The 230,686-nt window shown below is 61.5% G+C and carries 196 protein-coding genes and 1 pseudogene; 99 read left to right on the forward strand and 98 right to left on the reverse strand.

The window, feature by feature from the left end:
- Window positions 1-437: 437 nt before the first annotated feature.
- Window positions 438-1,658 carry a CaiB/BaiF CoA-transferase family protein gene (locus LIX93_RS09135; protein ID WP_226503714.1) on the reverse strand — a complete coding sequence of 407 codons (1,221 nt, stop codon included), beginning with the start codon at window positions 1,656-1,658 and terminating at the stop codon, window positions 438-440.
- A 14-nt stretch (window positions 1,659-1,672) separates the two neighbouring features.
- The gene (locus LIX93_RS09140) at window positions 1,673-2,854 is read right to left on the reverse strand and encodes an acyl-CoA dehydrogenase (RefSeq protein ID WP_226503715.1); all 1,182 of its coding nucleotides are present in this window, start codon (window positions 2,852-2,854) and stop codon (window positions 1,673-1,675) included.
- 152 nt (window positions 2,855-3,006) lie between these two features.
- Here LIX93_RS09140 and LIX93_RS09145 point away from each other — a divergent pair, with 152 nt between their 5' ends.
- From LIX93_RS09145 to LIX93_RS09215, 15 genes are all read left to right on the forward strand, one after another.
- Entirely contained in the window at window positions 3,007-3,912 is a 906-nt protein-coding gene (locus tag LIX93_RS09145) for a LysR family transcriptional regulator (RefSeq protein WP_226503716.1), read from the forward strand.
- A gap of 427 nt (window positions 3,913-4,339) precedes the next feature.
- On the forward strand, window positions 4,340-5,461 hold the full coding sequence (locus LIX93_RS09150; protein WP_226503717.1) for a Re/Si-specific NAD(P)(+) transhydrogenase subunit alpha: 1,122 nt from the start codon (window positions 4,340-4,342) through the stop codon (window positions 5,459-5,461).
- Window positions 5,462-5,472: 11 nt separating this feature from the next.
- Window positions 5,473-5,799: an NAD(P) transhydrogenase subunit alpha gene (locus LIX93_RS09155; protein ID WP_226503718.1), complete on the forward strand. Its 327-nt coding sequence runs from the start codon at window positions 5,473-5,475 to the stop codon at window positions 5,797-5,799.
- Window positions 5,796-7,229 carry an NAD(P)(+) transhydrogenase (Re/Si-specific) subunit beta gene (locus tag LIX93_RS09160; RefSeq protein WP_226503719.1) on the forward strand — a complete coding sequence of 478 codons (1,434 nt, stop codon included), beginning with the start codon at window positions 5,796-5,798 and terminating at the stop codon, window positions 7,227-7,229. Before LIX93_RS09155 ends, LIX93_RS09160 begins: the two co-directional genes overlap by 4 nt.
- Window positions 7,230-7,506: 277 nt before the next feature.
- On the forward strand, window positions 7,507-9,000 hold the full coding sequence (locus tag LIX93_RS09165; protein ID WP_226503720.1) for an acetyl-CoA hydrolase/transferase family protein: 1,494 nt from the start codon (window positions 7,507-7,509) through the stop codon (window positions 8,998-9,000).
- A 319-nt stretch (window positions 9,001-9,319) separates the two neighbouring features.
- Window positions 9,320-9,535 carry a DUF1127 domain-containing protein gene (locus LIX93_RS09170; RefSeq protein ID WP_226503721.1) on the forward strand — a complete coding sequence of 72 codons (216 nt, stop codon included), beginning with the start codon at window positions 9,320-9,322 and terminating at the stop codon, window positions 9,533-9,535.
- Window positions 9,536-9,921: 386 nt separating this feature from the next.
- Complete coding sequence (locus LIX93_RS09175; protein WP_226503722.1) at window positions 9,922-10,239, forward strand: DUF2388 domain-containing protein; 318 nt, start codon at window positions 9,922-9,924, stop codon at window positions 10,237-10,239.
- 133 nt (window positions 10,240-10,372) lie between these two features.
- Entirely contained in the window at window positions 10,373-10,666 is a 294-nt protein-coding gene (locus tag LIX93_RS09180; protein WP_226503723.1) for a DUF2388 domain-containing protein, read from the forward strand.
- A gap of 33 nt (window positions 10,667-10,699) precedes the next feature.
- The gene (locus tag LIX93_RS09185) at window positions 10,700-11,020 is read left to right on the forward strand and encodes a DUF2388 domain-containing protein (protein ID WP_226503724.1); all 321 of its coding nucleotides are present in this window, start codon (window positions 10,700-10,702) and stop codon (window positions 11,018-11,020) included.
- A complete protein-coding gene (locus LIX93_RS09190) occupies window positions 11,017-12,975 on the forward strand; it encodes a DUF4105 domain-containing protein (RefSeq protein ID WP_226503725.1) in 1,959 nt (652 codons plus the stop codon). The genes LIX93_RS09185 and LIX93_RS09190 overlap by 4 nt, the downstream gene beginning before the upstream one ends.
- 276 nt (window positions 12,976-13,251) lie before the next feature.
- Window positions 13,252-14,559, forward strand: a complete 1,308-nt coding sequence (locus tag LIX93_RS09195) for a CitMHS family transporter (protein WP_226503726.1) — start codon at window positions 13,252-13,254, stop codon at window positions 14,557-14,559.
- A gap of 90 nt (window positions 14,560-14,649) precedes the next feature.
- The gene (locus tag LIX93_RS09200; RefSeq protein WP_226503727.1) at window positions 14,650-15,381 is read left to right on the forward strand and encodes a TerC family protein; all 732 of its coding nucleotides are present in this window, start codon (window positions 14,650-14,652) and stop codon (window positions 15,379-15,381) included.
- Window positions 15,382-15,587: 206 nt separating this feature from the next.
- Entirely contained in the window at window positions 15,588-17,282 is a 1,695-nt protein-coding gene (locus LIX93_RS09205) for a Na/Pi cotransporter family protein (RefSeq protein ID WP_226503728.1), read from the forward strand.
- Window positions 17,283-17,397: 115 nt separating this feature from the next.
- On the forward strand, window positions 17,398-18,795 hold the full coding sequence (locus LIX93_RS09210; protein ID WP_226503729.1) for a pitrilysin family protein: 1,398 nt from the start codon (window positions 17,398-17,400) through the stop codon (window positions 18,793-18,795).
- Window positions 18,796-18,921: 126 nt separating this feature from the next.
- Window positions 18,922-19,950: a DUF5924 family protein gene (locus LIX93_RS09215; RefSeq protein WP_226503730.1), complete on the forward strand. Its 1,029-nt coding sequence runs from the start codon at window positions 18,922-18,924 to the stop codon at window positions 19,948-19,950.
- Window positions 19,951-20,057: 107 nt separating this feature from the next.
- Here the strand turns inward: LIX93_RS09215 and LIX93_RS09220 are convergent, their stop codons facing one another.
- The 5 genes from LIX93_RS09220 to LIX93_RS09240 all read right to left on the reverse strand — a co-directional run bounded on the left by LIX93_RS09220 (window position 20,058) and on the right by LIX93_RS09240 (window position 25,018).
- Window positions 20,058-21,299 (reverse strand): spore maturation protein, encoded by a 1,242-nt coding sequence (locus tag LIX93_RS09220; protein WP_226503731.1) that lies wholly within the window; start codon window positions 21,297-21,299, stop codon window positions 20,058-20,060.
- A gap of 130 nt (window positions 21,300-21,429) precedes the next feature.
- Window positions 21,430-22,800 carry a glutamate/aspartate:proton symporter GltP gene (gene gltP, locus LIX93_RS09225; protein WP_226503732.1) on the reverse strand — a complete coding sequence of 457 codons (1,371 nt, stop codon included), beginning with the start codon at window positions 22,798-22,800 and terminating at the stop codon, window positions 21,430-21,432.
- 585 nt (window positions 22,801-23,385) lie between these two features.
- Window positions 23,386-23,550: a DUF1328 domain-containing protein gene (locus LIX93_RS09230; protein WP_226503733.1), complete on the reverse strand. Its 165-nt coding sequence runs from the start codon at window positions 23,548-23,550 to the stop codon at window positions 23,386-23,388.
- A gap of 104 nt (window positions 23,551-23,654) precedes the next feature.
- Window positions 23,655-23,933: a hypothetical protein gene (locus LIX93_RS09235; RefSeq protein ID WP_226503734.1), complete on the reverse strand. Its 279-nt coding sequence runs from the start codon at window positions 23,931-23,933 to the stop codon at window positions 23,655-23,657.
- 236 nt (window positions 23,934-24,169) lie between these two features.
- On the reverse strand, window positions 24,170-25,018 hold the full coding sequence (locus LIX93_RS09240; RefSeq protein WP_226503735.1) for a BON domain-containing protein: 849 nt from the start codon (window positions 25,016-25,018) through the stop codon (window positions 24,170-24,172).
- A 223-nt stretch (window positions 25,019-25,241) separates the two neighbouring features.
- Here LIX93_RS09240 and algB point away from each other — a divergent pair, with 223 nt between their 5' ends.
- Together algB and LIX93_RS09250 are read left to right on the forward strand one after the other, a co-directional pair.
- Window positions 25,242-26,588 carry a sigma-54-dependent response regulator transcription factor AlgB gene (gene algB, locus LIX93_RS09245; RefSeq protein WP_226503736.1) on the forward strand — a complete coding sequence of 449 codons (1,347 nt, stop codon included), beginning with the start codon at window positions 25,242-25,244 and terminating at the stop codon, window positions 26,586-26,588.
- Window positions 26,585-28,372, forward strand: a complete 1,788-nt coding sequence (locus LIX93_RS09250; RefSeq protein ID WP_226503737.1) for an ATP-binding protein — start codon at window positions 26,585-26,587, stop codon at window positions 28,370-28,372. The genes algB and LIX93_RS09250 overlap by 4 nt, the downstream gene beginning before the upstream one ends.
- Window positions 28,373-28,383: 11 nt before the next feature.
- Here LIX93_RS09250 and LIX93_RS09255 read toward each other — a convergent pair whose 3' ends face one another.
- The 5 genes from LIX93_RS09255 to LIX93_RS09275 form a co-directional block, all read right to left on the reverse strand.
- The gene (locus LIX93_RS09255; protein ID WP_226503738.1) at window positions 28,384-30,006 is read right to left on the reverse strand and encodes an EAL domain-containing protein; all 1,623 of its coding nucleotides are present in this window, start codon (window positions 30,004-30,006) and stop codon (window positions 28,384-28,386) included.
- A gap of 70 nt (window positions 30,007-30,076) precedes the next feature.
- Window positions 30,077-30,859: an N-acetylmuramoyl-L-alanine amidase gene (locus LIX93_RS09260; RefSeq protein WP_226503739.1), complete on the reverse strand. Its 783-nt coding sequence runs from the start codon at window positions 30,857-30,859 to the stop codon at window positions 30,077-30,079.
- A gap of 211 nt (window positions 30,860-31,070) precedes the next feature.
- A complete protein-coding gene (locus tag LIX93_RS09265; RefSeq protein ID WP_226503740.1) occupies window positions 31,071-33,260 on the reverse strand; it encodes a GGDEF domain-containing protein in 2,190 nt (729 codons plus the stop codon).
- 148 nt (window positions 33,261-33,408) lie between these two features.
- Window positions 33,409-34,059, reverse strand: coding sequence for a thiol:disulfide interchange protein DsbA/DsbL (locus LIX93_RS09270; protein ID WP_226503741.1), 651 nt, complete (start codon window positions 34,057-34,059; stop codon window positions 33,409-33,411).
- A 237-nt stretch (window positions 34,060-34,296) separates the two neighbouring features.
- On the reverse strand, window positions 34,297-34,902 hold the full coding sequence (locus LIX93_RS09275; protein ID WP_226503742.1) for a c-type cytochrome: 606 nt from the start codon (window positions 34,900-34,902) through the stop codon (window positions 34,297-34,299).
- Between the two features lie 179 nt (window positions 34,903-35,081).
- Here LIX93_RS09275 and yihA point away from each other — a divergent pair, with 179 nt between their 5' ends.
- Window positions 35,082-35,717 carry a ribosome biogenesis GTP-binding protein YihA/YsxC gene (gene yihA / locus LIX93_RS09280; protein WP_226503743.1) on the forward strand — a complete coding sequence of 212 codons (636 nt, stop codon included), beginning with the start codon at window positions 35,082-35,084 and terminating at the stop codon, window positions 35,715-35,717.
- Between the two features lie 3 nt (window positions 35,718-35,720).
- Here the strand turns inward: yihA and LIX93_RS09285 are convergent, their stop codons facing one another.
- The 3 genes from LIX93_RS09285 to polA all read right to left on the reverse strand — a co-directional run bounded on the left by LIX93_RS09285 (window position 35,721) and on the right by polA (window position 41,378).
- Window positions 35,721-36,626 (reverse strand): LysR family transcriptional regulator, encoded by a 906-nt coding sequence (locus LIX93_RS09285; protein ID WP_226503744.1) that lies wholly within the window; start codon window positions 36,624-36,626, stop codon window positions 35,721-35,723.
- 7 nt (window positions 36,627-36,633) lie between these two features.
- The gene (locus LIX93_RS09290) at window positions 36,634-38,232 is read right to left on the reverse strand and encodes an argininosuccinate lyase (RefSeq protein WP_226503745.1); all 1,599 of its coding nucleotides are present in this window, start codon (window positions 38,230-38,232) and stop codon (window positions 36,634-36,636) included.
- A gap of 380 nt (window positions 38,233-38,612) precedes the next feature.
- Window positions 38,613-41,378, reverse strand: a complete 2,766-nt coding sequence (gene polA / locus LIX93_RS09295) for a DNA polymerase I (protein WP_226503746.1) — start codon at window positions 41,376-41,378, stop codon at window positions 38,613-38,615.
- Window positions 41,379-41,595: 217 nt separating this feature from the next.
- Here polA and LIX93_RS09300 point away from each other — a divergent pair, with 217 nt between their 5' ends.
- A complete protein-coding gene (locus LIX93_RS09300; RefSeq protein WP_226503747.1) occupies window positions 41,596-42,546 on the forward strand; it encodes a homoserine kinase in 951 nt (316 codons plus the stop codon).
- A gap of 103 nt (window positions 42,547-42,649) precedes the next feature.
- Here the strand turns inward: LIX93_RS09300 and LIX93_RS09305 are convergent, their stop codons facing one another.
- Window positions 42,650-43,588, reverse strand: a complete 939-nt coding sequence (locus LIX93_RS09305; RefSeq protein ID WP_226503748.1) for a zinc ABC transporter substrate-binding protein — start codon at window positions 43,586-43,588, stop codon at window positions 42,650-42,652.
- A 59-nt stretch (window positions 43,589-43,647) separates the two neighbouring features.
- Between LIX93_RS09305 and zur the strand changes: the two genes are divergently transcribed.
- From zur to LIX93_RS09325, 4 genes are all read left to right on the forward strand, one after another.
- Window positions 43,648-44,130 carry a zinc uptake transcriptional repressor Zur gene (zur, locus tag LIX93_RS09310; RefSeq protein ID WP_226503749.1) on the forward strand — a complete coding sequence of 161 codons (483 nt, stop codon included), beginning with the start codon at window positions 43,648-43,650 and terminating at the stop codon, window positions 44,128-44,130.
- Complete coding sequence (gene znuC, locus LIX93_RS09315) at window positions 44,130-44,927, forward strand: zinc ABC transporter ATP-binding protein ZnuC (RefSeq protein ID WP_226503750.1); 798 nt, start codon at window positions 44,130-44,132, stop codon at window positions 44,925-44,927. Before zur ends, znuC begins: the two co-directional genes overlap by 1 nt.
- The gene (znuB, locus tag LIX93_RS09320) at window positions 44,920-45,705 is read left to right on the forward strand and encodes a zinc ABC transporter permease subunit ZnuB (protein WP_226503751.1); all 786 of its coding nucleotides are present in this window, start codon (window positions 44,920-44,922) and stop codon (window positions 45,703-45,705) included. Before znuC ends, znuB begins: the two co-directional genes overlap by 8 nt.
- Window positions 45,706-45,825: 120 nt before the next feature.
- Window positions 45,826-46,536 (forward strand): PA5502 family lipoprotein, encoded by a 711-nt coding sequence (locus LIX93_RS09325; RefSeq protein WP_226503752.1) that lies wholly within the window; start codon window positions 45,826-45,828, stop codon window positions 46,534-46,536.
- A gap of 188 nt (window positions 46,537-46,724) precedes the next feature.
- Here the strand turns inward: LIX93_RS09325 and katE are convergent, their stop codons facing one another.
- Complete coding sequence (gene katE / locus LIX93_RS09330) at window positions 46,725-48,878, reverse strand: catalase HPII (RefSeq protein WP_260524735.1); 2,154 nt, start codon at window positions 48,876-48,878, stop codon at window positions 46,725-46,727.
- 241 nt (window positions 48,879-49,119) lie between these two features.
- Here katE and LIX93_RS09335 point away from each other — a divergent pair, with 241 nt between their 5' ends.
- The 3 genes from LIX93_RS09335 (at window position 49,120) to LIX93_RS09345 (ending at window position 51,715) form a co-directional block, all read left to right on the forward strand.
- Entirely contained in the window at window positions 49,120-50,127 is a 1,008-nt protein-coding gene (locus tag LIX93_RS09335; protein ID WP_226503754.1) for a methionine ABC transporter ATP-binding protein, read from the forward strand.
- Window positions 50,127-50,798, forward strand: a complete 672-nt coding sequence (locus tag LIX93_RS09340) for a methionine ABC transporter permease (protein WP_226503755.1) — start codon at window positions 50,127-50,129, stop codon at window positions 50,796-50,798. The genes LIX93_RS09335 and LIX93_RS09340 overlap by 1 nt, the downstream gene beginning before the upstream one ends.
- A gap of 143 nt (window positions 50,799-50,941) precedes the next feature.
- The gene (locus LIX93_RS09345; RefSeq protein ID WP_226503756.1) at window positions 50,942-51,715 is read left to right on the forward strand and encodes a MetQ/NlpA family ABC transporter substrate-binding protein; all 774 of its coding nucleotides are present in this window, start codon (window positions 50,942-50,944) and stop codon (window positions 51,713-51,715) included.
- A 124-nt stretch (window positions 51,716-51,839) separates the two neighbouring features.
- Here the strand turns inward: LIX93_RS09345 and LIX93_RS09350 are convergent, their stop codons facing one another.
- Window positions 51,840-52,472, reverse strand: coding sequence for an SCO family protein (locus tag LIX93_RS09350; RefSeq protein WP_226503757.1), 633 nt, complete (start codon window positions 52,470-52,472; stop codon window positions 51,840-51,842).
- Window positions 52,473-52,770: 298 nt separating this feature from the next.
- On the opposite strand from LIX93_RS09350, the gene LIX93_RS09355 reads away from it, so the two are divergent.
- Window positions 52,771-53,412 carry a hypothetical protein gene (locus LIX93_RS09355; RefSeq protein ID WP_226503758.1) on the forward strand — a complete coding sequence of 214 codons (642 nt, stop codon included), beginning with the start codon at window positions 52,771-52,773 and terminating at the stop codon, window positions 53,410-53,412.
- 58 nt (window positions 53,413-53,470) lie between these two features.
- On the opposite strand, the gene LIX93_RS09360 is transcribed toward LIX93_RS09355, so the two are convergent.
- From LIX93_RS09360 to prlC, 6 genes are all read right to left on the reverse strand, one after another.
- A complete protein-coding gene (locus LIX93_RS09360; RefSeq protein WP_226503759.1) occupies window positions 53,471-54,991 on the reverse strand; it encodes a SulP family inorganic anion transporter in 1,521 nt (506 codons plus the stop codon).
- Window positions 54,992-55,244: 253 nt separating this feature from the next.
- Window positions 55,245-55,973: a carbonic anhydrase gene (locus LIX93_RS09365; protein ID WP_226503760.1), complete on the reverse strand. Its 729-nt coding sequence runs from the start codon at window positions 55,971-55,973 to the stop codon at window positions 55,245-55,247.
- A 268-nt stretch (window positions 55,974-56,241) separates the two neighbouring features.
- Window positions 56,242-57,300, reverse strand: coding sequence for a PA0069 family radical SAM protein (locus LIX93_RS09370; RefSeq protein ID WP_226503761.1), 1,059 nt, complete (start codon window positions 57,298-57,300; stop codon window positions 56,242-56,244).
- A gap of 126 nt (window positions 57,301-57,426) precedes the next feature.
- A complete protein-coding gene (locus LIX93_RS09375; RefSeq protein ID WP_226503762.1) occupies window positions 57,427-59,460 on the reverse strand; it encodes a M3 family metallopeptidase in 2,034 nt (677 codons plus the stop codon).
- Between the two features lie 118 nt (window positions 59,461-59,578).
- Entirely contained in the window at window positions 59,579-59,842 is a 264-nt protein-coding gene (locus LIX93_RS09380) for a YheV family putative zinc ribbon protein (RefSeq protein ID WP_226503763.1), read from the reverse strand.
- Window positions 59,839-61,890, reverse strand: coding sequence for an oligopeptidase A (prlC, locus tag LIX93_RS09385; protein ID WP_226503764.1), 2,052 nt, complete (start codon window positions 61,888-61,890; stop codon window positions 59,839-59,841). Before prlC ends, LIX93_RS09380 begins: the two co-directional genes overlap by 4 nt.
- A gap of 91 nt (window positions 61,891-61,981) precedes the next feature.
- On the opposite strand from prlC, the gene LIX93_RS09390 reads away from it, so the two are divergent.
- Both LIX93_RS09390 and LIX93_RS09395 read left to right on the forward strand, forming a co-directional pair.
- A complete protein-coding gene (locus LIX93_RS09390) occupies window positions 61,982-62,530 on the forward strand; it encodes a gamma carbonic anhydrase family protein (protein ID WP_226503765.1) in 549 nt (182 codons plus the stop codon).
- Window positions 62,531-62,543: 13 nt separating this feature from the next.
- Window positions 62,544-63,197 carry an HAD family hydrolase gene (locus LIX93_RS09395; protein ID WP_226503766.1) on the forward strand — a complete coding sequence of 218 codons (654 nt, stop codon included), beginning with the start codon at window positions 62,544-62,546 and terminating at the stop codon, window positions 63,195-63,197.
- Window positions 63,198-63,298: 101 nt separating this feature from the next.
- On the opposite strand, the gene LIX93_RS09400 is transcribed toward LIX93_RS09395, so the two are convergent.
- Entirely contained in the window at window positions 63,299-64,381 is a 1,083-nt protein-coding gene (locus LIX93_RS09400) for an aminopeptidase (protein ID WP_226504439.1), read from the reverse strand.
- Window positions 64,382-64,484: 103 nt separating this feature from the next.
- Here LIX93_RS09400 and LIX93_RS09405 point away from each other — a divergent pair, with 103 nt between their 5' ends.
- Both LIX93_RS09405 and LIX93_RS09410 read left to right on the forward strand, forming a co-directional pair.
- Window positions 64,485-64,901 (forward strand): hypothetical protein, encoded by a 417-nt coding sequence (locus LIX93_RS09405; RefSeq protein WP_226503767.1) that lies wholly within the window; start codon window positions 64,485-64,487, stop codon window positions 64,899-64,901.
- Between the two features lie 141 nt (window positions 64,902-65,042).
- Window positions 65,043-65,453: a hypothetical protein gene (locus LIX93_RS09410; RefSeq protein WP_226503768.1), complete on the forward strand. Its 411-nt coding sequence runs from the start codon at window positions 65,043-65,045 to the stop codon at window positions 65,451-65,453.
- Window positions 65,454-65,470: 17 nt separating this feature from the next.
- On the opposite strand, the gene LIX93_RS09415 is transcribed toward LIX93_RS09410, so the two are convergent.
- The gene (locus LIX93_RS09415) at window positions 65,471-65,680 is read right to left on the reverse strand and encodes a DUF1161 domain-containing protein (protein WP_226503769.1); all 210 of its coding nucleotides are present in this window, start codon (window positions 65,678-65,680) and stop codon (window positions 65,471-65,473) included.
- 158 nt (window positions 65,681-65,838) lie between these two features.
- Window positions 65,839-66,264, reverse strand: coding sequence for an OsmC family protein (locus LIX93_RS09420; protein WP_226503770.1), 426 nt, complete (start codon window positions 66,262-66,264; stop codon window positions 65,839-65,841).
- Window positions 66,265-66,477: 213 nt separating this feature from the next.
- Between LIX93_RS09420 and LIX93_RS09425 the strand changes: the two genes are divergently transcribed.
- On the forward strand, window positions 66,478-67,479 hold the full coding sequence (locus LIX93_RS09425) for an LLM class flavin-dependent oxidoreductase (RefSeq protein WP_226503771.1): 1,002 nt from the start codon (window positions 66,478-66,480) through the stop codon (window positions 67,477-67,479).
- Window positions 67,480-67,650: 171 nt separating this feature from the next.
- On the opposite strand, the gene LIX93_RS09430 is transcribed toward LIX93_RS09425, so the two are convergent.
- The gene (locus LIX93_RS09430) at window positions 67,651-67,875 is read right to left on the reverse strand and encodes a DUF1161 domain-containing protein (protein WP_226503772.1); all 225 of its coding nucleotides are present in this window, start codon (window positions 67,873-67,875) and stop codon (window positions 67,651-67,653) included.
- Between the two features lie 133 nt (window positions 67,876-68,008).
- Window positions 68,009-68,224 carry a dodecin gene (locus LIX93_RS09435; RefSeq protein ID WP_226503773.1) on the reverse strand — a complete coding sequence of 72 codons (216 nt, stop codon included), beginning with the start codon at window positions 68,222-68,224 and terminating at the stop codon, window positions 68,009-68,011.
- Between the two features lie 154 nt (window positions 68,225-68,378).
- Between LIX93_RS09435 and LIX93_RS09440 the strand changes: the two genes are divergently transcribed.
- Window positions 68,379-68,702, forward strand: coding sequence for a DUF883 family protein (locus LIX93_RS09440; protein ID WP_226503774.1), 324 nt, complete (start codon window positions 68,379-68,381; stop codon window positions 68,700-68,702).
- Between the two features lie 133 nt (window positions 68,703-68,835).
- Here the strand turns inward: LIX93_RS09440 and LIX93_RS09445 are convergent, their stop codons facing one another.
- Window positions 68,836-69,783 (reverse strand): LysR family transcriptional regulator, encoded by a 948-nt coding sequence (locus LIX93_RS09445; protein ID WP_275948748.1) that lies wholly within the window; start codon window positions 69,781-69,783, stop codon window positions 68,836-68,838.
- A gap of 75 nt (window positions 69,784-69,858) precedes the next feature.
- On the opposite strand from LIX93_RS09445, the gene trpB reads away from it, so the two are divergent.
- From trpB to LIX93_RS09460, 3 genes are all read left to right on the forward strand, one after another.
- Window positions 69,859-71,079, forward strand: coding sequence for a tryptophan synthase subunit beta (trpB, locus tag LIX93_RS09450; RefSeq protein WP_226503776.1), 1,221 nt, complete (start codon window positions 69,859-69,861; stop codon window positions 71,077-71,079).
- Entirely contained in the window at window positions 71,076-71,894 is an 819-nt protein-coding gene (gene trpA, locus LIX93_RS09455) for a tryptophan synthase subunit alpha (protein ID WP_226503777.1), read from the forward strand. Before trpB ends, trpA begins: the two co-directional genes overlap by 4 nt.
- Before the next feature lie 115 nt (window positions 71,895-72,009).
- Window positions 72,010-72,513 carry an anti-virulence regulator CigR family protein gene (locus LIX93_RS09460; protein ID WP_226503778.1) on the forward strand — a complete coding sequence of 168 codons (504 nt, stop codon included), beginning with the start codon at window positions 72,010-72,012 and terminating at the stop codon, window positions 72,511-72,513.
- Window positions 72,514-72,592: 79 nt separating this feature from the next.
- On the opposite strand, the gene LIX93_RS09465 is transcribed toward LIX93_RS09460, so the two are convergent.
- Complete coding sequence (locus tag LIX93_RS09465; protein WP_226503779.1) at window positions 72,593-72,922, reverse strand: DOPA 4,5-dioxygenase family protein; 330 nt, start codon at window positions 72,920-72,922, stop codon at window positions 72,593-72,595.
- A gap of 169 nt (window positions 72,923-73,091) precedes the next feature.
- Window positions 73,092-74,021, reverse strand: a complete 930-nt coding sequence (locus LIX93_RS09470; protein ID WP_226503780.1) for a LysR family transcriptional regulator — start codon at window positions 74,019-74,021, stop codon at window positions 73,092-73,094.
- Between the two features lie 115 nt (window positions 74,022-74,136).
- On the opposite strand from LIX93_RS09470, the gene betC reads away from it, so the two are divergent.
- Together betC and choX are read left to right on the forward strand one after the other, a co-directional pair.
- Window positions 74,137-75,654, forward strand: coding sequence for a choline-sulfatase (betC, locus tag LIX93_RS09475; protein ID WP_226503781.1), 1,518 nt, complete (start codon window positions 74,137-74,139; stop codon window positions 75,652-75,654).
- A 42-nt stretch (window positions 75,655-75,696) separates the two neighbouring features.
- Complete coding sequence (gene choX, locus LIX93_RS09480) at window positions 75,697-76,620, forward strand: choline ABC transporter substrate-binding protein (RefSeq protein WP_226503782.1); 924 nt, start codon at window positions 75,697-75,699, stop codon at window positions 76,618-76,620.
- 58 nt (window positions 76,621-76,678) lie between these two features.
- Here choX and aroE read toward each other — a convergent pair whose 3' ends face one another.
- Entirely contained in the window at window positions 76,679-77,500 is an 822-nt protein-coding gene (gene aroE, locus LIX93_RS09485) for a shikimate dehydrogenase (RefSeq protein WP_226503783.1), read from the reverse strand.
- 76 nt (window positions 77,501-77,576) lie between these two features.
- Window positions 77,577-78,491: an oxygen-dependent coproporphyrinogen oxidase gene (gene hemF, locus LIX93_RS09490; RefSeq protein ID WP_226503784.1), complete on the reverse strand. Its 915-nt coding sequence runs from the start codon at window positions 78,489-78,491 to the stop codon at window positions 77,577-77,579.
- A 176-nt stretch (window positions 78,492-78,667) separates the two neighbouring features.
- On the opposite strand from hemF, the gene LIX93_RS09495 reads away from it, so the two are divergent.
- Window positions 78,668-79,642 carry an NADPH:quinone reductase gene (locus LIX93_RS09495; protein WP_226503785.1) on the forward strand — a complete coding sequence of 325 codons (975 nt, stop codon included), beginning with the start codon at window positions 78,668-78,670 and terminating at the stop codon, window positions 79,640-79,642.
- 105 nt (window positions 79,643-79,747) lie between these two features.
- On the opposite strand, the gene LIX93_RS09500 is transcribed toward LIX93_RS09495, so the two are convergent.
- The 3 genes from LIX93_RS09500 to LIX93_RS09510 all read right to left on the reverse strand — a co-directional run bounded on the left by LIX93_RS09500 (window position 79,748) and on the right by LIX93_RS09510 (window position 82,619).
- The gene (locus tag LIX93_RS09500; RefSeq protein WP_226503786.1) at window positions 79,748-80,302 is read right to left on the reverse strand and encodes an L-threonylcarbamoyladenylate synthase; all 555 of its coding nucleotides are present in this window, start codon (window positions 80,300-80,302) and stop codon (window positions 79,748-79,750) included.
- Window positions 80,303-80,354: 52 nt separating this feature from the next.
- Complete coding sequence (gene dprA / locus LIX93_RS09505) at window positions 80,355-81,491, reverse strand: DNA-processing protein DprA (protein WP_226503787.1); 1,137 nt, start codon at window positions 81,489-81,491, stop codon at window positions 80,355-80,357.
- A 102-nt stretch (window positions 81,492-81,593) separates the two neighbouring features.
- Complete coding sequence (locus LIX93_RS09510; protein ID WP_226503788.1) at window positions 81,594-82,619, reverse strand: LysM peptidoglycan-binding domain-containing protein; 1,026 nt, start codon at window positions 82,617-82,619, stop codon at window positions 81,594-81,596.
- Window positions 82,620-82,771: 152 nt separating this feature from the next.
- Here LIX93_RS09510 and def point away from each other — a divergent pair, with 152 nt between their 5' ends.
- From def to trkA, 4 genes are all read left to right on the forward strand, one after another.
- Window positions 82,772-83,275, forward strand: a complete 504-nt coding sequence (gene def, locus LIX93_RS09515) for a peptide deformylase (protein WP_226503789.1) — start codon at window positions 82,772-82,774, stop codon at window positions 83,273-83,275.
- Window positions 83,276-83,342: 67 nt separating this feature from the next.
- Window positions 83,343-84,275, forward strand: coding sequence for a methionyl-tRNA formyltransferase (gene fmt, locus LIX93_RS09520; protein WP_226503790.1), 933 nt, complete (start codon window positions 83,343-83,345; stop codon window positions 84,273-84,275).
- Entirely contained in the window at window positions 84,272-85,579 is a 1,308-nt protein-coding gene (gene rsmB / locus LIX93_RS09525) for a 16S rRNA (cytosine(967)-C(5))-methyltransferase RsmB (RefSeq protein ID WP_226503791.1), read from the forward strand. The genes fmt and rsmB overlap by 4 nt, the downstream gene beginning before the upstream one ends.
- 11 nt (window positions 85,580-85,590) lie before the next feature.
- Window positions 85,591-86,964 carry a Trk system potassium transporter TrkA gene (gene trkA / locus LIX93_RS09530; protein WP_226503792.1) on the forward strand — a complete coding sequence of 458 codons (1,374 nt, stop codon included), beginning with the start codon at window positions 85,591-85,593 and terminating at the stop codon, window positions 86,962-86,964.
- Between the two features lie 166 nt (window positions 86,965-87,130).
- Here trkA and LIX93_RS09535 read toward each other — a convergent pair whose 3' ends face one another.
- Both LIX93_RS09535 and LIX93_RS09540 read right to left on the reverse strand, forming a co-directional pair.
- Window positions 87,131-88,018, reverse strand: a complete 888-nt coding sequence (locus tag LIX93_RS09535; RefSeq protein ID WP_226503793.1) for a lysophospholipid acyltransferase — start codon at window positions 88,016-88,018, stop codon at window positions 87,131-87,133.
- A gap of 38 nt (window positions 88,019-88,056) precedes the next feature.
- Window positions 88,057-88,608, reverse strand: coding sequence for a DNA-3-methyladenine glycosylase I (locus LIX93_RS09540; protein WP_226503794.1), 552 nt, complete (start codon window positions 88,606-88,608; stop codon window positions 88,057-88,059).
- 82 nt (window positions 88,609-88,690) lie between these two features.
- On the opposite strand from LIX93_RS09540, the gene glyQ reads away from it, so the two are divergent.
- The 4 genes from glyQ to LIX93_RS09560 all read left to right on the forward strand — a co-directional run bounded on the left by glyQ (window position 88,691) and on the right by LIX93_RS09560 (window position 93,096).
- The gene (gene glyQ, locus LIX93_RS09545) at window positions 88,691-89,638 is read left to right on the forward strand and encodes a glycine--tRNA ligase subunit alpha (RefSeq protein WP_226503795.1); all 948 of its coding nucleotides are present in this window, start codon (window positions 88,691-88,693) and stop codon (window positions 89,636-89,638) included.
- The gene (gene glyS, locus LIX93_RS09550) at window positions 89,635-91,689 is read left to right on the forward strand and encodes a glycine--tRNA ligase subunit beta (protein WP_226503796.1); all 2,055 of its coding nucleotides are present in this window, start codon (window positions 89,635-89,637) and stop codon (window positions 91,687-91,689) included. The genes glyQ and glyS overlap by 4 nt, the downstream gene beginning before the upstream one ends.
- Window positions 91,690-91,693: 4 nt before the next feature.
- Window positions 91,694-92,245, forward strand: coding sequence for a D-glycero-beta-D-manno-heptose 1,7-bisphosphate 7-phosphatase (gene gmhB / locus LIX93_RS09555; protein ID WP_226503797.1), 552 nt, complete (start codon window positions 91,694-91,696; stop codon window positions 92,243-92,245).
- A gap of 77 nt (window positions 92,246-92,322) precedes the next feature.
- A complete protein-coding gene (locus tag LIX93_RS09560) occupies window positions 92,323-93,096 on the forward strand; it encodes a lysophospholipid acyltransferase family protein (protein WP_226503798.1) in 774 nt (257 codons plus the stop codon).
- Window positions 93,097-93,280: 184 nt separating this feature from the next.
- On the opposite strand, the gene LIX93_RS09565 is transcribed toward LIX93_RS09560, so the two are convergent.
- From LIX93_RS09565 to LIX93_RS09575, 3 genes are all read right to left on the reverse strand, one after another.
- Window positions 93,281-94,912, reverse strand: a complete 1,632-nt coding sequence (locus tag LIX93_RS09565) for an MFS transporter (RefSeq protein ID WP_226503799.1) — start codon at window positions 94,910-94,912, stop codon at window positions 93,281-93,283.
- Between the two features lie 98 nt (window positions 94,913-95,010).
- On the reverse strand, window positions 95,011-96,675 hold the full coding sequence (locus LIX93_RS09570) for a GMC family oxidoreductase N-terminal domain-containing protein (protein ID WP_226503800.1): 1,665 nt from the start codon (window positions 96,673-96,675) through the stop codon (window positions 95,011-95,013).
- A gap of 125 nt (window positions 96,676-96,800) precedes the next feature.
- Complete coding sequence (locus tag LIX93_RS09575; RefSeq protein WP_226503801.1) at window positions 96,801-98,141, reverse strand: MFS transporter; 1,341 nt, start codon at window positions 98,139-98,141, stop codon at window positions 96,801-96,803.
- Window positions 98,142-98,384: 243 nt separating this feature from the next.
- Here LIX93_RS09575 and bkdR point away from each other — a divergent pair, with 243 nt between their 5' ends.
- On the forward strand, window positions 98,385-98,873 hold the full coding sequence (gene bkdR, locus LIX93_RS09580) for a Bkd operon transcriptional regulator BkdR (RefSeq protein ID WP_226503802.1): 489 nt from the start codon (window positions 98,385-98,387) through the stop codon (window positions 98,871-98,873).
- A 77-nt stretch (window positions 98,874-98,950) separates the two neighbouring features.
- Window positions 98,951-99,964, forward strand: coding sequence for an NAD(P)-dependent alcohol dehydrogenase (locus tag LIX93_RS09585; protein WP_226503803.1), 1,014 nt, complete (start codon window positions 98,951-98,953; stop codon window positions 99,962-99,964).
- A 3-nt stretch (window positions 99,965-99,967) separates the two neighbouring features.
- Here LIX93_RS09585 and LIX93_RS09590 read toward each other — a convergent pair whose 3' ends face one another.
- Entirely contained in the window at window positions 99,968-100,438 is a 471-nt protein-coding gene (locus tag LIX93_RS09590) for an Lrp/AsnC family transcriptional regulator (RefSeq protein ID WP_226503804.1), read from the reverse strand.
- A 184-nt stretch (window positions 100,439-100,622) separates the two neighbouring features.
- On the opposite strand from LIX93_RS09590, the gene LIX93_RS09595 reads away from it, so the two are divergent.
- Entirely contained in the window at window positions 100,623-101,075 is a 453-nt protein-coding gene (locus LIX93_RS09595; protein WP_226503805.1) for a hypothetical protein, read from the forward strand.
- Between the two features lies 1 nt (window position 101,076).
- On the opposite strand, the gene LIX93_RS09600 is transcribed toward LIX93_RS09595, so the two are convergent.
- Window positions 101,077-101,586 (reverse strand): Lrp/AsnC family transcriptional regulator, encoded by a 510-nt coding sequence (locus LIX93_RS09600; RefSeq protein WP_226503806.1) that lies wholly within the window; start codon window positions 101,584-101,586, stop codon window positions 101,077-101,079.
- 166 nt (window positions 101,587-101,752) lie between these two features.
- On the opposite strand from LIX93_RS09600, the gene LIX93_RS09605 reads away from it, so the two are divergent.
- Window positions 101,753-102,769: a 1-aminocyclopropane-1-carboxylate deaminase gene (locus LIX93_RS09605; protein WP_226503807.1), complete on the forward strand. Its 1,017-nt coding sequence runs from the start codon at window positions 101,753-101,755 to the stop codon at window positions 102,767-102,769.
- A 125-nt stretch (window positions 102,770-102,894) separates the two neighbouring features.
- Here LIX93_RS09605 and LIX93_RS09610 read toward each other — a convergent pair whose 3' ends face one another.
- Genes LIX93_RS09610 through LIX93_RS09640 form a run of 7 tightly spaced genes read right to left on the reverse strand, consistent with a single transcriptional unit; the run spans window position 102,895 to window position 110,865 of the window.
- On the reverse strand, window positions 102,895-104,043 hold the full coding sequence (locus LIX93_RS09610) for a M20 family metallopeptidase (RefSeq protein WP_226503808.1): 1,149 nt from the start codon (window positions 104,041-104,043) through the stop codon (window positions 102,895-102,897).
- The gene (locus LIX93_RS09615) at window positions 104,043-105,449 is read right to left on the reverse strand and encodes a M20 family metallopeptidase (RefSeq protein WP_226503809.1); all 1,407 of its coding nucleotides are present in this window, start codon (window positions 105,447-105,449) and stop codon (window positions 104,043-104,045) included. The genes LIX93_RS09610 and LIX93_RS09615 overlap by 1 nt, the downstream gene beginning before the upstream one ends.
- A complete protein-coding gene (locus tag LIX93_RS09620; protein WP_226503810.1) occupies window positions 105,446-106,435 on the reverse strand; it encodes an oligopeptide/dipeptide ABC transporter ATP-binding protein in 990 nt (329 codons plus the stop codon). Before LIX93_RS09620 ends, LIX93_RS09615 begins: the two co-directional genes overlap by 4 nt.
- Entirely contained in the window at window positions 106,432-107,445 is a 1,014-nt protein-coding gene (locus LIX93_RS09625; RefSeq protein ID WP_226503811.1) for an ABC transporter ATP-binding protein, read from the reverse strand. Before LIX93_RS09625 ends, LIX93_RS09620 begins: the two co-directional genes overlap by 4 nt.
- Before the next feature lie 12 nt (window positions 107,446-107,457).
- Window positions 107,458-108,360, reverse strand: coding sequence for an ABC transporter permease (locus LIX93_RS09630; protein ID WP_226503812.1), 903 nt, complete (start codon window positions 108,358-108,360; stop codon window positions 107,458-107,460).
- An 8-nt stretch (window positions 108,361-108,368) separates the two neighbouring features.
- Window positions 108,369-109,286 (reverse strand): ABC transporter permease, encoded by a 918-nt coding sequence (locus LIX93_RS09635; RefSeq protein ID WP_226503813.1) that lies wholly within the window; start codon window positions 109,284-109,286, stop codon window positions 108,369-108,371.
- Between the two features lie 58 nt (window positions 109,287-109,344).
- Window positions 109,345-110,865, reverse strand: a complete 1,521-nt coding sequence (locus tag LIX93_RS09640) for an ABC transporter substrate-binding protein (RefSeq protein ID WP_226503814.1) — start codon at window positions 110,863-110,865, stop codon at window positions 109,345-109,347.
- A 202-nt stretch (window positions 110,866-111,067) separates the two neighbouring features.
- On the opposite strand from LIX93_RS09640, the gene LIX93_RS09645 reads away from it, so the two are divergent.
- On the forward strand, window positions 111,068-112,009 hold the full coding sequence (locus tag LIX93_RS09645; RefSeq protein WP_226503815.1) for a LysR substrate-binding domain-containing protein: 942 nt from the start codon (window positions 111,068-111,070) through the stop codon (window positions 112,007-112,009).
- A 74-nt stretch (window positions 112,010-112,083) separates the two neighbouring features.
- Here the strand turns inward: LIX93_RS09645 and LIX93_RS09650 are convergent, their stop codons facing one another.
- The 5 genes from LIX93_RS09650 to dnaA form a co-directional block, all read right to left on the reverse strand.
- The gene (locus LIX93_RS09650) at window positions 112,084-112,656 is read right to left on the reverse strand and encodes a hypothetical protein (protein WP_226503816.1); all 573 of its coding nucleotides are present in this window, start codon (window positions 112,654-112,656) and stop codon (window positions 112,084-112,086) included.
- 179 nt (window positions 112,657-112,835) lie between these two features.
- Window positions 112,836-115,253, reverse strand: a complete 2,418-nt coding sequence (gene gyrB, locus LIX93_RS09655; RefSeq protein ID WP_226503817.1) for a DNA topoisomerase (ATP-hydrolyzing) subunit B — start codon at window positions 115,251-115,253, stop codon at window positions 112,836-112,838.
- A gap of 4 nt (window positions 115,254-115,257) precedes the next feature.
- Entirely contained in the window at window positions 115,258-116,361 is a 1,104-nt protein-coding gene (gene recF / locus LIX93_RS09660; protein ID WP_226503818.1) for a DNA replication/repair protein RecF, read from the reverse strand.
- A 17-nt stretch (window positions 116,362-116,378) separates the two neighbouring features.
- Window positions 116,379-117,482: a DNA polymerase III subunit beta gene (gene dnaN, locus LIX93_RS09665; protein ID WP_226503819.1), complete on the reverse strand. Its 1,104-nt coding sequence runs from the start codon at window positions 117,480-117,482 to the stop codon at window positions 116,379-116,381.
- A gap of 38 nt (window positions 117,483-117,520) precedes the next feature.
- On the reverse strand, window positions 117,521-119,035 hold the full coding sequence (gene dnaA, locus LIX93_RS09670) for a chromosomal replication initiator protein DnaA (protein ID WP_226503820.1): 1,515 nt from the start codon (window positions 119,033-119,035) through the stop codon (window positions 117,521-117,523).
- A gap of 603 nt (window positions 119,036-119,638) precedes the next feature.
- Between dnaA and rpmH the strand changes: the two genes are divergently transcribed.
- From rpmH to mnmE, 5 genes are all read left to right on the forward strand, one after another.
- Window positions 119,639-119,773 (forward strand): 50S ribosomal protein L34, encoded by a 135-nt coding sequence (gene rpmH / locus LIX93_RS09675; protein ID WP_003213577.1) that lies wholly within the window; start codon window positions 119,639-119,641, stop codon window positions 119,771-119,773.
- Window positions 119,774-119,789: 16 nt separating this feature from the next.
- Window positions 119,790-120,191 (forward strand): ribonuclease P protein component, encoded by a 402-nt coding sequence (rnpA, locus tag LIX93_RS09680; protein WP_226503821.1) that lies wholly within the window; start codon window positions 119,790-119,792, stop codon window positions 120,189-120,191.
- Window positions 120,184-120,429: a membrane protein insertion efficiency factor YidD gene (gene yidD / locus LIX93_RS09685; protein ID WP_226503822.1), complete on the forward strand. Its 246-nt coding sequence runs from the start codon at window positions 120,184-120,186 to the stop codon at window positions 120,427-120,429. The genes rnpA and yidD overlap by 8 nt, the downstream gene beginning before the upstream one ends.
- Window positions 120,430-120,431: 2 nt before the next feature.
- Window positions 120,432-122,120: a membrane protein insertase YidC gene (gene yidC / locus LIX93_RS09690; RefSeq protein ID WP_226503823.1), complete on the forward strand. Its 1,689-nt coding sequence runs from the start codon at window positions 120,432-120,434 to the stop codon at window positions 122,118-122,120.
- Window positions 122,121-122,204: 84 nt separating this feature from the next.
- Window positions 122,205-123,575 (forward strand): tRNA uridine-5-carboxymethylaminomethyl(34) synthesis GTPase MnmE, encoded by a 1,371-nt coding sequence (gene mnmE, locus LIX93_RS09695; protein WP_226503824.1) that lies wholly within the window; start codon window positions 122,205-122,207, stop codon window positions 123,573-123,575.
- 32 nt (window positions 123,576-123,607) lie between these two features.
- On the opposite strand, the gene LIX93_RS09700 is transcribed toward mnmE, so the two are convergent.
- The 5 genes from LIX93_RS09700 to LIX93_RS09720 form a co-directional block, all read right to left on the reverse strand.
- Entirely contained in the window at window positions 123,608-126,055 is a 2,448-nt protein-coding gene (locus LIX93_RS09700; protein ID WP_226503825.1) for a TonB-dependent siderophore receptor, read from the reverse strand.
- Window positions 126,056-126,276: 221 nt separating this feature from the next.
- Window positions 126,277-127,221, reverse strand: a complete 945-nt coding sequence (locus LIX93_RS09705) for a FecR domain-containing protein (protein ID WP_226503826.1) — start codon at window positions 127,219-127,221, stop codon at window positions 126,277-126,279.
- On the reverse strand, window positions 127,222-127,728 hold the full coding sequence (locus LIX93_RS09710; RefSeq protein WP_226503827.1) for a sigma-70 family RNA polymerase sigma factor: 507 nt from the start codon (window positions 127,726-127,728) through the stop codon (window positions 127,222-127,224).
- A 68-nt stretch (window positions 127,729-127,796) separates the two neighbouring features.
- Window positions 127,797-129,254, reverse strand: coding sequence for a HAMP domain-containing sensor histidine kinase (locus LIX93_RS09715; protein WP_226503828.1), 1,458 nt, complete (start codon window positions 129,252-129,254; stop codon window positions 127,797-127,799).
- A complete protein-coding gene (locus LIX93_RS09720) occupies window positions 129,251-129,982 on the reverse strand; it encodes a response regulator transcription factor (protein ID WP_226503829.1) in 732 nt (243 codons plus the stop codon). The genes LIX93_RS09715 and LIX93_RS09720 overlap by 4 nt, the downstream gene beginning before the upstream one ends.
- A 156-nt stretch (window positions 129,983-130,138) precedes the next feature.
- Here LIX93_RS09720 and LIX93_RS09725 point away from each other — a divergent pair, with 156 nt between their 5' ends.
- The 18 genes from LIX93_RS09725 to glmS all read left to right on the forward strand — a co-directional run bounded on the left by LIX93_RS09725 (window position 130,139) and on the right by glmS (window position 147,537).
- Window positions 130,139-130,435 (forward strand): pentapeptide MXKDX repeat protein, encoded by a 297-nt coding sequence (locus LIX93_RS09725; RefSeq protein WP_226503830.1) that lies wholly within the window; start codon window positions 130,139-130,141, stop codon window positions 130,433-130,435.
- Between the two features lie 137 nt (window positions 130,436-130,572).
- The gene (gene msrA / locus LIX93_RS09730) at window positions 130,573-131,280 is read left to right on the forward strand and encodes a peptide-methionine (S)-S-oxide reductase MsrA (RefSeq protein ID WP_226503831.1); all 708 of its coding nucleotides are present in this window, start codon (window positions 130,573-130,575) and stop codon (window positions 131,278-131,280) included.
- 453 nt (window positions 131,281-131,733) lie between these two features.
- On the forward strand, window positions 131,734-133,632 hold the full coding sequence (gene mnmG, locus LIX93_RS09735; protein WP_226503832.1) for a tRNA uridine-5-carboxymethylaminomethyl(34) synthesis enzyme MnmG: 1,899 nt from the start codon (window positions 131,734-131,736) through the stop codon (window positions 133,630-133,632).
- Window positions 133,629-134,276 (forward strand): 16S rRNA (guanine(527)-N(7))-methyltransferase RsmG, encoded by a 648-nt coding sequence (rsmG, locus tag LIX93_RS09740; protein WP_226503833.1) that lies wholly within the window; start codon window positions 133,629-133,631, stop codon window positions 134,274-134,276. Before mnmG ends, rsmG begins: the two co-directional genes overlap by 4 nt.
- A gap of 18 nt (window positions 134,277-134,294) precedes the next feature.
- A complete protein-coding gene (locus LIX93_RS09745; RefSeq protein WP_226503834.1) occupies window positions 134,295-135,086 on the forward strand; it encodes a ParA family protein in 792 nt (263 codons plus the stop codon).
- 9 nt (window positions 135,087-135,095) lie between these two features.
- Window positions 135,096-135,968: a ParB/RepB/Spo0J family partition protein gene (locus LIX93_RS09750; protein WP_226503835.1), complete on the forward strand. Its 873-nt coding sequence runs from the start codon at window positions 135,096-135,098 to the stop codon at window positions 135,966-135,968.
- Window positions 135,969-136,117: 149 nt separating this feature from the next.
- Window positions 136,118-136,525, forward strand: coding sequence for a F0F1 ATP synthase subunit I (locus LIX93_RS09755; RefSeq protein ID WP_226503836.1), 408 nt, complete (start codon window positions 136,118-136,120; stop codon window positions 136,523-136,525).
- Window positions 136,526-136,541: 16 nt separating this feature from the next.
- Window positions 136,542-137,411: a F0F1 ATP synthase subunit A gene (gene atpB, locus LIX93_RS09760; RefSeq protein WP_226503837.1), complete on the forward strand. Its 870-nt coding sequence runs from the start codon at window positions 136,542-136,544 to the stop codon at window positions 137,409-137,411.
- 93 nt (window positions 137,412-137,504) lie between these two features.
- Complete coding sequence (atpE, locus tag LIX93_RS09765; RefSeq protein WP_194788647.1) at window positions 137,505-137,762, forward strand: F0F1 ATP synthase subunit C; 258 nt, start codon at window positions 137,505-137,507, stop codon at window positions 137,760-137,762.
- A 57-nt stretch (window positions 137,763-137,819) separates the two neighbouring features.
- Window positions 137,820-138,290 carry a F0F1 ATP synthase subunit B gene (locus LIX93_RS09770; protein WP_226503838.1) on the forward strand — a complete coding sequence of 157 codons (471 nt, stop codon included), beginning with the start codon at window positions 137,820-137,822 and terminating at the stop codon, window positions 138,288-138,290.
- A 12-nt stretch (window positions 138,291-138,302) separates the two neighbouring features.
- The gene (locus tag LIX93_RS09775; RefSeq protein ID WP_226503839.1) at window positions 138,303-138,839 is read left to right on the forward strand and encodes a F0F1 ATP synthase subunit delta; all 537 of its coding nucleotides are present in this window, start codon (window positions 138,303-138,305) and stop codon (window positions 138,837-138,839) included.
- 21 nt (window positions 138,840-138,860) lie between these two features.
- On the forward strand, window positions 138,861-140,405 hold the full coding sequence (atpA, locus tag LIX93_RS09780) for a F0F1 ATP synthase subunit alpha (protein WP_226503840.1): 1,545 nt from the start codon (window positions 138,861-138,863) through the stop codon (window positions 140,403-140,405).
- A 50-nt stretch (window positions 140,406-140,455) separates the two neighbouring features.
- Entirely contained in the window at window positions 140,456-141,316 is an 861-nt protein-coding gene (gene atpG / locus LIX93_RS09785; protein ID WP_226503841.1) for a F0F1 ATP synthase subunit gamma, read from the forward strand.
- 27 nt (window positions 141,317-141,343) lie between these two features.
- Complete coding sequence (gene atpD, locus LIX93_RS09790; protein WP_226503842.1) at window positions 141,344-142,723, forward strand: F0F1 ATP synthase subunit beta; 1,380 nt, start codon at window positions 141,344-141,346, stop codon at window positions 142,721-142,723.
- Between the two features lie 44 nt (window positions 142,724-142,767).
- Complete coding sequence (locus LIX93_RS09795; RefSeq protein WP_226503843.1) at window positions 142,768-143,196, forward strand: F0F1 ATP synthase subunit epsilon; 429 nt, start codon at window positions 142,768-142,770, stop codon at window positions 143,194-143,196.
- A 115-nt stretch (window positions 143,197-143,311) separates the two neighbouring features.
- Window positions 143,312-144,679 (forward strand): bifunctional UDP-N-acetylglucosamine diphosphorylase/glucosamine-1-phosphate N-acetyltransferase GlmU, encoded by a 1,368-nt coding sequence (gene glmU / locus LIX93_RS09800; protein WP_226503844.1) that lies wholly within the window; start codon window positions 143,312-143,314, stop codon window positions 144,677-144,679.
- A gap of 243 nt (window positions 144,680-144,922) precedes the next feature.
- A complete protein-coding gene (locus LIX93_RS09805; RefSeq protein ID WP_226504440.1) occupies window positions 144,923-145,699 on the forward strand; it encodes a DeoR family transcriptional regulator in 777 nt (258 codons plus the stop codon).
- A gap of 5 nt (window positions 145,700-145,704) precedes the next feature.
- Complete coding sequence (glmS, locus tag LIX93_RS09810) at window positions 145,705-147,537, forward strand: glutamine--fructose-6-phosphate transaminase (isomerizing) (RefSeq protein WP_226503845.1); 1,833 nt, start codon at window positions 145,705-145,707, stop codon at window positions 147,535-147,537.
- 356 nt (window positions 147,538-147,893) lie between these two features.
- On the opposite strand, the gene LIX93_RS09815 is transcribed toward glmS, so the two are convergent.
- Together LIX93_RS09815 and LIX93_RS09820 are read right to left on the reverse strand one after the other, a co-directional pair.
- Window positions 147,894-148,790: an EamA family transporter gene (locus LIX93_RS09815; RefSeq protein WP_226503846.1), complete on the reverse strand. Its 897-nt coding sequence runs from the start codon at window positions 148,788-148,790 to the stop codon at window positions 147,894-147,896.
- Between the two features lie 369 nt (window positions 148,791-149,159).
- Window positions 149,160-150,416, reverse strand: coding sequence for an MFS transporter (locus tag LIX93_RS09820; RefSeq protein ID WP_226504441.1), 1,257 nt, complete (start codon window positions 150,414-150,416; stop codon window positions 149,160-149,162).
- Between the two features lie 147 nt (window positions 150,417-150,563).
- On the opposite strand from LIX93_RS09820, the gene LIX93_RS09825 reads away from it, so the two are divergent.
- Both LIX93_RS09825 and LIX93_RS09830 read left to right on the forward strand, forming a co-directional pair.
- A complete protein-coding gene (locus LIX93_RS09825; RefSeq protein WP_226503847.1) occupies window positions 150,564-151,013 on the forward strand; it encodes a helix-turn-helix domain-containing protein in 450 nt (149 codons plus the stop codon).
- A gap of 126 nt (window positions 151,014-151,139) precedes the next feature.
- Window positions 151,140-151,721: a DedA family protein gene (locus LIX93_RS09830; RefSeq protein WP_226503848.1), complete on the forward strand. Its 582-nt coding sequence runs from the start codon at window positions 151,140-151,142 to the stop codon at window positions 151,719-151,721.
- A 60-nt stretch (window positions 151,722-151,781) separates the two neighbouring features.
- On the opposite strand, the gene LIX93_RS09835 is transcribed toward LIX93_RS09830, so the two are convergent.
- The 3 genes from LIX93_RS09835 to LIX93_RS09845 form a co-directional block, all read right to left on the reverse strand.
- Window positions 151,782-152,633 carry a DUF1989 domain-containing protein gene (locus LIX93_RS09835; protein WP_226503849.1) on the reverse strand — a complete coding sequence of 284 codons (852 nt, stop codon included), beginning with the start codon at window positions 152,631-152,633 and terminating at the stop codon, window positions 151,782-151,784.
- Window positions 152,634-152,648: 15 nt separating this feature from the next.
- Window positions 152,649-153,314: a GntR family transcriptional regulator gene (locus LIX93_RS09840; RefSeq protein WP_226503850.1), complete on the reverse strand. Its 666-nt coding sequence runs from the start codon at window positions 153,312-153,314 to the stop codon at window positions 152,649-152,651.
- A 123-nt stretch (window positions 153,315-153,437) separates the two neighbouring features.
- Window positions 153,438-154,427, reverse strand: a complete 990-nt coding sequence (locus tag LIX93_RS09845) for a tape measure protein (RefSeq protein ID WP_226503851.1) — start codon at window positions 154,425-154,427, stop codon at window positions 153,438-153,440.
- Between the two features lie 288 nt (window positions 154,428-154,715).
- Between LIX93_RS09845 and LIX93_RS09850 the strand changes: the two genes are divergently transcribed.
- From LIX93_RS09850 to LIX93_RS09865, 4 genes are all read left to right on the forward strand, one after another.
- A complete protein-coding gene (locus LIX93_RS09850) occupies window positions 154,716-156,221 on the forward strand; it encodes a helix-turn-helix transcriptional regulator (RefSeq protein WP_226503852.1) in 1,506 nt (501 codons plus the stop codon).
- A gap of 126 nt (window positions 156,222-156,347) precedes the next feature.
- Window positions 156,348-156,605, forward strand: coding sequence for a CsbD family protein (locus LIX93_RS09855; protein WP_226503853.1), 258 nt, complete (start codon window positions 156,348-156,350; stop codon window positions 156,603-156,605).
- A 286-nt stretch (window positions 156,606-156,891) separates the two neighbouring features.
- A complete protein-coding gene (locus LIX93_RS09860; protein ID WP_226503854.1) occupies window positions 156,892-160,653 on the forward strand; it encodes a hypothetical protein in 3,762 nt (1,253 codons plus the stop codon).
- Between the two features lie 142 nt (window positions 160,654-160,795).
- Window positions 160,796-161,683 carry a LysR substrate-binding domain-containing protein gene (locus LIX93_RS09865; RefSeq protein WP_226503855.1) on the forward strand — a complete coding sequence of 296 codons (888 nt, stop codon included), beginning with the start codon at window positions 160,796-160,798 and terminating at the stop codon, window positions 161,681-161,683.
- Here the strand turns inward: LIX93_RS09865 and LIX93_RS09870 are convergent.
- The 5 genes from LIX93_RS09870 to argC form a co-directional block, all read right to left on the reverse strand.
- The gene (locus tag LIX93_RS09870; RefSeq protein WP_226503856.1) at window positions 161,656-162,882 is read right to left on the reverse strand and encodes an aminotransferase class III-fold pyridoxal phosphate-dependent enzyme; all 1,227 of its coding nucleotides are present in this window, start codon (window positions 162,880-162,882) and stop codon (window positions 161,656-161,658) included. The two genes, LIX93_RS09865 and LIX93_RS09870, sit on opposite strands and share 28 nt — an antisense overlap.
- A gap of 26 nt (window positions 162,883-162,908) precedes the next feature.
- Window positions 162,909-164,195, reverse strand: coding sequence for a TRAP transporter large permease (locus tag LIX93_RS09875; RefSeq protein WP_226503857.1), 1,287 nt, complete (start codon window positions 164,193-164,195; stop codon window positions 162,909-162,911).
- Window positions 164,192-164,686, reverse strand: a complete 495-nt coding sequence (locus tag LIX93_RS09880; RefSeq protein WP_226503858.1) for a TRAP transporter small permease subunit — start codon at window positions 164,684-164,686, stop codon at window positions 164,192-164,194. Before LIX93_RS09880 ends, LIX93_RS09875 begins: the two co-directional genes overlap by 4 nt.
- A gap of 2 nt (window positions 164,687-164,688) precedes the next feature.
- On the reverse strand, window positions 164,689-165,681 hold the full coding sequence (locus tag LIX93_RS09885) for a TRAP transporter substrate-binding protein (RefSeq protein WP_226503859.1): 993 nt from the start codon (window positions 165,679-165,681) through the stop codon (window positions 164,689-164,691).
- Window positions 165,682-165,847: 166 nt separating this feature from the next.
- Window positions 165,848-166,774 carry an N-acetyl-gamma-glutamyl-phosphate reductase gene (gene argC, locus LIX93_RS09890; RefSeq protein WP_226503860.1) on the reverse strand — a complete coding sequence of 309 codons (927 nt, stop codon included), beginning with the start codon at window positions 166,772-166,774 and terminating at the stop codon, window positions 165,848-165,850.
- A 118-nt stretch (window positions 166,775-166,892) separates the two neighbouring features.
- On the opposite strand from argC, the gene LIX93_RS09895 reads away from it, so the two are divergent.
- Window positions 166,893-167,780 (forward strand): LysR family transcriptional regulator, encoded by an 888-nt coding sequence (locus tag LIX93_RS09895; RefSeq protein WP_226503861.1) that lies wholly within the window; start codon window positions 166,893-166,895, stop codon window positions 167,778-167,780.
- A 71-nt stretch (window positions 167,781-167,851) separates the two neighbouring features.
- On the opposite strand, the gene LIX93_RS09900 is transcribed toward LIX93_RS09895, so the two are convergent.
- Window positions 167,852-169,579 carry a cytochrome c biogenesis protein DipZ gene (locus tag LIX93_RS09900; RefSeq protein ID WP_226503862.1) on the reverse strand — a complete coding sequence of 576 codons (1,728 nt, stop codon included), beginning with the start codon at window positions 169,577-169,579 and terminating at the stop codon, window positions 167,852-167,854.
- A gap of 182 nt (window positions 169,580-169,761) precedes the next feature.
- Between LIX93_RS09900 and LIX93_RS09905 the strand changes: the two genes are divergently transcribed.
- Window positions 169,762-170,421, forward strand: a complete 660-nt coding sequence (locus LIX93_RS09905) for a M24 family metallopeptidase (protein WP_226503863.1) — start codon at window positions 169,762-169,764, stop codon at window positions 170,419-170,421.
- Window positions 170,422-170,553: 132 nt separating this feature from the next.
- On the opposite strand, the gene codA is transcribed toward LIX93_RS09905, so the two are convergent.
- Both codA and LIX93_RS09915 read right to left on the reverse strand, forming a co-directional pair.
- Entirely contained in the window at window positions 170,554-171,795 is a 1,242-nt protein-coding gene (gene codA, locus LIX93_RS09910) for a cytosine deaminase (protein WP_226503864.1), read from the reverse strand.
- A gap of 222 nt (window positions 171,796-172,017) precedes the next feature.
- A complete protein-coding gene (locus tag LIX93_RS09915) occupies window positions 172,018-173,658 on the reverse strand; it encodes a methyl-accepting chemotaxis protein (RefSeq protein WP_226503865.1) in 1,641 nt (546 codons plus the stop codon).
- Window positions 173,659-174,096: 438 nt separating this feature from the next.
- On the opposite strand from LIX93_RS09915, the gene LIX93_RS09920 reads away from it, so the two are divergent.
- Genes LIX93_RS09920 through LIX93_RS09930 form a run of 3 tightly spaced genes read left to right on the forward strand, consistent with a single transcriptional unit; the run spans window position 174,097 to window position 177,704 of the window.
- Complete coding sequence (locus tag LIX93_RS09920) at window positions 174,097-175,518, forward strand: cytochrome c (RefSeq protein ID WP_226503866.1); 1,422 nt, start codon at window positions 174,097-174,099, stop codon at window positions 175,516-175,518.
- A gap of 15 nt (window positions 175,519-175,533) precedes the next feature.
- Entirely contained in the window at window positions 175,534-176,073 is a 540-nt protein-coding gene (locus LIX93_RS09925; RefSeq protein WP_226503867.1) for a sorbitol dehydrogenase family protein, read from the forward strand.
- Window positions 176,070-177,704, forward strand: a complete 1,635-nt coding sequence (locus LIX93_RS09930; RefSeq protein WP_226503868.1) for a GMC family oxidoreductase — start codon at window positions 176,070-176,072, stop codon at window positions 177,702-177,704. Before LIX93_RS09925 ends, LIX93_RS09930 begins: the two co-directional genes overlap by 4 nt.
- Window positions 177,705-177,770: 66 nt before the next feature.
- Here LIX93_RS09930 and LIX93_RS09935 read toward each other — a convergent pair whose 3' ends face one another.
- The 8 genes from LIX93_RS09935 to LIX93_RS09970 form a co-directional block, all read right to left on the reverse strand.
- Entirely contained in the window at window positions 177,771-178,673 is a 903-nt protein-coding gene (locus tag LIX93_RS09935; RefSeq protein WP_226503869.1) for a bestrophin family protein, read from the reverse strand.
- A 79-nt stretch (window positions 178,674-178,752) separates the two neighbouring features.
- The gene (locus LIX93_RS09940; protein WP_226503870.1) at window positions 178,753-180,045 is read right to left on the reverse strand and encodes a hypothetical protein; all 1,293 of its coding nucleotides are present in this window, start codon (window positions 180,043-180,045) and stop codon (window positions 178,753-178,755) included.
- A gap of 24 nt (window positions 180,046-180,069) precedes the next feature.
- Window positions 180,070-180,843, reverse strand: a complete 774-nt coding sequence (locus LIX93_RS09945; protein WP_226503871.1) for a glucose 1-dehydrogenase — start codon at window positions 180,841-180,843, stop codon at window positions 180,070-180,072.
- Between the two features lie 10 nt (window positions 180,844-180,853).
- Window positions 180,854-181,861: an alcohol dehydrogenase catalytic domain-containing protein gene (locus tag LIX93_RS09950; RefSeq protein WP_226503872.1), complete on the reverse strand. Its 1,008-nt coding sequence runs from the start codon at window positions 181,859-181,861 to the stop codon at window positions 180,854-180,856.
- A 138-nt stretch (window positions 181,862-181,999) separates the two neighbouring features.
- Window positions 182,000-183,322, reverse strand: coding sequence for a histidinol dehydrogenase (hisD, locus tag LIX93_RS09955; protein WP_226503873.1), 1,323 nt, complete (start codon window positions 183,320-183,322; stop codon window positions 182,000-182,002).
- Window positions 183,323-183,346: 24 nt separating this feature from the next.
- Window positions 183,347-184,111, reverse strand: a complete 765-nt coding sequence (locus tag LIX93_RS09960; protein WP_226503874.1) for an ABC transporter ATP-binding protein — start codon at window positions 184,109-184,111, stop codon at window positions 183,347-183,349.
- On the reverse strand, window positions 184,108-184,947 hold the full coding sequence (locus tag LIX93_RS09965; RefSeq protein ID WP_226503875.1) for an ABC transporter permease: 840 nt from the start codon (window positions 184,945-184,947) through the stop codon (window positions 184,108-184,110). Before LIX93_RS09965 ends, LIX93_RS09960 begins: the two co-directional genes overlap by 4 nt.
- 65 nt (window positions 184,948-185,012) lie before the next feature.
- The gene (locus tag LIX93_RS09970; protein WP_226503876.1) at window positions 185,013-186,017 is read right to left on the reverse strand and encodes an ABC transporter substrate-binding protein; all 1,005 of its coding nucleotides are present in this window, start codon (window positions 186,015-186,017) and stop codon (window positions 185,013-185,015) included.
- 433 nt (window positions 186,018-186,450) lie between these two features.
- Here LIX93_RS09970 and LIX93_RS09975 point away from each other — a divergent pair, with 433 nt between their 5' ends.
- Both LIX93_RS09975 and hisC read left to right on the forward strand, forming a co-directional pair.
- Window positions 186,451-187,638, forward strand: coding sequence for an alpha-hydroxy acid oxidase (locus LIX93_RS09975; RefSeq protein WP_226504442.1), 1,188 nt, complete (start codon window positions 186,451-186,453; stop codon window positions 187,636-187,638).
- Window positions 187,635-188,759, forward strand: a complete 1,125-nt coding sequence (gene hisC / locus LIX93_RS09980) for a histidinol-phosphate transaminase (protein ID WP_226503877.1) — start codon at window positions 187,635-187,637, stop codon at window positions 188,757-188,759. Before LIX93_RS09975 ends, hisC begins: the two co-directional genes overlap by 4 nt.
- 110 nt (window positions 188,760-188,869) lie before the next feature.
- Here the strand turns inward: hisC and cls are convergent, their stop codons facing one another.
- A complete protein-coding gene (cls, locus tag LIX93_RS09985; protein WP_226503878.1) occupies window positions 188,870-190,309 on the reverse strand; it encodes a cardiolipin synthase in 1,440 nt (479 codons plus the stop codon).
- 150 nt (window positions 190,310-190,459) lie between these two features.
- Here cls and LIX93_RS09990 point away from each other — a divergent pair, with 150 nt between their 5' ends.
- The gene (locus tag LIX93_RS09990; protein ID WP_226503879.1) at window positions 190,460-190,987 is read left to right on the forward strand and encodes a DUF3617 domain-containing protein; all 528 of its coding nucleotides are present in this window, start codon (window positions 190,460-190,462) and stop codon (window positions 190,985-190,987) included.
- 106 nt (window positions 190,988-191,093) lie between these two features.
- On the opposite strand, the gene LIX93_RS09995 is transcribed toward LIX93_RS09990, so the two are convergent.
- Entirely contained in the window at window positions 191,094-191,456 is a 363-nt protein-coding gene (locus LIX93_RS09995) for an NADH:ubiquinone oxidoreductase (protein WP_226504443.1), read from the reverse strand.
- Window positions 191,457-191,484: 28 nt separating this feature from the next.
- On the opposite strand from LIX93_RS09995, the pseudogene LIX93_RS10000 reads away from it, so the two are divergent.
- Window positions 191,485-192,468, forward strand: a pseudogene (locus LIX93_RS10000) (CobW-like GTP-binding protein).
- Window positions 192,469-192,557: 89 nt separating this feature from the next.
- On the opposite strand, the gene LIX93_RS10005 reads toward LIX93_RS10000, so the two are convergent.
- Window positions 192,558-192,947, reverse strand: a complete 390-nt coding sequence (locus tag LIX93_RS10005; protein WP_226503880.1) for a DUF3301 domain-containing protein — start codon at window positions 192,945-192,947, stop codon at window positions 192,558-192,560.
- 117 nt (window positions 192,948-193,064) lie between these two features.
- Here LIX93_RS10005 and pdxY point away from each other — a divergent pair, with 117 nt between their 5' ends.
- On the forward strand, window positions 193,065-193,937 hold the full coding sequence (pdxY, locus tag LIX93_RS10010) for a pyridoxal kinase PdxY (protein WP_226503881.1): 873 nt from the start codon (window positions 193,065-193,067) through the stop codon (window positions 193,935-193,937).
- Between the two features lie 110 nt (window positions 193,938-194,047).
- On the opposite strand, the gene LIX93_RS10015 is transcribed toward pdxY, so the two are convergent.
- Window positions 194,048-194,533: an acyl-CoA thioesterase gene (locus tag LIX93_RS10015; RefSeq protein ID WP_226503882.1), complete on the reverse strand. Its 486-nt coding sequence runs from the start codon at window positions 194,531-194,533 to the stop codon at window positions 194,048-194,050.
- 245 nt (window positions 194,534-194,778) lie between these two features.
- Here LIX93_RS10015 and LIX93_RS10020 point away from each other — a divergent pair, with 245 nt between their 5' ends.
- On the forward strand, window positions 194,779-196,527 hold the full coding sequence (locus LIX93_RS10020; RefSeq protein ID WP_226503883.1) for a cation:proton antiporter: 1,749 nt from the start codon (window positions 194,779-194,781) through the stop codon (window positions 196,525-196,527).
- A gap of 146 nt (window positions 196,528-196,673) precedes the next feature.
- Here the strand turns inward: LIX93_RS10020 and LIX93_RS10025 are convergent, their stop codons facing one another.
- The 3 genes from LIX93_RS10025 to uvrD form a co-directional block, all read right to left on the reverse strand.
- Window positions 196,674-197,081, reverse strand: coding sequence for an SMI1/KNR4 family protein (locus LIX93_RS10025; protein WP_226503884.1), 408 nt, complete (start codon window positions 197,079-197,081; stop codon window positions 196,674-196,676).
- Between the two features lie 136 nt (window positions 197,082-197,217).
- Window positions 197,218-198,078 carry a Tim44 domain-containing protein gene (locus tag LIX93_RS10030; RefSeq protein WP_226503885.1) on the reverse strand — a complete coding sequence of 287 codons (861 nt, stop codon included), beginning with the start codon at window positions 198,076-198,078 and terminating at the stop codon, window positions 197,218-197,220.
- Window positions 198,079-198,318: 240 nt separating this feature from the next.
- Window positions 198,319-200,502, reverse strand: a complete 2,184-nt coding sequence (gene uvrD, locus LIX93_RS10035; protein WP_226503886.1) for a DNA helicase II — start codon at window positions 200,500-200,502, stop codon at window positions 198,319-198,321.
- A 289-nt stretch (window positions 200,503-200,791) separates the two neighbouring features.
- On the opposite strand from uvrD, the gene LIX93_RS10040 reads away from it, so the two are divergent.
- On the forward strand, window positions 200,792-203,677 hold the full coding sequence (locus tag LIX93_RS10040; RefSeq protein WP_226503887.1) for an EAL domain-containing protein: 2,886 nt from the start codon (window positions 200,792-200,794) through the stop codon (window positions 203,675-203,677).
- Between the two features lie 113 nt (window positions 203,678-203,790).
- Here the strand turns inward: LIX93_RS10040 and LIX93_RS10045 are convergent, their stop codons facing one another.
- From LIX93_RS10045 to LIX93_RS10055, 3 genes are all read right to left on the reverse strand, one after another.
- On the reverse strand, window positions 203,791-204,216 hold the full coding sequence (locus LIX93_RS10045; protein WP_226503888.1) for a hypothetical protein: 426 nt from the start codon (window positions 204,214-204,216) through the stop codon (window positions 203,791-203,793).
- Window positions 204,206-213,505, reverse strand: coding sequence for a hemagglutinin repeat-containing protein (locus tag LIX93_RS10050; RefSeq protein WP_226503889.1), 9,300 nt, complete (start codon window positions 213,503-213,505; stop codon window positions 204,206-204,208). The genes LIX93_RS10045 and LIX93_RS10050 overlap by 11 nt, the downstream gene beginning before the upstream one ends.
- Window positions 213,506-213,623: 118 nt before the next feature.
- Complete coding sequence (locus tag LIX93_RS10055) at window positions 213,624-215,342, reverse strand: ShlB/FhaC/HecB family hemolysin secretion/activation protein (protein WP_226503890.1); 1,719 nt, start codon at window positions 215,340-215,342, stop codon at window positions 213,624-213,626.
- A 589-nt stretch (window positions 215,343-215,931) separates the two neighbouring features.
- Here LIX93_RS10055 and hexR point away from each other — a divergent pair.
- Both hexR and LIX93_RS10065 read left to right on the forward strand, forming a co-directional pair.
- Window positions 215,932-216,795, forward strand: a complete 864-nt coding sequence (gene hexR / locus LIX93_RS10060) for a transcriptional regulator HexR (RefSeq protein ID WP_226503891.1) — start codon at window positions 215,932-215,934, stop codon at window positions 216,793-216,795.
- 184 nt (window positions 216,796-216,979) lie between these two features.
- The gene (locus LIX93_RS10065) at window positions 216,980-217,183 is read left to right on the forward strand and encodes a hypothetical protein (RefSeq protein WP_226503892.1); all 204 of its coding nucleotides are present in this window, start codon (window positions 216,980-216,982) and stop codon (window positions 217,181-217,183) included.
- Here LIX93_RS10065 and LIX93_RS10070 read toward each other — a convergent pair.
- Complete coding sequence (locus tag LIX93_RS10070) at window positions 217,125-218,072, reverse strand: LysR family transcriptional regulator (RefSeq protein WP_226504444.1); 948 nt, start codon at window positions 218,070-218,072, stop codon at window positions 217,125-217,127. The two genes, LIX93_RS10065 and LIX93_RS10070, sit on opposite strands and share 59 nt — an antisense overlap.
- Window positions 218,073-218,275: 203 nt before the next feature.
- On the opposite strand from LIX93_RS10070, the gene LIX93_RS10075 reads away from it, so the two are divergent.
- On the forward strand, window positions 218,276-219,691 hold the full coding sequence (locus tag LIX93_RS10075) for an acetyl-CoA carboxylase biotin carboxylase subunit (protein ID WP_226503893.1): 1,416 nt from the start codon (window positions 218,276-218,278) through the stop codon (window positions 219,689-219,691).
- A 10-nt stretch (window positions 219,692-219,701) separates the two neighbouring features.
- Window positions 219,702-221,516, forward strand: coding sequence for a sodium-extruding oxaloacetate decarboxylase subunit alpha (gene oadA, locus LIX93_RS10080; RefSeq protein WP_226503894.1), 1,815 nt, complete (start codon window positions 219,702-219,704; stop codon window positions 221,514-221,516).
- 179 nt (window positions 221,517-221,695) lie between these two features.
- On the opposite strand, the gene LIX93_RS10085 is transcribed toward oadA, so the two are convergent.
- From LIX93_RS10085 to LIX93_RS10100, 4 genes are all read right to left on the reverse strand, one after another.
- On the reverse strand, window positions 221,696-224,668 hold the full coding sequence (locus LIX93_RS10085) for an autotransporter domain-containing protein (RefSeq protein ID WP_226503895.1): 2,973 nt from the start codon (window positions 224,666-224,668) through the stop codon (window positions 221,696-221,698).
- A gap of 184 nt (window positions 224,669-224,852) precedes the next feature.
- Entirely contained in the window at window positions 224,853-225,542 is a 690-nt protein-coding gene (locus tag LIX93_RS10090; RefSeq protein ID WP_226503896.1) for a GNAT family protein, read from the reverse strand.
- Entirely contained in the window at window positions 225,524-225,994 is a 471-nt protein-coding gene (locus LIX93_RS10095) for a GNAT family N-acetyltransferase (protein WP_226503897.1), read from the reverse strand. The genes LIX93_RS10090 and LIX93_RS10095 overlap by 19 nt, the downstream gene beginning before the upstream one ends.
- Window positions 225,995-226,167: 173 nt before the next feature.
- Window positions 226,168-226,794: an FMN-binding negative transcriptional regulator gene (locus LIX93_RS10100; protein WP_226503898.1), complete on the reverse strand. Its 627-nt coding sequence runs from the start codon at window positions 226,792-226,794 to the stop codon at window positions 226,168-226,170.
- Between the two features lie 93 nt (window positions 226,795-226,887).
- Here LIX93_RS10100 and LIX93_RS10105 point away from each other — a divergent pair, with 93 nt between their 5' ends.
- Window positions 226,888-228,435 carry a PLP-dependent aminotransferase family protein gene (locus tag LIX93_RS10105; RefSeq protein WP_226503899.1) on the forward strand — a complete coding sequence of 516 codons (1,548 nt, stop codon included), beginning with the start codon at window positions 226,888-226,890 and terminating at the stop codon, window positions 228,433-228,435.
- 108 nt (window positions 228,436-228,543) lie between these two features.
- Window positions 228,544-229,437, forward strand: a complete 894-nt coding sequence (locus LIX93_RS10110) for a bestrophin family ion channel (protein WP_226503900.1) — start codon at window positions 228,544-228,546, stop codon at window positions 229,435-229,437.
- Between the two features lie 54 nt (window positions 229,438-229,491).
- Here LIX93_RS10110 and LIX93_RS10115 read toward each other — a convergent pair whose 3' ends face one another.
- Entirely contained in the window at window positions 229,492-230,487 is a 996-nt protein-coding gene (locus tag LIX93_RS10115) for an asparaginase (RefSeq protein ID WP_226503901.1), read from the reverse strand.
- Window positions 230,488-230,686: the final 199 nt, after the last annotated feature.

The raw sequence follows: 230,686 nt of genomic DNA on the forward strand, positions 1-230,686 counted from the left end.
AGAGCGGTGGGTTGATTCTTTCGTCTCAACCGAGGCGCGCATTCTACGCTAGCCTCACATCCTGTCAAGCGTTTATTTTGAAGTGTTTCGCTAGAAACCTGAACAACTTCAAACACTTGACTCGCTTCGATCTCTCGTTAGCGGGAGGCGAATTCTACAGCGTTTCAAACCGCTGTCAACCACCTTTTTAACCGCTTTCGAATCGTTCATTTAAGAACCGATCGAAACCTTACCTCGCCATCCTGAACCTGTAACTCGTTGATTAACAAGGAGTTTCAAGTTCCGACTGCGCCGGAAGTGGGGCGAATTATAGACAGATTGAAACCCTCGTCAACCCCTTTTTTCGAAAGAGTGGAAAGCTGCACGCTTCAAGCTGCAAGAAAGGGCAAAAGCACCTCGCGCCCGCCTTACTAGCAGTTTGAAGCTTGCAGCTACCGCTAAACCACTCCGGTCGCGTGCAACTGTGCGACCTGCGCCGTGGACAATCCCAATAATCGCGCCAGCACCTCTTCGGTATGCTCACCCAGCAGCGGCGGCGCCCGGCGATACTCCACCGGCGTCTCCGACAACCGCAGCGGGCTGGCTACCTGAGGGACGCATCCAGCCAACGCATGGGGCAAACTGATCGCCAACTCCCGCGCCAACACCTGCGGATCAGCAAACACCTGGGCCAGATCATTGATCGGACCGCATGGCACGCCTGCCTGCTCGAGCACCTCGACCCACTGGGCCGTGGTCTTGAACACCGTCGCCTGGCGTATCAAGGGTATCAACAGCGCCCGATTGGCCACCCTCGCCGCGTTGGTGGCAAACCGCAGATCGTCCGCCCACTGCGGCTGCCCGGCCACCGCAGCGAAACGGCGAAACTGGTTGTCGTTACCTACGGTAAGAATGAAGTCGCCATCGGCTGTAGGAAAATCCTGATAGGGCACGATATTGGGGTGAGCATTGCCCAGCCGCCGAGGTGCGGTCCCCGTGGTCAGGTAATTCATCGCCTGATTCGCCAGGCACGCCACCTGCACATCCAGCAGGGCCATGTCGATGTGCTGCCCCACGCCCTGCAGATCCCGATGGGCGAGGGCGGCGAGCACCGCGACAGCCGAGTACAAACCGGTAAGGATATCGGTCAGCGCGACACCCACCTTGACCGGACCGGCGCCTTCCTCCGCTTCGGATCGACCGGTCAGGCTCATCAAGCCACCGAGGCCCTGAATCATGAAGTCGTAACCCGCCCGCGTCGCATACGGCCCCGTCTGACCAAAGCCCGTGATCGAACAATAGATAAGCCGCGGATTGATTGCCTTCAGCGCCGCATAATCGAGCCCATAGGCCGCCAGCCCACCGACCTTGAAGTTCTCGATCACGATATCCGACTGCGCCACCAGCTCACGCACCAACTGCTGACCCTCGGGCCGCGTGAAATCGATGGTCACCGACTGCTTGTTGCGATTGGCCGACAGGTAATAAGCCGCCTCGCTGGTATCGCTGCCCCCGGCGTCCTTGAGGAAGGGCGGCCCCCAGGCGCGGGTATCATCACCCTTGCCTGGTCGCTCCACCTTGATGACATCGGCGCCCAGGTCGGCGAGGATTTGCCCGGCCCACGGCCCCGCCAGTACCCGGGACAAATCCAGCACCCGCACATGCGATAGCGCGCCCATGACGTGCCCCTCTATTAATAGAACGCCTGCAAGCCGGTTTGCGCACGCCCGAGAATCAGCGCATGGACGTCATGGGTGCCCTCGTAGGTATTGACCACCTCAAGGTTGACCAAGTGGCGGGCCACACCGAATTCGTCGCTGATCCCGTTGCCGCCGAGCATGTCCCGCGCCATACGGGCGATCTCCAGCGACTTGCCGCAGGAGTTGCGCTTCATGATCGAGGTGATCTCCACGGCGGCCGTACCTTCATCCTTCATGCGCCCCAGCCGCAGGCAGCCTTGCAAGGCGAGGGTGATCTCGGTCTGCATGTCGGCGAGTTTCTTCTGGATCAGTTGGGTGGCCGCCAACGGCCGCCCGAATTGCTTGCGATCAAGGGTGTATTGGCGCGCCGTGTGCCAGCAGAACTCGGCCGCACCCAGCGCGCCCCAGGAAATCCCGTAACGGGCGGAGTTGAGGCAGGTAAAAGGCCCTTTGAGACCACGCACATCCGGGAAGATGTTTTCCTCAGGGACAAACACATTGTCCATGACGATCTCGCCAGTGATCGAGGCGCGCAAGCCCACCTTGCCATGGATCGCAGGCGCACTCAGGCCTGCCCAGCCTTTCTCCAGCACGAAGCCGCGGATATCACCCGCATCATCCTTGGCCCAGACCACGAACACATCGGCGATCGGGCTGTTGGTGATCCACATCTTGGCGCCGCTCAGGCGATAACCGCCGTCGACCTTGCGCGCCCGGCTGACCATATTGCCGGGATCGGAGCCGTGGTCCGGCTCGGTCAAGCCAAAGCAACCAATCCATTCGCCCGAAGCCAGCCTGGGAAGGTACTTCTGTTTTTGCGCCTCGGTGCCGAACTCGTTGATCGGCACCATCACCAGGGAGGACTGCACACTCATCATCGAGCGGTAACCGGAGTCCACTCGCTCCACCTCACGGGCGATCAAGCCATAGCACACATAGTTGAGGCCGCTGCCACCGTATTGCTCAGGGATAGTCGCCCCCAACAGACCGACCTCGCCCATCTCGCGAAAGATCGCCGGGTCGGTCTTCTCGTGCCGAAAGGCTTCGAGGACGCGCGGCGCCAGCTTCTCCTTGGCGAACTGCTCGGCACTGCTCTGCACCATGCGCTCTTCATCGCTGAGCTGTTGGTCAAGCAGCAGCGGGTCGATCCAGTTGAAGCTTGCCTTGCCAGCCATGTACGCACCCTCGATCAGTTGGAATCATGCGTCGAGCCTAGGCGGGGCGGGCGCAACGAGCAAACGAGGAATCCGCATGGCGTTGTGCTAATTTCTCACTCCATAAAGCTAATAAAGCCGAATCAGCCAACGCTGTAGTGAGGTATAGGTACATGCGCCGTAAAATCCCCAGCACCACGGCACTGGTGTGCTTCGAAGCCGCCGCACGCCACGAGAGCTTCACCAAGGCCTCGCTGGAACTGTCCCTGACTCAGGGAGCGGTGTGCCGCCAGATCGCCAGCCTTGAGGAATTCCTCAACGTCGAACTGTTCCGCCGCTCGCGCAGGGGCGTCAAGCTGACCGAGGCAGGGCTGTCCTACAGCCGCCGCGTCGCTACGCAGCTGGATGCCGTCGAGCGCGATACCCTCTCGGTGATGGGCCAGCAGGGTAGCAATGTCATCGAAGTTGCCGTGGTGCCGACCTTCGGCACTCAATGGCTGCTGCCACGTTTGAAGCACTTTCAGGCGCTGCACCCGGATATCACCGTCAACCTCACCAACCGCACGCGACCGTTTCTGTTCGCCGATACCGATTTCGATGCGGCCATCTATTTTGGCGATGGCGAGTGGTCCGGCACCCAAGCCTACGCGCTGATGATGGAAGCTCCCGTGCCGGTATGCAGCCCGGCCACCATCGCCAATCAGCCGAGCCTCGACGCCGAGACCCTGGCGCGCATGCCGCTGCTGCAGCAAAGCACGCGCCCTTACGCCTGGCGCCAGTGGTTCGGCTCGCTGGGCATGAATGTGTCGCGCGACATGACCGGTCCGCGCTATGAGCTGTTCTCGATGCTGGCCCAGGCCGCCATGCATGACATGGGCGTGGCGCTGATCCCACCGTTCCTGATCCGCCGCGAACTGGAGGAGGGCAGGCTTACAGTGTGCAATGCCCATGCATTGACCAGCACCAAGGCTTATCACTTGATGATTCCCGAGCGAAAAGTCGAATCTGCTTCGCTAAAGGCATTTCAGAATTGGCTGACCACCGAAGCACGCGGTTACACCGCGCAGAATCAGGGCTAATCCAGGTAGTGGCATGCAGAAATCACCTACAGATATAACTATTTGACGCCATTACGACATCTGTACTCCAACAAACTCGAACTCGCGCTCAGCCCTTGTATCCCGTGGCCTGCAGGGAATCAAACCGCGACTTTCTGCCGCACTGAAGGCAAAGCTGCAAAAATATTTACTCCCGTTCTATATTGGCTGAAGCCCCCGTATTTAAAGGGTTAAACCCTCTTCGGTGCGTCAATGCACCACAGGAAAATATGTAGTAATAATCTATCCCCCTTACATATGCTGTTGAAAGCGCCTCGGTAACCCCTGCAAAATGCCGCGCCCCGCCCACTTGCGGCGGGTTGGTGCTGATCCGCCGCCCCAGTTGCCACCTTGCTGTCTCATAACAAAAGTAGCGCTGGGTACTCTAAAAAGATCACGGAGAAACGACGTGCACATTGGTGTTCCTCTCGAAACACAGACGGGCGAGACACGCGTGGCTGCCACCCCGGAAACCATCAAGAAATTGATCGGCCAAGGGCACAAGGTCACCGTCCAGAGCGGCGCCGGCATTCTTGCCAGCGTTACCGACAGCGCTTATGAAGCCGCTGGCGCAACCATCGGCAGTGCCGCCGATGCGTTTGCCGCGCAGTTGGTGTTCAAGGTCAATGCTCCCTACGACAACGAGCTCAGCTTGATGCCGGCCGGCACCGTGCTGGTGGGCATGCTCAACCCGTTCAACAACGAGATCATTGCCAAGATGGCAGAGCGCGGTATTACCGCCTTCGCCCTTGAGGCCGCCCCGCGGACCTCACGCGCGCAGAGCCTCGACGTGTTGTCGTCGCAAGCCAACATCGCCGGCTACAAGGCCGTGCTGCTGGCGGCCCATCACTATCCACGCTTCATGCCGATGCTGATGACCGCCGCCGGTACCGTGAAGGCTGCCCGCGTGCTGATCCTGGGTGCTGGTGTCGCCGGCCTGCAGGCCATCGCCACGGCCAAGCGCCTGGGCGCGGTGATCGAGGCCTCGGACGTGCGTCCGGCGGTGAAGGAACAGATCGAATCCCTGGGTGCGAAGTTTCTCGACGTGCCGTACGAAACTGACGAGGAGCGTGAATGCGCCGTGGGCGTCGGCGGTTATGCGCGGCCGATGCCTGCCAGCTGGATGCAACGCCAGGCGCAAGCCGTGCACGAGCGCGCCAAACAGGCCGACATCGTGATTACCACCGCACTGATCCCGGGCCGCCGCGCACCGACGCTGCTAAGCGCCGAGACGGTCGCCGAGATGAAGCCAGGCTCGGTGGTCATCGACCTCGCGGCCCTGCAAGGCGGCAACTGCCCGCTGACCGTGGCCGACCAGGTGGTGGTGCACAACGGCGTGACCATCGCCGGGCCGACCAACCTGCCAGCCCAGGTCGGCGCCGATGCCTCGGCGCTGTATGCGCGCAACCTGCTGGACTTCACCAAGCTGCTGTTCGACAAGGACGGCAAGCTTGTCATCAACCTCGAAGACGACATCGTCGCCGCGTGCCTGATGTGCCGCGACGGATCGATCATCCGCAAGAACGGCTGAGGATAACAATAATGGAAGACATGCTGATTTCTCACGGCGTCTACAACCTGATCATCTTCGTGCTGGCGATCTACGTCGGCTACCACGTGGTCTGGAACGTCACCCCTGCGCTGCACACGCCACTGATGGCGGTGACCAACGCGATTTCCGCGATCGTCATCGTCGGCGCCATGCTCGCAGCCGCCCTGACCGTCACGCCACTGGGCAAGACCATGGGCACCCTGGCCGTGGCCCTGGCCGCGGTCAACGTGTTCGGCGGCTTCCTGGTGACGCGCCGCATGCTGGAAATGTTCAAGAAGAAAGCTCCTAAAGTGAAGGACGAGGCTGCCAAACCATGAGCATGAACCTGGTAACCATCCTTTACCTGATCGCCTCGATCTGCTTCATCCAGGCCCTTAAAGGCTTGTCGCACCCGACCACGTCGCGCCGCGGCAACCTGTTCGGCATGCTGGGCATGACCTTGGCAGTGCTGACCACGGTCGGCCTGATCTACAAGCTGGGCAGCGAGATCGCCACCGCCGGCATCGGCTACGTCATCGTCGGCCTGCTGGTCGGCGGTACCGTGGGCTCGATCATGGCCAAGCGCGTCGAAATGACCAAGATGCCCGAGCTGGTCGCGTTCATGCACAGCATGATCGGCCTGGCCGCGGTATTCATCGCCATTGCGGCGGTGGTCGAACCGCAGTCCCTGGGCATCGTGGCGCAGCTGGGTGATGCCATCCCTACCGGTAACCGCCTGGAATTGTTCCTTGGCGCGGCCATTGGCGCGATTACCTTCTCGGGTTCGGTCATCGCTTTCGGCAAGCTCTCCGGCAAGTACAAGTTCCGCCTGTTCCAGGGCGCACCGGTACAGTTTCCCGGCCAGCACAAGCTGAACCTGGTGATCGGCCTCGGCGCGCTGTTCTTCGGCCTGACCTTCATGTTCACCGGCAGCTACCTGGCCTTCAGCATCATGTTGGCTTTGGCCTTCGTGCTGGGCGTGCTGCTGATCATCCCGATCGGTGGTGCCGACATGCCGGTAGTGGTCTCGATGCTCAACAGCTACTCGGGCTGGGCGGCGGCCGGTATCGGCTTCTCGCTGAACAACTCGATGCTGATCATCGCCGGCTCCCTGGTGGGCTCATCGGGCGCGATTCTGTCGTACATCATGTGCAAGGCCATGAACCGCTCGTTCTTCAATGTGATCGGCGGTGGTTTCGGCGCTGTGGCAGATGCAGGTCCTGCCGGCGCCAAGGAAGCACGACCGGTGAAATCCGGTTCGGCTGACGACGCCGCCTTTCTGCTGACCAACGCCGACACGGTGATCATCGTGCCGGGTTACGGCCTGGCCGTCGCCCGCGCCCAGCACGCCCTGAAGGAACTGACCGAGAAGCTGACCCACGCCGGTGTGACCGTGAAGTACGCGATCCACCCGGTGGCGGGGCGCATGCCTGGCCATATGAACGTCCTGCTGGCCGAGGCCGAAGTGCCTTACGACCAGGTGTTCGAGATGGACGACATCAACACCGAGTTCGGCCAGGCCGACGTGGTGCTGGTACTGGGCGCCAACGACGTGGTCAACCCGGCCGCGAAGAACGATCCCAAGTCGCCGATCGCCGGCATGCCGATCCTCGAAGCCTTCAAGGCCAAGACCATCATCGTCAACAAGCGCTCGATGGCCAGCGGCTATGCCGGCCTGGACAACGAACTGTTCTACTTGGACAAGACCATGATGGTGTTCGGTGACGCTAAAAAGGTCATCGAAGATATGGTCAAGGCAGTCGAATAGTAGCGTCGCTACTGTTCCTGAAGGACAAGGCTTGCCCGCGAAGACGCTGATGCGGTGCGCTCGCCGGCGCTTTCGCGAGCAAGCTTTGCTCCTACAGGGACACGACTCCGACACAGATGAAACCCGGCTTCTATGGCCGGGTTCTTACATCCCCGGCAACGGTGTTTTACTGCAAACCCCTGTAATAGAGCCCCCACCTTCGACCATGGTCGCGGCGCCACACAGTCCGGCTTTCAATAGACTGCGCACTTTGCCCCGTGAACCCGAGATAATAATCATGCACCGTGATCGTATCCGCCTGGACTCCTTGCACAGCAAGGTGATGACTGCGGCACAAGCTGCTGCTCTTATAGAAGATGGCATGACCGTCGGCATGAGCGGCTTCACCCGCGCCGGTGAAGCCAAGGCCGTGCCTACCGCGCTGGCCGAGCGCGCCCGCGTGACACCGCTGAAGATCAGCCTGATGACCGGCGCCAGTCTGGGCAACGACCTCGACAAGCAGCTCACCGAGGCCGGCGTATTGGCCCGGCGCATGCCGTTCCAGGTCGACAGCACCTTGCGCAAGGCCATCAACGACGGCACCGTGATGTTTATCGACCAGCACCTGTCGGACACCGTCGAGCAGTTGCGCAATCGGCAGATCAAGGCCGTCGACCTGGCAGTGATCGAATGCGTCGCCATCACTGAAGAGGGCCATCTGGTGCTCAGCACCTCAGTGGGCAACTCCGCCAGTTTCGCCATCCTCGCCAAGCAGGTGATCATCGAGATCAACCTGTCGCAGCCGCTGGAGCTCGAAGGCCTGCACGACATCTATATCCCCAGCTATCGCCCAACGCGCCTGCCCATCCCGGTGCTCAACGCTGACACGCGCATCGGCAACATCGCCGTACAGATCGACCCGGCGAAAATCGTCGGCATCGTCATCAGCAACCAGCCTGATTCGCCGTCCACGGTGCTACCACCGGACGACGAGACCAAGGCCATCGCCAGCCACCTGGTGGAATTCTTCAAGAACGAAGTTCGTGAAAACCGCCTGACCAACAGCCTGATGCCGTTGCAGGCCGGGATAGGCACCATCGCCAACGCGGTGATGCACGGCCTGATCGACTCGCCGTTCACCGACATGACCATGTATTCCGAAGTGCTGCAGGACTCCACCTTCGATCTATTCGACGCGGGCAAGCTGGCCTTCGCCTCAGGCAGCTCCATGACCCTGTCGGCACGCAAGCACGAAGAAGTGTTCGCCGACTTCAACCGGTACAAGTCACGCCTGGTGCTGCGCCCGCAGGAGATCTCAAACCATCCGGAGGTGATCCGCCGCCTGGGGATCATTGGTATCAACACGGCGCTGGAGTTCGATCTGTACGGCAACGTCAACTCCACCCATGTGTGCGGTACGCGGATGATGAACGGCATCGGCGGTTCGGGGGATTTCGCGCGCAATGCGCACTTGGCGATCTTCGTCACCAAGTCGATCGCCAAGGGCGGCGCCATCTCCAGTGTGGTGCCCATGGTCAGCCACGTCGACCACACCGAGCACGACGTCGATATTCTCGTCACCGAGCAGGGTCTGGCCGATCTGCGTGGCTTGGCGCCACGGGAACGCGCACGGGTGATCATCGACAACTGTGTGCACCCGGACTTCCGCCAGCCGCTCAACGATTACTTCAGCAAGGCCTGCGAGGTGGGCGGCCATACCCCGCATATCCTGCGTGATGCACTCGCCTGGCACATCAATCTGGAGGAGACCGGGCGGATGCTGGCAAGCTGATCGAACAGTTGGCGGACTGATTGTGCCCATCTGTATCAGTCCGCCGGTTTCGGACCGGCCAATATTCAAAAACTGTACTACTGTACCTATGTTTTATCCCTGTTTATCGATCAAAAAACAGTCAAATTCACTTGCATGGCACTTTTTCAGTGCAGACCGATACAGTTGCTTCATTTTCGATCAAAACAGTCTCGTTAAACAGTTAACTGAGCTCTCACAATACAGTTGAACTGTGCCTTGGGAGAAAGCCTGCGCAGGAGGATCATTACTCCCAGACAAACCACTGACTGATCCCGCCACAAGCGGAAGGATGTACACCATGGAACGCACCGTAAGTTCCGACCTGCTCTTCAAATCCAGCACTGCAAACGCTTCGACTTCTGCACCGTTGCGCGTACTCGCCAACCTCATGCTGTGGCAACGCCGTATCGCCAGCCGCCATCAATTGGCCCGTCTGGATGCCCGCCTGCTGGCCGATGCCGGTATCAGCGAAGCACAACGTTCCGAAGAGCTGAGCAAGCCTTTCTGGCGTTAAGCAACACCCGCTGGCCCAGGACTGCGCGTCCCTACCCAGCACCCCAAATTCCGAAAAACCGCCGCAGGCAACTGCAGGCGGTTTTTTTTCGCCTGCTGAAAAAAGCGTCTCGTATGAAAGCCCTGCGGTCCGGACTGCTGACTTGCTAACGACAAGTACAGTTTTAATTATCCACAAATACTACAAGTACAATTATATGCTTCAATAGCTGTGCCACCGCAGCTCACCTCCAATGGATTGGCCGAACAGGCCACGCGTTTCCAGTCCGATTAGAGGCATCGCAGCAGTCGGCACTGGTATTGCCATGCCGCAACGGCTCTAATAGGACTGTGCCAGAGCTGCCCAGCAGTTCGCTCTCATATCGCCATAGATCCAGGAGAACCACCATGTTCCGTTCCCGACTGCTCGGCGCTGCCCTGCTGCTGGCCCTGCCCCTGGCGGCCAGCGCGTCCAGCTTTGTAGTTACCACCGACTCCATCGTGCGCGGCCTCAAAGCGTCGTCCGATACCACCACCGACCTGTCTTCTTCGTTGCGCGACAAGAAGATCGTCCGCGAAGCCCGCGAAGACGCCGCCAGCTTTGTCGCCTCCCAAGGTGATATCCGTGGTGTGCGGCTGGAAAGCGCCCTGGCGTATATCCGTACTGAACAGCCACAGTTGCGAGCCACCGATGCGCAATTGGCGCAGGCGATTCTGGCGATCTGATTGCTTCGCTGGTGGACTTCGGTTGATTCGACCGACGTCCCCAGATGAATGTTTTGCCATATACCGCCAGGCACTGGCCCTCAAACACCGCCTTACGCTAGCCTGTATCGACTTCCACTACATACCGAGACTCATGCGTTATCTGCTCCCGCTCTGCCTGCTCTGTGCCTGGACCTCCTCGGCCATGGCCTTCGACACCACGACCCAGGGTGTGGTCATGACCGGCTATGTCACCAGCCAGGTCACCACGGCGCCCTTCGATCGCAAGATCGTCCTGCATGCCCGCGACGATGCGGCCGCATTTGTCGCCACCAATGGCGCGATGCGCGGAGTACAATTGGAGTCGGCCCTGGACTACCTGCGCACACGAAGTGCAAAACTTCATGCGAGTGATCTTGAACTGGCGCAGGCAATTCTCGTCCAATAGCCACTTTCTTAAATCTGTATCCGGAGCACCTCAATGCGTAACTCGCTGATCGCCGTCACTCTTGGCCTGCTGTGCGTGGCCGACATGGCCCAAGCGCACACTCTCGTCGCCACCAGCAACATCATCGTCAATGCTTCGCGGCGCAGTGTTAACTTCACCTCCGATACCACCACCTCGATCCGCGACTCGAAAATCGTCCGCGAAGCCAAGGACGATGCCGCCAGCTACGTGGGCAGCAATGGTGACATCCGTGGCGCCCAGCTCGAAGCCGCCTTTGTGGCCGTGCGCAACGCCGTGCCTGAAGCCCGCAACGCCAGCGACCAGGACCTCGCCGAAGCCATCCTCGCGCTGTGAGGCGCCTATGGGCCTGGCTGACGGCCTGCACCCTCTTGCTGTCGTGTCATACCGCCGTCGCCGCCCTGCAGCTTGATCTTCAGACTCAGGGCCTGACACCGGCACAGGTGCAGGCCACCCAGACCCTGCTCGACGATGCCATGCATGCGCTGCCGCCGAGCTTTATCGAACGCCTGGATCGACGCATCACGGTCGGCTGGACCGACCACATGCCTGACGACGCCTACGGACAGGCCTCGCCAGTGTCCAGCCTCGACCTCAATATTCGCCAGCTGGCCAGCCTCACCGACGGCACTGCCGCCACCGAGCAGACCGGCCGCCCCCACGGCACCGTGCGCGCAGAACTGCTGGCCACGGTATTGCACGAACTCACCCATATCTACGATCGCGCTCGCCTGTGGGCACCGGATCAGCGCTTGTTGCTCAGCCGCTGTGCGCGGCGCAACGCCAGCCTCGGCGATGTCGGCCTGCCCAGCGAGTGCCGTGGCGAAACGGCCCGGCGCTTCACGCTGAGCGACGATCCACGTCTGCTCGACCTGGCGGGCTGGCCGCAATACGTGGGCCGTCGCGGCGAACGGGAAATCCAGAATCACCAGGTCGCCCGCAGCCCGGACCTGTACGAAGCCAGCAGCCCGAAGGAATTCATCGCGGTCAACATGGAGTATTTCCTCCTCGACCCGAGTTACGCCTGCCGCCGCCCGGCGCTGTTCGAGTACCTGCGCGATCATTTCGGCTGGGCACCTGCCCATCAGGACGCCTGCGAGAAGAGCCTGCCGTACCTCAACGCCGGCAGCGACTTCGCCAAGGAGCCACTGGGCCACATTGATCCGGAGCGCGTCTACGAGGTCGACTACCTGCTGGCCGAAGCCAATCAGAACTGGGTCAGCCGCTGGGGCCACAGCATGTTGCGCCTGGTGATCTGCGCCCCAGGCCGGCCGCGCGGCCCGGACTGCCGCCTCGACCTGGACCAAAGCCTGGTGCTGTCCTATCGGGCATTCGTCAATGACGTGCAGCTGTCCACCTGGGGCGGGCTGATGGGTCAGTACCCGTCGCGGCTGTTCGTGCTGCCGTTGTCCCAAGTGATCGACGAATACACCAAGACCGAACTGCGCAGCCTGGCCTCGGTGCCGCTCAAATTGACCCGCAGCGAAATCGAATCGCTGGTGCGCCACGCGGCGGAGATGCACTGGAGCTACGACGGCAACTACTATTTCGTCTCCAACAATTGCGCGGTAGAGAACCTCAAGCTGCTGCGCAGCGGTACCGGCAACCCCAAGCTCGGCGACCTCGACAGTATCGTCCCCAACGGCTTGCTGCAGGTGCTTGAAGGCCGCGGCATGGCCGATGGCAGCGTGCTCGACGACCCCAAGGAGGCGCTGCGCCGCGGCTACCGCTTCGACTCCTACCGCGATCGCTACGCTGCCATGTTCAAGGTGCTCAAACAGCATCTCGACATCCCCCAGACCACAGTCGAAAGCTGGCTCGAGCAATCTGCCGCAGACCGCCGCGCCTGGTTCGCCAAGGCCGACCTGCGCACCAGCGCGGCCTTGCTGCTGCTCGAGCAGGCCAGCTACCGCCGCCAATTGCTGCTGGCTCAGGATGAGGTCAAGCAGAAGTACCTCGGCGCCCGCGAGCTCAAGAACGGCGGCATGGACAACGCCAACAAGACCCTGCAGCAGATCCTCGCCAACAGCGGATTCCTCAGCCGCCCGGCGGAGTTGCTGGGCGCCGACGGCTACGGCTTGCCGCAAGGGCCGGAGATGCAACGCCTGCAGTCCGAGAGCAAGCAACGCCAGGCGCAGCTGTTGAGCCTGAGCGTCGATCTCGACAAGGAAGTGCGCAAGCTGCTGACCCCCGAGCGCCAGGCCGAGATCACTGCCAACGAGGACAACCTCAAACAGATTGGCGAGCATCTGCGGGCGCTGCATAAAGCGGCTGGCGGGTTGGAGTTGTAGCGGCGTTTGCAGATCCGACCCCTTTCGCGCGCAAGCCTTGAATTCTCGCCCTCGAAAGCTCCCTGAAAGCTTCACCCCTTATCATCACCTCAACCCCGGCAACAGACCGGCTGGTTCGCACGCCCGCGTGCAGCCCTATGACAACAACAATTGGTGATCCTGTATGACGTGCACTCCCGCCTTCGCTGCGCCTCCGATACTCCCAGCCTCCGCCGCCCAGTACTGACCCCGTCCCGGTTCGTCCTTCCCTAGCCGCGCTACGCCTGGAGTATCCCTATGCTGACTTTCCTTGGCTTTGCCATGGTCATCGCCTTCATGTTCCTGATCATGACCAAGCGCCTGTCCGCGCTGATCGCCCTGATCATCGTCCCGATCCTGTTCGCGCTGTTCGGTGGCTTCGGGCCGAAAATCGGCCCGATGATGCTCGAAGGCATCACCAAACTGGCGCCCACCGGCGTCATGCTGATGTTCGCCATTCTCTACTTCGCCCTGATGATCGACTCCGGGCTCTTCGACCCGGCGGTGCGCAAGATCCTCAAGCTGGTCAAGGGCGATCCGCTGAAAGTCTCGGTCGGCACCGCCGTGCTGGCGCTGGTGGTATCGCTGGATGGAGACGGCGCGACCACCTACATGATCTGCGTCGCCGCCCTGTTGCCGCTGTACAGCCGCATAGGGATGAGCCCACGGATCATGGCCGGGCTGATCATCCTCGCGGGCGGGATCATGAACATGACCCCCTGGGGTGGCCCGACCGCCCGTGCGGCCAGCGCGCTGCACGTCGACCCTTCAGACATCTTCGTGCCGATGATTCCGGCCATGGCCTGCGGCGTTATAGCCTTGCTGGCCATCGCATACTTTTACGGCAAGCGTGAACGCGCGCGCCTAGGCGAACTGCACCTGCCTGGCGAAGAAGTCGACCACAGCGAAATCAGTGTGTCGCAATTCCCCGATGCACGTCGGCCCAAGCTGATCTGGTTCAACGGCCTGCTCACCCTGGTGCTCATGGTTGCGCTGATCAAAGGCCTGCTGCCGCTGCCGGTGCTGTTCATGATCGCCTTCAGCATCGCCATGATCGTCAACTACCCGAACCTGGATCATCAGAAAGAGCGCATCGCCGCCCATGCCGGTAGCGTGCTGGCGGTGGTCGGGCTGATTTTTGCGGCGGGTATCTTCACCGGCATCCTTTCGGGCACAGGCATGGTCGACGCCATGTCGAAAAGCCTGCTGGCAGTGATTCCGGATGCCCTGGGGCCTTACCTGGCGGTGATTACTGCGCTGGTGAGCATGCCGTTCACTTTCTTCATGTCCAACGATGCCTTCTACTACGGCGTGCTGCCGGTACTCGCCGAGGCTGCCGCGCATTACGGCATCAGCCCGGTAGAAATGGCGCGCGCCTCGATCGTCGGCCAACCGGTGCATCTGCTCAGCCCACTGGTGCCCTCGACCTACCTGCTGGTGGCATTGGCGGGCATCGAATTCGGCGATCATCAGCGCTTCACCCTCAAATGGGCGGTGCTGGTGTGCCTGGTGATTTTGCTTGGCGCGCTGGTGATGGGCGTGTTCCCGGTCGTCGGCAGTCTATAACTATCATTTACCCAGTGCTGTAACGGGCACTGCGCGCGGTGCCCGTTTCAGCCCGTCGGGGGCAAGCCCCCTCACTACAAAGGAAACGACATGGAATGGCTGACCAACCCGGAAATCTGGGTTGCCTTCTTTACCCTGACCGCCCTCGAGATCGTCCTCGGGATCGACAACATCATCATGATCTCGATCCTGGTCAGCCGCATGCCCAAGCACATGCAAAAGCGCACGCGCCTGTTCGGGCTGGCGCTGGCCATGGTGACGCGGATCCTTTTGCTGCTGTCGATCACCTGGGTCATGCGCCTGACCGCCGACCTGTTCGTGGTGTTCGGGCAGGGGATATCCGGACGTGACCTGATCCTGTTCTTCGGTGGCCTGTTCCTGATCTGGAAGAGCTCCCAGGAGATCTACCAAGGCATGGAAGGCGAAGAGGAGGGCGACGGCACGCCAGGCGGCAAGGGCGGCAACTTCCTCTATACCATCGTGCAGATCGCGATCATCGACATCGTCTTCTCCCTCGACTCAGTGATCACTGCAGTCGGCATGGTGTCCCATGTGCCGGTGATGATCGCCGCCATCGTGGTCGCGGTATTGGTGATGATGCTGTGCGCGGGGGTCATCAGTGACTTCATCGACAAACATCCATCGCTTAAAATGCTGGCACTTTCCTTCCTGATGGTGGTCGGAACCGTGCTGATTGCCGAATCGTTCGATATCCACGTGCCCAAAGGCTACGTTTATTTCGCGATGGCATTCTCGCTGGCAGTCGAAGCGATCAACATCAAGATGCGCACCAGCCACGCGAAGAAGAAAAAGGCGGAGTAAGCGCCGCCGCCCACCCCTGTGGAACGGGCCGTGCTCGCTCCCGCAGGGGTTGTGTCAACCGCAGGACCATGAAAAATATGACAGTTTTGTTTCAAAGATCTCATTCGCTGTGCCATGCTGGCGCACGGCCTGGAAGCGGACTAAAGCTTAACCGGGTGTCTATTCGAATCAGCCCTTAACGGGCAGTCAACAGGGGGCCGTCGTCAATGCTGACCCTGCTCAATCTACTTTCTGCAGTCGCGTTGCTCATCTGGGGCACGCATATCGTTCGTACCGGCATCCTGCGGGTCTACGGGACGGCCTTGCGCCGCCTGCTCAGCCAGAACATGTCCAAGCGGCCACTGGCCTTCATCGCCGGGATACTGGTCACCGCCGTGGTGCAAAGCAGCAACGCCACGGCTATGCTGACCACCTCCTTCGTCGGCCAAGGCCTGATGGCGCTCACCCCGGCGCTGGCGATCATGCTTGGCGCCGATGTCGGTACCGCGATCATGTCGCGGGTCCTGACGTTCGACCTGTCCTGGCTCTCGCCGCTGCTGATATTCCTCGGCGTGATCTTCTTTCTGTCGCGCAAGCAGACGCCGCTCGGGCAGCTTGGCCGGGTCGGTATCGGCCTGGGGCTGATCATCCTGGCCTTGCAGCTGATCGTCGAAGCCGCAGGCCCGATTACCCACGCTCAGGGCGTAAAGGTCCTGTTTGCCTCGCTGACCGGCGATATTCTGCTCGACGCCTTGATCGGCGCGCTGTTCGCGATGATCTCCTATTCCAGCCTGGCCGCGGTGCTGTTGACCGCGACGCTGGCCGAATCCGGGGTGATCAGCCTGCCGGTGGCCATCGGCCTGGTGATCGGGGCCAACATCGGCAGCGGTCTGCTGGCATTCATCTCCACCAACATGCAGAACACCGCTGGCCGCCAGGTCGCGCTGGGCAGCCTGCTGTACAAGCTGATCGGCCTGCTGCTGATCATCCCGGTGCTGAGCCCGCTGGTGCACTGGATGGACAGCCTCAATTACGATGCGCAGACCATGGTGATCAGCTTCCATGTGCTCTACAACTCCATCCGCTGCCTGATCATGCTGCCCACGGTCGGGCCGATGGCCAAGCTCTGCGCCAACATCCTGCCCAAGCGCGCCGAAGCCAATGGCCAGAGCAAGCCGCGTCACCTCGATCCCGCCGCCCTGGACACGCCCAGCCTGGCCATGGCCAACGCCGTGCGCGAAACCCTGCGCATGGGCGACCTGATCGACAGCATGCTGGCGGCGATGCTCAACGTGTTGCGCGGCACCCAGACCGCCGTGACCCAGGAAGTCCGCACCCTGGGCGATGACGCTGAGGCGTTGTACGTGGCGATCAAGCTGTATCTGGCGCAAATGCCCCGTGAAGACCTCGGCGAGCTCGACAGCCGGCGCTGGGCCGAAATCATCGAACTGACCCTCAACCTCAAGCTCAGCGCCGACCTGATCGAACGCATGCTGCGCAAAGTGCAGCAGCAAAAGACCTCGCAGCGCCGCTCGTTCTCCGATGTCGGCCTCGAAGAGCTCACCGGCCTGCACAACCAGTTGATCGCCAACCTGCGCTTGGGCCTGACGGTGTTCCTAACCAGCGACCCAGAAAGCGCCCGCCAGTTGTTGCGGGAAAAACGCCGCTTCCGCGCGCAGGAAAGGCGCCTGGCGCACTCCCATGTCAGCCGCCTGCAGCGCAAAGTGGTGCAGAGCATCGAGACTAGTTCGCTGCACCTGGAGCTGATCGCCGACATGAAGCGCCTCAACTCGCTATTCTGCAGCAGCGCCTATGCGGTGCTCGGCACCTCGGAAACCGGTTCGCTGATGTCCGAGAGCGAAGTCGAGGAGGCCGTCGAAGCGGCCACTGAAGCCAGCATCGAGGCCCGCGAAGCGACCTGAACGATGGCGTCTGAATAAAAAGCACTTGAACATCCGGGGGACCGTGAAGTCTGTTCAAACAGACCCATCCGCCTGGCGCGCGGACTCTTCAGGTTCCCGCAAGGAAACTCGCCCCATGCGTTGTCTGTTGTTGCTCGTTGCACTGCTTGGCGTTATTCAGGTTGATTGCGTATCCGCCGCCGACCGTTATCAGGTCGAAGGCTATCTGCTCCCCAATGGCTTGCAGCTGGTGCTCAAGCCAGGCAGCGAGCCCGGCCATGTGGCGATTCGCCTGGTGGTAGGGGTGGGTTTCAGCGACTTCAATTGCGCCGATCAAGAGCTCCCCCACTTGCTCGAACACTTGATGTTCAGCGGCCTCGACGCCCGCGGCGAAGGCGGCCTCGAAGAACGCATGCAGGCGCTGGGTGGCGAGTGGAACGCTTTTACCGGCGACACCGACACCACCTATGTGATCGAGGCCCCCGCGCGCAATCAGCGCAAGGTGCTCGACTTGCTGCTCGCTGCGCTGACCCAGACCCGTATCGACCAGCAGGCCCTCGACACCGCCAAAGCCATCGTCACCCGTGAAGACGGTGGCCACGCCTCGCATCTGCAGAGTTGGCTCGACCATCAGGATTTCGGCCATGGCGCCAGCGACCAATTGGCTATCGAACTGGGCCTCAAGTGCCAGCAGCGGCCTTCGGTCGAGGCGCTGACGCTGGGTCAGATCAATGCTGTGCGCAAGGAATGGTACGCACCTAATAACATGTCGCTGATAGTGGTCGGCCAGTTGGATCGATTGCTGCCGGCCTATCTGGAGCGCGCCTGGGGCGAGCTCAAGGCCATCGACCCTACCGAGCACCCAGACTCGACCCTGGTCAAGGGCAGTGCCGAGCAGCGCCGCACGATCATCCAAGGCTGGCTCGGCGACAGCGCCCGGTTGCATTGGTATTACCTCGAACCGACCTTGGACGACGTTCCGGATCAGGCTTTCGATCTGGTGCAGCGTTACCTGGATTGGACCTTGTACCAGGACCTGCGCCTGGCTCATGGCCTGTCCTACGGGCCGAGCAGCCAGCGCGATGCCTTTGGCGATACCGGCCTGCTGAGCCTGAATGCCGACCTCGAGCGCAACGACATCGAACCCGCCGAACAACTCCTCACCCAACGTATGGCGCAATTGCGCCGCGACGGCATGGACCCGAACACCTTCGCCCGCCTCAAGCAGGTAGCGGTCGACCAGCAGGCCTGGGCCATTCAGGGCGACAGCGGGCTGGCGGATTATTACTGGAACGCCTTGGGCGATTACGCCGATGGCCACTTCACTAATCCGGTAGCAGGACTGCGCAAGGTCACCCTGGAAGACGCCAACAAAGCGCTCAAGGCGCTATTGGCCGAGCCGCCATATGTACGCATCGAGAAGCCGTTGTTGAGCTATGACGAGCTGGATCAGCTGTTGATGGTGACCGCTGCGGTAGCGCTGGGATTACTGATCGGGGCGATACTGCTATTGCGCCGCCGCTCCAGAAGATGACGACTATCCCTGTGGGAGCAAGACCTACCGGCGAAGACGGCCGGTACAGACGCCCCATCGGCAACCGATCACGGTGCCTGAAGTATCCTGTAACATTTATCGTTTAAACCAAGGCCGCCACCGCCCATGCCGCTTTTTATCCTGCGCCTGATCGACCTCATAAAGCGCTACCCCGGCGTCATCGCCATCGGCGGTTTCATCTCCGGGGTGGGCAGCTTCATCATGGTCGATCGCCAGGCCGGTCTGGCCAGCTGGGTCGCCGTGGTGATGCTGCTCACCTGGCTGTGGCTGATGTTCGAAAACGCCTTCACCCAGTTGTTCACCCGGGTGTTCAAGCGCGAGATTCCGCCGCACCTGCTGCGCTACGCCACGCAAATGATCCACCAGGAAAGTCTGTTCTTCGTCCTGCCGTTCTTTTACATCACTACGACCTGGAACAGCGGCCAGGCGATCTTCACCGGGCTGCTGACCGCTGCCGGGCTGGTGTCGATCATCGACCCGCTGTACTACAAATGGGTGGCGCCACGGCGCTGGCTGTTCATGGCCATGCACACCGTCACGCTGTTCGCGGCCATGCTCACGGCGCTGCCGATCATCCTCCACCTGACCACCGCCGAAAGCTTCAAACTGGCGCTCGGCACCGCCATGCTGTTGTCGTTCCCGAGCCTGGCGGTGAGCTTCCCGATCACCCATTGGCGGCGTGGCGTGGCGTTAGTGGCGGTGACTCTGGCGGTCGGTGGCGGCGGCTGGCTGCTGCGTTCGTGGGTGCCGCCGGCCACCTTGTGGATGACCGAAAACGCCATTACCGACAGCCTCGACGGCCAGAACCGCACCCCCGGCGAAGACCTGCAGCAGGTCACCGCCAGCCAGGTGCGCAATGGCGGGCTGTTCGCCTACACCGCCATCAACGCACCGCGCGGGCTGGACGAGCGGATCTTTCACGTGTGGAAATTCAACGGCAACGAAATGGACCGCATTGCCCTGGATATCCACGGTGGGCGCAAGGAAGGCTACCGCGCCTGGACCCACAAGCAGAATTTCCCCGGCGACCCGGTAGGCAACTGGCAGGTGCGGGTGATGACCGAAGATGGCCAGGTGATCGGGGTATTGCGGTTCAAGGTGGTGGCGGATGCCGATAAAGCGTCGGGATCATGAATTTGCGCAATCCAGGCCGACCCTTTCGCGGGCAAGCCTTGCTTTCACAGCGTTGGCATATCTAGAGTCGTACACCTGTGCTTGCGAAGAGGCCGGCCCTGGCACCATCAAGCCGCCGTCGCCCCAAAAAACCAGTAACACACCGCAATCGCCGCCACCACGCCGGAAAACTCCGCCAATAGCGCGCATCCCACCGCGTGCCGCGCGCGCTTGATGCCCACGGCGCCGAAGTACACCGCCAGCACGTAAAAGGTCGTCTCGGTGCTGCCCTGGATTGTCGCCGCCACCAACGCCGGGAAGCTGTCGACGCCCTTGCTCTGCATGGTCTCGATCAACATCGCCCGCGCCGCGCTGCCCGAGAACGGCTTCACCAATGCGGTTGGCAGCGCATCGACGAATCGCCCATCGAGCCCGGCCCATTCCACGGCATGGCGAATCCCCTCCAGCACGAACCCCAACGCTCCCGACGCCCGCAACACGCCAACGGCGCAGAGCATCGCTACCAGGTAGGGCAGGAGGTTCTTCGCCACGTCGAAGCCTTCCTTGGCGCCTTCGACGAAGGTTTCGTACACCGGTACTTTCTTCAGCGCGCCAATCAGCAAGAACAGGATGATCAACCCGAACAACGTCAGGTTGCCGAGGATCGACGACAGACTCGCCAGCGCCGTTGCCGACAGACCGGCCAGCAGGGCCATGAACGCGCCCAGCAACAAGGCCCCCGGAATCAGATAGGCAAGCACCACCGGGTCCCACAGGCGCAGCCGTTGCATGACCGCGACCGACAACAGCCCCACCAGCGTCGACGCACTGGTGGCCAGCAGGATCGGCAGGAATACCAGGGTCGGGTCCAGCGCACCTTGCTGCGCGCGGTACATGAAGATAGTCACCGGCAGCAACGTCAGCGACGAGGCGTTGAGCACCAGAAACAGAATCTGCGCATTGCTGGCCGTGTCTGGCAGCGGATTGAGGTCTTGCAGCGCGCGCATGGCCTTGAGGCCGATAGGCGTGGCGGCGTTGTCCAGGCCCAGGCCGTTGGCAGCGAAATTGAGGGTAATCAGGCCCAGAGCCGGATGCCCCGGCGGCACCTCGGGCATCAGCCGCGCGAACAAGGGGCCCAGCACCTTGGCCAGCCAGTCGACGATGCCGGCCTTCTCGGCGATTTTCAGAAAACCGAGCCACAGCGTCAGGGTGCCGAACAGCAGCACCATGACATCCACCGACAGCTTGGCCATGGCGAAAATGCTCTCGACCATCGCCGCGAAGACCCCAGCGTTGCCGCCCACCAGCCACTGCGCGAGACCGGACACCGCCGCCACCAGGAAAAACCCGAGCCATAGGCCATTAAGCATTTGTCACACCCCCAAAACGATGCGCCGATGATAACGGGGTGGCCCCGGACTACCAAACCGATAAGGCTAAATGCAGTAGATAAAAACCAGCCCCGAATATCCGGGGCTCGCCAGCTGCAGATAAACCGGTTTATTCGGTAACGACCTTGCCGGCTGGCGCCTTGGTGCCACGACCGCGCAAGTGCGGCAGGCTGTTCCAGTAACGCTCGCCCTTGGTCGCGTCGTACATGCCCTCCCACTTGGCGATCACCAGTACCGCCAGGGCGTTGCCGACCACGTTGAGTGCGGTGCGGGCCATGTCCATGATGCGGTCGACGCCAGCGATGAACGCCAGGCCTTCCAGCGGGATGCCCACGCTGCCGAGCGTCGCCAGCAGCACCACGAAGGACACACCCGGTACGCCGGCGATGCCCTTGGAGGTGACCATCAGGGTCAGGATCAGCATCAGTTGCTGACCGATCGACAGATCGATCCCGTACAGCTGAGCGATGAACAACGCCGCAATGCTCTGGTACAGCGTCGAACCATCGAGGTTGAACGAGTAACCGGTCGGCACCACGAAGCTGCTGATCGCTTTCGGCGCGCCGTAGGCTTCCATCTTCTCGATGATACGCGGCAGTACGGTTTCCGAACTGGCGGTGGAGTAGGCCAGGATCAACTCATCCTTGAGGATGCGCATCAGCTTGAGGATCGAGAAGCCGAACATCCGCGCCACCAGGCCCAGCACCCCAAAGGCAAAGAAGGCGATGGCCACGTAGACCAGGATCACCAGCTTGGCCAATGGCAGCAACGAGCTGAAGCCGAACTTGGCCACGGTCACCGCGATCAGGGCGAAAACGCCGATCGGCGCATAGTTCATGATCATGTGAGTGACCTTGAACATCGCTTCCGAGACGCCCTGGAACACCTTCACCAGCGGGTCGCGCAGGTCCGCCTGCAGGCTCGACAGCCCCATGCCGAACATCACCGAAAAGAAAATGATCGGCAGCATGTCGCCGCGGGCTATCGAGGCAAAGATGTTCGACGGAATCAGGTTGAGCAGGGTGGCGACAAAAGCGTGGTCATGCTGCACTTCGGCCGTGGTCTTCTGGTACTGAGAGATATCCACGGTCGACAGGGTGCTCATGTCGATTCCCGCGCCGGGGTGGAAGGCATTGGCCAGGCCCACACCCACCAGAATCGCCAAGGTGGTGACGATCTCGAAGTAAATGATGGTTTTCAGCCCGATGCGGCCCAGCTTCTTGGCATCGCCCACGCCCGCGATACCGACGATCAGGGAGGCGATCACGATAGGCACCACGATCATCTTGATCAGGCGAATAAAGATATCGCCAGCCGGTTGCAGCACGGTACTGATCCACCAGGAGGAGTCTTCCCACCAGTTTTTGGCTTCCATGCCGGCGGTGGCTTTGCCCAGATGGTTGAGCGCTGCGCCGATTGCAATTCCGAGCACAAGGCCGATGAGAATTTGCCAGGCCAGGCTGAGTTTCGCCTTTTTCATAGATTACCCCTTGTTGCAGTGACCCTGGAGCGCCTTGCGGCGCTGCGGGAAAAGCTCGCCAACCCGGAATTACCGGGCTGGCCAACGAAAAAAAGGGTGCACTATTCCCATGGAGAAAAGACCCGTCTAATGCCGGAACGGCATGGGTCATGCCGAACCGGCATAAGGCTTGTATATATGTCTGGATGTACGAATTGCTGCCATCGGGTCGTTCGGAATGTCGAATCGATGAGGGCAAGCAGGCTGGTGCCTGTAGAGCGGAGGGGGGTTTCAAACGGCGGGATGTTCGAATTTCCGATCAGAAAGATGCTGAAACTAAATCAAAAATGAAACCTTCGAAGAAAGTACTTGTGGGAGCGAGCTATGTTCGCGAACAGACGCCGTTACACAACGGCTGGCCTCTTCGCCAGCATATCTGGCTCCCACAGGATTGTGAGCTGGTTTTCCAGCTCGGCCATGATCGCCCATGACCACTTCCCCTGACCCGGTCCTCATCGAAGGTACTCCCTGTACCCTTAGGTCACTTCAACCATGACAGTCAAAGCATCCCGACCCCTTGGTCGCTTTGCGACTCCGTGCTATCGGTCAGGGTCGACCGCGACGCCCCATGAAGAAGGACACCACGAACAGCACCAGGAAGATGATGAACAGAATTTTGGCAATGCCTGCGGCAGTACCGGCGATGCCACCGAAGCCCAGGACCGCAGCGATGACGGCGATGATGAGGAATGTAACTGCCCAACTCAGCATGATGTATCTCCTTATGTTACGTCTCTAGGTTTGAAGCATTGCCTTCCGGCCTGTTCGGCTCGGATGTTTACCGGGACGCCGCCGATGGCGGCGTCTGTCGATTCTTAGAACGTCCAGCGCTGCTGTGGTGCGGCGGGGGCGTTCACTTCAGCCGTTTGTTCGAAGTCGCGGGCACTGGGCATTTCCATGCTGCGGCTGCTCACCGGGCTGAAGTGCGAGCTCTGCGCATGCGGCACCATGTGGAGCAATGGCTCGGGCGCTTGAGTCATGCGTTGATACGCCATGCAGCCCAACAGGGTGACCAGCATGGCGAACAGCAGGAAGAGCCCCTGTTGAACGTGGGAGGAGGCGACAGCAGCGGTGGCGAAAGGTGTGCGGTTCATCCTGTGGCTCCTGACCTTCAGTGATGGCTGCTGAAGGATTGGTCGTAGCGTTCAACGACGATAATTCTGTTATCGAAGTTATTGCAGACGCCGTGCCACATTTTGTTACTGAATAAAACTTAGATAAATCAATGGGTTATGATTAACAGTCCGCGCTTGTGACGTTCATCCTGCACGATACCCCCTCGGTAGGTCGGGCGATTTGCACGACCCAGTTAGCCTTGCGCCGTCGGCCCTTACAGCGCCGGCTTGATGGCCACTTTGAGCAGGTCGGCATCCACCCCGCGAACGCCACGGATATTGCGGGCCAGCTCGAGCGCCACGGTCTTTTCCTCGCTGCTGCCCACATCGCCGCTCAGGCTGACCATACCGGTGTGGGTTTCGACATTTATGGTCAGGCCATCGAGGCTCCGGCTATATAGCAGGCTGGCCTTCACCTTGCTCGTGATCCAGGCATCGCTCAGAGCGTCTTCGGTGGTTTTGGCGGCTGTTTCGGCGCGGGTGGTCGACGTATCGGCCGCCCCCAGGCTGATCAGGTTGTTGACCTGATAGACCCCTTCGGTATTGCTCGCCAGGCTGCCGGCCAGCAATTTGGCATCGGCGGTCGGCGCTTTGCCCTTGAGCGTCACCACACCGTTTTCGGTGGCAACGCTGCCGTGCAGGTCGCGGGTGCTGGTGTTCCACAGCAATTTGGATTTGATAGTGGCTGTGAGGGTCGCGTCATCGAAGCGCTGCGCAAGCGACTGGCGCGCGGGCATCTGCTCGGCCAGGTGGTCATCCACCTTCAGTTGGTTGTCGACCTTGGTAATCCCGTCCACGTCCCCGGCGATCTGCGCCGCGAGCTCGCGATCCACTTCGTTTTCCACCGAGCCACTGAGGGTTGCCGTGCCTTGGTGCACGACCACCCCAAGCTTGAACGGGCTCAGGTGACGGTTAAGGGCGAATGCCGTCCAGATCGACCCTTCTTGCCTGGCCGCTTGCAGTTGACTGGCCAGACTGCTGTCGGCGGCAATACTGGGCGCACTGTGCATTGACAGTACCGCCAGCGTGGCGGAAGCCAGAGCAAGCTTTTTGAGGGTTTTCATCAATAATTCTCCATGTTTTTGAATTGCCCCAGATGTCGCAACCCTTATGCCAGGCCTTTGACAGCACGGATTTGGAGAAAAATCAGAAAGTTAGCGATTGTTTGTTCAGCGAACTACCATGCAGGGTGCGGAATGAATCAGAATAAACCCTGCAACTTGCACGATTTTTCCCTGACTAATGTAAGACATTTCTGTAAGACCAATCTGATAGAGGCGTAGGAAAATGGAACCAGGCACGGACCATCAAGGCCGAATTTTGCTTGTCGATGATGAGTCCGCCATTCTGCGTACCTTTCGTTACTGCCTCGAGGATGAAGGCTATAGCGTGGCGACAGCCAATAGCTCGGCCCAGGCCGAGGCATTGCTGCAACGCCAGGTGTTTGACTTGTGTTTCCTCGATCTGCGGCTGGGCGATGACAACGGCCTCGACGTATTGGCGCAGATGCGCGTGCAGGCGCCTTGGATGCGAGTTGTCATCGTCACCGCTCACTCGGCAGTGGATACCGCCGTCGACGCCATCCAGGCAGGCGCTGCGGATTATCTGGTCAAACCGTGCAGCCCCGATCAGCTGCGTCTGGCCACCGCCAAGCAGCTGGAAGTGCGACAACTGTCGGCGCGGCTCGAAGCGCTCGAAGGCGAAGTGCGCAAACCTAAAGACGGCCTCGACTCCCACAGTCCGGCGATGATGGTCGTGCTGGAGACCGCTCGACAGGTCGCCACTACCGACGCCAACATCCTCATCCTCGGCGAATCGGGTACGGGTAAAGGGGAACTGGCCCGCGCCATCCATGGCTGGAGCAAACGCGCGAAAAAATCTTGCGTAACCATCAATTGCCCGTCGCTGACTGCCGAACTGATGGAAAGCGAGCTGTTCGGCCACAGCCGCGGCGCCTTCACCGGTGCCAGCGAGAGCACCTTGGGCCGGGTCAATCAGGCCGATGGCGGGACTTTGTTCCTCGACGAAATCGGCGACTTCCCGCTGACCCTGCAGCCCAAGTTGCTGCGTTTTATTCAGGACAAAGAATACGAGCGCGTCGGCGACCCGGTGACCCGCCGCGCCGATGTGCGCATCCTCGCCGCGACCAACCTCAACCTCGAGGACATGGTGCGCGACGGTCGCTTCCGCGAAGACCTGCTCTACCGCCTCAACGTCATCACCTTGCACCTGCCGCCGTTGCGCGAGCGCAGCGAAGACATCCTCACCTTGGCCGAGCGCTTCCTGGCGCGCTTCGTCAAGGAATACGCCCGCCCGGCACGGACCTTTAGCGAAGAAGCCCGCGCGGCACTGCTCAACTACCGCTGGCCCGGCAATATCCGCGAACTGCGTAACGTCATCGAGCGCGCGAGCATCATCTGCGCCAAGGACAAGGTCGAGGTCAGCCACTTGGGCATGGCCGAGCAACCGGTCAACAACGCGCCGCGTATCGGTGCCGCCTTGAGCCTGGACGAGCTGGAAAAAGCCCACATCGGCGCGGTGCTGTCCACCAGCGACACCCTTGACCAAGCCGCCAAGACCTTGGGTATCGATGCCTCGACCCTGTACCGCAAACGCAAACAGTACAACCTATGAAGCTGCCGATGAAATTGCGGACGCGCTTGTTCCTGAGCATTTCCGCATTGATCACTGTTGCCTTGCTGGGGCTGTTGCTGGGCCTGGTCAGCGTCATTCAGATGGCCAAGGCCCAGCAGTCGCTGATTCACAACAACTTCGTCACCCTGGACCTCGGCCTGAAACTGCGCCAGACCTTGGGCGATCAGTTGTTCATGACCCAGAACGATGTGCCCGACAAGACAGCGCTCCAACGGTCTCAGGTGCAATTTCGCACACTGCTCGATGAAGCGCTCGCGGCGCCCATTACCGTCGAGCAACAGCGCGCCTTCGTACAGGCCGCCAGCGATTACCAAGGCTACGTAGAGGCGCTGGCACAAGCCGTGCACAATGCCAGCAATATCAGCGACGATGGCAACCAGAATGAGGCTTTCAACCGAGTCCGCAACGATCTGATCGAAACCCACCGTGCCACGCTCGACCTGATCACCGCTGGCGAGATGGCCTCCCACGATCGCGCGGTGCTGATCTCCACGCTGCTGGGGCTGGTGGGTATTGCCGTGCTGATCATCGGCTTCATCACCGCCCATGGCATCGCCAAGCGTTTCGGCGGACCGATCGAAGCGCTGGCGACCGCCGCCGACCATATCAGCCAAGGTAATTTCGAGGTGACCCTGCCGACCTCGTCGGCCGTCGAGATGAATCAGCTGACCGATCGCTTCGGCACCATGGCCGCGGCCCTGCGTCGCCATCAGGAAACCAATGTCGACGAGCTGCGCGCGGGCCAGCAACGCTTGCAAGCGGTGCTCGACAGCATCGACGACGGTTTGCTGATGATCGATCGCCAGGGCCTGCTGGAACATCTCAACCCGGTGGCGCAACGCCAGCTAGGCTGGGACGACAGCCAGTTGGGCAACCCCTTGGGCCAGGCATTGCGACGTCCGGAGATGGACGAACAGCTGCAATTGATCCTCCGTGGCGGCTCGCTGGAACGTGCGCTGGAGGACCTGAGTTTCGAAGTCGAGGGCGAGACTCGCCTGCTGTCCTACAGCTTGACCCCGGTCAGCCATCCGACCGGGCAGATCCTCGGCGCCGTGATGGTGCTCCACGACGTCACCGAGCAACGCGCTTTCGAACGCGTGCGCAGCGAGTTCGTGCTGCGCGCCTCCCACGAGCTGCGCACGCCGGTGACCGGCATGCACATGGCCTTCGGGCTGCTGCAAGAGCGAGTCCACTTCGACCCGGCGTCGCGCGAATACGACCTGCTGAGCACGGTCAACGAAGAAATGCAGCGCCTGATGCAACTGATCAACGACCTGCTGAATTTCTCGCGTTACCAGAGCGGACAGCAAAAGCTCAACCTGGCACCCTGCACCATCGGCGACCTGCTGCTGCGCGCCGAAGCCCGCTATCAAGGGCCGGCGCAGGAGAAAGGCATCGTACTCGCCATCGAGGAGCAAGAGGCGTTGCCCCGGTTACTGGCCGATCAGGCACAACTCGATCGAGTGATCGACAACCTGATGGACAACGCCTTGCGCCATACCCCGGAAAACGGTCGCATCCATCTGCAGGCCCGACGGCATGCCGAGCGCGTCATCATCAGCGTGGAGGACAACGGCGAAGGCATCGCCTACGGCCAGCAGGGGCGGATCTTCGAGCCCTTCGTGCAGGTCGGGCGCAAAAAGGGCGGTGCCGGCCTGGGCCTGGCGTTATGCAAGGAAATCGTGCAACTGCACGGCGGACGCATGGGAGTCTATTCGCGGCCGGGGCAGGGCACGCAGTTCTATATGACGCTGCCGGTCTAGGCGGACCGGGTTCAGGCTTCGTCTTCGACCCGCCGGCCGATCTTCTTGCGCCGGCCACGGGTCACCAGCTCGCTGAACTGGCGCGAATTGAGCGCCTGAGCGAACAACCAGCCCTGTCCGTAATTGACCCCTTCGCTGCCCAGCAGAATCGCCTGGGCCTCGGACTCGATGCCCTCGGCGATCACCTTGAGGTCGAGCGCGTGGGCCATGCGAATGATGTGCGGTGCCACTCCACTGCTGGCGGCGTCATGGCCAAGGGCATCGATGAAGGCCTTGTCGATTTTCAGGCAATCCACCGGCAGCGTCTGCAGATAGGCCAGGCTGCAATAGCCCGTACCGAAGTCGTCGATCAATACCTGGTGGCCCAGGTCGCGCAGGCTTTGCAGGTTTTCCCGCGCGGGCACTACGTCGATCAGGCCACGCTCGGTGACTTCGAACGCGATCTGGCGCGGCGACACCCGATACAGATCCAGCAACTGTCCCACCACCGTGCCAATGCGCGGCTCCATGACATCGCAGGCCGCCAGATTGACCGAAATATACAGATGCGGATTGGCGCGCAGCACCTGGCCGAGCTGTTCGAGCAGCTGCTGGAGCACGAAGTCGGTGATCTCGCGAATCAGCCCGGTGTTCTCCGCCAACGGAATGAACAGGTCGGGGCTGGTCAGCGTGCCGTCTAGGCGCCGCCAGCGCACCAGCGCCTCGGCACCCACGCAGCGGCGGCTACTCAAATCGAAGATCGGCTGATACAGCACGCGTATCTCGCCACGGCGCAGGGCGCCCTGCAGCTCACCGTTCAGGGTGCGGCGCTGGCGCACCAGCACCAACACCGACCAGCCGGAGAAGATGGCAATCAGCAAGCTCGCCGGGAACAACAGCCATAATGGCGAGTTGAGCCGGGCCATCAGGTTGATCCGTGGGGTGATCAATACCAGCTGGTAGTCCGGCGATTTGGTCGACATGCGATAGATCAGGCGGTCGGCGGTGATGGTCAGCGCGTCCCCCGAGCTGGGCGGCCAGTTGCGCGTCGGTGGCCAGACCTGCGGCGGGCCCAGCACCGGCACCGCACGCTGGCCTTTGTCGAGCAGCACCAGCAGGCTGCCGTTATCGGACAGATCGACGACGTCGGTCAGATGCCCACGGGAGGTGGACACACGAAAATTGCCCCGTCCCAGCATCAGTGCCGCCAGGTTGTCGTTAGGCTCGGTCGAGGTGTTCAGCCAGTACTTGTAGGTGGGGCCCTCGATATCCGGGGGCCGATCCAGGTCGGCAGTGGCGCGACCCGGGCGACTGGAGCACGATTGATTGCCGTTGACGAACGCCGCCTCGAACACGAAGCGATAGTCGAACCCGACCTGGTTGAGCGCCGCCAGCATGGGGGCGTCGCACTGGCGCGACGGCTGCGCCGCGAGTTGATCGACGCCTTCGCGCAACTGACCGAAGATCTGCTCCAAACGATCGAGGAAGCGTTCGCCGCGAGCGTTCATCTGCTCGGCCTCGCTTTGCTCCAACGCGTGCTTGACCAGCATGTAGCTGCCTGCCGAGAGCAGCAGCGCCACTGCAATAGCCGTCAGCGTCGCCAGTATCCAGGGACGGCCCAAGTTGCTGCGCAGCGCTGCGGTGGCAAATAACATTGACGTAGATCCAGTGGGTACACGGGGTGGCAGCGGGTCAGATATCAGCCGGTGGACGGCTCCCGGTATATCACTTCATATTATTGAGCGCCTGCAGGATCGCGGCGCTTTGCGCATCGGCTCTGCCATCAAAACGCTCCGGACGATAATGCATCTGGAATGCGGCAATGACATGGACAGTGGTGACATCGAACTCGCCGGTTTGCGGGACCGCATAGCCCAACTGCGCGAGTTGCTGCTGGAACCAGGTCGCGCTTGGCAGATTGACATCGAATCGAGCCTTGTAGCGGGCGACCTCGTTGGCGTCCGGCCAGATTCCGAAACCCTCCTGGGCCAGGCGTTTCCAAGGGAACAGCGGCCCTGGATCAAGTTTTCGCAGCGGCGCGATATCACTATGACCGACATAACTGCGCGGGTCGATCTTATATCGCGAACGAATGTCCTTGAGCAGGTAGATCAGCGAGTTGATCTGACCCTCGGTGTAGGGGTACCAGACACGCCCGTTGGGGCCATCGGTATAGCCCGGGCTGACGATTTCGATGCCCAGCGAGCTGGAGTTGAGCCAGGTGCGGCCCGCCCACTCGCTTTCGCCGGCATGCCAGGCGCGCTGGTTTTCGTCCACCAACTGGTAGAGGGTCGGCGGGTTGTCGCCAATAAGGTAGTGGGCGCTGACTTCGCCGTGGGTCAGCAGGGCCAGTGAGCGGGGCAGGGATGCCGAGGTGTAGTGCATCACTACGAACTGGATGCGGCTGTCGTGGTTGGCCGAAGGGAAGCTCTTGTCGATCTTCGGTTCGCTGCTGCAGGCGGCGAGCAGTATCAACAGCGGGGCAGCGAAATAACGGAGTAGTTTCAAGGTGGCGGGACACGTGTGAAGTCGGCAATGCAATATCATAACGTAAAGGTTATTGGAATTTCGTGATTTGGCAGGTGGGTTGAGCTTTGGATTTTGTGTGATGGCTGCCGGCCCCTTCGCGGACAAGCCTTGCTCTTACAGGTGCTCGACTCGCGTCCTGGCCTGTGGGAGCAGGGCTTGCCCGCAAGGAGGCCAGTGAAGGCACCGCAGTTCAGCCCGGCATCACCGTATTGCGCCCCGCCTCTTTGGCCTTGTAAAGCGCCTGGTCAGCACGCTTGAGTACGGCATCGGCGCGCTCATGGGGTTTGAACCCGCTGAAACCAATGGACGTGGTAATGGTGACCCGCTGGCCCTTGAAGTGGAACGGGCAGGCTTCGATCGCCGCGCGCATGCTTTCGAGTACGGCGGCGCCATCCGCCTGGGCCGTGCGTGGCATCGATACGACGAACTCTTCACCACCGAAGCGGGCGATGAAATCACCCGGGCGCAGGCGTTTTTGCAACTGCGACGCGATGATTTTCAGCACTTTATCGCCGGCCAGGTGACCGTAACTGTCGTTGATGACCTTGAAGTGGTCGAGATCGACCATGGCCAGCATCAATGGGTCGCCGGTTTCCTGCCATTGTGCGACTTCCTGTTCGAGCCGCTCGCTCCAGGCTGCGCGGTTGGGCAGGCCGGTGAGCGGGTCGTTGAGGGCTTTCTGGCGTTGTTCTTCGAGGTGCTCGCGGTAGCCCAACGCCTCGGTTTCCATGGTGCTGACCCGCTCGGCCAACGCTTGCAAGCGGCTTGCCACCTCCTGCTCGCGCAGGTCGCGCTGCTGCTGGTGCGCGTCGAGCGTGCCGAGCAAGCCTTCGAGTCGGCTGTCGAGGATGCCCTTGAGGCTGATGATGTCGGTGGCGCCAGCGACGCTGCTTTGCAAGCCGTCGACCTGTTCGCGCAGCTCGCTGTCCATCTCGCGCGCCACGTTATGGTTGTCGGCGTGGCCGTCGCTGGCTTCGCGCAATTGGCTCTGGAAACCTTCGAGGCGGCGATTGAGCTCCTGCAGGTAGGTTTCGAATTCATGCTGGCCACTGTCATTGACCGCCAACATGAGCACAGCCAGATCGTCGAGAATCGGTAGCAGTTCGTACCAGTTGAGACCGTGTTCGAGGCGGCCTTTGAGACTGTCGGCCTGGGGCTGGTGACGCTCGGGGACGCTCAGGTCGTTGAGCAGGCCCAGCAGGGTGTCCTCGATATGGGTAGCCACCGAGCTGTAGGACGGTTCGGGGGTGTCGGGCAGAGCGTAGAGAATATCCTCGGCCGGTGCGTGCGGGTCGATGGCGGCGAAGGCTTCAGCCATGACCGGGGGCAGAGGCAGGCTGTCGAGGAAGATCGGCAGCGGGGCGGGTTGGGGCGACGGTTCATCCGCATCGGGTTGATCGAGGAGCACGGAGGCGGCGGCGGGCTCACGGGTATCGGCATCGGCCCGCGCCAGAATCTCTGGCTCGGACGCTGACTCTTGTTCTGGGTCGGGGTCGGCTTCGGCTTCGGCTTCGGCTTCGGCTTCGGCTTCGGCTTCGGCTTCGGCTTCGGCTTCGGCTTCGGCTTCAGGCTCGGGCGTTGCCGCAGGCGTGTCGAGTGCTTTTTGCGCTTCTTCCACAGACGCTGCTGGTGGTTCAACCTCTGCTTCGGGCGCTTCGAGAGGGGGTGGCGTCAACCGCTCCTCGGCGGGCAAGGCAGGCCGAACGGCCTCCGCCAGCGCTGGAGCCGGCACAACAGCGCTCGATTCGCCGACTTCATCGTTATGCTCGACGGGTGCCGGTAACGAACCGCCTACCGCCGCCGCGTGAGTCGTCTCGACCGCCGCGCCAGGCGCTTGCGCCTCTTGCACCTCGGGCTCCTTGCCGCCGAACAGCCGTTGCAACAAGCCAGGCCGAACGGGCTGCTCGGGCATCTCCAGCTGTGACAAGGCATCGCCCTGCAACTTGCTCAGCTCACCCAACAGCAACGGGATTTCCCGCGCCTGACCGGCACGCTCATCAAGGCTTTTGGCAAACTTCTTCAGTGGCCGGCTGACATCGCGGCTCAGCGGTAGGGCCTGCAACTGAGTGACCAACGCCCCCAAGGCACTGCCGATCTGCTCTACACGCACCTCGCGGCGCTGCTCGGAATCAAGAACAGCCTTCTCCAGCCTCGGCAGCAGGCCCGCCAAGGCGGCATCCATGTCGTCGGTGCGCACGACCTCGCGCATTTCCTTCATGCATTGGTCAACCACCTTGTCGCTGCCTTCGGCGGCCAGGGTACTGCGCACCAGGCCACGGCGCAGCAAGTCGAGACGGGCTTCCCAACGACGCTCAAGCTTCTCCTGGCGCTCCAGGCTCTTGAGGTATTTTTCTTTCCAGCGTTCGGATTCTTCGCTCATGCGGGTCTGCCAGAAAAACCGTTACCTGCTGGCAGAGGGGTCGCCGCTCCTGCAGAACGCAGGAGCGGCAAGACGCTCGAACTTCCAGCGCCACCACCGGGCTGGGGGCCCGGCGTCGTTGCTATGTACTAATACTGTAGCGCAGCTGTTACTGAGCGACCTTCATGGAGGCACGTTCTTTGGCGATCAGTTGATCGGCCACGTTCAATGCTTGCTCTTCACCACCGGCACTGCCCACATCGAAACGGTACTTGCCGTTGACAATCATGGTCGGCACGCCAGAAATATTGTATTTCTTGGCCAAATCCTTGTACTGGGTAATCTTGCCCTTCACTGCGAACGAATCGAAGGTCTCAAGGAACTGCTGCTTGTCGACACCTTGAGTAGCGACGAAATCAGCCATGGCCTCCTTGTCGGTCAGGCGCTTGCCTTCCTTCTGGATCGCATTGAATACGGCGGCATGCACCTTTTTCTCGACGCCCATGATATCGAGGGTGATGAACAGCTGGCCGTGGGCATCCCATGGGCCGCCGAACATGGCCGGAATGCGGATGAAGTGCACATCGGCAGGCAGTTTTTCAATCCAGGGATTGATCACCGGCTCGAACGCGAAACAGTGCGGGCAGCCGTACCAGAACATCTCGACCACTTCGATCTTGCCAGGTACTTGTACGGGCACCGGACTGTCCAACTGAACGTAGGTCTTGCCGGGCTCGAGCTGGACATTGTCGGCCGCCTGGGCAGTCAGGCCGAACAGGCTGACAACCATGAGGGCGGCGCTGAGAATCAGATTACGCATGCGTTACTCCTGTGCAAGATGGATCGCCATGGAACGACCAGCGTGAGACTGGCCACGGCAAGATTCAGTTCGGTAGTGTAACGGCAGTTGTTGGCAAAAAGGCCACCGGGCACCCAGGTTTCTTTTCCATGACAGGGATTTCATCTCGATTAATCGTAACCAATCGTTAACGACTGCGAGAACCAACGCTGCAACTGCCATGACCCGCCATGCTGGCGCGGCTGCATTACCGCAGCGTTAACGCAGGCTCTGGATATAGGCCGCCAGCGCGGCGATATCGCTGTCCGTGAGCTTGCCTGCGACCGTGCGCATGGGCGCGGTATCGCCATCGTTGGCACGCGCACCACTGCGAAAGTTGGTCAACTGTTTGAGGGTGTAGGCGGCCTGCTGGCCGCTCAACTGCGGGAAGCCTGCGGCCGCCAGCCCCGCACCATCGGGGCCGTGGCAGGCGCTGCAAGCGGGCAGACCGGCCTCCAGGCGGCCGCCGTGATACAGCGCTGCGCCTTGGGCGGCGAGGGTAGGGTCGGTCACGCCGACATTGGCCGTTTTGCCTGCATAGAACGCGGCGATGTCGGCCAGATCCTGTGGAGCGAGATCGGTCAACTGCCCGGCCATCTCCGGCACCGCGCGGTGCCCGGCCTGGATATCCAGCAGTTCCTTGAGCAGGTAACGCTCCCCTTGCCCGGCCAGCTTGGGGAAGATCGGCACCAGGCTGTTGCCATCCGGGCCGTGACAGGCGCCGCACACGGCCACCTTGGTCTGACCGGCAGCGGCATCGCCCGCAGCCTGGGCGACCACGCACCATCCCAGGCTCAACAGCAGGCACAGCATCCATCTGTTCATCCGTCGTTCTCACACAGCCAGGCCAGTCTTCAAGTATGTCACCGGTCATTTCTGGCGGGATAAAAGCCACCACCGCGCGCGCAACGACCGCAGACAATCGGCGGCATTGTATACTGGCGCACCAGTAGCGGAACATCGCGCCCAATCGGGCCTCCCACCGCGCCCTCATCGGATATCACATGCACGTCAAGAACCCCATCCTCGGTCTGTGCCAGCAGGCTACTTTTTCCCTCAGCGCCGCCAAGGTCGATCAGTGCCCGGATGACGAGGGCTTTGAGGTCGCGTTCGCCGGCCGCTCCAATGCGGGTAAATCCAGCGCGCTGAATACCCTGACCCACGCCAGCCTGGCCCGCACCTCGAAAACCCCAGGGCGCACGCAACTGCTCAACTTTTTCCAGCTCGACGAGCAACGCCGGCTGGTCGACTTGCCCGGTTACGGCTACGCCAAGGTGCCGATCCCGCTCAAGCTGCACTGGCAGCGCCACCTGGAAGCCTATCTGGGCAGCCGCGAAAGCCTCAAGGGCTTGATCCTGATGATGGACATTCGCCATCCGATGACCGACTTCGACATTCTCATGCTCGATTGGGCGGTCGCCAGCCACATGCCCATGCACATCCTGTTGACCAAGGCCGACAAGCTCACCTTCGGTGCGGCCAAGAACACCTTGCTCAAGGTGCAGAGCGAAATTCGCAAGGGCTGGGGCGATGCGGTGAGCATCCAGCTGTTCTCCGCGCCCAAGCGCATGGGCCTCGAAGACGCTTACGCGGTCCTGGCCAACTGGATGGAACTGCCGGACAAAGTCGTCGAAGCGTGACGGCTAGGTCACCTTGACCTGCCGCGCCATATCGACAAAATTCAATACCACAGGGTTGCTCGCATCTCGGCCATGCACCAGAGTGATCGGCGCGATCAGTTTGGGCGTCGACTCCCTTAGCGAGCAATACACGACGCTCGCGCCGTGAAAGCCACGCATCGACGCCGGCACCACCGAGATGCCGGCGCCCGCCGCGACCAGATTGATATTGGTCAGCATGCGCTCCACCTCGAACGCGATGCGCGGGCTGAAGCCAGCGTTCTCACAGGCCTGAATCAGATCGGCGTACAGCCCCGGAGCGCCATTGCGGCGCACCAGGATAAACGCTTCATCCGCCAGCTGCGCCAGGCTGAAGCCATCAGCCCCCTGTTGCTCCAGCAACGGGTGACCAACCGGCAGCACCAGCAGCATCTCTTCCTCTAACAGCGCATGAAACACCAGGTTCGGCGGGCGTGCCACCGGCGCGCGCAGAAACCCGATATCGAGGCGCTGCTCTGCGAGCTCCGCGGTCAACTCCCGGGCATTGCCTTCGCTGAGCAGCAGGCTCACCCCAGGGTATTGCGCACGGTAAGCCCGCAGCAGCGATGGGATCGCCGGGTGCGCGGCGGCCGATGTGGTAAAGCCGACCTTGAGGCTGCCCGCGAAACCGGCGGCCGCCAGCGCGGCGTGGCGGCTGGCGTCTTCTACCCGATTGAGGATATCCCGCGCTTCGGCCAGAAAAACCTGGCCGCCGGGGGTCAGGTCGACGCCCTTGGGATGACGCACGAACAAGGCAAAGCCCAACTCCTGTTCCAGCGCACGGATCTGCTGGCTGAGTGGCGGCTGCTGCATGTTCAGGCGGGCCGCAGCGCGAGTGAAGTGGCGTTCTTCAGCGACCATGAGGAAGTAACGCAGGTGGCGAAGTTCCATAAGTGGATCAACCCTTGGGCGGCAGCAACTGGCCGAAGGCGCGGTCGAGATTGCTCTCGGCCTGGGTCAACTTTTCACGGCGCTCCTTGAGCCATTGGCGGTCGCCGTCGAGGGTCTTGTGGGCTTCGGCGAGCATGCGCTTGACCTCCTCGGGCTGTGGACCGCCAGTGCCTTTGCGGGTATTGACCATGTTCTGCGGCGACAGCGACGCGCGGAAGGTGGCCTCGTCGAGCGGCAGGGTGTTGGGCGTCCAGTGGTATTTGTCGGCGGCCTGAGCGTAGAGCGTCTGGGCGTGATCGTAGGGGAAGGTCTTGGGCGTGAAGCCGTTGTCACGGGCCTCTTCGACGATCAGCGATGCAAAGCTGTGGCCAATGCGGAACGGTACTTTTTGCGTGCGTTCCAGGGTGTCGGCCAGCTCCATGGAGGTGGTCCACTCGTTTTCGAGTTCTTCGCGGGCGCGCTGGGGATTGACCTGCAAGGCTTCGAGCACGGCGTCCATGGCGCCGAACATGTCCTTGGTCGAATCGAATACGCCCAGCGAATCGAAAGCGAACTTGTAGTCGGTCATGCCAGTAGTGACGTTATGGGCGCGCAGGGTCACGGTCTGGGCCAGGCCAACGACATCCGATGACGTCTCGCGTGCTCGCATCAGCAAACCGGGGTTACGCTTTTGCGGCATAGCGCTGCTGGTGTAGGTCTTTTCTTCATCCAGCAGCAACCAGGGGCGGATCTGATGATATTGAGTATGAATATCGCCGATCATCGCGCCGATGCGGATTGCCGATGACGCCGCGATGTTTGCCGCTTCGATCGGAATGTCATAGGTCGAGACCTGACTCGAATCCAGCGAGTTCTCGCGCACGCCATCGAACCCCAAGAGTTCGGCCAGGCGCTCGCGATTCAGCGGGTAGGCGGAGTTGGCCAGCACTGCGGTGCCCATGGGGCTGAGGTTCAGGCGCTGGTACAGCTCGCGGATACGCTGGCCATCGCGGTCGAAGGAGGCTTCGTACGCCAGCAGGTAGTGGGCGTAGGTGATCGGCATCGCCTGCACGCCGTTGGTATAGGCGGGCACCAGGGTGTCAATGTTCTTGTCGGCCAGCTCGAGGATGCGCTGGCGCGTAGCGTTCAGCGCTTCATCGACAGCCAGCACGTCGGAGCGCAACTTGGCCAGCCGGTAGGTGGCAAGCATGTCCTGACGACTGCGGCCGGAGTGGATCAACGACGCCTCCGGGCCGATCTTGTCGGTCATGATCTGCTCGAGCTGCAGCACATCGGTCGGGCGCTTGCCATCGGGCTGGTCGCCTTGCTCGATGGCGTAGCGCACACCACCAGCGAGTTTCTGGCCCATTTGCGGGGTGACGATGCCTTGCTCGATCAGCATCACCAACGAGGCCTTGTTGATGCGGTTCAGCCAGGCGAACTGGCTTTCGCTCTTGTCACCCTTGCCTTTGGACTTGTCGACGGTGGCGCCGATCTTTGCCGCTTGGGCGGCGCATTGCTCAGTGGTGGCGCAGGGCAGGTCGGCGGTATTGGCGGCGTAGGCGGCGTAACTGGCGCTCAGGGCGAAGGCGACGGCCAGGTGCAGGAGGGTCTTGGTGGCAGGCATTGGGGATCTCCGATTGTGCTTTTTATTAGGGGTCCAAGCCCGAAAAGCCTACGCCGGTGATCTGTAAATATGAAATATATAAAAAGGCGATCCTGATACTTTTTAAATATGGACATCCTTTATCGCAGGCAAAAAAAACCCCTGGACTTCGTATGGGGAGGGGGAAGTCCGGGGGTTCAAGTTCCAGACCACCCAGGGAAAGGGGTCCGGATATCTGCCAACACTTAACACAACATAGGAGCATGAACGGCATCGCTGCCATTCACGTTCTCTGAGTGCCGGCAAAGCCGATTAGTTCCGGACCGATTGGTAAACAGCACCTATCAAGTCCTTGTTTCATAATCAGAACCGAGCATGACAGCGGCTTCATCTGAACGCTGTCAGTGCGCCTCGTCCCAGTTCAGGCCGACGCCCACTTCCACCAGCAGCGGCACGTCCAGCTGCGCCGCGTCGCTCATGTGCGGGCGGATCTGGGCGCTGACTTGCTCGACCAGATCGTCACGCACTTCCAGCACCAGTTCATCGTGCACCTGCAGGATCACCCGCGCATCCAGGCCCGAAGTGTCGAGCCACTGGTCGACCTTGACCATCGCGCGCTTGATGATATCCGCCGCCGTGCCCTGCATCGGCGCGTTGATCGCGGTACGTTCGGCGCCTTTGCGCAGGGCCGGGTTCTTGGCGTTGATGTCGGGCAGGTACAGCCGCCGGCCAAACAGGGTTTCGACGAAGCCTTGCTCGGCGGCCTGGGCGCGGGTGCGCTCCATATAAGCCAGTACGCCGGGATACTGGGTGAAATAGCGGTCGATATAGGCTTGCGACTGCTTGCGATCGACACCGATCTGCTTGGCCAGGCCAAACGCGCTCATGCCATAGATCAAGCCGAAGTTGATCGCCTTGGCGCTGCGGCGCTGATCGGTGGTGACGTCGGCCAGCTCGACGCCGAACACTTCTGCCGCCGTCGCGCGGTGTACGTCAAGGTCGTTCTGGAAGGCGTGCAGCAGGCTTTCGTCACGGGCCAGGTGGGCCATGATGCGTAGCTCGATCTGCGAGTAGTCCGCCGCCAGCAGCTTGTACCCCGGCGGGGCCACGAACGCCTGGCGAATGCGCCGCCCTTCGGCGGTACGGATCGGGATGTTCTGCAAGTTCGGATCGCTGGACGACAAGCGCCCGGTCGCCGCCACCGCCTGGTGGTAGGACGTGTGGATACGCCCGGTGCGCGGGTTGATCTGCTCGGGCAGGCGGTCGGTGTAGGTGCTTTTCAGCTTGCTCAGCGAGCGGTACTGCATCAGCACCTTGGGCAGCGGGAAATCCAGCTCGGCCAGTTCCGCGAGCACGGCTTCGGCGGTGGAGGCCTGGCCCTTGGCGGTCTTGTTGAGGATCGGCATGCCGAGCTTCTCGTACAGGATCACGCCGAGCTGCTTGGGCGAACCAAGGTTGAACTCTTCACCGGCGATGTCGAACGCCTCGCGCTCCAACGCCACCAGCTTGTCGCCCAGTTCGACGCTCTGCACGCCCAGCAGCTTGGCATCCACCAGCGCGCCCTGGCGCTCGATCTTGGCCAGCACCGGCACCAGCGGCATTTCGATGTCTTCAAGCACCGGCTTGAGGCTAGGGGTCGCGGCGAGTTTTTCCTGCAAGTGCAAGTGCAGGCGCAGAGTGATATCGGCGTCTTCGGCGGCGTAGGGGCCGGCCTGTTCCAGGGCGATCTGGTCGAACGTCAGCTGCTTGGCGCCCTTGCCGGCGATGTCCTGGAAAGCGATGTTGGTGTGATTGAGGTACTTGTAGGCCAGGCTGTCCATGTCGTGGCGGGTCGCGGTGGAGTCCAGCACGTAGGACTCGAGCATGGTGTCGTAGGCCACGCCCTGGACCAGGATGCCCTGGCTGATATCTCCACCGATGGCGCAGTTGGCGAGGATGTTCATGTCGTACTTGGCGTGCTGGCCGACCTTGAGCTTGGTCGGGTCTTCGAGCAGCGGCTTGAGGGCCCGAAGCACGGTGTCGCGGTCCAGTTGCTCGGGCACGCCCATGTACGAATGGGTCAAGGGAATGTATGCGGCCTCGTGAGGCTCGACGGCAAACGACAGGCCGACCAGTTGCGCCTTCTGGGCATCCAGGCCGGTGGTTTCGGTGTCGAAGGCGAACAGTTTGGCGGCCTTGAGCTTCTCCAGCCAGACGTCGAAGCGGGCCTGGTCGAGAATAGTCTCGTAGCGGCTCTCGACTACCAGCTCAGGTTCGCTCGGCGTGGCGATTTCGGTGCCGGCGCGCTTGGCGTCGCGCTGGATCTCGTCGACCCAGCTGCGGAATTCCAACTCGCTGTACAGCGCCAGGAGGGCTTCGCGATCCGGCTCGGTGCACATCAGCGCATCGACTTCGATATCCAGCGGCACGTCGATCTTGATGGTCGCCAATTCGTAGGACAAGAACGCCATCTCGCGATGCTCTTCGAGCTTGGCGGAGAGATTCTTGGCGCCTCGAATAGGCAACGCCGCGACCTTGTCGAGGTTGGCGTAGAGCTCGGCCAGGCCGCCGCCGATACCCACCAGCAAGCCCTGAGCAGTCTTTTCACCGACACCGGGCACGCCTGGAATGTTGTCGACCTTGTCGCCCATCAGCGCGAGGAAGTCGATGATGTGCTCGGGACCGACACCGAACTTCTCTTTGACGCCAGGGATGTCAAGGACACTGCCGGTCATGGTGTTGACCAGCGTAATATGGCCGTCGACCAGCTGTGCCATGTCCTTGTCGCCGGTGGAGATGATTACCGGGCGGTCGCTGGCGGCGCTGCTGCGGGCCAGGGTGCCGATCACATCATCGGCTTCGACATTGTCGACGCACAACAGCGGATAGCCCAAGGCGCGAACCGACGCGTGCAGCGGCTCGACCTGCACGCGCAGGTCGTCGGGCATGCTCGGGCGGTTGGCCTTGTATTCGGCGTACAGGTCGTCACGGAAGGTCCCGCCCTTGGCGTCGAACACCACTGCAAAGGGGCTGTCCGGATATTGCCGGCGCAGGCTCTTGAGCATGTTCAGCACGCCCTTGACCGCACCGGTCGGCATGCCCTTGGACGTAGCGAGGGGTGGCAGCGCATGGAAGGCGCGGTACAGGTAAGAGGAACCGTCCACCAGGACGAGGGGGGCTTTGCTCATGAGCAGAATCAACCTTTTCGACGGGTCTGGCGCTAGAATGGCCGGATCATTGACGACAAAGCCACAAGGTTATCACTGGGCAGCGCAAACTGCCCGGCCGACATGTCCATGTGCGTGGCGCGCTGGTAGCATCAGCGGGTTTTTTACCCAAGGGGCGCCTGGCGCCAATTTCAACCGGGCGGCCCGCAGCGGCACGCCAAGATGGGCAACTTTCGACATGTCTGTGTTTACTCCGCTGACGCGGCCCCAGCTGGAACAATTTCTCGCCCCCTACGGCCTGGGTCGCCTGCGCGACTTCCAGGGCATTGCCGCCGGGACGGAAAACAGCAATTTCTTCATCAGCATGGAGCAAGGCGAGTTCGTCCTGACCCTGGTGGAACGGGGCCCGGTGCAGGACTTGCCGTTCTTTATCGAATTGCTCGACGTGCTCCATGAAGCCGACATCCAGGTGCCTTACGCACTGCGTACCACCGACGGCGTGGCCCTGCGCGAACTGGCGGGCAAGCCGGCGTTGCTGCAGCCGCGCCTCGACGGCAAGCATATTTCCACGCCCAACAATCAACATTGCGTGCAGGTGGGCGAGCTGCTCGGCCATATCCACCTGGCCACGCGGCCGGCGGTGCTGGAGCGCAAGACCGATCGCGGGCTGGATTGGATGCTCGAAGAGGGCGCCGCGATGGTGCAACGTCTCGAAGCCGGCTCGGCGGCGCTGCTGAACTCGGCGCTGGAGGAGATCCGCACACACAAGCAGGGGATACTCGACCTGCCGCGGGCCAACCTGCATGGCGATCTGTTCCGCGACAACGTAATGTTCGAAGGCACTCACCTCACAGGCGTGATCGATTTCTATAACGCCTGTTCCGGGCCGATGCTGTACGACCTGGCAATCACGCTCAACGACTGGTGTTCTACCGGCGACGGGCAGATCGATGCGCCACGGGCACGGGCGATGCTGGGCGCTTATGCGGCGCTGCGGCCGTTCACCGCGGCAGAAGCGCAGCTGTGGCCAGTAATGTTGCGGGTGGCGTGCGTGCGGTTCTGGGTGTCTCGGCAGATTGCTGCAGAGTCGTTCGCGGGAATGGACGTGATGATCCATGATCCGAAGGATTTCGAGGTTCGATTGGCGCAGCGGCGGAAGGTTGGGGTGGTGTTGCCGTTTGCTTTGTGATTATCCGCAGGCCTTGTAGCGGGCAAGCCTCGCGCCCAAAAGCGCAAGGTTCTTGGCCCGCCCTGTGGGATCAAGGCTTGCCCGCGAAGGGCCCGTACAGACGCTAGAGACTGTTCAGGCACCCCACCAAATCATCCCCCAGCTCGCTCAGCAGCTGTTCATAGCCATTGGCAGTCGCCTCGTTGAATCCTCCCAGCGCATCCAGCTCGGCCAGCTTGACTGGCAATCCTGCCGTCAGCGTCTCGGCCAGCCGTGGGCGCATCGGTGGTTCGCTGAACACGCAGGTCTTGCCCACCGCCTGCAACTGCGCGCGCATGGCAGCGACGTGCTGGGCACCCGGCTGCACCTCGGCGGCCACGGTGAACACCCCGGCGTGCTTGAGCCCGTAAGCATCCTCGAAATAATCGAACGCCTCGTGGAACACGAAGAACGGCTTGCCGGCAATCGGCGCCACTTGCGCCTTGAGCTTGGCATCCACGGCATCCAGCCGCGTCGCGAATGCCTTGGCGTTGGCCTGGTAGCGCGCCGCATTGGCCGGATCGGCCTTGCTCAAGTCCGCGGCCATGCTGGCAGCGATCACCCGCGCGTTGACGGTCGACAGCCACAGATGCTCGTCGAGCGAACCAGGCTGGTGGTCGTGGTCATGCTCGTCGGCGTCTTCGTGAGAACCGCTGTCTGCAACGAAATGGCGCAGCTTGAGGCCCGGCACAGTGGCCACGGCGACGGTCGGTTTGCTTCGCCCCTGCAACGGCCGCTCGAGGAAGTTCTCCATTTGCGGGCCGATCCAGTAGAACAGATCGGCATCACCCAACCGCCGCACATCCGACGGGCGCAAGGCGTAATGATGAGGGGAAGCACCCGGCGGCAGCAGTACGTCCGGCGTACCGACCCCGTCCTGCACGGCAGCGGCGATGAGCTGCAGCGGTTTGATGCTGGTCAAGACCTTCACCGGCCCCTGATCGGCAGCCTGGGCACTGGCAAAAACGCCGCAGCTGATCAAAAAAGCGACAAAAACTGCAAAAAATCGGGACACAGTGACCACTCGAAGAGGCGAGAACAGGTAACATAATAACGTCTCTCTCAAAAGCCGTCGCTGCCCCCATGTCAAAAACTCCCCTGGCCAGTCGCCCCCACGATCACTCCCACTGCGTGCACACCGCGCTCACGGAGGCCGATGCCCTGTGCGCCAAGAGCGGCCAGCGCCTGACCGCACTGCGCCGCCGCGTGCTGGAGCTGGTCTGGCAAAGCCACAAGCCACTGGGTGCCTATGACATCCTCGCTGTGCTCAGCGAGCAGGACGGTCGCCGCGCCGCGCCGCCTACGGTGTACCGCGCGCTGGATTTTCTGCTCGACAACAATCTGGTGCACCGCATCGCCTCGCTCAACGCCTTCATGGGCTGTAACCACCCCGAGCATGCGCACCAAGGGCAATTCCTGATCTGCCGCGAATGCCACATCGCCATCGAGCTGGAACAGGCGAGCATCAGCGAAGCCATCACCCTCGGCGCCAAAAACGTAGGCTTTCGTGCCGAAGGGCAAACGGTCGAAGTGGTCGGGATATGTTCGGCCTGCGTGGGGGCCTGATGAGCACTGCGTTGATCAGCCTCGATCAGGTCACGGTCAATTTCGCCGGTCAGGCCGTACTGGACAACGTTCAGCTCAGCGTCAACGCCGGCGAGATCGTCACCCTGATCGGTCCCAATGGCGCCGGCAAGACCACCCTGGTGCGCGCCGTGCTCGGGCTGCTCAAGCCGGACAACGGCAGCGTCTGGCGCAAACCGCGCCTGCGCATTGGCTACATGCCGCAAAAACTGCAAGTGGACGCTACCCTGCCGCTGTCGGTACTGCGTTTTCTGCGCCTGGTGCCGGGGGTCGATCGCAAGCGCGCCCTGGCCGCGCTGGAAGAGGTCGGTGCCATGCAGGTCATCGACAGCCCCGTGCAGACCATCTCCGGCGGCGAGATGCAGCGCGTGCTGCTCGCCCGAGCATTGCTGCGCGAGCCTGAACTGCTGGTGCTCGACGAGCCGGTGCAGGGCGTCGATGTCAACGGTCAACTGGAGCTGTACAGCCTGATCACCCGTCTGCGCGAGCGCCACGGCTGCGGCGTGCTGATGGTCTCCCACGACTTGCACCTGGTGATGAGCACCACCGACCAGGTGGTCTGCCTGAACCGTCACGTGTGCTGTTCCGGGCATCCGGAACAAGTCAGCGGCGATCCGGCCTTCGTCGCGCTGTTCGGCCAGAATGCCGCCAATCTGGCGATCTACCACCACCATCACGACCACGCCCACGACCTGCACGGCGCCGTGGTGGGTGAGGGCGGCGAAGCGCTGCCCCAGGCTCATGTCCACGTTCATGGAGACGGCTGCAAGCATGGCTGATTTTCTGTTGTATGCCTTGCTCGCCGGCCTGGCGCTGGCGATCGTCGCGGGGCCGTTGGGGTCGTTCGTGGTTTGGCGGCGCATGGCCTATTTCGGCGACACGTTGTCTCACGCAGCGCTGCTGGGCGTGGCCCTGGGGTTCGTGCTGGATGTCAGCCCGGCACTGGCGGTGACGGTGGGTTGCCTGTTGCTGGCCATCCTGCTGGTGACCCTGCAGCAACGCCAACCCCTGGCGTCGGACACGCTGTTGGGTATTCTGGCGCCGAGTACGTTGTCTCTTGGTTTGGTCGTACTGAGTTTCATGCACAACGTGCGCATCGATCTGATGGGGTATCTATTCGGCGACCTGCTAGCCATCAGCCCCGTTGATCTGGGCTGGATTCTCGGTGGCAGTGCAGCGGTACTGGTGCTGTTGGCGATACTCTGGCGGCCGCTGCTGGCGATGACCGTGCACGAAGAACTGGCCAAGGTCGAGGGCTTGCCGGTAGCGACCCTGCGGATGGCGCTGATGCTGCTGATCGCCATCGTCATTGCGGTGGCGATGAAGATCGTCGGCGTACTGTTGATTACCTCGCTGCTGATCATTCCCGCCGCGGCGGCGCAGCGTCACGCTCGCTCCCCGGAACAGATGGCCGTGGGCGCCAGCGTGCTGGGCGTGGTGGCGGTGTGCAGCGGGCTGGCGATGTCGTGGTTCAAGGACACCCCAGCCGGGCCGTCCATCGTCGTCGCCGCGGCGGTGCTGTTCCTGTTCAGCTTTGCCTTGCCCAAGCGCACTTGATCCTTGTGGGAGCGAACTCTGCCCACTCCCACAGGTAACGAGTAGATCACGCGTGGTTTTCTCCAAGGCCCTCTTGGGTGTAGACTTGCTCGTTTTTTGCGCAAACAGAGAGTCGCAGGAATGAAGCCGTACGCCTCCCGTTATCTGCTCCTTGTTCTATTTTCGCTGACGTTGGCTGCTTGTCAGACCAAGCCGGCCGATACTGCGCCGCCGCCCGAACCCGAGGCGTACCAGCAGCTGTCGCAAAATATCACCAGCAACGAGCTGGCGACCGCTGAAGACCAACTCACCGCCCTGCAAAAACAGAATCCGACCGACGAGCGCTTGGTGAACTACCAGCGTCAGTTGGCGGAGGCGTATCTGCAGCGCAGTCAGGTGGTATTGCAAAAAGGCGATGTCAACGCTGCCGCCAGTGCCTTGGCCAGGGCCCGCGCCCTGATGCCGACCGCGCCCGCGCTTACCAGTGGCGTCAACGGTGCCATCGCCCATGCCCGCAAGGCAGAGCTGGATCAGGCTGAAGCCGCAGTGAAAGCCGCCGAGGCGCGCCCGCCGGCAAAACTGCTGGATCCGACTGCTGCTTTCACACCTATTGAGTTGAACATCGCCGATATCAACGAGCTACGTAGCCAGTTGGACGATCTAGCGGTCGATATCGTCAACTACAAGTGCAACGTGATCCTGCAGGTGCCACGAGCGGCGGATTACCCATGGCTAGCTAGCTTGCTGAAGAAGCGCGTGATCAAGCAGGCGCCTGATCTGCAATGGAAAATCGGCCGTCACCTGGAACCCAAGCAACGGCCGATCGTGGTGCTGATTCCAAGCAAGCCCTGAGGCTTCGCGGCGATATCGGCCCATGGGGCTGATGTCTTGATTCGCGGCAAGGCTTCAGGACCCCTTCGCGGGCGAGCCTTGCTCCCACAGTGCAAACAGTAGCGAAGTTGCACAGCTGTGGGAGCAAGGCTTGCCCGCGAAGGGCGGCACGGCTGGCGCAACATCCGACGATGTTGCGCCCCGCAGTATCAGGCCGGCACTGCCTTCGCCTTAGGCTCCCGCGCCCATACCCGATGCTGGGCGATGGCCTGGACGAAAGCCTTGAACGTCTTGGCGTCCTGCCCCACCAGCAACCCTGCGTCCTCGTCCAGCTTCAGTGCATCGATCAGCACCTTGGCGTCCGGGCTGATGCCGATCGCCTTGAGGTGCTTGTACGCCTCCAGCAGATAGTGCAACGCCACCCCATCGGTGCTCAGCGCTTTTACCGAAGCCGCGCCGCCAGGCACCCAGACGGCATCGAAAGCCACCGAAGGCAAACCTTCCATCGACGCATCCACGGCCAATGTCTTGCCATCTGCCGTCTTGACCGGCGAAGAAGTCGGGCCCAGCACCTTGGCGTGGGCACCCTCGCTTTCAAGCACTTTCTTCAGCGCATCGATCGCCGCCGAATCGACGCCATTCGCCACCAGAATCGCTACTTTTCGCGTCTTGATATCGCCCGACAGCAAGTTGACCTGGCTCAGCGCGGGCGAGGCCTTCAACGACGACGGTTTGGTCTGTACGGTCGCCGCTTTTGGCGCCGGCAGTCCCAGGTTCTCGGCCACGCGGGCGGCCAGCGTCAGGTCGATATTGGCGAGGATCTCGTTCACTTGGCGCACGCGGATATGCTCGCGTTCGACCTTGCCCAGCTCAAAGCTGTACGCCGCGATGATGTGCTCCTGCTCGGCCGTGCTCATGCTGTTGAAAAACAGCGTGGCCTGGGAGAAGTGATCGCCGAACGATTCGCTGCGCTCACGCACCTTGTGCGCATCGACGCGCTCTGGATACGTCTCGAAGCCACCGTCCTGCGGCCCGGCAGGGGTTTCCTTCGGCCAGCCGCCATCAATCGAGTTGGGCTCGTAAGACGCTCGGCCTTTATCGATCGTGGTGCGGTGCATGGCATCGCGCTGGCCGTTATGGTTGGGCGCCAGCGGCCGATTGATCGGCAGCTCGTGGAAATTCGGCCCACCCAGGCGGCTGATTTGCGTGTCGGTGTAGGAGAACAACCGGCCTTGCAGCAACGGATCGTTGGAGAAGTCGATGCCCGGCACGATATGCCCTGGGCAAAATGCGACCTGCTCGGTCTCGGCAAAGTAGTTATCGGGGTTACGGTTGAGCACCATCTTGCCCAGCGGTGTCACCGGTACCAGCTCTTCAGGGATGATCTTGGTCGGGTCGAGCAGGTCGAAGTCGAACTTGTGCTCGTCCTCTTCGGCGACGATCTGCACGCCGAATTCCCATTCAGGGTAGTCGCCTGTCTCGATCGATTCCCACAGGTCGCGGCGGTGGAAATCAGTGTCCTTGCCTGCCAGTTTCTGCGCCTCGTCCCAGACCAGCGAGCAAACGCCCTGCTTGGGCTTCCAGTGGAATTTGACGAACGAGGCTTTGCCCTCGGCGTTGATCAACCGGAAGGTATGAATGCCGAAGCCTTCAATGGTGCGCAGGCTTTTGGGAATGGCACGGTCGGACATGGTCCACAGCACCATGTGCGCGGACTCAGGCACCAGCGAGACGAAGTCCCAGAAGGTGTCGTGGGCCGAACCGCCGGTAGGGATCTCGTTGTGCGGCTCGGGTTTGACCGCATGCACGAAGTCCGGAAACTTGATCGCGTCCTGGATGAAGAACACTGGCATGTTGTTGCCAACCAGGTCGAAATTGCCTTCATCGGTATAGAACTTGACGGCAAAACCACGCACGTCGCGCACCGTATCGCCCGAGCCCCGCGGGCCCTGCACGGTAGAGAAGCGCACGAACACCGGGGTGATCTTGGACGGATCGGTGAGGAAGCCCGCCTTGGTCAGCGCCGCGTGGGACTCGTAGGCCTGGAAGTAACCATGAGCCGCCGTGCCACGGGCATGCACAATGCGCTCGGGAATGCGCTCGTGGTCGAAATGGGTGATTTTCTCACGCATGATGAAGTCTTCGAGCAGCGACGGCCCGCGGGCGCCGGCTTTCAGGGTGTTCTGGTTGTCGCTGACCTTGACGCCCTGGTTGGTGCGCAAGGCTTGCTCGGTGGCATCCGAGCGAAACTTCTCGAGGCTCTCGAGCTTTTCGTTGGTATTGGCGCGATCCAGCGTGTCAGTACCCGCGAGCTGGCTGGTTCCTGGTGCTTTGGCTTTCGTCATCTGACCTAGACTCCTCATGGTTTGGCCCATTGCAACGGGCTCTGCATTCAAGCGCCGCGCTCAGCGGCACCCTCACGGTGTCTACTAATGACCGGTCAGGAATTTTGTCCGTTCCTTTTATTTATGACCTCTCATCGCCTTATGCCAAATATGAAGGGATAGCCATGAAATAAATGCTAATACACTCTATACAGACAGGCTAAAATGCGCGCCCAGCTATCCGCTGCTCCTAATTCATGCGCCCCACAAGGTTCGCTAAGTGATCGAGTTCCAACAGGTAAATAAAACCTACCGCGTCGCCGGTAGGGACATCCCGGCGTTGCACCCCACCTCCCTGATCGTTCCCCAGGGCCAGGTGTTCGGCTTGATCGGGCACTCCGGCGCCGGCAAGAGCACGCTGCTGCGCCTGATCAACCGCCTCGAGACCCCGAGCGGCGGCACCATCATCGTCGACGGTGAAGACGTGACCGCGTTCAATGCCGACCAGCTGCGGCGCTTTCGCCAACGTGTCGGCATGATCTTCCAGCACTTCAACCTGCTGTCGTCCAAGACCGTGGCCGATAACGTCGCCTTGCCCTTGAGCCTGGCCGGCGAGCTCTCGCGCAAGCAGATCGACCAGCGCGTCGCTGAACTGCTGGCCCGCGTCGGTTTGCAGGACCATGCGAAAAAATATCCTGCGCAGTTGTCCGGCGGCCAGAAGCAGCGCGTCGGCATCGCCCGCGCCTTGGCGACCGAGCCGAAAATTTTGCTCTGCGACGAAGCCACCAGTGCCCTCGATCCGCAGACCACCGCCTCGGTGCTCAAGCTGCTGGCCGAGATCAATCGCGAGCTGAACCTGACCATCGTGCTGATCACCCATGAAATGGACGTGATCCGCCGGGTCTGCGATCAGGTCGCGGTGATGGACGCCGGGGTGATCGTCGAACAAGGCCCGGTGGCCAAAGTGTTCCTGCATCCGCAGCACCCAACCACCAAGCGCTTCGTGCAGGAGAGCGAAAATGTCGACGAAAACGAGCAGCACGACGATTTCGCCCATGTGCCGGGGCGCATCGTGCGCCTGACCTTCCAGGGCGAGTCGACCTATGCGCCGTTGCTGGGCACGGTCGCGCGCGAGACCGGCGTTGATTACAGCATCCTCGCCGGCCGCATCGACCGCATCAAGGACGCCCCCTACGGCCAGTTGACCCTGGCCATCACGGGGGGTGACATGGACGCCGCGTTCGCGCGCTTCACCGAGGCGGATGTCCATATGGAGGTACTGCGCTGATGGACTTGTTGAATTATTTTGCCGACGTCGACTGGCTCGACATCGGCCAAGCCACCCTCGACACCCTGACGATGCTCGGCGCCTCGCTGCTGTTCACCGTGGTGCTGGGCTTGCCGCTGGGCGTGCTGCTGTTCGTCTTCGGCCCGCGCCAACTGTTCGAGCACAAGGGCCTCTATGCCGCCCTGGCGTTCGCGGTCAACGTACTGCGTTCGCTGCCGTTCATCATCCTGCTGATCGTGCTGATCCCGACCACCATGTTCCTGGTCGGCACCTCACTGGGGGTGATGGGCGCGATTCCACCGCTGGTGATCGGCTGCACGCCGTTTTTCGCGCGGCTGGTGGAGACCGCGCTGCGCGAGGTCGACCGCGGCATCATCGAGGCGACCCAGGCCATGGGCGCCACGCCCCGGCAGATCATCATGCGCGCGCTGCTGCCCGAAGCGCTGCCGGGGATCTTCGCGGCTGTGACCGTCACCGCCATCACGCTCGTCTCCTATACCGCAATGGCGGGTGTGGTCGGCGCCGGCGGCCTGGGCGACCTGGCCATCCGCTTCGGCTACCAGCGTTTCCAGGACAACGTGATGTACGTGACCGTGATCATCCTGATCATCATGGTGCAGGTACTGCAATCGATCGGCGACAGGCTGGTGGTGCACTTTTCCCGCAAGTAGCGCGTACGAGGCTGCCACCTTGTGCGAGCGGGCTCTGCTCGCGAACAGGCCCGACCAGACACCGCGTCGCGGCCTTCGCTTGCGACGCTCGCTCCCACATGGGTCTATCGCGCACTAACCGAATTACACAAGGAGTAAGCCCTATGAAAAAACTACTGGCCATCGCTGCCGCCCTGGCCTCTTTTGCCGTGCACGCCAACGACACCCTCACTGTCGCCGCCACCGCCGTGCCGCACGCCGAGATCCTCGAATTCATCAAGCCACAACTGGCCAAGGAAGGCGTGGACCTGAACGTCAAAGTGTTCAGCGACTACGTGCAACCGAACGTGCAAGTGGCGCAAAAGCAGATGGATGCCAACTTCTTCCAGCACCAACCGTACCTTGACGAGTTCAACAAGGCCCGCGGGACCGATCTGGTTGCCGTCGTTGGCGTGCATCTGGAGCCGCTGGGCATCTATTCGACCAAGTACAAGACACTGGACGAAATCCCTGGGGGCGCCCAGGTCGTCATTCCCAACGACGCCACCAACGGCGGTCGTGCGCTGTTGTTACTGCAGGGTGCCAAGCTGATCACCCTGAAGGAGCCGACCAATATCCTCTCGACGGTCAAGGACATCACCGCCAATCCCAAGGACCTGAAGATTCGTGAGTTGGAAGCAGCCACCCTGCCGCGCGTGCTGACCCAGGTCGACCTGGCGCTGATCAACACCAACTATGCGCTGGCGGCCAAACTGGATCCGACCAAGGATGCGCTGATGATCGAAGGCCCGGGCTCGCCGTACGTGAACATCCTCGTGGCCCGCCCGGACAACAAGGATTCGCCCGCCATGCAGAAACTGGCTGCGGCGCTGCACAGCCCCGAGGTGAAGAAATTCATCGAAGATAAGTACAAAGGCGCTGTGGTTCCGGCGTTCTGATTATTGGTGCCAGGCTTGCCGGCCCCTTCGCGGGCAAGCCTTGCTCCCACAGGTGTACGGCGCTGGCACTACTTGCACTGTGGGAGCAAGGCTTGCCCGCGAAGGGGCCAGCACAGTCACACATTCAATCGCCCTTGAATACCGCAGGCAACTGCGCCACCAGCTTCGGCGTGCTGAACGGTGCGCGGATAAACCCGCGCTGGGTGCCATCCGGCCCGAGCAGCGCCAGATTGCCGCTGTGGCTCACCGTGTAGTTCGGCTTGCTGGTGTCCGGCTGCACGTAGGGCATGCTTACCGCCTTGGCGAATGACTCCAGCACCGACACGGTGGCATTGAAGCCGCGGAAATCCTTGTCGAAATACCCCAGATACTCCTTGAGCTTGGCCGGCGTATCGCGCTGCGGATCGACGCTGACCAAAATCACCTGCATGCGCGCGACGGTGGTCTTCGGCAACTCGGCCTTGATCTGCCGCAGCTGTGCCAAGGTGGTCGGGCAGATATCCGGGCAAAAGGTGTAGCCGAAGAACAGCACAGACCATTTGCCCTTCAGCTGATCGAGGCTGACGGGCTGGCCGTCCTGATCGGTCATCTGCAATGCCGGGATCGCCCGGCTCTGGGGCAGCAGGATGATCCCGGCATCGATCTGCTCGGGCGAGAAGCTGGTTTTACGCTGGTCGAGCACGGTCTTGACGGCCACGCCAAGGATCAACGCCACCACGACGAACAGCGCGAAAACGGTCTTTTGGGTTCGAGTCATACATTCAACGCAACGGGGTGATCTTGGGGCAACGCGATGAGCCGTAGCAGCAAGCCATTGATGCTGGCCCGGGTCGCCACGCGCGACAGTCCGCTACGGTACAACACCCGACAGGCACGCAGGAAGCGCAATACCGAGCGGGCTTCAGTACAATTTGCACAGCAATGATGGCCTTTCGATATAACGCATTTATCACGCGTGGAAAATAATTATGACAAATGCGTCTGAGCAGTCGTCATAACCCAGCTATCGTAGGACTTTCGTCGCGTTTATCGCCTATTCAGTAACCGGAGCGTTCATGAACACCGCCGCATTGCGCGAGCAGATCAAAAGTGCCCACCAGCACGAAGCCAAAAGCGGCCGCCTGGCTCAGCAGCTCAAGGAACAACTGCCTCATCTGCATCGGGCCATTCATCTGCCCGACAGTGACGCCGCAGGTGTTTTAGTCCGCTTTGTGAGCGCTTACATCGAGCAGGTGCCCGACCTGCTGGACGCTGCCAACGAGGTCGCGCGCAAAGCCGGTATCGAGTCGCAGATCAAACCGGTGCTGAAGATCGCCGAGGAATACTTCACCAGCCCGCCCTCGGCACTGGATGGTCATGAGGGCCTGGATTGCCTGCTGGATGAAGCCTATCTGGCCCATCGGCTGGTCGAGGAGGTCAACGATCTGTACATCAAACACCTCGGCCAGCCGCTGATTCCGCTGGATACCACGGTAGCCAGCCTGATCGTGCATCAACTGATCGGCGAAGCCTTCGGCAATGAGCTGGACGAAGTAGTGCACCACTCGGTGGACAACATGCTCAATGATGAGAGCTTTGAGGTGGAAAAGGTCGAGGCCTACCGCGATAAACTTACCAGCCCGGACACAGGCTCGGCCTGGAAGCAATGGCCGTGCATGTCACGCCAGCTGAGCGTCGGGCTGTCGCTGGAGCAGTAAGGCAGACGGTGCATATACCTGCGGGCAAAGCCCACTCCCGCAGGTGCGACTCGCTGCTCTAGCCGGCACTGGTCCGTAATTGCCCCTCGATCCGCCGCTTCAGCCCACGGCTTTCAATCTCCATCCGCGAACCATTGGCCTTGTTGGCCCGGCCCCAGTCCTCCAGCAGTTCCAGGCAGGAGTGGTCGATGTAGCTCAGGTAGCCCATCGGCACCTGCACCGTAGTGCCCGGCGCAATACCTTCAAGCGCCCGGGTCAGGGCCGGCACCTTGAGAAAGGTCGCGGCCCCGATCAGGCGCAATTCCACCTGCTTGGGCCCGGTCTCGATCACGCTGATCTTCAGCCGCGCGGCCTTCAATGCAAGGCGCAGCAGCGTCAGGGCGAAGCCCAGCAACACGCCGGTCAGCAAGTCGGTAAAGATGATCGCCAGCGCGGTCACGCCATAGGTGAGCATCGGGATCCGCCCGTAACGGCCCAGACCACGCAACGCCTTGAGGTCCACCAGCTTGAAGCCGGTATACACCAAAACGCCCGCCAGGCTGGCGACCGGAATGCTTTGCAGCACGCTGGACAGGATCACCACGAACGCCAGCAGCCACACCCCATGCAAGATCGCCGACATCCGCGTGCGGGCCCCGGCCTGAACGTTCGCCGAGCTGCGCACGATCACTCCGGTCATCGGCAACGCACCCAGCAGCCCGCAGAGCATGTTGCCCACACCTTGGGCCGACAATTCGCGATCGAAGTCCGAACGCACACCGCTGTGCATGCGGTCCACCGCCGCGGCCGACAGCAGGGTCTCGGCACTGGCGATAAAGGCCACCGCAAAGGCGGCGATCAACAACGTCGGATCGGCCAGGTTGAGCAAGTCGGCCGGGCGCAGCCAGTCGATAGCCTCGGCGAGATTGGCGGGCACTTCGACGCGTTTGACCGACAACGCCAGCGCCAGACTGATCCCGGTAGCCGCGCCGACACCCAATAACGCACCTGGGACAAAGCGCAACGATTGCGGCCGGTAATGCTCCCAGCACCACATGATGGCGATGGTCAAAAGCCCCAATAAACCGGCCTGCCAACCCAGGCTGCCGCCCATCACCGGCATCGCCTGCGCCAAGGTCGCGGGGAAGCCCAGCAAGTTGTCGAGCCCGGAGGGCTTGGGTGCGCTGTCGAACATCACATGCACTTGCGACAGCACGATCAACACGCCGATGCCCGCGAGCATGCCATACACCACTGCCGGGGCAGTGACGCGGAACCAGCACCCCAGCTTGAAGCGCCCCGCCAGCAGCTGCAGGAACCCCGCCAGCAACAGGATCGGCCCGAGCATGGCCATACCGTGCTGGCGCACCAGCTCGAACACCAACACCGCCAGGCCTGCTGCCGGACCGCTCACTTGCAGCGGCGACCCCGCGAGGAAGCCCACCACCACACCGCCGATGATCCCGGTAATCAGGCCCTTGGCCGGAGGCATCCCGGATGCGATAGCGATGCCCATGCACAACGGCAGCGCCACCAGGAACACCACCACCGAAGCCAGCAATTCCCGGGGCAAAGCCGCTTTCATTTGCGCCATATTCATGACCGTTCTCCTGAAAAGTCCTGCAGGGCCGTCGGTCGGTGTCAGTGGCGAAGGGCGGCGTTCGCGGCGACGCAAACGCCGCTGGGCGAAAGCGGCCGGCAACGATTGGCAATCGCCCGGCAACACCATTGCCCAGTCAACAGATCTGTTTTTGTTGTTATGGGTATCGACTTTCTACACCGACAACGAAGCGGGCCGCGCACGCAGGCGCAGCCGTTCAAGGGCCCATCAACTACATGTCATGCAACGTCGGTCAGAAGCGACCTTTGGGCGTTGCGCAGGGGATTGGATGGTTTCTGTCCAAGGGGATGAAACGATCCTGTTCGGCGTCATACGCCTTGATTTCACTGGTTTCGATGCTGTAGACCCAGCCATGGATAAACAGCTGGCCGCTGGCCATGCGCGAGGCCACCGACGGGTGTGTTCGCAAGTGTTGCAGCTGGCAGATGATGTTCTCTTCGGTCAGCACCTGCATGCTTTCGGCTTCGGTGGTGCAGTTGCAGTTGTCCTCGACCACGATCCGCGCCACCTCGGCATGCCGCAGCCAGGCCTTGACGGTGGGCATCTTGTCGAGGCTCTGGGGGTTGAGCACTGCGCGCATGGCGCCGCAGTCCGAGTGACCGCAGACGATCACGTGCTGCACGCCCAAGGCGAGGATGGCGTATTCCAGCGCCGTCGACACGCCGCCGTTCATTTGCCCGTAGGGCGGCACGACGTTACCCACGTTGCGGGTGACGAACAGATCGCCGGGCGAGCTTTGGGTGATGAGTTCGGGAACGATGCGCGAGTCGGCACAGGTGATGAACATCGCACGCGGCGCCTGCGCCGTGGCCAGCTTCTTGAACAGCTCTTGCTGCTCCGGGAACACTTCGTGATGGAAATGCAGAAAGCCATCGACGATGTGCCGAAGGGCCTCATCGGCGCTCTCGCAACCTTCGTGGCTGTGGGGGGCTGGAACCTTGTCATGGTCGCGGTCGGGCATACTTCATCCTCTCTGACGGTCGGGCCATAGGGTTAACAGGTGAAATACCGAACCTGATGCTACACCCAACCTGGTAATGCGGGAATCTGGGACCCTACGGGTCGTTCGCTAGTGAAACTACCGGGTCAAACTTAATTGAACCTGAATAAGAGATATTCAACATTTTAAAGATTGCAATCAGACACGTCCTAAATCTTTACCCATTGGATACTGGCTATTGCACACCATTTTTGAAGGCAAGCCTCCTCGCTACAGGTGGGGCTGGACATCAGAGCAGTGACATTTGCTGCCCCGGCGGGCAGAACGCCGTGCAGTCCAGCCGATAGCCCTCGCGGCGCTCCAGGCCGAAACGCTTGATCGCTTTGGCGAAACGCTGGGCCAGCAATTGCGCGAACACGCCCTCGCCGCGCATCCGGCTGCCAAAGCGGCTGTCGTAAAGCTCGCCGCCGCGACTTTGGCGGATCAGACTCAATACGTGTTCGGCGCGCTGCGGGTAATGGGCATGCAGCCACTCCTCGAACAGCGGCGCCACCTCCAACGGCAGCCTCAGCATCATGTAGTTGGCACTCACCGCGCCGGCCGCGTGGGCCTCGGCCAGCAGGTGCTCCAACTCCATATCGTTGATCATCGGAATCATCGGCGAACACAGCACCCCCACCGGGATACCGGCTTCACGCATTACGCGTATGGCCCGCAGACGCGCCTTGGGGGCCGCTGCGCGGGGTTCGAGAATGCGTTTGAGCTCGTCGTCCAGCGTGGTCAGGCTGATCATCACCGACACCAGCCGCTGCTCGGCCAGCTGCTTGAGCAGGTCGAGATCGCGCAAAATCAACGAGCCCTTGGTGACAATGGTCACCGGATGCCGATAGCGCAGCAGCACTTCAAGCAGTTGCCGGGTCAGGCGTTGCTCGCGCTCGATCGGCTGATAAGGGTCGGTGTTGGAGCCCAGGTTGATGGGCGCGCACACATACCCGCGCTTGCTCAATTGCTGTTCGAGCAAGTCGGCGGCGTTGGTCTTGGCGATCAGGCGGGTCTCGAAATCCAGACCCGGGGACATGTCCCAATAGGCGTGGCTGGGCCTGGCGTAGCAATAGATACAGCCATGCTCGCAGCCGCGGTAGGGATTGATGGAGCGGTCGAAGGGCAGGTCCGGGGACTGGTTGCGGGTGATGATGGTCTTGGCGGTCTCGAACATCACCTCGGTGCCCTGCGTGACCGGCGCCTCCTGGTGCCAGCCGTCGTCCTCGGCCACGGAGCGGTTAGGCGCGAAGCGGTTGTGAGGATTGCTCGCGGTGCCGCGCCCGCGGGGAGGGAGAAAGGATGACATAGGGCGCTCCAGACTGTACAGGCATACAGTATAGCGAAGGTCTGCCATCGACAAGGCGCCAGCCAGCGGAAAAACGGCTAACGCTTTAACCGCACGGCCCTCGGCCTTACCGAGGGCCGCCGGGTGTCAGCCTGCCAGCCCCATATTGACCAATAACGCCTCGATCCCCGGCCGCCGACCAGTGAACCGCTCCAGCAGTTGGCCAATCGGCAGTGTCCCGCCTTTGCTCAGAATCAACTCGCGCAGTTGCTCGCCAACCTGCGCCGACATCACCCCTTCGCGCCGAAAACGCGCGAATGTTTCAGCCGCAAGCACCTGTGACCACACATAGGTGTAATAACCCGAGGCATAGTCTTCAGTGCCGAACAGATGAATAAATGAGTGGGCATAACGCACGGCCGCTGGCACGGGTAGCACCTGCACCGCGGCGGCCACACTGTCCAGCACCGGCATCAGCACCGGCTCGCGTGGCTGCATGTGCAGACGCAGGTCCAGCAGCGAGAACTCGATCTGCTGCAACATCTGCGTGGCCTGGAACGCGCGTCGCGAGGCCAGCACGCGGCCCAGAAATTCTTCGGCAATCGGCTCGCCGGTCAGCCTGTGTGCCGACATCAGCGCAACGCTCGATGGCTCCTGCGCCCATAACTCGAACAAGCTGCTGGGGAACTCGACTGCATCCTCGGCCACACCCTTGATGCCTGCAACGCTGCCATGGTCGACCTGGGTCAGCACATGATGCAGCGCATGGCCAAACTCGTGCAGCAGGTTCACCAACTGAATCAGGCTCAGCCGCGCGTCGTCATCGCCGGGCTTGATGAAGTCGCAGCTCAGGTGCGCCAAAGGCAGTTGCAGGCTGCCATCGGCGAATCGATGCCGGTCGCGCAAGCCTTGCATCCAGATACCCGGCGACTTGCCAACGCGCGGGTAGAGATCGAAGTAGACGTAACCCAGCGTTGCGTCACCGGCCTGCAACTCGAAAACCCTGACATCGCTATGCCAGGTATCGGCATCCTCTACTTCGCCCATTCTTACATCGAACAGTTGCTGTACCAGAGAAGCCAGCCCTTGCAGGACTGTCGGTACAGCGAAGTAGTCACGGACCGCCGTTTCGGACACGCCAAAGTGCGCCCGACGATACAGCTCCTGATAGTAATCGATGTCCCAGGCTTGCAGTTCCGGGGCGCCGGCGTGCTCGGCCAAATCGCGCAGTTGCTCTAGCTCCGCCTGGGCCGCCGGCCGAATTTCGGCCAGCAAGGCCAGTAACAAGCGCTCGACGTCTCGCGGCGTATCGAACATGCGGGTGGCCATCGCTCGCTGGGCGTAGCTTTCATGCCCCAGCAGATTGGCCAGTTCGAGCCGCGCGGCAAGAATGCGCTCGATGACCGGGCCGTTGTCCGGGGCGCCCACCGACGGGCTCTGGTCCGAGGCCTGGGAGTAATACGCCAGATAGACTTCTTCGCGCAACGCACGGCTGTGAGCATGGGACAGCACGTCCCTGACCAAGGGTGTGCCGAGTGTCAGGCGCCAACCCGCAGCACCCTGCTGCGATGCTTCGTCGGCGAGGGCCTGGCGCTGAACGGCGGTGAGCCCGGCCAGGTCTGTTTCATCGCTGAAATCCTTGAACCAGGCCTCGTGAGCTGCCTGGGCATTTTGGCCAAAACGTTGGAACAGCGTGTTGAGCTCCAGCTGCAAGCCCTGCATGCGGTAGCGCACCTGCTGCTCGTAGCCGATACCGGACAACCTAGCGTCCCTGAGCCAATAGGTCAGGGCATAGTGACGCTCAGGGGAATACCCGGCAGCAGCAGGGCTCTGCTGCAGTTTTTGCAGCAGGCCAAACAGGCTGGCGTTCTGCCGCAGCGCGGTTTGATAGAGGATGACCTGCCTCATGCCAGACTCATAAGCCTCAGCCAGTGCACCCTGATCGGCTTCGTCGGCCAGCCGGGCAAGGGGCATGATCAGCGCCAGCAAGCGCTGGTCCATATCTTCCAAAGGCTGCATCAGGCCTTCCCAGGTGGGCTCGACCTGTTGTTCGATGAGGATATGCGAGAGCTGTTCGAGGTTGCGCTTGAGCAGTTGCTGGATCGCCGGGCCGACCTGTTCGGCACGGATCCGACTGAAAGGGGGAAGGGCGTGAGAGCTGAGCAGCGGGTTGTCGTTCATGTTCGTGTCCATTCGAGTGGGGCACCAGAATGGGGACGCGCAAGGGGTGATCGGTATTGGCCATATACCGCAGATGAATCAATGAAAACGGCAGCCCAAGGCTGCCGTTTTCAGGGTATCACTCAGCGGGTTTTTTCAGCTTCGGATTCGGGAAGAACTGCACGACCTGGACTTTCGGATTGGCCACCTTCGGCGCCGGCTTGTTGACCCGCGTCCCCAGTTCGCTCGGCACCGAGTTGCCTTGCTCGTTGAGGGTGTCGGCATAGCCACAGGCCACACATTCCCGGTGAGGAACGTCATCGACGCTCCACATCATCAGTTTGTCCGGCTCGCTGCACGCCGGGCACACTGCCCCGGCGATAAAGCGCTTCTTGGTGATCATGCCGCCGCGTCCTCGCTCAAGCCGCTATGGCGCAGCAACGCATCGATGGAAGGCTCGCGACCGCGGAAGTCGACGAACAGCACCATCGGCGCCTGAGAACCGCCGCGGGCCAGGATGGCTTCACGGAAGGCACGCCCTGTCTGCTCGTTGAGCACGCCTTCTTCCTCGAACTTGGAGAACGCATCTGCCGACAGCACTTCAGCCCATTTGTAGCTGTAGTAACCCGCCGCGTAACCGCCGGCGAAGATGTGCGCGAAGCTGTTCGGGAAGCGGTTGTAGGCCGGTGGACGCATGACCGAGACTTCGTCGCGAATACCTTCCAGCACTTGCGCCACGCTGCGACCATCGCCGTGGGTGGCGTGCATCTCGAAGTCGAACAGCGAGAACTCCAGTTGGCGGACCATCATCAAGCCGGACTGGAAGTTCTTGGCGGCGAGCATTTTTTCCAGCAGGTCCTGGGGCAAGGCTTCGCCGGTCTCGTAGTGACCAGAGATCAGCGCCAGGCCCTCGGGCTCCCAGCACCAGTTTTCCATGAACTGGCTCGGCAGCTCGACCGCATCCCAGGCCACGCCGTTGATGCCGGATACCCCAGCATGCTCGACGCGGGTCAGCAGGTGATGCAGGCCATGGCCGAATTCGTGGAACAGCGTGGTGACTTCATCGTGGGTCAGCAGCGCGGGCTTGCCGGCATCGGCGGGGGTGAAGTTGCACACCAGATTGGCCACCGGACTCTGCAACACGCCGTCCAGGGTGCGGCGACGATCGCGGGCGCCGTCCATCCAGGCCCCGCCACGCTTGTTGGCGCGGGCATACAGGTCGAAGAAGAAGCGCCCGACGTGCTGGCCGTTTTCCTTGATCTCGAACAGACGTACGTCCGGGTGCCAGGTGTCGAAGCCTTTTTGCTCGGCAATCTCGATGCCGTACAAGCGTTGCACGATAGAGAACAGACCGCCGAGCACCTTGTCGATCGGGAAGTACGCACGCAAGGCATCCTGCGACACGCTGTAGCGCTGCTCGCGCAGTTTTTCGCCGTAGAAGCCGCTGTCCCAGCTTTGCAGATCGGCGCAGCCCTGCTCGGCGGCATAGGCCCGCAGCTGTTGCAGGTCCTGCGCAGCGAACGGCTTGCTGCGCTTGGCCAGATCGCGCAGGAAGCTCAGCACCTGATCGCTGGACTCGGCCATCTTGGTGGCCAGGCTCAGTTCGGCGAAGTTGGCGTAGCCCAGCAGGCTGGCCAGCTCCTGGCGCAGGTCGAGGATCTGCTCCATGACCGGGCCGTTGTCGTTCTGGCCGGCATTCGGGCCCTGGTCCGAGGCGCGGGTGCAGTAGGCCGCGTAGACCTCTTCACGCAGTGCGCGGTCATGGGCGTAGGTCATCACCGCGTAGTAGCTGGGGAACTCGAGGTTGATCAGCCAGCCGTCGAGGTCCTTGGCCTTGGCCGCCGCGGCCATTTGCGCCTTGGCCGAGTCGGTCAGGCCGGCGAGCTTGGCCTCGTCAGTGACGTGCTTGGTCCAGGCCTGAGTGGCGTCCAGCAACTGGTTGGAGAATTTGCTGCCCAGCTCCGAGAGGGTACTCTGCACTTCGGCATAGCGCTTCTGCTGCTCAGGCGGCAGATCGATGCCCGACAGGCGGAAATCGCGCAGCGAATGCTCGAGGATGGTTTTCTGGGCGATGTCGAAGCCCGCCGCTTCAGGGCCATTGGCCAGTGCTTCGAAGGCCTGGAACAGCTGGCGATTCTGGCCCATCTCGGTGGAGTAGGCGCTCAGTGCGGGCAGGCAGCCTTCGTAGGCCTGGCGCAGTTCAGGGCTGTTGCACACGGCATTGAGGTGGCTGACCGGGCTCCAGGCGGCACCCAAACGGTCGTTGAGTTCGTCCATGGCCAGCACCAGGCCGGCCCAGGTCGGTTGGCTGCCCTGGTTGGCCAGCAGCTCGGCGATGGCTTTGCGGTTGTCGGCCAGGATCTGTTCAATCGCTGGTTGCACGTGCTCTGGACGGATCGCAGAGAACGGTGGCAGGTCGTAGGACTGCAGAAGCGGATTGTTCGCGCTCACGATTAAACACCTTGGCTGAGAAGAAACACTGGGACATCTTAATTACAATCGACGCTGACCGCAGCTATCGCTATCAAAGAAGGAGACTATCGTGGCCATTCGTACATTCCACAAGCACACCCCAGCGCTGGGCGAGCGGGTCTTCGTCGACCGCTCGGCGGTGGTCATCGGCGATGTCGAACTGGGCGCCGACAGCTCGGTGTGGCCACTGACGGTAATCCGCGGCGACATGCACCGCATTCGGATCGGCCAGCGCACCAGCGTGCAGGACGCGAGCGTGTTGCACATCACCCATGCGGGGCCGTTCAATCCGGAGGGCTTCCCCCTGATCATCGGCGACGACGTGACCATCGGCCACAAGGTCATGCTCCACGGTTGCACTCTGGGCAGTCGCATTCTGGTGGGCATGGGCAGCACCGTGATGGACGGCGCAGTGGTCGAGGACGAGGTGATCATCGGCGCCGGCAGCCTGGTGCCGCCGGGCAAGCGGCTGGAGAGTGGCTATCTCTACGTCGGCAGCCCGGTCAAACAGGCACGGCCTTTGACCGACAAGGAGCGGGCGTTCTTTACCTACACCGCAGGCAACTACGTGAAGCTCAAGGACCAACATCTGGCCGAAGGCTTCGACCAGAGCGAATAAGATCGGGACCCTCATGCATTATCAAAATATTCTGTTCGACCTCGATGGCACGCTGACCGACCCGCGCCTGGGCATCACCCGCTCGGTGCAGTATGCGCTGGCCAAGCTGGGTATCGACGAGCCGGACCTGGTGGCGCTGGAGCATTTTATCGGACCGCCGCTGCTGGAGCAGTTCATGCTTGCCTATGGCTTCGACGAGGCGCGGGGCTGGGAGGCGCTGAATCATTATCGTGATCGCTTCAAAGTGACCGGCATTTACGAAAACCAGGTGTTCGATGGCGTCGTGGACTTGCTGGAGACCTTGGTAGCGCAGGGCAGACACCTGTATATCGCCACTTCCAAACCGTGGGAATTCGCCCGCGAGATCGCCCGACATTTCGACTTCGCTCGGCATTTCAAGGTGATCTACGGCAGCGAGCTGGACGGCACACGGACCAACAAGGTCGAGCTGATTAGGCACATTCTCGAGCAGGAACGGCTCGATCCCGTGCATACCTTGATGATTGGCGACCGCAAGCATGATTTGATCGGTGGCAAGCTCAACGGCCTGGATGTAGCGGCGGTGGGGTATGGGTTTGGCAGTCGGGAAGAGCTGCAGGCCGAGCAGCCGACTTGGCATTTCGAGACGTTGGCCGAGTTGCGTGGCGCGTTCCTGCAAATGCCATAGGCCAGCGGCGAGCTCACGGCCCCTTCGCGAGCAGAACTCACTCCCACAGGTGAATGCGGCCAACGTGGGAGCGGGCTCTGCCCGCGAAGGGGCCATCAGCCTCAGCGCATCAATTGCTGGAGGAATGCCTTGCGCTCATCCGCCGGCAACCCGCCCAGGCGTCGGACCTCAGTGTAGAACGCCGGCCAGTCACCGTTCACCTGCTTGAACACCTGCGCAAACGCCGGCACGTACTGGTCGTACAGCCCGAACGGCAGCAACTTCGCATTGTTCAACGGCGAATACACCCAAGCGTCGAACCGGCCCTTGCCGCCCCATTGGCTGACCTTGAGCGCTTCATACTGCTGGCGCATGTGCGCAAACTCGGCTGCCTTGGCACTGCGCATGGCATCGCGGGTCAATGGCTGCGCATAAAGTTGCTGAAGTCGCTCGCGAGTCTCGAGCACCAGCTGGGTGAACTGATCAAGCTGACGGTTCAGATCCACGTCAGCCGGTGCCAGCCCACGCGCTGCGCGCCACTGCCTGGTGCCTTCCTGCTCGACAAAGGTGGCGTAGGACTCGTTGAATTCGGTGTCGTTCTTCACGTAGAAATTCTGATGAGCCAGCTCGTGGAAAATCAGCGTGGCGAGGCGCTCATCGCCCCAGGTCATCATCGAGCTGATGATGGGGTCATCGAACCAGCCCAGGGTCGAATAGGCCTCTACGCCCCCCACATAGACATCCATGCCCTGCTGGCGCTGTAACGCCGCCGCCCCTCGAGCCGCGCCCTGGCTGTAATACCCGCGGTATGCCACGCAGCCGGCGATAGGGAAGCAGTGGGTTTGCGGATTGAGGGAAAACTCCGCCGTCGCGAACACGTTCCACACCACTGACGGTCTATGGATATCCACATACAACCGATAGCTGCGGTTATCCGGCAGATGCAGTTGCTGGCTGGCGAAATCCCGCGCCGCCTGAGAGCGCTCGAGGCGCGCGCGCAACCTGGCGTCGGTGGCTGGATCAGCGATGACGGCGGTCACCGGCTGCCGCCCACGCAACAGCTGCCACTGGCCGTCCGCCAGCTGCCCGTAATAGCTCAGGGTGGAGCAACCACTGAGCAGCCCGAGGAGCGCCAAGGGAACCAACACCCGAAAAAAAAGGTCGAGTGAGCCAAGGTTTGAGCGTACCAACGAAAAAAATCCCATCTGCGCCATCGGTTGTCCCGCTCTATGTACAAAATCCGTCCGCGTTGTCAGTTACGACGCTATAGGCGGGCAGGGCACCATGTTGCCTCTTCGGAGTTTTGCCATGCGTGAAATATTGTTCGTCTGTACGGTGGTGGCCATGCTGTCCGGCTGCAGCACCCTGCCCGATCCCGATCCTAATCAAGCCTGGATCGACCTGCACCCCAAGGCAGACACCTCGCTGCGTGCTGAACAAGTGGATGCCCATGACTGGACCGACAAACGTTATTTCGAAGTACAACCCGGCAGCCATGAACTCAAAGTACGCTATCAGTTTGCCGTCGACCCCACCAATATCGGCCCCAACAGCGAAACCCTGTGGCGCGACTGCCAGATGAGCCTGAACTTCAAGACCTTCAATGCGGGCGAGCGCTATGAGCTGGAAGCCGGCAGCCTGGGCTTTCAGCCGTGGGCAAAACTCTATGACCAGCAGCGCAAGGTAGTTGGCCAGGCCAAACCGACCGGGTGCCAGAGCGCTTGAGGTAGCGGGGAGACCAAGCCTAGGTTAAGCACAAGAGGTGCAGCGATGCTGTGGACCTACTAGCGACCAGCGCCCGCTACCACAGGAGGGTCGTGGGGCTTGAGCGGTGATATGCTTCGAACATCACCTGCGGAGTCCGCCATGCGCCACCTGCTTCCCCTGTCACTGGTCAGCTTGCTGAGCGCTTGCGCGTTACCGCCGCTGCCGCCCGAAAATCCGCAAATGGCCTGGATCGACCTCTACACCCAGACTGGCCGACTGGTCATGGCCGAGCGCTTGGACGGCAAACGCCTGGATGACGGCCGTTACTTTCAGGTCACCCCTGGGCCGCACACCTTGCTGATTCGCTTCGATTACGAGGTCACCTGGGGGGCGAGATGGAACGATCCGCAATACCGTACCTGCTACATGCGCGTGGAATATCCGAACTTCAAGGCCGGTCAACGGTATCGTCTGGAAGGATGGGTGCTGGGGATTTCGCCTGAGGCAAGGCTGCACGATGCCAGTGGCGCTATCGTCGGTGACGACAATCAGCAAAGCTGTCTGTATTGACTGCAGCGGCTACAGGGTCAGCGATCGTTCTTTTGGTAGATGATCTTCATGCGGCCAAAGTTGCAGGACCCGACGATCATCGCCGGATCCTGGCTCTTGGCTTCTTCGGCGGTGATGATCTCCAACGTGTAAGACGTCACGCCTTGCGCCTGAATCTTGGCCTCGATCTCGGCCTTCAAATCCTCGCACGCCTTGGGCGCCGCCAGCGCGTTGCCGGCCACAATCATCAACCCGAGCGCCAACCACACCCGCCTGTGGGAGCGGGCTGTGCCCGCGTAGAGGCCACCACGAACAACCGAACGATCGGCTAGCGTGACTGGGCCTCGCACCACACCGAGGTGTTCGCTTCGTGGGCAGGACCCACTCCCACAGACAGGCTCATTCATCACAGCAGTGTTGCATCCAGGCTGATCTCGGCACCCTTGAGCACCTTGGATACTGGGCAACCCGCCTTGGCCTTGTTGGCCAGCTCAAGGAACTGCTCTTGCGTAGCGCCTGGCACTTTAGCCTTGAGAATCAGGTGCACAGCAGTGATGGCGAAACCATCTGCCTGCTTGTCCAACGTCACTTCAGCGGTCGTGTCGATACGTTCTGGAGTCAGATTTGCCTCGCCCAGAATCATCGACAGCGCCATCGAGAAGCAGCCCGCATGAGCGGCGCCGATCAATTCTTCCGGATTGGTACCGGGCACGCCTTCGAAGCGTGTATTGAAACCATAGGGAGTGTTGCGCAGCGCGCCGCTTTCCGTAGAAATCTGGCCTTTGCCCTGCTTCAGATCACCTTCCCAAATTGCCGATGCTGTCTTTTTCATGAAAACCTCCGTAAGGGTCGCACTCGAAAATAAGTACCGTCACCCTATTCAGAGGTGACGCTCGTCAGCAAGTTCAGACCGATTGCAAAGCAGGTATTGAATTAGGTGGATATGCCCATATCATGAACCCACGCCTGTGACGCGATGATCACACGGTCATGCGCCCTGGTAACTGTCGGGGTGCATCGACCCAGCAGAGGATGTTCAAGCCTTATGAAACGACTCGCCGATATCAAGATTTCCACCCTCGACCTGGTGCCCGTGCGCGCCGACAAGGGCGCGGCGCAATCGCTGCGCAACTCGCTGGACCTGGCGCAACACGTCGAGCGCTTCGGCTACAACCGCTTCTGGGTGGCCGAACACCACAACATGGACGGCATCGCCAGCTCGGCCACCTCGGTGTTGCTGGGGTATCTGGCCGGCGGCACCTCGACCATCCGCGTCGGTAGCGGCGGGGTGATGCTGCCCAACCACGCGCCGCTGGTGATCGCCGAACAGTTCGGCACGCTCGAAAGCCTGTATCCGGGCCGTATCGACCTGGGCCTGGGCCGCGCGCCTGGTTCGGATCAGATGACCGCCCGCGCCCTGCGCCGCGAGCGCTCTGGCAGCTCCGACGACTTTCCTGATGACGTCGCCGAACTGATCGAATACCTGGGCCCGCGCTTCCCCGAGCAAAAGGTCATCGCCGTACCGGGCAGTGATACCAACATCCCCATCTGGCTGCTGGGTTCAAGCCTGTTCAGCGCCCAGCTGGCAGGCATGCGCGGCTTGCCCTATGCCTTCGCCTCGCACTTCGCACCGCGCTACATGCACGAGGCGATCCGCGTGTATCGCAACCACTTCCAGCCTTCCGCCGTGCTCGACGAGCCCTACGTGATGCTCGGGGTGCCGTTGGTGGTGGCCGAGACGGACGAGCGCGCGGAATATCTGGCGACGTCGGTGTACCGGCGCATCCTCAACCTCATGCGTGGCAAGAGCTTGATGCAACAGCCACCGGTGGAATCGATGGAAGGCCTGTGGCTGCCCCACGAGCGCGAGGCGGTAGGGGACTTCCTCGGCCTGGCGATGATCGGCAGCCCGGCCAAGGTTCGCGCCAAGTTGGAAGTATTGGTCGAGCAAACCCAGGCAGACGAACTGATCTTTACCTGCGATCTGTACGAACACGCCGACCGGATTCGCTCGTTCGAGTTGCTGGCGCAGGCGGTCAGGGGCTGAAATATGGCCATGCAGGGCTGGCCTCTTCGCGGGCAAGCCTTGCTCCCACAGGGGTACGACTTCTCTGTGGGAGCAAGGCTTGCCCGCGAAAGGGCCCCTGAGCCATCCATATTCCAGCACCTCACACAGCAAAAAGCCGGCATCCAAGCCGGTTTTTCTGCATCTGAATCATCAGCCTTTCTTGTACACGATCTCTTTGCTGCCTGCCTCGCAAGTCCCGACCACTTTGGCATCCGCTCCTGCGCCCTTGGCGACTACGTCAAGCGAGTAGCCCGACGCACCTTTGGCCTTGATCTTGGCGTCGATCTCGCCCTTGAGGTCATCACACGACTTGCCTGCCGCAAATGCGCCACTGGCAATACTCAACAAACTTACCGCCAACAGAAACTTCTTCATCGGTCACATTCCCTGGTCGGATCAAACAATAAAATGGGCGCCTCCCGAATTTGGTCAGCGCCCGCTACTTGTAGCCGAATAAACCCACCTCAGCCAGCCCGAAATATCGGGCGCTGATGTAGGGAATTTCCGATCAGCTGTGCTCGATGCGGAAGCCGACCTTCAACGTCACCTGAAAGTGCGCCGCGCGCCCAGCCTCGATGTGGCCTCGGGTCTCGGTGACTTCAAACCATTCCAGATTTTTCAGGCTCTTACTGGCCTCGGCCAGGGCATTGTTGATCGCATCTTCGATGCTGGTCGGCGAGGAGCCGACGAGTTCGATCTTCTTGTACGTGTGATGGTCGCTCATGGTGGTTCTCCCTAGTGGTCTGATTTCAGCGTGACAGCGCTGTGGTCTTGTACATCTGTGGGGAAATACACGGGAAAAGTTCACCCGCACTGCACTTTCTGCACAGCGCGCAGTCGGAAACTACACCGCAACTCATCCCCAAGGAGAAGTCACCATGGCCAATACTTCGTTACGCAAAGCCTCGCTGCAGAGCATGGAAGCCGAAATCGAAAGCCTGCTCAAGTCACTGGAGAGCCTGAAGGAGGACGCGTCCGGAGAGTCGTTGAAAACCCTCAAGGCGCTCAAGGCCAATGCCGAGAATGCCCTCAAGCACTCGCGTCATCTGCTCAGCGATGTCTATGAAGAAGTGAAAGTCAAAACCCGCGAAACCAGCGTCGCCACCCGCGACTACGCTCAGGAACACCCGTGGACCACCGCTGGTGTGGCCGTCGGCGCGCTCGGCCTGTTGGCTGCGTACCTGATCACCAAGCGTGACTGAATTCGGTAATACGCCGTACCCGTGACGATGCTCTCAGGGCCCGGTCGCGAGCAAGCTTTGGTCCCGCGCTGCAAATAGTTACAGCAGCGAGCAACTGCAGGAGCACGGCTTGCCCGCGAAGGCGTCTTAGGCATCACACGGGCTGGCGCTGCAACTCGGCTTTGAGCCACTGCGCCAGTTGCTGCGCGCGCCCATCTGCGGCGCGCCGCGGCACCCACAACGCCAGGCGGGCTGGGGTTTCAGTAAATCCCCAAGGCGCTGCCAGCCGACCTGCATTCAAGTCGTCCGCCACCAATGGCTCGGGCGCAATCGCGATCCCCAGTCCGGCGACCGCCGCTTCCAGCAAATAATACAGATGCTCGAACGCTTGCCCGTAACGCAGCGCGTCGACCGCTATGCCATTTTGCTGCGCCCAACTGGGCCATGCCTGCAACCGCGAGGTGGTCTGCAGCAGCGTCTCGTACTGCAACGCGCTGACCGGTGCCCCGCGCAGCCGTTCGAAGCCGACGAAGCGCGGGCTGACTACCGGGCCGATACGCTCGCTGGCCAGCTCGAATATCTGCATGTCCGCGGGCCACGGCGGCTCGGCGAATACCAGCAAGGCGTCGAGCCCGGGCCGGCGCGGATCGAGATCACCTTCCCCGGCAGACAGGTGCAGGCGCAGATCCGGCAAGTCAGCATTCAAGCGCCCCAGCCGCGGAATGAACCAGCGTGCCAACAGGCTGCCGGAACAGCCCAGCACAAATGGCGCGTCGGCACTGCCTTGGCTGATCTCGCTGCATACGCCGCGCAAACGCTCGAACGCATCGCTGCTGGCGTCACGTAAGCGCACACCGGCATCTGTGAGTTTAACGCCGCGCCCATCCTTGCTGAACAAGGCCACGCCCAGATGCTCTTCAAGCACCTTGATCTGGCGGCTGACGGCGCCATGGGTCACATGCAACTGTTCACCCGCCAGGCTGACGCTGTTCAGCCGGGCGGCGGCTTCGAAGGCCCGCAGGGCATTCAGAGGGGGGAGGTCACGGCTCATGATGATATGTGAGGTTTCCTGACAGGTTGCGGCAATCTTATCGGTTTTCATCTGCTCGCGGGGTGACTACAGTTATTCCCATCGACATTTGATGTCCAACCTCTTTCTTGATCACTGGAGCGTTCCATGACCCAGAGCAATTTGCGCAACGGCCCCGACGCCAACGGCCTGTTCGGTGCATTCGGCGGCCGCTACGTAGCCGAAACCCTGATGCCACTGGTGCTGGACCTGGCCCGCGAATACGAGGCGGCCAAGGTCGATCCTGAATTCCTCGAGCAGCTGGCGTATTTTCAGCGCGACTATATCGGCCGTCCGAACCCCCTGTATTTCGCCGAACGCCTGACCGAGCACCTGGGTGGCGCGAAAATCTTCTTCAAACGTGAAGAACTCAACCACACTGGCGCCCACAAGGTGAACAACTGCATCGGCCAGGTGCTGTTGGCCAAGCGCATGGGCAAAAAACGCCTGATCGCCGAAACCGGCGCCGGCATGCACGGCGTGGCCACCGCCACCGTCGCCGCGCGTTTCGGCCTGCCTTGCGTGATCTACATGGGTGCCACCGACATCGAGCGCCAGCAGGCCAACGTGTTCCGCATGAAGCTGCTGGGCGCCGAGATCGTCCCGGTCACCTCTGGCACCGGCACCCTCAAGGACGCCATGAACGACGCCCTGCGTGACTGGGTCACCAACGTCGAAGACACCTTCTACCTGATCGGCACCGTCGCCGGCCCGCACCCTTACCCGGCCATGGTTCGCGACTTCCAGTCGATCATCGGCAAGGAAACCAAAGAGCAGATGCAGGAGAAGGAAGGCCGTCTGCCCGACAGCCTGATCGCCTGCGTGGGCGGTGGCTCGAACGCCATGGGCCTGTTCCACCCGTTCCTGGATGACGCCAGCGTCGAAATCATCGGCGTCGAAGCCGCCGGCCACGGCGTCGAATCCGGCAAACACGCGGCCAGCCTGAACGGCGGCGTGCCGGGCGTACTGCACGGCAACCGCACCTACCTGCTGCAGGACGACGACGGCCAGATCACCGACGCCCATTCGATCTCGGCCGGCCTCGATTACCCGGGCATCGGCCCCGAGCACGCCTGGTTGCATGAGATCAAGCGCGTCAACTACACCAGCATCACCGACGACGAAGCCCTGGCCGCGTTCCACACCAGCTGCCGTCTGGAAGGCATCATCCCGGCGCTGGAAACCGCTCACGCTCTGGCCGAAGTGATCAAGCGCGCGCCGACCCTGCCCAAGGACCACCTCATGGTCGTGTGCCTGTCGGGCCGTGGCGACAAGGACATGCAAACCGTCATGAACCACATGGCCGCTACCCAGGAGAAATCGGTATGAGCCGCCTTGAACAACGCTTCGCCGACCTCAAGGCCGAAGGCCGCGCCGCGCTGGTGACCTTCGTGACCGCCGGCGACCCTGGCTACGATGCATCGCTGGCGATCCTCAAGGGCCTGCCAGCCGCTGGCGCCGACGTCATCGAGCTGGGCATGCCCTTCACCGACCCGATGGCCGACGGCATCGCCATTCAGCTGGCGACCTTGCGCGCCTTGGAAGCCGGGCAGACTCTGGCGAAAACCTTGAAGATGGTCCGCGAGTTCCGCGTCGACGACAGCACCACGCCGATCGTGCTGATGGGTTACTACAACCCCATCCACCGCTTTGGCGTCGAGGCATTCGTCGCCGAGGCCAAGGCTGCTGGCGTCGATGGCCTGATCATCGTCGACCTGCCACCGGAGCACGATGCCGAGCTGGCGACCCCGGCCCAGGCTTCCGGTATCGACTTCATCCGCCTGACCACCCCGACCACGGATGACGTACGTCTGCCCACCGTGCTCGAGCGCAGCTCAGGCTTCGTCTACTACGTCTCCGTAGCGGGCGTGACCGGTGCCGGCTCCGCCACCAGCGATCAGGTCAGCAGCGCCATCGAGCGCCTGCGCCGCCATACCGACCTGCCGATCAGCGTCGGCTTCGGTATCCGCACCCCCGAGCAGGCCGCAGCAATAGCGCGCCTGGCCGACGGCGTGGTAGTCGGCTCGGCACTGGTCGACAAGGTCGCTAAAGCGGCCAATGCCGATCAAGCGGTCGACGATGTACTGACACTGTGCAAGGCCCTGGCCGACGGCGTGCGTAAAGCCCGCGTCAGACAAGCGTAAAGTTCCTGATACAAAGGAATTAGCCCCTGTTTTCAGGGACTAACGCTGCAAGAACAAAGGGAGGTCGCTTTGGGCGGCCTCCCTTTTTTGCTGTTAGTGCCTGAGGATACATTTGATGAAATTGCCAAAACCGCTGATCGCTGCCATGGGTATCGTGCTGGTTGGTGTGACCCCGCTGTTGCAAGCGGCTCCAGGGCCGGATGATCGCGGCCAGGGTGGTGGTGAGCAACATCAGCAAGGACCGCAGGGTCAGCAAGGTCAGCAGCAACAGCAGAATCACGGCCACCAGGGCGGGGGCAACGGCGCCGGTCACGGCAATCAGCAAAGCAACCGCGGCAATCAGGGTGGCAACCGTCCGCCGCAAGACTTCGGTCCGGTGCGCCAGACCATCTCGCAAAACCGTGGCAGCTTCGGTCGCGGCAACCCGCTGCCACCGAACATCCACGTCGAACGCGGTCGTCCATTGCCACGCGGTTACGGCCGTCCGCTGGACGCCGGTGCACTGCGCCACCTGCCGCACTATGATGGCTACCAATGGCGCCGGCTGGGCAGCGACGTAGTGCTGGTCGCGATCGGAACCGGCCTGGTCTACGAGATTCTGGACAACGTGCTGAACTGACCTCACTCTGCGACGTACCGACGCGTCGAACCGATCCCTGTAGCGAGGGGGCTTGCCCCCTCGCTACAAGTGCATTTCGTTACCCGAAAATACTCAGATCCAACGGTCTTACCGCCCCCATCCAGATGGCATGGTTGGCGTGATCCGCCAGCTCATCGCCCGTTTCCGGGTGCGTAAACACCACCAGTCCATTGCGATTCAACGCCAACCACCCCAACACCGCCCCGATATCCTCGACCGCCACGGTCAACTGGCAGCTCCAGTCCGGATGCGGCCCTACCGGGCGCTCGTGCAGACGGCCCATCTTCAACCCGAACACCCGCACAGCTTCTTCGCATAACGCGCGGGCCTGGGGCAGGGTGCTGGCGTCGTAGTAGATGTGAGCGTGATAGGAGTGGATGGTGGACACGGGGGGAGGACCTCGGTGGAAAAGCGATATCCGCAAGATTATCGGTTTTGTCGAGGCAAAGCATGCTTTGGGGACCAGCGCTTATAGCCTGTACGCCAGCCATAGTGGGACTAGTCGCTATCGTATGTCGTCTCATTCCGACGCGACTGCAGGAAGATTCCATGCAGCCTCAAGAATCAATCCGCAACCACTGGCCACCCACCTGCTCCTCGCGCAGCCACTCCACGAACCGGTCGATCATTTCGCCGCGGCGTTTGCGCTGCGGCAACACCACGTAATAACCCATCGGCGAGCGGGCCGTTTCTTCCACGGGGCGGCACAGCAGGCCTTGTTCGAGCAGCGCGTCTACCAGGTGGCGCCAGCCAATGGCCACGCCCTGGCCGGCAATCGCCGCCTGGATCAGCAAGGTGTAGTTGTCGAAACGCAGCTGGCCCGAGGCGGGTGCCCCTGGGATGTCCAGCGCGCGGAACAGCCCGGTCCAGTCGAACCAGTGATGGCTGCTCTCGCCGCGCAAGTGCAGCAGGGGCAAATCGGCCAATGCAGTCACGGGGAGTGGAGTAGCACGGCCTTCCAGCAATTTTGGACTGCACACGGGGAAGACTTCTTCACCGAACAACCAATGACTTTCACCTTGATTGAAGCGACCGTCGCCGAACAGGATGGCGACGTCGATATCACTGCGCAGCATCGAGTAGCTGCGCTCGCTGGTCACCAGGCTGACGTCGACCTGTGGATAAAGTTGGTGGAAGCCATGCAGGCGCGGCATCAGCCAATAGGCGGCAAAGGCGAAATCGGTGGAGACCTGCAGCACTTCGTGTTGCGATTGCGCAGTGATCCGATGCAAACAGGCATCGATATTCAACAATCCTAGCTGGACCTGCTCGAACAGTAACGCCCCGGCATCAGTCAGTTCGATGCCGCGGTAGACCCGATCAAACAGGCGCGTGGCGAGCTGCTCTTCCAGGCGCTTGATCTGCTGGCTCACCGCCGGCTGGGTGGTGCCCAGCTCCTGCGCCGCCGCAGTGAAGCTGCGGTGCCGCGCTGCGGCCTCGAAGGCGCGCAACAAATCCAGCGACAAGCTGCCGAGGCTCTCGAACATAAGCTGTGCTTATCCTAGTCATTATGTTGCATGGGCTTTACCGCCCCCTGCCTGCAACGGCATCCTGCGGCTCAGCGATATCGCATAACTCTCCACTATGGAACGACGCGAGCCCATGAAGCACAAGAACATTCTTTTCATCATGGCCGACCAGATGGCCGCGCCCCTGCTGCCGTTTTACGCCCCGTCCCCCATCAAAATGCCGCACCTGAGTCGCCTGGCCGAGAAAGGCGTGGTGTTCGATTCCGCCTACTGCAACAGTCCGCTGTGCGCCCCCTCGCGCTTCACCCTGGTCAGCGGCCAGTTGCCCAGCAAGATCGGCGCCTACGACAACGCCGCCGATTTCGCCGCCGACGTGCCCACCTACGCCCATTACCTGCGCCGCCTGGGCTACCACACTGCGTTGTCGGGCAAGATGCACTTTTGCGGTCCGGATCAACTGCACGGTTACGAACAACGCCTGACCAGCGATATCTACCCCGCCGACTACGGCTGGGCAGTGAACTGGGACGAGCCAGATGTGCGCCCGAGCTGGTATCACAACATGGCATCGGTGCTGCAGGCCGGGCCATGCGTGCGCACCAACCAGCTGGATTTCGATGAAGAGGTGGTGTTCAAGGCGCAGCAATATCTGTTCGATCACATCCGCAAAGACGGCGACCAGCCCTTCTGCCTGACCGTGTCGATGACCCATCCGCACGATCCTTACACCATTCCCAAACCGTTCTGGGATCTGTACGCCGACGTAGAAATCCCTTTGCCGCAAAACGTGCCGGGGCAGGATGAACTCGACCCTCATTCCCAGCGCCTGCTCAAAGTCTACGACCTGTGGGACAAACCGCTGCCGCAGCAGAAAATCAGCGATGCCCGCCGCGCCTATTTCGGTGCCTGCAGCTATGTCGACAGCAACGTCGGCAAGCTCTTGCAGACGCTCGAGGACACCGGCCTGATGGACGACACCATCATCGTTTTCTCCGGCGACCATGGCGACATGCTTGGCGAACGCGGCCTTTGGTACAAAATGCACTGGTTCGAGATGTCCGCGCGCGTGCCGCTGCTGGTGTGCGCGCCGGGGCAATTCGAGGCGGGTCGCGTGAGCGCGTCAGTGTCCACCGCTGACTTGCTGCCGACCCTGGTCGAGCTGGCGGGCGGCCAACTGGAGCCCGGCTTGCCGCTCGATGGCCGCTCGTTCGTCGGCCACCTCACCGGCGCTGGCGCTCATGACGAAGTGTTCGGCGAGTATATGGCCGAAGGCACCGTCGGCCCGCTGATGATGATCCGTCGCGGCCCATGGAAATTCATCTACAGCGAAGATGACCCGTGCCTGCTCTATCACCTGGGCGACGACCCTCATGAGCGCGAGGACCTCAGCCAGGCTGCCGGCCAGCGCGACTTGTTCGCGGCCTTCCTCGCCGAAGCGCGGGCCAAATGGGACGTGCCCGCCATCCGCCAACAGGTCCTGGCCAGCCAGCGTCGCCGCCGTTTCGTCGCCCAGTCCCTGACCCAAGGCACACTCAAGAGCTGGGATCACCAGCCGTTCGTGGACGCGAGCCAGCAATACATGCGCAACCATATCGACCTCGATGACCTGGAGCGCAAGGCACGTTATCCACAGCCCAGCCCACTCGAATAACAACACTGCCGACCGTGCACTCTCAATGATCAAAGGGGAAGCTTGATGAAGATATCCACAATCGTCGCCGCCAGCGTCATCGGTCTGGCCAGTGGCGGTGTCTATGCCGCCGAACAGAGCTGCAGCACGGTAAAGATGGCCGATCCGGGCTGGAGCGACATCGCCGCCACCAACGCGGTCGCCACCTTCCTGCTTGAGGGCATGGGTTACCAGACCAAGATCGACACCCTGGCGGTACCGATCGCTTACGGCGGCCTCAAGGACGGCTTGATGGATGTCTTTCTGGGCAACTGGATGCCGGCGCAACAAGGCTTCTACGACAAGTTCATCGCCAACGGTGACGTGGTGCAGCTGACCAAGAATCTGGACGGCACGCAGTTCACGCTGGCCGTTCCGGACTACGTCTACAACGCCGGCGTGCATGACTTTGCCGACCTCAACAAGTTTGCCGACAAGTTCGACAGCAAGATCTACGGGATCGGTTCCGGCGCCCCGGCGAACCTGTCGCTGGCCGAGATCATCAAGAAGAAAGAGTTCAACCTCGGCAGCTGGAAACTGGTGGAGTCGAGCGAGCAGGCGATGCTGTCAGAAGTCGCCCGGGCGGTGAAACGCGAGAAGTTCGTGGTGTTCCTGGGCTGGACGCCGCACCCGATGAACGTGCAGTTCAAGATGCATTACCTGACCGGCGGCGAGCAGTATTTCGGTTCGGCCGGCAGCGTTTACACCTTGACCCGCAAGGGTTACGCGGACGCATGCCCAGGGGTGGCCAAGTTGCTGGGCAACCTGACGTTCACCCTGGAGATGGAAAACAGCATCATGGCGGAGGTGGCGAACAAGAAGGTCAGCAATGCCGTGGCGGTGAAGGACTACATCAAGGCCAATCCAGCCGTGCTGGATAAATGGCTGGAGGGGGTGCAGACCATCGATGGCAAGGATGCGCTGGGAGCGGTGAAGGCGAAGCTCTGAACTGACGGGTCCTTCGCGGGCTCTGCCCGCGAAAGGGCCTGCGAAATCACTGTAGATCTCAGCCCGCCATCTCGGCGCGCAGTGCCTTCAATACCGGCGCCGTATCCACCTCGACCCCGCGCCAGTAGGTGAACGCCACAGCCGCCTGCTCGACCAGCATGCCGAAGCCATCCACCGACAGCTTCGCGCCATGCTCACTGGCCCAACGGCAGAACGGCGTCGGCTCTTTGCCGTACATCATGTCGTAGCACACCGTCACGCCAGGTTCGATCAGACTCGCGGCAATCGGGGGCAACTCGCCGGCCAGGCTCGCCGAGGTGGCATTGATGATGATGTCCACCGACTCTTCCAACCAATCGAAACCACTGGACGCCACCGGCCCGAGTTCGGCGAAGATCTGCGCCAGTTGCTCGGCCTTTTCCACCGTGCGGTTGGCAATGATCAGCGACGCCGGCTCCTGCTCCAGCAACGACTCGATCACCCCACGGACCGCGCCGCCAGCACCCAGCAACAGGATGCGCTTGCCCTTGAGGCTGACCCCGACGTTGACCGTCAGATCGCGCACCAAACCCAGGCCATCGGTGTTGTCGCCGCGCAAACCGCCGTTGTCCAGGCGCGTCAGCATGTTCACCGCACCGGCACGGCGGGCGCGGTCGGTCAGTTGGTCGCAGAGGCGAAAGGCATCCTCCTTGAACGGCACGGTAACGTTGGCACCACGGCCTTGCTTGAAAAAACCCAGGGCGCAGTTGGCGAAGTCTTCGAGCGGCGCCAGCAGGGTGCTGTACTCCAGCTGCTCACCCGTCTGTTCAGCGAACAGGCGGTGGATGGCAGGCGACTTGCTGTGGCCGACCGGGTTACCGAAGACGACGTACTGGTCCATTGGGGCATCCTGAAGAAGGGTGTGATATCCGTGGGAGCGGGCTGCGCCCGCGAAAAATAAAGCGCCGCTGTGGTGGTCAGGTCAAGGCCAGCCAATCGCGATCCTGCAGGAAGTACTCGGTCAGGCGCGCTTCCGGGCTGCCCGGTGCGGCGTGCCAGTCGTAGCCCCAGCGAACCTGTGGGGGCAGCGACATGAGGATCGACTCGGTACGGCCCCCGGACTGCAGGCCGAACAGCGTGCCGCGGTCGTAGACCAGGTTGAATTCCACGTAACGGCCGCGGCGAAACTCCTGAAATTCGCGCTGCCGCGCATCGAACGCCATGGCCTTGCGGCGCTGCACGATCGGCACATAGGCCTCCAGGAAGGCGTCGCCGATGGCGCGCATGAAGGCGAAACTGGTGTCGAAGTCCCATTCGTTGAGATCGTCGAAAAACAGCCCGCCGATACCGCGCGGCTCGTTGCGGTGCTTGATATGGAAGTAGCGATCGCACCAGGCCTTGTAGCGCGGATACACCTCGGCGCCGAAGGGCGCGCAAGCACGCTCGGCTACCCGATGCCAGTGCACGCAGTCTTCTTCATGGGCGTAGTAGGGCGTCAGGTCGAAGCCGCCACCGAACCACCACACCGGCTCTTCGCCGTCTTTTTCAGCGATGAAAAACCGTACGTTGGCGTGGGAAGTCGGCACGTGGGGGTTGTGCGGGTGAATCACCAACGACACGCCCAGCGCCTCGAAGCCGCGCCCGGCGAGCTCCGGGCGATGTGCGCTGGCCGAGGGCGGCAGGCCGCTGCCGAACACGTGGGAAAAATTGACCCCGCCTTTTTCGATCAATGCGCCATTGTCGATGACCCGCGTGCGACCGCCGCCGCCCGCCTCGCGCACCCAGGCGTCTTCGACGAAGCTGCCGCTGCCGTCCTCGCGTTGAAGGGTGGTGCAGATGCGGTCTTGCAGATCGAGCAGGTAGGCTTTGACGGCCTCGGTGCGGGTAGTCATGCGGTCACCATTGATCGGGCGTGTTCTTCGTCATGTGCGGCCGTCCCTGTGGATAACCGCAGCGACGGCAAAATCGGCGCGTAGCATACCACCGCACTATGGCGCGTCGCAGTTGACGTCTGTCGTACAAAGGCGTCCGATAGGGAGTCAGTTCCCAATCGCACAGGAGAATGCAGATGGCCAAACGTATCCAGTTCAGCGCCCACGGCGGCCCGGAAGTACTCGAGTTCGTCGACTTTCAACCTGCCGAACCAGGCCCCCTGGAGGTTCGCGTACGCAACGAGGCCATCGGCCTGAACTACATCGACACCTATTTCCGCAGCGGTTTGTATCCGTTGCCGAGCCTGCCGTCGGGCCTGGGCACCGAAGCTTCAGGCGTGGTGGAAGCGGTAGGCGATCAAGTCACCGCATTCAAGGTGGGCGATCGTGTTGCCCATGCGGGTGGCCCGTTGGGTGCCTATAGCCAGGTGCACGTCGTGCCGGCGGCGGTGCTGGTCAAGCTGCCCGAGAGCGTCAGCTTCGAGCAGGCGGCGGCGGTGATGCTCAAGGGTTTGACCGTGCAGTACCTGTTTCGCCAGACCTACCAGTTGCAGGCCGGCGACACCATTCTGTTCCACGCCGCCGCCGGCGGTGTCGGGTTGATCGCCTGCCAGTGGGCCAAGGCGTTGGGGGTCAAGCTGATCGGCACTGTCAGTTCGCCGGAAAAAGCCGCTCGCGCCAAGGCGGCCGGGGCCTGGGAAGTGATCGACTACAGCCACGAGGACGTCGCCAAGCGGGTGCTGGAGCTGACCGACGGCAAGAAATGCCCCGTGGTGTATGACGGTGTCGGCAAGGACACCTGGGAAGTTTCGCTGGACTGCGTGGCGCCACGGGGCTTGCTGGTGAGCTTCGGTAATGCCTCGGGTGCGGTCAGCGGGGTCAACCTGGGGATCCTGTCCGCGAAGGGCTCGCTGTACGTTACACGCCCGACCCTCGCCACCTATGCGGTGCCAGCGGCTTTGCAGGGCATGGCGGACGAGTTGTTCGAGATGATTGCCAGCGGCAAGATCGATGTCGAGATCAGCCAGCGCTATCCGTTGAGCGAAGCGGCCAAGGCGCAGACGGCGTTGTCTGGGCGCCAGACGATGGGCTCGACGATATTGCTGCCATGATGGGGTGAATCAATCCCGGCCTTTTCGCGAGCAAGCTTTGCTCCCACAGGTGTACGGCTCAGGTACGGTTTGCACTGTGGGAGCGGGCTGTGCCCGCGAAGCGTTTCAGGGCCGCACCACCTCACCCGTGACCAGATCGCGGATCACGCTCGGGCTCTTGCGCCCACCCAGTGCCCCGCCCAGCACCAGATCCACCTGACCGCGAAAGTACTGCTCCACCCGCAAGCGCGTGCGCGCAGGGGGGCGTCCTTGTGGATTGGCCGAGGTCGAAATCAGCGGCCCCACCAACGCACACAGTTCACGCACCAACGGATGGTCACTGACCCGCAGCGCGACCGTGTCATGGTCGCCGGTCACCCACTCGGGCAGCAGCCCCTGATGCGGCACCAGCCAGGTATTAGGTCCGGGCCAGGTGCTGGACATTTGGTCCAGCCAGGTCTCGGGGAAATCCTCGAACAGAAAATCGAACTGACGGATGTTATCCGCAACCACGATCAAACCCTTGCTGACCGACCGATTCTTGATCGCCAGCAAGCGATCCACCGCCTCTTCGTCCCACGGATCGCAGCCCAGGCCCCAGACCGCTTCGGTTGGATAGGCAATCACCGCGCCCGCCCGGATCTCGCGCGCCGCTTGTTGCACACGCCAACTGCTAACCATCGCTGTCACTCCGTTTGCACACTGTTCGCTTTTTAACCTGGGTGCAGTGTACTTATCCCGAGCGCGCAAACCAACGGCCAGCCTCGCAGGTCACGCGGCCGTCCATCTCAAGCTGCGTCAGGGTTGCCAGCACCTCGGCCAGGCTCTGCCCACTGGCACCGGCCAGGCCCTCGCTGGTGTGCGGACATGCCACCAGCAGATCGACCAATGGATGCCCGGCCGCTGCGGGCGCACCCGTTTCAGCCCCCGCGTCTGGCGGGAGATGCTGCCAGCCGCGCAACGCCTGTAGGATGTGCTCGATGCTTTCCACCAACTGCGCGCCATCGCGAATCAGCTGGTGGCAACCCTTCGCGCCTGGGTGATGAATCGAGCCGGGAATGGCGAACACTTCGCGGCCTTGCTCGGCGGCCAGGCGCGCGGTGATCAACGAACCACTGGCGATGCTCGCCTCGACCACCAGCACGCCGAGCGACAAGCCGCTGATGATCCGATTGCGCCGCGGGAAGTTTCCGGCGTTGGGCCCGGCGTCGAGCGGCAGCTCGGAAATGACCGCACTCCCCTGGGCGGACATGTCCGCAGCGAGCTGACGGTGGCGCTGTGGATAAAGTTTTTCGAGGCCGGTGCCGAGCACGCCTATTGTGACGCCTCCGGCCTCCAGTGCGGCCTTGTGCGCGGCGCCGTCGACCCCCAATGCCAGTCCGCTGGTGATGGTAAAACCGATGCGCGCCAGGCTGCGCGCAAACGCTGCGGCGGTGTCCAGGCCAGGTCGCGAAGCACGGCGGCTACCGACGATCGCCAACTGTGGGTGCTCCAGCGCATCGGTATTGCCGGCGACGAACAACAGCGCTGGCGGATCGGGAATTTCCGCCAACAGGGCCGGGTAGCCGGGTTGGTCCCACATCAGCAAAGACTGCCCCGGCCGCTCTAGCCAGCGCATTGCAGCACTTGCACCGGTACAGATCTGCGGGTGGTGGCGTGCATCGCTACTGATCGTGGGCATGCCCAATGCCCTCCATGCCAAAGCCGGCGCTGCCAGTGCCGACAAGGCATCGCCAAACGCGTCGAGCAATTTGCGCAGACGCGCAGAACCGATTTCCGGAAGCCGATGCAAGCGCAAACGGGCTTCGACTTCAGCGCAGGAGAGGGGGCAGGCAGCAGGCGCAGCAGCGCCATCGGTAAACAGTGGCATTCGATCATCCTTGATCTTTTGGGCTTTGATTCCACAGCACAACCTGTGGATAACTCTGTTAACAACTAAAGGAAAACTTCGTAAGGAAGCTATCAAAAACCCTTACGGATTTCTGATTTTATCCATCACTTCCAACGAGCGATTGGCGTTGAGCACTAAACCATAGCTGAGCTTTTCATAAGTGCGAACCACCATCAGCAATCCGGAATTTTCGTCCGGGACCTTGACCTGTTGACCGGTTACGCGATCGCGCACGGTCTCGCCGGTCTTGTAGATGGCCAACACGTTGCCATCGACCAGGCCATCACGGCGGCCCTTGTTGAGCGTCACCACGTCGAACTTGCCGACTTGGGTGACGCCACGGGGGACATCGATGATCAGGCCATCGATCGGGCTGTTGGGCGGGCTCGGCATGAAGGTCGAAGTCACCGCATGCTCCTCGGTGCTGAACAACCGATCGCCCAGGCGCACCTCGGTACTGGAGCGTTGCAGATTGAGGGTCGCGATATCGCGCTCGGTGGCGACCACTTCGCCGCCGCCGACGCTGTCGGCATTGATGCCGAGCACTTCGCCGGTAGTGGGGTCGGTGTAGGTCTTGCCCTGGCGGAAGATTCCGTAGACGGTGTGCTCCGGGCTGAAGGTACCACGCGCATAGATGCGATCGCCCATGCCGCTCAGCACGCGCTCGGCATTGCCGGCAACGATATAGGGCGCGCGGTCGAATACCGCAGGATCATCGACGATACGGTTGTTGATCAGAAAGGCGTTGATCGCCCCCAACGGAATGGTCGGCACGGCTTCGGCCATCGGCGAGCTGCGAATATGCGGTGACAATTTGATCGTGCCACGCGACTGTCCGCGCTCGAGCATCAACTGCGGCTGGCCGTCGACATAACTCAGCACCAGAGTGTCGCCCGGGTAGATGAGGTCGGGATTGGCGATCTGCGGGTTGGCATGCCAGATGTTAGGCCACTGCCAAGGCTGCTGCAGAAACTTGCCGGAAATATCCCACAGCGTATCGCCCTGTACCACCGTGTAGCGCTGTGGATAACCGTCCTTGAGCAACACCTGCGCCTGCACCACGCCCGCGACGGCCAGCAACAGCAAGGCGAGTAGTGATTTCCTCATGCCGTGAATCCCTTTATTATGTGCGATCACGTGAAACGCGCGCGGTGCGCGAGACTTCTCCTCGTGACGGAGAACGTTTTCCAGCGGACGCTCAAGATGGGCTGCGCGACCGCTCCTCACAGACTTTACCTCACAGTGCATCAATTACGCATATGGCTATTTTAAACATCCTCGAATTTCCAGACCCGCGCCTGCGCACCCTGGCCAAACCGGTGGCTGTGGTCGACGACAAGGTTCGCCAGCTGATCGACGACATGTTTGAAACCATGTACGAGGCGCCCGGCATCGGGCTGGCCGCGACCCAGGTCAATGTGCACCAGCGCATCGTGGTCATGGACCTCAGCGAAGATCGCAGCGAGCCACGGGTGTTCATCAACCCCGAGTTCGAAGCCCTGACCGACGAGATGGACCAGTACCAGGAAGGCTGCCTGTCGGTGCCCGGCTTCTACGAGAACGTCGATCGCCCCCAGCGCGTCAAGGTCAAGGCTCTGGACCGCGACGGCAAGGCGTACGAGTTGATCGCCGAAGGCTTGCTGGCCGTGTGTATCCAGCATGAGTGCGACCACCTCAACGGCAAGCTGTTCGTCGATTACCTGTCTACGCTCAAGCGCGACCGCATCAAGAAGAAACTCGAAAAACTGCATCGCCAGGCTTGATCGCCTCCCTCCAAAGGCTTGCTGCGGCAAGCCTTTTTGTTTCAAGACTTTTACTGAAGAGGCTGCCATGCGCATCGTTTTTGCGGGTACTCCCGAATTTGCCGCCGATCACCTCAAGGCCTTGCTCGACAGCCCCTACGAGGTTGTCGCGGTGTACACCCAGCCTGATCGCCCGGCCGGTCGCGGGCAAAAACTGATGCCCAGCCCAGTCAAGCAGCTGGCATTGCAGCACAGCATCCCGGTATACCAGCCGCAAACCCTGCGCAATCCCGACGCCCAGGCAGAGCTTGCCGCACTCGAGCCGGACCTGATGGTGGTGGTGGCCTACGGCCTGATCCTGCCCCAGGCGGTGCTGGATATCCCGCGCCTGGGTTGCATCAACAGCCATGCCTCGCTGCTACCACGCTGGCGCGGTGCGGCGCCGATCCAGCGCGCCGTGGAAGCCGGCGATGCCGAGAGTGGCGTGACGGTGATGCGCATGGAGGCCGGCCTCGACACCGGGCCGATGCTGCTCAAGGTCAGTACCCCGATCAGTGGCGACGACACCGGCGGCAGCCTGCACGACCGCCTGGCACAGATGGGTCCGCCCGCTGTGCTGCAAGCCATTGCCGGGCTGGACGCTGGCACCCTGACTGGCGAGGTTCAAGACGACAGCCTGGCCACCTACGCCCACAAGCTCAACAAGGATGAAGCGCGGATCGACTGGCAGCGTCCGGCGCTCGAGCTCGAACGCCTGGTGCGGGCCTTCTTCCCGTGGCCGATAACCCATAGCCTGCTGGCTGGCGAAGCGGTCAAGGTGCTGGCGGCTCACGTTGCCGAAGGGCAGGGCGCGCCAGGGCAGATCCTCAGCGCCAGCAAGGACGGCCTGGTGGTCGCCTGTGGCAGTCAGGCGCTGTGCCTGACTCGCCTGCAACTGCCCGGTGGCAAACCGCTGAACTTCAGTGACTTGTTCAACAGCCGCCGCGAAAAATTCGCCGTCGGTACGGTGCTTGGTCAATGAACCCGCGTCTGGCCGCAGCCCACGCCCTGGCCGCCGTCCTCAGCGGCAAGGCGTCACTGAACAGTTCGCTGCCCAAGCAGCTCGACAAGGTCGAGGCCCGCGACCGCGGTCTCACTCAAGACCTGGCCTTCGGCACCGCGCGTTGGCAGCCACGGCTGTCGGCGTTGGCTGAACGCTTGCTGCAAAAGCCCTTCAAGGCCGCCGATGCCGACGTCGAAGCGTTGATGCTGGTGGGCCTGTACCAACTGTTCTATTCCCGCGTCCCGGCGCACGCCGCGATTGGCGAGACCGTGGGCTGCGCCGACAAGCTGAAAAAGCCGTGGGCCAAGGGCCTGCTCAATGCCGTGCTGCGCCGCGCGCAACGCGAAGGGGTAGAAATCCTCGCCGAACTCGAGCGCGATCCGGTGGTGCGCACCGCCCACCCGCGCTGGCTGCAGAAGTCCCTCAAGGCCTTCTGGCCCGAGCAATGGGAAGCCATCTGCGCGGCCAACAATGCCCATCCGCCGATGATCCTGCGGGTCAATCGCCGTCACCATAGCCGCGATGCCTACCTGCAATTGCTCAGCGCCGCTGGCGTCGCCGCCACGCCGTGCACCTTCAGCAGCGACGGCATCGTGCTCGCCGCCGCCTGCGACGTGCGCGACCTGCCGGGCTTTGCCGAGGGCTGGATCAGCGTTCAGGACGAAGCCGCGCAACTGGCTGCCGAGCTGCTCGATCTTGCCCCCGGCCAGCGCGTGCTCGACGCCTGCTGCGCCCCCGGCGGCAAGACCTGCCACCTGCTCGAAGCCCAGGCCGATCTTCAGGCCGTAGTAGCGGTCGACCTCGAAGCCAAGCGCCTGGTGCGGGTGCGCGAGAACCTTGATCGGCTCGGGCTGGACGCGCAACTGATCGCCGCCGACGGCCGCGATACCGCCGCCTGGTGGGACGGCCAGCCGTTCCAGCGCATCCTGCTCGACGCGCCATGCTCGGCCACCGGCGTGATACGTCGGCATCCGGACATCAAGCTGACTCGCCAACCGGACGACATCGCCGCGCTGGCCACCCTGCAAGGCGAACTGCTCGATGCGCTGTGGCCGACCCTGCAAGTGGGCGGCATCCTGCTGTATGCCACTTGTTCGACACTGCCGACCGAAAACACCGAGGTCATCGCCGCGTTCCTCGCCCGCACGTCAGGTGCCCGCGAACTCGACCTCGCCACCCAGGCCGGTATCAAGCAGCCCCACGGCCGCCAACTGCTGGCGCAGGAAGGCGGCCACGATGGTTTCTACTACGCCAAGCTGATCAAGATCGCGGCAGGTCACTGAGAGGAACACGGATGAAAATCATCATCCTCGGCGCAGGGCAGGTGGGCGGCACGCTGGCAGAGCATCTGGCCAGCGAAGCCAACGACATCACCGTCATCGATACCAACGCCGAGCTGCTGCGGGCGCTGGGCGATCGCCTCGACATCCGCACCATCCAAGGCCACGGCGCGTTCCCCACCGTGCTGCGCCAGGCCGGCGCCGACGATGCCGACATGTTGGTGGCCGTCACCAACAGTGACGAAACCAACATGATCGCCTGCCAGATCGCCTACACCCTGTTCCACACCCCGACCAAGATCGCCCGTGTCCGTGCGGCTGCCTACCTGACCCGGCCGGAGCTGTTCGAGAACGAGCACATCCCGGTGGACGTGCTGATCAGCCCGGAACAGTTGGTCACCAACTACATCAAGCGCCTGATCGAGCACCCCGGCGCCTTGCAGGTGATCGATTTCGCCGACGGCAAGGTGCAACTGGTCGGCATGAAGGCCTACTACGGCGGCCCGATGGTGGGCCAGCAGCTGCGCCAGATTCGCCGCCACATGCCCAACGTCGACACCCGCGTGGCAGCGATCTTTCGCCGTGACCGGCCGATCCTGCCCCGTGGCGATACCGTGATCGAGGCTGACGACGAGGTGTTCTTCATCGCTGCCAAAGGTGATATCCGCGCGGTGATGGCCGAACTGCGCGGCGTCGACGAGCACAACAAGCGCATCGTCATCGCCGGCGGCGGGCAGATCGGCGAGCGGCTGGCCGAAGCCATCGAAAGCCGCTATCAGGTGAAGATCATCGAGATGAACGCGGCGCGCTGCCGGCACCTGTCCGATACCCTCGACAGCACCGTGGTGCTGCAGGGTAGCGCCTCGGATCGCGACCTGATGCTGGAAGAGAACATCGCCCAGGCCGACATTTTCCTGGCCCTGACCAACGACGACGAAGCCAACATCATGTCGTCGTTGCTGGCCAAGCGCCTCGGCGCGCGCAAGGTGATGACCATCATCAACAACCCCGCCTATGTCGACCTGGTGCAAGGCGGCGAGATCGACATCGCCATCAGCCCGCAGCTGGCCACCATCGGCACTTTGCTCACCCACGTGCGCCGCGGCGACATCGTCAGCGTTCACTCGCTACGGCGCGGCGCGGCTGAAGCCATCGAGGCCATTGCCCATGGCGATGCGCGTTCGAGCAAGGTCATCGGCCGCAGCATCGATCGCATCGTCTTGCCGCCAGGCACCACTATCGGCGCGATTATCCGCAACGACGAGGTGATCATCGCCCACGGCGACACGATGATCGAAGCGGGGGATCATGTGATTCTGTTCGTTGTGGATAAAAAGCAGATTCGCGAAGTGGAGAAGCTGTTTCATGTGGGGCTGAGCTTCTTCTAGGAAGTTGCTGATGGCCCCTTCGCGGGCAAGCCCTGCTCCCACACGCGTACACCGCACCATTGTGGGAGCAAGGCTTGCCCGCGAAGAGGCCGGTACTATTTACCCAAAACCATAGAATCTCCCACAGTTTGAAATACGATCCCTGTGGGAGTGGGCTTGCGCAAGATCAATACCACCGAGCCTCGCCCGCCGGCCGCTTCTTGAAGCGCTTCATGCTCCACATATACTGGCTCGGGTACGCCCGCACATACTTCTCCACCACCTTGCTCATCGCTGCCGCAGCGGTGGTGGTATCGGTGCTGTACATGTCCTCGGGCGCGGCTTCGAGGATCACCTTGAAGCCCGAACCGTCCGGCAGGCGCAAGGCATGCAGGAACACCCCGACGGCCTTGCCACCCGCAAGCATGTTGGGCACGAACTTGCTGGTCAGCGCCTGGGTCCCGAGGAACGGCACGAAGATGCCCGCCGATTCCGCCGGCTCCGGATCGGCCGGAATGCCCACCTGACCACCTTTGCGCACTTCCTTGATGATGCTGAGGATGCCTTCCTTGGTCGACGCCGCCACGCGATTGCCCAGTTGCACGCGCTGCTGGCGCAGCAGGTCGTCCACCGCCTTGAGCTTGGGCGGCCGGTAGAAGATGATCGGTTTGCATTGGCTGCAATAGAAGTGGTTGAGCACTTCCCAGTTGCCCAGGTGGCTGGTGATGCCGACCACGCCCTTGCCGGTGGCCAGCGCGGCGGTGAGCACTTCGAGGCCTTCGACTTCACGCACCAGGTCGATGGAACGTTGCGCCGGCCAGATCCACGCGCAGGCGCTTTCGGTGAACGACTTGCCGATGTCCATCAGGCTCTGGCCTACCAGGCGCTCACGGGCGGCCGGGTCGAGCTCGGGGAAGCACTTGGCGAGGTTGATACGCACCACCTCGCGTGAACGGTTGGGCAGCTTCCACATCAGCCAGCCCATGGCCGTACCGACGCGCTGCACGGCACGCCACGGCAACAAGGCGAACAGGCGCAACGCCCCGACCATGATGGCGCCTTTGAACTTTTCCACAGGTCACTCCTGAATGTGCAAGGGCGCCATTGTACCCGTCATCGGCTCAGGATGGCGTAGCGATCACAATCGGTGGTGTGGTCCATGACCATGCCCGAGGCCTGCATGAAGGCGTAGCAGATGGTCGGCCCGACAAAGGTGAAGCCGGCCTTTTTCAGGGCCTTGCTCATGGCCGCGGCCTGTTCGGTCTGGGTCGGCATGGCGCTGCGGTCGGGGTGATGGTTGACGATGGGCTGGCCGCCGACAAAGGACCACAAGAACCCTACCGGGTCCTCCAGCTGCAACCAGGCCAGGGCATTCTTGCGCGCACCGGTGACCTTGCCGCGATGGCGGATGATGCCCGGATCGAGCATCAACGCCTCGACCTCGGCGTCGGTCATGCGCGCAAGGCGCTGCGGATCGAAACCGAACATCACCTTGCGGTAGTGCGCGCGCTTCTTGAGCACCGTGATCCATGACAGGCCGGCCTGGAACCCTTCGAGCAAAAGAAGTTCGAAGAGCGCGGCGGGGTCGCGCAACGGCACCCCCCACTCATGATCGTGATAATCCTGATAAAGCGGGTCTTCTGTACACCAAAAGCAGCGCGGCATAAGGCTCCAAGGGTGAGAGGCGAAGCAGAATCGGGGTATACTCCCGCTCTTTATATTCGCAGCCCAAGACACAGGTGAATTTGTGAGCCAGCCTACGCCAGCCGTGCGTACCTTCCAAGACTTGATCCTCGCCCTCCAGCAATACTGGGCCGAGCAAGGTTGCGTGGTACTTCAGCCCTACGATATGGAAGTAGGCGCCGGCACTTTTCATACCGCCACGTTCCTGCGCGCCATCGGCCCGGAAACCTGGAATGCTGCCTACGTGCAGCCCAGCCGTCGCCCTACCGACGGCCGCTACGGTGAAAACCCCAACCGCCTGCAGCACTACTATCAGTTCCAGGTGGTTCTCAAGCCCAACCCCGACAATTTCCAGGAGCTGTACCTTGGCTCCCTGAAGCACATCGGCCTCGATCCGCTGGTGCACGACGTGCGTTTCGTCGAAGACAACTGGGAGTCGCCGACACTGGGGGCGTGGGGCCTGGGCTGGGAAATCTGGCTCAACGGCATGGAAGTTTCGCAATTCACCTACTTCCAGCAAGTGGGCGGCATCGAGTGCTACCCGGTCACCGGTGAAATCACCTACGGCCTCGAGCGCCTGGCCATGTACCTGCAAGGCGTGGACTCGGTCTACGACCTGGTCTGGACCGACGGCCCATTCGGCAAGGTCACCTATGGCGACGTGTTCCACCAGAACGAAGTGGAGCAGTCGACCTACAACTTCGAACACGCCAACGTCGAGAAGCTCTTCGAGCTGTTCGACTTCTATGAAAGCGAAGCCAACCGCCTGATCGAGCTGCAACTGCCGTTGCCGACCTACGAAATGGTCCTCAAGGCCTCGCACACCTTCAACCTGCTCGACGCCCGCCGCGCCATCTCGGTGACCGCGCGCCAGCAGTACATTCTGCGCGTGCGCACCCTGGCCCGCGCCGTGGCGCAAAGCTACCTGCAAGCCCGCGCCAAGCTGGGCTTCCCGATGGCACCCCCTGATCTGCGTGATGAAGTGTTGGCTAAGCTGGAGGCTGCACAATGAGTGCTCAAGATTTCCTGGTTGAACTGGGCACCGGAGAACTGCCTCCCAAGGCCCTGAATACCTTGGCTGACGCCTTTCTGGCCGGTATCGAAAAAGGCCTGCACAGCGCCGGCCTGAACTTCACCGCAAAAAAAGCCTATGCCGCGCCGCGCCGCCTGGCAGTACTGCTCACCGCGCTGGACGTGCAGCAACCCGACCGCAGCATCAACCTCGACGGCCCACCCCGTCAGGCCGCGTTCGATGCCGACGGCAAGCCGACCCAGGCCGCATTGGGCTTCGCTAAAAAATGCGGCGTCGAGCTGAGCGAAATCGATCAAAGCGGCGCCAAGCTGCGCTTCAGCCAGCACATCGCCGGCAAGCCGACCGTGAGCCTGTTGCCGCAGATCGTCGAAGATTCGCTCAACGACCTGCCGATTCCCAAGCGCATGCGCTGGGGTGCGCGCAAAGAAGAATTCGTCCGCCCGACCCAGTGGCTGGTGATGCTGTTTGGCGAGCAGGTCGTCGATTGCACGATCCTCGCGCAAACGGCAGGTCGAGACTCCCGTGGCCACCGCTTCCATCATCCCGAAAACGTGCGCATCAGCGCTCCGGCCAACTATGCCGAGGACCTGCGCAAGGCCTACGTGCTGGCCGATGCCGAGGAGCGTCGCGAGCTGATCAGCAAGCGCACCGTCGAGCTTGCGACCCAGCAGGAAGGCACCGCGATCATGCCGGCTGGCCTGCTGGAAGAAGTCGCCGCACTGGTCGAGTGGCCGGTGCCGCTGGTGTGCTCGTTCGAGGAGCGTTTCCTCGAAGTGCCTCAGGAAGCGCTGATCACTACCATGCAGGACAACCAGAAGTACTTCTGCCTGCTGGACGCCGACGGCAAACTGCTGCCGCGCTTCATCACCGTGGCCAACGTCGAGAGCAAAGACCCTCGGCAGATCGTCTCCGGTAACGAGAAGGTCGTACGTCCACGCCTGACCGACGCCGAGTTCTTCTTCAAGCAAGACAAGAAGCAACCGCTCGAGACGTTCAATCAGCGCCTCGAAAACGTGGTGTTCCAGGCGCAGCTGGGTAGCGTCTACGACAAAGCCATGCGGGTCGCCAAGCTGGCCGCGTTCATTGCCCCGCGCATTGGCGGCGACGCCGAGCGTGCGTCCCGTGCCGGCCTGCTGTCCAAGTGCGACCTGGCCACCGCCATGGTTGGCGAGTTCCCGGAGATGCAAGGTGTAGCCGGTTACTACTACGCCCTCAATGACGGCGAGCCTGACGATGTCGCCCTGGCTCTGAACGAGCAATACATGCCTCGTGGTGCCGGCGCCGAACTGCCGACCACCCTGACCGGTGCCGCCGTGGCCATCGCCGACAAGCTCGATACCCTGGTGGGTATCTTCGGCATCGGCATGCTGCCCACCGGCAGCAAAGACCCGTACGCCCTGCGTCGTGCGGCCCTGGGCGTGCTGCGCATCCTCATCGAGAAGCAACTTGACCTCGACCTGACCGAAGCCGTGGCCTTCGCCGTCTCGGCCCTGGGCACCAAGGTCAAGGGCGCTGGCCTGGCCGATCAAGTGCTGGAGTTCATCTTCGACCGCCTGCGTGCCCGTTATGAAGACGAAGGCACTGAAGTCGCCGTGTACCTGTCGGTGCGCGCGCTCAAGCCAGGTTCGGCGCTGGACTTCGATCAACGCGTGCAAGCCGTTCAAGCCTTCCGTCGGCTGCCGGAAGCCGCCGCCCTGGCCGCCGTCAACAAGCGCGTGTCCAACCTGTTGAGCAAGGCCGAAGGAGGCGTGGCGGCAACCGTCGAACCCAAGTACTTCGACAACGCCAACGAGTTCTCGCTGTACTCGGCCATCCAGCAAGCCGACAACGCTGTGGCGCCGATGGCTGCAAGCCGTCAGTACCGCGAAGCCCTGGCACGCCTGGCTGCACTGCGCGAACCGGTCGATGCCTTCTTCGAGGCGGTGATGGTTAACGCTGAAGACCCAGCGGTGCGAGCCAACCGCTACGCGCTGCTGGCGCGCCTGCGTGGCTTGTTCCTGGGCGTTGCCGATATTTCGCTGCTGGGGTAAAGCCGTGAAACTGCTGATACTCGATCGTGACGGGGTGATCAACCAGGACTCCGACGCCTATATCAAGTCGCTGGAGGAGTGGATCCCCATCCCCGGCGCGATCGAGGCCATCGCGCAGTTGAGCAAGGCCGGCTGGACAGTGGCCGTGGCCACCAACCAGTCCGGCATCGCTCGCGGCTATTACAGCGTCGAAGTGCTCGATGCCATGCACCAGCGTCTGCGCGACCTGGTGCAGGCGCAGGGCGGCGAAGTCGGCTTGATCGTCTACTGCCCTCATGGGCCGAATGACGGCTGCCGATGCCGGAAACCGCTTCCGGGGATGTTGCAAAACATTTCAGAGCATTACCATACGACACTGGCCGGTATCTGGTTCGTCGGCGACAGCGCCAGTGACCTGGACGCCGCCATGGCCGTCGACTCTCAGCCTGTATTGGTGAAAACCGGTAAAGGCCAACGCACGCTCGGCAAGTCACTGCCGGCGGGCACATTGATTTTCGAGGATCTGGCCGAGGTGGCCAGAACACTTATCCACAACGCTGGCGCTTCCCACGCCTAGGCCGCGGGCAATCCATCGCCCCGCCCAGCCCGGAATCGCCGCCATCAGGCGGGCATGCCCGCAACGGTAATCACCGCATGGCCAATGTGCAGCCAATCAGGCTTGTCCTTTTTTATCTGCTGCTGGGCACCAGCTCGTTACTCTGGTGCACGCTGAGTTTTTTCGTCGCGCCGTTCATGCCGTTTCGCGTTCGGTATCGGTTCATCAACGTCTACTGGTGCCGCTTCGCGCTGTTGCTCACAAGCAGCATTCTGGGCATCAAGGTCAATATCACCGGCGCTGAGAACGTGCCGGCTACGCCCTGCGTGATTCTCTCCAACCACCAGAGCACGTGGGAGACCTTCTTTCTCTCGGCGTACTTCCAGCCGCTGAGCCAGGTGCTCAAGCGCGAGCTGCTGTATGTGCCGTTCTTCGGCTGGGCCATGGCCATGTTGCGGCCCATCGCCATCGACCGTGACAATCCCAAGGCGGCACTCAAGCAAGTGGCCTCCAAGGGCGACCCGTTACTCAAGGATGGCGTATGGGTGCTGATCTTCCCAGAAGGCACGCGCACGCCCTATGGCCAGATCGGCAAGTTCTCTCGCAGCGGTACCGCATTGGCGGTGAATGCCGGCCTGCCGGTGCTGCCGATCGCCCACAACGCGGGCAAATACTGGCCGCGCGAGGGCTGGGGCAAGCACCCCGGCACCATCGAACTGGTGATCGGTGCCCCCATGTACGCTGAAGGTACAGGGCCTCGCGCCATCGCCGCGCTGAACGATCGCGCCTTCGCCTGGAACGAGCAAACACAGCGGCAAATGGGTTCGCTGCCAGACGTCCCACAGGTGGTCGAAAACAGCAGTGCGGTGTAAAGGTCCATCTGTGGATAAGTTGTGAACAGTTTTTTGATAAAAATCATTATTTTTATCTAAATTGCTGATTTACAACGTTATTTCTGAGAGGTCTAAAAAACCAAAAAACGTGCATAAGTTTTTTGCACAACAAAAAACCGGCACCCCTGAAGGTGCCGGTTTTTTTATTGTCGCCAAGGTTTTATCAGGCGTTGTCCAGGTCCACGTCTTTGGTTTCCTTGAGGAAGAAAATGTTCACCACCAGGCTCACCGCCGTGACTATCACCGGGTACCAGAGCCCGTAGAAAATATCCCCGGTGTACACCACCAGGGCGAACGACACCGTGGGCAGGAAGCCGCCAAACCAGCCGTTGCCGATGTGGTAGGGCAGGGACATCGAGGTGTAGCGGATCCGCGTCGGGAACAGTTCGACCATCACTGCCGCCAGTGGTCCGTAGGTCATGGTGGCAATCAGGATCAGCGCGACGATGATCAACACTACCATGGGCTGGTTGACCTGGCTGGCATCGGCCTTGGCGGGGTAGCCCGCCGTGGTGACTGCGGCGCGCATGGCCGCCTCGTCATAGCCATCGATGCGCTTGTCGCCGATGGTCACCGCCACGTTGGTGCCTGCGGCGACTTTCTCGGTGCTGTACGGCAGGCCGGCTTTGACCAGGAAGGTTTTGACCTTGTCGCAAGGGCTGTCGAATTTGGCCTTGCCCACCGGGTCGAACTGGAAGGTGCAGGTCGCAGGATCAGCCATCACGGTGATAGGCGACTGCCGGCTGGCCGCATCGATCTGCGGATTGGCGTAATGGCTCAGCGCCTTGAACAACGGGAAGTACAGCACCGTCGCCAACAACAGCCCCATCAACAAAATAGGCTTGCGACCGACGCGATCCGACAACCAGCCAAAGAATACGAAGAACGGTGCCCCGATCACCACGCTGATGATCAGCAAGGTGTTGGCTTGGGCGGCGTCCATCTTGAGGATCTGCGTGAGGAAGAACAGCACGTAGAACTGCGCCGCGTAGAAGGTCACCGCCTGGCCGGCGTTGATGCTGAACAGCGCGATGAGGACGATCTTGAGGTTGGGCCACGAGCCGAACGATTCACGAATCGGCGATTTGCTGGTCTTGCCCTCGGCTTTCATTTTGCTGAACGACGGTGACTCGTGCAGGCTCATGCGAATCCAGGTCGAGATCCCCAGCAGCACCACCGACAGCAGGAAGGGCAGGCGCCAGCCCCAGACTTCAAACTGGTCGCCGGTGAGGTAGCGGCAAGCCAGTACGACCAACAGCGACAACAACAGGCCCAGGGTCGCGGTGGATTGAATCCAGCCGGTATGATGTCCGCGTTTGCCGGGGGGTGCATGTTCGGCCACATAGGTGGCAGCACCACCATATTCGCCGCCCAGTGCAAGGCCCTGCAGCATGCGCAGGCACACCAGCATTACCGGCGCGGCGATCCCGATGGTGCCATAGGTCGGCAACAGCCCGACCGCGAAGGTCGACAAGCCCATCAACACGATGGTCATCAGGAAGGTGTACTTGCGCCCGATCATGTCGCCCAAGCGTCCGAACACCAGCGCGCCGAAGGGGCGTACCAGGAAGCCGGCGGCGAAGGCCATCAACGCGAAGATGAACGCAGTGGTGTCGTTGACCCCGGCAAAGAACTGCTTGCTGATGATCGCTGCCAGTGCGCCATAGAGAAAAAAGTCATACCACTCGAAAACAGTCCCAAGGGATGACGCGAAAATGATCTTTCTTTCTTCCCGACCTGCTGCCGCAGGGTCGGGTGCGGCCATGGCCGGGTTCTTGTGGAGGTAGTCCGACATAGGTGATTTCCTTCGGCCCGAGGGCACAGTGCTTATTGTTGTTGTCCACTGTCGACTCGGGGCTTAACGCCGCCGAGTCAAAATCACAGCATGGGTATTCACGTTTCCAAAGGTGCTGCCTCTCTTTTCTGGGTCGTACCGGTGTCTATGCGAGCGGATGGGGAGCGTTGTGCCGTCAGTAATTGCGCGGCTTTTTCAGCGATCATCAAGGTGGGCGAGCAGGTGTTGCCTGACGTGATACTCGGCATGATCGAAGCGTCGGCGACTCGCAGCCCTTGAACGCCGCGCACGCGTAACTGGTCGTCGACCACTGCGTCGGCATCGCTGCCCATGCGGCAGGTGCCCACCGGATGGAAAATTGTCGTGCCGATTCGCGCTGCTGCTTCATGCAGCTGCTCTTCGCTTTGCAACGCGGGGCCGGGCAGATACTCCTTGGGGTTGAACGGTGCCAGGGCAGGGGCGCTGATGATCCGGCGGGTAAGACGAATCGAATCGGCGGCGACGCGCAGGTCTTCCGGGTGGCTGAGGTACCGGGGGTCGATGGAGGGCGCATGATCCGCCTCGGCCGAGACGATATCGACCCGACCGCGGCTCATCGGCCGCAGATTGCACACCGAGGCGGTAAACGCCGGGAAGCTGTGCAACGGTTCGCCAAAGCGCTCGAGCGACAGCGGTTGCACGTGGTACTCCAGATTTGCCCGGGTCTGCTCCGGGCCAGAGCGCACGAAGGCGCCCAACTGGCTGGGTGCCATGGCCAACGGACCGCTGCGATCATAGAGGTAGCGCAGGCCCATGCCGAGCTTGCCCCACAGGCTGTTGGCGACCTGGTTGAGGGTTCGCACTTTGTCGACCTGATAGATCAGCCGCAATTGCAGGTGATCCTGCAAATTGCCGCCGACGGCGGGCCGCTCGACCTGAACCGGGATGCCCAGGCGTTCGAGCAATGGCCGCGGGCCAATGCCGGAGCGTTGCAGAATATTGGGCGAGCCAATGGCACCCGCGCAGAGGATGATCTCGCCACGGCATTCAAAGCGATGTTGCGCTTGCTGCCAGCGGGCACTGACAGCCACCGCACGGCCTTGCTCAAGCACGACCTTGCTGACCTCGACACCGGTCAGCAGCGTGAGATTGGGACGTTTGAGGATAGGCCGCAAGAACGCTTTGGCGGAGTTCCAGCGCACACCGGAACGTTGATTGACCTGGAAGTAACTGCAGCCTTCGTTATCGCCCGTGTTGAAATCGTCGATGCTGGCGATGCCCGATTGGGCAGCGGCCAATTGAAAGGAGTTGAGGATCGGCCATCGATACCGCTGGTTCTCGACTCGCCACTCACCATCGGCACTGTGAAAGTCGGAGTTGCCTTGGTAATGGTTTTCGCTTTTCTTGAACAGCGGCAGCACATCGCCCCAGCCCCAGCCACGGTTGCCCTCCGCAGCCCAGCCATCGTAGTCCGCCGCCTGACCGCGCATGTAGATCATGCCGTTGATGGATGAACAGCCACCCAGCACCTTGCCCCGTGGATAGCTCAGCGCACGGCCTTGCAGGCCAGGCTGCGCCTCGGTCTTGAAACACCAGTCAGTGCGGGGGTTACCGATACAGAACAGATAGCCGACGGGGATGTGGATCCAGGCGTAGTTGTCCTGGCCTCCGGCTTCGAGCAGTAGCACCCGCTTTGCAGGGTCTGCCGATAGACGATTGGCGAGCAGGGCCCCTGCGGGCCCGGCACCGACAACGATAAAGTCGTACGGGATGGAAGATGGCATTGAACGCCTCTTTTATTATTTTTTTACCCCTTAATCCTAGACCCTTGTACGGGAAACGTGGCGGATGTTTTTTACCCATCGGATGTGCGTTTTTATCTAGGTTTTGGAAAGGCCGATGCAGCCAATCAACCAACCGACCCTGCCAATGCCCCCTCATCCGCATCTGGCAACGGACTGTGCAACGAAATCTTCGAAGTCTCCGGCAACGCCAACCCACCCGCCAACGCCAACAACGAAATCGCGATCAGATAGTAAGCCGGTGCCAGGTTGCTGCCGGTCATGCCGATCAACCAGGTCGCCATCAACGGTGCCGTGCCCCCAAAAATGGTGTACGCCATGTTGTAGGTAATCGCCGAGGCGGTGTAACGCGTGCGAGTCGGGAACACCTCCGACAACAGCGCTGCCGTCACCACCCCGCTCAACACCGCCCCCAGCGCCAGCATCATTACACCGACGATCGACCCGGCGAACGAGCCGGAGCTGGCCAGCATAAAGGCCGGATACACCACCACGATCAAGCCGACGCCGGTGGTAAGTATGGTCGCCCGCCGCCCGACCTTGTCGGAATAGGCGCCCGCCACCGGACACATCAAGGCGGCGAATACCAAGGCAATCACCGAGATCAGCAACGCGGTCGCGCGGCTCAGGCCACCGGCCACTTGCAGGTAAGTAGTGAAGTACGTGGTAAAGGTATAGAAGGACAACGCCGTCAGAGAAACGAACGCCCCTAGGCAGCAGATCGCGCCACCTTGGGTCTTGAGGGTTTCGCGCAACGGCGAGTGCGCCACCGCGTGTTCGTTGGCGACTGCCTGGAAGGCGGGGGTTTCATCCAGCCGCAAGCGCAGGTACAACCCGACGATGCCCATGGGCGCGGCAATCAGGAATGGCACGCGCCAGCCCCAACTGGCCATCGACTCCGGCGTCAGCGAGGCGTCCAGCGCGTAGGCGATCACCGCCGCACAGGCAAAGGCAGTGAAAGTCGACACCGGCACGAAGCTGCCATACCAGGCGCGCTTGGTGCGGGGTGCGTGCTCCATCAGGTAAGCGCAAGCGCCCGCGTATTCACCACCGGCAGAGAAACCCTGGGCGCAACGGATGATGGTCAACAGCAAGGGCGCAAACAGGCCGATCTGTGCATAACTTGGCAACAGGCCAATGAGGGTGGTCGCGCCGGCCATTAACAGAATGGTGGTCGACAGCACTCGCTTGCGGCCGATCCGGTCGCCCAGCATGCCGAAGAAGATACCGCCCAGTGGGCGAAACGCGAAGGCCACGGCAAACACTGCGAATGTCTTCAACAGCGCCACGCTAGAGTCACCGCTGGGAAAGAACTGCGCGGCGATAACCGTCGCAAGAAAACCATAGACCGCGAAGTCGAACCACTCGACGAAATTGCCAATGGCGGCGGCGCATATCACCCGTTTAAGGGTCGCGGGGTCGACCTGCTGCTCTGCGATGTTCGTCATGCTGACCTCGATGTCCGGATGATTGAGAATGAATAAAGGTTCATTCGATTATCGGCACAGCCCTCAAGCGCGAATGCCGAATACCGGCATCCACATACTCAGGTGCGCGCACAATCCGTGCCATGGGGTCGCAGGCGGGCGAGGGGGGCCAAGGCGGACGGCTCCCTGCATCATCAGTGGGCATAAACACGCAATTGCAGTTAATCTGACCCTATTCAGGGCCATAACAAGAATGAATGACTGATGAAAAAACTCGACCGCACTGATATCGGGATTCTCAACTCGCTGCAGGAAAACGCCAGAATCACCAACGCCGACCTGGCCCGCTCCGTCAACCTATCTCCAACCCCCTGCTTCAATCGCGTCAGGGCGATGGAGGAGCTGGGCGTGATCAAGCGCCAGGTCACTTTGCTGGAACCAGATGTACTGGGCTTGCATGTCAACGTGTTCATCCACGTCAGCCTCGAGAAACAGGTAGAGGGCGCACTGCAGCGATTCGAAGACGCCATCGCAGACCGACCGGAAGTGATGGAGTGCTATTTGATGTCCGGGGATGCGGATTACCTGATCCGGGTGTTGGTACCGAATATCCAGTCACTGGAGCGCTTTATCCTCGACCACCTGACCAAGTTTCCCGATGTTGCGAACATCCGCTCCAGTTTTGCCCTCAAACAGGTTAGGTACAAAACTGCATTGCCGCTGCCGCCCAATGGGCTGGTGATAGGCGACTGATTTTTACTCTGTTCCACGTGGAACACCTTTACGAGATCGACGGCTTGCCGTCCTCAGTCCAGTCAGGAGAAAGCTCGATGAAAGCTGTTTACGTCAACGGCCAAGGTGGCCTGGATAATCTTGAAGTCCGAGACATCGCCGATCCGGGGCAACCTGGTCCGGGGCAGATTCGCGTTGCCCTGCATGCTACTTCCCTCAACTACCACGATTTGCTGGTAGCCAAAGGCGGCACTCCTAACCAAGAGCCGCGCCTGCTGATGGCCGATGGTGCGGGGGTGGTAGAAGCGGTAGGCAAGGGGGTCGAGGAATTCAAGGTGGGCGACTCGGTGGTCTCCACCTTCTTCCCCCACTGGCTGGATGGATTGCCGAGCAGCTCCGTTGGCAACTTTGCCGGCACTCCTGGTGACGGCATCGACGGTTATGCCACCGAGTTCACCGTACGTGCGGCCACCGATTTCACCTTGGCGCCCGAAGGCTGGACCCACGCCGAAGCGGCGACCATCACCACGGCAGGGCTGACTGCCTGGCGGGCACTGGTCGGTGACGGCCTGCTGAAAGCGGGCGACACGGTGCTTACCTTGGGTACCGGTGGCGTTTCTATCGCAGCGCTGCAAATCGCCAAGCTGTTCGGCGCCACGGTCATCATCACTTCGTCATCGGATGAGAAGCTGGCGAAGGCCAAAGCGCTGGGTGCCGACCATGGCATCAACTACAAGCAGAACCCGAACTGGGCTGATCAAGTGCTGGAGTTGACCGGTGGCAAAGGCGTCGACCACGTTGTCGAGCTGAGTGGCCCTGGCACGCTCGCGCAATCAATCAAAGCCGTGCGCGTGGGCGGGCATATTTCCTTGATCGGCGTGCTGACGGGTCGCGGGGGCGAAGTGCCGACGTCTTTGTTGATGGCCAAGCAAGCGCGCTTGCAGGGGCTGATCGTCGGGACCCGCCGCCAGCAGCAGGAATACGTCGCGGCGCTGAACCAGGCCAAGCTTCGGCCGGTTGTGGATAAAAGCTTCACTCTGGAAAAGCTCGCGGATGCCTTCCGCTATCAGGAGAGTGCCGGGCACTTCGGCAAGATCGTGGTCGAGTGGTAAACACTAGAAGTCCAGCAGGCCGTCGCTCTTCACTTCGTTGAGGACGAAAAACGTGCGCACCTGCCGAACCCCCGGCAAGGCAATGATCTGTGCATTGTGCAGTTGATTGAAGGCCGGCAGGTCGCGCACCCTCAGCTTCATGAAGTAGTCGACGTCGCCCGCCACCAGCCAGCATTCCAGCACATGGGGCAGGGCGCGGGCGGCGGCCTCGAAGGCCGCGAAGCTGTCTGGGGTCGAACGATCCAGCACTACACCTATCAAGACCACAGTGCCTTGTTCCACCGCGTTGGGGTCGATGAGTGCGTGCACACTTTTGATCACGCCGTTATCGAATAACCGCCGCGTATAGTTCCAGCAGGCCGTGGTGCTCAGGCCGACCTGCTTGGCGAGTTCGGCGTTGCTCATCCTGCCATCGGCTTGCAGCGCGCGAAGAATCTTCCGTTCGTAGGGGTTGAGGTCGCTGGTTTGGGTCATGGCAGTCGATCCTGATCGGGCGGGCAGGTGTTGAGTTGCTTGCAATGATCCTGCCGGGTGCGCGTTGTTCCGAGGTGCTGCCACTGGCCACACCGAGAACAACTTCCCGAAACCCGCGCCATTAAAGGTATGAAATTCTTCCGGCCTTTGCGTAGTTTCAGGGCAGCCCATCCGGAGGTTCAGCATGTCGATCGCATCGCTAAAATCACAGTGGATCAAAGCCCCAAACGCTAACGTCGCCCTGGTACTCATCGAGAGCAACCGCATGCCCCAGGCGCTGGCCTTGGCACTGCACGACGCTATCACCGATTGGGAACAAGTCGCCTACCTGCACATCAGCGATGCCATGGGCTTGCAGCGCGAATGGCTGAATGCCGAAAACCAGCGCACCGCGTTCAGTTCGACCAGCGAGATCGGCTCGGTGCTCAAGGCCCTGCCACATAATTGCGTATTGCTCGACCTTGAACACGACAGCGGCGGGCAATTGGTTTGGCTCGGTTCGGTCTGCGGACATTCCCTGCGCTTCATCGAACTGCAATCGGGCGAAAGCGACGTGGATGCACAGTTGCGGCGCATCCTCGATACCGCGCAGGAGCTCGTGAAACACCAGCTGCAGGATCACTTTTCGATGTGCTGATTCAGATCGGCAGCAAGGTCGTCGATAAGACCTGACGCAAGCCCATGAACGATCGGATCTGCCGCACCCCCGGCAGATACAGTAACTGCTCGGCATGCAGGCGGTTGAAGCTGGCACTGTCGCGGGTACGCAACAACATGAAGTAGTCGAACTCTCCCGTCACCACGTGCAGCTCCATGCAGCCGGAGACCTTCTGCGCGGCGGTTTCGAAGTCCGCGAAAGACTGCGGCGTCGAGCGATCCAGCACCACGCCGATCAGGATCACCATGCCGACATCCAGTGCCTGGGGGTCGAGCAGTGCCACGATGCCCCGTATCAGCCCGGCTTCCTTCAAGCGCTCGACCCGCCGCAAGCAGGCGGGTGGGCTGAGCTTGACCTTCTCGGCCAAGGCCACGTTGGAGATGGACGCATCTTTTTGCAGGGCCTTGAGAATCGCCCGGTCAATGCGATCCAGCTCAAAGCCCGACGTATGCGGGCCAGCGGCGCGGCTACTTTCATTTGTTGCTTTCAAGCGACCTCCTGCCGAATAAAAGACGTTATCCACGGATTTCAATTAATTAAATGCGAAAAACAGGCCAGTAATCGCAACCCGCTTTTTTGCCGTTTCTCATAACCTGTTGAGGTTGCCGCGCAGCCTTTTGCGCCATCCGGATACCTTTCGAATCAGGAGTCACAGCATGAATCTAGAGAAATTCAAGCGCTATCCACTCACCTTCGGCCCTTCGCCCATCATGCCGCTCAAGCGTCTGAGCGAGCATCTGGGTGGCAAGGTCGAGCTGTATGCCAAGCGTGAGGACTGCAACAGCGGCCTGGCGTTCGGCGGCAACAAAACCCGCAAGCTCGAATACCTGATCCCGGAAGCACTGGAGCAGGGCTGCGATACCCTGGTGTCGATCGGCGGCATTCAGTCCAACCAGACTCGCCAGGTCGCGGCCGTGGCAGCGCACCTGGGCATGAAGTGCGTGTTGGTTCAGGAGAACTGGGTCAACTACTCCGACGCGGTATATGACCGCGTCGGCAATATCGAGATGTCGCGCATCATGGGCGCCGATGTCCGCCTGGATGCTGCGGGGTTCGACATCGGCATCCGGCCGAGCTGGGAACAAGCCATGAACGATGTGCGCGAAAGCGGCGGCAAACCGTTCCCGATCCCCGCTGGCTGTTCCGAGCATCCCTATGGCGGCATCGGTTTCGTGGCCTTCGCCGAAGAAGTACGCGAGCAGGAAAAAGAGCTTGGGTTCACATTCGACTACATCGTCGTTTGCTCGGTAACCGGCAGTACCCATGCCGGCATGGTGGTGGGTTTCGCGGCGGATGGCCGGGCGAACAAGGTGATCGGTATCGACGCCTCCGCCAAACCGGAAAAAACCCGCGAGCAGGTGCTGCGTATTGCCCGGCATACGGCAGAAATCGTCGACCTGGGTCGGCCGATTACCGACGAAGACGTGGTGCTGGATACCCGTTACGGGGGGCCGGAATATGGCCTGCCGAGTGAAGGCACGTTGGAAGCCATCCGCCTGTGCGCGCGCCTGGAGGGGGTCCTGACCGACCCGGTCTACGAAGGCAAGTCGATGCACGGGATGATCGACATGGTGCGTAACGGTGAGTTTCCTGAGGGCTCGAAGGTGCTGTATGCGCACTTGGGCGGTGTGCCGGCGTTGAGTGCTTACAGCTTCATTTTCCGCAATGGGTGAGGTGATCAGGCTGCTGAATTCGCGTTGAGGCAGCTGGCCTCTTTGCAGCCAAGCTTGCTTCCACAGGTGTACATCCGTGGGAGCAAGCCTTGCCTGCGAAGAGCCCAGCGAAAACGGTATAAAAATCAGCTGTGCCCGCGCTTGGCCAATTGCAGGATCGTACCCACCAACGCCTGCGCCCGCGGCACCAGCGTATCCAGCTCCAGATACTCGCGGTCCGTGTGGACCTTGCCACCTACCGGCCCCAGGCCACACAGGGTAGGAATCCCCAGGCTGGCCGTAAATCCGGAATCCGCACACCCACCGGTAAACTCGCCCTCTACGCTGAACCCCAGCTCCAGCGCCTGTCCGCGATAAATATCCAGCAGGTCGAGACTGTGACGTCCCTCCATCGGCATGAACACCGCGCATTCGGTCAACACCGCCTGAGTCCCCGGCACTTCCTGCTCTTCGACAATGGCAACGATCGCCGCCTTGATCGCCGCCCACTGCGCCACTTCGACAAAGCGGATATCCAGCTCCGCCGTCGCTGCGGGCGCCACGGTATTGCTGGAGGTCCCGCCGCTCATCAAACCGACGTTGGTGGTGATCCCGCGCCCGTAGTCAGTCAGCGCGTGCAGCTTGACGACCTTGCGCGCCAGGGCCTCGATCGCGCTGGCACCGTCGGCGTGGTTGACGCCCGAATGCGCCGCGCGCCCTGTAACTTCGATCAACAGGCGCACACCACCTTTGCGCGCACTCACCACGTTACCGCTGACGCGACCGGGTTCGGTGTTGAGTACCGCCTGTACGCCTTGGGCGACCTGCTCGATATGATCACGTGCAGTACCAGAACCGATTTCCTCGTCGCCGGTAAACAACACCCTGACGGGGAAGGGCAGCGGCGCCAGGCGCTGCAAGGCCAGCAGCGCAAAGCAGTTGAGCACCAGGCCGCCTTTCATGTCCGCCACACCCGGGCCGAATGCCAAGGGGCCGTTGGTGGTATAGCCGCGTGCCGGCGCGGTGCCCTTGGGGAACACCGTATCCCGGTGCCCCAGGAGCAGCACCGGCGGCTGCGAACCGCCGGGTAAATCAGCCAGCAGCAAATCGCCGAAGCCTTCGACGGCCGTGCGCTGCACCTCGATCCCGCCTTGCTCAAGCGCCTTGATCAAATGCGCGCCGACGGCATCGACACCGTCCTTGTCGTAGCTGTTGGAGTCGGTATCAACGAGGCTACGCAACAGGTCCTGCATGGGTTGCTGCTGCTCGGCCAACCAGGCAATGGCATCGTTCATCAGTTTGCCTCCTTGACCAGGCGCGAGCCTTCATCGCCCAGGTCCCAGAAAATCCCGGCCATGATCTGCAAGCTTTCGCGCACCACGGGCGCCAGCAGGTGTTCATTGGGGGCATGTTGCGAGCACGCCGGGTAGGAATGCGGAATCCATACGGTGGGCAGGCCGAGGATTTCGGAAAACACATCGTTGGGCAGCGAACCGCCAAGATTGGGCAACAAGGCCGGGGATTTGTCGGTGGTGCGCTTGAGCGAGTCCAGCGCCCAGCCGACCCAGGGGCTGGCCGGGTCGAGGCGGGTGGCGTGCATCACGTCCATGCGTGTCTGGGCGACCTTGACCGTGTCAAAGCCATGGGCATCCAGATGGGTGCGAATGGCGTCGATAAAGGTGCGGTAATCGCTGTCGACCGTGAAGCGGATATGGCACAGCGCCCAGGCGCTACCCGGAATCGCATGCACCGGCGCTTGCGGGTTGCCGGTCTTGAACGCCAGCACATCGAGAGTATTCCAGCCGAAGACCTTTTCGCTGGCGCTGAGCCCAGGCTCGCCCCATTGATGATCGATCTCGGGGTCGCCCGGGCCTGAGCCCACTTCAATATCGACCAACGCGGCCCGGACGTTATCCGGGAGTTTTTGCGGCTTGAGCCCCGGCACCTGCACGCGTCCTTGCTTGTCGACCAGCGAGGCAATGGCATTGGCCAGCACGATACCGGGGTTGGCCAACAGGCCGCCCCAGTTGCCAGAGTGATGGGCGCCTTCGCGCAGGTCGACGGTCAGCTCGAAATTGAACACGCCGCGCGAGCCAAGGAACAAGGTCGGGCGCGCTGCCGCCAGGCGCGGGCCATCAGAGGCGATAAAAATATCGGCCGCCAGCTCGTCCTGATGCGCCGCGCAGAATTTGCCAAGGCCCGGCGAGCCGTCTTCTTCGCCCATCTCCAGCAGCAGTTTGGTGTTGAAACCAAGCTTGCCGCCACGCGCCTTGATCACCTGCTCCAGCGCGGTGATGTTGATCAGGTGCTGGCCCTTGTTATCGGCGGTACCACGGCCGTACCAGCGGTCGCCATCGACCACCACTTCCCACGGCGACAAGCCTTCGCGCCACTGTGCCGCGTAGCCACGCACCACGTCACCGTGACCATAGCTGAGCAGGGTCGGCAGCGCCGGGTCCTCGATGCGTGAGGCGATCAGGAACGGCCCGCGACCTTTGACCGGATTGTCATGGATCGTCGTTTCAAAACCCAATGCCCGCAAGTGCGGGGTGATAAAGCTTTCGAGGTAGCGGTACAGCTCGGGCAGTTGCTCGGGCTCCTGACTCTCGGTGGGATGGGCGACGCTGCGCTGCAGCAGGGCGAGAAAGTCGCCGTTATCAAAGTGTTCACTCGCGTAATCAATGGCCAGGGCACGACTCATGAGGCTATCAACTCCAAAGGATGGGAGGGCTGGGCGTTCAGATGGCAGGCGACCGAACCGCCGTCGACGGCGCTTTTATCCACAGGCACGGTGCTGCACATCGGCAAGGCTTTCGGGCAGCGCGGGTGGAAGGCGCAGCCGGTGGGTGGATTGATCGGGTTGGGGAAGTTGCCGCGCAGGCCGATATCGGGAATGCCCAGGGAAGGATCCGGGGTCAGTACCGAGTCGAGCAACGCGCGGGTATAGGGGTGGGCGGGACGGCTGAATACGGCTTCGCGCTCGCGCTCTTCGACGATGCGCCCCAGATACATGACCGCCACCCGGTCGGCCAAATGTTCGATGACCGCCAGGTTATGGCTGATCAGCAGGTAGGTCAGGCCGAATTCCTTTTTCAGCTCGAGCAGCAGGTTGAGGATCTGCGCCTGGACCGAGACGTCCAGCGCCGAGGTGGGCTCGTCGCAGATCAGTACATCCGGGCGCATGATCAAGGCGCGAGCGATGGCGACGCGCTGGCGTTGGCCGCCGGACAATTGCGCGGGGTAGCTGTCGATCACTCGCTTGGGAAGGCCTACGACGTCGAACATGGTTTCGACTTTTTTGCGGCGTACGTCGGGGCTGTCGATGTCGTGCACGATCAACGGCAGGGTGACGATCTGGCGCAGCGTCTTGCGCGGGTTCAACGAAGAGTAAGGGTCCTGGAAGATCGGTTGGATGTGCCGAGCCATCTGCCGTCGATCAGCGGCGGTCAGGTGTTTGCCACCGACCAGCACGTCGCCGCTGGTCGGCGGCAACAGGCCAAGCAGCATTTTCGCCAGGGTGCTCTTACCGCAACCAGACTCGCCCACCAGGCCCAGGGTTTCGCCGCGCATCAAGCGCAAGGACACGCCGTCCACCGCTTTGAGGGTGGCGGGCGCTTTGAACAGCCCGCGGCCAATGGTGAACTCGCGGCGAATGTCACACAGCTCCAAGGCGATATCGCGGCTCATTGCACACCTCCATTGCGTTGCAGCCGTTGTTCATGGGGGTGAGCGTGCGGTGGCGCGGCGAAATGGCAGCGCACACTGTGCCCTCCGCTGGCGTGTTTCGGCGCGGCCTCCAGGCAGGCTTGTTCGGCCAGGCTGCAGCGGTTGCGAAACGCACAACCCTGTTGCTCGCCTACCAGGCTGGGCACCAGCCCCGGAATCGAGCCCAACGGCTGACCCGGTCGGGTCCGGCCCGGGATTGGAATGCTTTCCAGCAGCCCGCGAGTATAGGGATGCTGCGGATTGCCGAACAATTGCGCGGCGCTGGCAGATTCGACCACCTCGCCGGCGTACATCACCGCCACCCGGTCGGCGATGCGCGCTACCAGCCCGAGGTCGTGGGTGATGAAAATCACAGCGGTGCCGGTCTCTTTCTGGATGTCGCGCAGCAGTCGCAGAATCTGCGCCTGCACGGTTACGTCCAGTGCGGTGGTCGGTTCATCGGCGATGATCAGGTCCGGCTCGCACATCAGCGCCATGGCAATCACCACCCGTTGGCGCAACCCACCGGACAGCTGGTGCGGGAACTGCCGCAGGCGCTCCACAGGATTGCTGATACCGACCTTCTCGAGCATCTGCCCGGCACGCACCAACGCCTCTTTGTAGGACACCTTGCGGTGCTGGCGCAGCACCTCGGCCAGTTGATCGCCAATGCTGTAGGCGGGGTTGAGCGAGGTCATCGGCTCCTGGAAGATCATCGCCATGCGATTGCCGCGCACATCGCACATGGCCCGTTCGCTGTGCGCCAGCAGGTCCATGCCGTCGAGGGTCAAACTCGTGGCGGTGCGCAGCGCCTTGCCGGGCAGCAAGTCCATCAGGGCCAGCGAGGTGAGGGATTTGCCACAGCCGGATTCACCGACGATGCACAGCATCTCGCCGCGCTCCAGGTGCAGGTCCAGCCCCCGGACGGCGTGCAGCATGCCGTGTTCCAGCGGGATGTCGACGCGCAGGTTTTCTACGTGCAGAAGTGCCATGGCGCGAGCCTCCTAGTTACGGCCGTCAGGCAGGATGAGGTCACGGATGCCGTCACCGAGCAGGTTGATCGCCAGTACCAGCACCATCAATGCGACACCGGGAATGGCGATTACCCAAGGGGAGAAGAACATGTACGGTTTGCCTTCAGCGATCATCAGCCCCCAGGAGGGGATAGGCGGTTGCACGCCCACACCCAGGAAGGACAACGCCGATTCCAGCAGAATCGCGTGGGCCATCTCCAGCGTGGCCACCACGATCAATGCGCCGAGCACATTGGGCAGGATTTCGCTGGCGAGAATGCGCAAGGTCGAGCAACCCAACGCCTGCGCCGAGGCCACGTATTCCGCATCGCGAATTTGCTGTACCGCTGCCCGCACGACCACGGCGAAGCGATCCCACAGCAGGCAACCGAGCAGGATGATCACCACCTTGAGCGAGCCCCCAAGCAGCGATGCCGAGGCCAGCGCGACCATGACTACCGGCATCGCCAGGCGGGTGGTGATCAGATAGCTGATGACGGCGTCGGTCTTGCCGCCAAAGTAGCCAGCCACCAGGCCCATCACCGTACCGATGACACCAGAGATGACGGCGGCGGCAAAGCCGATGAACAGCGAGATCCGCGCACCGAATAGCAGCCGGGACAGGTAATCACGGCCCAGCTTGTCGGTACCGAGGATGTTGTCCCAGGTGCCTTTGGCCATCCAGACCGGCGGTTTCATCCGCTGCACCACATCCTGGGCGTAGGGGTCGTGGGGCGCCAGCAACGGCGCGAACAACGCTGCCAGGACAATTATCAGCAACAACACGGCGCCCAATGTGAAGCCCTTATGGCGCAAGCACTTGCGCAGCGTGCGGCGCAAGCCGGTAACGGGCAGGGCGGGCTCGTTCAAAGCCAAGGTTGTGACAGTCGTCATGAGACCTCCTAGCGCACGCGAATGCGCGGGTCGAGGACTGCGTTCAGCAGGTCGGCCAGCAGCGTGAGGACGATGTAGATCAGCGCAATCAACAGCACTACGGCTTGCACCACCGGGAAGTCGTCGCGGGCAATGGCATCCCAGGCCAACTGACCGACGCCTTGCAGCGAGAACACCGTTTCGATCACTACCGAGCCGCCGAGCATGAAGCCGAACTCTACTGCCGCCAGCGCGACCACCGGGATCAGCGCATTGCGCAGGGCGTGCTTGAACAACACCCGTCCAGGCCGCAAGCCCTTGGCCCGAGCGGTGCGGATGTAGTCCGCGGCCAGCACATCGAGCATGCCGGCGCGGGTCAGGCGCATGATCGCCGGCGTGGCGTAATAGCCCAGAGCGATGGCGGGCATGACGAAGTGCTGCCAGGTGGAATTGCCGGACACCGGCAGCCAATGCAGAGTGACAGCGAACAGCACGATCAGCATCAGCGCGAACCAGAAGCTCGGCATGGCTTGCCCCAGCACCGCGATGCTCAACGCCAGACGATCGATCCAGGTATCACGCTTGACGGCCGCCAGCACACCTAACGGGATGGCCACCAGCAAGGCGACCGCCAGCGCCATGGCGCCAAGCCCAAGGGTGATCGGCAGTCGCGCGGCGATCAGGTTGTACACCGACTCCTGAAAGAAGAACGAGTTGCCCAGATCCAGATGCGCGAGGTCGCCGAGCCAGCTGAAGTACTGGGCGGCCAGCGGCTTGTTCAAGCCGTATTGCACTCGAATCTGCTCGATCTGTTCGCTGCTGGCCTCGGGCCCGCCGATGGCCGTGGCCAGGTCGCCCGACAGATGCAGCAACGAAAAGCTGATGATCGAGACGGTAATGGCAACGCACAGGGCAATGCCCAGACGCCGCAAGAGAAATCCCAACATGGCCGATATCCTGATCACGTGAAGGCCAGCGGGTACGGGACCCGGCTGGCCACGAGGGTCATTTCCAGCGAGAAAGGACGAAGCGTGGCAGCTCGTCCGGATACGGCTTGAACTGCAGGTCCTGATTGAAGGCGTAGTTCAGCGAGTAGTTGAACAGCGGCGCCCAGTAGGCCTGTTCGCTGATGCGCTTGAGCGCCTTGCTGTAGTTCTCCTTGCGCACTTGTGGGTCGAGGGCGTTGTCGGCGGTCTGCAGCCACTTTTGCACGTCTGGGTCTTTGATGTTGTCATCCGGGTTGCCCTTGAACCAGGTGCCGGCCGAGGCCGAAGTGTCGAGGATCGAGAACGAGCCCCAGGCCTGAAACGACATCGGCACATGGCCGCCGCGCTGCTGGTCGCGCAGGGCGGCGTATTTGAGGTAACGAAGCTTGGCGTTGATACCCACAGCGCGCAGGTTGCCGATGATGGCTTCGGCGTAGTCGCGATCCCGATAGGCGTAGATCTCGGTTTCGAAGCCCTGTGGATAACCTGCTTCCTTGAGCAGCTCCTTGGCCTTGGCCGGGTCATAGTTGTATTGCGTGGCCACGCTGGTGTCACAGCCAAACTGCGCGGGGTAGCAGGCGACCTGCAACGGCTTGCTTTCGCCACCGACCAGTTGCGATGCCAGGGCCTCGCGGTTGATGGCGTAATTAATGGCCTGGCGGACCTTGAGATTCTTCATCGGCGAGTTGTCGCTGGAGGTGCCACGCGCGTCGAGGATCAGGAAGCCAATGCGCATGGTGGCGCCACTGACTACCGACAGATTGGGCATCGCCTTGAGCTGCTCGGCCTGATCCGGCGCCACTCGCCAGATCCAATCGACGCCACCGGTCATCAGTTCTGCCGTGCGGGTTTCGGCATCAGGGATCACGCGAAACTGCAGGTTTTTGATGTGTGCCGGGCCCTGGGGGCTTTCTTTGAAGTAATCGTCGTTACGCACCATGGTCACGCCGACCCCTGGGGTCACCGACACAACCTTGTAAGGGCCGGTGCCGATTGGCTGTTTGGCGAAGCCCGCCAGCCCGACTTTCTCGAAATAGGCTTTGGGGAAAATCGGTACGGCGTTGGACAAGTACTCCAGCGCGGGCGGGAAGGGCTTCTTCATGTGCAAGCGCACCTGGTAGTCACCCAGCTTCTCGGCGCTGGCGATCCAGTCGACGTTTTGTACCGTGACCACCTTGGAGTCCGGCGACACCACCCAGTTGAGGGTGAACACCACGTCGTCGGCGGTCATCGGCGTGCCATCGTGAAACTTCACGTCCTGACGCAGGGTGAAATCGAGAGTGGTGTCGTCGACCTGTTTCCAGCTCTGGGCAAGCATGGGTTTGTATTCGCCGGTGTCCGGGTCGCGATAGATCAAGTTGTCCCAGGCCAAACGCGCCAACACCACGCCTTCGCGCAAGTCGTTGTGATAAGGGCTGATGTTTTCAGGTTCGCTGTCTGACGCGTACACCAACGTGTCGGTGGCTTTGTTGGCGAATACCGGGGTGGTGCAGAACAAGGCCAGCAGTGCTGCACTGCAGGCGAAACCTTTGATGCCCATGCCGTCGTCTCCGTGGCGAGTGAGTGTGTCAAAGGGCAGGGACCGCAATAGGGTAGAGGGCGCAGCTGTTTTTCTTATGGAAAACGCTTGATGGGCGAGCCACAGCAGGGCTCGACTTGATCCTATGCATAGCGTATCAATGCCACAAGCATCTTCTTTCGAAGTCTTCGTTGCCTTAAAGGCAAACCCTCCTGGAGGTGACATGCAGCTTTACGGTGTGCAATCCATCGCCTTGCGGCATTTCCTTGAAGTCGCCCGCTGCGGATCGATCAGTGAAGCCTCCGAACATCTGAACGTCGCCGCTTCGGCCGTAAGCCGGCAGATCGCCAAGCTGGAGCGCGACATGAACTGCGTGCTGTTCGAACGCCGCGCCCGGGGGATGCTGCTCAGCGACGCCGGCGCACGCCTGGCCGCCTATGCGCGCAAGGCCGAACTGGAAGCACGCGAAGTGATTGCCGAGATCCGCGACCTGCAAGGGCTGCAACGTGGGGTGGTGAAGATTGGCTGCTCCGAGGGTTTTGCCATGGAGTTCCTGCCAGGCGCCATTGCGGAATTTCGCCGCGAGTACCAGGGTATCCATTTCACCTTGGAGGTATTCCCGCCGACCGTGGCCACCGAGAAAGTGCGCACCGGGGAGGTCGATCTGGCGCTGACGTTCAGCTTGTCGCCCGAGCGGGAGATCAAGGTCGAGCATGCGTTTCTCGGCATCATCAAAGCCATCGTCGCCAATAATCATCCACTGGCGGGCAGGGCGCAGGTCACCTTGGCCGAGCTACAGCCATACCCCATTGCCTTGCCGATGCCGAACACCACGCTTCGGCAGTTGTTCGACATCTGCTGCAGCGTGCAGGGGCTGTACTTCGAGCCGGCGTTGACGAGCAACTACTTTGGGGCGATGTATCAGTTTGTGATGGATGGCGGCGGGATCAGCCTGGCGGGGGAGCTCACCCTGCATAACCGCGTGGTGCACCGGGACGTGCAGGCGATCGCGATTGCGGATGGGGAAATGCAGAAGCGGCGGGTGGAGTTGCAGAGTATGGCGGGGCGGACGCTACCCTCGGCGGTGGGGGTGTTTCGGGATTTTCTGGTGGCGAAGTTGGCGGCTGCGGAGCCTTCGTTGCTAGGGGAGCACGCCGGGCAATAAAAACCCGGCGGTTGAAGACGAGCGTCGGTTATCGCTCTAGGCGCCATAACCAACGATTCGATCACCTTGGGGAATCAGTAAGCACACTTGCCGCCAGTCCGTTGATCAGCCACACCCGGTTTCAACTTGATGATCAGTTGCACATTGGGCACGTCACCTACCGTACGGGACAGGTGGCCTACACGTTGGTCATCAGGGCGTGGCCGAGACACGGTGTCGGCATTGAACTGCATCTCACCGGGCCCCTGTACCAGTACGGTACCGTCGGTAGTTTCCACCGACCATTTGCCCTGCAGGGTAATCACCCATTGCGGCCCGGGCGCACGGTGCCAACTGCCGACATAGCCTGGAGGCAGCACGGCGTAGGCGATACTTTCGATGTCATCGGGCGACACTCCTATCCATTGCGGCGCTGCTGGCGGTGCATAGCTTTTGAACTCCAACCCTTCCAGCCGACAATGGCCTATATGGGTAGCGCCCTTATCATCGGCCCATAGCGTGGCATACGAAATTGGGGGTTGAAGCTGACCGTTACTGTGGGTCGTGTCCGATGATTCTTTTGGCACCGATTGTACGGTTGCACTGGCCGTGCCAGATGCGGCACATGCGACGACACAAGAAAATACCATCGCGTATAAAGGTTTCATCAGCTAACTCCGTCCGTGTAAAAATTTGTTTGCCTATTCAGCGCGCGGCTGCCATGCCGGGGACCTATCAGCCGAACCTTATGCAAACACTACTCATAAAAAAGGCCGACCCTAAGGTCGGCCTTTCAATGCTGGGATCACTATAGTGTGATGGCAGCCATCGTTTCAGTGAACAAACCTTAAAAATCCAGGTTCGACACTGCCAACGCATTGCTCTCGATAAAGTCACGACGTGGCTCGACCGCGTCACCCATCAAGGTATTGAAGATCTGATCGGCACCGATCGCATCTTCAATGGTCACGCGCAGCATGCGGCGTACGGCAGGGTCCATGGTGGTTTCCCACAGCTGGTCCGGGTTCATTTCACCGAGACCTTTATAGCGCTGGATGGTATGGCGCTTGGTGCTTTCGGCCATCAGCCATTCCAAGGCTTCCTTGAACTCCACCACGGCTTTCTTGCGCTCGCCACGTTGGATATACGCGCCTTCGTCCAGCAGCGTGCTCAGCTGCGCACCCAAGGCAGTGACCGTTTTGTAGTCATTGCTGCCGAAGAAGTCGCGGTTGAAGGTGACGTAGTTGGCCAGGCCGTGGGAGGTGATTTCCACTTCCGGCAGCCAGACGTTACGTTCACGGTCTTCACGCAGGCTGGCCTTGTAGACCAGGCCGGACTTCTCGGTGTTGCGCAGGCGCTCGTCGAACTTGGCCAGCCAGGCTTGCATGCCTTCGTGGCTGGACAGGTCTTCAAGTGACACAGCCGGCAGGTACACGAAATGCTCGGTGAGCTCTTGCGGGTACAGGCGCGACAGACGCTTGAGGGTCTTCATCACCATGCGGAAATCATTCACCAGACGCTCCAGCGCCTCGCCGGAGATGCCCGGTGCCGATTCGTTAAGGTGCAGGCTGGCGTCTTCGAGGGCCGACTGCGTCATGTATTCTTCCATGGCGTCGTCGTCCTTGATGTACTGCTCCTGCTTGCCCTTCTTGACCTTGTACAGCGGCGGTTGAGCGATGTAGATGTAACCACGCTCGACCAGCTCTGGCAGTTGGCGGAAGAAGAAGGTCAGCAACAAGGTACGGATGTGCGATCCGTCGACGTCAGCATCGGTCATGATGATGATGTTGTGATAGCGCAGCTTGTCGATGTTGTACTCGTCGCGACCGATACCGCAGCCCAGCGCGGTGATCAAGGTGCCGACTTCCTGAGAGGAAATCATCTTGTCGAAGCGGGCCTTCTCAACGTTGAGGATCTTGCCCTTCAACGGCAGGATCGCCTGGGTCTTGCGGTTTCGGCCCTGCTTGGCCGACCCGCCTGCGGAGTCCCCTTCCACCAGGTACAGTTCAGAGAGGGCAGGGTCTTTCTCTTGGCAGTCAGCCAGTTTGCCTGGCAAGCCGGCGATGTCCAGCGCGCCTTTGCGGCGGGTCATCTCACGGGCCTTGCGCGCGGCTTCACGGGCACGGGCGGCGTCGATCATCTTGCCGACCACGGCCTTGGCTTCGTTCGGGTTCTCGAGCAGGAAGTCCGAGAAGTGCTTGCCCATTTCCTGTTCGACCGCAGTTTTGACTTCGGACGAAACCAGCTTGTCCTTGGTCTGCGAGCTGAACTTGGGATCCGGGACCTTGACCGAAATGATCGCAGTCAAACCTTCACGGGCATCATCACCGGTGGTCGCGACCTTGTGCTTCTTGGCCAGTCCTTCCTGCTCGATGTAGGTGTTGAGGTTACGCGTCAGGGCCGAGCGGAAGCCCACCAAGTGCGTACCACCGTCACGCTGCGGAATATTGTTGGTGAAGCACAGCAGGTTCTCGTTGAAGCTGTCGTTCCACTGCAGAGCGATCTCGACACCGATGCCGTCTTCACGCTGCATGTTGAAGTGGAACACCTGGTTGACCGGAGTCTTGTTGGTGTTCAGGTATTCAACGAACGCGCGCAGACCGCCTTCGTACTTGAACAGTTCTTCGCGGCCCGAGCGCTCATCCTTCAACAGGATGCCGACGCCAGAGTTGAGGAACGACAGTTCACGAATGCGCTTGGCCAGGATGTCCCAGCTGAACTGGATATTCTTGAACGTCTCAGCCGATGGCTTGAAGTGAATCTGAGTACCGGTGGTGTCGCTATCACCGACGATTTTCATCGGCTCTTGTGGCACACCGTGGACGTACAGCTGTTCCCAGATATGGCCGCTGCGGCGAACCGTCAGCAGCAGGGACTCGGACAGGGCGTTTACAACCGAAACACCCACGCCGTGCAATCCGCCGGAAACCTTGTAGGAGTTATCGTCGAATTTACCGCCAGCGTGGAGTACGGTCATGATGACCTCGGCGGCAGACACGCCTTCCTCTTTATGCACGTCGACTGGAATACCGCGACCGTTGTCGCGCACCGAGATGGATTCATCTGGGTGGATGGTGATGGTGATGTCGTCACAGTGGCCGGCCAAGGCTTCGTCGATAGAGTTGTCGACGACCTCGAACACCATGTGGTGCAGACCGCTACCATCATCGGTGTCGCCAATGTACATACCGGGACGTTTGCGTACGGCATCAAGCCCTTTCAGCACTTTAATGCTGGAGGAGTCGTACGTTTGGTTTTCGCTCATGCCTTCACTCCCGATGATCGTGGGTCTGGGTGATACGGCCTTGTTCCACGTGGAACAAGGCAACTGGCGTTTCCGTCTGCCAGCCTTCCCTCAATAATTCGTGGTCTACACAGGTGATGAACACCTGGCAGCGTAAGTCTTCCAACAAGCGGCATAAGGAGCGACGGTGCTGCTCATCGAGCTCCGACGGCAAGTCGTCCACCAGATAGATGCATTGCCCGCGACGGGCCTGGCTCACCAGATGCCCCTGCGCTATTCGCAATGCGCACACCACCAACTTCTGCTGGCCTCTGGATAAAATCTCGGCAGCATTATGGCCGCCCAGCCTCAATCGCAAATCGGCGCGTTGCGGTCCCGCTTGGGTATGTCCCATTTGCTGGTCGCGAAACAGGGAGGTCGACAGCACCTCAACAAGTTCGCGGTCTTTATCCCAGCCGCGGTAATAGCTTAATGTCAGCCCCTCGAGCGAGACCAGTTCACTCAAGGTCTGCTCGAACACCGGCTTCAAAGCCTTTATGTAGGCTCGGCGATATCCATCGATCTCAGCGCTGGCCTGGCACAGTTCCCTGTCCCATGCCGCTTGTGAAGCGGCGTCAAGTGTACCATGCCGCAGCCATGAGTTCCGTTGCTTCAGTGCCTTCTGCAGCCGCTGCCAGGTACCCATAAAGCGGGGTTCCACGTGGAACACTCCCCAGTCGAGGAACTGCCGGCGGATTTTGGGGGCACCTTCGAGCAGTCGAAAACTGTCTGGATTGATAAGTTGCAGCGGCATGATCTCGGCCAATTGTGCTGCGCTACGCGCATTCTGACCGTCGATACGGATAGTGAATTCACCGTTACGCTCGCGCGATACACCCAGGTTCCGCGGCCCGGCTTCGGCTTCATCGACAACACCGAACACGGTGCAGGCGGCTTGTTCGTGCTGAATGACCGGTAACAGGCGGGTGCTGCGAAACGACCGCGCCAAGCCGAGCAGATGCACGGCTTCGAGCATGCTGGTCTTGCCGCTGCCGTTGGCGCCGTACAGGATATTGATACGCGGGGAGGGGGAGATCGTCACCGGGTGCAGATTGCGCACCGCGGTGACCGACACACGACTGAGGGACATCTAGTCTGTGCTGAGCATTACAAACGCATGGGCATAACGACGTACGCGGAGTCGTCGTTGTCAGATTCCTGCAGCAGCGCGCTGCTGTTGGAATCGGACAGGATCAAGCGCACTTGTTCAGTCGTCATGACGCCCAGCACGTCCAGCAAATAGCTGACGTTGAAACCGATCTCCAGCGAACCGCCGTTGTAATCGACGCCCACTTCTTCTTCCGCTTCTTCCTGCTCAGGGTTGTTGGCCTGAATCTTCAGCTGACCATTGGCCAATTGCAGACGGATACCACGGTACTTCTCGTTGGAGAGAATAGCGGTACGGCTGAACGCTTCACGCAGGGCCTGACGATCACCAAGCACCAGCTTGTCACCGCCTTTAGGCAGCACGCGCTCGTAATCCGGGAACTTGCCGTCGACCAGTTTCGAGGTGAAGGTAAATTCGCCAGTGGTCGCACGGATGTGATGTTGACCCAAGACGATGCTGACCATGCCATCCGGCTCGGTCAGCAAGCGGGCAAGCTCAAGGATACCTTTACGGGGCACGATCACCTGATGGCGATCCGGCTGGCCGATATCGGCCTGCATCGAGCACATTGCCAAGCGGTGGCCGTCGGTGGCGACGGCGCGCATCACCCCAGCGGATACTTCCAGCAACATACCGTTGAGGTAGTAGCGCACGTCCTGTTGAGCCATGGCGAAGCTGGTGCGTTCGATCAAACGACGCAGGCGGCTTTGCTCCAGGCTACAGGTCAGCGAGCCAGGACCTTCCTCGACCGTCGGGAAATCGTTGGCGGGCAAGGTCGACAGCGTGAATCGGCTGCGACCGGCCTTGACCACGAGTTTTTGCTCGTCGAGTTTGATGTCGATCAGCACGTCGTTGGGCAAGCTCTTGCAGATATCCATCAGCTTGCGCGCGGGCACGGTGATTTCGCCTGGCTCGGCGGGCTCTTCCAACTGCACTCGACCCACCAGCTCGACCTCCAGGTCAGTACCGGTAAGCGAGAGTTGCTGACCCTCGACAACGAGCAATACGTTCGACAGGACCGGCAAGGTCTGGCGGCGCTCGACGACCCCTGCGACCAGTTGCAGAGGTTTCAACAGGGCTTCGCGTTGAATGGTGAAATGCATGGTCTAGTCCCTTGCCTTGATGAGCTGCGCTGAGCGGATCACGTCGTCAGCGTCCGCAGCAGGTTCTTGTAATCCTCGCGGATGTCCGCGTCGGATTCTTTGAGTTCGTTGATCTTGCGGCAGGCGTGAAGCACCGTGGTGTGGTCGCGGCCGCCAAATACGTCGCCGATTTCAGGAAGACTGTGGTTGGTCAGTTCCTTGGACAGGGCCATGGCCACCTGGCGCGGGCGCGCCACCGAGCGCGAACGACGCTTGGACAACAGATCGGAAATCTTGATCTTGTAGTACTCGGCCACGGTGCGCTGGATGTTATCCACACTGACCAGTTTGTCCTGCAGCGCCAGCAAGTCCTTGAGCGATTCGCGAATCAGCTCGATGGTAATGTCTCGGCCCATAAAGTGCGAATGCGCGATCACGCGCTTCAACGCGCCTTCGAGCTCGCGCACGTTGGAGCGGATGCGCTGGGCGATGAAGAAGGCTGCGTCGTGAGGTAGCTCGACTTTGGCCTGGTCGGCCTTTTTCATCAGGATCGCGACGCGGGTTTCGAGCTCAGGTGGCTCGACGGCGACCGTCAGGCCCCAACCGAAGCGCGACTTGAGGCGTTCTTCAAGGCCTTCGATTTCCTTCGGGTAGCGGTCACTGGTGAGGATGACCTGCTGACCACCTTCGAGCAGAGCGTTGAAGGTGTGGAAAAACTCCTCTTGGGAGCGCTCCTTGCGGGCGAAGAACTGAATGTCATCGATAAGCAAGGCGTCCACCGAGCGGTAGAAACGCTTGAACTCGTTGATGGCATTGAGCTGCAGCGCCTTGACCATGTCGGCAACGAAGCGCTCCGAGTGCAGGTACACCACTTTGGCATTGGGGTTCTTCTTGAGCAGGTGGTTACCCACAGCGTGCATCAAGTGAGTCTTACCCAGACCGACGCCACCATAAAGGAAGAGCGGGTTGTAACCGTGTTTGGGGTTATCGGCTACCTGCCAGGCAGCCGCGCGAGCCAGCTGGTTGGATTTACCTTCGACGAAGTTTTCGAAAGTGAAGGTACGGTTCAGATAACTGGTGTGCTTGAGGCCGCCTTCTACCTGAACGGTACGCTGCTCGGCACGCACGGGTGCTTGCTGCGAACTGGCACCTGCCATGGAGTCGAAACTGTGTCGGGAAGGCTCGTCGTGAGCGGCTGTGACCACAGCGGCCGCCACGACCGCAGGGGCGGCGGCGGTGACGGGCTCCGGAGCAGGCGCGCTCGCGGCTTGCGAAGCTGCTACGGCGGCGGCCAATGGCGCGTTGGGCGCCGCACGCGCGGCCGAACTGCGACGGCTGCCAATCAATAAGGAAAGCGCAGGCGCCATGCCATTGCCGTGCTCACCGAGCAACTCGAGCAAGCGGCTCAGGTATTTCTCGTTAACCCAATCGAGCACGAACCGGTTAGGCGCATAGACGCGCAACTCGTCGCCTTCGGCTTCGACCTGTAGCGGACGGATCCAGGTGTTGAATTGCTGGGCAGGCAGTTCATCGCGCAGAAGCTCTACGCACTGCTGCCAAAGTTCCACTGACACGGATATCCCCTGATTTGAGCACAGCTAAGGCAAAAACAGCGGCCATTGTACCGGCCACCGTGACACTTATCCACATGCGCAGGCTCTCCGGACCACAATAAATCAGCATCTTAGGGCTTTTTCTGCGCGCTTGACCCTGCCCCTGAGATCTGTGGATAACCCTACTCAAGCCCTTTGTACAAGTCGGGGTTGAAATCTGTGGATAACTACCCTGTGGACAAGTAGCCATTCCATACACAGGTTGTACGCGGGCGCAGCACAGGAACGGCACCGCTTGCGGACAGACTTGTGAATCGCTGTGAGCGCCGGCTTTACGGCCCCAAAATGGGTTATCCACAGAAAAGCGTCTACTTAACATCAGTAAGCATTACAAAAAAGCTTTAAAATAAGTCCCTTCTTTATTTCTATTTCAAGCAGACAAGCCGGGGAGCAAAAGCGGTCGATCAGGGAAGAGATCAAGGTAGAGCGGACAGACAGGCGGTCATGCCTAATTGAAGGAAAAGCTGGTTGGAAATTGACCTGCGGCGTTGCACCCACTAGAATCGCCGGTCTCTTAAAACGGGGGCCATTCCGGCCCGTAGTCGAACAACCAGGTAGCACGCCATGAAACGTACTTTCCAACCCAGCACCATCAAACGCGCCCGCACCCACGGTTTCCGTGCTCGCATGGCCACCAAGAACGGCCGTGCCGTACTGTCGCGTCGCCGTGCCAAAGGCCGTGCGCGTCTGGCCGTTTGATTCTCCGGCACAGGGGGTGAGTCAGGACTTCAATCGGGATAAGCGTCTGCTTACACCCCGGCACTTCAAGACAGTCTTCGACTCCCCAACCGGCAAGGTTCCAGGGAAAAACCTGCTGCTCCTTGCGCGCGAAAACGATTTCGAACACCCCCGTCTAGGGCTGGTGATCGGAAAAAAGAGCGTCAAGCTCTCCGTTCAGCGCAACCGCCTCAAACGTGTGATGCGCGATTCATTCCGTCTGCACCAGGAACTCCTGGCCGGATGGGACATAGTGATCGTGGCTCGCAAAGGTTTGGGCGACGTGGAAAATCCGGAACTGCATCAACATTTGGGCAAGCTCTGGAAACGCCTTGCTCGGAGCCGGCCTGCTCCAGTGGCCAGCACCGAACCTGAAGGGGTGGACAGTCAAGATGCGTAAACTGGCACTCGTACCGATCCAGTTTTATCGCTATGCCATCAGCCCATTGATGGCAGACCACTGTCGCTTCTACCCCAGTTGCTCCTGCTACGCGATCGAAGCCATTGAACAACATGGCGTATTGCGTGGTGGCTGGTTGGCAGCTCGTCGTCTGGGTCGCTGTCATCCTTGGAACACCGGTGGGTTCGACCCTGTTCCGCCTGCCCACTCTCCCCGTATTTCTTCGATAGCCGAGTAATCATGGATATTAAACGCACGATCCTGATCGTCGCCCTGGCAGTCGTCGCCTACGTCATGGTTTTCAAGTGGAACCAGGACTACGGCCAGACTCCACCGCCGAATCAGAATGCTGCCGCCACCCGTGCTTCGGAACTGCCTGACGTACCTGCCGGTACCAGCGCAGCTGCCAGCGCCGATGTCCCTAACGCCGGAACCGACGGTACTGCCGCAGCACCTGCCATCGCGCCGGTCGCTACCAGCAGCAACCTGATCCGCGTCAAGACCGACGTCCTCGACCTGGCTATCGATCCAAAAGGCGGCGATGTCGTCCAGCTGACGCTGCCTAAATTCCCGCGTCGCCAGGACCATCCCGAAATTCCGTTCCAACTGTTCGACGACGGTGGCGAGCGCACCTACCTGGCGCAAAGCGGCCTGACCGGTGCCAATGGCCCGGATGTGCGTGCTGCCGGTCGCCCGTTGTATGCCTCTGCGCAACCGAGCTACCAGCTGGCTGACGGTCAGGACCAACTGGTCGTCGACCTGAAGTTCAGCGACAACGGCGTCAACTACATCAAGCGCTTCACCCTGGACCGCGGCGAGTACGACCTCAAGGTCACGTACCTGATCGACAACCAGAGCGCGCAAGCGTGGAACGGCAACCTGTTCGCCCAGCTCAAGCGCGACCACAGCGATGACCCTTCGGCCAGTACCGCCACCAGTACCGCCACCTACCTGGGTGCGGCCATGTGGACCAGTAACGAGCCGTACAAAAAAGTGTCGATGAAAGATATCGACAAGGGCAACCTGAAAGAAACCGTGCAAGGTGGCTGGGTCGCTTGGCTGCAGCACTATTTCGTGACTGCGTGGATTCCGGCGAAGGACGACAGCAACAACGTCACCACTCGCAAGGACAGCCAGGGTAACTACATCATCGGCTTCACCGGCCCGACCATTACCGTCGCGCCGGGAGCGAAGGCTGAAACCACCGCTACCCTGTATGCTGGCCCGAAAACCCAGGACCGCCTGAAAGCGCTGTCCCCAGGTCTGGAATTGACGGTTGACTACGGCATCCTGTGGTTCATCGCTCAACCGATCTTCTGGTTGCTCAAGCACATCCACGCGATCCTCGGTAACTGGGGCTTCTCGATCATCTGCCTGACCGTCCTGATCAAGCTGCTGTTCTTCCCGCTGTCCGCCGCCAGCTACAAGTCGATGGCGCGCATGCGTGCCGTGGCACCGAAACTGGCTGCGCTGAAAGAGCAGCACGGTGACGATCGTCAGAAGATGTCGCAGTCGATGATGGAGCTGTACAAGAAAGAGAAGATCAACCCACTGGGCGGCTGCTTGCCGATCGTGGTGCAGATGCCGGTCTTCCTGTCGCTCTACTGGGTGTTGCTTGAAAGCGTCGAGATGCGCCAAGCCCCTTGGCTGCTGTGGATAACCGACCTGTCGATCAAGGATCCGTTCTTCATCCTGCCGATCATCATGGGCGCGACCATGTTCATTCAGCAGCGCTTGAACCCGACACCGCCGGATCCGATGCAGGCCAAGGTGATGAAGTTGATGCCGATCGTGTTCACCTTCTTCTTCCTGTGGTTCCCGGCCGGTCTGGTCATGTACTGGGTGACCAACAACACGTTGTCGATTCTGCAGCAGTGGTACATTACCCGCAGCATTGAACGGGCTAACGCTGCTAAAGCCGCCGCCTGACAGATCGAGGTTCGATCTGTGGATAAAACGCCCCCGTCGTGGGGCGTTTTGCTATCTGTGTATATCTGTCGAGAGGCCTGAGCCATGAACATCCCCCGTGAAACCATCGCCGCCATCGCCACTGCCCAAGGGCGCGGTGGGGTCGGCATCGTGCGTATTTCCGGACCTTTGGCCAGCAGCGCGGCGCAAGCCATTACCGCCCGCACCCTGACGCCGCGCTATGCCCACTACGGTGCTTTTCGCGATGACGAAGGCGAGGTGATCGATGAAGGCCTGGCGCTATATTTCCCCGGCCCCAACTCGTTCACCGGTGAAGATGTGCTCGAATTGCAAGGCCATGGCGGCCCCGTAGTGCTCGATATGCTGCTGCAACGCTGTGTACAACTGGGTTGTCGTTTGGCGCGGCCCGGGGAATTCAGCGAGCGGGCGTTCCTTAACGACAAGCTCGACCTGGCCCAGGCCGAGGCGATCGCCGACCTGATAGAGGCAAGTTCTGCACAGGCCGCGCGCAACGCCCTGCGCTCTCTACAAGGCGCATTTTCGCTGCGGGTCAACGATCTCACCGAAAAACTGATCAGCCTGCGTATCTATGTGGAAGCCGCCATTGATTTCCCAGAGGAAGAGATCGACTTCCTTGCCGACGGCCACGTCCTGGCAATGGTGGATAAAGTCCGCGCTGAGTTATCCACAGTGCTCAAGGAGGCCGGGCAGGGCGCTTTGTTGCGTGATGGCATGAACGTGGTGATTGCCGGCCGCCCCAACGCTGGCAAGTCGAGCCTGCTCAACCTGCTGGCCGGGCGCGAAGCGGCGATCGTGACCGATATCGCCGGCACCACCCGTGATGTGCTGCGCGAACATATCCACATCGATGGCATGCCACTGCACGTGGTCGATACCGCCGGTTTGCGCGACACCGACGACCATGTGGAAAAGATCGGCGTCGAACGTGCCCTGAAGGCCATCGGCGAGGCCGACCGCGTGCTGCTGGTGGTCGATGCCACCGCGCCGGAGGCCGATGATCCCTTCGCCTTATGGCCGGAATTCCTCCAACAGCGCCCCGATCCGGCCAAAGTCACGCTGATCCGCAATAAGGCCGACCTCAGTGCAGAGCCCATCAGCATGACCACCAGCGCTGACGGTCACGTAACCATCAGCCTCAGCGCCAAGACCGAAGGCGCGGGGCTGGAGCTATTGCGTGAGCATCTGAAGGCATGCATGGGTTATGAACAGACGGCCGAAAGCAGTTTCAGCGCGCGTCGCCGCCATCTGGAGGCGCTGCGTCAGGCCTGTGGATATCTTGACCACGGTCGCGAGCAGCTGACCCTGGCGGGGGCCGGTGAACTGTTGGCTGAAGATTTACGCCATGCACAGCAGGCGCTGGGGGAGATCACCGGAGCGTTCAGCTCCGATGATCTGTTGGGGCGGATATTTTCCAGCTTCTGTATCGGTAAATAACTTATCCACAATCGATGCGTCCTACGGGAGCGTCACCAGTTGTAGGAAACCGTCCCCAGCAGCGTGCGGGTGTCACCCCAGTAGCAGCGCCCCGCATCGTTGCAACCCGACACGTAGTCTTTGTTGAAGAGGTTTTTCGCGTTGAGATCCACCGACCAGTGCGGGTCTATGCGGTAACCGACGTTAGCGTCCACCAGCGTCACGTCGCCGGCATCGAGCTTGCCGTACAGGCTCGACCCGGTGTACGAGAAGGTGCTGTCGAAATAGCGCACCCCGGCGCCGACGTGCAGCCCATTGAGATAGCCATCGAGGAAGCGGTATTTGGCCCAGACCGACGCCTGGTTGCGCGGTACACCGGTCATCTGCTTGCCTTCGACGATCGATCCAGCCTTGTCCTTGGTAATGCGCGCATCGGTGTAGCTGTAGGATGCCACCAGGTTGAGGTTGGCGGTGACATCGCTGTTGACCTCCAGCTCCATACCCTTGGAGCGGCTCTGCCCGACCTGGCGATAGGTGTTGCTAGTTGAATCCAGGTAGGTGTCGTCTTTTTTCAGCAGGTCGTAGACGGACGCAGTGATCGAAGTGTTCCAGCCAATCGGCTCGATCTTCATCCCCACTTCGTACTGGCGGCTGGTGATCGGATTGAGCGGCGCGCCGGCGTTGGAGATCTGCTGCACGGGCACGAATGCGGTCGAATAGCTGATGTACGGCGTGACACCGTTATCGAAGGCGTACATCAAGCCGCCCTGATAGGTGAATTTCTTGTCGGTAGAACTGATATCGCTAGCGGGGCTGACCTTGTCGCGGAAATCACTGTCGACCCAGTCCTGGCGCCCACCCAACAGCATGATCCAGTGGTCATACTTGCTGTGCAGCTGGGCATAAACCCCGTTCATCTCCTGATCGAGCAGGGTGTTCTGCACATGTACCGGCGTGGTGGGCGTGCGGGTATACACAGGGTTGAACACATTGATCACACCACCAAACCCAGCGTCCCAGTCCTGGTTGAACGCGGTGCGGTCATGGCTGGCGCCAAGCAACAGAGTGTTATCCACAGGCCCGACGGCAAACTTCCCTTCCAGCTGGTTATCCACAGAGTAGACCGTCGACTCATTGTCCCGGTCATAGGCGGTCATGGTCACGTTGGTCCCGTAGCCACCGTTGTTCAGGGCGGTTGGCCAGGTCTCGTGGCGATCAATGCGCGATTCCATGAACCGCGAGTTCTGGCGGAACTGCCAATCGTCATTGAAGCTGTGGACAAATTCGTACCCGGCGCTCCAGGTCTCGCGCTTGAAGTGGTTCCAGTCTGGATCGCCGAGCAGGGTGTGTTTGCTCAGCTTGCCATTGGGGTTGTCCAGCAAGGTGCCGGCAGCGGGCAGGCCGAGCTCGAGATTGGTGTGGTCCTTCTGGTAGTTGGCCAGCAAGGTCAGGCTGTTGTAGTCGTCGAAGTTAAGGGTCATCGACGGCGCCACGTACAGGCGATCGTCCGGCACGTGATCGGTCTGGGTATCGGATTCGCGACCGAACATGACCATGCGGCCCAGCACGGTGCCGCTGTCGTTCAGCGGCCCGGACACGTCGATGCCCAACTGCCGGCGATTGTTGCTGCCGTAGCTCAGTTGCACCTCGCCCTGGGACTCGGTAGTTGGCCGTTTGCTGACCAGATTGACCAACCCGCCCGGCGCATTTTCGCCATAGAGAATGGATGACGGACCGCGGAAAATCTCTACCCGCTCCAGGCCATAGGGTTCGGTGGTGGTGTCGTAACGGTTGCCCTGCACCCGCAGGCCGTCGCGCAGCAGACCGTACCCATAATCGGTGGCGTTGAAGCCGCGGATAAAGAACAGGTCACCGGCCAGGCTGTCGCCCGCCGCGAAGGGCGGCGCGAAGATACCGGGCACGTAGCCGAGCACTTCGGTGAGGCTCTGGGATTTTTGGTCCTTCATACGCTGCGCGGTGACCACCGAGACCGAGCGCGGGGTCTCGGACAGCGCCGTACTGGTCTTGGTGGCGGCGCGACTGCGGTCGGCCTTGTAGCCTAGGTCAGGCTCGGCGTATTGCCCCTGTATCCCCGGGGTGGAGGAGTCGATACGGGTCGGCGCGAGATTGACCGCGTCACTGACGGGCACGGCTTGCAGGATATAACTGCCCGGCGCCTGACTGGCGGCCTGCAGCCCGGAGCCTTGCAGCAACGCGGCGAAGCCTTGGTCTATCGAATAACTGCCCTGCAGCCCCTCAGTGCGGCGATTGGCCGTCTGGCCGGGCGCGAACGAAAGGATCACATTGGCCGAGGCGGCGAACTGGCTCAGGGCCTTGTCCAATGGGCCGGCGCCGATGCTATAGCTCTGCGTTGCATTGGCGGCGTAGGCACTCCCGCTGAGCAGCGGCAACAGGCTGGCGCTACTTATCAACAGGCCGTAGGCGACGCAGTGTCGGGAAAGATGCCGGCGGGCAGACAAAGTCACAGGGGGAAAGCGCATGGTGGTTTTCGGCTCTGGAGGGGTGACAGATGTTCGCGTTGATCCGCGGTTATCTGTAGGGCCGCGCCAGCGTTGAAAAAGATAACCGGCCTGTGGATTATTTTTAGATCAAGCGCTTCGCAGGCAAGCCTTGCGCCCACAGAAGCGTGCCGGACGTTTGTAGTAGCAAGGTTTGCCCGCGAATAGGCTCACCGCCAATCGTCCGCGAAGCTGTCCAGTGTTCAGCGATGCTTGATGCTGACCCAATAGCGAGTGAAATAGCTGACGGTGATCGGCAGTGTCGCCTGCAGATTACTCAGCACCGCATCGCTGTCATTGACCTTGAAGGTCCCCGACACCCGCAGACGTGCCGCTTGCGGCTCACAGCGCACGGAGCCCGGCCGGTAACGGTCCAGCTCCTCGGCGACCTCGCCAAGTGTGGCATCCAGCACGATCAACTGACCATTGACCCAGGCCGCCTGGGACGCCGTATAGGGCTGATGAGGGGAGACATGCTGGCGGTCGAACTCCGCGCTTTCTCCGGCTTTCAGGCATTGACCGTCGGCCGGCGCATCCCGTGGCGACAGGCGTACCTGGTCTTCGAGCACGCCGACCCGAGTGGCTGTGGATAACTGCCGAACGGAAAAAACGGTCCCCAGGGCCTGCACGCGGCCTTCGCGGGTTGCCACATACAGCGGGCGTCCATCACCGCGCTTACCGGTGCTGACCAGAATTTCACCCTGCTGCAACGTGATCAGTCGTTGCTGAGAATCGTAGGAGATATCCACAGCCGTATCGGTATTCAGCTCGACCCGGGTGCCGTCGGGCAGTTCGATCGAGCGGTGCGCGCCCACTGCGGTGCGGTAGTCAGCCCATAGCGCGCCGGGGCTGATGCGATCCTGCACGTTCCAGCCCAGGTAACCCGTGGCGCCCACCAAGGCGAGCAGCTTGAGCACCTGGCGGCGCTGCTGACCAGCCGACAACGCGCGGCGGCTGGCTTCGCGGGGCAGGGCGCCGAGATGGCGCTGCATCTGCTCCATTTGCTCCCACGCCAGGCGGTGCGCCGGGTCGCTGTCGAGCCAGCGTTGCCAGGCTTGGCGTTGCCGGTCGCTGGGCGCTTCGCTTTGAAACTGCACGTACCAGGTCGCAGCCGCTTCGACGATCTTGCGCTGTGGCAGGCTGGCCATTCAGGACGCCGCCATGATCAGCGTGCACTCGGTGAACGCACGGATCATGTGCTTCTTGACCGTGGTCAGGGATACATCGAGCTGGGCGGCAATCTGTTGATAAGTCAGCCCGTCGAGTTGCGACAACAGGAATATCCGCTGAGTGCGGGCGCCGAGCATCGCCAATGTTTTATCCACAGCCACCAGGGTGTCGAGAATAATGGCTTTGTCTTCTTCACTGGGGGCGACCTGTTCTGGGCGAGCGGCAAGGCTCTGCAGATAGGCCGACTCAATCGCCCGCCGGCGGTACCGATCGATTACCAGCCCACGGGCAACAGTGGCCAGATAATCCCGCGGCTCGCGGATCTGATCGGCGCTGCGCGAGCTGAGCATGCGCACGAAGGTATCGTGGGCGACATCGGCGGCATCGCTGGCGCAAGACAATCGTCCCCTCAGCCACCCTTGCAGCCAGTGGTGGTGCTGCTGATAGATACGCTGAACAGCGTCGGTGTGGGGGAGAGAGGGCATGGAAATAAGATACGCTAATGATAATGCCTATTATTAGCTTTTGTTCATACATCTCACAATACCCTCGCTCAAACGGCTTGCAGATGAAAGCGGAACACTGTCCCCGGCTGTATGGCCTCGATCAGGCGCACCTCGCTGCCATGCAACTGCAGCATCCGCTGAACGATGATCAAGCCCAGCCCGCCACTTTCTCCCGGCGCCCGCTGCAACGCCGAGGCCCTGGTGAATAAGCCCTTGCGCACCTGCGGTGACAGGCCTTGGCCGCTGTCCGCCACTTCAACCTGAACCCTGGGCAACTGCGCCTGCAGGCGCACCAGAATATGCGTGCCGGCCGGATTATGGCGGATGGCGTTGTCGAGCAGGTTGGTCAGCACCCGCTCGATCATGCCCAGATCAGCGCGCACCGCTGGAAGCACGGGTGGCATTTCTACTGAGAGCCGCTGCTGCCGTGCCTCAGCCGCCAACTCGAATTTCTGCATCACATCCTGCACCAGGTCGGGCAGGGCGAAGGGTTCGAGTTCGGGATGCACCAGCCCGGACTCCAGGCGCGCCAGCTCGAACAATTCCTGAGCCAGGCGCCCGACCTTGCTGCTCTGGCCCAGGGCGATGTCCAGATAATGGCGACGTTCTTCGGGAGTCAGGGTCTGGTCCTTGAGGCGCAAGGTTTCGAGGTAGCCGTGCAAGGAGGTGAGCGGGGTGCGCAGGTCGTGGGAGATGTTGGCGACCATGTCCCGACGCTGCTGGTCCTGTGTGGACAGTTCACGCCATTGCGCGGTGATACGCTGGCCCATCTGCGCGAACGCCGCGCGCAGGGTCGATATTTCATCCCTGTGGACAAGTTCGCCGCCGCCCAGTGCAGCAGCGGCTTCACCATGAGGATCAAAGTTACCCACCGCCTGGGTCAGATCGCGCAATGGCCGGGTAATCAGGCGGAATGCGATCAGGCCCATGATCAGACTGAACAGGGCCATAAGCGCCATTGCCCAAAGTGTCGCCCGCAGTACCGAGTCTGTGGATAACGCGGCCACCAGAGCATCCCGGGCCTCTCCCTGCAACACCACGTAAACATATCCGCCCTCACGGCCGTTGACCGTCACCGGGGCGGCGCTAAACACCTTTTGTACCTGTGGATTACGCGGATCATCACCCAGGATGGGTAGCGCCGCGCCGCTCAGATAACGGGTGATCGGCGCCAGGTTGACGCGTTCCAACTGCACCTTGCCCGGTGGCGCCGCGTTGCCGACGATTCTTCCGTCTTTGGCCAGCAAATACACCTCTACGGCCGGATTCACCGCCATCAGCTTGTCGAACAGACCGCGCACGGCTTCGGGTCGCCAGCCATCGACATCCATAAGCTGCGCGGTGTCGGCGATGTGCGCGGCCAGCCCTGTGGACAACTTTTGCACCACCACTTGTTCATGGCGATTGCTGGCGCTGATCTGCAGCCACACCGACACCCCGCTGCACGCGATCAGCAACAGGGCGAAGACCAGTGACAGACGCCGGGTCAGGCTGAGGCTTCTCAAGAGGTGCCCTCGGCGCCGACCGCAGGCTGGGCGCTGAATTTATAGCCGCGGCCCCAGACCGTGAGGATGCGCTGGGGGTTGGCCGGGTCCGCTTCGATCTTGGTGCGTAGCCTATTGATGTGGGTGTTCACCGTGTGCTCGTAACCATCGTGCTGGTAACCCCATACCTCGTTGAGCAGATCCATGCGCGAGAACACTTTGTCCGGGTGACGGGCGAAGAAGTACAGCAGGTCGAATTCCCGTGGCGTCAGGCCCAATGCCTTGCCATGCAGGAAAGACTCGCGGGCCAGCGGATCGATGGCCACGCCATGACTTTCCAGCAGGCCGGACTCCAGCCGGGCATTACGGGCCAGTGCATCGGTGCGGCGCAACAGGGCACGTACCCTGGCCACCAGCTCGAGCATGGAAAACGGCTTGGCCAGGTAATCATCCGCGCCCAGTTCCAGGCCGAGGATGCGATGCACTTCGCTGGAACGGGCGCTGATAATGATGATCGGCGTGTAGCTGGCCATGGCCCGGGCGCGCTTGCAGATCTCCAGGCCGTCGACGCCGGGCAGCATCAGGTCGAGCACCAGCGCGTCCCAGCTCTGCTGTTCCAGTAGTTGCATGCCTTTAGTGCCGTCGCTGGCGTGCTCGACCGCGTAACCCTCGTCCTTGAGGTGCAGGCGCAACAAGTCGGCGATGTGTGCATCGTCTTCTACGATCAGTACCCGCTTGGTCCGCTCCATTCGCCTGATTCTCGCCTTTTTGGAAAAGCCCATTGTGGCCAAGATTGGCCTGGGGAGTTGTCACATTTAATTTAACTTTGCGTGAGGACTTGGCGAAGGGCGTGCGCCGACTATAGCGGCACGCCACCTGGCGCCATCGACCCTACGGAGAACAACATGAACACGCTGACTACTACCGCATTGACCCTGTTCCTGGCCATGGGGACCGCGAGTGTCTTCGCCGCCGACGCCATGAGCAAGGATGCCACGCCCCAGGGCGCCATGAGCAAAGACAACGGCAGCATGTCCAAAGATGCGATGCACAAGGACAGCATGAGTAAAGGTGCCATGAGCAAGGACGGCATGAAGAAAGATGCCCCCATGAGCAAGGACGGCATGAAGAAAGATGCCCCCATGAGCAAGGACGCGATGAGCAAGGACAGCATGAAGAAAGATGCTATGCCTAAAGAGTAATCGGCCCTGTGCAAGGCTTGCCGGGCTATTCGCGAGCAAGCTTTGCGCCTACAAGATTTGAGGATCTGCGGGAGCAAGGCTCGCCCGCGAAGGTGCCTTCAACATCACTACTCATCCATTGCCCCGGAGCACCGCCCATGAATCTGCCCCGCAACTGGCGCCGTTTAAGCAAACCCCTGCAGTGGAGCGCGTTCGCCACCGCGCTGTTGGGCGCGTCCATCGCCCATGCCGAACAAGCGGTCATCATCCCCGCCCCGGTGCAGGATGAAACCCCCGGCAAAACTGTCCACAGTGAAACCGCCGTGTTCGCAGGCGGCTGCTTCTGGGGCGTGCAGGGCGTGTTCCAGCACGTCAATGGTGTGACCCAAGCGGTTTCCGGCTATGCCGGCGGCCAGGCGCAGACAGCCCACTATGAAGAAGTCGGCAGCGGTGAGACCGGGCATGCCGAGTCGGTACAGGTGACCTACGACCCGAGCCAGGTCACTTATGGCCAGCTGCTGCAGATCTACTTTTCGGTGGTCCACGACCCCACCGAGCTGAATCGTCAGGGCCCGGATAGCGGCACCCAGTATCGCTCGACGATATTCATCAGCGATGCCGGCCAGCGGCAGATCGCTCAGGCCTATATCACCCAGCTCAATGGCGCCAAGGCCTGGTCCAAACCGCTGGTGACTACTGTCGAGGACCTTAAGGGCTTCTATCCGGCCGAGGGTTACCACCAGGATTACCTGACCCAGCATCCCTACAGCCCCTACATCATGATCAACGACCAGCCGAAGGTAGCCGCCCTCGAGGCCACGTTCAAAGACCGTTATCGCGACAAGCCGGTGCTGGTTAACCCCTGATCAGCATCGCCCCCGAGCATTTTTCGGGGGCGCCCCCCTCGCCATACCTCCCGAATTGCCAAATCTGTGGATTAAGCCCTGTGGAAAACCCCGTCTAAGCTCTGGTGATAACCAGGCTTCCTGGCTGTGGATGCCTACGCCTGTGCATAACCACCCATTTCATCCACAGGTTTAAGGCGTTTATCCCAAAGGCTCATTGGCACATGACCACAACCTTTTGAATCTCTGTACATCACGTAAATAGAGGGCTGTGTAGATCTATCCACAGAAAATGGCCTGTGTATAAATAAACATAAAAACAAAGCTTTAATAAATTTCTTTCTTTTTAATTTCTATTACTCTCGATTATCCACAGCTGGTTATTTTTTGTGCAGACGGGTTCCTTAGACCGGGACCAAGCCCTATACTTGTCGGCTATCCCAATTACCCACAGAGACAGGCACGAGGTGCGTGGTGGATTTCCCTTCCCGTTTTGAAGTGATCGTCATCGGCGGCGGTCATGCCGGTACCGAGGCCGCACTTGCGTCAGCACGCATGGGCGCCAAAACCCTGCTGCTGACCCATAACGTGGAAACGCTCGGGCAGATGAGCTGCAATCCTGCGATCGGTGGCATCGGTAAAAGCCACTTGGTCAAAGAGATCGATGCGCTCGGCGGCGCCATGGCGCTGGCCACCGACAAGGGCGGCATCCAGTTCCGCGTACTGAACGGCCGCAAAGGTCCTGCCGTGCGTGCTACTCGGGCGCAGGCCGACCGCATCCTGTACAAGGCGGCCATTCGCGAGATCCTCGAGAACCAGCCCAACCTGTGGATATTCCAGCAAGCCTGTGATGACCTGATCGTCGAGCAGGATGAAGTCAAAGGCGTGGTGACCCAGATGGGCCTGCGTTTTCTGGCCGATTCCGTGGTATTGACCGTCGGCACCTTCCTTGGCGGCCTGATCCATATCGGTTTGCAGAACCATTCCGGCGGCCGTGCCGGTGATCCGCCTTCGATCGCCCTGGCACATCGGCTGCGCGAGTTGCCATTGCGGGTAGGGCGCCTGAAGACCGGCACGCCACCGCGTATCGACGGCAAATCGGTGGATTTCTCGGTAATGACCGAACAACCGGGCGATACGCCGATTCCGGTGATGTCGTTCATGGGCTCCAAGGAGCAGCATCCACGCCAGGTCAGTTGCTGGATCACCCATACCAACGCCCGAACCCACGAAATCATCGCGGCCAACCTCGATCGCTCGCCGATGTACTCGGCTGCTGGCGAAATCGAAGGCATCGGCCCGCGTTATTGCCCGTCGATTGAAGACAAGATCCACCGCTTTGCCGACAAGGAAAGCCATCAGGTGTTCATCGAGCCGGAAGGCCTGACCACCCATGAGCTGTACCCCAACGGCATTTCGACGTCATTGCCATTCGACGTGCAGTTGCAGATCGTGCGTTCGATTCGCGGTATGGAAAACGCCCACATCGTGCGACCCGGCTACGCCATTGAATATGACTACTTCGACCCGCGGGACCTGAAGTACAGCCTTGAAACCAAGGTGATCGCCGGGCTGTTCTTCGCCGGGCAGATCAACGGCACCACCGGTTACGAAGAGGCGGGCGCGCAAGGTCTGCTCGCCGGCGCCAACGCCGCATTGCGTGCGCAGGGCCGCGAAAGCTGGTGTCCGCGCCGCGACGAGGCGTACATCGGCGTGCTGGTCGACGACTTGATCACCCTCGGTACGCAGGAACCGTACCGGATGTTCACTTCCCGGGCCGAATACCGCCTGATTCTGCGTGAAGACAACGCCGACCTGCGCCTGACCGAAAAAGGCCGCGAGCTGGGCCTGGTCGATGATGCGCGTTGGGCGGCGTTCTGCACCAAGCGCGAAGCCATCGCCCAGGAAGAACAACGGCTGAAAAACACCTGGGTGCGCCCGGGCACCGAATTGGGCGACTCGATCGCCGCGCGTTTCGGCACCCCTTTGACCCACGAATACAACCTGCTCAACCTGCTCAGCCGTCCCGAAATCGACTACGTCGGCCTTGTGGATATCACCGGCAACGGCGCAATCGATCCACAGGTCGCCGAACAGGTCGAGATCAAGACCAAGTATGCGGGCTACATCGATCGGCAACAGGACGAGATCGCTCGCCTGCGCGCTAGCGAAAACACCCGTCTGCCTGTGGATATCGACTACACGACGATTTCCGGATTGTCGAAGGAAATCCAGGGCAAGCTCGGCAACACCCGTCCCGAGACCTTGGGCCAGGCGTCGCGCATCCCCGGCGTCACTCCGGCAGCCATCTCGTTGTTGCTGATTCATCTGAAAAAACGCGGCGCCGGTCGTGCGTTGGAGCAAACCGCTTGAGTTCTCTGGTCACCGAGCAACACGCAGAAGAGTTATCCACAGGTGCTCGTTCGCTGGGCATCGAACTCAGCGAGCAGCAGCATGCGCAATTGCTGGGTTATCTGGCCCTGTTGATAAAATGGAACAAGGCCTACAACCTCACGGCCGTGCGCAATCCGGACGAAATGGTCTCGCGGCATCTGCTCGATAGCCTGAGTATCCTTGCGCACATCGGCGACAGCCCAAGCTGGCTGGACGTCGGCAGTGGCGGCGGCATGCCCGGCATTCCGCTGGCCATCATGTTTCCCGAGAAACAGGTGACCACGCTGGACAGCAACGGCAAGAAAACCCGCTTCCAGACCCAGGTCAAACTGGAGCTCAAGCTCGATAACCTGCAAGTTGTCCACAGCCGTGCCGAAAACTTCCAGCCGGCCCAGCCGTTCGCCGGCATCGTCTCCCGCGCTTTCAGCAGTCTGGAAGACTTTGCCAACTGGACTCGCCACCTCGGCGACGGGCAAACGCGCTGGTTGGCAATGAAAGGGCTGCATCCTGCCGACGAACTGGTAGCATTGCCGGCAGACTTCCACCTCGATAGCGAAAACGCCTTGGCCGTACCCGGTTGCCAAGGCCAACGCCATCTGCTGATACTGCGCCGCACGGCATGATTGGGAACACAAGCAAGAATGGCTAAGGTATTAGCAATCGCGAACCAGAAAGGCGGTGTGGGCAAGACCACCACCTGCATCAACCTCGCCGCATCGCTGGTTGCGACCAAGCGTCGTGTGCTGTTGATCGACCTCGATCCGCAGGGCAACGCCACCATGGGCAGCGGTGTGGATAAACACACTCTGGAAAACTCCGTGTACGACCTGTTGATCGGCGAATGCGATCTGCAGGAGGCCATGCAATTCTCCGAACACGGCGGTTATCAACTGCTGCCGGCCAACCGCGACCTGACCGCCGCCGAAGTCGTCCTGCTCGAAATGCAGATGAAAGAGAGCCGTCTGCGTACGGCCCTGGCGCCGGTGCGGGAAAACTACGATTACATCCTCATCGACTGCCCGCCGTCGCTGTCGATGCTGACCCTCAACGCACTGGTGGCCGCCGATGGCGTGATCATCCCCATGCAGTGCGAGTACTTTGCCCTCGAAGGGCTCAGCGACCTTGTGGATAACATCAAGCGCATCGCCGAACTGCTCAACCCCGAACTGAAAATCGAGGGTCTGCTGCGGACCATGTACGATCCGCGGCTGAGCTTGATCAACGATGTGTCCGCGCAACTCAAGGCGCACTTTGGCGAACAGCTGTACGACACGGTCATTCCGCGCAACATTCGCCTGGCCGAGGCCCCGAGTTTCGGGATGCCCGCATTGGCCTATGACAAACAATCCCGGGGTGCGCTGGCCTATCTGGCCCTCGCCGGCGAGATGGTCCGCCGTCAACGCCGCCCGTCACGCCCCGTCGCGGCACTTTAAGGAATCCAAATGGCCGTCAAGAAACGAGGTCTGGGACGCGGATTGGATGCGCTGCTGAGTGGCCCGACCGTCAGTTCGCTTGAAGAACAAGCGGTGCAGATCGACCAGAAAGAACTCCAGCACCTGCCCCTGGACGTGATCCAGCGCGGCAAGTACCAGCCGCGCCGTGACATGGACCCGCAGGCGCTCGAAGAACTGGCGCACTCGATCAAGAGCCAAGGCGTGATGCAGCCCATCGTGGTCCGCCCGATCGCTGGTGACCGATTCGAAATCATCGCCGGTGAACGCCGCTGGCGTGCGAGCCAGCAGGCCGGGATGGAAACCATCCCGGCCATGGTTCGTGATGTGCCGGACGAAACCGCCATCGCCATGGCGCTGATCGAGAACATCCAGCGCGAAGACCTCAACCCGGTCGAAGAAGCCAATGCCCTGGCGCGCCTGCAGCAGGAATTCAACCTGACTCAGCAGCAGGTCGCCGACGTGGTGGGTAAATCCCGCGTGACGGTGGCCAACCTGATGCGTCTGATCGCCTTGCCAGAGGTCATCAAGACCATGCTGGCCCATGGCGATCTGGAAATGGGTCACGCTCGCGCTTTGCTCGGCTTGCCCGAAGAACAGCAGGTCGAAGGGGCGCGACACGTTGTCGCACGAGGCCTTACAGTTCGTCAGACCGAGGCACTGGTGCGCCAGTGGTTGAGTGGCAAACCGCAGCCTGTTGAAGCGGCAAAACCCGATCCGGATATCACTCGCCTCGAGCAGAAACTGGCCGAACGCCTAGGCTCTGCGGTGCAGATCCGCCACGGACAGAAGGGCAAGGGCCAGCTGGTGATCAAATACAACTCGCTCGATGAGCTTCAAGGAGTGCTTGCGCACATCCGTTGAAACAATTGAGTTTGTAGCGGCCAGTCGGAAATCACTACCCGGCAGTTGAATAGGGGCTTAACCGCCCCTATACTCTGCGCGCATTTTGTCGGCACAATTTATGCCAAGTCATTGATTTACGGCACGCCGACCCAACAGGAGCCAACACGATGGAAACCCGCACGCTAAACAGGCTGCCGTTCCATCGCTGGGCAGTTTTTCCGCTCCTGATGGTGCAATTTGCCGTGTTTTTGCTCGCAGCGTTGGGGCTGTGGCAGTGGCACGGGGCAGTCAGTGGGTACTCGGGTCTTTGCGGAGGCTTGATCATCTGGCTGCCTAATCTGTATTTCGCGTACAAGGCTTTCCGGTTTACCGGCGCCAGATCAGCGCAAGTCATCGTCCGGTCATTTTATGCCGGCGAGGCGGGCAAAATAATTCTGACGGCAGTGCTCTTCGCACTGACGTTTGCAGGCGTGAAACCCTTGGCACCGCTGGCAGTATTCGGCGTTGTCTTGCTGACACAGGCGGTCAGCTGGTTTTCACCTCTGCTGATGAGAACAAGACTTTCGAGACCTTAGGGCGTTTGAGGCAACCATGGCAGCAGAAACCGCTTCGGGCTATATCCAGCACCACTTGATGAACCTGACCTTCGGGCAGCTACCGGAAGGCGGATGGGGCTTTGCTCACTCCGCTGCACAGGCCAAGGAGATGGGCTTTTGGGCATTCCACCTGGATACATTGGGTTGGTCGTTCGGGCTGGGCCTGATCTTCATCCTGATTTTCCGCGCGGCCGGTAAAAAAGCCACGTCCGGTCAGCCGGGTGCTCTGCAGAACTTCGTCGAAGTGCTGGTCGAGTTCGTCGATGGCAGCGTGAAAGACAGCTTCCATGGCCGCAACGCCGTGATCGCACCTCTGGCGCTGACCATTTTCGTCTGGGTCTTCATGATGAACGCCATTGACCTGGTACCGGTCGACTGGATTCCTCAACTGGCTGCCGCAATTTCCGGTGATCACGAGATTCCGTTCCGCGCCGTGTCGACCACCGACCCGAACGCCACGCTGGCCATGGCCTTCTGCGTGTTCGCGCTGATCATCTACTACAGCATCAAGATCAAGGGCCTGGGCGGCTTCATCGGCGAGCTCACTCTGCACCCGTTCGGCAGCAAGAATATCTTCATCCAGATCCTGCTGATCCCGGTGAACTTCCTGCTGGAATTCGTCACCCTGATCGCCAAGCCAATCTCTCTGGCCTTGCGGTTGTTCGGCAACATGTACGCAGGCGAGCTGGTATTCATCCTCATCGCAGTCATGTTCGGCAGTGGTCTGCTGTGGCTGAGCGGTCTGGGCGTGGTGCTGCAATGGGCGTGGGCGGTGTTCCACATCCTGATCATCACCTTGCAGGCGTTCATCTTCATGATGCTGACCATCGTCTACCTGTCGATGGCACACGAAGATAACCATTGAGTGTCGCCTCGGCGCTGCTTGATGTAACGATTCAGCTTTACCGATTCAATTAAAAAAAACCTAGCAAATACGACGTTAAAGTCGGGAGGAAAGATGGAAACTGTAGTTGGTCTAACCGCTATCGCTGTTGCTCTGCTGATCGGCCTGGGTGCTCTGGGTACTGCTATCGGCTTTGGTCTGCTTGGCGGCAAGTTCCTGGAAGGCGCAGCGCGTCAGCCAGAAATGGTCCCAATGCTGCAAGTTAAAATGTTCATCGTCGCCGGTCTGCTCGACGCCGTGACCATGATCGGCGTTGGTATCGCACTGTTCTTCACCTTCGCAAACCCCTTCGTTGCCCAAATCGCTGGCTAATCACTCGAATTTTCGAGTGATGTGGTGTGATGGACAAAGAACGAGCGAGGTGTTGGCGTGAACATTAATGCAACCCTGATTGGCCAGTCCGTTGCGTTCTTCATCTTTGTGCTGTTCTGCATGAAGTTCGTGTGGCCTCCGGTCATCGCGGCTTTGCACGAACGTCAGAAGAAGATCGCTGATGGATTGGACGCTGCCAGCCGAGCAGCTCGCGACCTGGAGTTGGCCCAAGAGAAAGCGGGTCAACAACTGCGCGACGCGAAAGCTCAAGCAGCTGAAATCATTGAGCAGGCCAAGAAGCGCGGTAACCAGATCGTCGAAGAGGCCGTTGAAAAGGCCCGTGTCGACGCTGACCGTGTGAAGGTCCAGGCTCAGGCCGAGATCGAGCAGGAACTGAATGGCCTCAAAGACGCGCTGCGTGCCCAAGTGGGCTTGCTGGCAGTCGGCGGCGCCGAGAAGATACTGGGTGCCACAATCGATCAAAACGCGCACGCGGAGCTGGTTAACAAACTGGCTACTGAAATTTAAGCGAGGGCGATCATGGCAGAACTGACCACGTTGGCCCGACCTTACGCTAAGGCGGCCTTCGAGCACGCTCAGGCCCACCAGCAACTGGCCAATTGGTCAGCCATGCTCGGCCTGGCTGCAGCGGTGTCACAAGATGACACCATGCAGCGCGTACTCAAGGCCCCGCGACTGACGAGCGCAGACAAGGCCGCCACGTTTATTGACGTGTGCGGTGACAAGTTCGATGCCCAGGCACAGAATTTCATTCACATCGTTGCTGAAAACGACCGTCTCTCGATTCTTCCAGAGATAGCCGCGCTGTTCGAGCTGTACAAGGCCGAGCAAGAGAAAACGATCGATGTGGAAGTCACCAGTGCCTTCGCGTTGAACCAAGAACAGCAAGACAAACTCGCCAAGGTTCTCAGTGCACGACTCAACCGGGAAGTGCGCCTGCAAGTTGCGGAGGACGCTGCCCTGATTGGTGGTGTCGTCATCCGTGCCGGCGACCTGGTTATCGATGGCTCGATTCGCGGCAAAATCGCGAAACTTGCTGAAGCATTGAAATCTTGAGTTTGAAGGGGCAGCAGAGCAATGCAGCAACTCAATCCTTCCGAAATAAGTGAAATCATCAAGGGCCGCATCGAAAAACTCGATGTGACCTCTCAAGCCCGTAACGAAGGCACTGTCGTCAGCGTGTCTGACGGTATCGTACGGATTCACGGTCTGGCCGACGTCATGTACGGCGAAATGATCGAGTTTCCAGGCGGTGTCTACGGTATGGCGCTCAACCTGGAGCAAGACTCCGTAGGCGCCGTGGTACTGGGCTCCTACCAGTCGCTGGCTGAAGGCATGCGCGCCAAGTGCACCGGCCGTGTCCTGGAAGTTCCTGTTGGTAAGGAACTGCTGGGTCGCGTCGTCGACGCACTGGGCAACCCTGTCGATGGCAAAGGTCCGCTGAACAACACCGAGACCGACGCGGTCGAGAAAGTTGCTCCAGGCGTGATCTGGCGTAAGTCGGTAGACCAGCCTGTACAGACTGGCTACAAGGCTGTCGATGCCATGATCCCTGTCGGCCGTGGCCAGCGCGAGCTGATCATCGGTGACCGTCAGATCGGCAAGACCGCTCTGGCGATCGACGCGATCATCAACCAGAAAGACAGCGGTATTTTCTGCGTCTACGTGGCAATCGGTCAGAAGCAATCTACCATCGCCAACGTGGTTCGCAAGCTGGAAGAAAACGGCGCGCTGGCTAACACCATCGTCGTTGCCGCGAGCGCTTCGGAATCTGCAGCACTGCAGTTCCTGGCTCCGTACTCCGGTTGCACCATGGGCGAATACTTCCGCGACCGCGGTGAAGACGCGCTGATCGTTTATGACGATCTGTCCAAGCAAGCAGTGGCTTACCGCCAGATTTCCCTGCTGCTGCGCCGTCCACCAGGCCGTGAAGCTTACCCAGGCGACGTGTTCTATCTCCACTCCCGTCTGCTGGAGCGCGCATCGCGTGTTTCGGAAGAGTACGTAGAGAAGTTCACCAACGGCGCAGTGACCGGCAAAACCGGCTCGCTGACCGCACTGCCGATCATCGAAACCCAGGCTGGCGACGTTTCCGCGTTCGTTCCGACCAACGTGATTTCCATCACTGACGGTCAGATCTTCCTGGAATCGGCCATGTTCAACTCGGGCATCCGCCCAGCAGTGAACGCCGGTGTTTCGGTATCCCGTGTGGGTGGTGCCGCTCAGACCAAGATTATCAAGAAGCTCTCCGGTGGTATCCGTACCGCTCTGGCTCAGTACCGTGAACTGGCGGCATTCGCCCAGTTCGCTTCTGACCTGGACGAAGCGACCCGCAAGCAACTTGAGCATGGTCAGCGCGTTACCGAGCTGATGAAGCAGAAGCAATACGCACCAATGTCGATCGCTGACATGGCGCTGTCGCTGTATGCCGCTGAGCGTGGGTTCCTGACTGACGTTGAAATCACCAAGATCGGCAGCTTCGAACAAGCGCTGATTGCTTTCTTCAACCGCGATCACGCCGAACTGATGGCGAAGATCAACGTGAAGGGTGACTTCAATGACGAAATCGACGCTGGCATGAAAGCCGGTATCGAGAAGTTCAAGGCCACCCAAACCTGGTAAGCCGCAGCGGAGGCCGCAAGGCCTCCGCTTGCTAACCTGATAGGTGTTACATGGCAGGCGCAAAAGAGATTCGCAGTAAGATTGCGAGCATCAAAAGCACGCAAAAGATTACCAGCGCCATGGAGAAAGTGGCGGTCAGCAAAATGCGCAAGGCACAAATGCGCATGGCAGCCAGCCGTCCTTACGCGGAGCGTATCCGCCAGGTGATTGGGCATCTCGCCAACGCCAACCCGGAATACCGCCACTCGTTCATGATCGATCGCGAAGTAAAGCGCGTCGGTTATGTGGTAGTGAGCAGTGACCGTGGTCTGTGCGGCGGCTTGAATACCAACCTGTTCAAGGCCTTGGTCAAGGACATGGCGGTAAACCGCGAAAATGGCGTAGAGATCGACCTGTGTGTGGTCGGTAGCAAAGGTGCGGCGTTTTTCCGCAACTTCGGCGGCAACGTCGTCGCTGCTATCAGCCACCTGGGTGAAGAGCCGTCGATCAATGACTTGATCGGCAGCGTCAAGGTCATGCTGGATGCTTACCTGGAAGGCCGTATCGATCGCCTGTCCGTGGTATCCAACAAGTTCATCAATACCATGACGCAAAAACCGACGGTGGAGCAGTTGATCCCGTTGGTGGCAACCCCGGATCAGGATCTCAAGCACCACTGGGATTACCTCTACGAACCCGACGCCAAAGAGCTGCTTGACGGCCTGATGGTGCGTTACGTGGAATCGCAGGTGTACCAGGCGGTGGTCGAGAACAACGCTGCTGAACAAGCCGCGCGGATGATCGCAATGAAGAATGCAACCGACAACGCCGGAGACCTGATCAAGGACCTCCAGTTGATTTACAACAAGGCGCGTCAGGCTGCGATCACCCAAGAGATCTCGGAAATCGTCGGCGGCGCTGCCGCGGTTTAACGGTTCAAATATTCAGAGGATCCTGCTATGAGTAGCGGACGTATCGTTCAAATCATCGGCGCCGTCATCGACGTGGAATTTCCACGTGACAGCGTACCGAGCATCTACAACGCTTTGAAAGTCATAAGCGAAGCTGGCACTACCCTCGAAGTTCAGCAGCAGCTGGGCGACGGCGTGGTTCGTACCATCGCCATGGGTTCCACCGAAGGCCTGAAACGCGGTCTGGAAGTGACCGACTCCGGCGCAGCCATCTCCGTACCGGTCGGTAAAGCGACCCTGGGCCGGATCATGGACGTGCTCGGCAATCCGATCGACGAAGCTGGCCCGATCGACACCGACGAGCGCTGGGGTATCCACCGCGCCGCTCCTACCTTCGCGGAACAAGCGGGCGGCAACGACCTGCTGGAAACCGGCATCAAGGTCATCGACCTGATCTGCCCGTTCGCCAAGGGCGGTAAAGTCGGTCTGTTCGGTGGTGCCGGTGTCGGCAAGACCGTCAACATGATGGAACTGATCCGTAACATCGCGATGGAACACAGCGGTTATTCCGTGTTCGCCGGTGTGGGTGAGCGTACTCGTGAAGGTAACGACTTCTATCACGAGATGAAGGACTCCAACGTTCTGGACAAAGTGGCACTGGTCTACGGTCAGATGAACGAGCCGCCGGGCAACCGTCTGCGCGTCGCACTGACTGGCCTGACCATGGCCGAGAAGTTCCGTGACGAAGGCAACGACGTTCTGCTGTTCGTCGACAACATCTACCGTTACACCCTGGCCGGTACTGAAGTATCCGCACTGCTGGGCCGTATGCCTTCCGCAGTGGGTTACCAGCCGACGCTGGCCGAAGAGATGGGCGTGCTGCAAGAGCGCATCACTTCGACCAAGTCCGGTTCGATCACCTCGGTACAAGCTGTATACGTACCTGCGGATGACTTGACCGACCCGTCGCCAGCCACCACGTTCGCCCACTTGGACGCCACCGTCGTACTGTCCCGTGACATCGCCTCCCTGGGTATCTACCCAGCGGTCGATCCACTGGACTCGACTTCGCGCCAGCTGGACCCGGACGTCGTCGGCCAGGAGCACTACGACACCGCTCGCGGCGTTCAGTACGTGCTGCAGCGCTACAAAGAGCTGAAAGACATCATCGCGATCCTGGGTATGGACGAGCTGTCGGAAACCGACAAGCAACTCGTATCCCGCGCTCGTAAGATTCAGCGCTTCCTGTCGCAGCCGTTCTTCGTGGCTGAAGTCTTCACCGGTGCATCGGGTAAGTACATTTCCCTGAAAGACACCATTGCTGGCTTCTCCGGCATCCTGCGCGGTGACTACGACCACTTGCCAGAGCAAGCGTTCTACATGGTCGGGCCGATCGAAGAAGCAATCGAGAAAGCCAAGAAACTGTAATTTCGGCGCCCGGCAACGGGCGCTCATCAGGTTGAGGCAAGCAGATGGCTATGACAGTCCATTGCGACATCGTCAGCGCGGAAGGAGAAATCTTTTCCGGTCAGGTGGAGATGGTGATTGCGCACGGTGCTTTGGGTGATCTCGGTATCACTCTTGGCCACGCCCCGCTGATCACCAGCTTGAAGCCAGGCCCTATCCGCCTGATCAAGCAGGACGGCGCAGAAGAAGAGGTGTTCTACATCTCGGGTGGTTTCCTCGAGGTTCAGCCGAACATGGTCAAGGTTCTTGCCGACACCGTGCAACGTGCTGCCGACCTGGACGAAGCCGCTTCTCAGCTGGCTGTTCAAGAAGCGCAGAAAGCGCTGAATGAACAGGGTGCTGATTTCGACTACGGCGCTGCTGCTGCACGTCTGGCCGAGGCGACAGCTCAGCTGCGCACCGTCCAGCAGATTCGCAAGAAGTACGGCCACTAAGGCTGCGCTTTGTGCGCGATTGAGTAAAAGGGTAGCCTCGGCTACCCTTTTTCTTTTTCCGCCCCCTTCATTCATCGGTCACGCACACTGGCCGCTCAGGATTGGTAGCTCGTCAATGTCCCTTGATATCGTCATTCTCGCCGCAGGCCAAGGCACGCGGATGCGCTCGGCTTTGCCGAAGGTGTTGCATCCCGTCGCCGGCAACTCGATGCTCGGCCATGTTATCCACAGCGCCCGCCAGCTGGACCCACAGGGCATCCATGTGGTGATTGGCCACGGTGCCGAGCAGGTCCGTGAGCGCCTGGCCGCCGACGACTTGAGCTTCGTGCTGCAGGACCAGCAACTTGGCACCGGCCACGCCGTGGCGCAGGCGCTGCCGAACCTGAGCGCCGATACCGTGCTGATCCTCTATGGCGATGTGCCGCTGATCGAAGTGGCGACCTTGCAGCGCTTGCTGACCAAGGTCACGCCCGATCAACTGGCCCTGCTGACGGTCAACCTGCCTGACCCGACCGGCTATGGCCGCATCGTGCGTGATACACAGGGCAGCGTACAGGCGATCGTCGAGCACAAGGACGCGACCGAGGCGCAACGTGCGATCTGCGAGGGCAATACCGGGATTCTCGCTGTGCCTGCCGCGCGTCTGGCGCAGTGGCTGGGCAGCCTGTCGAATCATAACGCCCAGGGTGAGTACTACCTCACCGACGTGATTGCCATGGCCGTGGCCGATGGCCTGGTGGTCGCCACCGAGACCGCTCAGGATCCGATGGAAGTGCAGGGCGCCAACGATCGCAAGCAGCTCGCCGAGCTCGAGCGTCACTACCAGTGGCGCCAAGCGCGGCGCGTGATGGCGGCGGGTGTGACCCTGCGCGACCCGGCACGTTTCGACGTACGCGGTGAGGTCACGGTGGGCCGTGACGTGCTGATTGACGTCAACGTGGTGCTCGAAGGTCGAGTCATCATCGAGGACGACGTGGTGATCGGCGCCAACTGCACCATCAAGGACAGCACCCTGCGCAAGGGCGCGGTGGTCAAGGCCAACAGTCATCTGGATGGCGCGGTAATGGGCGAGGGTAGCGATGCCGGCCCGTTTGCGCGATTGCGCCCGGGTACTGTGCTGGGCGCGCGTGCTCATGTGGGTAACTTTGTCGAGCTGAAGAATGCCGTGCTGGGGGAGGGCGCCAAGGCGGGCCACCTGAGTTATCTGGGCGATGCCGATATCGGCGCGCGCACCAATATCGGTGCCGGTACCATCACCTGCAACTACGACGGTGTGAACAAGTGGCGCACCACCATGGGGGCGGACGTGTTTATCGGTTCGAACAACTCGCTGGTGGCTCCTGTGGATATCTCTGCGGGGGCTACCACGGCGGCGGGTTCGACTATTACCCAGGATGTGCCGGAGAGCCAACTGGCTGTCGCCCGCGCCCGTCAGCGCAATATTGAAGGCTGGGCGCGGCCGGTGAAGATCCGCAAGCCCTGAGATATCCACAGAGCTTTGAGGTGGCCCGAACCGGCCCCTCCGCGAGCAAGCTTTGCTTCCACAGTGCAAGTCGATACTGAGTCGTTCACCTGTAGGAGCAAGGCTTGCCCGCGAAGACGGCCCTGAGATCACCACCATCCCAAAATAGTTATCCACAGCTGTGTTTCACATCTCCCCCCTTGACCCATTAACCATTTTGGGTTTTGATTGCGCTCATTAACTTTCGAACCGAAACTTATAGCAATCATGTCGAAACGAAACACTCCCCAACGTCGCCACAATATCCTCGCCTTGCTCAACGAGCAGGGTGAAGTCAGTGTGGATAACTTGGCCAAACGGTTCGAAACCTCCGAAGTCACAATCCGCAAGGACCTGGCCGCTCTGGAGAGTAATGGCCTGCTGCTGCGTCGTTACGGCGGCGCGGTGACCATGCCTCAGGAACTGATCAGCGAGGTCGCCCAGCCGGTGTCTGTGTATAAACAGGCCATCGCCCATGCAGCCGTGCAACGCATCAAGGAACACGCGCGCATCATCATCGACAGTGGCAGTACCACCGCCGCGATGATCCCGCACCTGGGGCTGCAGCCCGGCCTGGTGGTCATGACCAATTCGCTCAATGTCGCCAGCGCCCTGAGCGAGCTCGAACATGAGCCGGTACTATTGATGACCGGCGGCACCTGGGACCCGCATTCCGAGTCGTTCCAGGGTCAAGTCGCTGAACAAGTGCTGCGCTCCTATGATTTCGACCAACTGTTCATCGGCGCCGATGGCATCGACCTGCAACGTGGAACCACCACCTTCAACGAGCTGTTGGGACTGAGCCGGGTCATGGCCGAAGTCGCGCGCGAAGTGATCGTTATGGTCGAGTCCGACAAGGTCGGGCGCAAGATCCCCAATCTCGAGCTGCCCTGGGGCAGCGTACATACCCTTATCACCGATGATCGTCTGCCCCTCGAGGCTCGCGACCAGATTCAGGCCCGCGGCATCAACCTCATTATCGCCGCCGTCAATCAGGAGTAATAAACATGTGTGGAATCGTTGGCGCCATCGCTGAGCGCAACATCACGGCCATCCTCCTCGAAGGCCTGAAACGTCTTGAATACCGCGGCTACGACAGCGCCGGCGTGGCAGTCGTCAGCAACGATGGCCAACTGCAACGCCGCCGCCGTACCGGCAAGGTCAGCGAACTCGAAGCCTCCCTGGCCGCTGAACCGCTGGTCGGCAAGCTCGGCATCGCTCACACCCGCTGGGCTACCCATGGCGCGCCCAACGAACGCAACGCCCATCCGCACTTCTCCGGGGATGTGGCCGTTGTGCACAACGGCATCATCGAGAACCACGAAGCGCTGCGCGAGCTGCTGAGTGCCCAGGGTTACATCTTCGCTTCCGAGACCGACACCGAAGTCATCGCCCACCTGCTCCACCACACCCTGAAAACCGTGCCGGACATCGCCGATGCGCTCAAGGCCACGGTCAAGCAACTGCACGGCGCCTACGGCCTGGCGGCGATCCACTTGGCTCAGCCTGATCGCTTGGTGGCGGCCCGCAGCGGCAGCCCGCTGGTGATCGGCCTCGGCCTGGGCGAGAACTTCCTCGCCTCCGACCAGTTGGCGCTGCGCCAGGTCACCGACCGCTTCATGTACCTCGAAGAGGGCGATATCGCCGACATTCGTCGCGACAGCGTGCACATCTGGGACGCTAGCGGCCACGCCGTACAACGCGAAGCCGTGCAGTACCACGAAGGCGCCGAAGCCGCCGACAAGGGTGAATACCGCCACTTCATGCTCAAGGAAATCCACGAGCAGCCCAAAGTCGTGCAGCGCACCCTCGAAGGCCGCCTCGGCCAGGACAGCGTACTGGTGCAGGCTTTCGGCCCACAGGCCGCCGAGCTGTTCGCCAAAGTGCGCAACGTGCAGATCGTCGCCTGCGGCACCAGCTACCACGCCGGCATGGTCGCCCGTTACTGGCTCGAAGGCCTGGCGGGCATTCCCTGCCAGGTCGAAGTTGCCAGCGAATTCCGCTACCGCCGCGTGGTGGTGCAGCCCGACACCCTGTTCGTCTCCATCTCCCAGTCCGGCGAAACCGCCGACACCCTGGCCGCCCTGCGCAACGCCAAGGCGCTGGGCTTCCTCGGCAGCCTGGCGATCTGCAACGTCGGCATCAGCTCGCTGGTCCGTGAATCGGACCTGACCCTGCTCACCCAGGCCGGCCCGGAAATCGGCGTCGCCTCCACCAAGGCCTTCACCACTCAACTGGTCGCCTTGATGCTGCTGACCCTTTCCATCGGCCAGGTCAAAGGCACCTTGGAGGACGGCGTCGAAGCCGAACTGGTGGCCGAACTGCGCCGCCTGCCGACCCGCCTCGGCGAAGCCCTGGCCATGGACAGCACCGTCGAAGAAGTCGCCAAACTGTTCGCCGAGAAGCACCACACCCTGTTCCTCGGCCGCGGCGCGCAGTTCCCGGTAGCGATGGAAGGCGCCCTCAAGCTCAAGGAAATTTCCTACATCCACGCGGAAGCGTACCCGGCCGGTGAACTCAAGCATGGCCCGTTGGCACTGGTGGATGCCGACATGCCTGTGGTCACCGTGGCGCCGAACAACGAGCTGCTGGAAAAGCTCAAGTCCAACCTGCAGGAAGTCCGCGCTCGTGGGGGTGAACTAGTTGTGTTTGCGGATGAGCAGGCGCACTTCGCCGATGGGCCGGGGACTCGGGTGGTGGCGATGCCGCATATCCATGATGCGCTGGCGCCGATTCTGTACACCTTGCCGCTGCAATTGCTGTCGTATTATGTGGCGGTGTTGAAAGGGACGGATGTAGATCAGCCGAGGAATTTGGCGAAGTCGGTGACGGTGGAGTGATAGCGTCAGGAATGGATCAACTGTTGATCCTGCGAAATAAAAACTGTCGCATCTAAATAGGATCTGTCGCTGGGTAGATATCCCCAACCGTGGCATGGATGCTTCGGCTTCTTGGCGAACCGAATTACTTGCTGCAAGTGATCACTCAGGATCTGCCGGCGTTCTAGCCGCTTCACGACGACAGCCCGAAGCCCAATCGGCGAGATCAAATGTCGTCACGGTTTCATACGTGACAGGCGTTTGAACCACCTGTGCGCTTATTACGCCTGCAAACATACTTCCTCCAATCAGGGTCGCTCCTGCAGTGGCACCCATAAAATCACGTCTTCCCACACTCATACCGGTTCCCTATCGATTCACGCTGAAGTGCGCGCAGGACGCGCGAACATTGCATTGAAAATACGCTGACCATAAAGGCCGACGGTCAGGCCGAGTACGATCAGTACTACCGCCAGTACTTTGCTCACCGGCACACTTTCGTCGAACACCACTACCGAGCTGAGCATACCGAAGATCGGCACCAGCAAAGACAGCGGCGCCACTGTAGAGACCGGATAGGTTTTGAGCAGCGAGTTCCAGATCCAGTAAGCGAACAGCGTGTTGGGATAGACCTGGAACAGGATCGATAACACGGCAGTCGTGTTCACCTGACTTACAAACGCGGTGTAGCCGGCGCTACCGTTCACCGCGTAATCAAGGATGAACAGCGGAATCGGCGCAAACGCGCTGGACCAGACCAGAAAGCCGAAGACATCCTTGGTGCTGGCTTTCTTGTTGATGATGTTGGCAACGCTCCAAGACGCCGCGCCCACTAGCGCCAGCAATACGCCGGTGAGGGTCACCGAACCGTCACTGATCTTGATGATGCACAACAGCCCCGCGAGGGCGATCAACATGCCCAGCGCCTGGAAGCGGGTCAGCGCTTCCTTGAACACCCAACTGCCGAGCAGGATGGTGAAGAACGCGCTGAACTGCAGCACCAGCGAGGCGATGCCCGCCGATAGCCCGGCTTTGATACCCAGATTGACCACGCCCCATAAACCAATGCCGAACACTAGGCCATAGCCAATGATATAGCGCCACGGCACGTCGGGTTTACGGATGAAGAAGATCGCCGGTAATGCGCACAGACTGAAGCGGATACCCGCCAGGATGAACGGATCGACGGTGGCCAGACCCAGTTTGATCACCGAGAAATTCACACCCCAGATTGCCGTTATCAATACAGCCAACACTACGTGTAGTGGTTTCATGGATTATGTGCCTTGATGAAGGAGGTTGGTGTCACGCCACAGATATAAGGTTGTGCGCCAGGCGCACACGTACAAACAACGATTGCATCCATGCCCGTGTCTGCTGGGGCTCAGCGCTTTTGACGATCCCGGTTAATGGCGCTTCGAACGCCAAATACGTCACGTGCTCCGGCAACCGTGCGCCCACTGGGCGAGCTCATAGGTCGCGACCACATCCGCGCCGCCGACCCGGTTACCGACCTCGAGGAACAATAGTGAGTGTGTGCAACGCCATACTGACCTCGGTTGATATTAAAGTGTGTGTGGCAGGTCCACAGTTTCACGCCATCCGTTCACTTACGATCGCGAGAAGTTTTTAATGCCAGAAAGTTATTTTGAAGTCAGTCCAAGGTAGATCCAGTAGAGCAGGGCGCCTGCGCTGATGGCGGCACCCAATATACAAACGGTGACCCAGCCAAAGTGTGCATAAGTATAAGTAGCGGCTATTGCACCCAGGCCACTGCCCACCGAATAGAAACACATGTAGGCGCCCACCAGTCGGCTTTGTGCATCGGGTCGTGCGGCGAAGATCAGGCTCTGATTGGTGACATGGACGGCCTGCACGGCGAAATCCAGTAACACCACACCCACTACCATGGCGAATAATGAGTGTTCAACGAACGCCGTAGGCAGCCAGGACAAGGTCAACAATACCAACGCGACGCCCGTGGTGCGATTGCCGAGCCCTTGGTCAGCGAGCCGTCCGGCCCGCGCGGCTGCCAGAGCACCGGCCACACCGGCCAGTCCGAACAAACCAATCTGGGTGTGTGACAGCGACAACGGTGGCGCGCTGAGCGGCAGTACCATCGACGTCCACAACACGCTGAACGCGGCGAAAACCAGCAAGGCGAAGGTGCCCCGGACACGCAATGTGCGTTCGGTCAGGTACAACTGGAACACCGATCGCAGCAATTGCCAGTAGCTGCCTTTTGCCGGTGGCGGGGTGGAGGCCGGCATGGTGCGCATCAGCACCAGTGCCATGCCGATCATCAGGGCGGCCGAGACAAAATAAACACCGCGCCAGCCGGCCAGATCAGCCACTGCACCTGAGACGAAGCGGGCCAGTAGAATCCCAAGCACCACGCCACTGGTAACGGTGCCGACGGCTTCGCCACGCTGCTCGGGACTCGCCAGCGAGGCGGCGTAGGCAACCACCACTTGCACCACGACCGCCATCAGGCCCACGAGCACCATTGCGCCGAGCAACATGCCCCAATCCTGCGACAATCCAACTGCGCACAGGGCCAGAGCTGACAGCAGCATTTGTGTGAGGATAAGTTTCTTGCGATTGAGCAAATCCCCCAGCGGAACGACGAACAACAATCCAACCGCATAACCCGCTTGTGTGGCGGTCACTACGACGCCAATCGTACCCGGCGAAACCGACAGGCTGGCAGCCATCGATTCCAGTAAAGGCTGAGCGAAGTAGACGTTTGCGACCGCCATGGCGCAGGTAATCGCAAATAGGAAAGTCTGATAGCGACTGAGCTTGGAGCTATCCAGGGTTTGGGCCGCTTGAGCGCGCCCACCGCTGGATTTTTCGGCTTCAATGTCCATCTTTGCCGCAGCTTTAGACATTAACGGCATCACTCCATCCTTGGAAATTCGGTTTCGAAACAAAACCAAGTGGGTTGTTTTTTATCAAACGAAGTTGTGAATTACAACCACATGTGTAAAATATTTTCGTCTGACGTTAGAACTTTTCCTCCCTACTGCGCAGCGTTCAGGAGATCCATGGCCAAACAGCAATTACTGGCCCAGAGCGAATGCCCGGTCGCACGCACGCTCGAAGCAATCGGCGATCGTTGGGTGTTAATGATCATCCGCGACGCATTTGACGATGTACGCCGCTTCAGTGAATTTCAGAAACGTCTTGGTCTCGCCAGGAACATCCTCACGATCAAGCTCAAAATGCTCGTCGAGTTGGGCGTATTCAGCACCCAGCCCGCATCCGACGGCAGTGCCTACAAAGAATATGTTCTGACGGAAATGGGGCGCGCGGTGTTTCCCATCGTCGTCAGCATGCGTCAGTGGGGGGAGCGCTACTTGTTCAAAACAGGGGAGAGCTATTCGGTGCTGCTCGACAATGAATTGTCGGAGCCGGTAGAAACCATCGCGGTATGTTCCACGACGGGCAAGGTGCTGCACCCGGCCGATTGTCATCGGCGGGTCGTCAAGCGTTAGGGTTGACTCAAGTCGAAACGACTAGTCGACAGCGGCGGATTGCCGATTAGATTGGTCCGAAACGCTGCACCGAAAGTAGACCTTGTTGCCACGCTGTCCTAGCCTCCCCTCGATCCAGGAATGACCATGTTCGAACATCTTGACCTCAACGCGTTGATTGCCACCTACGGCTATTGGGTGATCTTCATAGGCTGCCTGCTGGAAGGCGAAACGGTTCTGATCCTCAGCGGTATGGCGGCGCACCAGGGCACCCTGCAATGGCCGCTTGTGATCGGCTGCGCCACCTTGGGCGGTATATTCGGCGATCAGTTGCTGTTCTGGACCGGACGTTATTCCGGAGAGCGTCTGCTGCCCAAACTCAAGCGTCATCAGGCTGCCATCGAACGGGTAGAGGGGCTTATCCAGCGCTACCCCACGACCTCTGTCTTCGCCGTTCGCTTCCTCTACGGCATGCGCCTGGTGGGGCCTATGGTGATAGGGGCAAGTGGCCTATCCCCCTGGCGTTTCGCCCTGATCAACATACTGGGTGCGGCGGTCTGGGCCACCCTGTTCGTCAGCGCCGGCTACTGGGCCGGCGAAGCATTGCAGCATTTCTTTGGCGACCTGAAGCCCTATCGCCTGCCGATCTTCATCGCGGTGGTAGCACTGGTGGCCCTTGCGGCACTGGTCCGGTATTTGCGTCGCCGACGCAAGGCGTCCCACCCCTGAGGACGGCGCTGCATCGGGCGCGAGGCAGCCATGTCGCCAGAGCGAGCGCAATCGTTGCGCCTACTTCTCCCACTCCGCCTTCGCAATCATCAACCCATGATTCCCCCTGTATGCCGCCCGTTCTGGCGACTTCCAGCCGCCGAGTAGCGCGGCGTCCAGGCGATAAACCTCCACCCCCAAAGGCCGGCACACGCTCAAAGGATCCTGCGCATCCGGCCCCCACATCGGCAGCGACAAATCCCCCCCTGGGCACGTCGACAGCGCACACAACACATCGATCTCGGCAAAAAACTCCAGATAATCCCCCTGCTTGGCCGGGCAGGCTTTCATGAAGTACATATCGTCCGCGTTCAACCCGGTGCACTGAAAGATGTTCAGCACGTCATGCACATCGAACTCCGTCAGCCCATGAGGCAACACGGCACGCGTCAGGTTGGAATGGCAATGATGGTGGAAGTCCTCGCCGGTGAGCATGCGATTGACGTAGGGGTCGCAGCGAGTGCCCAGCAGGTCGTGCAGGCGGCCGCCGTGTTCGTCGATGCCGTAGTCGGCGAGGCTGTCGTCGGTGATGGTCAGCATCGGCCGCAGGAACGGCAGGTTCGACCACAGGCGGTCATAGGTGCTGACATGGGCGCCTTGCAGCTGACGGGTACGCGCCGCCCACATGCGCTCGCGGGGGTCGTTGGCGTTCCACACGTTGAAGTCGCCCACCTGCGGGCCGATCGGGGTGGTGACGCGGAACACGTGGCCTGCCGGGACCTTCCAGGCGCGGCCAGTGCGGATAGGTACTTCGAACTGCTCGACCAGGGTGCGGTTGTCCTTGCTGTCGCGGATACGGTCGTAGAACGCTTTGTCGACCTGCAGGGCGCTGCCTTTGCTGACCTGGTAAGCGGCGGGATAGTCCTTGTACATGGTGAGTCCTCTCTTTCAGGGGCGGGGGGCGCTACGGAGGATATCCAGCAGCACGGATTCGGAGTCTTCGAGGTAACTGCTCAACGCGTGCTCGGCCTGCGCTTTGAGGCCGTTGCCCAGCAGGGCGTGAATGTGCCGGTCGCGTTCCAGCCAGGGCTTCTGAAAGCCTTCCTCGCTGGGCGCGTTGGCGAACACCAGGCGCATCTGTGCGGCGACCTTGGCGAAAAAATCGTCGAACAGCGCACTGCCCATCAGGCCGACGATGTGCTGGTGAAAATGCAGGCTGTGGGTGCCGAAGGCCTGCCAGTTCTCGCGTTCCTGGGCCAGTTGCGCGGCCTCGATGGCGTCGCCCATCAGGCTCCACTGGTAGTCGCTGAGCGGTTGGCTGGCCGCAACAGCCTGTAACTCCAGGGTGCGCCGCGCCTTGAAAAGGTCGCGCACATCGTCAACGCCCATGCGCCGCACCATCACGCCCTTGTTGCGCACATAGCTGGCCAGCCCTTCGCGACCGAGTTGGTGCAGGGCTTCACGCACGGTATTGCGCGAGACGTTGTAGGCGTTGACCAGCTCGCTTTCGATCAGCGGCATGCCCGGTATCAGGCGGCCGCCGATGATGTCTTCGCGCAGCTCGATGGCCACCTGATCAGCCAGCGACAAGCGGGAGGGTTTGGATGTATTCACACGGATCTCTGGAATTGTTCAACAATCGTCTTTCTACAATGAAGCGATAACCGTGCCACAGGTAATTGCAGACCAAAAAAAACCGGCCCGCACAGGCGGACCGGTTTATTCACAACTTCAATCTTACAGGGTAGCAACCACTACTCGAGGACGAGACGACAGTGCAAACCGCCCAACCCCGAAGCTGAGTGCGCCACCGATCAACAGCATGATCAGGGTGCCCCATGCCGCTTTCGACAGGTTCCTTGCCGCCACATCAGCTGCTTCGCGGGCTTGCTGTTCGGCCTGCTGCTTCAGTTCCTGAACCTTCGCGACAGCCTGTTGATAAGCCTGCGCATAGTTATCCACAACCTGCTGCGCTTCTTCATGGCTCTTGCCAGTGCGTGCGGCAACGATATTAACCAGCGCATCTTTGTCGGCAGCATTCAGCGCAGGCTCGCCGGATTTTTGCACACGGTCGAACCACTGCTTGAGTTGGTCACCGGCCTGGGTTGGATCGTTCGACGCCTGAGCAGCCGTTTGTTTGGCATCGGCGCTGGCTTGATCGGTTTTCTGTTCAAGCTTCGAAGGATCCAATTCGGCCTTGCCCGACTGTTTCAGCGTGGTGTCCAGCTGCGACTTCAAGCTGTCCCAATCCAGGCTGATGCCATTCTTGTCGAGCTGCTGCTTGATGCTCTGGCCCACGCCAGGTGCCGCTGCGGCGACGCCATCGGCTGCCAGCGACAAGCCTTTGCCCGCAATGTTGCCGGCTGTGCCCACCAGGCCGCCCGCCAGGGAGGCCAGCAACCAGGTGGTCAGCAGGGTGGTGACGGTCCAGCTCAACAGACCGTGCAGGCCACCGCGATCGGGCGCGGTGCGACCCGCCACCCAAGCGCCCGCCGCGACGGCGATCAAGGTACTCACGAATAACCAGATGCCAGCGCCCGTGCCGAATCCGCGCAGGGGGTTGCCCTGCGCCATGGGATCGACCGCGCCGGCGCCGATGGCCGTACCGAGCACACTGAGTACCAGATAGGTGACCAGTGCGATGGCGCCCCCGGCGAAGACCGAACTCCAGGACACCCTGAAGGGCGAAACGGTGCTCACTGGAGCGTTTACATAGGATGTAGTCATGAGTGATTCCTCAGGCAGTGAATACATTCAGGCGAAGCGCCACGCGCGTCGCCTGGATAGCGAGACAGCCCTGTCGGGGCCTCGGCCGTCTATTGCGGCATGGCTATCAGTCTGCCGGGTGGCATGCACTCTGTATTGGCGCATATGCACCCCTGCATCTGGTGCATTCGCACCGACCGCTCTACGCAGTCACTGCACTAAGCTGCGGCTATCAGGTCCGATACGCAGGGATGCAAATGCACCCCTCGGGGCTCGGTACCGAAGCTGAAACGACCGGAGAATGAATAAATGAGCGAGGCCGTGCTTGCCAGAGAAACCAACCGCCGTCAGTTGCAGCAGATCATCTCGGGGCTGTCCGATGGGGTGATCCTCATCGAGATCGACCAGACGATCATCTGGGCCAACGAAGCGGCCCTGCAGATGCACGGTGTCGAGGCGATCGCCGAACTGGGCGCCAATGGCGACGAATACCGGGAGCGATTCCAACTGCGCTATCGCAACAACCACCCGTTGGACGTCGAGCAGCATCCCTTCAGTCGCGTCGCGGCCGGTGAGGTGTTCAGTGATGTGATCGTTGAAGTCAGCCGAACAGGTGACGAGGACGAGCGCAGCCGCGTGCACCGGATTCGCAGCATGGTGCTGGAAGACAGCAAAGGCATGGCGGAGTCACTGGTATTGATTATCTCGGACGCAACCGAGTGGGCCAGTGCCGAGCAGCGTTTCGAAAAAACCTTCAATGCCAACCCGGCACCGGCGGTCATCTGCCGCCTCAGCGACCTGCGGTTCATCAAGGTCAATCAGGGGTTTCTGGAGATGACCGGGCATTCGCGCGAGAACGTGATTGGCCGCTCGGTGTACGAAGTCGATGTACTCGAAAACGCCGAACGCAAGGACCTGGCCATCGAGCGACTGACCCAGGGCGCAACGATTCCGCAGATGCAGGCCGAGCTGAAGATGCCCGGCGGCGGCACAAAATTGGTGATCGTGGCCGGGCAACCGCTGGACATGCACGAAGAGGACTGTATGTTGTTCTCCTTCACCGACCTGGAGCCTCGGCGCAAGGCCGAAACCGCCCTGCGACAAAGCGAGGAGCGCTTCGCCAAGGCCTTTCGTTTGACCCCGGTACCGACCCTGGTCTGCAGTGCCGATCGCCAGCAGGTGGTGGATGCCAACGAAGCTTTTCTCACGACCCTGGGATACACCGCTCAGGAGTTGATCGGCAGGACAGTGGCCGAGCTCGATTTCATCGAGGGCCCCGGGATCACCAGCAAACTGTTCGACGTGCTGGAGAAGACCGGGCGTATCGACGGGCTGGACCTCAAATTGCGCAAAAAAGGCGACGAGACCCTCGATTGCGTGCTGGCGGCCGATACCGTCAGCATCCAGGACGCTGCGTGCTACCTGCTGGTGCTGGTGGACATCACCGAGCGCAAGCGGTCGGAGCTGGAACTGGTCGAGGCGATCGAAACGGTCATGCAAGATGCGTCCTGGTTCAGCCAGACCCTGATCGAGAAGCTGGCGAATGCCAAAAGCGCCAATAATCGGCAGTTCCCCAGTGCATCCTTTACCGACCTCACCGCCCGGGAGCGCGATGTGCTGGGTTTGATATGCGAAGGGCTGGCCGACAAGGAAATTGCAGCACGGCTCAAGCTCGCGCTTAACACCGTGCGCAATCATGTCGCGACGGTCTACTCCAAACTCGACGTGCATAGTCGCAGTGAGGCCATCGTCTGGGCCCGCGAGCGTCACCTGTTTGCCGGGCAGCCCAAGGCGAAGACAAAGCGCGAGGGCTAGGACGGGGTGCAAATGCACCGGGCCAGCCGGTGCGAACTCATCTGTTTCAAACGATCACAGATCAGTAGCCTGTACCGATGCCGCGCCAGACGGGCCGGCACGGGTTTCCCTCTCGGAGAGTACGCCATGAAGTCTGAACAGGTTAAAGGTGTGTTGGAACAGGCTGCCGGTAAAGCCCAGGACATGTTGGGTGATCTGACGGGCGATGAACGTTTGCAACTGGAAGGCAAGGCGCGGAAGTCGGCGGGCGAGCTGCAACAGCGCTATGGCGACCTGCTCGATGAGGCAATGGACTTCACTCAACGCCGCCCAGGTATCACTCTGGCCGCTGTTGCCGGGCTGACAGTGCTGGTCGGTTGGCTAATGCTGCGGCGCCGCGCTTAACGGCCACGATGGTGTCGTGTCGCTCCACATCGCGCCCAACCCTATGCTGCTGGCTCAGTCCTGCATTACGGTTGGGCCTTCTTGTTTCAGAGTCTTTCACAACCATCCCACCCCCTTTCACAACGATTCACAGCTTTTCGCGCTGCACCGTCGAACGTTCGTAATACTCTTCCTGTTCATCTCCTGCACCTCCCATTGGACGCCCGTACCGCCGGCCGCCATGACCCCTCTTTGTCCGCGTTTTTCAGGTGATGATCCCACTCGCCCATTTGCCATTGAGGCCCTTATGAAAATCGACCCGAAAACCGAGACGCCCAACACTGATGGCAAGCAACGTTTCGATAACGTGATCAAAGGCGTACTCAAGATTGCGGAGCTGAAAAAGGGCGTCAAGCAGCCGGATCGCAAGGCGACGGACAACGAGGTCTGGCCGCCCGTCAAGGACACCACGGTCACCGCCAACAGTGACGGCACCCTGCGTTATGAACATGATGGTCAGGGCGTCATCGTCGATCAGAAGGTCAACCCCGAGCTGTTCAAGTTCCTCAAGCAACTGGCAACGCTCAATGATTCTCAAGGGCAGAAAGACCAGGTCACGCAGGCCATCGACAACGGCACCCCCGTCGCGGACCGTAGCACCCAGGGCCTCGACTACAAGGACTACAAGAACTTCGTCTGGGTAGGCGATCTCAAGGACGCCGAAGTGATCACCTACACCACCTGGGACGACCAGACCGTCACCGTCTCCAAGGCGCTGACCCCCGAGCTGTTCGAAAGTGTGAAGGCCATGGCGCAGTCGCTCGATACCCTCAACCATCGGGCCGCCGATTCGGGAAGGGAAGTCGCCAGCAGCGACACCTACATCCCCGATCACGAAATTTCCACCTTCGGTTGGCCCGACGAGTTCGGCAATGGCGTGATCCAGTTCGACACCAAGGATGGCAAGCAGTACGTGGTGTCGCAGTTCGACAACAAGGAGCTGTATGACCGCGTGGCGGCCAAGCGCAGCGATTACGACAAGACTGATATTCAAGGTTTTCGCGATGCCCACAACTTGGGCAACCTCGACGACCTGGACATCCTCAGCAAGCCCACCGGCGAGAAAACCGACGACGGCAAGGACATGACGGTGGTCGAGCTGGCGACCAAGAACCTCATGGACAAGTACCAGAAGCTGGTCGACGACGGCAAGGTCGACAAGAACAGCGACATCTACAAGCTGGTCAAGACCATCGAAGCCAAGGCCTCGATGGAGAGCGGCCACAGCATCACGCCCTATGTCGAGGACCCGCGCGGCGCCGAATCGTGGCGCATGTTCAAGGACGACGGCGTGACCATGGAAGGCGCCGACATGGAGGACATCCTCGACGGCGATGCGGTGGATAAACAACTGACCGAGCTATTCGCCAATGGCAATGGCGAGACCGACAAGATCGGCAAGGAGTACCAGACCGAACTCGACGCCGCCATCGACAAGGTCAGCGGCGGTGACAAAGAGGCCATGGCCAAGGAGCTGCACGACAAACTGGTCAGCCGTGACTTCGTCGAATACCTCAACGACCTGGAAAAGAACGGCAAGCAGACTGAAGGCCAGGCCGAAGTGGCGCGCCTGCTCTCGACCTTGGAGACGCTCAACCCCGACCTCGCCAAGGACGCCCAGAACGAGCTGAAGAAAAACAGCATCATGGCCCAGGTCGACCAGCTGATGGCGGACCCCGAAGCGATCCCCCCGGAGTACAAGGAGCTCGCCCTCAAGGACCTGTTCGGCGCCCTCAAATCCGGTATCAAAGGCAGCCTCGACTTGCCACGGCGGGTGCAGGACACCCTTGAGAAGTTCATCAACGAACTGCTCAACGACAAGACTAAGATGGGCGATTTCGCCGATCAGTTGGACAAGCTCAACAAAGGCGAAATCACCCAAGAGCAATTCGAAGAGAGTGCTGCCAACAAATACGTGGGCATGGAGGATAAAGAGGGCTTCAAGAAGGCCATTGGCACCCTCAACAAATACGGCGTGCTCGGTTCCCTGGCCGGTTTCACCTCGCTGGGCGGTGCGATCTACATGCTCAGCGCCAAGAACGGCCAGCTCAGTGACGATCCGCTCGAACGCCTGCAGATTGCCAAGGACTTCATCACCTTCCTCGGCTCAGGCGCGCAGTTCGAGAAAACCAAGATATTCGATCTGTTCACCAAGACCAACACCGCCGACCTGCTGGGCCTGAGCAAGTCGATTCCGGAAATCTGGGGCAAGGAAGGCCTGTGGGGCAAGAAGATCGATGATGCCCATTCGGCCAACGGCGTGCCTGCCCTGGAAGAAGGTGTAGAGAACCGCCTGGCCAACGTTTACGAGCTGGGCGAAATTAATGCCGGCACTGGCACTGGCAGCGTGGTCGACCAGGTCAGCCTGATCAGCGATGTGAACGAGGGCGGTGGCTATGACAGCGCCGAAAGCCGCGCCTTGCTCGACGACATCGTCACACGCAGCGGCGGCACCCCACCGGCCAATTACGATAATTTCCGGGGCTTCAATCAGCTGGCGACCGACCTGGGCATCACCATCAGCGAAGACAGCATCAAGGACGCGATCAACGCGCAGCGCGCAGCCAACAACATGCCGCCGCTGGACGCCGAGGTGGTCAACAACATGGCCGGCGATATGGAGGCCGCGGTGGTGCGCACTCCCAGCGCGTCCAGTATCGCCTCGGGCAACACGACCTTCTACGACGCGGTCAGCTCGCTGTACGAAGACGCCGTGGAGTACTTCGAAGAACGCAACATCACCCCGCCCAGCCGCGAGGCGTTCAATGCCGGTATCGAGGAGCGCTTCGAGCGCGCGGGCACCCCAGTGCCCACCGAGAGCGATCGCTACAGCGGCATCGCCGAGATGTTCGACGACGGCCAACTGGACCTCGACAACCAGTCGATCCAGACCATGTTCGAGCACGACAACCGCACGCCACCGGCCAGTGACATCACCGATGGCCTGACCGGCTCGCTCAACGAGTCGATTCATGCGCCATCGTCCAACCCGGCCATCTTCGATACGCAAAGCATCACCAGCGATATCACCTCGGCCGTCGGGGACACGCCCCGGGTCCCGGGCCTGGGCGCGAAAATCGCAGGCTCCGTGACCAAGGTGCTGGGCGTGGCGCCGGATGTGATGAGCATCGCTGACATCGTCATGGGCGGTATCGCCATCAAGGACGGCATCAAGTCCGGCAGCGGCCTGGCTATCGCCAATGGCAGCCTGCAGATCGTTTCTGGCGTAGCCGGCACCGCTGCCGCCGGCATCGGCATCGCCGGCCTGATGGGCAGTATCGGTGCCATCGCCGGGGCCACTGCGCCGCTGTTCTTGATCACCGCCGGGCTGGGCATTATCACCGGCATCATTGGTATCTTCGTCGACCACCAGAAGCGCCAGAAAGCCACCGAGAAAGAAGGCGACTGGTTCAAGGACCTCGCCGACCTTGGCCTGGCCCAGGACGGCTGGGGCGACAAGCTCGAGTACACCCGCTACAGCTTCTACGAGCACGACGGCCGCGACGGCCCGACCGACACCAGCATCTTCGATTACCAGAGCGAGGAATGGGCGCACTTCCAGCAAACCCCGCAAGTGGAAGGCAGCTCGATCAACCGCCTCGACCCCACCGTGCACAAGGACGACAACGGCATCCAGGGCTACGACACCAATGGCCTGGCGATGGACCAGTACGGCAAGGCGTTCTATCAAGAACACAAGGACATGATTGACTACATCCACGGCCGCTGGGACGACTGGAACGGCAAGGACAAGATCGTCAGCGACAAGGACCTCAACAAGATCGCTGCCGGGGACAACCAGCAAGACAAGGACGCCGCGCAGTTCTTGCTCGACAACAAAGGCTTCTTCGACATGCTCGACGTGTTCTGGAAACGCGACGGCGCGGACGGCAAGCTCAGCACCGACGACCTGGAGGCCTACCTCAAACTGGTAGGCGGCATGGAGATCGGCAAGGACGACCCGGTGTTCTATGAAGAGAAGAAAGAGCAACCGCGGTATGTGAAATAGCCTCAGTGCCCGATGGCATCGCGCGCGCGACATCCTGGTGCGTGGCGTAGGGGGCCGCAGGCTGAATAGCGCCGCGGGGAGGGCGGAATGGAAAATGCATGAAGGGTGTTTCAAGTCGTCATCTTTACCGAGGTACCCACTCATGCGCCATCTCGACACAGATTGTCTGGCCGCTTTCGTCGCTGTCATCGATTGCGGCGGCTTTACCGCTGCCGGTGAACGCATCGGCAAGACACAAGCGGCCGTGAGCTTGATGCTCGGTCGTCTGGAGGCCAGGGTGGGCCGCAAGCTGCTGGAACGTTCGCGCCGTGGCGTGACCCTGACCGAGCATGGCGAACGCCTGATCGGTTATGCACGGCGCATCCAGATGCTCGAAGATGAAGCGCTGGCGGCGCTCGACTGCGGGCAGGAAGCGACCCGTCTGCGTATCGGCATGCCGGATGACTACCTCGAGACGCTGGGCTGCGAGCTGATGCAGGCGTTCACCCAGCGCCATCCGCACCTGCAAGTCGAGATCATCTGTGATTTTTCCTCGCGGCTGGAAGCGCTGATCGCCGAAGGCAGTATCGATCTGGCCATCATCACCCGTGCCAATAGCAAGATGCAGGGCGAATTGCTGCGCTGCGAGCCGATGCACTGGTGCGCAGCGCCGGGTCACTTCCCTGAGCAGCAACGCACCCTGCCACTGTCCTTGTTCACCGACAGTTGCCGGGCGCGGCCCCAAATCATCGAGGCGCTCGATCGCCTGGGCACGCCTTGGCGCGTGGTGAGTTCGTCGTCACACCTGCCAGGCGTCATGCATGCGGTGCGCCTGGGTACCGCAGTGACCGTGTTGCCTGCTTCGGTGGTGCCGTTCGGCTGGCGAGTACTGGAGGGCGAGCAGCTGCCGCCGTTGCCGAGCATCGAACTGGCACTGCTGATGCCCGAGCACGCCTTGTTGAACACGCGCCGCCTGGCGCACTTCGTTCGCGACTGGTTCCAGGCCGCGCGCGAACACAGTACTCAGAGCGAGGCGATGGCCGCCTTGTAGCCATCAAGCAGGGCGCGCATTGCCTCATCATTGTGGGCGAAGGTCAGGTACACGCGGCCAAACGCGAACGGCATGGTCATCACCCCCTGGCGACGCAGGGCCTTGTGTAGGGTCAGGGTCCAGTCGCTGTCGGCCGATGCGGCGGCCTCGGCATAGTTTTGTGGTGCTTCGGCCGAGGGCCACAGGGTGAAGACCGAGCCATAGCCGCTGGTACTCACCGCCATGCCCTTGGCGGTAAACGCGGCGACCAGTTCGGCGCGCAAGGCCTCGCCCCGTGCCACGAGCGCCGGGTAGTCGGCCACCGCCAGGCGTTCCAGGGTCGCCAGCACCGCCGCGCAGGCCGGTGGCGCACCGCTGTAGGTGCCGGCCCGTACGATCCGGCCTTGCTCGAACAGGCTCATGTACTGGGGCTTACCCACCAGTGCGGCCACCGGTACACCGCTGCCGATGGCCTTGCCGACGCAGGCCAGGTCAGGGTCGGCGCCTAACAGCGTACCGCTCAGGCCGGGGTGCAGCCGAAGACCCATCAACACTTCATCCAGGATCACCAAGGCGCCATGGGCGTGGGCCAGATCGCTCAGGTGCTTGAGGTAACCCGGCAGCGGGCCGATGCAGCCAGCGTTGGCCAGCACGGGCTCGACCAGCACGGCAGCGATGTCGGGGTAGTCCTTGAACAACTGCTCGGCGTCGGCGAAATCGTTGTAGCGCAGCAGCAGCAAGCCGTCGCGTTCCGGGCGCTGGCTGCCGGGCATCAGCGCCGAGTCCTGGCCGGCGTTACCGAACGCCACGCTGTCGTACCAGCCGTCGTAGCCAGCGGCGAACTTGACGATGCGCTGGCGTCCGGTGGCCACTCGGGCGGTACGGCAGGCCAGGTGCACGGCCTCACTGCCGGTATTGAGGAAGATCACTTGGCTCAGCTCGCCGGTAAAAGCGGCCAGGGCCGCTGCGGCGCGCTCTTCACCCGCGTGGGCGAATGACGGCATAGGGCCGTCCAGTAGTGCGGCGCTTGTGGCTGCAACCACATCCGGCTGAGCGTGGCCGAGCAGGGTCGCACCGAAGCCCATGGCGGTATCGACATAGCGTACGCCTTTGGCATCCCACAGCCATGGGCCCTGAGAACGTGCGACTTCGAAGGCCTGGCCGTCGATTTCAGGCAATGCGCGGCCGCCGCTGGAAATTCCACCGATCAAATGTTTCATCTGTTGTCTCTAGGCAGTAAGGGGATTCAGTAGCCCATGACCCGTGGCAGCCACTGGGTCAGGCCAGGGAAGAACACCAGCAGGGCAATGGCGCAGGCGGTGGCGATCCAGAAGGGCACCAGTCGTTTCGATACCGAGCCGATGTCGATGCGCCCGACATTGCACACCACGAAAATATTGGTGCCGATGGGGGGCGTGAACAGCCCCCAGCCAAGGGTCATGGTGAAGATCAGGCCGATCTGGTAGGGCTCGAAGCCTGCGGCCTTGGCCACCGGGACCAGGATCGGCGCGAGGATGATCATCGCCGGGCCCAGATCCAGCCAGAAACCCACCACCTTGAGCACCAGGATCACCAACAGGATGGTGATCAGCGGGCCGGTGTGCATGTCGACGATCCACGAGGCAACGGTGTGCGGTACCAGTTCGAACGTCAGGATCCAGCCGAAGGGCATGGCCACGGCCATGATGATCATCACCGAACCGGTGATGGTCACCGCCTCGGTCACGGCCGGGAACAGGTCGCGCCAGCCCAGTTGCCGGTAGACGATCGTGCCCACGGCCAGGGCGTAGAGCACCGACAGCGAGGCGGCTTCGGTGGCCGTGGCGAAACCACTTACGATCGAGCCCAGCACCATGATCGGCATCAACAGCGCCGGCAAGGCGCCGAGCAGGTCGCGCAGGAACTCGGGCCAGTCCATCCGGCCTTCGACCTTGGGGAAGTTTTCCCGCACGCCGACCACATAGGCGGTGAGCATGAACACCGCCGCCAGCATCACGCCGGGGATCACTCCGGCCATGAACAAGCCGCCGATGGAGGTATTGGTCAGCACCCCGAACATGATCAGGATCACGCTCGGCGGGACGATGATGCCCAAGGTACCGGATGCTGCCGTGACCGCTGCAGCGAAGGCGCGAGGATAGCCGCGGGCTTCCATCACCGGGATCATCACCTTGGCTACCGTGCCGGTGTCGGCGGTGGCCGAGCCCGTCAGGCCGCCATAGACAAAAGCCGTGGCCACGTTGACCAGGCCCAGGCCGCCACGCAGGCGACCGAAGCAATGCTCGGCCACACGCATGATCCGCAGGGTCAGGCCGCCACGGTTCATCAGTTCGCCCGCCAACAGGAACAACGGGATCGAAGCCAAAGTGGAAGAGTCGGCGCCGCGCAAGGTCTGCTGGGCCAGCCAGGCCAACGGCAGGTGCAGGTCGCCGAACAGCAAGGCGGCAATCGAGCCACCGGCCATGGCCCACACCACGGGCAATCCGGCGAGCAGCAGGCACAGGAAAGCCAGAAACAGAATCACCACGGTCATGGGCGAGCTCCGGTACGAATCAGGCGGGCCAGGCGTATCACGGCCAGCAGTGCGAGCATGGCGGCGGCGCTGATCAGCGCCGCCGAGCTCAGGCCCGCGGGCCAGCGCAGCACTGGCGTCGGCGCCCAGCCGGTGCGGGCGATGAATGCGCTGCCGCTGTACAGCAACCACAGGCTGATCCCCAGCAGGGCGACGCTGGCCAGCGCGTCGAGGACCTTCTGCACCCGTGGTGGGAGCAGATTGACCAGCCCCTGAAAACGCACATTTTCATGGCGTATCTCGGCGATCACCGTGCCGATGAAAGTCACCCAGATGAAGCCGAGGGTGGCGATCTCGAACGACCACTCGAAGCCGTGCAGGTTGAAGTAGCGCGAGAACACGCCGGCCAGGATGGCCAGAAAGGTAACGGCGAACATCACGGCACCGAACACGGCGAGGATTCGCTCTGGCCAGCCTTTGGGCGGCTGTTCCGGGTGCAGGCTGATGGACATGTTTACTGGCCTTGCGCGTCGTGGCGCAGCTGGTTGACGAAGGCTTCACCCCAGACCTTGCCGAACTGCGCATAGACAGGGCCCGTCAGCTCGCGGAACGGGCCAGTGTCTACCTCATTGAACTTGACGCCCTTGCTCTGCATTTCGGCCTGAATCCTGGTGTAGACGGCTTCGAGTTGCGAGCGGTACCAGACGGTCGCGTCGGCCACGGCCTTGTCCAAGGCGGTACGCTCGGCAGCGCTGAGGCTTTCGTACTTGTCCTTGTTGATGAACCAGAAGTTCGCCGACCAGACGTAGTTGGAGACGGATACGTTTTTCGCCACCTCGTACCATTTCTGGTCGTAGAAATCGCGCAGCTCGGGCTCGACCCCGTCGACCACGCCTGATTGCAGAGAGGTGTAGACCTCGCCGAACGGAATCGACTGGCCCAGGGCGCCGAGCTGTTTGATGGTGGCCAGGATCACCGGGTTGGGCGGGGTACGAATCTTCAAGCCGTTGAGGTCGGCGGGCTTGATGATCGGGTGCTTGCTGTTGGCGAACTGGCGGAAACCCGAGTCCAACGCCGAGAGCATGATGAAACCGTGGTCCTCACCCATGCGCAAGAAGCTCTTGCCTGCAGGGCTGTCCAGATAGGCATGCACGGCGGCCGCGTCTTTGAACAGGAAGGGTAGCGACAAGGCATTGAGGCGCGGATCGATGCCATCGGTGGAGCCGCCCAGGCCGATGTCGATCGCACCAGCACCGACCGAGTCGACGATGGGCGCTTCGTCGCCCAGTTGGCCATCGGGGTAGATCTGCACTTTCAACTCGCCTTTGGTTTCGCTGCTGACTTCGGCGGCGAAACGCACCATGGCCTGGTTGATCAGGCTGTCGGAGCTTGATGCATGGGCCAGGCGCAGGGTCTGATCGGCCATGGCGCTGCCCGCACCGATGAACAGGGCCAGCCCGGTAAGGGCGCTGACGGCAAGATGTTTACGGCACAGGGATCTGAACACGATAGCGACCTCGAAGTGAAATAGCGTTGCAGCTATTAACCACGACAGGTGCTTGCAGCGTCAATTGAGGGATGGCCATTTGCGATTAAACTACGAAATGCATCCATACGATTATTTATGCTGCCCCTGCGGGAAGGGCGCCCGCCGAGGCACGACACCCGCCAGCTCAGCCTTGCAACATCAACTCCAGACTCTGCACCGCCGCCCCCGAGGCGCCCTTGCCGAGGTTGTCGAACACCGCCGTCAGCAGCACCTGCCCCTGTGCATCGTTGCTGAACACCGCCAAGCGAAGATCATTGGTGCCGTTCAACGCTTGCGGGTCCAACTGAGCGGTCGCGCTCGCCTGCTCCAGCGGCGCCACTTGCACATACCGCGATCCCTGATAGAAATCCTTCAACCGCTGATGCAGCTGTTTGGCCTGCACACCGGCTGGCAGCAGGCGCGTTTGCAGGGCGATGGTCAGCACAATTCCCTGGGCGTAGGCGGCATAGGCCGGCACAAACACCGGGGCGAACGCCAGGCCGGCGTGACGTTGCATCTCGGGTACATGCTTGTGGGCCAGCTGCAGCCCGTACACCCGCAGCGCCGGGCCGGGGGCCACGCCGGGTGTTTCATACTGCTCGACACCGGCGCGACCGCTGCCAGAGTAGCCCGACACGGCATTCACGGTAATCGGATAGTCGGCCGGTACCAGTCCGGCGCTCACCAGTGGTCGCAGCAGGGCGATGGCGCCGGTCGGGTAGCAGCCGGGGTTGCTGACGCGCTTGGCATGGGCGATCAGGTCGGCCTGGCGCTCGTCCATTTCCGGGAAGCCGTACACCCAGCCGGCGGTGGTGCGGTGCGCGGAGCTGGCATCGATGACCTGCACCGCCGGGCTGACCACCGAAGCGACGACTTCACGGGCCGCGTCGTCCGGCAGGCAGAGGATGGCCACATCGGCGCTGTTGATCGCTTCGGCGCGGCGCTGCGGGTCCTTGCGCTCGGCATCGGGCAGGGTCAGCAGTTGGATATCACGGCGCCCTTGCAAACGTGCATGGATCTGCAGACCGGTAGTGCCTTGGTCGCCGTCGATGAAAACAATGGGCTGGGTCATGACGCTGTCTCGCGAGGAGCTGGGGATGCGCCATCATCGAACAGGATTCAGATAAAGAAAATTTGAATATAATGACGGTCGCGTTCACTTTTGCTGAACGATATTGCCGAGAAGCTCCATGCGTGAAATCAGTCTCGACCGCCTGCGCACCCTCGTGGTGATCGCCGAACTCGGCTCGTTCGCCAAGGCTGCCCGTGCCTTGAGCCTGGCGCCGCCCACGGTCAGCTTGCATATCGCCGACCTCGAGGCGCGTATCGGGGCGCCGCTGCTGTCGCGCAAACGCGGGCAGGTGCATCCCACGGCAATCGGTGAAACCCTGATCGAGCGGGCGCGACGCTTGTTGGATGACGCCTCCCAGGCACTCGACGACGTGCAGCGTCAGGTGCAGGGGCTGGCCGGTCGCGTGCGCTTGGGCGCCTCGACCGGAGCGCTGGCCTATCTGCTGCCCCAGGTGCTGGCGGTGCTGGGCAAGCGTCATCCGGGCATCGATGTGCAGGTAGCGGTGCTGACCTCCCAGCAATCGCTGGCGCGGCTGGTCGATGGCAGCCTGGACATCGGTTTGGTGGCCTTGCCCCAGGCCGCGGTGGGCGGACTTGAACTGCACCCCTGGCGCCGCGATCCGATCATGGCCTTTTTGCCGGCGATCTGGGACGTTCCCGCCCGCGTCACGCCGAGCTGGCTGGCCAGCCGCGCGTTGATCCTCAACGATGTCACCACCCAGCTTTCCCGGGTTACGGGGGAATGGTTCGCCAGCGCCGGCCTGCAGCCGCAGGCGCGGATCCATCTCAACTACAACGACGCGATCAAAAGCCTGGTGGCGGCGGGGTACGGCGCCACGCTGCTGCCCTTCGAGGCCCACTCCCCACAGCCGGACCCGCGCATGACCATGCGCCCGTTGCGCCCGGCCCTGTGGCGCGAGCTGGGCATCGCTCATCGTGCTGGCGCGGTGGAGCAAAGTACCCAGTACGTGCTGGATGTGCTGGGCGAGATGGTGGTCAACGCCTGACTCTGTAGATCTGCATTTCTCGCAAGCACCCCGTGGTAACGCACAAGCCCGCGACCACAGCGTCCGTCGCGTTAGCCAAAGGTGAACGCATAGGCACTCACGCCCGGATCGAGAAACTCGATCGTGAACCTATGGTCGGCCACATCGCCCGGCTGGCGTACCAATTGATACAGGCGCTGCTCGGTGACGGTCCCTGAGCCATCAGGTGCGACGTCGGTGCCGTGGGCATCGGCCGGGGCCTTGCCATCGATCAACACCTTGAAACGCACCGGCTTGCCGTCCTGGCCCGGCCCCAGCACCAGATGCAGATCACGGGCATGGAAGCGATAGCCGATCTTGCCGCCAGCGGCCCCGAGGGTGGCCTGCTCTGAACCGATCATCCATTGCCCTTCGACGCCCCATTGGTTGAGCGCTGGCTGTGCGGGCAGTTGGTAGGTGGCGTTCTTGTCGGGGGCGATATCCGGCGTCGAGGCGAAATTTTCCGAGCGGCGATAGCCCACGTAGGTTTCCGGCGAGCGCATGTCCTGGCCGTCCGAACCTTGCTGCACGCCGCTGGCCTTGGCGGTGATCAGGCCGCTGTCGACATCCTTGTGCCCAGCTTCACGCAGCAGCTGCTGAATGACTTGTTCGGACTCGGCATAGTTGCCTTCACCAAAGTGGTGATAGCGGATGTGGCCATTGGCATCGACAAAGTAGTGGGCAGGCCAGTACTGGTTGTTGAAGGTGCGCCAGATACTGAAGTCGTTGTCGATGGCCACCGGGTAGTTGACGCCGAGCTTCTTCATGGCTTTGGTGACGTTGCCTGCGTCCTGCTCGAAAGCGAACTCCGGTGAATGCACGCCGATCACCACCAGGCCCTGATCGCGGTATTTATCCGCCCAGGCGGTGATGTAGGGCAGGGTGCGCAGGCAGTTGATGCAGGAGTAGGTCCAGAAGTCGATCAGCACCACTTTGCCACGCAGGCCCTCGGCGGTCAGCGGCGGCGAGTTGAGCCACTGCACGGCGCCGTCGAGGCTGGGCAGATCGCCTTCGATGGGTAATTTGGTGAGGTCGGTTTCGCCGACCTTCTCGGCTTTTTTACCTATCACCCGATCCACCAGGCTTTGTTCCAGGCCGCCCGTGGAGGCGGTAGAGACTTGCGCGAGGATGCCGGTGTCGAGCCCGGAAGCGATGGCCACTACGCCCAGCAGCATGGCCGCGCCCAGGACTTTACGCACCCACTCGCCAGCGCCGATGGAGCGCTTCATGGCCGCGAACACCTTGCCACCCAGCAGCAGCGCGATCGCCAGCGAGGTCGCCGCACCGGCCGCGTAGGCCAGCAGCAACAACGTGCTGCCGATGCTCGCGCCTTGCAGGGCCGCGCCCGTCAGCACCAACCCGAGGATCGGTCCGGCGCAGGGCGCCCAGAGCAGCCCGGTGGCCACGCCGATCAAAAAAGAAGCACCTGGGCGCGGTCGGCTGTCGTTACCGGCCGCCTCTGACAAACGACTGCCGACGGCCACCAATGGCCGGGTCAGGCGATCGGCCAGGCGCGGCAGCAGCAGCGTCAGGCCGAACAGCGCGACGAACACCAGCGCCAGCCAGCGGCCATATTGATTGAGCTGCACCACCCAGGCGCCACCCACTGCAGCCAGGGAGGCCACCAGCGCGAAAGTCACTGCCATGCCGAGCAGCAAGGGCAGGCCGCTGCGCACGAATGGCTGGCCGGTGCGGGCGAAAACGAAGGGCAAAACAGGCAGGATGCAGGGGCTGACAATCGTCAGCACGCCCCCAAAATAAGCGAGGATAAGTAGCAGCATGGTCGGCAAGGCCTTGTATGTGGGAGGTTGCGCGGCGTGTGAAGTGCGCTGTACAAAGCCTAGGGGGAAGGCTTTCCTGAAGTCCTCACGGGCTATTAAACATTTTGTGATAGTTGCCCGGAATCTATCGCTATATAGTTAGAAATATAGCGAATCATTGCGCTGCGCAGAGGAGAAAACCGGTGACCGCACGACCTAAGGAAGCTGTTGGCGAAGCGTACAGCATCGACTCCATGCGCTATGCCCAAGCGCAAACCTGGCGGGCCATCGAAGCATTGGCCGCGCGTATCAAGCCCGGCGTCAGCGAGTCCCAGGCCCGCGCGCTGGGCAAGCAGGTGTTGCTGGAACTGGACATGGAGCGGATCTGGCATCCGTTGCTGGTGCGGATCGGCGCCAACACCCTGAAGACCTTCGGGCAGCGCTCCGAAGGCGATCCGGTGCTGGGCGACGACGATATCTACTTCATTGACATGGGCGCGTGCTGGCAAGGCCACGAGGGCGATGCCGGTGCGACCTTCACCACCGGCAGCGACCCGCAGATGATCGCCTGTGCCGCGGCAGCCAAGACCTTGTTCGAGCAGGTTCAGGCGCGGTGGCAGCAGGGTCAGGTCACCGGGCTTGAGCTGTACGCTTACGCCGAGGAGCAGGCCGAGGCGCTGGGCTGGAAGCTCAACCTGAACATCAAGGGCCACCGCGTCAGCGATTTCCCCCATTCGGTACACAAGGGTGGCGACCTGGGCGACTTCGAGGCTGAGCCTGGCGCCGGTTTGTGGATTCTGGAGATCCAGATTGCGCATCCGACCGAGGCGTACGGGGCGTTTTATGAGGATCTGCTGGCTTGATTGAGGCCGGTGGATTTGTATTGGAGTGGCTGGCGCTTTCGCGGGCAAGCCTTGCTCCCACAGGGGATGACGCTGGAGCTGTTTGCACTGTGGGAGCAAGGTTTGACCGCCAAGAGGCCGGTGCGATCGAGATCAATTCCCGGCGAACTCGACCTGCTCCGGCACTCGCGTCATCAACACCTTACCCGCCCGAATCGACACCCGCGCCTTGGCCTGGCGGCGCACCGCTTCATAGTCGCTCTCGGCATCCAGCACCACCAGATTCGCCGGGCGGCCCACGGCGATCCCGTATCCCTCTCCCAGATTCATCGTGCGCGCACTGTTGTCAGTGACCAGATCCAGGCTGCGCGCCAGGTCGTCGAAGCCCATCATGTGGCAGATGTGCAAACCGGCATCCAGCACCCGCAGGATGTTGCCGTTGCCCAGTGGATACCACGGGTCCTTGATCGAATCCTGGCCAAAGCACACGTTCAGGCCCGCGCGATCGAGCTCGGCCACACGGGTGACGCCGCGGCGTTTCGGGAACGTGTCGAAACGTCCCTGTAGGTGAATGCTCTCGGTCGGGCAGGAGACGAAGTTGATCCCCGACATTTTCAGCAAGCGGAACAGCTTGGAGCAGTACGCGTTGTCATACGAGCCCATGGCCGTGGTGTGGCTAGCCGTGACCCGGCTGCCCATGCCACGTACCCGGGCTTCTTCGGCCAGCACCTCGAGGAAGCGCGAGTGCGGGTCGTCGGTCTCGTCGCAGTGCACGTCCACCAGGCACCCGGTGCGCTCGGCCAGGTCCATGAGGAACTTGATCGAGCTGACGCCTTGCTCGCGGGTGTTCTCGAAATGCGGAATGCCCCCCACCACATCGGCACCGAGCTCGATCGCACGCGCCATCAACGCGCGGCCGCCGGCATAGGATTCGATACCTTCTTGCGGAAAGGCGACGATCTGCAGATCGATCAGATGCCGGGCTTCTTCTCGCACTTCAACCATGGCCTTGAGCGCGCCCAGGGTCGGATCGGTGACGTCGACGTGGGTGCGTACATGCTGAATGCCGTGCTCGGCGAGCATGCGAATGGTGGTGTGGGCGCGCTGCTTGGTGTCCTCATGGGTGATGGTCGCCTTGCGCTGCGCCCAGCGTTCGATGCCCTCGAACAGGGTGCCACTCATGTTCCATTCGGGCTCGCCGGCGGTCAGGGTCGCATCCAGATGGATGTGCGGCTCGACCATGGGCGCGATGAGCAACTGTCCACGGGCGTCGATATCGCCTGGCGTACCCGCGACAGTGCTTGCTTGTGCAGTGATGGCGCTGATGCGCTCGCCTTCGCAGGTCACGGTGTGCAGGCCAGGGGTCTTGCGCAGGGTAGCGTTGATGATCTTCATGGGCGGTCCTGTAGATGGCTACCACCGCAGCTTTCACGGGAATGAGTGCAGCGTCAAGCGGGTGCTGTGGCGGTGGCGGATTCCATTGCTGTGGGGTGGCGGTAACGGCCACTTCGCCGCCGAACGCGCACCCATCCCCCACATAGCCGACTGGGCCCGAGTCGTACACCTGTGGGGGGCGAGTTCTGCCTGCGAAGGCGTTCTTGAGCAGTCGCAGTCGAGTCAGATCCGGAAGCGACCCACCAACGTATTGAACGACACCGCCAGGCTCGACAGTTCCTGCGCCGCCGCTTTGCTCTGCTGGGCACCGGCAGCCGACTGGGTCGACAGGTCCTGAATGTTCAACAGGTTGCGGTCGACTTCGCGGGCGACGTGGGCCTGTTCTTCCGAGGCCGTGGCGATGACCATGTTGCGGTCGTTGATCTGCGCGATACCGTCGGCGATCAACTCCAGCGCTTCACCGGTCTGCCGGGCGAGCGCCTGGGTGTTGGTCACCAGCGTCTGGCTCTTGTGCATGGCGCCCACGGCCTGGTCGGCGCTTAGCTGTACCGACGAAATCATGCCTTCGATCTCGCCAGTCGATGCCTGAGTGCGGGCCGCCAAAGCACGGACCTCATCGGCTACCACGGCAAAGCCACGGCCCTGTTCGCCAGCGCGGGCAGCCTCAATGGCCGCGTTGAGGGCCAGCAGGTTGGTCTGATCGGCGATCGCGCGGATCACGTCGAGCACCTTGCCGATATCCCGTACCTGGCCTGCCAAGTCCTTAACCATGGTGGTCGATGCGGCGATTTCAGTGGTCGCGCCATTGATGGCCGTTACCGCGTTGCGAGCTTTGTGTCGGCCATCGCTGGCTTGCTGGCTGGTGGTCTTGGAGGCTTCGGAGGTCGATACCGCGTTGTGTGCGACCTCTTCCACCGCCGAGGTCATCTCGGTGACCGCAGTGGCAGCCTGCTGGATCTCGTCGTTCTGCCGTACCAGGCCGCGGCTCGAATTGTCGGTCACGGTGTTGAGCTCTTCCGCAGCGCCTGCCAGTTGATCCGAAGCGCTGGCGATCTGCTGAATGGTGCTCTTGAGGCTGTTCTGCATGTCGTTGAGGGCGCTCAACAGTAGACCGGCTTCGTCCTTGCCGGTGCTGACGATGCTCTGGGTCAGATCGCCGCTGGCAATGCGTTGGGCGCTGGCCACGGCAGTGGCGATAGGACGGCTGATCAGGCGGCTGATCATCAGCCCAAGCAGTAGCGCTGCGATAAAGGCCAGCACGATGCCGGAATAGAGCACGGTCTTGGCCGAGGATTCTCGCTGTTGAGCCTGTTCGGCGCCTTCCTTGACCTGTCGATCGTTGGAGTCGGACATCACGGTCAACTCGTCCATGACCACCCGGTAGGCTTTTTGCACATCGCCCAGCAGCAGAACGCGCGCATTGTCCACATCCCCTGCCTTCAGCAGCGTCAGATACTGCTGGATCATGGCCTGGTAGGCCGGCCAATCGCGGTCCATCTGGTCACCGGCGGCGCGTTCGTCGTCATCCAGCGGTGTCTTGCGGTACTGCGCGTAGGCTTTTTCGCTCGCTTGGCGGTTGGCGTCCATGGAGGCGAGAAACTCGTCCTTGACGCTTTGCGGAGCGTTGGAGGCGCTGGCCAGGTACAGCCGATACAGGTCGCGACTCTGACCCACCGCTTTGATCTTGGCCTGCGCGGTGCCGGCGACGGACATCAGGTTGTTGCTGAACACCGATTTCAGGCTCTCGGATAGCTGGCCGATGCCGCGGCTACCCAGGAGTCCGACCACCAAGGTGATCAACGCACATAGGGCGAAGCCCAGGATCAGCTTGGTCGAGAGTTTTGCATCGTTTAGCCAGCGCATCGTTTCGTCCTGAAGAAGTAAGCGGTGCCGACCCCAGGAAGGCGGGGTCAGTTGTCGTACTTCTATCGACCAATTTTTTGCGAGCTAAAGGCTTTTTTTGCCACTAATTCGAATTTAGGCGCTCTGGAACGGGCGTTAAAGGCTGATATGGCATTGTGCATCGCAAATTGCGGGAATCCGCCCGTTCGGACTGAACTGGCTGTACAAAAAACAACCTTGAATGCTGTGTTTACGTGCATGCCCCCCTACCAAGACACCCAAAACCCCCTGTTTAGAGCCGTTTAGCAAAAAAGATTAGTGGCGTTTTGCCGTTAATATGTTGCTAAATGTAAGAGTGTGAAATATTATTTTTGTCTTGTATGACATCGTACTGGTGCGATTCGCCGTTCGAGCGAGCGCCTGATGTCGCGCGGTATCCAAACCTGTGATGAGTACTGAATGCAGTCGCCAACGATCGAACTCGTGCCGAGGAATGTTCTCAAGGGCAGGGGCACCGCGCGTGCCGTCGCCGCTTTTCTGACCCTGATGCTGTGCGCTGCGGGCGCCGCTCAAGCTGAGCCGCTAGGCGCCGACGCGTCCCCAGGCAAACGCCTGGCCGTGGCTGCCGACTGTGTGGCGTGCCATACCGCACCGGGTGGCAAACCCTTTGCGGGCGGCTACGCGCTCAGTTCGCCGATGGGGGTGATTTACTCGACCAACATCACCCCTTCGAAAACCGCTGGCATCGGTGGGTACAGTCAGGAAGACTTCGCCCGGGCAGTGCGTGATGGTGTGGCGGCGGATGGCAGCCACCTGTATCCGGCCATGCCTTATACCTCCTACGCGAAGATGACCGATGGCGACATTGCCGCGCTTTATGCCTACTTCATGCACGAAGTGCAGCCGGTAGACGCACCGACGCCGAAAACCGCACTGGCCTTCCCGTTCAACATGCGCGCCTCGATGATCGGCTGGAACGCGCTGTTCCACAGCGCCCAGCGCTTTGTGCCTGACTCGCAGAAGTCGGCCGAGGTCAACCGCGGCGACTATCTGGTCAATGCCTTGGCCCACTGCGACACCTGCCACACCCCTCGCAATCTGCTGATGGGTGCGGACAACAGCAAGGCACTATCGGGTGGATCGCTGGGCGGTTGGTATGCGCCCAACATCACCTCCGACAAAGTCAGCGGGATCGGTGCCTGGTCCACCGACGAACTGGTCGCCTATCTGCGCACCGGCCATGTAGAGGGCAAGGCCCAGGCCGCAGGCCCGATGGCGGAAGCGGTAGAAAACAGCCTGCAGCACCTGGATGACGGCGACCTCAAGGCCATCGCCACCTACCTGTTGCAGACCCCACCTATCAGCACCGGAGAAACCAAGGCGCGCCACGATTTTGGCCAAGCCTCGGCCAACGAGCTGACCCTGCGTGGCACTAAACCCGAAGACCCAGGCTTTCACATTTTCAGCGGGACGTGCGCCAACTGCCATCAGCCCAACGGCCAAGGCAACAGCCAGTACCCGTCGCTGTTCCACAACACCGCGACGGCTCGGGCCGACAACCTGGTGGCGGCGATCGTCTACGGTGTTCATCGCGAAGTCGATGGTGTAGCCATCGATATGCCGGCCTTCGGCCCCGATGCGTTGTTCACCGATCGCTTGAACGACCAGCAGATCGCCGACGTGAGCAACTACGTGCTGGGCCAGTTCGGCAACAGCGCCCTGAAAGTCAGCGCCGCCGATGTCGCCCAGACCCGCGCTGGCGGCCCGCCATCGCTGCTGGTGACCCTGGCGAAATTCACTATCCCGGCCATCGTGGTCGTGTGCCTGCTGATCGCGCTGGGGTTGTGGTTGATCGTGCGCCGCCAGCGCAAGGTGGCTTGAGCAATGGATACTTCAATGAACCACACACATAGCCCGAATCAAGACCACGACCTGCGGGGGCTGTCACGCCGCAACCTGCTGCGCGGCTCGGTGACCCTCGGCCTGGCCACCCTGGTAGGCGCTGCCTTGCCTTGGCAGTCGGTGTTGGCCGCTGCGCCGAGCGATACCGATTTCGTCGCGCTGTCGTCGTTCCTCGTCAGCCGCCCGGTCAATCCGGTGCTGGCGGCGCGTTACTACAAGGCGCTGGACAAGCGCGCGCCGAACTTCTCGACCAACGTCATCGCCCTCCAGCAACTGATTGCTGCCCAAGGCTACAAGCACGTCGATGAGTACCTGGCGCAAGCGAGCGACACCTCGCTCAAGGCCACCGCCACCAGCATCGTTTCGGCTTGGTATCTGGGTATCGTCGGCGAGCCGGTGGACGCAGAATTGATCGCGTACTCCCAAGCCATGATGTACCAGCCGACCCACGGCATTCTGATTATCCCTACCTACGGTGGAGGCCCCGCGACCTGGGGCGCCAAACCCGTCATCAAGCAGGACACCAGTCTATGAGCAGCGCTGAATTCGATGCCGACGTCGTTATCATCGGCTCCGGCGTCATGGGCGGGCTGATCGCCACCGAGCTGGCCAAGGCCAACAAGTCGGTGATCGTCCTCGAGGCCGGCCCGCGGGTCAATCGCCGCGACATCGTCGAAACCTTCCGCAACGCGCCGGTCAAGCTGTCGCTGGCCAACGCCAAGCTGCAGGGCGCCGGCTCGCCTTACCCGAGCCTGCCCCATGCGCCATCCACCTATGGCGACTACCTGCAGCAAGTCGGCCCGGTCAAATACAACACCTCGTACCTGCGCGTAGTCGGTGGCACTACCTGGCACTTCGGTTCATCGCTGTGGCGCATGCTGCCCAACGACTTCCGCCTCAAATCGCTGTACGGCCGCGGTCGCGATTGGCCAATCAGTTATGACGAGCTCGAGCCGTTCTATGCTCGCGCCGAAACCGAATTGGGCGTGTCCGGCGTCGATGGTCAGGATGAAAGCGGGCAGGGCGGCAAGGCTTGGCCACCGCGCTCGATTCCATACCCGATGGAGGGGCTGAAGCCGAGCTACATGTTCAAGCGCCTCTCGGAGATGCTCGGCAAGGGTGGCTACAACCCGATTCTGGAGCCCAACGGCCGCGCTACCCGTCCTTACGGCAAGCGTCCGCCGTGTGCGGGCAACAACAACTGCAACCCGGTGTGCCCGATCGCAGCCAAGTATGATGGCTCGATGCACATCGACGAGGCCGAACGCCATGGTGCCAAGGTGCTCGACAACTCGGTGGTGTACAAGATCGAAGCCGGTGACGACGGCAAAATCACCGCGATCTGGTACATGCGCCCGGACAAGACCCAGCACAAGCTGACCGCCAAGACCTTCGTGCTGGCGGCCTATGGCATCGAATCGCCAAAGCTGCTGTTGATGTCGACCTCCGACAGGTACCCCAACGGCATCGCCAACTCTTCCGACCAGGTCGGGCGCAATCTGATGGACCACACCGGCATCAGCATGAACGTCATGACCAAGGAAGACATGTGGCCTGGCGAGGGCCCGACCCAGCTGCTGGTGTACCTCAACAGCCGCGACGGCGAATTCCGCAAGGACTACCCGAGCTACAAGATCAAGGTGCGCAATACCGTGCCGACTTCGCAGATCACCTCCGGGTTGATCGCCAAAGGTGTGCTGGGCTCCAAGCTCGACGAGGGGATTCGCCTGCAGTCGGCGCGCTCGCTGAACTGGGCGGTGGACTTCGAAACCCTGCCGTTGCCAGAGAACCGCGTGACGCCGAGCAAGACCAAGTTCGACGCCATCGGCCTGCCGGTACCTGAGATCTACTACAGCGTTCCGGACTACTGGCATGCCGGCAAGGCCAAGGCGCTGGAAGACTTCCAGCAGTTCGCCAAGCTGCTCGATGCCGACATTCTCAGCACCGACGTGGGCTTCCAGAACCGCCAGCACATCATGGGCACGACCATCATGGGCGACGATCCGAAGGATTCAGTGGTGGACCGGGATTGCCGTACCCATGACCACCACAATCTGTTCATTGCCGGGACCAGCGTGATGCCATCGGCGTCGTGCGTGAACCCGACCCTTACCGGGGCCGCCCTCAGCCTGCGTATCGCTGATGTGTTGGTCAAAGAAGTCTGACGCTACCTCACGGCCCCCTCGTTACGCCCGTAGCGAGGGGGCTTGCCCCCGATAGACCATCTTTGTTTACAGCAACACCCCATCCTTCGCTTGCAGCACCAGGGGCGCTTCTTCATCCAGCAACTCCAGCACCGCAATCTCCACATTCCGGCACATGGCATCCAGCGGCAGGTCATTGGGCTGCCTGTCGAATGGGTCGGCAATCTGATCACCCAGCGCATCCAGGCCGAAGAATGTATAGGCCAGCACGCACACCGCAAACGGCGTGAACCAGCCGATGGCGTCGACCAGGCAGAACGGCAGCAGAAAGCAGTACACGTGAACCACGCGGTGCAGCATGAGGATGTAGGGGTAGGGGATCGGTGTGCCCTTGATCCGCTCGCAGCCGCCCAGCACGTAAGACAACCGCGTCAGTTGCTGATCGATATTGAGCTGCGCGGCGGTGCCCGCTTGGGTCTCGCGAACGGCATTCATATAGCCTTTGCCGAGTCCACCCAGCACCGCGTTGGGCAGGTGCTGCTTGAGCTTGCCGTCGCCGATCCATTGCTGAGCCGGCTCGTACGGGGGATCAGCACGCAGATGGTTCTTCAGCGCGTGGCTGAAAACGATCAGGCCCTGGCCCAGATGCCGACGCTGTTCCACGCCAAGGTCGGGCAGCAGGCTCAGGCTCTGGCGCGTCAGGTTGCGGCTGACGATCAGCAATTCGCCCCACAGGGTGCGGGCCTCCCAGAAGCGCTGATAGGCCACGGTGTTACGAAAGCCGAGGAAGATCGCGAGCGTCAGCCCCCACAAGGTGAAGGGCGTGGCGGTGAGGATGACCTTGAAGTGGAACAGCGTGCCGTGGATGGCGACCACTGCCGAACTCACCAGCACGGTAAACAAGACCTTGCGCCAGATGGCCGGGATGATCGAGCCTTTGATGCCGAACAGCAAGGTCAGGGTGGACAGGTTTTGAGGGCGAATGATCAAGGGCGTCGACCGCTATAGGTGAGGTGCCCAAGTGTAACTGCTGGAGGGATGATCGTCCGCCACCCTCCAGCGTTGCGCGCTAGAGTCCGCCCAGCCACCGAGTCATCACGTCCTCACCCGCCACCGGGGCGCTGCCACACATCACTGCCAGCGCTAAGCCCAGTGCCGAACTGTGGGCGGTATGACCACTGCCACCGCCATCGCGCAGGTCCAGTACCAAGGTCGGGCAGCAGAAGATCGCCAGCCGCACCACTTGCTCCCAGTCGGCGGGCAGCCAGTCGCGCTTGCGCAGCTCGGCCAGCAGGGGGCGCCAGTAGAGGTCGCGTTTGCTGTCGAGGAATTCCCGACGCAGAGGGGTCAATTCCCAATCGTGTTCCACGTGGAACATATCGCCGTCGACACGCACGTTGACCTTGTACGCCTCGGCCACGCGCGCGGGTTCATACAGCCACAGTGGGTGGGCAAAGATGTTGTGGAACGTCGCCTTAATCTCCGCCAACAGCGCCGGGATCTGTCGGCCAGCGAAGGCGGGGTCGAAACTCACCAGTCGCGGAGGGCTGCCGGTGGGGGTTTCATACCATACGTTGGCGTTGTGCGCGTCACCATGGGCGGTGACCACGCCGTGATCGGCGAGCAGTTCGGGGTTCAGGCGCTCACCGCTGGCGTGGAACAATTGCGCCAACGTCTGGCGGTAGGGCACACCGTTGATGGTCCAGTGCAGATCCTTCAACGCGTCCCACGGAATATCGATACCTGGGAAGGCGAAGGTCTTGCCGACGTAGAAGCGCTCCACGCGCCCGCCAAAACCTGGCTCGGCACCGTCACCCACCAGGCGGTGGTGGAACAGTTGGTGGACGGGCTCCTTGCACACGGCCGCCAGGTCGCCGGGCAGCAAGGTGCGCAGCGCGCCAGCCAAGCCTTCCTGGTCGTATTCGCGCTGCGCCTGCACCAGCGGGTCGATCTCGTCCCAGGCTTGGCGTTCTTCGATATCGCGGCAGGCATCGGCCAGGCGCAGATCGCTGCGCAGGTTGTAGAACAGGATCTGCCGCCCTGGCTCGCCACAGGCATACACCGGCACGTCGACGCGGTAACCGGCTTCGCGTAGCAGCTCGGCGTTGTAGTACTCCTCGATGGTTTTGTCTTCGCCTTCTTCGTTGTGGTACTTGAAGAACAGCTGACGCCCATCGGCCAGGGTCACGCGGCCATTCAGGGAATTGAGACTGTACTGATCGCGGTTGATGGTCAGGTCGGTAGCGGCGACGCCGATCACTTCGCTGGCCAGTTGCAGCAGGCAGGCGCGGGCGCCTTGCCAGTCATCCTGGCGGGCGAGGGTGCGGGCCTGGGCGGCGAGGGGGAGCAGGGCGGCAGTCATGAAAAGGTCCTTGTGGATAAAGCGTCAGATGCTGGCAAGGTAGCCGCCGTCGATATAGAGCACCTGGCCGGTGATGTAGCTGGCGGCAGGCGAGCAGAAAAAAATCGCCGCGCCGGCCAGATCTTCGAGGTTGCCGAAGCGCGCCAATGGGATCTTCGCCTGCATGCTCTGGCGCCAGTCGTCGTTCTGGCAGAACACCTCGGTCAGCTCGGTGCGAAAGTACCCTGGGCCGATGCCGTTGACGCGGATGCCCAGCGCCGCCCACTCGGTGGCCAGGGCGCGGGTCATGCCCAGCAGGCCGGACTTGGACGCGCCGTAGGGGGTGGCGCCGGGCACGCCGACTTCGCTGGTCAGTGAACAGAGATTGAGGATGCTGCCGCCGCCATTGGCCTGCATCAGACGGGCTGCGGCCTGGGCGCAGAAGAACGCGCCCTTGAGGTTGGTGTCGACGATCATGTCCCAGGTGGCTTCGTCCAGTTCCAGCGACGCCTGCACGTGCTCCACGCCGGCATTGTTGATGAGGATGTCGAGGCGGCCCTCGCGGGTTTGCAGTTCGACAAAAGCGCGCTCGCGAGACGTCGAGTCGTTTACATCGAGGACCAGCGTCGAGCAGCGCCCGCCGTTGCGCTGGATATCCGCCTGGGCGTTGGCCAGGGTGTCTGGGTCGCGAGCGGCGAGTACCACCTTGGCACCCGCATCGGCCAGGCCCTTGGCCATGGCCAGACCGATCCCTCGGGAAGCGCCGGTGATCAATGCGACTTGGCCTTCAAGGGAAAAACGCGCCTGCAGCGGGTTCATGGAGCGGTCCTTATGGAATGATGATGGTCTTGAGTTTATCGCTGTTGCCGCCGGACAGCTGGTCGTAGGCGGCTATCACATCGGCTAGCCCGATGGGCGGGGTAATCAGCTGTTCGAGCTTGGCGGCCAGGCGCGGCAACAGGGCGACCGCCTGGCGTTGCTCGTCGCGGAAGACGCTGCAGCCGACCAAGTCGATCTCGCGTTCGACCAGGGCGTTGGTATTGACCACGGTGTCGCCGTGGAACAACCCGACCATAGCGATGCGCCCGCCCGAGGCGACGCTGTGTACCAGTTGATTAAGGACGATGCCCGAGCCAGTGGCTTCGATGCAGTAACGAGGCTCATGGCCCCCGCATGCTGCGAGGATCAGCCCAGTGTCGAGGGCCACGGGGGTGACACCAGCGACGGCTTGCAGCAGGGCGGCGCGCTGGTGATTGCGCTCCACGAGCAGCACCGGACGCTGGTCCAGTTCGCGCAGCAACAGGGCCGCCAGGCCGCCAATCGGTCCACCCCCCGCAATCAGGACCGGTGCGCCAGGTTCGGCTTCGAGGCGGGCGATGACGCGCAGGGCGACACCCAAAGGCTCGGACAAGGCAGCGACGGCATCGGAAATCCCCGCAGGGACTTTCAGCAAGCGGTGCACAGGCTGGTTGCTTTGCGCAGCGAAACCGCCATCGCAGACCTCGCCGACAAAGCCCATGTGCCGGCACAGGTTGCCTTGGGCGCGCTGGCAGTAGTCGCACTCGCCACAATTGGCGCGCGAATCCACCACTACGCGTTCGCCCAGAGCGAAGCCTTTGACGCCAGCGCCGAGGGCAGTGATTTCGCCACAGAATTCATGGCCAGGGGTGACCGGCAGTTTCGACACCCACTGGCCGGTACGGAAATTGTGCAGGTCGGAGCCGCAGATGCCGGCCGCGCGCACTTTCAGGGTGACCCAGCCGGGCTCGGGGGCGGCGGGGGCCGGGATCTCTTCTAGGCGCAGATCACCTTTGCCGTGGAAGCGGATGGCTTGCATTGTCTGTGTCTCCGTCAGGGCTGAGGGTTTTTTGCAAGCTGTGCTTGCCTCATCGCGGGCAAGCCTTGCGCCCACACTGAAATGCTCACACCTGTGGGTTCGGGCTCTGCACGCGTAGAGGCTGTCATGGCTAGCAGATTACTCCCCGTCGATTATCTTCATCCTCAGCGGCGACACTGCCAGCGCATGAGCACTGAAGCCTTCATACACTGCGAACCCGTGAGCCTTTTCCGCCAGCTGTGGATAGCCCGATCGCGTCACATAACCCACCGAAATCCGCTTCATGTAATCGAACACCGACAGCGGCCCGTTGGTTTTGGCCGCTGCGTTGGTCGGCAGCACCGCGTTAGGCCCGAGGACGAAGTTGCCCAAGGTCACCGGGGTGAAATTGCCCAGCAGAATCTCCCCGGCATTACGTATACGGGTCATCACTGCCATCGGTTCTTCGGCGAGAATTTCCAGGTGCTCAGGTGCGTATTCGTTAACGAACTCCACCGCCGTGTCGAAGTCTTTGGTCAGCACGATGCCGCCGTGGTCGCCACAGAGTACCGCCTGGGAAAACTCGGCGCGCTTGGGATCGATCTGCGCCCACAGTTTGGGCAGGGCAGCGATGGCGGCCTCGGCCACGGCACGGCTGTTGGTCACCAGATAGGCGGAGGAGTCCGGGCCGTGTTCCGATTCGATCAGCAGGTCCAGCGCAGCCAGTTCCCCCTTGGCGGTGGCGTCGGCCAGAATCAGGCTTTCGCTGGGGCCGGCCGGAACGCCGGGGTCGATCAGGTTGGACAGCTGCCGCTTGGCCGCCACCACCCAAGGGCTGCCTGGCCCGACGATCTTCAAACACTTGGGCACGCTTTCAGTGCCGTAGGCCACCGCGGCCACGCCTTGGGCGCCGCCGCATTTGTAGACTTCCTTGATGCCCACCAGGCGCGCGGCCACCAGGGTGGCGTCGTCGACCTTGCCGTCCGGGCCGGGCGGGGTGATCACCACCGCCCGTGGCACGCCAGCGACGACTGCCGGAATGGTGGTCATCAGCAGCACGCTGGGGAACGAACCCTTGCCGCGCGGCACGTAGCAGGCCACCGAGTCGATCGGCACATGGCGGTCGCCGGCGAAGGCACCGGGGCGCATCTCCTTGAGCCACATCTCTTCGGGCTTTTGCGCTTCGTGGAAGGCGAAGATGTTTTCGGCGGCGTACTTGATCGACTCGATCACGGCCGGGTCCATGCGCGCGAAGGCGGCTTCGAACTCGCTCTCCTCGGCGCGTACCGACATGTCCTCGGCGGTGACCTTGTCGAAGTCGCGGGCAAAGCGCTTCAGCGCGGCATCACCCTCGGTACGCACGGCCTCGATGATCGGTTTGACCTTCTCGACGAAAAAAGACAGATCGGCTTCGGTGCGCTTGAACAGTTCGACGGGCAGGGCGCTGTCCTGGCTGAGGTCGTGGAACGATGGCTGTTGCATGATGAACCTCTCTAAGCGAATGGGTTAGGCGCGTATGGGCTCTTGGCCGCGAATCGAGCGCAAGACCTGGCGCTGCAGGTCGATGAAGTCCGCGCTGCTGGCCAGTTCTTCATGGCGCGGGCGCGGCAGCGGCACGTCGAAGGTGGCCTTGATGGTGCCGATGCCCATCACCACGATCCGATCGGACAGAAACACCGCTTCCTCGACGTCGTGGGTCACGAACATCACGGTCAGGCGATGGGTTTCCCACACTTGGGTGAGCAGTTCCTGCATCTGCCGCCGGGTCATGGCGTCGAGGGCGCCGAAGGGCTCGTCCATCAGCAGGATCTTGGGCCGATACGACAATGCCCGAGCGATGGCCACGCGCTGCTTCATGCCGCCGGACAGTTCATTGGGAAAGGCGTCTGCGGCTGCGCTGAGGTTGACCAATGCCAAGTGTTCGTCGGCGATCTCGCGGCATTCGCTGGCGCTGCGCCCGGCGGCCTTGAGGGCGAACTCGACGTTCTGCCGGGCAGTCAGCCAAGGCAGCAAGGTGTAGGACTGGAACACGACGCCGCGGTCCATACCGGCGCCATCGATGACCGCGCCGTCCACGCTCACTGCGCCATCGTCATAGTCTTCGAGGCCTGCCGCGATCGACAGCAAGGTACTTTTGCCGCAGCCCGAGGTGCCGACGATGGACACGAACTCGTTGTCGGCCAAGGTCAGGTCGATGCACTTGAGCACCTGCTTGCGCTGCTTGCCGGTGACGAAGGTCTTGGTCAGCCCTTGAATGGTCAGGGTGCTCATGGGCGCCTCCGGTTGTAGCGGAACAATACTTTTTCAGCGGCGCGCATGGCCTGGTCGGTGATCAACCCGAGCACGCCGAGCAACAGGATGTAGCCGATGATGGTGTCGGTCTGGAAGAACCGCTGTGACACGGTGATGCGGTAGCCGAGGCCCGAGTTGGAGGCCACCAGTTCGGCCAGCACCAGCCAGGTCCAGGCCCAGCCGAGGCTGATGCGCAGGGCGTCCCAGATGCCGGGGAAGGCGCTGGGCAGGACGATCTTGATCAGGATGCGGCGGTCACTCATGCCCAGTGTGCGGCCCAGGCCGACGAAATCGCCAGGTACGCGCTTGACCGAGTCCATCACCATCAGCACCTGCTGGAAGAAGGTGCCCATCCAGATGATGAGGAATTTTTGCACATCGCCGGTCCCGCTCCAGAGGATGGTCAGCGGCACGAAGGCCACCACCGGCATGTAGCGAACGAAGTCGACGAAGGGCTCGATGGAGGCTTTCCAGAAGCCGTAGCAGCCGGCCAGCACACCGATGACGATCGACATCACCGACGAAATCGCGAAAGCGATGGCGATGCGGTAGAGGCTGACGCTCAGGTCGGTCCACAGGGTGCCGTCCGCAGCCAGTTTGGCCAGACGCTGGCCGACCGCTTGCGGGCTGGGCAGAAAGATCGGCGAGACCAGCCCCAGGTTGGTGGCGGCCCACCACGCGAGGGCGAGCAATACGAATACGCCGATGGAGATGCTCAGATAACCGGGTCGCTCCGGTTGGCGACCGATGACGAACAGCGTGCCGCGCTTGCGCCGCCGAGGTGTCGCTGCCGCAAGGTCATGGTTGGTATTCACGTGACGCTTCCTGAATCAGTTGCTTGCAACCGGCGGCTGGGGTGCCGCCGGCGTCTACTGGAGGCTTACTTGAGTGCTTTGACGAAGCGCGAGTCGATCATCTTCGCTGGCTCTACCGGCACCGGTACCAGGCCGGCAGCGGAGGCCGACTTGAGGATGTGCGGGAAGGTTTCGGTGGTGAAGCTCCCGGTCAATTGCGACTTGTTGTCCGCGAGCGAGTAGAACTGCACGCCATCGAAGGCACTTTCGAGTTCTTCGGTGGAGGCGCCGACAGCCTTGGCAATCACCGCGCGATCCGCTTTGGTGTCGCCCTTGTAGTGAGTCAGCGCCGCGTCCCACGCCTTGATCATCGCCAGCACCTGACCCGGGCGTTGTTCGAGGACTTCTTCGCGGACCACCAGCACGTCGGAGATCACACCTGGGTCATCCTTGCCGCTGTAGAGCACGTTGACCTTGGGGTTCTGCTGCTTGGCGGCACTCAGGTAAGGCTCGTAGGTAACGGCCACCGGCACGCGCCCGGCGATCAGCGCGCTGCCAGCGTTGGCGGCAGGCATGGGCACTGGCTTGATGTCGCTCCACGGCATGCCGGCCTTGGCCAGGGCGCTGTGTAACAGGATGTCGCTGGTGGTGCCCTCTTCAAAGGCGACTTCCTTGCCCTTGAGATCTTTGATCGATTTGATCTCCGGCGCGGCGATGATGGCATCGGCGGTAATGCTCTGGTCGAGCAGCAGCACGATCTTCACCGGCAGGCCAGCGGCGACCATCCCCATGGCGGTGTGAGTGGCGATGGTAGCGCCGTCTATCTGACCGCTGGCGAGGGCGGCGTTGATGTCTTTGTCTTCGCTGAAATTGACTACGTCGACGCCGCTCAGGCCGGCTTTCTTGAACAGATCATGGGCGGCCGCGACATGGATCTGGCCATAGCCCAGCCATGGCTCGACACCGACCTTGAAGGTCCCGGCTTCAACTTTCATCCCCGCGGTCGGCTCGGCGGCCACTGCGCCGATGGCCATTGCCAGGGCACAGGCGCCCAGCACATTACGCATTCCGTTCTTCAGCAGCTGACTCATGACAGTTCTCGCTTCGGGTATAGAGAGTATGGGTACGGCGCAGGTGCGGCACAGCTATCTTGACTGGTATATACAGGTAAGCAGGTTACGTGCCGCATTATTCCCCTGACGGTCGAAAACCTTAGCAGCCTTTATTACCGGGAGCTGCAACATCCCGTTGCGATGATTGGCCGGGAGTGCAAAACTTCTCGACCACTGCGCCGATAACGCGCATTTTCATTGAATATGACCTAATCGGGGGCGGGTAAGCGTCGGCCTGGTGCCGATCAACGGTCCCCTGTTGCGCCGTCTTCGTACCGATCAAGCGTTGCTCACGCCGGCTGGTCTGCAACTTGCTTTAGCGGTATATACAGCTAGATACCTTCTCTCTCCCGACCTCAGCGAGCCTGCCTGCCCCATGCGACGTTATTACACCGGAACAGACTGCTTGCGCGTGCGTAGCATTGCCGAAATGGCGGCCCTGGCGCAGCGGCGTGTGCCGCGCTTTGCCTGGGAATACCTGGCGGGAGGTGCCGAGGACGAGCTGACCTTGGCGCGCAATGTGTCCGCGTTTACCGATATCGGCCTGGTGCCGCGCACGTTGGTGGCGGCCTCGGCCACCGCCACCGAGGTGTCGGTACTGGGGCAGAAGCTCGCGCTGCCGATGATGATCGGCCCGACAGGTTACAACGCCATGTTGTATCGCGATGCCGACGTGCACCTGGCCAAAGCGGCCACCGCGCGGGGCTTGCCGTTTTGCCTGAGCACGGTATCGACCAGTTCGATGGAGCAGATCGTTGCCGCGGTGCCTGACGTTAACCTGTGGTTTCAGCTTTACTGCCTGCGCGAAGCGCGCATTCAGGAGGATTTGCTCAAGCGCGCCGAGGCGGTGGGGGTCCAGACCCTGTTGCTGACGTCGGATGCGGTGGTGCTGGGCAATCGGGAGTGGGACAAGCGCAGTTTCGTGCGCCCGCGTCAGCTCACCTGGCGTAACAAGTTCGACGTGCTCTGCCATCCACGCTGGATGCGACAGGCGCTATGGCCCCGCGGTATGCCGAGCCTGGGTAACCTCGATCCGTATCTGCCGGCCGATGCCCGCAATGCGGCTGGCGCCGCCCATTTTATCGGCGCGCAAATGGATGCCGAGTTGGACTGGCAAGCGCTGGAGCGGCTGCGTAATCGCTGGCAGGGCAAGCTGCTGTTGAAGGGCGTGCTGCATCCCGCCGACGCCGAACGGGCCGCGCAACTGGGGCTCGACGGCATTGTCGTGACCAACCATGGCGGTCGTCAGCTCGATGGCTCACCGGCGAGCATCGAGGTGCTGCCGGCCATCGCGGCAGCTGTGCGCGGCCGCTTGGCGATCTTGCTCGACGGCGGCATTCGCCGCGGCACCGATATTCTCAAGGCGCGCGCGCTGGGCGCCGATGCGGTGCTCTTGGGCCGTGCCACGTTGTACGGCGTGGCCGTGGCGGGCGAGCAGGGCGCCGGGCAATCGCTGGATTTGTTGGCCCAGGAACTGCGCCTGGCGATGACGCTGCTTGGCAGCCCGGATATCCACACGCTTGATCGCGGCCAGTTGTTTCAACGTAGTTGTCCACATTCACCTTATCCACAGCCTGCTGTTTTCGAGAACCTGCAATGACCGACCTTCAATGGCTCAATACCCTTGCCCGCCGCGAAGTGCGCGAGCTCGCCAGCTATAACGCCGGGCTGTCCACCGAGGCGGTGCGCGAACGCTATGGCCTGGAGCGGATCGCCAAGCTGGGCAGTAACGAAAACCACTTCGGGCCGTCTGCGCAGGTGGTGCGTGCGGTGACCGCCGAGGCCCTGCAGATCGGCCTGTATCCCGACCCCAATTGCACCGAGCTGCGCCAGGCATTGGCGACAAAATTCGCGGTCGATCCCGCGCGGCTGGTGTTCGGCAATGGCTCGGAAGACCTGCTGGGGATTATCAGCCGGGTGTTTCTGGATCACGGCGACCAGGTGGTCACAGTGTTGCCGTCGTTTGGTCTGCACCTGCTTTATCCACAGGCGGTGGGTGCCGAGGTAGTGGGCGTGCCGATGACGGCTGATTTGCGCATCGACATCGATGGCTTGCTCGCCGCGTTGTCGCCGCGGACTCGATTGTTGATGTTCTCCTGCCCGTCCAACCCGGTGGGCAGTGCGCTGACTGTGGATGAATTGCAGCGCATTGTGGATAACCTTGGGCCGCAGACATTGCTGGTGTTTGATGAGGCGTATTTCGAGTATGCCCAGGGGGCGCCGGGCTATCCCGATTGTCTGGCGCTGCTCGAGGCCAGCGGCAAGCCCTACGTGCTGTTGCGCACGCTGTCCAAGGCTTATGCGTTGGCGGGCTTGCGGGTCGGCTATGGGATCGTCAGCGATCCGTTGCTAGCAGATTTGATCGATCGCCTGCGCACGCCTTTCAACGTCAACCGGTGTGCACAGGTGGCCGCGGTGGCTGCGCTGGCGGACGAGGCGCACCTGGCGCAGACGCTGACCCATGTCGCCAGCGAACGGGCGCGGATGATAGCAGCGTTGCAGGGCATGGGGTTAGAGCCGGTGCCGTCGCTGGCCAACTTTCTGTTCTTCGCTACGCCGTTTGCGGCCGATGCGGTAAATGCGCAATTGCTGTCGCGGGGGGTGATCGTCAAGCCGTGGCGCGAGGCGGGGTATACCGATTATCTGCGGGTGTCGGTGGGCAGCGTGGAAGACAACGATTGGTTTTTGCAGCAGTTGGCGGTGAGTTTGGCTGCCTTGTGAATCAATGCAGGCCTCTTCGCGGGCAAGCCTTGCTCCCACAGTGCAAGAAGTTCCAGAGTCGAACACCTGTGGGAGCAAGGCTTGCCCGCGAAGAGGCCCTCAGCCGTACCTCACAAGATAGGCGAAATCAGCCGCGCGATGCGCATGCCTAGCGCCTGCAGGCGCCGCACCTCTTTGCTATCGGCCAACGTCACCTGCCGCGACTCGGCAAAATCCCGTTCAAGCATGGTTTGGACTTCAACCGCGAACGCCGCATCCACCGTCAGCAGCATGATTTCAAAATTCAGCCGGAACGAGCGGTTGTCCAGATTGGCGCTGCCGATGGCGCTGATCTCGTCATCCACCAGCACCACTTTCTGATGCAAAAAGCCCGGGATGTAGCGATAGATGTGCACCCCGGCGCGGATGGCTTCGAAGGCGAACAGGCTCGACGCCGCATAGACGATGCGGTGGTCTGGGCGAGACGGGAGCAAAATGCGCACGTCCACGCCCCGCAGCACCGCCAGGCGCAAGGCCGCCAGCATCGACTCGTCCGGGATGAAGTACGGGCTGGTGATCCAGATGCGGCGGGTGGCGCTGTGAATCGCTTCCAGAAAGAACAGCGAGCAGGTTTCCTGCGGGTCGGCCGGGCCGCTGGCCAGTACCTGGCACAGCACGCCCTCGTCCGGATAGGTGTCGGGCAGGATCAGCGGCGGCAGGCGACGCGATGCCCAGAACCAGTCTTCGGCGAAGGATTCCTGCAGTGACGCAACTACCGGGCCGTGCATTTGCACGTGGGTGTCGCGCCAAGGGGACAGGCGCGGGTTGCTGCCCAGGTATTCATCGCCGACGTTATGGCCGCCGATAAACCCTACCAGGCCGTCGACGACGACGATCTTGCGGTGGTTGCGGAAGTTGACCTGAAAGCGGTTGAGCCAGCCGCGGCGGGTGGCGAAGGCGCGGATCTTGACTCCGGCGTTACGCAGCGTGTCGACGTAATCGCGCGGCAGGGCATGGCTGCCGACCTGATCGTAGAGCACATAGATTTCGACCCCATGGGAGGCCTTCTCCAGCAACGCCTGCTGCAAGCGCCGACCGATGGCGTCGTCCTTGATGATGAAGAACTGGATCAGCACCACTTGGCGCGCTTCGCGGATGGCGGCAAAGATCGCATCGAAGGTGGCGTCGCCGTTGATCAGCAGGCTGACTTTATTGTTCGCCAGGCAGGGCATGCGCCCCAGCTTGCGCATGGCGCGCAGCGAGTCGTAGGAATCGGACTGCTTGGCTGCCAGCGCTTCCTCTACCCAAGGGCGCCAGTTGAGGTCGGCGATAGCGGTGTGCATTTCCTGGTTGGCCTGGCGACGTGCTTCGATATAGGCGTCGAAGGAGCTGCGGCCGAACACCAGATAGGGAATCAGGGTGACGTAGGGCATGAACAGCAGTGACAGCGCCCAGGCGATCGAGCCCTGCGCGGTGCGTACCGTGAATACCGCATGCAGGGCGGCCGCGATCCCCAGCAAGTGAATGAAGCCGAATACGTAGTAAAAAAACGTGGGGCTGTGATAATCCATGCCTGGCCTGGAATGCGGGTCGATGCTTTAACAGACCACGTCTGAGGGGCAATGTCTCTATTTATTCGGCGCTGCAACGCAATCACGCTTTGCGCGTCTAAAACTTTACCCGGCGACTCGCCGGGTACTGCCATTTTTCAGGAGTGTTGCATGAAGAGATGTCTACCGGTCGTGGCCCTGCTTGGCAGCCTGCTGGCGCCGTTGGCCCACGCGCAGATGTTGCAGCCGGGGCTGTGGGAGCTGACCACCAGCAACATGCAGGTCGATGGCAACGCCATGCCTGACATGCAGTTCATGCTTGGCCAGTTGAAGAACATGGCGCCGGAGCAGCGCGCGATGATCGAGCAGACCTTGTCCAAGCAAGGCATCACGGTGGGCGGCAACGGCATTCAATCGTGCCTGACCGCCGCGCAGGTGAAGAGCGACGATATCCCCCTGACGGACCCGAAGTCGGGTTGCACTCAGCAGATCACGGAGCGCAACGGCAATGTCTGGAAGTTTCGCTTCAGCTGCCCGAAAGCGCAGGGCACCGGGCAGGCGCAGTTTCTCAGTGATCGCGAGTTTACCACCAATGTGGTCGGGACATTCAACGCGACGGGTACTCAGCAGAAGGGCAGCATGAATACGCGTGCGGTGTGGAAGGGGCCTAATTGCGGGGCGGTGAAGCCGCGTACTTGAGTCGGGTTTTATAGTGACTGGGCTGACGCGTTCGCGGGCAAGCCCGGCTCCCACAAGATCTACAGCCCTGTGGGAGCAAGGCTTGCCCGCGAGGGCGTCAGCGGCCTCACCGCAGTCCGGGGATCAGCCACTTGCCCAGGCTTTTCTGCTCACAAAACGGCCGCAGATAGGCGGCATCGCTGGCAACGCCGTAATAGTGGATATCCTGGCGGTACGGCATGTTATCCACATGGGCATCGCTGCACACCCCGAAGGCCCCCTGCGGACACTGTTCCACATACTGCACGCTGACTTTCTGGCCCGGCAGGTTGGGCTCGCAGAAGCCGTCGTGGAACAGCTGTTGCGGGATGCTCACGTTCTGCTGGCATACTTGCACGTCCAGGTGCTCGGCTTGGGTGTGCACCACACAGGCTTCGGCCAGCACCTGGGCACTGGCGCACAGCGACACCAGCGCCGCCGCCAGCGGCATCGATAACCTTCTCTCAAAGCCTTTGAACATGCTGCAGAACATCCCTACTCATGTGATTGCCGGGCCCTTGGGCGCGGGCAAGACCAGCCTTATCCGCCAGTTGATGGCGCAGCGGCCAGCAGGTGAACGCTGGGCGGTGCTGATCAACGAATTCGGCCAGGTCGGCCTCGATGCGGCGTTACTGACCACGGCGCAAGATGGTATCGCACTCGGCGAAGTGGCGGGAGGGTGCTTGTGCTGCGTCAATGGCGCGCCTTTCCAGATCGGTCTGGGCCGGCTGTTGCGCCAGTCCAGACCACAGCGGTTATTCATCGAGCCGTCAGGGCTGGGGCATCCGGCGCAGTTGCTCAAGCAATTGAACGAGGCGCCGTGGGCCGGGGTACTGGACGTGCAACCGAGCATCATGGTGCTCGACGCTGAGGCCCTGGCCTGCGGACGACCTTTACCGCCATCGCAGCAGGAAGCGCTGGCCGGGGTGGGGTTGCTGGTGATGAACAAATCACGCGAGGTGGCTGGGGATAAACGCCTGTGGATATCTTCGTGGTTGCCTGCGGTGCCTTTGTACTGGACGGATGAGGGGCAGGTCCCCTTATCGGCAATGCCTCTTGCAATTCATGGCCAGAGCCTGCTCTAACGGGGGGATGCGGTGTCCATAGGTGAGGGGGCTCTGACCGCGAAGACATCCGTTTATCCACAGCTGCTGCTGCCGGGCCACCCGATCCGGCAAATCAATCCACAGCCTGATAGCTGGAGCATCGGCTGGCGCTGGCATGCCTCGAGTGTATTCGATCCGCTCAAGATCGGAACTTGGCTAAAAAGCCTCGCGTGGCAGCGGGCGAAGATGGTTATCCACAGCACCGAGGGTTGGCAGTCGTTGAACGCCGTGGATAACTTGATCCCGACGTGGAAAACCAGCGAATGGCGCAAGGACTCGCGTATCGAGCTGATTTTCAGTGCGCCTCAGGACGAGGCGACGCTGGATGCGGGCCTGCGCCAAACGCTGCTCCAGTAGCGAGGGGCTTGCCCCTGATGCAGCGCGTCGGTCACACCGGTGATGCCTGTACCCGTTTCGGGAGCAAGCGCCCTCGCTAAAAGGGCGGGTCAGGGGCGCCAGCGTTTGTGTTCCTGGCGCCACTGGCTCATCTCGATCACTTCAGCCGTGGGCTGGGTCTTGATTTCGAATGGGGAAGGAGCCAGTTCGATCGTCGCCGAATGGGGGCCGAACTGCGTAATCGTCCCCGGGTGGCGCTGCTCGCCGGTGACGGTGAATTCGAAGGTATAGATCCGCGCCAAGCGCTTGCGACCATTGCCATCACGGGCGAAAGTCATGCGTTTGAACGCGACGTTTTCGTCGAGTAGTTCGAGGTCGAGCTTGGCGCAATGCTGCTTGACCCTCGCCAGCGCCTTTTCCCGTAATCCATGGTTATGCCACAGCCATGCCGCACCGGTGGCGAGCAACATCAGCACTAACATATTTCCGAGGGTCAACATCGACGAATGCTCCGATAAGTACGCTCAGCTTAACTGTGTCTTCGGTCTGTCGTACAGGGTACTTTTAGCGCCATACTGCGCGCCTGAATTTTCCGCAGACTGCTCCAGGGTTTTTTCATGAAACGTACGCCACATCTGCTCGCCATCCAGTCCCACGTGGTGTTCGGCCATGCCGGTAACAGCGCCGCGGTGTTCGCCATGCAGCGGGTCGGGGTCAATGTCTGGCCGCTGAACACCGTGCAATTCTCCAACCACACACAGTATGGTCAGTGGACGGGAGAAGTGCTGGCTTCCGAGCAGATTCCTGCGCTGGTCGACGGCATCGCCGGGATTGGCGAACTCGGCAACTGCGATGGCGTGCTCAGTGGCTATCTGGGCAGCCCGGCGCAGGGTCGGGCGATCCTCTCGGTGGTGCAGCGTATCAAGGCGGCCAATCCGAAGGCGTTGTACCTCTGCGACCCAGTAATGGGCCATCCGGAGAAGGGCTGCAGTGTGGCGCCTGAGGTCAGCGATTTTCTCCTCGATGAAGCGGTAGCAGCGGCGGATCTGCTGTGCCCCAACCAGTTGGAGCTCAATACTTTCTGTGGTCGTGCTGCGCAGTCGCTGGACGATTGCGTCGCCATGGCGCGTTCGCTGTTGGCTCGCGGACCGCAAGCAGTGCTGGTGAAACACTTGGCCTATCCCGGCAAGCGTCCGGAAGATTTCGAGATGCTACTGGTGACTGCGCAAGGCAGCTGGTTGGTGCGGCGCCCGTTGCTGGCATTTGCGCGCCAACCCGTAGGCGTGGGCGACCTCACGTCGGGTGTGTTCCTCGCCCGCGTATTGCTGGGCGACGAACTGGTCAGCGCCTTCGAGTTCGCTGCCGCTGCGGTGCACGAAGTGCTGCTCGAAACCCAGGCCTGCGCCAGCTACGAGCTGGAACTGGTGCGGGCGCAAGATCGTATCGTGCACCCGCGGGTGCGGTTCGAAGCAGTGCGGTTGGCGGAGTGAACCTGACTTTTGTTCTGGCTGGGCCGGCCTCTTCGCGAGCAAGCCCACAGATCTAAAGTTTTACACCTGTGGGAGCAGGCTTGCCCGCGAAGGCGTCAGTGGCTGCGGCCTTAAAGGGCATCGCCCTTGATATCCTGATAGCGCTTTTCCAGTTCCTGACGAATCTGGCGGCGCTGCTGGGCCTGCATGTAGCGGCGCTTGCCTTCGCCGCTTTCCGGTTGCAGCGGCGGTACCTGGGCGGGTTTGCGCTGGTCATCGACCGCCACCATCGTGAAGAAGCAGCTGTTGGTATGGCGTACCGAGCGCTCGCGGATGTTTTCGGTGACGACCTTGATGCCCACTTCCATGGACGTGTTGCCGGTGTAGTTGACCGAGGCCAGGAACGTCACCAGCTCACCGACATGAATCGGCTCGCGGAAAATCACCTGATCCACCGACAGGGTCACCACGTAGCGACCGGCATAACGGCTGGCGCAGGCGTAGGCCACTTCGTCGAGGTACTTGAGGAGTGTGCCGCCGTGCACGTTGCCAGAAAAGTTGGCCATGTCCGGTGTCATCAGGACAGTCATCGATAGCTGGGCGTTTCCAGGTTCCATAGTGTGCTCACGGTAATTTGCTGTTGAGTGTCGGCACGCTCTATGGCGCTTGTGCCCATATTCACAATCCCATCTCTTTCGGGACGCTGGCAGCCCGAGGCTCGTCACGCGCGCAGGGTAAAAAACGCGTGGTGAAGCGATCTGTTTCAACATATTGCACCGGGCAGACAGCCCGAGTCTCGGTGTTATCTTGAATGCACCCCATTGATGGGGTCAATTTCCCTGGCCATCATGGAGGACTCAGCGTGCATGCCATCAGTTTTATTCAGGACCTGGCCGTGATCATGCTGGTCGCCGGCGTGGTCACCATCATTTTCCACAGGCTCAAGCAGCCTGTCGTGCTCGGCTATATCGTCGCCGGTTTCATCGTTGGCCCGCATACCCCTCCGTTCAGCCTGATCCACGATGAAGACACCATCAAGACCCTCGCCGAACTGGGGGTAATCTTCCTGATGTTCAGCCTGGGGCTGGAATTCAGCTTGCGCAAGTTGTTCAAGGTCGGAGCCACCGCGTTTATCGCCGCGTTCCTCGAGATTGCCTTGATGATCTGGCTGGGCTACGAGATCGGCAGCGCCTTTGGCTGGAGCGCCATGGACTCGCTGTTTCTGGGGGCCATCCTGGCGATCAGCTCGACCACCATCATCGTCAAGGCGCTCAACGACCTCAACATGAAGCATCACCGCTTCGCTCAACTGATCTTCGGCGTGTTGATCGTCGAGGACATTCTCGGCATCGGCATCATCGCGCTGCTGTCGGGCATTGCAGTGAGCGGTAGTGTGAGCTCCGGTGAAGTGTTCTCCACGGTCGGCAAGCTGTCGCTGTTCATGGTGGTGGCGCTGGTCATCGGTATCCTGGTAGTGCCGCGTCTGCTGGCCTATGTAGCGAAGTTCGAGAGCAACGAGATGCTTCTGGTGACCGTGCTGGGGTTGTGTTTCGGCTTCTGTCTGCTGGTGGTCAAGCTGGAATACAGCATGGTATTGGGGGCATTTCTGATTGGCGCGATCATGGCCGAATCAAAGCAGCTGGTGAAGATCGAGCACTTGGTGGAACCGATCCGCGACATGTTCAGTGCCATCTTCTTCGTTGCCATCGGCCTGATGATCGATCCGGCTATCCTGGTGGCCTACGCCTGGCCGATCGCGGTGATCACCGTGGCAGTGGTGCTCGGCAAGGTACTGACCTGTGGGCTGGGCGCGTTTATCGCAGGCAATGACGGCCGAACTTCCTTGCGGGTGGGCATGGGCTTGTCACAGATCGGCGAGTTCTCATTCATCATCGCAGCGCTGGGCATGACCTTGCAGGTGACCAGTGACTTCCTCTATCCCGTGGCGGTGGCCGTTTCGGCGATCACCACCTTGCTCACGCCTTATCTGATCCGTGCCGCGGACCCGCTGTCGCTGAAGCTGGCGGCGGTCATGCCGGTGCGTATGGCCAGGGTGTTTGGTATTTACGGCGAATGGCTGCGCAGTATTCAGCCGCGGGGCGAGGGTGCGCTGCTGGCGTCGATGATCCGGCGAATCCTGTTGCAGGTGGGCGTCAATTTGGCGCTGGTGGTGGCCTTGTTTTTCTGTGGGGGGTATTTCGCCGAACAGATTGGCGAGTACCTGAGCGCGTGGATCAATGACGGGGGCTGGCACAAAGCGTTGATTTGCGGTGCGGCCCTGCTGTTATCGTTACCGTTTTTGATCGCGGCGTACCGCAAGCTCAAGGCGCTGGCGATGCTGCTGGCAGAGATGGGCGTCAAGCCGGAAATGGCCGGGCGGCATACTGCGCGGGTACGGCGGATCATTGCTGAAGTGATTCCGGTACTGGCGCTGGTAGTGATTTTCGTGCTGTTGGCGGGGCTGTCGGCGAGCATCTTGCCCAGTACCGAGCTGCTGCTGGGGATCGCCTTGATCGCGGCGGTGCTGGTGGCGGTGCTGTGGCGGTGGTTCGTGCGCTTGCACACGCGCATGCAGGTCGCGTTATTGGAGACGCTCAACCAGAATCCCTGACGGCCGGTATCTCGGCTGATGCCGCTGGCCCCTTCGCGAGCAGAGCGCGCCCACAGCTGGACGGCTCAGGCGCAGTCAATACTATGGGAGCAGGGCTTGCCCGGCGAAGGGGCCACTCGATTCACCGGATCGGTAAGCGGCAGTACTCAGCTTTCCAGCCAGACATCCCGCGCCCAGTGCCACACCGACTCCCAGCTCTCTTCGGTGACCAGCTCTTCTTCTGCGCTCCACAGCACCACGGTGCCATCTTCTTCAACGCAGTAATAGTCATCGCCGTCCTGGCAGATCGGGATCAGCTCGCGAGGCACGCCGATGTCCCAGGCGGTTGAGGCCACATCAGGCAGATAGGTGTGAGACGCCGGATCGGTCACAGTCACCGGCTCCAGGCTGCCATAAACTACATCACTAACCGTCAGCAAAAATTCCTTGAATACAAAAGGAATGTTGATGAACAACTGCTCTTCGATCTCGACCAACTGGTCCTCGTCGGGCAATTCAAGGGGTACGGGCACCGGTTCGTTGGCTTCCCGCAGTTGTTCGATGACTTCTTCCACGTCGTGCTACCTCTCAGTCCAAATACGCGATGCGGTTATACCTTAGCTGGATATTAGTGCAATCCCACAAAAGCAAAACCCCGAGCAGATGCTCGGGGTTTGCGGGTGCAAGGTTTCATGTAGAAACTTGCCAAGGTCAGCCGTTCTGACGGATACCAGCGACCAGCCAAGGCTGGTTCTCACCAACGGCACGTTCCATGTTCCAGCTTTCGCTGAACACTTCGCCTTGGTCGAAACGCGAGTTTTTCGACACGCCGCTGAACGTCAGGGTAGCGATGGTCTTGTCGGCGCGATCGTCGACACCATCCAGTTGCACATGGAGGTCGTCAATGAAAGTGGACTGGAAGCCGTCACCCAGGCTAGCGCGTTCCTGTTTGAGGAACTGCAGCATTTGCGGGGTCACGAACTCTGAGATCTTGTCCATTTCGTTGGCGTCCCAATGCTGTTGCAGCGACTGGAAGTGAGCCCGGGCGGCAGCGACGAAGTTCTCTTCATTGAACCAGGCCGGGGCGTTGATTACCGGACGAGCGGGAGCAGGCGAACCACCGCCGAAGATCGAATTCTGTGCCGGTTGGGCAGGTTGTTCGAAAACTTCACGCTGATACGGCGAGCCAGCACCGGCCATTTGCGCGCCCTCTTGCTGCTTGCGACGGCGAGCGGCGATGAAACGGAAGATCAGGAAGGCGATGACGGCCATGATCAGGATGTCGAAGAACTGCATGCCCTGGAAGCCGCCACCCATGAACATGGAAGCGAGCAGTCCGCCAGCGGCGAGGCCGGCCAGAGGGCCCAACCAGCGCGAAGCGCCGCCGGCTGCGGCAGGTGGGCGACCGGCAGCCGATGGGCTGGCAGCAGGAGCGCTAGGCGACGCCTGGCGAGTCTGATGGCTTGGAGCAGCGCCGAAGCTTTGACCGCCACCGAAGCGCTTGGCATTGGCGTCGATGCTCATCGTCAAGCCGATGCACAGCGCCAGAGCGATGCTAAGAAAACGTTGCATTAGAATTCCCATAGAGTGGATTGCACGTGAGTCATCTTGCACAGGTGGCTGTGCCGTGACTAGTGACAGATTGTTTCGAGCTTTTACAGGATCTCGGATAACCGGACCTTTGATGGACTGAGGGGCACCCGTGTAGCGAGGGGGTTTGCCCCCGATAGGCCGTGTCAGGCACACCGCAATCGGGGACTGGCCCCTCGCTACAGGGTCGTCGGTCAGGCTGCTGATTGACCCATGGCTGCGTCAAATAGCCTCAAGCTTCGCATAGCCCATCATCAGCCACTTGCTGCCCTCATCGAAGTTGACCTGCACCCGTGCCTGAGCCCCGGCACCTTCGAAATTCAGGATCACGCCTTCACCGAACACCGCATGCTGCACCCGCTGCCCCAGGCTGAATTCGGTCTGGGGGATGCCTTCGTTGGCGAACAGGCTGCTGTTGTTCATCTTTGGCGCACCGCCGAACGGCCGGCTGACGCTGTTGGACAGACGCACTTCCTGAATCAGCCCCGCTGGTATTTCTCGTACGAAACGGGACACCTTGTTGTAGGTCTCGCTGCCATACAGGCGACGGGTCTCGGCGTAGGTCATCACCAGTTGCTGCATCGCCCGGGTGATGCCGACATAGGCCAGGCGCCGTTCTTCTTCAAGCCGGCCGGGTTCTTCGAGGCTCATCTTGTGCGGGAACAGGCCTTCTTCCAGGCCCACCAGAAACACATGGGGGAATTCCAGGCCCTTGGCGCTGTGCAGGGTCATCAACTGCACGCTGTCTTCGTGCTCGTCGGCCTGCGTGTCGCCGGCCTCCAGCGAAGCGTGGCCAAGGAAAGCCGCCAATGGCGTGAGGTCTTCGTCCTCTTCGGTGGTTTCGAAGTTGCGCGCGGCGCTGACCAGTTCCTCAAGGTTTTCTACCCTTGCCTGGCCCTTTTCACCCTTTTCTTCCTGGTGATAGGTGATCAGGCCGGACTGTTCGACGACGGTCTGGGTCATCAAGTGCAGCGGCATGTCGACGACCTTGAGCGCCAGCGTCTCGATCATCTCAAGGAAGCCGTTGAGCGCGTTGGCGGCGCGCCCGGTCACACCTTTATTGAGCACCAGCTGGCGGATGGCTTCCCACATCGACACTTCGGCATGGCGTGCATGCTCGCGGATCGCCTCGACGGTCTTCTCGCCGATACCACGTGGCGGCACGTTGATGACCCGCTCCAGCGCCGCATCGTTGCCGCGGCCGTCCATCAGCCGCAGATAGGCCATGGCGTTCTTGATTTCGGCACGCTCGAAGAAGCGCTGGCCACCGTAGATACGATACGGGATGCGCTCGCGCAGCAGCGCCTCTTCGAGTACCCGCGACTGGGCGTTGGAGCGGTAGAGGATGGCGATATCGCTGCGCGCCATGCCGGTCTTCACCGCGCTCTCGATGCATTCGACTACATAGCGAGCCTCGTCGTGCTCGTTGTAAGCGGCATACAGATTGATCGGCTCACCGTCGCCGCCGTCGGTCCACAGCTCTTTGCCCAGGCGCCCGGTATTGTGCACGATCAGGGCGTTGGCGGCCTTGAGGATACCGGCGGTGGAGCGATAGTTCTGCTCCAGGCGGATCATCTGCGAATCGGGGAAGTCGTCCGAGAACTGGTGAATGTTCTCGATCTTGGCGCCGCGCCAGCCGTAGATCGACTGGTCGTCGTCGCCAACGATCATCAGGCTCTCGCCGCCCTTGGCGAGCAGACGCAGCCAGGCGTACTGCACGGCGTTGGTGTCCTGGAATTCGTCCACCAGCACGTGGCGGAAACGCCGCTGATAGTGTTCCAGCAGGCCCTGGTTGTCGCGCCACAAGTCGAGGGCGCGCAGCAGCAGCTCGGAAAAGTCGATGACCCCGGCGCGGGCGCACGCGGCCTCGTAGGCTTCGTAGATCGAGCGCATGGTCGCCAGGAACAGATCGCCACCCGGCTGAATGTGCTGCGGGCGCAGGCCTTCATCTTTTTGACCGTTGATGAACCACTGAGCCTGACGCGCCGGCCAGCGTTGCTCGTCCAGCCCCAGCTCGCGGATCACCCGCTTGACCAGGCGCTGCTGGTCGTCGCTGTCGAGGATCTGGAAGTTCTGGTTGAGCTTGGCCTCCTGCCAGTGCGCGCGCAGCAGGCGATGGGCCAGACCGTGGAAGGTCCCGACCCACATGCCAGCAGGGCTGATGCCCATCAGCTGCTCGATGCGATGGCGCATCTCGGCCGCGGCCTTGTTGGTGAACGTCACCGACAGCACCGAGTGCGGCGATGCGTTTTCGACCTGCATCAGCCAGGCGATGCGGTGCACCAGCACGCGGGTCTTGCCGGAGCCGGCACCGGCGAGGACCAACTGACGGCCAACCGGCGCGGCGACAGCCTGGCGCTGGGCGTCGTTGAGTGAGTTCAACAGGAGGGAGAGGTCATCATGCATCCCGCCATTTTAAGGGCAAATGGGTGGGCTGTACCACCGATAAGTCGGCGGGACATCGATAGCGATCTTGAGGATCTCTTCGCGGGCAAGCTTTGCTTCCACAGGCGTTCACCCGTGGGAGCGAGGCTTGCCCGCGAAGAGGTCGCTGCGGCCGACGAAAACCCCACGCCACCACTGATCGGGCAGGGGCGCCCGTATCACAGAGCAGGGCAGTCCTCCCTATGGATATTTCCCCCCATTGTGTATGCTCAATCAACGTTAATGGCTGCCAACTACAAGAATATCCACCATGACCTTCGCCTCCGCCCGCCCGGCGTCCCCCGAGGATGCCGCGCCGCCCGTGGAACCTGCTTTTGCCGCGCAACTGGCGGCCGAGCGCACGCGCCTGCTGTATCAAGGTTCACTGCTCCCCACACTGTTCATGCTGATCAACGGCCTCGTCTGCTCGTGGCTGCTGTGGAGCCCGCGCCACTATGTATTGGTGAGCATCTGGCTGGTGTGGCTGATGCTGCTCGCCGCGTTACGGGTGATTCAGGTCGCCGCCTTCGACAGTGCCATGCCAGCGCGCCAGTCCGATCCGCGCTGGCTGCGACGCTTCCTGCTGGGGGCGGGCCTCAGTGGCCTGACCCTCGCAGCAGGCGCCATCGCCCTGACCCCGGTCAACAGCTTCATCCAGCAGGCGTGGCTGTTCGGCCTGCTCGGCGCCGCCGCGCTATCGGCCAGCATCGCCTACGCCGTCAGCCTGCCGGCCTTTCTCACCTTCACCTTGCCGTGCCTGCTGCCGCCGGTCGGCTATCTGCTGTTGTGGGGCGATGAACACCAGCGCGGCTGGGGCTGGCTGGGCCTGATGCTGCTGGTGTCGCTGGCAATCGTCGCGTGGCAGGTCAACCGCCTGATCGAACGCAACCTGCTGCGGCGCTTCCAGAACCAGGCCCTCATCGAGCGCCTGCAAGCCGAACGCATTCACGGCGAACAGCTTAACCAGGAGCTGGCCGAGGAGGTGCAACACCGCCGCGCCGTCGAAGACACCCTGCGCGAAACCCACGCCGAACTCGAAGTCCGCGTCGCCGAGCGCAGCCAGGCTCTGGACCACGCCAACCAGGCCCTGAGCAAAAGCGAGGAACGCCTGGCCCTCGCCCTCGAAGCCAGCGAGCTCGGCCTGTGGGACTGGAACCTGCAGACTGACGAAGTCCACCACAGCGAGCTCAAACGCCTGTTCGGCCTGGATGAAAGCTCCGTGTCACTGATGCTCAAGGACCTGCGCCCGCGCCTGCACCCTGACGACATGCCGTTGCTGAAGAAAACCCTCACCAACCACCTCAAGGGACGCACCACCGACTACCGCGTCGAATACCGCGTGCGCCACGAAGACGGTCGCTGGTTGTGGGTCGAAGACCACGGCCGCGCCGTCGAACGTGGCCCCCGCGGCCGTGTGCTGAGGATGATCGGCACCCGCGCCGACATCAGCAAACGCAAGGCCTGGCAACAACAACTGAGCCTGGCCGCTACGGTATTCGAAGCCATGAGCGAAGGCATCGTGGTACTAGATGCCGCCTTTGGCGTGCTGGCTGTCAACAAGGCCTTCACCGCCATCACCGGCTACAGCGAAGCTGACGCCATGGGCTTCAACCTCATCGAACTGCCCTGCAGCCACGATGCCCGGCGGCAGTTCCAGGCCATCTGCCAAGCCCTCGAAGAGCGCGGCGGCTGGCAAGGCGAACTGGTCGAGACGCGCAAGAACGGCGAACTCTACCCGCAATGGATGCAGCTCAGCGTGGTCCGCGATCGGCTGGACAACATCAGCCATATCGTCGGCTTCTTCTCCGATCTGTCCGGGCGCCGCGCCTCCGAAGAACGCATGCGCTTCCTCAGCCACTATGACGAACTCACCGGCCTGGCCAACCGCGTACTGTTCCGCGAGCGCCTGCAAGAAGCCGCCCTGCGCGCCACCCAGCGGGGCAGGGCGCTGGCCTTGTTGCACATCGACATCGACCGCTTCAAGCTGATCAACGACAGCCTCGGCCACGACACCGCCGACCAGGTCCTCAAGGAAATGGCCCGGCGCATCAGCAACGCCCTGCCCGAAGCCGACACCATCGCGCGCCTGGCCGGCGACGAATTCGCCGTGCTGTTCGACGCCTACGCCAACCTCTCCAGCCTCGCCCGCGTCACCAGCCGCCTGCTCGGCAAACTGCGCGCGCCACTGCTGATCAACGGCCACGAACTGATCATCGGCGCCTCCATCGGCATCAGCCTGCTGCCCGATAACGCCCGCGTCGCCACCGACCTGGTCGCCCAGGCCAACACCGCCATGCAACACGCCAAACACCTGGGCGGCGACACCTTCCAGTTCTTCACCGAAAGCCAGCGCGCCAGCACCCTTGAGCGCCTGCAACTGGAAAACCAACTGCGCAAGGCCATCGACGAGCAACAGCTCGAAGTCTTCTACCAACCCAAACTCCACGTCCCCAGCGGCCGCCTGGAATCCGCCGAAGCCCTGGTGCGCTGGCGCCACCCGACCCGCGGCCTGGTGCTGCCCGGCGAATTCATCCCCCTGGCCGAAGAAACCGGCCTGATCGGCGCCATCGGCGAATTCGTCCTGCGCCAAGCCTGCTGGCAGGCCCAGCAATGGCAGCGTCACGGCCTCGCCCCAGTACGCGTTTCGGTCAACCTCTCGGTGCACCAGTTGCGCCAAGGCAAGCTGGTCAGCCTGGTGCGCCAAGTGCTTGATGACACCGGCTTGGCAGCCCGCTGCCTGGAGCTGGAGCTCACAGAGAGCCAATTGCTCGATAGCATCGAACACATCAGCCTGACGTTTCAGCAGTTGCGGGAAATCGGCGTCAAATTGGCGATCGATGACTTCGGGACGGGGTATTCGTCGTTGAGCTATCTAAAGCGCTTACCGGTGGATTACGTGAAGATTGATCAGGCGTTTGTTCGCGGGCTGGATGAGGCGCGAGAGGATGTAGTGATTACCCAGGCGATCATTGCCATGGCTCATAGCCTCGGGTTGCAGGTGGTGGCGGAGGGCGTGGAGACGCAGGGGCAGTTGGAGATACTGAAAGAGCAGGGGTGCGATGAGATTCAGGGGTATCTGATCAGCCGGCCTTTGCCGGCTCATGATATGGCGCAGGTGCTTATCAGAGACCAGCGGGGGTGGTCGGTGGAGAGTTGAACCCCCAGCGGCGATTGGAACCTCTTCTGCGCCCGTATCAATTACCGCAACGAAATCTGCTTCGCAGCAACGTCGATACGCCAATACGGGGGATTGCCATCGCTCGTCATAGGTCAGCACACGTTGAGTTTCGTATGTAACGATACAATGGCTTCATCCGCATTATAATAAAAAGTTAGCGTTTTTTGTTCCATCTTAAACTCTATGCCGGGGTGTGTAGCCGCACGGCCAGGTATCTTCAAGGATCTTATGTCCCGTGTTGGCGAGCCGAGGATTTTTTTGACCTCGCTGATGGTAGAAGTTTTAGAGTATTCGCCTCTCGTTTCCTCATCAGCAGGGAAGTATTCGGTGTCAGCCAGGAAGTATATTCTGTAGCCTGTGACGCAGGGGCTGGCATAGCCTTCAAAATAAATACCTTGTTCTGGCAGCTTCAGAAAATACGAGTCCTCTATTTTGGAATAAATAACCATTTCATAGCGGGCTTCAAGGTCCGTTAAAAGGTCGTGAATTTTCCTTCCAATAACCATCTCAAGGTTCATATTTAACTCCCATCTCATCAAAAAGCTTTTTGTTTGCTGCATGCACTTCGCTGCGTATTTGGTCTATTTTAGCATTCGACCAGCCTTCACTTTTCCAGGTTGGGACCCAGGTATCTATATCAGCTTCTGCAGCTTTATATAAATTCGATCCGTCCAGCTTGACCTGTTCCGCGTTGTTTCTCCCCCCAAATGTTCTGGAGTTTGCAATATGGCTGCATGTCTTCACAACAACGCAGGTTGTATTTTTACGAATTTCTCGAATTTCTGCATCGGGCAAGTCTATCCCTTCCCGTCGCAAGGCCTCCTTCACCGCAGCAAAGGAAGGTACATGGTCAGGTGTCAGCCCGTCACGGACGCTGCGAGGTGCGGTGGCGCCGTAGCTGCCAACCTCGCCCTCGTTGACCGAGGTTTTTGGCCGTATGGATGATACGCTGAAGACTTTTCCAGCGGCCTTCATCGTCAGCGACTTCACCCCACCCGCAACCAAATCGATCAGGAACTCAGCAGCTACAACTCCCTCACTACCGTCAAGTTGCAGAAGCTTGCCGGTCTCAGGATCGGCATGGAATGCCTTCGCCGCATCGTTTTCTGTTCGGACATCGTTTTCTGAATCGCCGGTAAGGCCGGCAACTGCCTTTATTGCCAAGGCCTCTTTGTATTCCCTGATTTTGTCGCCCAGGAATGCTTCCAGCAACGCATTCCCAACAGCACTTACGGCGGCCTTGGCCGGGCCTCCCATCATCGCCTGCATCCCGAGCATGGTTATTTGCATCTGCTCGGGAGCTAGCGTGTCCATGTACTTCAAGAAATCGGACGTACCGTAGAGGAATACTGTGCCCAGGGTAGGGGCTTGGCCCTCTACGGTTGTTGGCGCAAGAACCTCTGAGCCTGCTGCCGTGGTGTCCTGGGATGCGGATGATCCTGTACCCGAAGGGGTGTTATCACCGACCTTGCCGTAGTTTGCCGCCAGTTTTCCCCAAGCGGCCAACTGGTCGAGTACTGCTGGATCCATGGAGTCAAGCACGTCAGGGTCCATGCCAGCACGTGCCAGATTTTTCGCAAACGCCAACGCATTCTCTTTCCCGAAACGGGCTACCGCGGACTCTGGCACTTGATCAATAGTGAGCGTTTGCGCCTGGACTTCGTCCCAGATCTGTTTCGAATTACCCTTCAGCTCCTCAACCTGAGCCGAACCATAATTTTTTGCATACCCCTCCCACTGTTGCAAAGTCCCCGGCACATCCAACACCGCATCCACCGAAGACTTCGTCACATACAGATCAGTCCGGTGCTCATCGTCCTTCGTGATCTGATAAGCCTTACCTACATCCCGATTCAGCCCGGTGGTGGAATCCGCCCCGGTCTGCGCATTCCCGCGCACCACAACATCCCCGGCCCCCACCGTCGCACGGACGATCTGTTGGCGATCCTTGTCGTACTTGTAGCCTGAGGCACTCCAGCCGGCTTCGCCGGTTTTACCCTTTCCGACCTGGCTGTTGTCCTGCTGGGCGCTGGCGCCACCGGTGGCATAGCTCCCCCCAACGTTCAGGTAATACGCGTGCTCGGTATCTTTGCCCGCGATATCGCTGAAGCCCAGAGTGCCGGTATCAAGCAGCAGCTTGCCAGCATCCGAAGCCAGTAACGCCCCGTCGAGCTGGGTGTGATCCTGGGTACGGATATTCACGTCATTGGCAGCGGTAATGGAGGTCTGCTTCTCGACCCATTTGGTCGAGCCAGTGGTTCTCCCATAACCCACCGAGCCGCTGAGACTGCCGCCGCTCGGCCCGATGACCACGGTGGCGCTGACGTCGAATTCCTTGCCGCTGACTTTCCCGGTGTTCGGTGCGGAGCTCACCGTCAGATTCCGGCCCACATCGCCATTCACCGTATCGCCGCGCAGGGTCGCGCCGCTGATGGTGGTATCTCGACCACTGGTGAAGTTGAGCTGGTCACCGGTAGCAAAGTAGGCGTCCTGCTGCTGCGCGGCCTGGCGATCAAGGTTACCGCGGCCGATGTCGACACTGGCGTACACGCCGATGCCTTGTTGGCCGACGGCGATCCCGACGCTGCCGCCGCCGTTATGGCGGACGTCCTGGTTGCTGGAGTCGTTTTGCGCGGCCTTGATGGTCAGGTCGTTGCCGGCCTTGAGGTTGATGTCGCGCTGGGCTTGGGCCTGGGTACCGATCAGGCTCAAGTCGTTGCTGGCAATCAGGTTGATATCCCGGCCAGCCTCCAAGGCGCTCGGCGTCGAGGTGTCCTGGCTTGAGTCGCCTGTTGCAATCCCGGTGCTGGCGCCAATGCCGATCTTGAAACCGCCCGAGGTCCCGCCGAGGATGCCGCCTTTACTTTGAGTTTCTTCGCTGTCGCTGCCTTGCGAACCTTTGGCGACATCAATGGTGACGTTGCGTCCGCCAATGCTGATATCGCGACCTGCGTTCAGACCACTGCCACGCACGGTCACGTCGTTGCCGGCGACCATGGACACGTCGTTGCCGGCCTGGACGGTCGAGCCGCGCTGGCTATCGACGGTCTGAGTGACGGTCTGGCTTTGATGAGTGTTGCCGATATGGCCGTCCATCGTCGGGCCGTTGAGGAACTGCGATACCGCGTCTACTGCCTTGAGCGTGCTCGACGCCTTGCTGACGCCGTCTTCACCTTTGCCGGCACCGCTCAGCGCATCGCGAGTGTTGCCCAGGTTGTGGTTGATGGTGCCGGAGATACCGTTGGTGCTGACGCTTTTGCTGGCGGTTTGCTCGCTGTGCTCGCTGGCGGCGTCGATGACGATATTACGACCGGCCTGGTAGGCAATGTCGTTCTCGGCGTAGGCATCGGAGCCTTGCTGGAGGATGTCCCGGCCGGCGTCGACAGTCAGGTTCTGGCCGGCACTCAATTGGCTAGCGGCTGCAGTCTGTTGGATGCCGTTAGCGGTTTGCTTGATGGCTTGCTGGCCAGCGAAGGCGGTGAAGCCGTTGCGGTCCGCGCTGACCTTGACGCCGACGGACTTGGTCTTCTCCCAGGAGTCGTTCTGTGTCGTCGAGGTGCCCGCGATGACGTTGACGTCCTGACCTGCGCCCAAGGTGATATTGCGCCCGGCGCTGACGCCGCTGCCGACGATATTGATGTCCCGGGCGGCGTTGAGGGTCGCATCCTGATTGGCGCTGACCTGGCTGCCCACGTTGGTCGAACTCTGGGCGATGGCGCCGGCCTTTTGCGCCTCGCTGAAGCTAATGCCGCCCTTGGTGCCCATGACGCCGACACGTTTGCTGTACTTCTCGGTCTTGCTATAGGCCGTGTCATTGGCCGCCACCAGGTTGATGTCCCCAGTGGTGTTGACCAATCCGGCGCGCAGCTCGGCATCGTTTGCTGCGCTGACATTACTGGCGCGCACGCGCACATCGTTACCCGCCACTACGACGACATCGTTGCCGCCGTCTACATCACTGGCCACCTGCGAGGCGGTGGTCTTCAGCTGGCTCTTGCCGCTCTTCGACAGGCCCAGAAAGCCCGACTTGGTCTTTTTGCTGTAGGAGCCGTGCTCTTCGGTACCGGACAGAATCGCCACGTCACCGGTGCCGCCTACCATCACATCGTGGCCGGCTTTGAGCTGGCTGCCCATGACGCTGACGTCACGTCCGCCATCCAGGCTCACGCCTCCGTTGGCGTTGGTTGAGGTGTTGATAGTCAGGTCACTGCCCGCCGTGATGACCGAGGCGACGTTGGTGCTGTCGTAGCTTTCCTGTTCCTTGGTGCTGCTACGGCCGAACGAGCCTTTGTTCTTCTTGTAGTAGTACGCATAGTTTTCGTTGGTGGCCGCGCCGATGGTCACGTCCTGGCCAGCATCGATATCGACGGCCTTGCCAGCGGTCACACGGCTGGCAACGACGCCCAGGTCATTCCCGGCATTGAGGGTCACATTGCCGCCAGCGCTGATATCACTACCAACCTGCGTCACCCCATCCTTCTGACTCGTCACCTTCTTCGTCTTGCTATACGCATGTTGCTCATCGGCCGCCGCATTCAGCGTCAGGTCATTGCCCGCCGCCATCGACAGATCGCCGCCCGTCTTCATTTGGCTGGCAACCACCGTCGCATCATTGGCCGCCACAACACTCAACCCACCGCCCGCCGTCACCACCGATCCGTTCTGCTTGATCGTCTGGCTGGTCGAGCCACTGCGCACGTTGCTGTCTACCTGCTGCGCGGCGACCACGTTCACATCATGGCCCGCCTTGAGCGCGGTGTTCCCGCTGCTCTGCAGCACGCCGCCGAGGTTATTCACGTCATGCCCGGCGCTGATCGCCAGGTTGCCGCTGGCTTCCACTCGCGCGACGTTGTCGGCGAAGCTGGTCTGTTCGGTGCGATAGCCCGAGCTGCTCTGGTGGGTGGTCACGGTGCGCTCGTTGAGCACATCGCCATTGACCGCCGTCACGCTCACGTCCCGGCCGGCGATGAGGCCGCCGGCGCGGTTGGTGATGGTGTTGGTGGCCAGCACGTCGAGGCGCTCCCCGGCTTCGAGCAGGCCGCTGTTGACCACGCTGTCGCCGGTCTGGATGGCCAGGTTGTTGCTGGCGCGCAGGGTGCCGGCGTTGTTGAGGCCGGCGCCGGTGATCAGGGTCAGGTCGCTGCCCTGGATGAGCGCGCCGTTGGCGGCCAGGCGGTTGTTGGCGTTGGCCAGGTAGAGCACGGGCACCAGCACGGTCTCGCCGTTGACCACGGTGTTTTCCATCCACACGATGTCGTGGGTCAGGGCGGCGACTTGTTCGCTGCTCAGCTTGGTACCCAGGCTGAGGTTGAGCTCATCCTTGCTGGCGATGGCGTTGTTCATCAGGTACTTGAACATCGACTCGTCGCTGGTCTGGCCGTCGATGTAGCGCTGGCCGGTCCGGGCCAGGACGGCTTGCTGGATCAACCGCTGCTCGTAAAAGCCGTCGCCCAGGCGCTTGGCGGCGTCGTCGGGGTTGTAGCCGAGGTGGGAGAGCAGGTAGTCCGAGCTCATGAACTGCTTGAGGTTGGTCAGCAGCGGGTTGGTCTCGATCAGGTACTTTTGCGCGACGGCGGCGGTGCTGCTGTTCAGTGCGCTGGCACTGCCTTGGCCGCTGGCGCCTGTAGCGCTTTGGCCGCTGAGGCGGAACAGGCCGTTCTGGCCGATGGGCAGGCTGAAGTCGGGCAGGGCGGTGGGGTCGACTTGCTGTTGGGCGAGGTCGGGGGCCAGTTGCCGGTTGACGCTGACCTGGGTCGAGTACTGGGTGCCCGGGGTGCTGGTGTCGGTGCGCTGGCCGGCGCCGATGTAGTTGTAGCCGCTGCGCACCACGCTGTTGTTGATGCCGTTCTGGGTGGTGACGGTGGCAGCGCCGGCAGCCTGGATCACGGCGGCGTAAGTCTGGCCGGCGGTGGGGGTGTAGGTCTGGGTGTAGAGGTTGGTGTATTCCTTTTGCATGAGGCCGATGAAGGCCGCCACGCCGGCTTCGAGGCCGCTGAGCTGGGCGGCGCTGTAGTTGGCGCCGTCTTTCCAGTACTGGGCGTTGAAGGCATTCATGGCGTTGAACCACGAGCCTGGGTGGCGCGTGCGCTCGGAGCGGTAGGCGCGCGAAGTGACGGTTTCGCCGGGCTCGACGCCGGTGTTGTCGAGGCTCGCCAGGTTGGCGGTCAGGTTGCCGCCGGTGGCGATGGTGCTGCTGTGGTTACGCAGCGCGCCGCCTTGCAGGAGCAGGTCGCCGCCTGCGGTAATGCTGGAGGCGGCGGTGGCATCGAGGACGGCGAGCTTCTGGTACTGGGTGATGCGCCATGCGTAGTTCTGCTTGCCGCTGTCGCAGTCGGTGTCGATGCAGGGCAGGTTTTCGATCAGCGCGGTGTACACGCCCGGGTCGCTGAGGGTCAGCACGGTGCGGATGTTGTCGATGCTGTTGGCCAGCAGGGCCATGGCACCGTCGCTCTGGATCGAGCCGGAGCTATTGACGATGCTGTCGGCCTGGGTGCCTTGGCCGTCGCGATCCATGCGCAGGTTGCGGAGGCTGTAGAGGGCGCCGCCGAGGTTGTTGAGCGAGGCCACGCGCAGGCCCATGTCGGTGCCGCTGAAGATCAGGCCATGATCATTGACCAGGCTGTTGGCGGTGACGACCAGTTGCCCGGCGCTGCCGAGGCTGCCACGGTTGTTCACGCTACCGGCGTTAAGGGTCAGGTTGGCGCTGGAGCTCAGGCGCCCGGTGTTGTCGAGCAGGCCCCTGAGGGTGATCTGGGTGTTGCCTCCCGCCGCGACCACGGCGTTGCTGCCGAGGCTAAGCTGGGTGGCGCCGAGGGTGAAGGCGCCTTGGCTGGTCAGCGTGCCGTTGCCGCTGTAGGCGCCGCTGAGCGCCAAGTCGAAGGTGCCATCGGTGGCGATGGTGCCGTCGTTGCTCCAGTTGATCCCGCTGCCGTTGAAGTGGTCGGTGGCGAGCAGCTTGCCGGTGGCGGTCTGGGTGAACTGGTTGGCGTTGACGTTGAGCTGCCCCGCTTGCAGGGCGGTACGGTTGACCAGGTTGTCGCCTTGCAGGGTGAGGGTGCCGCGGCTGACGATGCTGCCGCCAGCATCGAGCAGTTGCGCGGTGCTCAGGCCCAGGGTGCCGGTACCGGTGTGGAGCAGGCTGCCGCCGTCGTTCGTGAAGCTGCCGAGCTGGGTGTCGAGGTCGGCGTTGGCGAATTCCAAGGTCCCGTTGCGGTTGTCGAGCAGGCCGCTGATGGTTAGCTGGCTGGCGTCGGCCACGAGGCTGCGGGCGAGGGGGCTGGCCGTGCGGGTGGCCAGTGCGCGGAGCTGGCCGTACTGGTTGTCCAGGCTGGCGGCTTGCAGGGCCAGGCGGGTGTCGCTTTCGATGATGCCGTGGTTGCTGAGGGCGCCGGCCAGGGTCATGTCGATGGCCTTGCCGGACACTTGGCCGCCGCTGGCATTGCTGAAGCTGTCGCCGCTCAGGCTGATGTTGCCCAGCGCGTAGAGGCCACCGGTGCCGTTATCGAAGCCGCCGTGGCGCACGGTTGCGTCGCCGTTGCGGGCGTTGATGCGGCCGCCCTGGTTGCTCAGTTGGCCGGTGATGTCGAGGTTGAGGTCGGTCTGCGCCTGCAGGGTGCCGCCACTGTTGTCGAAGCGCCCGGCGTTGAGTTGGATGCCACCGCCTGGGCTGTAGATCAGGCCGTCGTTGCCGTTATTCAGCGCGCCGTGGGTGGTGGCGGTGAGCAGGCCATTGGCGGCGAGGGTGCCGCCGCGGTTGTCGAAGCTGTCGGCGAACAGACTCAGCAGGCTCTGGCTGGCCAGCTGCCCGCCACGGTTGTCGATGCTGGTGCTGCGGTTGATCAGCAGCGGGCCGCTGGCGTTGAGGGTGCCGCCGACGTTGCTGAGGGCGCCGAGCAGGTCGAGGGTGATGCCGCCGTTGCTGGCCAGGGTGCCGGTGCTGTTGTCCAGGTCGGTGCCGCTGAGGCTGAAGGCTTGCTGCACGTTGACGGTGCCGTTGGCGTTGCCCAGGGTCATGGCGTTGATCACCAGCCCGGCGCCGCTGTCGATCGAGCCGCCGTGGCTGTTGTCGAGCAGGCCGCTGACGGTCAGGGTCTGAGCGGTGCCGCTGGACAGGAAGCCCGCCTGGTTATCGAGGCTGGCGGCGGTGACCTTGAGCGCCTTGGCGCTGACCAGGGCACCGGCGTTGCCGTTGCGCAGCGTGCCGGTGAGGCTCACGGTAACGTCACCGTAGCGGCTGGAGAGGGTGCCGCTGGCGCGGTTGTCGAGGCCGGTGCCGTCGAGGCTCACGCCATCCCAGCCAGAAGCCAGGCCACCGGGGTTCAGCACTTGGTCGATATGCAGGATCAGCTGGGCGTTGCTGATCAACTGGCCGGCGCTGTTATCCAGTTGGGTAGCGCGCAGTTCGGCAGCGCCAACGCTGTTGATCACACCTTGGTTGTTGCGGACTTGCCCGGCGGTGATAGCGAGGCCGTTGTTGCTCAGTATTTGGCCTTGGCTGCTGTTGTCCAGGGTGGCGGCGTTGAGGGTGTGCTGACGCTGGGCGCTGAGGGTGCCGCCCTGATTGTTCAGCGTGCCGGTGGTAGTGGCGGTCAGGTCGCGGCTGGCGATGACACGGTGCCCGGTGTTGTTGATCTGGTTGGCGCTGAGGGTGACGTCGCCGGTGCTGTTGAGGCTGTTGTTCGGGTTGACGCCGGCCTCGATCACGCCGTTGTTGGTCAGTTGCCCGCCGGCATCGAGGTGGATGCTGTCCTGGGCGGCAAGGCTCTTCTGGTTTTGCAGATCGCCGGCGGTACGCACGGTGATGCGTTTACCGTAAGCGGGCCCTTGAGCGTCGAAACTGCCGGCCTGCACGTTGATCGCGCCGCTGGCGGCCATCTGCCCGACGATGAGGTGGCCGCTGGCATCCAGTTGGATATCGCCGGCACTGGCGGCCATGTCGCCGGCCACATGCACGCCTACGCCTTTTTCGGTGCCCACCAGTTTGATGGTGTTGGCGTACATGCCGCCCAACGCGCTGGAGTCGATGGCCAGTGCAGGTTTGGCGCTGCCATCGTCGGCGCGAGCGGTGGCGTCCAGGGTCTCGGCATTGACGTCGTTGCGACCGGCGACCACGGTCAGCTTGCGGGCGTTGATCTGCCCGTTGATCTTGGCCGAACGGGTGATCACCTCGAAGCTGTCGATGTTATTGGCGCTGATGCCGGCGCCGTCGATCAGCACGTCGCCGCCATCGACCTGAAAGCTCTGCAGCCTGCCGCTGGCATCGAGGATCGGCTTGCCGGTGGTCAGGGTTGCCCGCGGCGTGTTGATGAAGCCGCAGCCATTGCAGGTGATGCCGTAGGGGTTGGCGACGATGACCCGCGCCGATTGGCCGGCCACTTCGGTGTAGCCCTTGAGCTGGCTGCGGTTGTTGCCGGTGACCTCGTTGAGGATGGTGTTGGCGGCGTTGCCCTTGAGGTTGCCGTTGCCGAGGATGATCCCGCCCAGTTGGGTGCTTTGCGTCTGGCCGGTGGCGTTGTTGAGGATGACCCCCTGGCTGCCGACGTTGTAGTCGCTGAACTGGTTGTGGGACAAGCCGCTGGCGTTGGGCGCGGCGATGTTGACGATGGGCACGCCATTGCCTGCGGCGCCGAGGCTGGTGCCTTGGCCACTGACGGCGATGCCTTCGGCCTGTGCCCACAGCGGCTGCCAAAGGATGATGTTGGCCAGCAGGAACGCCAGGCTGCGCTTGGGCAGCCCGCAAAAACGTTCGCGCGCTTGCAGGCGTGCCGAGGGTTGGCGGGCGAGGAACTCGAAGTGTTTGGCGTCCATGTCAGTCAGTGTCCGGTGTTGCGCAGTGTCAGTAAGGGGGCGGCGTACAGTCCAGCTGGGCCGATGCCCATTCAAAATCAGTCGTTTCCCAAGGGGCTGTGGGAAATGTCTCAAACGGTCAAATCGTCAAATCGATATGGAAATAGATCGGCGATTCGCGCTCCAGCCCGGCCGTGCGTTCCAGCGAGTGGGCGAAGGTCACCCCCATCAACAGGTTGCGACCGCGCGCGAACAGGTCCACGGCGTTGCCGGAAATGCGCCCGTGCTGGTCGCCGGCATAGCGGGTGCTGCTGATCACGCCCTGGTCATAGGCGACGCTGGCGCCGTATTCGGCGAATGCCGGGCGCATCCAGTCCCAGGTGACGGGACGGCTCCAGCGCAGTTCGTTGCGCCAATAGCCGCCGGTGTCGCCGGTCAGGTAGCCATCCTTGAAACCACGCACCGAGGACTGCCCGCCGATGCTCATGCGCTGCGCGCTGTAGAGCACGTCTTCACTGTGTTGGCCGGTGGCCAGGCTGGTGAAGGTGAAGGCTTCGTCCCACAGCCGGAACGGCAGCAGGTAGGACGCCGTGGCGGTGTATTTGCGGTAACGCGCGGTCGGCTTGCCGGGGCCCGGATCGCGGCCCGATTGTGCGTCCAGTGCGCCGATGCCCTGTTGCAGGCCAAGGTCGAGGTTGACGAAGGCGCCGCCGACGCGCCGACCATGGTTGATGCCGAACTGGGCCTCGGTAATGCGCGGGCTGCTGCCATCCAGCAGGGCCGTTGCGACGTAGTTCTCGGTGCGCATGTGGGCGATGCCGGCGCTGAGCGAGGTTTTGCTCAGGGCGTCGCGGTAGATGACGCGTTCGGCGCTCAGTTGGTGGGTCTGGCTGTTGCCGCTCAGGCCAAAGGTGCCGTTCAGGCCTTGCGCGACGGACTGGTAGTGGCTCTGGCTGTAGCTGTAGTTGATGTTCCACCAGCCCCACGGCAGGTTGTAATTGAACATGGCGTTGTCGGAGCCGCGCGCCGAATCGCTCTGGGCATCATGGTTGGCGCGCAGATTGAGCTGATCGGCCAGGCCGAGCGGGCTGTCCCAGTCCAGACCCACGCCCCATTGTTGTTCGCCGGTGCTCTTTTGCCCGTTGTTATTGCGCGAGAGCGAGGCGCGCCAAGGTTTTTGCGGGGCGTCGTTGACCTGCACGGTGCTGCTGCCGACGCTGCTCCCAGGGGTGAGCTCCATGGTCGCCTGGTGCGAGGGCAAGCGGTTGAGCTGGTCGACAAGTTGTTCGATGTCCCGCAGGTTGAGCACCTCGCCCGTTCGGCCGGGGAAGGTCATGGCCAGCTCGCGGCTGCGCAGGCCACTGCCTGGCGCGCTCTGCAGGCCTTCGAGGTGGCCTTCGACGACCTGGATCAGCAAATGACCAGAGGAGAGATCCTGAGCCGGCAGATAAGCCCGGCTGGTCACCAGGCCGCGCTCGATGTAGTGATCGGTGAACGCTTTTAGCAGGTCGTTGAGCTGACTGACGCCCAGGCACTGATGCATGAACCGCCCGCTCAGCCGCTCACGGGCGCTGGCGGTCAGGTGCTCGGCACCTCGGACCTCGATGCTGTCGATCTGGAAGCAACGGCTATCGGCAGCAGGCGCCGACGGCTCGATGGGCGCGGCTTTGCCGGGCAGCTCCTGGAGGTCTTGAAGGCGGCGGCGCTGCTCGTCGAGCAGACGATCCTGGCGCCCACGGATCAGGTCCTGGTCGCCGGGGCTGGTAAGGGTAGGCTCTGCGGCGAGGGTGGAAACGCTGAAGGCACACAGCCACAGGCAAAACGGCCACACCCTGTGCCGTGGTCTGATTGCAGACATTGTCGTCCTTGAAGTTTTGCTATAGCGGAAAAAAGCGCGGATGGTATGGAAGATGTTACGAATCCGCAATTCCCTGTTACAAAAAATGCTACCGGGGTCGCAGAATTGGTTTAGGGGGGTTGGTGAGGCGGGGAGGGCGCTAGGCATATCCCGCAAAAAATCGACGTGCTTGGCGTCCATGTCAGTGGCCCCCGTTGCTCGGTGTCAAAAACAGTGCGAGTCGAGTAGAACAGGGGGGCTGTGCGATAAAAATCAGGCGCTTCCGAAGCCGATGTGGGAAATTTCCGAAGTGGTCAGGTGCGGGTTGCCAGGCTGGTGATGGACGCGTCCCATCAGCGGAACGGCAACCGATCGGTCGCCGTGGCGGTGTACTTGCAGCAACGCGACGCGCTCTGCCTGCAACGGGCGATTCTGGCTGTCGCCGGTATAGCCAAAACGTTCCCCCCAAGGCGTGGACGACGTTATGGACCTGCCTGACGAACGGTCGAGCGGGGGTTTTCTGATCATCCTTTAACTGGGCGTTTTTCCGACCATGTAGTATAACTACAACGTAGCTACATCAGCCCATCGACCTGTCCGAGTCCTGCCCTTGAACCTGTTGCAACACATCGCGCAATCCCGTCACCTGTTACGCAAGTCGGAGCTCAAGGTGGCCGACCACGTGCTGCTTGACCCGGCAGCGGTGATGCACAGTTCCATGGCCGATCTGGCCCATCAGGTGGGCATCAGCGAGCCGACCATCGTGCGCTTCTGCCGCGCCATCGGTTGCAGCGGTTTTCAGGACCTCAAACTCAAGCTGGCGCAAAGCCTGGCGGCGGGGGCGAGCTTCGGGCAGTTCGCGATTCATGAAGACGACTCGGTCTCGGACTACAGCCTGAAGATTTTCGACACCACCTTGCACACGCTGATGGAGGTTCGGGAAAACCTCGATCCGCTGGCGTTGCAGCGGGCGGTGACGGCCATGTCCAACGCCGATCGCATCAACTTCTACGGCTTTGGTGCTTCGGGCGCGGTGGCCGCAGATGCGCAGCACAAGTTTTTCCGTTTGTTGCTGACCGCAGCCGCCTATTCGGACCCGCACATGCAGGCGATGTCGGCGGTCACTCTCAAGGAGGGCGACGTGGCGGTGTGTATTTCCCAGTCTGGCCGCTCCAAGGATTTGCTCATTACTGCCAACTTGGTGCGTGATTCCGGCGCGACCTTGATCACCCTGTGCCCGAGCCAGACGCCGCTGGCGGAACTGGCGACGGTCAATCTGGCGATCGATGTGCATGAAGACACCGAGATTTACACCCCGTTGACCTCGCGGATCGCCCATCTGGTGGTGATCGATGTGCTAGCGATGGGCGTGGCGATGGCGCGCGGGCCGAGCCTGGTGAATCACCTGAAGAGCGTGAAGCGCAGCTTGCGTGGATTGCGGTTGTCGCCCAAGTCGGTGAAGCACGAGGAGTAGGCGCCAGGCTTTACATCGCGGCGCGCCCCTCGCGGGCAAGCCTTGCTCCCACAGCTGGTTTAGCCCGAGAAGCGCCGACATGGCTTGCAAAATCCCACCTTCACACCGCCGTCATCTACACGCCGCCAAACCGTAACCATCCCCCCGCATCCTGTATTCCCGCACTCGCACTGGGAGACAGCTCATGACTCGATACGAAGACGGCACCAGCCCCTCCGCCAAAACCCGCAAACAGCAGGAAGACCAACGCCGTATGGCGTTTCGCCGTGCCATCGAATCCTACTCCGACGAGCGTCGGCTCAATCAGGAAATCGCCGACTACCCCGACCTCATGTTGTGGCAGGCACCAGCGGCAGCCGCCCGGCAAAGCGCTCAGCCAGCGCGCTGATCTGTGCGCGTTCGCTGCGGATAAAAGCCGCGAAGGCCTGCGCCACCGGTGATGGGCGTTTGGCCTTGGCTTGCACGATGCACCAACTGCGATACAGCGGCAGCTCGTCGATCGGCAGTTCTTTGAGCACGCTGGTCGCCAATTCCATGTTGACCGCATGCCGCGTCAGCAATGCCACCCCCAGCCCTGCCATCACGCACTCGCGTTGAGCATCCGACGAGGCGACCTCCAGGGTCTGGGTGAAGTGCACGCGCTTCTCCTTGAAGTACTCCTCGCAAGCCGTGCGTGTGCCCGAGCCTTGCTCGCGCACGACCAACGTGAACGGCTCCAGATCCTGTAACCGCAGACGTCCCAAGCCGTTTAGTGGGTGATCCGGCAGCGCCACGGCGACGATAGGATTGTTGAGGAAGGGCATGAATTCCAGCCCCATGTCCTGGGGCACCATGGACATGATCACCAGGTCGTCGCGGTTATCCGACAGTCGGCGAATCACCTGTGCGCGGTTGACCACCGTGAGGCTAAGGTTGACCTCGGGGTGCAGTTTCTTGAAGGCTGCAAACAAATGTGGGGTGAAATATTTGGCGCTCGACTCCACAGCAAGCTTCAATTGACCTTGAAGCGACCCTTGCAAGTCGGACAGCTGCATATCGAGGCTTTCCAAGCGCCCAAAAATGTCCCGACTGGCCCGCTGCAGGGCCTCGGCTGCTTCTGTCAGGTACAGCTTCTTGCCCACGTATTCGAACAGCGGCTGGCCGACCAACTCTTCTAACTGCCGAATTTGCAGACTGACCGCGGGTTGCGTCAGCGACATTTCGACGGCGGCGCGGCTATACGAGCGCAGATCGCACACCTCGTTGAAAACCTGAAGCTGACGCAAGGTCATACGCATCAATGACTTACGCATTTTTATGGGGGCTCTGGGGTAGGCGATACGGCAATTATAAGTATTTACTTATGTAGCAGCCAATAATTATTGATTTTTGTTAATCGTCGCGTAGCGCTAGTGTGAAAGGGCGACCAGCGGTGTAGGACTGGTCATGCACTGATCGGCCCTGCCGGGTCGATCGAGATAACGGTCGAGGAACGTCCAACGTGATAAAAAAGATCCTGATCGCCAACCGTGGTGAGATCGCCGTGCGAATCGTGCGTGCTTGCGCCGAGATGGGCATTCGCTCGGTGGCGGTCTATTCCGACGCCGACCGCCAGGCGCTGCACGTCAAGCGTGCCGACGAGGCCTACGGGTTGGGCGCCGAGCCGCTGGCCGGTTACCTGAACCCACGCAAACTGGTCAACCTGGCGGTGGAAACGGGCTGCGATGCCCTGCACCCGGGCTATGGCTTTTTGTCCGAAAACGCCGAGCTGGCGGACATCTGCGCCGAACGCGGGATCAAATTCATCGGCCCGTCGGCTGAAGTGATCCGGCGCATGGGTGACAAGACCGAAGCGCGACGCAGCATGATCAAGGCCGGGGTGCCGGTCACGCCGGGCACCGAGGGAAACGTCGCGGATCTGGCCGAGGCGCTGGTCGAAGGTGACCGCATCGGCTACCCGGTGATGCTCAAGGCCACCTCCGGAGGTGGCGGGCGTGGTATCCGCCGCTGCAACAGCCGCGAAGAACTCGAGCAGGCCTTCCCGCGGGTGATTTCGGAAGCCACCAAGGCCTTCGGTTCGGCCGAGGTGTTCCTGGAAAAGTGCATCGTCAATCCCAAGCACATCGAGGCGCAGATCCTCGGTGACAGCTTCGGCAACGTCGTGCACCTGTTCGAGCGCGACTGCTCGATCCAGCGCCGCAACCAGAAGCTCATCGAGATCGCCCCCAGCCCGCAACTGACCCCCGAGCAGCGCGCCTACATCGGCGATCTGTCGGTGCGCGCCGCCAAGGCCGTGGGCTACGAAAACGCCGGCACCGTGGAGTTTTTGCTCGCCGAGGGCGAGGTGTACTTCATGGAGATGAACACGCGCGTGCAGGTGGAGCACACCATCACCGAGGAAATCACCGGTATCGATATCGTCCGCGAACAGATTCGCATCGCCTCCGGGCTGCCGCTCTCGGTCAAGCAGGAAGACATCCAGCACCGCGGCTATGCGTTGCAATTTCGCATCAACGCCGAGGACCCGAAAAACAACTTCCTCCCCAGCTTCGGCAAGATCACTCGCTACTACGCGCCGGGCGGCCCGGGCGTGCGCACCGACACGGCGATCTACACCGGCTATACCATCCCGCCGTTCTACGACTCCATGTGTCTGAAGCTGGTGGTCTGGGCCCTGACCTGGGAAGAAGCCATGGACCGCGGGCTGCGCGCGCTCGACGACATGCGCCTGCAAGGGGTGAAGACCACCGCCGCCTATTACCAGGAAATCCTGCGCAATCCGGAATTTCGCAGCGGCCAGTTCAACACCAGCTTCGTCGAAAGCCACCCCGAGCTGACCAACTACTCGATCAAGCGCAAACCCGAGGAGCTGGCCCTGGCCATCGCCGCCGCCATTGCCGCCCACGCAGGCCTGTGAGGAATACCTGATGTCCAAGAAAATCACCGTCACCGATACCATCCTGCGCGATGCCCACCAGTCCCTGCTGGCGACCCGCATGCGCACCGAAGACATGCTGCCGATCTGCGACAAGCTCGACAAGGTCGGCTACTGGTCGCTGGAAGTCTGGGGCGGGGCGACCTTCGACGCCTGCATCCGCTTCCTCAAGGAAGACCCGTGGGAGCGCCTGCGCCAATTGCGCGCCGCGCTACCCAACACTCGCCTGCAGATGCTCCTGCGCGGTCAGAACCTGCTCGGCTATCGCCATTACAGCGACGACGTGGTCCGCGCGTTCGTGGCCAAGGCCGCGGCGAATGGCATCGACGTGTTCCGCATTTTCGACGCCATGAACGACGTGCGTAACCTGCGCGTCGCCATCGAAGCCGTGAAGGCCGCCGGCAAGCACGCCCAAGGCACCATCGCCTACACCACCAGCCCGGTGCACACCATCGGCGCCTTTGTTGCCCAGGCCAAGCAGATGGAAGCCATGGGCTGTGACTCGGTGGCGATCAAGGACATGGCCGGCTTGCTGACCCCTTATGCCACGGGCGAACTGGTCAAGGCGCTGAAGGCCGAGCAGTCGCTGCCGGTGTTCATCCATTCCCACGACACCGCCGGTTTGGCTGCGATGTGCCAGCTCAAGGCGATCGAGAACGGTGCCGACCATATCGACACCGCCATCTCCAGCTTCGCCTGGGGCACCAGCCATCCGGGCACCGAGTCGATGGTCGCGGCGCTCAAGGGCAGCGAGTTCGACACGGGCCTGGACCTGGAACTGCTGCAGGAAATCGGCCTGTACTTCTACGCGGTGCGTAAGAAGTATCACCAGTTCGAGAGCGAATTCACTGCGGTCGACACCCGCGTGCAGGTCAACCAGGTGCCGGGCGGGATGATTTCCAACCTCGCCAACCAGCTCAAGGAGCAGGGCGCCCTGAGCCGCATGAGTGAGGTGTTGGCCGAGATCCCACGGGTACGCAAGGACCTCGGTTACCCGCCGCTGGTGACGCCGACCTCGCAGATCGTCGGCACCCAGGCGTTCTTCAACGTGCTGGCCGGCGAGCGCTACAAGACCATCACCAACGAGGTGAAGCTGTACCTGCAGGGTGGCTACGGGGCCGCGCCGGGTGTGGTCGACGAGAAACTGCGGCGCCAGGCCATCGGCAGCGAAGAGGTGATCGACGTGCGCCCGGCCGATCTGCTCAAGCCGGAGATGGACAAGCTGCGCAAGGACATCGGCGAGCTGGCCAAGTCCGAAGAGGACGTGCTCACGTTCGCGATGTTCCCGGACATCGGGCGCAAGTTCCTCGAAGAGCGTGAAGCCGGCACCTTGACCCCGGAAATTCTGCTGCCGATTCCGCAAGCGGGTGCAGTGGCGTCGGCGGGCGGCGAGGGCGTGCCCACCGAGTTCGTCATCGATGTGCACGGCGAGAGCTACCGCGTGGATATCACTGGTGTCGGCGTGAAGAACAGCGGCAAGCGGCACTTCTACCTGTCGATCGATGGCGTGCCCGAAGAGGTGGTGTTCGAGCCACTCAACGAGTTCGTCGGCGGTGGCGGTGGCAGCAAGCGTCAACATGCCACCGAGCCGGGCCATGTGAGCACCTCGATGCCAGGCAACATCGTCGATGTGCTGGTCAAGGAAGGCGATGTGGTCAAGACCGGCCAGGCGGTGCTGATCACCGAGGCGATGAAGATGGAAACCGAAGTTCAGGCGCCGATCGCTGGCAAGGTCGCAGCCATCCATGTGGCCAAGGGCGACCGAGTGAATCCGGGCGAAGTGCTGGTGGAGATCGTCGCCGGTTAAGGCGCCGACCGTAAAAAGCTTACCTCGAGGGGGCGTCGCAGTTTGGCGCCCCCTTTTTTATGTGGTCAGTACTGGCCTCTTCGCGAGCAAGCTTTGCTCCCGCAGAGGCAACCCCTTTGGGAGCAAGGTTGCGCGTTCGGCGGCGAAGAGGCCTGGTCGGTCACCACAAATCCTATGGATCAAAACCGCAACTGCCACTGCCCGATCACCGCATGATTGCGGCTATTACTGCCCAACTCGCCGCTGTACCCCAACCCCAGACTCTGCCGCGCACTGAAGCCTACATCCAGCCCCGCTTCCACCATCAGGCTGTCCCGATCCAGCGCCGTGCCTTGCACGCTGAACGCACTGCCGCCGGCAAGAAACGCCTGCTTCGTGGATGAATCTACATCGCCATACGTGTGCCGCCAGCCCAGGCTGCCTCGTGGCGTCAGGCTGATACCGTTGTCCAGCTGAGTCAGATGAGCGAAGCGCAGGCCCAGGGTAGTGGTGACGTTGTCCTGTGTCTGGGCGTTGACGTCCATTGCCGCAGCGCCGCCTTTCTCTTGATAGCTGTTGCGGTGGTAGCGTTGGTAGCCGAGGTTGGCGAAGGGTTCGAGATTGAGGCGGCCGCTGCCCAGCGCATAGCCCAGCTCGGCGAAGGCCTGCTGGCTGTTGGCGTGATAATCGCCGCGCGGGGTGTCGTTGAAGCCACTGAAACTGACCTGGCGTTTGCTCGATCCGTCGTGACCGCTGTAGGCCGCGCCCAGGCGCAACGCCAAGGGCCCGCTGTAGTGTTGCGCGTAAACGCCCAGGTGCCAGCTGTCGATATCTCCGCTCAGGCCCGAGGCATCCAGGCCGGTTTTCGAGTAACCGCCCAGCACGCCAAGGCGCCAGTCGCTGGGTATCGCCCAGTCGGCGCCCAGCACGGCGCCGTGGGTGCGCTGCTCCACGGCGCTGCTGCCATTGCTGCCGTCGAGCTTGCCGTAGCTGCTCAGGCCTTGCAGCCATAGGCGGCCCTGGGCGTTGGGGTCGTTGAGATTGCGGGCGCTGGCGGGCACACCCGTGTCCACCAGGATCGGGGTGTCCTTGTCATCGAGGCCGACCATCAGCGCGCCGTTGCTGCTCATCGACTGCATGGCCGCCAACATGCTGCTGCCCACTTGCGCGCTGCCCGCCAGGGTCGCGGCGCCAAGGCTGGCGGTGGTGGCGCCGCTCAATTGAGTGATGGCGCTGCTGGCGGTGGCGGTGCTGGTGTTGAGCACCGCGTTATACAGCGCATTGCCCTGGCCCAGCTGACTGATGCTGCTGGCGGCGTTGCGGTCGCTGCTGTTGGTGGCGTAATTGGCGAAGGCGACATCGTTGCGTGCGTAGGCGAGGTCGACCTGGGTAGCGGTGTAGCTGAGGGTCGGGGTCAGGAATGCATAGTCGCTGGTGACTTTGCCGAAGGTGCCAGTGACCGCGCCGGCCTGCAGCACCGTGTAGTGGCTCAGCCACGGATAGTCGCCGGCGCTAGGCTGCACGGCCAGGGTCGCGCCATTGAGGTAAGCGGTACCGCCAACGCTCAACGGCGCACTGGTGCCGTCGGCATTGACGCCATAGGCGAGCGTGGCGCCGCTGTTCAGGGTCAGGTCGTGGTTGATGGTGGCGGTGCCCAGGGTGCTGTTGGTCAGCAACGTGCCATTGACGATCAGGTTGCCGACGCTGCCGCCACCGGCATACACGCCGCCGTTGTCCACAGTGAGGGTGCCCGCCACGCCGCCCTGGTTGATCAATGTGGCAGCGTTGGCGATCGCTCCGCCCTCGCTGAAGTCGCCGCTACCGGTCAGGGTCCAGGCGCCTTGATTGACCTGCAGCCATTCGAAGTTCTGGCTGGCGCCAAAGGTGCCACCACTGCCGCCAGCGGCGTCGAGGATCACCTGATCGCGGCCGGTGCCGCCGTCCACCAGGCCTGCGAAGCGCCCGCCGGTCAGTACGACGAGAGTGTCGTCGCCACCGCCAAGGCCCAACGCCAGGCCATTGCTGCCGCTGATCAAGCCACTGTTGGTGACTCTGTCCTTGTACTCGCCGACCAGATTGATACCGAAGCCGTTCAAGCCTTGGATGGTGCCTTGGTTGATGATGGTCGTCGCGCCGACACCGGCGCCGTTGCTGCCGTCGTCTACCAGAATGCCGTTGTTGGCACCGCTCACCAGCGCGCCGCTGGCGTTGAACACATAGCCGCCGCCCAGCGCGATGCCTTCGCTGCCGTTGGCGAAGCCGTTCTTGTCGACGCCGCCAGCGCCAGTGCCCTGGATGATGCCGTAGTTTTCGATGTGGCCGATGAGGTCGATGTCGACGCCGTCACCATCGCCGTTGGCCTTGAGGCCGGCATAGGCGCCAGTGATGATGCCCCAGTTGTACACCGTGCCATTGCCGTCCGAGCCATAACCCGAGCCATTGCGCCCGGTGATCTCGCCGCCCCGGAAGTTGGCCAGCGTCGCGCCGTTATCGGTGGTGATGCCATGCCGGCCGCCGCTGATGATGCCGTAGTTCTGTACCGTGACGTTGCTGGCCGTATCGATATCGATGCCGTCGTATTTTTGCTCGTCGGTGTGGCTGTCGCCTGTGGATATCTCGCCCCAGTTGAAAATCGTCGCGTTGCTGCCGGTTTTCATGCCGTCGCTGGCATCGCCACGGATCAGCGCACCGGCGTAGTTATTGACCGTGATGGCGACGCCGCCATCGCGCACCGCGTCGAGATCCAGCCCCTGGCCGGTGGAAGAATGAATGGTGCCGCGGTTGTTGAGGGTGAAGCTGCCTCCCGCGAAATTGCTGTCGATACGCAGGGCGTCGTCGTAGCCGTCGATGGTCGCTCCGCGCAAGTTGTTGATGACGTAGTTGCGCGACGACGCCTCCGAGCCGCTGCTGTCAATGGCCCGGCCAGTGGTGGATTTGATCAGGCCGGAGTTATCCACAACCACACCGGTGCCGCTGGTGGCGCCCTTGAGGCTTACCGCCTTGCTGGCGGAATAGATGATGCTGCCGGTGCTGGTGACGGTCAGGTGGTCGGAGCCGCTGAGTTCCTGCTGGGCCGTGGTGGCGGTGCTGACGGTGCCGCTGACGGCATGAACCGGACCGGCCAGAGTGGCCAAGGCAATAGCGAGGGCGAGTCGGTGCTGTGGATAAGTCATGACGACGGCTTGTTGTTGGGTGGGCCGTCTTGTATAGCGATTTAATATTACGGTTTTTTTATATAGCTGAATAATTTGCTACAAACGCTGGGTGTGGTTGAGATGCGGCTGGCGCGTTTGCGGGCAAGCCCGCTCCCACAGAGATTGCATTAACTGTGGGAGCGGGGTCTGCACGCTAAGCTTTTCAGCCCGCTACCAAGGTCGGCTGGCGGCACTCGGGCAGCGTTTTCACCTGGCCGCTCGCGGTCTGGTTGGTCTCCGATAACCAGATTTCGAAGCCGGATTCGATCATCGGCCATTGCTCGTCCATGATCGCGAACCAGGCGGTGTCGCGGTTACGGCCTTTGACCACCATGTGCTGGTGGAATACGCCCTCGGGGCTGAAGCCAAAGCGCTCGGCAGCGCGGCGCGAGCGCAGGTTGGCGTTGTCGCACTTCCATTCGACACGCCGGTACCCCAACTCGAAGGCCAGCTTGGCCAGCAGATAGACCGCTTCGGTGCCCTTTGGGGTGCGTTGCATGGGGGCGCCGAAGGCCACGTGACCGATTTCCAGACGGCCGTGGGCGGGGAAGATGGACATCAGGCTGAGGATGCCTTCGGCGTTGCCGGTGGCCACATCGACCGCGCAAAAGCCCAGCGGATCGTCGCTGATGGCATAGCCGTCGAGCCAGATATCGAACAGTTCGCGGTCCTTGAACGGGCCATACGGCAGGAAATCCCAGAACACCGGGTCGGCACCGGCGCCTTGCAGCGCCTCCCACAGGTCATCGCTATGGCGCACGGGGTCGAGCTTTTCGAGGCGCACGAAGCGTCCGGTGAGGGTGCTGGCAACAGGCTTGGGTACCGTTTTCCAGTTTAATTCTCGAGTCGACATGGAAGCTCCTGGAGGGACTGGCGAAATTGGATATAGCCCGGGCGTTCGGCGACGCGCTCGTACAGTGTAATCGCTGTGCTGTTGGTCTCGTGAGTCAGCCAGTGAACTTTGATGCAGCCATCACGCTTGGCGCTAGCGTAGACGAATTCAATCAACTGGCGACCAATACCGGTGCCGCGCACAGTAGTGTCGACGATTAGATCCTGTAGATAGCAAGAGTTCTCTATCGACCAGCAAGAACGATGATAAATGTAGTGGACCATGCCGACCGCCACCCCATCTTGCCAGGCCAGTGCGGCGTTGATCGGTTCGGCGGTGTCGAGCATGCACGCCCAGGTGACGGCCGTGACCTCGGCGGGGATGTCAGTGTTGTAGAAACGCTGGTAGGCCTGCCACAGGGGCAGCCAGTGGCTGTGGTCGGCGGCGGTGACGGGGCGGAGGGTGACGGTCATGGATTGGAATCCTTGGGGGCTGGCCGGGGGGTTTGTGTCGATGCGGAGGGCCTATTCGCGAGCACGCTCTCTGAGCCATATACCTGTAGGAGCAAGGCTTGCCCGCGAAGGCTGAGTGTCGACCTCAGTTGTCGTACCTGACACGACCTGTAGCGTGCTTCAGGCAGTTAGCATCAAAGGTTTTTCATTGCGCCAGCGAGGGCCTGATCACCGGGATCCCTACTGGCACTCAACCCGGCCTTGACCCCCTGCAAATCGGCGGTCGAACGATTCTGGCCAAGCTTGCGCTTGCCGTGCAGGCGAGCAATCGGGATGGAAAACCCGACGATGGCCCTGAGCATGCCGTCGATGTAGTCCGCTGGCGCATCGCTGACCGACCACGGCTGCGCCTGGCGCGCTTCATGGCGGTCGGTCAGGCCACTGACTACCTGCAGCAAGCGCTGCGCATCGGTGAATACTTCGGCCTGGCCGTAAGCGTGCACGGTCTCGTAGTTCCAGGTCGGCACCACCTTGCCGTGCTCGGCCTTGGCCGCATAAAACCCGGGGCTGATATAGGCATCCACGCCAGGGAAGATCACCATCACCTCACCTGCGGCCAACGCCCGCCAGTGCGGATTGGCCCGCGCCAGATGCCCGTGCAAGGTGCCGAACTCACCGGCATCCGGCTCCAGCAACAGCGGTATGTGGCTGGCCTCGAGGCCATCCGGCCCATGGCTGACCAGGATCGCCAGGCGCGTGGCGAGGATATGCCCGTGCAGCTCGGGCAGAGAGTCGAGGCGAAACGCAGCGGGCGTGTACATGGCGTGATTCCTGTGACGGATGCATTCATCCTAGGCATGATATTGGCCTTGTCCAAGATCCATTAATTGCTATTTAGCCAGGTCCAATCGTTTATGGTCAGCCCCGTCGCTCTGCCCTTCGATCCCTCCGGCATTCAGCTCGACCGTCGCCAAGGGCTCAGCCGTCAGCTGTACCAGGCGCTGCGCACGCGCGTGCTCGAGGGCAAACTCGGCTGTGGCACACGAATGCCGGCCAGCCGCGACCTGGCCAAGGCCCTGGGCATATCGCGTAACAGCGTGGTGCGCGCCTATGATCAGCTATATGCCGAAGGCTTTATCGAGGGACGGGTAGGGGACGGAACCTATATCGCCGAAATAGTGACGCAGATAGCGTCAAGTGGCAGTGCCACAAAAAAACTATCCACAAATATATCCACAGGGTTAAGCACAGGCTTATCCCCAGGGTTATCCACAAAAGTGGCCCCTTTGACTGTGGATTCATACAGTTCAGCGTTGCAAACCCAGTGCGCCAGACGCTTGGATAATCACCACGTTGCCAATCCACGAGGCGGAGAACCTGGTGCATTTCGCGTGGGGATTCCAGCCTTCGATCTGTTCCCTTTCGACGTTTGGGCCAAGCTGCACGGGGCTTTCTGGCGCAAGGCCGATCTTGCCCGACTGGGCTATGGCGACCCGGCGGGGGATGCACGGTTACGCGAGCTGATCGCCGCTTACCTGCGCAGCTCCCGAGGCTTGCAGTGCACACCTGAGCAGATTCTGATCACCTGTGGTGCACAGCAGGCAATAAGCGTTTGTGCACAGCTGCTGATCGAGCCCGGCGACAGTGTCGCTGTGGAAAACCCGGGCTACCGGGCTGCCATTCACGCGCTGGCCAATGCCGGGGCGCGGCTGCACGGTGTAGCGGTGGATGAAGAGGGCTTCGACACCGCGCAACTCGACGCGTTGGACGATTGCCGCCTGGCCTACGTGACGCCCGCCCATCAATACCCTACGGGCGTGACGCTGAGCCTGAGCCGCCGGCTGGCCCTGCTGGAGTGGGCGCAGCGGCGCAACGGCTGGATCATCGAGGATGACTACGACGGCGAATATCGCTACAGCGGTGCCCCGTTGGCACCCCTGGCGGCACTGGATCGGCACGGGCGCGTGTTGTACGTGGGCACGTTCGGCAAAGTGGCGTTCCCGGCGTTGCGCCTGGGTTATCTGGTGTTACCGCCAGCCTTGGTGCAGACCTTCGTCCGGCGCCTGGGTGTAGAGGGTCGCAGCCTGGAAATCGGCAGCCAGGCGGTAATGGCGCAATTTATCGCCGACGGTCATTTTCAACGGCACATCCGCCGGATGCGCCGGGCCGCGTTGAGTCGCCGTGATACCTTGCTGGCGCATTGGCCAGCGGATATCGCCGGGTGCGGGCCCCTGCCTGAGGTGTCGGCAGGATTGCATGTGAAAGTGCCTGTGGATAACCCTGAGCGGGAGCGCGAATTGCTGGATAAGGCGGCTGCGGTGGGGGTTGAGATGACGCCGCTCGCAAGTTATTGGCTGCCGGGCAGTGGTGTGGACAAGAGTGGGCTGGTGCTTGGTTTTGCGGCGGTGCCGGAACCGGCGATTCGTGAGGCGCTGGGCAAGTTGGATAAAGCTTGGCGCTGAAACGATTTGAATCACTCTAGCGCTCTATCTCGCGAACCCTCGACGCTTTTCGGATTCGAACCCTCTTGTGCGCATTGGCGCCCAGGCTCTTCCAACAGGATTTAACGCATGCCGGAAATGATCGTCAAAAAGCTTCTATTGGTTCGCAAGACCGTGACCTACATCGGCTGGTCGTTGTTCTGGCTGCTGATCTGGGACGTGATTGTCACCGTCGATTTCATGCTGTTTCTGGAGCGTAAGTACACGTTGCCAGCGCTGCCCTTGACACTGCTGGGTTCGGCGCTGGTGGTGCTGACCAGTTTTCGTAATTCGAGTGCCTACAACCGTTGGTGGGAAGCCCGCACGCTGTGGGGCGCGCTGGTCAACAACTCGCGCAGTTTCGCGCGGCAGATTCTTACCCTGATCGACGATGATCACGGCATCAACCCGGTCAAGGCGACCTTGCTGCGCCGCCATGTGGCCTATGTGAAGTGTCTGTCGGCGCACCTCAAGGGCCGGCCATGCGATGAAGAGGTGCTGCAATACATTTCAGCGCAGGAATTCGCCAAGGCGCAGACCACCAATAACTTCCCCAACGATTTGCTCAACAGCTCGGCCGCCTTGCTGGTCAAGGAGTACCGCGCCGGACGCCTGGACAGCATCCGCATGGCCAGGCTCGAGTCGACGCTAGTGGAAATTTCCAACTGCCAGGGCGGCATGGAGCGTATCGCCAACACGCCATTGCCCTATCCCTATGTGATGTTCCCGAAGCTGTTCATCACCCTGTTCTGCATCATCGTGCCGATCGGGCTGGTGGAAACGCTGGGTTGGTACACGCCGCTGGCCTCCACCGTTGTGGGTTTCATGCTGCTGGCAATCGAGAAGATCGGCAGCGCGCTGCAAAGCCCGTTCCTGGCCAGCGAGCACGAAATCCAGATGACCGCTCTGTGTCAGAACATCGAGAAAAACCTCGACTCGATGCTGCGCGACGCCCAGGACGAGCGGTTGCCGGCGTTGGTGTGATCAAGGCGTGAAGACGGACTTGAGACCACCCTCACCGGAGAGGGCTTCTCCCGATCAACCCAGCAGTTCACCACACAGATCCAGCTCTACCAAACGGCGCACCTCGTCGAAGCTCAAGCCCACGCCCAGCAAGCCATGCAGCTTGCCCAAGGCGGCCTCGCGGGTCATGCCGCCGCCCGATAGCACACCTACATCGCGCAGGCGTGCGCCGGCTTCATACACATCCAGCTCCACGCCGCCTTCATGGCATTGAGTGATCGCCACCACGATGATGCCGCGGTTGCGCGCGTTGCGCAGGGCTTCGATGAACAGGCTGTTGTCGCTCGGGCCGGTGCCGCTGCCGAAGCATTCGAGTATCAGCGCCTGGATGCCGCTGTCGAGTACCGCCTGCAGCAGGCGCACGTCGAAGCCCGGTACCAGTGGGAGTACGCCGACTTTGGCCTGGGCCTTGGGCTGGCGGTAGTCGAGCTGGCTCGGCAGGGCGCCGACGGCTGTGCCGCCGCCATTGCGTTGCAGGGCGCGGAACGGGTGGCGGCCGAAGCTGCGGATCTTGGCGCAGCGGCTCGGTGGCAGCAGTTCGCCATGGAAATACAGCTGCACGCCAGCGGGTTGGCCTGCGCCAAGGGCCAGCAGGGCGCCATTAAGGTTTTCCCAGGCGTCGCTATCCGCCGCGCCGGCCGGCAGCATGGCGCCGGTGAACAGTACCGGGGCGGGCAAACCCAGCAGTTGGAAGCTCAAGGCGGCGGCGCTGTAGGCCAGGGTGTCGGTGCCGTGCAGCACCAGGACAGCATCGCACTTGTCTACCAGCACGGCATGCACGATGGCTTCGCGCAGCAGCTGCCAGTACGCGGGCGACATATTGGCACTGTCGATCAGTGGCAGCAGTTCGAGGAAGGTCCAGTGCGGCACCTGCAGTTCAGGCTGGGCATCCAGTTGCGCGCGCATCCGCGCCTCGAAGCCCGAGGCCGGGGCGAGGCCGTTGGCGCTGGCCTGCATGCCGATGGTGCCTCCGGTATAGAGAACCTTGATGTGTTGCGCGGGAGAGGTCATGGCCAGTCCTGTTTGTATTGGTTGTTGGATTGGGAGCCAATCCAGGGTCGATCTTGGAATTTTGTGCAAGTTTCGCCGGCGAAGAGGCCCTCGGCAGCCCCGTGATTCTCGCACAGTGAATAAAAAAAGGGCCCGCAGCCAGAAGCTGCGAGCCCTCAAAAGGTGAGAGGTGTCTAGTCTCTCGACCTGGTGAGCAGTG

This window comes from Pseudomonas sp. MWU16-30317, from assembly GCF_020515695.1.
In the GTDB taxonomy this organism is placed as follows: domain Bacteria; phylum Pseudomonadota; class Gammaproteobacteria; order Pseudomonadales; family Pseudomonadaceae; genus Aquipseudomonas.

Coding starts and splice junctions, on each gene's coding strand:
- mnmE (WP_226503824.1), top strand. CDS start 122,205: ATGAACATCCCCCGTGAAACCATCGCCGCCATCGCCACTGCCCAAGGG.
- LIX93_RS09345 (WP_226503756.1), top strand. CDS start 50,942: ATGAAAAAACTACTGGCCATCGCTGCCGCCCTGGCCTCTTTTGCCGTG.
- LIX93_RS09325 (WP_226503752.1), top strand. CDS start 45,826: ATGAAGCCGTACGCCTCCCGTTATCTGCTCCTTGTTCTATTTTCGCTG.
- LIX93_RS09875 (WP_226503857.1), bottom strand. CDS start 164,195: ATGACCGTGGTGATTCTGTTTCTGGCTTTCCTGTGCCTGCTGCTCGCC.
- LIX93_RS09290 (WP_226503745.1), bottom strand. CDS start 38,232: ATGCCTGCCACCAAGACCCTCCTGCACCTGGCCGTCGCCTTCGCCCTG.
- LIX93_RS09145 (WP_226503716.1), top strand. CDS start 3,007: ATGCGCCGTAAAATCCCCAGCACCACGGCACTGGTGTGCTTCGAAGCC.
- cls (WP_226503878.1), bottom strand. CDS start 190,309: ATGGATTATCACAGCCCCACGTTTTTTTACTACGTATTCGGCTTCATT.
- LIX93_RS09625 (WP_226503811.1), bottom strand. CDS start 107,445: ATGGCACTTCTGCACGTAGAAAACCTGCGCGTCGACATCCCGCTGGAA.
- LIX93_RS09755 (WP_226503836.1), top strand. CDS start 136,118: ATGGAAACCCGCACGCTAAACAGGCTGCCGTTCCATCGCTGGGCAGTT.
- LIX93_RS10045 (WP_226503888.1), bottom strand. CDS start 204,216: ATGAACCTTGAGATGGTTATTGGAAGGAAAATTCACGACCTTTTAACG.
- LIX93_RS09650 (WP_226503816.1), bottom strand. CDS start 112,656: ATGAAACCTTTATACGCGATGGTATTTTCTTGTGTCGTCGCATGTGCC.
- LIX93_RS09630 (WP_226503812.1), bottom strand. CDS start 108,360: ATGACGACTGTCACAACCTTGGCTTTGAACGAGCCCGCCCTGCCCGTT.
- LIX93_RS09930 (WP_226503868.1), top strand. CDS start 176,070: ATGAGCAGCGCTGAATTCGATGCCGACGTCGTTATCATCGGCTCCGGC.
- LIX93_RS09255 (WP_226503738.1), bottom strand. CDS start 30,006: ATGTTATTTGCCACCGCAGCGCTGCGCAGCAACTTGGGCCGTCCCTGG.
- LIX93_RS09185 (WP_226503724.1), top strand. CDS start 10,700: ATGCGTAACTCGCTGATCGCCGTCACTCTTGGCCTGCTGTGCGTGGCC.
- LIX93_RS09775 (WP_226503839.1), top strand. CDS start 138,303: ATGGCAGAACTGACCACGTTGGCCCGACCTTACGCTAAGGCGGCCTTC.
- LIX93_RS09180 (WP_226503723.1), top strand. CDS start 10,373: ATGCGTTATCTGCTCCCGCTCTGCCTGCTCTGTGCCTGGACCTCCTCG.
- LIX93_RS09370 (WP_226503761.1), bottom strand. CDS start 57,300: ATGTCATCCTTTCTCCCTCCCCGCGGGCGCGGCACCGCGAGCAATCCT.
- LIX93_RS09135 (WP_226503714.1), bottom strand. CDS start 1,658: ATGGGCGCGCTATCGCATGTGCGGGTGCTGGATTTGTCCCGGGTACTG.
- LIX93_RS10110 (WP_226503900.1), top strand. CDS start 228,544: ATGCCGGAAATGATCGTCAAAAAGCTTCTATTGGTTCGCAAGACCGTG.
- zur (WP_226503749.1), top strand. CDS start 43,648: ATGTCAAAAACTCCCCTGGCCAGTCGCCCCCACGATCACTCCCACTGC.
- LIX93_RS10085 (WP_226503895.1), bottom strand. CDS start 224,668: ATGACTTATCCACAGCACCGACTCGCCCTCGCTATTGCCTTGGCCACT.
- LIX93_RS10095 (WP_226503897.1), bottom strand. CDS start 225,994: ATGACCGTCACCCTCCGCCCCGTCACCGCCGCCGACCACAGCCACTGG.
- LIX93_RS09440 (WP_226503774.1), top strand. CDS start 68,379: ATGGCCAATACTTCGTTACGCAAAGCCTCGCTGCAGAGCATGGAAGCC.
- LIX93_RS09210 (WP_226503729.1), top strand. CDS start 17,398: ATGCGTTGTCTGTTGTTGCTCGTTGCACTGCTTGGCGTTATTCAGGTT.
- rpmH (WP_003213577.1), top strand. CDS start 119,639: ATGAAACGTACTTTCCAACCCAGCACCATCAAACGCGCCCGCACCCAC.
- hemF (WP_226503784.1), bottom strand. CDS start 78,491: ATGACTACCCGCACCGAGGCCGTCAAAGCCTACCTGCTCGATCTGCAA.
- LIX93_RS09365 (WP_226503760.1), bottom strand. CDS start 55,973: ATGCCCGACCGCGACCATGACAAGGTTCCAGCCCCCCACAGCCACGAA.
- algB (WP_226503736.1), top strand. CDS start 25,242: ATGGAACCAGGCACGGACCATCAAGGCCGAATTTTGCTTGTCGATGAT.
- LIX93_RS09585 (WP_226503803.1), top strand. CDS start 98,951: ATGAAAGCTGTTTACGTCAACGGCCAAGGTGGCCTGGATAATCTTGAA.
- msrA (WP_226503831.1), top strand. CDS start 130,573: ATGAATCTGCCCCGCAACTGGCGCCGTTTAAGCAAACCCCTGCAGTGG.
- LIX93_RS09855 (WP_226503853.1), top strand. CDS start 156,348: ATGAAGTCTGAACAGGTTAAAGGTGTGTTGGAACAGGCTGCCGGTAAA.
- LIX93_RS09925 (WP_226503867.1), top strand. CDS start 175,534: ATGAACCACACACATAGCCCGAATCAAGACCACGACCTGCGGGGGCTG.
- LIX93_RS10090 (WP_226503896.1), bottom strand. CDS start 225,542: ATGTCGACTCGAGAATTAAACTGGAAAACGGTACCCAAGCCTGTTGCC.
- dnaN (WP_226503819.1), bottom strand. CDS start 117,482: ATGCATTTCACCATTCAACGCGAAGCCCTGTTGAAACCTCTGCAACTG.
- LIX93_RS09230 (WP_226503733.1), bottom strand. CDS start 23,550: ATGCTGAGTTGGGCAGTTACATTCCTCATCATCGCCGTCATCGCTGCG.
- LIX93_RS10070 (WP_226504444.1), bottom strand. CDS start 218,072: ATGCGTATGACCTTGCGTCAGCTTCAGGTTTTCAACGAGGTGTGCGAT.
- LIX93_RS09540 (WP_226503794.1), bottom strand. CDS start 88,608: ATGCCGCGCTGCTTTTGGTGTACAGAAGACCCGCTTTATCAGGATTAT.
- LIX93_RS09750 (WP_226503835.1), top strand. CDS start 135,096: ATGGCCGTCAAGAAACGAGGTCTGGGACGCGGATTGGATGCGCTGCTG.
- LIX93_RS09355 (WP_226503758.1), top strand. CDS start 52,771: ATGAACACCGCCGCATTGCGCGAGCAGATCAAAAGTGCCCACCAGCAC.
- LIX93_RS09635 (WP_226503813.1), bottom strand. CDS start 109,286: ATGTTGGGATTTCTCTTGCGGCGTCTGGGCATTGCCCTGTGCGTTGCC.
- LIX93_RS09745 (WP_226503834.1), top strand. CDS start 134,295: ATGGCTAAGGTATTAGCAATCGCGAACCAGAAAGGCGGTGTGGGCAAG.
- LIX93_RS09940 (WP_226503870.1), bottom strand. CDS start 180,045: ATGACTGCCGCCCTGCTCCCCCTCGCCGCCCAGGCCCGCACCCTCGCC.
- LIX93_RS09340 (WP_226503755.1), top strand. CDS start 50,127: ATGGACTTGTTGAATTATTTTGCCGACGTCGACTGGCTCGACATCGGC.
- LIX93_RS09570 (WP_226503800.1), bottom strand. CDS start 96,675: ATGCCATCTTCCATCCCGTACGACTTTATCGTTGTCGGTGCCGGGCCC.
- LIX93_RS09155 (WP_226503718.1), top strand. CDS start 5,473: ATGGAAGACATGCTGATTTCTCACGGCGTCTACAACCTGATCATCTTC.
- def (WP_226503789.1), top strand. CDS start 82,772: ATGGCTATTTTAAACATCCTCGAATTTCCAGACCCGCGCCTGCGCACC.
- LIX93_RS09725 (WP_226503830.1), top strand. CDS start 130,139: ATGAACACGCTGACTACTACCGCATTGACCCTGTTCCTGGCCATGGGG.
- trkA (WP_226503792.1), top strand. CDS start 85,591: ATGAAAATCATCATCCTCGGCGCAGGGCAGGTGGGCGGCACGCTGGCA.
- LIX93_RS09700 (WP_226503825.1), bottom strand. CDS start 126,055: ATGCGCTTTCCCCCTGTGACTTTGTCTGCCCGCCGGCATCTTTCCCGA.
- atpB (WP_226503837.1), top strand. CDS start 136,542: ATGGCAGCAGAAACCGCTTCGGGCTATATCCAGCACCACTTGATGAAC.
- atpE (WP_194788647.1), top strand. CDS start 137,505: ATGGAAACTGTAGTTGGTCTAACCGCTATCGCTGTTGCTCTGCTGATC.
- LIX93_RS10100 (WP_226503898.1), bottom strand. CDS start 226,794: ATGTACACGCCCGCTGCGTTTCGCCTCGACTCTCTGCCCGAGCTGCAC.
- LIX93_RS09880 (WP_226503858.1), bottom strand. CDS start 164,686: ATGTCCATCAGCCTGCACCCGGAACAGCCGCCCAAAGGCTGGCCAGAG.
- bkdR (WP_226503802.1), top strand. CDS start 98,385: ATGAAAAAACTCGACCGCACTGATATCGGGATTCTCAACTCGCTGCAG.
- LIX93_RS09170 (WP_226503721.1), top strand. CDS start 9,320: ATGGAACGCACCGTAAGTTCCGACCTGCTCTTCAAATCCAGCACTGCA.
- glyS (WP_226503796.1), top strand. CDS start 89,635: ATGAGTGCTCAAGATTTCCTGGTTGAACTGGGCACCGGAGAACTGCCT.
- LIX93_RS09920 (WP_226503866.1), top strand. CDS start 174,097: ATGCAGTCGCCAACGATCGAACTCGTGCCGAGGAATGTTCTCAAGGGC.
- LIX93_RS09605 (WP_226503807.1), top strand. CDS start 101,753: ATGAATCTAGAGAAATTCAAGCGCTATCCACTCACCTTCGGCCCTTCG.
- LIX93_RS10015 (WP_226503882.1), bottom strand. CDS start 194,533: ATGGAACCTGGAAACGCCCAGCTATCGATGACTGTCCTGATGACACCG.
- LIX93_RS09435 (WP_226503773.1), bottom strand. CDS start 68,224: ATGAGCGACCATCACACGTACAAGAAGATCGAACTCGTCGGCTCCTCG.
- uvrD (WP_226503886.1), bottom strand. CDS start 200,502: ATGCATGATGACCTCTCCCTCCTGTTGAACTCACTCAACGACGCCCAG.
- rsmB (WP_226503791.1), top strand. CDS start 84,272: ATGAACCCGCGTCTGGCCGCAGCCCACGCCCTGGCCGCCGTCCTCAGC.
- LIX93_RS09510 (WP_226503788.1), bottom strand. CDS start 82,619: ATGAGGAAATCACTACTCGCCTTGCTGTTGCTGGCCGTCGCGGGCGTG.
- yihA (WP_226503743.1), top strand. CDS start 35,082: ATGCACGTCAAGAACCCCATCCTCGGTCTGTGCCAGCAGGCTACTTTT.
- LIX93_RS10040 (WP_226503887.1), top strand. CDS start 200,792: ATGACCTTCGCCTCCGCCCGCCCGGCGTCCCCCGAGGATGCCGCGCCG.
- LIX93_RS09705 (WP_226503826.1), bottom strand. CDS start 127,221: ATGGCCAGCCTGCCACAGCGCAAGATCGTCGAAGCGGCTGCGACCTGG.
- LIX93_RS10055 (WP_226503890.1), bottom strand. CDS start 215,342: ATGTCTGCAATCAGACCACGGCACAGGGTGTGGCCGTTTTGCCTGTGG.
- LIX93_RS09500 (WP_226503786.1), bottom strand. CDS start 80,302: ATGGTTAGCAGTTGGCGTGTGCAACAAGCGGCGCGCGAGATCCGGGCG.
- LIX93_RS09235 (WP_226503734.1), bottom strand. CDS start 23,933: ATGAACCGCACACCTTTCGCCACCGCTGCTGTCGCCTCCTCCCACGTT.
- LIX93_RS09410 (WP_226503768.1), top strand. CDS start 65,043: ATGCGCCACCTGCTTCCCCTGTCACTGGTCAGCTTGCTGAGCGCTTGC.
- yidD (WP_226503822.1), top strand. CDS start 120,184: ATGCGTAAACTGGCACTCGTACCGATCCAGTTTTATCGCTATGCCATC.
- LIX93_RS09900 (WP_226503862.1), bottom strand. CDS start 169,579: ATGCTGCTACTTATCCTCGCTTATTTTGGGGGCGTGCTGACGATTGTC.
- betC (WP_226503781.1), top strand. CDS start 74,137: ATGAAGCACAAGAACATTCTTTTCATCATGGCCGACCAGATGGCCGCG.
- katE (WP_260524735.1), bottom strand. CDS start 48,878: ATGAGGAGTCTAGGTCAGATGACGAAAGCCAAAGCACCAGGAACCAGC.
- LIX93_RS09220 (WP_226503731.1), bottom strand. CDS start 21,299: ATGCTTAATGGCCTATGGCTCGGGTTTTTCCTGGTGGCGGCGGTGTCC.
- LIX93_RS09195 (WP_226503726.1), top strand. CDS start 13,252: ATGCTGACTTTCCTTGGCTTTGCCATGGTCATCGCCTTCATGTTCCTG.
- LIX93_RS09205 (WP_226503728.1), top strand. CDS start 15,588: ATGCTGACCCTGCTCAATCTACTTTCTGCAGTCGCGTTGCTCATCTGG.
- aroE (WP_226503783.1), bottom strand. CDS start 77,500: ATGGACCAGTACGTCGTCTTCGGTAACCCGGTCGGCCACAGCAAGTCG.
- LIX93_RS09175 (WP_226503722.1), top strand. CDS start 9,922: ATGTTCCGTTCCCGACTGCTCGGCGCTGCCCTGCTGCTGGCCCTGCCC.
- LIX93_RS09560 (WP_226503798.1), top strand. CDS start 92,323: ATGGCCAATGTGCAGCCAATCAGGCTTGTCCTTTTTTATCTGCTGCTG.
- LIX93_RS09380 (WP_226503763.1), bottom strand. CDS start 59,842: ATGATCACCAAGAAGCGCTTTATCGCCGGGGCAGTGTGCCCGGCGTGC.
- LIX93_RS09415 (WP_226503769.1), bottom strand. CDS start 65,680: ATGATTGTGGCCGGCAACGCGCTGGCGGCGCCCAAGGCGTGCGAGGAT.
- LIX93_RS09270 (WP_226503741.1), bottom strand. CDS start 34,059: ATGCGTAATCTGATTCTCAGCGCCGCCCTCATGGTTGTCAGCCTGTTC.
- LIX93_RS10105 (WP_226503899.1), top strand. CDS start 226,888: ATGGTCAGCCCCGTCGCTCTGCCCTTCGATCCCTCCGGCATTCAGCTC.
- dprA (WP_226503787.1), bottom strand. CDS start 81,491: ATGCCACTGTTTACCGATGGCGCTGCTGCGCCTGCTGCCTGCCCCCTC.
- LIX93_RS09950 (WP_226503872.1), bottom strand. CDS start 181,861: ATGCAAGCCATCCGCTTCCACGGCAAAGGTGATCTGCGCCTAGAAGAG.
- trpB (WP_226503776.1), top strand. CDS start 69,859: ATGACCCAGAGCAATTTGCGCAACGGCCCCGACGCCAACGGCCTGTTC.
- LIX93_RS09275 (WP_226503742.1), bottom strand. CDS start 34,902: ATGAACAGATGGATGCTGTGCCTGCTGTTGAGCCTGGGATGGTGCGTG.
- argC (WP_226503860.1), bottom strand. CDS start 166,774: ATGACCCAGCCCATTGTTTTCATCGACGGCGACCAAGGCACTACCGGT.
- znuC (WP_226503750.1), top strand. CDS start 44,130: ATGAGCACTGCGTTGATCAGCCTCGATCAGGTCACGGTCAATTTCGCC.
- LIX93_RS09870 (WP_226503856.1), bottom strand. CDS start 162,882: ATGAAACATTTGATCGGTGGAATTTCCAGCGGCGGCCGCGCATTGCCT.
- LIX93_RS09445 (WP_275948748.1), bottom strand. CDS start 69,783: ATGAAAACCGATAAGATTGCCGCAACCTGTCAGGAAACCTCACATATC.
- LIX93_RS09795 (WP_226503843.1), top strand. CDS start 142,768: ATGGCTATGACAGTCCATTGCGACATCGTCAGCGCGGAAGGAGAAATC.
- LIX93_RS09720 (WP_226503829.1), bottom strand. CDS start 129,982: ATGGAGCGGACCAAGCGGGTACTGATCGTAGAAGACGATGCACACATC.
- LIX93_RS09615 (WP_226503809.1), bottom strand. CDS start 105,449: ATGAGTCGTGCCCTGGCCATTGATTACGCGAGTGAACACTTTGATAAC.
- LIX93_RS09425 (WP_226503771.1), top strand. CDS start 66,478: ATGAAACGACTCGCCGATATCAAGATTTCCACCCTCGACCTGGTGCCC.
- LIX93_RS09265 (WP_226503740.1), bottom strand. CDS start 33,260: ATGAGCGAAGAATCCGAACGCTGGAAAGAAAAATACCTCAAGAGCCTG.
- LIX93_RS09960 (WP_226503874.1), bottom strand. CDS start 184,111: ATGAGCACCCTGACCATTCAAGGGCTGACCAAGACCTTCGTCACCGGC.
- LIX93_RS09825 (WP_226503847.1), top strand. CDS start 150,564: ATGGCCAAACAGCAATTACTGGCCCAGAGCGAATGCCCGGTCGCACGC.
- LIX93_RS09820 (WP_226504441.1), bottom strand. CDS start 150,416: ATGCCGTTAATGTCTAAAGCTGCGGCAAAGATGGACATTGAAGCCGAA.
- LIX93_RS09200 (WP_226503727.1), top strand. CDS start 14,650: ATGGAATGGCTGACCAACCCGGAAATCTGGGTTGCCTTCTTTACCCTG.
- LIX93_RS09845 (WP_226503851.1), bottom strand. CDS start 154,427: ATGACTACATCCTATGTAAACGCTCCAGTGAGCACCGTTTCGCCCTTC.
- LIX93_RS09350 (WP_226503757.1), bottom strand. CDS start 52,472: ATGACTCGAACCCAAAAGACCGTTTTCGCGCTGTTCGTCGTGGTGGCG.
- LIX93_RS09990 (WP_226503879.1), top strand. CDS start 190,460: ATGAAGAGATGTCTACCGGTCGTGGCCCTGCTTGGCAGCCTGCTGGCG.
- LIX93_RS09895 (WP_226503861.1), top strand. CDS start 166,893: ATGCGTGAAATCAGTCTCGACCGCCTGCGCACCCTCGTGGTGATCGCC.
- LIX93_RS10005 (WP_226503880.1), bottom strand. CDS start 192,947: ATGTTGACCCTCGGAAATATGTTAGTGCTGATGTTGCTCGCCACCGGT.
- gyrB (WP_226503817.1), bottom strand. CDS start 115,253: ATGAGCGAAAACCAAACGTACGACTCCTCCAGCATTAAAGTGCTGAAA.
- codA (WP_226503864.1), bottom strand. CDS start 171,795: ATGAAGATCATCAACGCTACCCTGCGCAAGACCCCTGGCCTGCACACC.
- LIX93_RS09595 (WP_226503805.1), top strand. CDS start 100,623: ATGTCGATCGCATCGCTAAAATCACAGTGGATCAAAGCCCCAAACGCT.
- hisD (WP_226503873.1), bottom strand. CDS start 183,322: ATGCAACAGCCATCGTTCCACGACCTCAGCCAGGACAGCGCCCTGCCC.
- LIX93_RS09240 (WP_226503735.1), bottom strand. CDS start 25,018: ATGAAAACCCTCAAAAAGCTTGCTCTGGCTTCCGCCACGCTGGCGGTA.
- LIX93_RS09375 (WP_226503762.1), bottom strand. CDS start 59,460: ATGAACGACAACCCGCTGCTCAGCTCTCACGCCCTTCCCCCTTTCAGT.
- pdxY (WP_226503881.1), top strand. CDS start 193,065: ATGAAACGTACGCCACATCTGCTCGCCATCCAGTCCCACGTGGTGTTC.
- oadA (WP_226503894.1), top strand. CDS start 219,702: ATGTCCAAGAAAATCACCGTCACCGATACCATCCTGCGCGATGCCCAC.
- LIX93_RS10065 (WP_226503892.1), top strand. CDS start 216,980: ATGACTCGATACGAAGACGGCACCAGCCCCTCCGCCAAAACCCGCAAA.
- LIX93_RS09610 (WP_226503808.1), bottom strand. CDS start 104,043: ATGAACGATGCCATTGCCTGGTTGGCCGAGCAGCAGCAACCCATGCAG.
- LIX93_RS09915 (WP_226503865.1), bottom strand. CDS start 173,658: ATGCGCTGGCTAAACGATGCAAAACTCTCGACCAAGCTGATCCTGGGC.
- LIX93_RS09970 (WP_226503876.1), bottom strand. CDS start 186,017: ATGAGTCAGCTGCTGAAGAACGGAATGCGTAATGTGCTGGGCGCCTGT.
- atpD (WP_226503842.1), top strand. CDS start 141,344: ATGAGTAGCGGACGTATCGTTCAAATCATCGGCGCCGTCATCGACGTG.
- hisC (WP_226503877.1), top strand. CDS start 187,635: ATGACCGACCTTCAATGGCTCAATACCCTTGCCCGCCGCGAAGTGCGC.
- gltP (WP_226503732.1), bottom strand. CDS start 22,800: ATGAAAAAGGCGAAACTCAGCCTGGCCTGGCAAATTCTCATCGGCCTT.
- glmU (WP_226503844.1), top strand. CDS start 143,312: ATGTCCCTTGATATCGTCATTCTCGCCGCAGGCCAAGGCACGCGGATG.
- recF (WP_226503818.1), bottom strand. CDS start 116,361: ATGTCCCTCAGTCGTGTGTCGGTCACCGCGGTGCGCAATCTGCACCCG.
- LIX93_RS09360 (WP_226503759.1), bottom strand. CDS start 54,991: ATGAATATGGCGCAAATGAAAGCGGCTTTGCCCCGGGAATTGCTGGCT.
- LIX93_RS09575 (WP_226503801.1), bottom strand. CDS start 98,141: ATGACGAACATCGCAGAGCAGCAGGTCGACCCCGCGACCCTTAAACGG.
- LIX93_RS09395 (WP_226503766.1), top strand. CDS start 62,544: ATGCATTATCAAAATATTCTGTTCGACCTCGATGGCACGCTGACCGAC.
- LIX93_RS10030 (WP_226503885.1), bottom strand. CDS start 198,078: ATGCAACGTTTTCTTAGCATCGCTCTGGCGCTGTGCATCGGCTTGACG.
- LIX93_RS09850 (WP_226503852.1), top strand. CDS start 154,716: ATGAGCGAGGCCGTGCTTGCCAGAGAAACCAACCGCCGTCAGTTGCAG.
- LIX93_RS09835 (WP_226503849.1), bottom strand. CDS start 152,633: ATGTACAAGGACTATCCCGCCGCTTACCAGGTCAGCAAAGGCAGCGCC.
- LIX93_RS09400 (WP_226504439.1), bottom strand. CDS start 64,381: ATGGGATTTTTTTCGTTGGTACGCTCAAACCTTGGCTCACTCGACCTT.
- LIX93_RS09640 (WP_226503814.1), bottom strand. CDS start 110,865: ATGGGCATCAAAGGTTTCGCCTGCAGTGCAGCACTGCTGGCCTTGTTC.
- LIX93_RS09215 (WP_226503730.1), top strand. CDS start 18,922: ATGCCGCTTTTTATCCTGCGCCTGATCGACCTCATAAAGCGCTACCCC.
- atpA (WP_226503840.1), top strand. CDS start 138,861: ATGCAGCAACTCAATCCTTCCGAAATAAGTGAAATCATCAAGGGCCGC.
- LIX93_RS09420 (WP_226503770.1), bottom strand. CDS start 66,264: ATGAAAAAGACAGCATCGGCAATTTGGGAAGGTGATCTGAAGCAGGGC.
- LIX93_RS09405 (WP_226503767.1), top strand. CDS start 64,485: ATGCGTGAAATATTGTTCGTCTGTACGGTGGTGGCCATGCTGTCCGGC.
- LIX93_RS10050 (WP_226503889.1), bottom strand. CDS start 213,505: ATGGACGCCAAACACTTCGAGTTCCTCGCCCGCCAACCCTCGGCACGC.
- LIX93_RS09620 (WP_226503810.1), bottom strand. CDS start 106,435: ATGAGCCGCGATATCGCCTTGGAGCTGTGTGACATTCGCCGCGAGTTC.
- LIX93_RS09815 (WP_226503846.1), bottom strand. CDS start 148,790: ATGAAACCACTACACGTAGTGTTGGCTGTATTGATAACGGCAATCTGG.
- LIX93_RS09300 (WP_226503747.1), top strand. CDS start 41,596: ATGTCTGTGTTTACTCCGCTGACGCGGCCCCAGCTGGAACAATTTCTC.
- polA (WP_226503746.1), bottom strand. CDS start 41,378: ATGAGCAAAGCCCCCCTCGTCCTGGTGGACGGTTCCTCTTACCTGTAC.
- LIX93_RS09645 (WP_226503815.1), top strand. CDS start 111,068: ATGCAGCTTTACGGTGTGCAATCCATCGCCTTGCGGCATTTCCTTGAA.
- LIX93_RS09945 (WP_226503871.1), bottom strand. CDS start 180,843: ATGAACCCGCTGCAGGCGCGTTTTTCCCTTGAAGGCCAAGTCGCATTG.
- LIX93_RS09865 (WP_226503855.1), top strand. CDS start 160,796: ATGCGCCATCTCGACACAGATTGTCTGGCCGCTTTCGTCGCTGTCATC.
- atpG (WP_226503841.1), top strand. CDS start 140,456: ATGGCAGGCGCAAAAGAGATTCGCAGTAAGATTGCGAGCATCAAAAGC.
- trpA (WP_226503777.1), top strand. CDS start 71,076: ATGAGCCGCCTTGAACAACGCTTCGCCGACCTCAAGGCCGAAGGCCGC.
- LIX93_RS09140 (WP_226503715.1), bottom strand. CDS start 2,854: ATGGCTGGCAAGGCAAGCTTCAACTGGATCGACCCGCTGCTGCTTGAC.
- LIX93_RS10115 (WP_226503901.1), bottom strand. CDS start 230,487: ATGACCTCTCCCGCGCAACACATCAAGGTTCTCTATACCGGAGGCACC.
- LIX93_RS09430 (WP_226503772.1), bottom strand. CDS start 67,875: ATGAAGAAGTTTCTGTTGGCGGTAAGTTTGTTGAGTATTGCCAGTGGC.
- LIX93_RS09495 (WP_226503785.1), top strand. CDS start 78,668: ATGGCCAAACGTATCCAGTTCAGCGCCCACGGCGGCCCGGAAGTACTC.
- LIX93_RS09470 (WP_226503780.1), bottom strand. CDS start 74,021: ATGTTCGAGAGCCTCGGCAGCTTGTCGCTGGATTTGTTGCGCGCCTTC.
- LIX93_RS09830 (WP_226503848.1), top strand. CDS start 151,140: ATGTTCGAACATCTTGACCTCAACGCGTTGATTGCCACCTACGGCTAT.
- yidC (WP_226503823.1), top strand. CDS start 120,432: ATGGATATTAAACGCACGATCCTGATCGTCGCCCTGGCAGTCGTCGCC.
- LIX93_RS09160 (WP_226503719.1), top strand. CDS start 5,796: ATGAGCATGAACCTGGTAACCATCCTTTACCTGATCGCCTCGATCTGC.
- fmt (WP_226503790.1), top strand. CDS start 83,343: ATGCGCATCGTTTTTGCGGGTACTCCCGAATTTGCCGCCGATCACCTC.
- LIX93_RS09860 (WP_226503854.1), top strand. CDS start 156,892: ATGAAAATCGACCCGAAAACCGAGACGCCCAACACTGATGGCAAGCAA.
- glmS (WP_226503845.1), top strand. CDS start 145,705: ATGTGTGGAATCGTTGGCGCCATCGCTGAGCGCAACATCACGGCCATC.
- LIX93_RS09710 (WP_226503827.1), bottom strand. CDS start 127,728: ATGCCCTCTCTCCCCCACACCGACGCTGTTCAGCGTATCTATCAGCAG.
- znuB (WP_226503751.1), top strand. CDS start 44,920: ATGGCTGATTTTCTGTTGTATGCCTTGCTCGCCGGCCTGGCGCTGGCG.
- LIX93_RS09565 (WP_226503799.1), bottom strand. CDS start 94,912: ATGTCGGACTACCTCCACAAGAACCCGGCCATGGCCGCACCCGACCCT.
- LIX93_RS09165 (WP_226503720.1), top strand. CDS start 7,507: ATGCACCGTGATCGTATCCGCCTGGACTCCTTGCACAGCAAGGTGATG.
- LIX93_RS09590 (WP_226503804.1), bottom strand. CDS start 100,438: ATGACCCAAACCAGCGACCTCAACCCCTACGAACGGAAGATTCTTCGC.
- LIX93_RS09285 (WP_226503744.1), bottom strand. CDS start 36,626: ATGGAACTTCGCCACCTGCGTTACTTCCTCATGGTCGCTGAAGAACGC.
- LIX93_RS09460 (WP_226503778.1), top strand. CDS start 72,010: ATGAAATTGCCAAAACCGCTGATCGCTGCCATGGGTATCGTGCTGGTT.
- LIX93_RS09250 (WP_226503737.1), top strand. CDS start 26,585: ATGAAGCTGCCGATGAAATTGCGGACGCGCTTGTTCCTGAGCATTTCC.
- LIX93_RS09995 (WP_226504443.1), bottom strand. CDS start 191,456: ATGCCGCTGGCGGCGGCGCTGGTGTCGCTGTGCGCCAGTGCCCAGGTG.